The sequence below is a fragment of the Neobacillus niacini genome (assembly GCF_030817695.1).
Taxonomy (GTDB): Bacteria; Bacillota; Bacilli; order Bacillales; family Cytobacillaceae; genus Neobacillus; species Neobacillus niacini_F.
Genome location: NZ_JAUSZQ010000002.1, coordinates 2,906,764 through 3,137,449 on the forward strand (window position 1 = coordinate 2,906,764; position 230,686 = coordinate 3,137,449).

Consider the following 230,686-nt stretch of genomic DNA (forward strand, 5'->3'; position numbering starts at 1 on the left):
GACCGCTCATGGCCATGCTCATCACATCTATTCTTCTATCGATTATTACCTTTATTATACTATAAGAAAAAGGGGGCAGTCCCCCGCTGCTTTAACGGAGGCCACTGAAAAAGTCCCTTAAACAATAAGACAAAAACTCTCATATTTTTCGAGGGTTTTTGTCTTTTTGTTTATAATTAGTGTATCTAATTTATAGAGGCTAAAATAGCGAATTAAAACACCGGTACGGGTATAAGGTTTCATTATCCTGGGGTCTAGTTGGCATGGAATTACAAGGTGCCATGGCTATATTCACAGTAAATCAAGTGAATACTAAAATTCCTAGGGTAAGGTATTAGGAGTTTCGGGGCTAAATTTAAGAAAAAACCGACCTTTTCTTCCGGAATTTTGGAAGTCTGGTCGGTTTTTTATTTGTTGGACTGTACAGAAAATCAAAAATCGACAGGTTTTCAGTGCACTCCAAGATATTTTTTAAAACTATGTAATAACTAACGACATTTCTATGTAACTTGTAGAAATGCCGTCACTTATTTTACTTTATTCTTGTGTTATTCCTCTTAAACCTGTTCTACAAATATATTTCTTACATTAATTTTGAAGTTTCAAGCTACTTAACAAAGTTGAGCTTTATTTTGCTGAACCTTTTGTTTCATTCACCGAGGTTATTTCTTACACGGCTATTAACTACACAAACCTCCCAATAACCAAGGACGATGTCGATAGGGACCAATCGGAATTTGAATTAAGCTTGTTTTTCCTTGTGGTTCCAACCTGTAAATTTCATCACACAGGTTGGAATCATATCCGAGGAGCGGGTGCCCTCCCATTCCACTGGCTCCTGCCGATAAGAGTAATCGTTGCACGAGCATACCTGCCTCCATTTGTTGAATTCGATATCCTCTGTATCCGAGTGTAGTTTTATAGTAATCCTTAACTCCTGTGACATGGAAGCAGAGAGGTACTTGGAGCAAATTTACATTATATAATGACATACCCGATTGCAGTAGGAGTCGATTATCTCCGAAATGGACCTGGCGTAATGCATGAGTCGTGCTGTCATATTGATACGCACCATTAGGAAATCCTTCAACATTATACAAACAGACATTCAGTGAGACACGTGGCCCGTGCTTCTGATGCGCAGCTTCCAAATCATTTCGATACAAAAAGGAATCCGTTGCATCGTGTAGCAGATTTGCCAGTTCAACTTGACTTACCTTTCCCAAAATGAAATCAATATCTGGAGAAAATCGGTTTCGACAAACAGCTCCCAGATCATACGACAGCCTCTCCGCATGTGGAAGAGCTATAGCTTGACCATCACTAATCACATTTTTCTTCTCCTCAATCAACGGAAACTTTGTTGTAGAATCCAACATGGACAATTCATTTAACTTGGTTAACATCGGATACTCTTTAATCCTTTGTGACCGGACGTAGTGATTCGGCTCAATCGATTTCAATTCTTGGCACAACTGTGCTGAAGATACCATTCTGTCCATCTCTATCCCATTGGCTGACCAAATGGTTGGTTCCACCGATAACGGGATGACTGCATATACGCTCTCCTCTTGTTCAGATAATCCAAGCAAATGATTCATTGCGCGATCAAGAAATTGGAAGTATACCCCAGATTCAAAGCCAAACCGTTTCGATACTTCCAATAACTGTCCCATCAACACACCTGCATCCAATCCCTGCAGTCGGTAGGCAAAGTTATTGTATTTGAAAAAGTTTTTCCAAAACATTGTCGATACAAAAACCGTCACAAAACATGCAGAAATGTCACATCGATTACCAAGAGCCCTGGCAATATAGGAATCAAAATTTCCTTCTCGCAGCAATACTAAGCAATGGTGTGCCACATCATAATGGTATACCCCTATTGGCAAATCCTTGATTTTTAAATAAACGTATAATTCGTTTGGATACAGTGCTCCACCCGAAGGAGCAAACCTTCTGTTCGATTGCATGACGTCTGAATTGTCTGTGGAATCCAAACTAAAGACAGATTGACTAATTTGAGTAAGGCCGTAAACATACCAGAGAAAATGCCCGATTATACGCAGGTCAGGCATGAAGGGTTGCTTCAGTTCTTCAAGTGTGAGTGGTACTTCTAGGGATAATGGAACCACAGGCAATCCGCGGTATAGTTTATAAGGAAGTGGTTTATCCTCCCAATCTACTTCCCAATTTGGGATGCTTGCCTTCTCAATATCAAAATGCAAATTGTGCAGAAACTCATCTAGAATCATACTAATCCTCCTAGTGACTGCTTATGGAAACGGATGAGGATGTGGATTGAGCTGTTCGGCTGTCAGCGGTTCCTTTGTATATCCTAGTTCCATAGGTACCTTAAACACCCTCTCCAGCCCTGTTACGCGAGTTAGGTGATGTCCGAATGTCATCGGCAGCATCCCCGGTATAAGCACTTTTACACAATAGAGTCCGTTTCGAATTGTTTCTGGTGTCGTCTGGTCAACTACAATCACATCGAGGTTTTTTCGACGAAAAACTTGAAGAATATCCTGAAGATCCTCGGTAAGATCTAAATGTCTTGATTTCCACTGTAATTCCTCGTTAAAGGATCGCAATGGGCGATTTTCGTCAAGCAAAAACTGCAGGCGCTCTTCTGCTTGCGGCAAACCGTACAGCATTCCATGGTCATCCATTTGTTGCACTAAGGAAGAATCATGCAACATTCGTACATACTCCTCCTGGTTCTTCTCTAATTTCTCATCCAATGACAGCATCATGCCAGCTAACTCGTGAACTGCCGTTTTCACCGCCCGTACTGGGTCCAAATGAGATCCGGCTGCACAGATAAGGTTCATTCCTTTTTCCTTTCTGTTTTTCGCTATGGCCAAAATACTTGGAATTCCGTGCTCCATTGTAGAATTATATAAATATAGGTCATATCCCGCGACCGCACGCATCCGTTCAATCATTAACAGCAGCTCTTGGTCTTCAATGGAGTTAGGTTCAATACGCGGGAGGGACAACTGCGCGTACCAAGTCATCAGGAACGAATCACGTTCCACCACTTCCAAAATACCGTAGAAAATAGCCTCTTCTAGACTTCCGCCCAATGCGCATCCATTGGAAGTTTCATAGACAAACCCTCGTGATCCGCAGCCCAAGCTATAATAGGCCAGCAGCTCTGGAACCAGAATCGGACGCTCTTGCAAAAACGAATATCCCCATACCCAATCAATCGAGCGATCTGGATCAAATTCTGTAAATGGAAAACCAGGTCTCTCATACTGTTCTTTGGCGTGTACACCAACCTCAATCGGATTGAGTGCTTGATTTTTCAAATGGTTATAACTGTCATGGACCACTGTCTTTTTACCACGTGGCTCAAGGCCACAGTACCGCTCCAATCCTTCTAAAATGGCCGTTAATTCACTTACCGCGAAGGAGTTAGTCCGACCAGCTGTTCCCTCATCCCCATCGAACAAAGGCAAATTAACACTTACATCAGCAAAAGTGTGCACGAGGTTAACCATTTTATTATTCAAAAGGCCTGTTCGAGGATCAAGATAGTCCTTTATGAGAACCTTATTCAGGTCATCTAACGAACGGCTTCGAAAACTGTCGTTGGTAACCTTCGGACTTTGCTGCAGAGAAATTCGAGCCATGGCTGGTGAATCTTCAGGTAATTGACTACAAACTTGACACAAGGGGACGGGCAAAAACCTGTGCCAGGAACTCTTCAATGTTTTCAGATTGATAAAACATACCTTTCCTTTAGATTGGGCCTGATTACCTTGGATAATTCTTTGGACCTCCGCCACGATCAGGTGAGCCAAGTGTAAGAGACCTGTACGTGTTGCCCAAGGTTCCTGCTGCATTCCTCCTGTTAACTCCAACCTCTTTTGTATTTCCCACATCTCTTTCCGGTCGTGTCCTGTCATAAGACGCCTCATATCCGTACATTGAGAACACCCTGGCATACCCGGTCGAACAAGCGGTCCTATGACGCCCTCTCCAAATGAAACAAAACCTCTCAGCCAGGGAGTATTGGTTCGATGAAACATCTCTTCTGCTTTTTGATGAACTGAGGGATTCCATGCATCATGTAAAACCAGTGCCAAATCAATACTTCCCGGTACGATTGCCCCAAAATCGGTTTGGCGAAATACCATGTATTGAGATGAAAGTTCCTCACACATGTGGTCTGCCAGCAGCCCTTCTCCTACAACCAACATGACAGCACTCACGTTAATCCCTCCTCTTGAACCAAAACCCCAAATATTCCTGCCAATCCCTCTTTCAAAAAGGGTTCTAGTTCTAATTCATATACAAACAATTGCTTCCCGTTCCGTTCCAAGATTTCCATAGCAGTCAGCAAGTTTTCGGATTGTATTATCTCTTCACACGCAGGAATTTCAATCCTTAGCGGCACTTTTTCATCCAGAATCATGGACGAAACCTCCAATGATCGTGCCATAAAGAATTCTTCTTCATTTTGCACATTAATAATTGCCTGTTGAAGTGCATTTCGTAATGCCATTGTGATATTCAAATCGACACTGCCATACCATCCGTCATTGGTTCCAATCCACACAGCCGGGAATCCAGCAACTTCCTCACCGATTCCAATAGTCGGTGCTCCCTGCAATGTCGTCAGTGCCTGCAAATAAAAACGACACCGTTCATCTTCTACCGAACTTAACTCCACTGGGAGGACTGAATACTCCTGTTTAAGACTTTGGATGATCAACTCCTCGTCCAAACACTTTTGCAAACCTCGGCAAACACTTTCCGCGAATGATTCACCTGCTCCAACCTGCACTTCCGGTGGTAGATCGAGCAAACCGACTATTTGTGATACATACGCTTCAATTCCGGACAGACCCGCTTCCCTTCTTGCCTCCTCATGTGTCAGACCTGTACAGACAATATCACCCAATATGTCAGCTGGCCTATATGCCAATGGGTTGACTGGCTGAACTCGGCACTGAGCCAATGGCAGTTGCTTTAAATCACCCTCCTCCCAAATATGAAAAATTCCGGTTACCTTAGATGTCAAATGGTTAAAGGAAAGGAGTAATTTACCCGGATCTCCTCTTTCGATTCCTTGTACTAATCGCATATCTATATCTTCAACCAATCTAGACGATGTTTGGCCAGTCACCAGCGGATGGGGCATAAATGAATGCCAGTTTCCTTCTAACGTTTCCAAATCAAGAAGAAAGAATTGATTCTTCTTCTCCTTTTCGGTTACACCGGTAACGTCTTTAAACAACTCAAATACGATGACATTTGCCAGCATTGCTAAGGGTGTCGAAGAAGAAGCATAAAATTTCTGCTCTCTTAAGAGTGTCTCTTGGTGAATACGGCGCCATGCAGACTCCCAGTCCACCTCTGAGTCTGCATGTACTAACGGACCCGCTAAACCCGCCTGCTTTAAACAGATAGCAGGGAGAAACACTTTCTTCTCTTCCTTGCTAACCCTATGTAGAAGTCGGAGTTCCTCTACATCATCCTGTTCTGACACATATAAAATATAACCAAACGGTTTCACTATTTCCTCCCAAGAACTTTCCCCCTGCTTGTTTAGTGTGACCTCTTCTATCTCCACATCGGCGTCTGTTTTATGGGCATGTTCCACGAGTTCCATCAACCGCTGTCTATTGGTCTGAACACTGTCAGTAATCAACGTATGGAACTTGGGCAATCCGGAATCAAGTAACGACGCAACCAATGAAACAAAAAAAGGACCAGATCCTATTGCCAACACTTTTGCCTGACGATAGGTCTGAAAACGAAACGCTCCCGAATCAACCAAGTTGTCTACAAATTCAATTTGAGATGCATACTTTTTTAGAACATGATCCTTCAATTGATGTGAACGGTCTTGGCTAACATCTCGAGCAAACCCATTTCGATATAGTGCCTCTGCAATTTCAAACACTCTATCTCGGTATGCCCTCGGCAATCCGTTTGTCAAATACTCCAAGGTGTACTCGCCATTAAACATTGGTATCAGCTTTTCAACCCATTGATCGATCATACTGCCTTCCATACGAAATGAGCTTACATTGTTCCGAAAATACACACCGCTGTTTGGATCAGGGAGAAAAAACGTGTCCCTTTTCACCTTCAGACGCATAGAAGGGTTCATATTCGTCATTTCGCTCCTCCTTAGCCGTAGCTTACTTCATATTTAATTATCATCACTATCATCCTATGTATCTCAATTTGTCCCTTATGTTAATTGTTATAGAGAAGAGCCCATACAAAAATTGTAGGGGCTCTTCTCCTGTCAATTTCTACGTGGAGTTTTCATTTCAAGTCGAAATCTATCAACCGCCGCAACGATGGCCTCCGCCACCGCAATTGTGTCCTCCGCAGCGATGTCCGCCACCGCAATTATGGCAGCGATGTCCGCCACCGCAATTATGGCAGCGATGTCCGCCTCCGCAATTATGGCAGCGATGTCCACCGCAATTATGGAAGCAACTGTGGAAGCAATTAAAGCAGCTAAAACAGCTAAAGCAACTAAAACATCCCCCAATACCGCCGAAACCACCGATACCACCAAAACCACCAAATCGAGTAGGATCAGAATAGTACATGCTTGGGTCAAAAGGAACTGCCTCGGTCGCTTGGAAGTCCCCAAGACTTAACCCCTGGAGTTGACTTTGGAAATCATTCATTTTCAATACCTCCTTATATATTTAAACAAGGGCAGTAGCAACTTGAAACGGGCACAGAACAAACTAGAAAATAGGTAAATACCGCTATACCTTCCCCAACAAATTATGTAAAATGCGTGGGTATTGCTACTAATATAAAAGCCTATTTTATTGTTTTAAACCTTCAAGGTTGAGAAAAGAATGTTCTCAGGATAAATAGGAAAAGAGGCCCAGCTATGGGGCCCCTATTATTCTATAAATCATTTACATAAGATTTTGCATAACTTACCTAACTCATGACGAGCCCGCCATCAACAAACAGTGTCTGCCCTGTCATAAACTGACTCCATTCCGAGGATAAGAATAGGACAGGTCCAACAATATCCTCCGGGTGAGCAATCCTCCTTAACGGGGTTTGGGCTATGATCATTTCCTTTACTTCTTCTTTTGTTTCTCGGCTTGCAGCGGTTGGGTACACCAAACCAGGTGCCACACAATTCACTCTAATCCCGAAGGCTCCTAGTTCAACTGCCATATTGCGGCTAAACCCTATTAACGCTGATTTGGCGGTTGTATAGTCATGGTAAGGAACTATCGGCCGTTCGACTAAGTTTGTTACGATATTAACAATGCTTCCCTTTGTTTGTTTTTTCATTAAGGGGATGGCTTGTTGACATACATAGTAACTAGATTTTACTGCTCCATCAATTTGTTCTTGATAGTCTTCCCATTTTAATTGCGAGAACATTTTTCGTGTATCGGGATTAAAGACATAGGGTTTAAAGGCATTATTGACGACTACATCTAATTTGCCTACTTCGAGTTCAATTTGCTCCATCATACGTTTTACGTCCGATTCAGACGTTACATCTGCTTGAATCGCCCAAGCATCACCACCAAGCTCAAGACAAGAAGCCACTGTTTTTTCTGCGGCTTCTTGATTGTGTACGTAATTAACAATGACCGTGGCCCCTTCTGCTGCAAAACCTCTCGCGATGGCTGCACCGATTCCTCTGCTTGAACCTGTAACTAATATGATTTTATTCTCAAATTTTCTCACAAGCTCCCCCTATTTCATAAAGTCTTCAACGATAACTTCTGACATTTGTAAATCCTTATCAATTAGTCCCAGCTCATTATAGATATCAGCACCCTGTTGTAGGACATCGACTTCTAATGCCCCTAAACCTCTTTCGCTTGTTGCCTCCGAAATACTCGTTTCGTTTCGCAGTTTTATAATTTCTAAATTATGTTTTTCATCCTTACCGTCAATCGCATGTTTTACGGCTAAGACAGCCGCTTCCTCTGGCTCGCTAATCATCCATTCCGCACTCGTCTGATAGGCCTCAACAAACTTTTTTAACAAATCCTTTTTTTCGTTGTACGTTTTTTCTGTGACCACGAAGATATCACTTGGGACATTAAGATAATCTTTCACTTCAAGTACATTGACATCCACCAATCCCTTTTCTTTTGCTGTCACTAAGCCAGTGTCTGTGGCAGCTGTTGCGTCTACCTGACCTTGCATTAACGGCGCAAAGTTCAAAAGACCTGTTTCAACAATCGTGACATCCTTTTCAGAAAGGCCTGCTTGGTTTAATAGAACAAGCAGATTTTGCCTAGTACCACTAGAAAGGCTATATACGCCAATCTTCTTCCCCTTTAAATCTTCTGGTTTAGTGATATTGCTTTCTTTTAAAGAAACAACATTGAATACGTTTTGAGGATAAATATTATAAATGACCTTCAATTTCTCCCCTTGGTTTAAGGCAAAATAGAGCGAACCTGGATCAGTAAAAGCGATATCTGCTTTACCTGAAAGGATATTTTTAATCGCATCCCCGCCTCCTGCACCTGGGATAAATTCAACATCTAAACCCTCATCCTTAAAAAAATCCTTTTCCTCACTAACGAGCAGGTTCGTTTGCTCCGAAATCGGCTGACTCCAGCTCGCAATTTTTACTATGTCTAACTCTGTTCCTGCAGCTTCTTGCTGATTATTCTTTGATCCACAAGCGGTTAACAACAACACGAGAATGATGACAGCTGCTGTAATACTTCTTTTCAATTTCATTTGTTTAACTCCTCAATGGTTTTTATATTGAAATAAGCGACGTTCAATAAAATAAATAAGTTGATAGAGAAAAGTTCCAAGGATGGTAATTAAAATAAGCACCGAAAACATGAGCGGTGTGTCCATCATCCCTTGAGAGGCAATAATCAAAGCACCTAATCCCTCACTGCCGCCAATAAATTCACCCACTACGGCACCGACAACAGCGAGAACAACAGCAACCCGAAAACCAGCCATGATACTAGGCAGCCCGGCAGGTATTTTTAATTTAAACAATGTTTGCCATCGGCTGGCCCCTAAAACCCGAAACAGCTCTAATTTTTTAGGATCGGTATATTGAATGGCGGTAACAGTGTTTTCCATTAACGGGAAAAAGCAAATTAATGCTGTAATTACCACCTTAGACGTCATTCCAAAACCAAACCAGAGAATAAATAATGGTGCCAGTGCCAGTTTGGGTACAGCTTGACTTGCTATCACATAAGGAAATAATAGCTTTCGGATAAACTCGACTTCCCCCATCCAGATGCCAGTAAAGATGCCTAACAAACTACCTATAAAAAGTCCAAGGACAATCTCTAAACTTGTTCGGAGAATATGTGGAGTATAATAACCGCTCCTTAATCCTTCTAAAAGTGTGGTCACGACAACAGACGGTGCTGGAAGGACTAGTTCGGACATTTGCTTAGCCAGCATTTCCCAACACAATAGAATCAAGATGAATAATAACCAGGAATATATTGATATTTTTTTCATCTTTGTCCTCCACTAATGGCAGTCCGGATTTCCAGGCAAAGCTGACTGAACTGCCCGGAATATCGACTATCTGGTGTATGTCGATATTGTAAATCTACAGAGAAATCATTGATGATTCTCCCTTTATCCATAACGGCAATCCTGTCTGATAAATAGACTGCTTCTGAGATATCATGAGTAACAAATAGCACGGTCATTCGATGGAGATTGCAAAGCCGGAGAAGATCATCTTGAAGCTCCTCTCGTGTGATAGCATCAAGTGCTGAAAAAGGCTCATCCATATAAAGCATTGTCGGCGAACCAATGAGCGCTCTTGCAATCGATACACGACTTTGCTGCCCACCAGATAAACGAGTTGGGTATTGCATTTTTAAATGGGATAGCCCCATTAAATCTAATAGGGATTCTGCTTTTTCTACATGTTCTTTTGTTACTTTACGTTTAAGAGATACGGGTAAAAGAACATTATCGATTACGGTTTTCCATTCCAAGAGGGTTGGTGCCTGAAATACAAAGCCAATCTTGTCTGAAGGTTTTATCCTTTCACCTTGTAACAGAATACAACCCTCATTTGGGGTTAATAATCCTGCCGCCAGCTTTAATAACGTGGTTTTTCCACAGCCACTTTTACCAAGTAAACTGTGAAACTTTCCTTTTTCAACATCGAAACTTACGGTGTCGACAATCAGGTTATTTTCTGCATAGCTGTAACAAACATCTTGTAAACTCAAAAAAGCCATTTCTGCCTCCTAATCGATATAAGCTGCAAAATATTCTGCATACTCTTCCGCTGAATGCTCAATATCAACCATTTGAACCAAATCTATTAAATTAAACCGGCCATCATGATGCCAGCCTGATTCAGGTGAAGTCATCTTACCTAGAGCAGTAATTCGTGTTACACCGACATTCCCCAATTTTTCAGCCCATTGAAACAGTTCCTCCGGAGCGGCGGCAATACCAGCACTCTGTAAGAATTTGCGATAGGGTTCAATACTTGGCAAAATGTCTTCTATTTCGTCAAAAGCAATCACTTTCACCGCACGATTGGAACAAGTTGGGGAGAACGCCGTACCTTCTTCATAAACAACATTCCAATGATTGTCAGTTTGCCCAAATACTATTTTCGCAGGGTTTGAAAAAGAAGAAACTTCTTCTTGGTTACGCCAGTGGATGCTCGCAGTCATTTCTTCCAATGAAAGTGTGCGCCTAGGGAATCGTTTTTGATAACTTTCCAACTCTTGTGCAAGATACTGGGCAAACTCAGCGGGTGATACATTTCCCCCATTTTGAACATAGAAAATATGAGGAGAGTAACAACCCTGTTGATCAAATTGGATTATATCAAATGCCGCATGATGTGCTGTGGTCAATGCTTTCCGTGAGTCTAGAGCCGAATTGCTAATCGCCCCGAAACTGACTTTATGACCGAATGGAAGGAACCTGGTGGTGACTGGAATTCTATGACTCATGGATTCTAGCGACTGATTACTACCATAGCCGACCACCACGTCAGGATATTTAAAAATCGCCTGTTCTCGCGCCTCATCTCCGCCCTTCCACCATACAACGGCTAGGCAATCTTTTAATTGAGGAGCCACCTCGACTAAAACCTGTGCAAACCAGCCCGCAAACAACGGCTCGGCACTGGATACCTTACCAATATTGCCAGCCTTCACTAATAACCCTGAAATGAGACTCCATAACGGGAGTGCCGGTACATTTCCTGCCCATACATGAAGAATCAATTCAGGCCCCACAGCTTTTGAATATCCTTTTTTTACACGGGGCTGAAAATCATCGAGCAGCAAGGGATTTCCTAAGTCCTCAACCACAAAGCGCTGCAGTTCATGTTTGCGGAACTTTTTTAAAAAGGCAGTCAGTCCCAGACGAATCATTTCTTCATCGTATCCAGTAACAATTGGCAGCAGTTTTTCTGCCTTTTTCCGGTAGGTTGAATTACGGTCGAGCAGAACTTCTATCGCAGTGTCAATGATTGAAATAATTTCGGTGATACTCATGTTTTTTAATACTTCTGCACTTGCTGTTTTAATCTTCTCTGTCACCAGTTGCATTTGCTCCATCGTTAGAAGAGGCGCTTCTACCTCCAGCTCTTTACCCTTTCTGGTAAAGGTAAGGATCTTGGTTTCTATGATTTCGTCCCCGATATCGGGAAGGTAGCCAACTCTTTCTCTCATGCTGTTGGCCCCGTAGCTGCCTGAATAAATTCCTCCACGGCTATTGAACAGCCCTTTGCCTCTGTTCCTTGGACCCTGCCTAGGAGAAGGAACCCCTCACCGACCTTCATGCCTAAGTCTTCGGTCAAAATAGTAGTGACAGAATTAAAGTTTGCCAGATCACAATGGACAATAACCCCGCGTTCCCCTTCAGCCACTTCCTCACCTGTAAACGGATGTATAATTCTCGTTTTCAGCCAATGAGGTCCTGACTTAACAGATGGAACCTGTTCATTTCCAGAGTCATAGAGCTGTGAACTTAACTCCGTCATGCCGTACATATTGATACAATCTTTCCTTGGAACTCCTAGTACTCTCGATAACTCCTGATAAAAATCATCCAGTTCCCATTCTTTTGACTGATTTTTAAATCCACCTGTATCTAAAATCTTACTTCGAGGCGGCAATTGAAAGCTGCGGCCGATTTTTGTTAGTTCTTCAAACAAATGAACAAAACTGAAAGAGGCACCTAACAATGCATAAGGCTCACCGGACTGTTCTGCCTGCTCCAATTCTTGAATCAGCCTCTCAAGATCAATCCCATTTTCCCCTAGAAGATAGTGACTTTCCTCTGTACCAAACTCCTGTTTCGCAAGCGCTAAATAGCGAGCTAATGAGGAATTTGGCATTTCTTCCTCCGTTGGAAACAGTATACCCATGCGAATTTTTCCGTCACCTTTCATAAAGCGCTGTTTGAAATAGGTTTTCATCGATAGATTCCATACTTGTAAGGTCGGATGGTAGTGCTTCCCTTTCACACCTTTTGTAGTACCGCTTGTCATAAAATACCTTTCCGCTTCTTCTGGCGGCGTACAGGTTAGGGCCACTTCTTTAAATGCATTAATCGGCACCGCTGGAATGTCCTTCCATGATTTCACCGTCCGAATGGTTTTGCCTTTTTGCTGACAGTACTTCCGAAATGGAAGGTTATTTGTGTACTGATATGCGAATAGTTGTAAGGCATTTTGATTAAATTCATCGTCTGATAGCGAATCAGATTGAAGAATCGTAAGTAATTCGTTTATGATATTCTGCTGTTCCATGAAGGTAGTTCCTTTCTATTTCAATGTCGTTCCATTATGAGTAAATACAGCTACTTTCTTCTTTAAAAAGACAGAAAGGATGATGGCGCCAATAAGTGCACCTGCGATCGAGCTAAAAATAAATAACGGTATAAATCCAAACACTGCTGCTTCTTGACCCATTAATAGAGTGGCGATTGGGTAGCAAAGAATCGCACCAAGAATACCAGTTCCAATTACCTCACCGAAAAAAGCCATATAAATCTTTCTGGTTTTCATAAAGAGGAGCCCTGCCAACAACGCACCAACCATACTTCCTGGAAACGCAAAGACCGAACCAGTCCCCATGATATTTCGTAAAATTGAGACACATAGTGCCTGTGCAACGGCATAAACCGGTCCTAGCAGGACAGCAGACAAAACATTCAAGAAATGCTGAATCGGAAACACCTTGGTGAAACCAACCGGAATAAACAATAAATTACTCGAGAGTGTACCAATCGCGATCATCATCGCTGTCAATGTGAGTTTGTGCGTTTTTCTCATAAAAAAAATCCCTCCAATTTTTTAATAAGCACTGGGGGACTACCGGTTTATACCATATCATTATGGTTCAAAACCAATGTATCGTATCGTTCACTTCCCTACGCTGGTACTACCCAGATCAGGTTCAGGGGTTTAAGACGAAGATCGTCGTCTAATCTCAGCCAGTTTCGGCTCCCCCAGTGCAAGTATGAAATTTTTATCCTTCAAAAACACTTTTTCTTAAGTTTTTTGCCGCTTCTGTAACAGAAGGTGCATGGCTAATCGCGGTAATGACCGATACGCCATCTGCTCCGGCTTTGATAACAGATCCTGCATTATCTGCTGTGATTCCGCCAATTCCGACAATTGGAATACTTATTCCTCTGTCACGCAATTCCTCAATCAATTTCGTTCCGTTTGAAGGCTTGGCATCTTCTTTTGTTTTCGTTGGAAAAACGGGTCCGATACCGAAATAATCGGCTCCACCCTCTAATGCGCTCATTGCCTCATCGTAACTATGTACAGATACTCCAATGATTTTATCGTGGCCAATCTTCTTTCTGACTTCATCTGCCGGCTCATCTTCCTGTCCGATATGAACACCGTCCGCGTTAAGTGCAATAGCCAAATTGATATCGTCATTAACAATAAAAGGTATCTGGTGCTGTCTGCATAATTGCTGAAGTTGTTTGGCCAGTTCAACTTTTGCATTCCCTGTTAAAGCTCCGGTACCTTTTTCGCGGAACTGAAAAAGGGTAATTCCTCCTTCAATAGCAGCTTGTAAAACGGAAGCTGGATTATCATTACAGTTGGGACTGCCCATGATAAAGTAAACTTTCAATGCCACTTTTATTGAATCACAATTGCGAATATTCATGCTGGTCACCTACCTCATCGCCACCATTCTTTTTCGATATGCCCAGTGATTTGTTGGTCCATGACCTTGACCAATTAGCAGTTGATCTTCAATCGCCGCCTGGATAAAATGCTTTGCTTTTGATACAGCTTCATAAACACTTACCCCTTTCGCTAGTTCTGCTGTTACAGCGGCTGAAAACGTACATCCTGTTCCGTGAGTATTCTTTGTCGGAACTCTTTTACTCGTAAAGGTCTTAAATTCGTTCCCATCATATAAAAGATCGACCGACACATCACGGTCTTCATCATGTCCGCCTTTTATGACCACATGTTTAACTCCTAAGTTATAAAGATATTTAGCGGCTTCCTCTTTATCCTCATCTGTTCGGATTGAGATTCCTGTTAAAACTTCCGCCTCAGGAATATTTGGTGTAACCACCGTCGCCAGCGGTAACAAATACTTTTTCAATGAGGTAATAGCCTCAAGTTGGAGGAGCGACGCCCCGCCCTTTGCAATCATCACGGGATCAACCACGACATTTTGCCAGTTGTAGTGTTCTATTTTTTCAGAAACCGCTTTGATAATTTCTGCATTAAACAGCATTCCTGTTTTAACGGCGTCTGTACCCATATCTTCGCCAATCGAATCAATTTGCTTGCTGACGGCTTCAGCTGTCATCGGATAGACGGCTTGAACCCCCAGAGTATTTTGGGCAGTAACGGCTGTCAGTGCCGACATCCCGAAAACATCTAACTCTTGAAAAGTCTTTAAATCTGCCTGAATTCCAGCGCCGCCGCCGCTATCGGAGCCTGCAATCGTTAATGCTTTTTTCATGATGTCCACTCCTTATACCTGTTTGTATGACGATAATTGTTCAATATCCTCAGAAGTAACGAGGGATAATTGATTTAAGAATTCAATTTGAAAACTGCCAGGTCCCAAATGACCCGCCTTTTCGAATGCTTTCTCCGCTGCAATTCCATAAAAGCTTAACGCTGACAATCCAGCAAGCAGAAGGTTCTTTTCAACTCCTGCAAAGGCTCCGATGACAGATGTTAACAGACATCCTGTTCCTGTCACTTTTGTTAACAGCGGGTGGCCATTGGAAACCAAATACGTCGTCGTCCCATCTGTCAGCACATCATCTTTCCCGGTAATCACAACAGTGGTATTCAACTTTTGCGCCGCGGTTACAGCCAATTCGATATTGCTTCCTTGATGTGTACCACCATCGACGCCCTTTATTTCCCACTTTTCACCTAGAACATTGGCGACTTCTGCAGCATTTCCGCGAATAACAGATACGTTTACTTCTTCGATTATTTTTTGTGCCATTTCTGTGCGGAACGGCGTAGCTCCTGCACCAACGGGATCGAATATTACAGGAATTCCCAGCTCATTTGCTGTTTTTCCAGCTAAAACCATCGAGCTCACCACGTCCTTGTTTAATGTCCCGATATTCAACACAAGCGCACGTGAAATTCTCACCATATCTGCCACTTCTTCCGGAGCATAAGCCATCACAGGCGACGCCCCAACTGCTAAAAGGCCATTCGCGGTAAAATTGGTGACCACTACATTGGTAATATTGTGTACGAGCGGGTTTTCATCTCTTACTCTTTGTAAAATAGAACTTACATCGTGATGATTCATCACTGCACCCCTATCTTTTTTAAATAAACCTTACTCTTTTAAACATAAGGCTCTGTTATTATTCATTGTTAATTTCCGTATAGGGTTAAGAATTCATAGGCGGAAAATTTCCGGCTATTGTATATAGAGGAAGCTTAAGAAGCAGATATAAGCGGAGATATTCCGGTTAACTGCTTTAAATAATACAAAATCCAAGGATTTGGATACAATAAGCGGAAAAAATCCGCTTATTTTTAAGGAAATATGGGTATTTCCCAATTTAAACGGAAATTCTCCGCTTATTTTCCAAACACAGCGAAATCAAAATTCAGTTTTAAAAGAGCCAAACATAAAAAAACCAGATCCATCATAATAGGACCTGGCTTAATAGTTAGAGAAAAAGGTAATTTCACTTAGCTACTTTCCTACGCTGGTATCATCCAGATCAGGTCCAAAGGGTTAAAAAACGTACGTTTTTCTCTCAGCCCGTATTGGGGCACCCCTAGTAGGTAACTTCTTATATAATTATTTTCTATAATAGTCTACAATTTTCGATATGTAAAGTTTTTTTGATTACTGGTGTTATGCAAAAGATAATGATAAGGTAATATTTTTGAGTGTTATTTTACAAAAAGTAAGAAATGAGGAAATAAAAGATGAACATACTATGGGATTTTGATGGAACACTCTTTGATACATATCCAGCACTGGTCGAAGGTTTTGTTACGTTAAGTCAGCGTGACCTTGAACGCAATGAAGTATTACGGTGGCTGAAAGTCGATTCAAAAACCGCATTTAAACATTTTGGGATCGATGAAGATCGACGTGCTGAGTATAAACAACTTGATATAAAATATTCAAAAGAAAGCAAGCCGTTTGAACATTTAGAAGAAGTGTTAGCAGCCGTTGAAAACAATATTATTGTGACTCACCGTGATAAAGAATCTGCATACAATCTGCTTGAAAAATATGGATTAACAAAATACTTTAAAGAGATTGTTTCGGTGGAAGAACAAGGATTCAAAAGAAAACCTCATCCCTCTTCTTATCAATTTGTTTTAAAAAAATACGATATCGATTTGGTGGTAGGTGACCGGGAATTGGATTTACTTCCTGCTAGACAATTAGGAATTAAAACGGTTGCTTTTCAAAATCGCAACATCGAAGCTGATTTTCATCTAGATAGCTATGCTGAATTTATTCCTGTCGTTTTCAAAAATAAAAGCTTGTAGAATTTGTCCAATTGGACATTTTCTACAAGCTTTTTTCATCCTGTTATTTCACAATCATAAAAAACCTATATCTTATACTTTTATTATACTTCTGTGTGGTTAAGTTGTGGCCAGAGAATAGTGACAACTTTGTTAAAGGAATGATACGATCACCGACCCAATCCCTACAATCAATAAGATCATACCGCCAAAACGCGTATTCCAAATGTATATTCTAGATGGTTCTGTATCATCATCAGATTTCCTGCTCTCCGTTATCAGCCAAATGAATGAAGGGTTTATGATAAACAAAACGCCTATAATGATAAAAAATACTCCAAGTGCTAACATTATAAAAACACCTCCTACGTACGCTCCTCTTACTAAAACATACGTTAAACGTGCAATTTTGGCACATCCCCTAAATAAAAAAAATCCCTTATGTCCTACAGGTCCTGCCTGTCTACACAAAAGGGATTTATCTGCATGTTATGCTACTTTTTTGATATCGACTTTTTTACCTTCTTTTATCTTCTTCTTATAATCAGCTGTTGCTGTGAAAAGAACATCTGTTGAAGAGTTAAGTGCCGTTTCAAAAGAGTCTTGTAATACACCGATAACAAATCCTACACCAACTACTTGCATTGCTACATCATTAGGAATTCCGAATAAGCTACAAGCTAGAGGAATCAATAATAATGAACCACCAGCGACACCAGATGCACCACACGCACAAATAGCAGCAACGACGCTGAGGAGAATCGCTGTAGGGATGTCCACTTGAATGCCAAGTGTATGAACGGCTGCAAGGGTTAACACTGAAATCGTAACCGCTGCACCAGCCATATTGACGGTTGCACCTAATGGAATCGATACAGAATAAGTGTCTTTATCTAAATCTAGTTTTTCACATAATTTCATATTAACCGGAATGTTGGCAGCAGAGCTGCGTGTAAAGAATGCGGTAATACCACTTTCTTTGATACACTTGAAAACAAGTGGATAAGGGTTCTGACGTACGTTGACGAATACAATGAGTGGATTGACAACAAATGCCACAAAAAGCATACATCCAATCAGGATGATAAGTAATTTTCCATAGCTTAATAGTGATTCAAGTCCATTTGTTGTAATCGATTCAATTACGAGACCCATGATTCCTAATGGTGCTAACTTGATTACCCATGTAACCATTTTCGATATTGCGTCTGAGAAATTAGTAATCAACGTTTTTGTCGTATCAGGGGCATTTCGTAAAGCCAACCCAAGGACAATCGCCCAAGCTAAAATACCAATATAATTTGCATTTGCAATCGCATTGACCGGGTTATCAACAACATTCAGCAGTAATGTTTTCAGAACCTCTACAACACCACCTGGAGCTGCCAACTCCTCTGCGCCTTTTGTAAGAGTAATATTTACTGGGAAAATAAAGCTAACAATAACGGCAATTAATCCAGCAAGAAATGTCCCTAAAAGATAGAGGGAAATAATCGATTTCATATTTGTTTGCTGGCCGCTCTTGTGCTGCGCAATGGCAGACATAACCAGGAAAAGTACCAATACTGGTGCAATAGCTTTTAATGCTCCGACAAATAACGATCCTAAAATGACAACTGGTTTTGCTACTTCAGGAATTGCAACAGCCAGGATAATACCAATTAGTAAACCAATAGAGATTTGCTTTACCAGACTGATTTGATTCCACTTTTTCAATAAATTTTTCATAGATGTACCCCTCCCACTTGTATTCATCCGTTTTCACCAGACAAAGAAATACTTAGTTGTGTTTCTTTCTATCTCTAATTCGTTACCCCTTTTCATTAAATTCTAACAAATAGAATTATAATGAATTTTTAGATATATTACAATAACATATCTTTAAGATTAGTATAACAACATCATATTCCTTAATCAATAAGAAATGAACGATATGTCTTTGGTAATTATTATCGTTCGTATTTTAACTACTAACTTATAACAAAAAATTGATAACGTTCGTTTTTAACATCAAATTTTAACACAATCTAAATGATTATAATGAAAAGCCACTATACGATTTTTCTATTTCTTTGATAGTAATTTGTTATTATTGTATAAATAAAGGAAGATAGTAGGATTTACTTTCTGCTTACATCTTTTTTAAAATACTAAAAGGAGGTTAGTGTTATGGTTAAAAAAATAATCATCCTTGGCGTACTCATATCGATATTATTCGTGTTAGTTATCATAAAATCACAAACTACTATACCGGCTACCAAGCAAAACAATGAATCCTCTAACTATACAACAGTGGAATATAAAATTACTAAAATTGTAGAGGATCAATACTACGGACTTAGTGAGGATGGAACAAAGATTGTTTTTTCTGCCGATAGTGTTGACATGGATGACAATATACAAGTCAATGATCAAGTCGTTTGCTACTTTGAAAAAGATAATATTGGTAAAGGGCTTATAAAAGTCGAAAAGAAATAATTATAAAAAAGATCGAACCTCTCTTGTATCAGAGAGGTTCTCTTTTGGAATATAAACCGCGGCTATGGTGATCCTTCAATTTGTTCCACCAAAAGCTTAGCGTATGTTTCTCCTCCTGCTTTTGTTAAATGAACACCATCGTTTGCAAAGAACTCAGGATGACCTGCACTTGCAAGATACCAATCTATGAGTACTGTATTGGATTGACTGTCAACGATTTCTTCTAACGTAGTATTCACGGTACTTTCCCAAGCACGTGGTACGCGACAGTTTACAAGAAACACTTTTTTGTTTCCAAGACTTCCTATGACATCCATTAAGTCTTTCTTAACAAATGGTCCATTTGTACCTAGTTGTATGACAACGTAATCCCCTAATTGACCATTGGCTTCTAATTGTTTCAACACTTCTGGAATCTCAGCCATTTGCCGGCCGACTCGGTAATCGATCACCGCCTCTGGGTATTGGTTTTTAAAGAATGGTGCCACATCATGGAGAATGGAATCACCTATAACCGTAACACTCTTTACATTTAGGGCTGGTTCAGGAACAGGTTCCAGAGTTGGATTATTCTTCAAATCTATATCATTGAATGAATCTACTGTTAAAGGCGTATTAGTCGGAACCGTAACAGTTGTTTTTCCCGCAAATACAACGCCAATTCCGATTACGAATGCAATAAATACAACACCGCTTCCTAACACAATCCTTTGTTGAAAAATGTTGAGTTTTTTAAACGCTGTTAACGTTAATGTAATCCGCCCTGTTCTAATCGGAGTTTCTACAAAATGATAGGACAAAGCAGAAAGAATTAAAGTAGCAACTATTTGTAAGGCCATTCTCCAAATGTTTATTCCATCTGTGTTTATAATCGGGGTGGTAAGGATAATAATCGGATAATGCCACAAATAAATCCCATAGGAACGAACCCCGATCCAACGTAATGGCTTGACACTTAACCATCTTCCCACCTTACTAGCAGGATGAGCCAAAGCTGCTACCACTACAGTGGTAATAACGGATAATAAAAGCATTCCCCCCTGATAGTGAAAAGTATCGAATTCAGATGTAACCATAAACATTATGATTAGGAGCATTAATCCCGTAATTCCCACAACTTCTAGAACCCAACTTGCATGCCTTGGTAAAGTCTTAGATAATCGTTGACTTGGCCAAATGAAGGCTAGCGCTGATCCTAGCAGTAGTGAAAAAGCTCTTGTATCCGTTCCATAGTACACGCGTGATGGATCTTCTCCCGGTATATAGAGGAATGCCATTAACCAAGCAGAAGTGACGACTCCAGCCATGATAGCGAAAACTCGAATCTTCTTTCTTTTTATAAAAGTAAAAACAAGAATCACCAGCAGCGGCCATATAAGATAAAATTGTTCCTCAATACCCAGTGACCATATATGGGTTAGAGGTGAAGCTGGACCAAAGCTATCAAAATAGGAAACTTCACGAAAAATATACCACCAATTTGTAACATACAGAAGTGATGGAAAAAAATCGGAACGTAATTTTTCAAACGAAGGATGATTCGTGAAAATCACCATTAAGGTCACGATAAAAATCATACTCAATAATGCAGGAGCCAGTCTGCGAAAACGCCGAATCATGAAGCGAAAATAATCAATTTTATTGTTTTTGTTCCATTCATCAATAAGTATGTCTGTAATCAAGTAGCCAGACAAAACAAAGAAAACCGTTACACCTGAAAATCCACCCTGAAACCAAGGGATATTCAGATGGTAAAGAATAACCCCAATGACGGCTATAGCTCTAAGACCATCCATTCCTGGCATATATCTACGTTTATCGTTGCTTGGGACTCTCATTCCATCCTCTCCTCCCTTTTATCATGAAAGGACAAAAAAACATTAGAGGTTTTAATTACGCCCCTAATGTTTTTTATGATTACGATGGGTTAATCATTCCCTAAACTATGTTTGTTCCTGTTTTAACATTTTTCTTACATGTACAAGTTCTATTCGTTGTGCAAACAGTTCGGAGTGAGGATAAATCTAGGCAATATTTAGACCCTTAGTGAACCGCGAAAACCCCTTGCAGCATAGTAGGATTCTGCTCCATTGTGGTATACAAAGACCGTTTCGTACCGACGATCACAAAAGAGAGCTCCACCTAGTTTTCTAATATCAGCTGGTGTTTTCACCCAGCTCGACGTTTTCAGATCGAATTTTCCAAGTTTCTGCAGCTCCCGGTATTGTTCTTCCGTTAAAAGTTCAATGCCTATTTCAGCTGCCATATCCATCACACTATTTTCTGGTTTATGATTTTTCCTAGAGTCGAGTGCCTCACGGTCGAAACAAACACTTCTCCTTCCTTTAGGACTTTCTGCAGAACAATCATAAAATATGTATTCACCCGTCTCGTTATCAAAGCCTACCACATCCGGTTCACCGCCAGTACCTTCCATTTTATGGAGCGACCACAGTTTTTCAGGATTCGTTTCAAGTCTATCTTGTACTTTAGACCATTCAAGACCTTCATGCCGGTTCGTATTTTTCTCAAAACGGGCTTTCAACGTGCTGAGTAGTTCTTCACGTTGTTCTAGTGACAACTCCTTATTTTCCTTTGTCATATTGGTTTCCTCCTCGTTTTTACTCTAAATTGTTGTAAGTATAAACTTTTTATTAGTTAAATTAATCCATATAACAACGTTAATTTTAATTATAGATTAACACTCCCTTTACTACAATTGCCCCACAGTTTAACTAGAAATCAATCAATTTATATTTATATTCATTTAATTCTAAAAGTTATATATAATACAATTTAAGAAATTTATATTTGGAACTTATTATATTCAGAAAGGTGATTGTAAAATGGAAAACTTTTATCTGTTTGTCCTTATGTGTATTCTTCTAATCATTTTACCTGGTCCCGATACTGCAATTGCTACCAAAAATACTGTCACTGTTGGGAGAAGCGGGGGTCTTAAAACAGCTTTAGGTACTTGTTGTGCCCTTCTGATTCATACTTCGGCAGCTGTGTTAGGACTTTCAGCCATTATTGTGAAATCTGCTGTATTATTTTCTGTCTTCAAATACGTTGGTGCTGTTTACTTAATTTATCTGGGGATTAAAACATTATGGTCTTTGAGGAAAAAGGAAGAAGCAGCAAGCGTTGAGATGGACACAAAAAGCAAGTTTACAAACAAATCTTGTTTTAAACAAGGATTCCTTACAAATATCCTAAATCCCAAAGTTGCTGTCTTTTTCTTAACCTTTTTGCCTCAATTCGTTGACACTGGAAGTAATACCTTTATACCGTTTCTTGTAATGGGTATCACGTATACTGTATTGACTGCAATATGGTTTCTACTTTATGTGTATTTAATCAATCAGGTTAGTGCTTTTATGAAAAAACCAAAAGCACAAAATATAATTGAAGGAATGACAGGTACGATACTGATAGGCTTTGGTATAAAACTAGCACTAGAAAAATCCCCTAATTAGATGTTTATTCGTTCTATAAGGTAGACCCTTGACTTATCTAAGTCAAGGGTCTAATTTTTTACTCTAGTTTGGGAGTAATTATGTAATAGGTACCATTTACCATTTTTCAGAATATTAAAAAATCAAAAATTTACCTAAAAAAACCGTTAGCCTGACTGTAATCTTCTACTATTTTTGTAATTCATAAATTTTTTTTACATCATTTAACGATGGCATACCAGATTGAGCTCCCAATTTGGTTACTGATAAGGACCCTGCAATGGCTGCAAACAAAACTGCATCTTTTATATCTTGGTTTTTACTCAGTTCAACTGCAAGAGCCCCATTAAAAGTGTCACCAGCACCGGTTGTATCAACCACATCTACTTTTAGAGCATTTACTAGTATTTTTTCGTTAATTAGGTGAAATTCAACCCCCTCTACACCTTTTGTAATAATACTTTTTGCCCGAATGATATCAAACTCCTCTTTTGTTGCTTCCTCTAATAGTTTTTTATACTCATGTTCATTTGGTGTCAGATATGTAATATCCATTAAAAGATCATTGGGTAATTTTTGATACGGGGCTGGATTTAAAATAACTGGAATCTTATGCTTCTTTGCAATTTGTGCTGCTTTTATAACCGATTCCAATGGAATTTCTAATTGCAGTAGCAATGTATCACTTTTTCTAATTTGTTCTTCATAAGAGCTCACCCATTCTGGTGTCACTTCTTTATTTGCTCCAGGTACCACGATAATTCTATTATCATCATCGGAAATGATAATAGAAGCTGTTCCAGTTTCTTCATTAGTTTCTACATCAACGTAATCGACATTCACATTTTCTTGATTTAATATTTCTTTTAGTTTCTTTCCAAATAGATCATTCCCAACTTTTCCAAACATATAAACCTCTGCTCCCAGTCTGGCTGCAGCAACTGCTTGATTCGCTCCTTTCCCACCAGGAAAGGTTGAAAATGCTTGACCTGTAATCGTCTCCCCTTGTTGCGGCATTTTTTCAGTGACCGTCACAAGATCCATGTTTAAACTCCCTAAAACAGTAATTCTTGGCTTTTTCAATTTCATTCACCTATCCTTTCCATAATGATAAGAAAAAGGACCAATACGGTCCCTTTTTTATTTCATCAATAAATTTGGTAAATAGAGGACAATTTCAGGAACTAACGCAAAGATTACCAGAAGACCGATTAGTACTAATAAAAACGGCCAAATTTCTTTTGTAAATTCAACTACTGAACACTTCGCGATACTTAACGCTACATACATAATTGTTCCTACAGGCGGTGTAATTGTTCCGATCATTACATTAATCGCTAAAATAACTCCAAAGTGTAAAGGATCAATTCCAAATTGAGCTAGAATAGGCATGATGACTGGAGTGGTTATGATTATAATGGCCATTCCATCCAAAAAGCATCCCAAAACTAATAAGATAAACATCAGTAATAACATAGCTACTACTGTAGAATTTGCAACATTCTGGAACATGGCCAATACTTTTGCAGGACCTTGCGCATAAGCTAGCACCCAAGCAAACGGTGCAGAAGCTGCAATAATGATACCGATTGAAGATGACATCGTAACGGTCTCTAGAATTTTCTTTGGTAACTCCCTAATCTTTAAATCTTTATATACAAATAATCCAATTATCAATGAATAGATTACAGCAATGACTGCGGATTCAGTAGCTGTAAATAATCCTGAGAAAATACCTCCAACGATAATTACTGGCATGAGAAGCGCCCAAAATGCCTCTTTAAATGCTAACAAAATCTCTTTAAATCGGGCTCGTTGTCTTTTTTCGAATCCTCTTTTTTTGGCTATAAAATAGGAAACGATCATTAAGGAACCGCTCATCATTAAGCCAGGGATGGCTCCTCCTAAAAACAGCTTACCTATAGATACACCTGCAAGACTGCCATAGATAATCATCGGAATACTTGGGGGAATTATCGGACCTACCGTTGCGCTAGCCCCTAAGATGGCGGATGCAAACCCTTTCCCATATCCTCTTTTAACCATAGTAGGGATTAAGGCAGATCCGGTTGCGGCTGCATCCGCTACACCTGAACCTGAAACCCCACTCATAAACACGTTAGATACAACGGAAACATGAGCTAAGCTTCCTCTAATATGTCCCACTAATACTTCTGATAAATGGATTAGGCGTTTTGTAATTCCGCCTGCCTCCATGACAGTGCCAGCCAAAATAAACAGTGGAATTGCTAGCATCGGAAATGAATCTAGTCCGAGAGCAAGTCTTTGAGGAATCGCCTGTAAGGGAATGGTATCTTGTACCAATATCGCGATTAAAGATGATCCGACTAACGAGAATCCAACTGGAACACCTATTAGAAGGAGAACCAATAAAGAAATTATAAGAATAATCAGCATAACATTGTTCTCCTTCCTATAATGGATTGCTAGCCCTTTTAATGGTAGTTAAATATAGTTCTTTAATAGTATAAATAATTAACAGAAAGCTAGATAATGGAACGGACAGATAAACAAGTCCTGTTGGAATCTGTAAACTGGTAGTTGGTACATTCCAGGTTTGTAGAGTTAAATTCCATCCGTATATGACGAGGGTGAAAAATAAGGCGAGTAATGCCACATGGATGAGTATATGCACGATTAGACGTATGGTCTTAGGAAAAAAATTACCCACTAAATCAATGACAATATGCTTTTTGTGTTTAAAGGCTACGACGGTGCCTAGGAGTACGGACCAAATAAATGTATACCTTGCCAATTCATCGGTCCATACTAAAGCAATTTCAAAAAATCGAGCAAAAACTCCGAGAGCGACAGAAATACACATAATGATAAAGAAGATACAACTAAAAATTTCCTCCATATTTATTAAAAACTTCATATTTTTCATCATTCCATCACTCCAAATAGTGAATGTTTTTACTCTTGAGCAGCGATGATTTTTTCGTAATAATCTTTTCCTACTTGATCCTCAAAAGATTTATACGTATCGGCTGTTGCTTTTTTAAACGCTTCGATATCCACTTCTACAACTTCCATTCCATTTTCTTTTAAAATCTCTAATTCTTCTTCGTTAGCCGTTAACTGCAGCTCGGACATATATTCTCCAGATTCATACATCGCATCGGTGATAATTTTCTTCTGTTCATCATTTAAACTATCAAACCATTGTTTGCTTACAATGGGTAGTTCGTTCTGTGTCATATGACCAGTAAGGTTAACATACTTTTGTACTTCGTAAAACTTATTGGTATAAATTTGATTAATCGAATTTTCTTGAGCTTCAATCGTTCCAGTTTTCAGAGACATATATACTTCAGCGATATTCATAGGAGTTACGTTAGCATCCATAATTCTAAAAGGCTCAGTATGTGCCTTCGCATCAGGTGTTCTAACCTTCAAGCCCTTCATATCTTCTGGTTTCTTAACAGGATTTTCAGCTGTAGTTAAATGACGATCCCCCACCCACCACACAGCTTCGGGAAATGCTACTAAATTTACAGTTTCTGCCTGTGTTCCAATTTCTTTATAAGCAGCTGTTTTAGCAAGCTCTACAAACGTTTTGTATTTCTCACGTTCATCTTTCCCATTAATTACATAAGGTAAAGTTAGAACAGATGCTTTAGGGACGAAGTTTGAAAGAACGGCTGCAGAAGGAATCGTAATTTGTATCGTTCCAATTTGTGTGCTTTCAATTAGGTCTTTTTCACTTCCAAGCTGTCCACCTGGGATGACTTCTACGATCATTTTCCCGTCCGATTTTTCCTCAACCAATTCTTTAAACTTGATTGAGCCTTTATGTATTGCAGATTGGTCATTGGTAACGTGCCCAAGTTTGATGTTCATTACTTCTTCTTTATTACTAGTTGTTGAGTTTGATTGTTTTGAAGTATCCTGTGATCCACCACACGCTGCCAAACTAGCTGTCAATAGTAAACTTGAAAAAACAGTAAGCGCCTTCTTCATATTCATGATTTCGTCCCCCTATTTTTTATTAATTTCTATTAATTCTTTGGCATATTCCTTTTCCATGATTGCAAGCTTCTCAACTCTTCTTCTAAATTCTGCAGCTGTGCTGAACTCCGCGGTTAAAAAAGAATCTAGTAATTCTTTCACTAACGCAGGACCAATAATTTGAGCACCTATACACATCACATTTACATCATCATGCTCTACACATTGGTGTGATGAATAGATATCATGACAAACAGAGGCACGAATACCGGGAATTTTATTAGCTGCTATTGAAGCTCCCACTCCTGTTCCACATACGAGAATTCCTTTTTCTACCTCATTTCTTCGAACCTTTTCACAAACAACCTTTGTAATATCCGGGAAATCAATCGGATTTGGATCAAAACTGCCACAGTCTGTTACTTCATGACCTAAATCATTTAATACCTCAATTACATACCCCTTCAATGGAAAACCTGCATGATCTCCTCCAACTGCAATTTTCATCCGTTAACCCACCCTTTTCATTATTGAAAAATATATAGTTAATCGATTAACAGAAAATATAAAAAAATTAAGTTAAACGATTAAAAACCAATTTTTTTAGCACCCACAAGATTTTCTAACAACCATTTCTGGATCTAAATACTTGATTCCTCTAGTTTCTGTACAATTACCTTGAACCGTATCTACGATTTTCTTTGCCGCATATACCCCTAGCTGATACGCTGGTTGTTTAATACCTGATAGTGGTGGATCAACAATATCTGCCCACTCAGGGTCATCGTAACCATAAATGGCAATTTCCTCTGGTATCTTAATACCCTTTTCTTTAATATACTTATAGGCCCCTAGAGACATAGAATTATTGGAAATAAATAGGGCTTCAAGGTCCATTTTTTCTTCAATTAATTTTTTAGTCAGTTCGTAACCGCTTTCAATATTGAAACAACCTTCCAATACAAGCTCTTTTCTAAAGGGAATACCATAATCATCAAGTGCTCTTTGATACCCTATGAAGCGGTCACGTCCAGTACTAAAATGCAGCGGTCCTGTAATAATACCTATTTTTTTATGACCATGTTTGATTAGATGTTCAGTAGCAATATAGGCACCCTTAATGTTATTGGTCATGACCATATTGGAAGGAAAATGATCTGGACAGCGATTTAGAAATACCACAGGTACATTGGCTTTTATTAAATCATCATAATGTTCATAATCACCCGTTCCGGAGGAAGAGATGATTAATCCATCAATCCTTTTCCCCATAAAAACATTAAGGTATTCCTTCTCCTTCTCAAAATCAGAATCAGTACTACAGAGAAGTACATTATATCCTATTTCCGATAATGTGTTCTCTATGCCTTTTACCACTTTTGAAATGAAGTCATTAGAAATATCAGAAATTAATATTCCGATTAAACGCGATTGTTTCACCCTTAGACTCTTGGCAATCTCGTTCGGTTTATAATTAAGCGCTTCCATTGCATCGAAAACTTGTTTCTTTACATTTTCACTTACATGTTTTGTGTTGTTAATGACATTTGATACTGTTGCAGTGGAAACCTGAGCCAGACTTGCTACTTCTTTTAATGTAGGATTCTTCAAATTGTTCACCAACTTCTAGTTAATCGATTAACTAAAGTATAAATTACATTATTTACTACTGTCAATAATATTCTGATAATTGGCAAAAATATATTTTTGAAAGCATTTAATACGGCTAATCTTTAAAAAATTACATAATTGTCTATTAAAAGATAAAAAAAGGAAACAAATCGGATAGGTTCTTCCACATGTGTTTCCTTTTACTCTTTATTCATTTTAAATACAGCATGAGATTCATTTACTTCTGATACTTATTTAACTTGGAAGTAATAGACACTGGCTTTCTTTCCTGTTTTATCAATTTTAAGTTGGATGCCCAACGGATTCCAGATTCGTAATTTTGAGTATTTTCCTTTTTCACGAGGTTCTGTAGGCGCTCTTTATTCTTTTCTATCGATTCTTCCACGGAGAGCATCCGGCGGGTTGGGAACGATAGTCCAGCAAGAATGGTTGTAATCGTAGGGTCCGTTTCAGTGATATAAGTTCCTTCAAATAATTGCAGCGGTTCCCCCACTCTTTCAAAGATGGAAGGTACATTAATTAACTTTGAAATGTTCTCTGGTCCCTCATAGATGAGTCCAGCCCGGATTACCCCCTGTGACTCAACAGGACAGAATATCGAGTTCTCCCAAGAAACCTGCACTTTCTTTGAAACCTCCGATGTATTTTTCGCGTCCGTAATCGGAGCGGAAGAGATAATTGTTACACCTCTTGATCCAAGGATATTCATTAAATCTGTTTCATCAAAATTGCCAAAGAATGAACTCTTCTTCGTGATTTTCAGAAGATGGTTAATGGCCTCTATGGCTTGAAGATTAGCAGCTAGGTAAATTTCGTGTTTACTAGATTGTGGTTTCAGTTTCCGCATTTGATCATTATCAACGAGGAAGACAGAAGAAATGCCTTCGATATTGGAAAGTTCTTCGATACACTCAGCGGTATTGATGCGATTCCCCGCTAATACATTTCGTTCAGGTATAATCGCGATCGCCCCTACCTTGATACCAGGCAGCTGATCGATTAACAAATCAATTAACATCGGACTCATCCCAGACCCCGTGCCGCCATCGGTTGAAAACGCCACTAATAGAAGTTTGATGTTTTTAAACGAATTGTTAACAAAATCAATGATCTCCTTATAGTTTTCTTGAAGCGCACGTAATCCTAAAGAACGTTCTTGACCTGCCCCATTGTATCCTGGAACAAAAAACTTTTTTTCTACCCGGGTATTTACAACACCATCACGTTGATTCGTATTAATGAGAGCTGTTGGGAAATTCAATGCTGATGCAATTTCCGCTATATTCCCACCTGCTTGACCTACGCCTAAGATTCCAATCGATTTCACTAAACACGCCTCCTTAGTAAGCTAATGATCTAAGTTGTAAAAGTTTAGAAGAATTTTGAACCAAATCATTGATATGGAAAAAACAATCCTTATACCATTTTTACTATATAGATGGGCAGATTATGACCAAAATCGGTCCCAGCCCTTTATATTATGGAAGCGTCAGGAAAATGCGGATTTAAATCGTTAAAGATTCCGTAACCTCAGATGAAGTGAATAAGCCAATCTGGTCATAGTGGTGGAGTGTTCGTACCGTTAGTTAAAAATGTAACACCTTTGTAAAAATTAGGCTTCGTTATTAATTTAGCCTTTGCAATTCCTTTTTTAAATCTTACATTGTTTAGCCATTCAATTACTGCATTTGCGTCATAATTAGGGTGTATTCTTTCTCCATTTTCTAACGCCCAATATTTTTTATTCTTTTCCTCATCAAAAATCCACGTTAAAAAGTCTTGCTGAATACAGTTCATCTTCCTACCTACTTTTGTTGCACACGAAAAGTATTGAATACCATCGTCACCAAATTCAATTTTAATAATCATAAGAGTTCAACTCCTTTAAAAAAGTATCAACCTCTTTCTTTATCCTTGAATTTACATCGTCCTCATTAAAATCTCTAGCTGCATAATCATAATCAAGCCTATCAATCATTTCACTAAGTTCATACCAAGTATATAATTCATTTGGGTAATTTAACTCCATAGCAACAATTTGAAAAATCATATCAGCTAAATTGAAAATCTCTTTGTGGTCATTAACTTGGTTTATTCTATTTGCTAATAAACCTATGTAGGCTCTTGCACATACCTCAAATGTTGGCTTCTTTATTTCCAACTCATTTATTGTTCTATTAAAATAGACTTCAACTTCAAATATATTATCATTGAATGTAAATGAAGAGAGGATATTTAATGATGGTGATGTTACATTTCTTTCTATTAGGCTGTGCGACCAATTTACATAATCCTCAGTTGAAACTGTTCCCTTATAAATTTTATAAAATAGTACATTAGTTTCCACTTCATCACCTCCATTAAAGATTCTTTTCATTAAACCATATTATTAATCCTTATTGGCATTAACCTGCCCCGATAGTCCAATAAGAAACGGCTGTCGCAGCAGCCAGTCCTCTTAAATTCAAGCACCCGCTTAATTGAATTACACCAAAAAAGATTGACAATTTTAGCCACTCTAAAATGTTATTTAAAGGTAATTAGGAGAATTCGTGATTATGTGATACACTTTGTTTACCATTTGATTTACTGTTTTCATGTGCCCTACTCATTCGTGAGTAGGGTTCCTTGCTTTTACGATAATAAAAAAACAGACTCTATAAAGAGCCTGCTTGAGTTTGGTTTTATTATTAAGCTTTACGCACGTTAGCTGCTTGAGCTCCACGTTGACCTTGCTCAACGTCAAAAGTAACTGATTGACCTTCGTCTAAAGATTTGAAACCTTCGCCTTGGATAGCTGAGAAATGAACAAATACGTCTTCTCCGCCTTCACGCTCGATAAATCCGAAACCTTTTTCTGCGTTAAACCATTTTACTTTACCTTGTTCCATTTTGTTTCCTCCTGCTGTGTGCATTACACACAATGTGTTACTATCCTTGCACTCAGTGATCATAAAGACGAAAAGTTAATCTTAGACTATCCTTTACACCGAACAAAAATAATTCTTCTAAAGTTTAACATTTTTCAAAAGTATTTACAAGAAGACATAAAACACAACCATTTTTGCCACTCCTGAATTTTCATATCTGGTTTTCGATTCTTATGTTTTTCTTATTCAAGTAAAGCACCCGTTAGCTTAATAAGAACTTTATACATTTTTCTCTCCAAATGGTGGAAAAATGTATAAAAATCTATATATGTTCCACAGATAATGCTCTTTAATTTATATGTATTATTTTATTTAAAAAGTTTAGGAAGCCTTGCGCTCTTTAGCGTTCTTTAGTTCCCTTAAGCTTTCTTTGATTAACTCTCTTTGTTCCTCGGTAATAATAAAATCCGTAAGACGATCCTCAAAATGAGCAATACGTCTTTCCAACTCCTCTATAGTAAGGTTATTAATATTCTTCATAAACCCACCAACTCCTCTTATTATAATTTATATATAATTAGTATTCTTCATAAAATCCTTCAAAGCCGCTATCGGCAGCGGGATATTCAAGTAAAGGAAGCTATCCAAAATCTATTCTTCAAGTGGAAGTTCCATTCGAAATCCTTTTAATCCCAGGATCCCTTATTTAATTTTCCCATTGTTTAAGAACTTGTTCTTTTGCTATACGATAAACTTCTTCTTCTGTTTGGTTTTTTGTAGCTATTACGTTAGTTTGATAAACTTTACCTTTATGTGTTACATAGATTGTATACTTGTACATTTTGTTCTTTCCCCTTTTTATAATTCTCACTTCACTAATAAATCCAATTTCATTTAGTTATTCCTACAAATGTTTTTTGACTTTTTTATATTTTACAAATAATTCGAAAGTTATTAAAGCTAAAAAAAAGGTCAAGATTTGACAAATTCTCAACTTAACAAAAATTAATATACTCACTAGCAACGGTAATGACTGGCAAAGTCAATAAAATCAACAAACTTTTTATGATTCTAATCTCTTATGTATTTTGTTACACTTCTTTGAATGCAGAAAAATGTCGAAATATAAAAACTAAAAAAAGGCTGGCTCCTGATACCGATCTTAAATTACCTTTTTGTTTTAATCCTTCAAATTAAATAACCACAAAGTTAAAAAACCACCTTAGATAAGATGGTTTTCTTGCTTATTTATTAAACTAACGCACCCTTTAGTTTAAATGTAATTCTTCACAATCTTTCTAAGTTTATAAATAAATATCAATCTAAACTAATGTTGCCTTATCTATTTACTAATTCCCTTTCATACCTTAACATTTCTATAAATTCTCTCAAGGATGAAGACATATATTTATCTTTACGATAAATGAAGAGAGTATTGACTTTTCCGAATTGATTTGGAATTGAGTGATGGATAAGAAGATCATCTTCTATATGTTTGTCTACTACACTCCGAGGAAGTAAACTTATACCTAGTCCCGCAGATACACAGCCAATAATTCCATCAAGTGTTCCAAATTCCATTATTTTTTCTGGAATAACTCCTTCCTGATGTAACCATGCTTCAAATCTTGCCCGATACGAGCACCCATGACGAAAAACTAATATAGTTCGATTTTGTATTTCTTTTATAGAAGACAAAGGTTGATGAGAAGCATCAGTTACAAGCACTAACTCTTCTTCAATTACAGTTTTATAAGTGAGATCAGGATGTTCAATAGGACCAGCAACAAAAGCTCCATCCAATTCATATTGTAGAACACCTTGGACATTTTTCTCAGTTGGACCTGTTTTTAACGTAAGGTCAACAGCAGGATATTCACGATGGAACTTTGAAAGCAATATTGGCAAACGAACTGCAGCAGTCGTTTCCATCGAACCTATCACTAAAGGACCGTTTGGTGTTTGATCATCATTCATTACGTTTCTTGCCTCATCTAAAAGTTGAAATATTTCATCCGTATACGAAAGTAATACTTTCCCTTTGTCTGTTAAAGATGTTCCCCGATTATGGCGATAGAAAAGCGTTGTTTGAAGTTCTGTCTCCAATTGTTGAATTTTAGCTGTGAGATTTGATTGGGCATAATTTAGTTTTCTGGCTGCCCTTGAGATACTTCCTAACTCTGCGACCGTTTGAAAAAATCTTAAAGCTTGTAAATCCATGGACATCCTCCTCTTCATTTCTTTTGCTATCAAAATAACTGATAGCCACATATCATTTTTACGTATTATACCATATAGCAAAAAACAGATAAGATAATAATAGAAATAGGGATTAAATTAATTGGGGGTGAAAAATTGAATAAACGACCTTTTCTATTTTTGATTGGGGGAATTTTTTCATTAATGATTGCGATGGGAATTGGAAGATTTGCTTATACTCCCATTCTCCCACTAATGCAAAATGCGCTTTCCTTTACTGATGCTGTGTCGGGCTATCTTGCTTCAAGCAATTATGCAGGATATTTCGTTGGAGCGATTTTGGCAGGAGTTCTCCCACTGAAAAAGCATAAAACCTTCTATTTAAGGATAAGTCTAATGGTAAGTATTTTGACTACGTGCATAATGGGGCTCTCTCACTCTTACATTCTTATGCTTATAGTTCGCTTTATTTCGGGAGTGGCAAGTGCATTCATTTTTGTTTTAGCTTCCAGTATTGTCTTAGATAAACTTGCTGTTTCAGGTAAATCAAATTGGTCAGGCTTTTTTTATTCAGGGGTGGGGTTCGGAATCTTTTTTTCGACGCTCTTTATTCCTAGTTTTAACCATTTATTTATGTGGGAAGGTGTATGGTTAGGACTAGCCAATGTAAGCGTCATTCTTACGATCTTTGTATGGTTGTGGCTCAAAGAATCCCCAAACACGATTGGGAAAAAGGATGAACAAATAGTTATTACACAAGCACCTCCCCTTAAATGGCTTCCATGGTTAATTATCGCCTATGGACTAGAAGGGTTAGGTTACATTGTAACAGGGACATTTATTGTCTCGATTGCTGAAAAGACCTCAGTCTTTAGCATTGACCCTACTTTTGTTTGGATGGTCGTTGGATTAAGTGCGATTCCATCATGTATCATTTGGTCAACCCTTGCAAAAAAATGGGGGTTTGTAAAATCATTAGTGTTTTCGATGATTCTACAATCAATTGGTATTGCACTACCTGTTTTTTGGTTGACCCAATCTAGTTTAATGGTAAGCGCATTATTATTTGGAGCTACGTTTATGGGAATTACTACACTCGCTACAACCTTGGCACGCCAAATGAGTCCATCAAATAGCAGTCGAATCATTGGGTATCTAACCGCCATTTATGCTGCTGGTCAAATGATTGGACCGACAATAGCTGGAATCCTATCATCCTATACTCAAAGTTTTAATTCAGCTTTGATAGGAGCAGCTAGCGTAGTATTCATTGGATCAGTGTTGCTTGTAAGCGGTATTCGATTTGATCGAATGCCAAATATAGAAACTTCGCATATAAAATCAAATTGAAAGAGGGAAATTTAATGCCATACGTTAATATTAAAATTACAAATGAGAACGTTACACCAGAAAAAAAAGCTGAGCTTATCAAGGGAGCAACACAATTACTGGTTGATGTATTAGGTAAAAATCCAAATACAACCGTTGTAGTTATTGACGAAGTTCATACTGATAATTGGGGCGTTGCTGGAAAAACAATAACTGTTCGAAGAAAAAATGGTCAGTAATTTAGATTCTTATTTTATAAGCAGAAAAGCCGATTTCGCTAATAGGATCGGCTTTTTCTATAAGTTTGTGAAGTATTATACTTAATACAGATAGGTAAGGGTTTGACGTTATCGCTCCCTTTTCCCCCTGTTCACACCGTACGTGAGACTTTCACCTCATACGGCGTTCCAACTAATCCAATTTATTCTTTCTATTTGTTAAGCAGACGAGTGCTGTTTTTCCAAAGTTAGATTATTTCATTTAGACATTTTAAGCGTAGTTTATTTACCTTTTCTTTCTGCTTACTAGTGAGCTTTAAAGATTGTAAAAGAGTTTCTATTTTGACTTTATCTTTTAGATGAATTAACTGATGAATTGCTTTATGAACAATAATCAAGTTTGAATAACTATCATCTTTCGAAAGATAATAAGGGTTTATGTGATGACAGTGCCATTCATGTATCCCTAACTCTTCACCTAATATCGCACACTTGCCATACTGGGCAATAAATCTACTGATTCGATTGTCGTTATATTCAATGGATCTGTTTGGAATGTAATTTCTCATGATGTAAGAAAGCGTATTTTTATCAATAGCTTTTAGGCTATTATGGATTTTTGCTCTACCTTCGGCAGTAAAGTTACATATTACTTGAGAGAAACAAAATGTCTTTTTCCACCTTTGTGCGTGGATGGGGACAAAAACCATTTTTTGTATCATATACAGTTTTGCCTTATATCCCTTGTATCTTTTCTGTAAGGTTTTAGACATCTCATGGAAACTTGCCTCGGTTCTAATGTTCCTTAATTGATTATATAACGTTTTGCGTAGATGAACGTTTAACTCATTCAGATTGATAGTAATGTTTGTAGCGACCGAGTAATAGTTTTGGATTCCCATGACGACAGTATTGAAATTCCAAACTGTCTGAGTGCAAGGCTTTTTCTTGATTACTTTTATAGCTTCCTTAATCTTTTGAAAAGCGTTTTCTTTAGCCTTCTTCGACATATCGGACTGTGCTACATAACCAAATCTTGTTTTTCCTTTCCTTACAACTTTCATTGTAAATCCAAGAAACTCGGAAGAGTTTTTCTTTAGATTAATAACCTTCGATTTCTCCTCACTTGTTTCCAAATGAAGTCTTTTTCCCAAGAAGTCTTTCAATGCGTAGTTCATTTTTATTGCGTGTGACCTAGTTCGGCACATTACCTTGAAATCATCCGCATAGCGAACGATGAAGCACTCTTTCAAAGCAGTTTTCTTTAAATGTTGATATTTACTTCCATTTGTAGAATAAGCATATCTGCTTTCAAAAGTTTCCCATTGGTCACTTATCCACCAATCCAATTCATTCAATACAATGTTTGAGAGTAAAGGTGATAGGATACCTCCTTGCGGAGTGCCTTTTGTAGGAATACCTTCTCCTTCAATCTCTGCTTTTAATAGCCTGGATATTATAGAAAGAAGTGATTTATCCCTTATTCCTATTGACCACATTTGCTTTAAAAGTTTACTGTGATTAACATTATCAAAGAAACCTTTAATATCAACATCAACACAATGATGGAGTCCAGACTGATTGATAAGAAATTCAAGCCTAGCTTTGGCGTGATGAGTGCTACGGTTCGGTCTGAATCCATAACTATGTTTATGGAATTTTGCCTCACAAATGGGCTCTAAAATTTGAAGTAAGCATTGCTGAAAGATTCTATCCCAAATTGTTGGAATCCCTAAAGGTCTCGTTTTGCCTTTACCTTTTGGAATGAATACACGCCTTACCGTTTGCGGTTCATACCATTTGAACATGGCTTGAACCTTTGCTATTACATCTTCTACTGTAAGATGTAAAATATCGTTAATGGTTATTTTATCTGTTCCCGCAGTTTTGCTACCAGTGTTTCTTTTGATGTTTCGGTAGGCAAGTCGTATATTATCTTTAGAACTCATTAATTCTGTTAAGTCATAGAAGTGATGACCGCTTACACTTTGAGCATATAGTCTGTCAAAACAATCTTGCATACTATAATATTCACTGTGTCTCAGTTTCTTCCGTTTCAATAAGTTGGTGACTCCTTTCGGAGTTAAACCTCTTTTAGTCTCACAAGAACCTTATTAATCGATAAAGAACTGCCTTACTTGGTTGAATAAATCTTTATTAGTCTAGTGGCTATCCCTCCATGTGGATTAGACATTTCATTGGTACTGTGCCACCACTTTCACTGATATAAAGACAAGTTATACAGTAACTAATATCATTATTGCTTTCCTTGCCACCGTTTCATTAGAAGTAAGTCCTCCACGTTATCAGCTTACAACGTTGAATTATATCTATTATAGAATGAACTTAGGTGCTTCCTTTAAGCCTGTTAGCATTCATACGCCTGTAACGTTTCATGGGTTTTCATATTAGTTAGTCTTACTCACCCACAGCTAACCTCACAATTTAGTGATATACACATTTCTATGTATCGCAGTTATAGACCCGTACATTCAGAAGTTCGTCAGCTTAACCTTTTATTGTAGGTTTATTCGCATTCTCACCTTATTCATTCAACTCAAGCACCATGAATTACACCACTCCATCGAGTAGGATTTCGGCAGCCTAACTGCTACGGTAGTTTCTCACGCCTTTTCGCCGAGCTTATAACACTATCATTCTTACTAATTCAAGTGCTATTCGACTAAGAGAGAACCCTTCAGGGCGTTACCCCATCATTTGATTCTTCGATATAATCCTTCAGTTCCGACAGGAACTGTCTAGCCTTTACCAGAGAAATGTGACCATCCTCCATTTAAGCTAGAAACATTTCGCACAACTAACCTGCACCTTTAGCATTCCTGTAGATCCTTAAATTTCAGGTTTGAAAAAAATAGAACCCCTCAGTAAGATACGAGTATAGAGACCAATCTAACTCATATTCTTAAGGAGGAGTCCTACTATGAATTTTAAAATGCAAGACAAACAAAATCAACTAATTGAAAGAATTTCCGATACACATCTTATTGTTGGTGTTGATATCGCTCAACAATTACACGTTGCAAGAGCAGTTAACTTCCGTGGAATTGTAGTTGGAGACCCTATTACATTTGAAAATAATGAAGAGGGGTTCCTTAAACTATTAAACTGGATTCATGATTTAAAAAGATTAAAAAGCTTAGATGCCGCAATAGTAGGTATGGAGCCTACAGGCCATTACTGGATTAACCTTTCAAAATGGTTATATAACCAAAACATTGAGGTTGTAACAGTCAATCCCCACTAGTAAAAAGGAATAAAGAGAATCGTGATAATACCCAATCTAAGAGTGATAAAAAAGATGCGCTCGTTATCGCGGATATGGTCAAAAACGGCTACTATTCCTTTATTCGTCCATCATCAGAATCATTTGAGAAGCTTAGAGTTCTAATGTCTAATCGTGATGTGATTGTTAAACGTCTCGTAATGTCTATTAATCAAATAAATCGATGGGTAGATGTTGTCTTCCCAGAGCTGCGACAAGTGTTTAAAGATGTTTCGTGCAAAGGAGCTATCGCAACCCTTCGCTTATTTCCAACTCCAGAGGAAATATCTTCAATGGAGCCATTAGATGTCATGAGGGGGTGGAAGTCATTAATGAAAAGACAACCAGGGTCTAAAAAAGCTCAATTACTGATCAATCTTGCAAAATCTTCTATTGGAACTGGACAAGCACTCGATGCTTATAAATTCCATCTAGAACAATTATTAGAAGAATATGACCTCGCTGTAAAACAACTCGAAAGAGTTGAACAACAAGTTAAAGAAGTTCTCAATAAAATACCATTTGCAAAAAAACTACTTTTGATTAAAGGAATAAGTGAAATTTCATTAGCTGGGATACTAGGTGAGTCAGGAGATTTAAGTGGATTCTCTCACGGAAACTCTCTATTACGTCATGCGGGATTACATCTAGCTGAAGCAAGTTCAGGCAAATGGAAAGGTCAGATTGTTATTTCAAAGCGTGGAAGGTCAAGACTACGACGCTTCCTCTACTTAGCAACTATGAGCCTTGTGATGAATAACCCTGAGTTTAAAGCCGTCCATTCCCATAATGTGAAAGTAAAGAAGATAAAGAAAATGAAGTCAATAATGAAACTGATAGGTAAACTTGCGAGGATTTTTGTAGGTATAGCACGACGAAACGAGACTTACTGTCCAAATAAAGTCCATGTATTAATCCCTTTAGCAGCATAGAAATAAAACATAAGTTATATATAATGTATGGTTTAAAATAGTAAAACTTTATTTTGAATGTTGTCTTATTCGTAGGATTTCAAATATGTACGGAGTACCAGGTTTATTGAACAAAAGGGCACTGTGACCCATCAGTTTAGCATAACTGGCCTCCACCCCTTGGATAGGCATGACGAAGGAATGATAGGGCAATTGACCCGTTGAGACATGGGAGGGAAAGCCTCCAGGGGCGGCGTGGAGATGTACATTATATGGTAAAATATGGAGTGGTAGCTGACTCCTTTATTTAACTATGCCTTCACGAAGCCAAAATGATCTGATCTCATTTCAATTACCCGGAAATCCAATAACAAGGGTTATGAAATCCTGCGAATAAGTGAGCATTCGAGAGATATTCGTATCAAACTGAGGGAGTTCAATAAGAAAAAGGCTGCCGTATTTAGCAGCCAGCTCTTGAGGTAAAGCACCTGATAGTTTAAGTGTAATTCTTCACAATTTTGCCTAACAAAAGAGACCTGTGGGTCTCTAATGAAATAATTAACATATTTAGGATTTATAATTTTAAGTCTATCATATTAAGCAGATATAGAAGCTTCTCCACTATCTATTCTGTGATATGCTCCACTAATAAATGGGGCTTTCTCTGACGCTAAAAATAGCATTAGATCTGATATTTCTTCTATCGAAGTACACTAGTCGCTGGGCGCTCCTCGAAAAGCTAAAGCTTGTTCTTTGTGCGAGGCAACGCTTCCGAAGCTTACTCTTGTGGAGCTAGGTAGTTCTCTACGTTAAAACTTTCTTATCTTCCAAAAATACAAAGCAGCGACTGAAGGCAATTCAGTCACTCCTTTCTCTGTTTTCCACTCTAGTCCTAACATTGTGCTTTTTCTTCTACTTTTTACTCTCTATATCACTTAATTTTTGTTAAAATTATAAAATAAATACTTATGTTGTGACAACCACCGGAATAAGATAGGAAAATAGAGTATAAAAACGGAGGTTAAGAGATTTGGGAGAATTTCTCGATTTTATTTATCACGATTTTAAATACAAGCTATATGTCCCTGGTGAATATAATTCAGATAAAGAGTCTCCGTTGTTGGTAATGCTTCATGGATGTGGACAAAATCCGGATGATTTTGCTGCAGGCACAAACATGAACACACTTGCTGAAAAAGAAAAATTCCTTGTCCTCTATCCTGATATGAACCATCTGTTAAATCCTTTAGATCTGGCCGGGTATAACCCCTTTGGCTGCTGGAACTGGTTTTTAGATAAAAATCAACACCGCGGAAAGGGACATCCCAAGCTAATTTATGAGATTATTAATAAGGTCAAAAGTAAATACAAGATTGATTCAAATAAAGTGTACGCTGCGGGCTTATCAGCAGGCGGGTCACTAGCCTGTATTCTTGGCGTTACGTATCCAGACGTCTTTAACGGTATCGGAATTTGTTCGGGACTAGCCTATGACGCTGCCAATGTATTTTTTCTAACCGACCCGATGGCTGAGGAAGCTAAAAAAAGTATGGAGAAAGGCGTGCCTGACCCATATACATGCGGAAACAGTGCATTTCAAGAGATGGGAGAGTATAAGAAAAAAATCCGGGTGATTGTTTTCCATGGGATCTGTGATACAACGGTCCACCCCATTAACGGCCAACAGGTTATTACCCAATGGGCTCAAACCAATTTTCTCATTGAAGGCGGTATAGGCCTTGCTGATGTTACCCCTGCCCTGGTCAAATCAGATATAATAAATGGAAAAAGCTATACCCAGCATGTATATAATGATGGGGACGGCGAACCATTATTGGAACTTTGGATGATCGATAACATGGGGCATACCTGGTCTGGTGGAAGCCCGAATGGTTCTTACACGGACCCCTCGGCTCCAAACGCAACAGAGATCATATGGAATTTTTTCAGTAAACATCAACAACAGCCGGAAGAAAAACTGATCGAGATTCCGGCCAATAAACCAATCTTGGCACCAGTTGAGCTGCCAGTCAATCCACCTGTCCAAACACCAACTGAAACAGCAGCGGAATTACCAATTGAATCATCAGTCAAAACATCGATTGAGTTAACGGTCAAACCGCAGGACGAATCACCAAAAAAGAACTTTTTTAGCATCCTACTCTCAAAACTTATGAAAAAGAAAAAATAAAAGAAAAACTAAAGAAGCGTCCCTATTAATCAAAGTTGGAGGGGTTTCCCCCCGTAATCCGGCTACTAAGTTTGTTGCTGCTAACATAGCCATTTTGAATCTCGTTTCATATGTTACAGAACCGATATGAGGTAAAGTCAAAGTATTCTTTATAGAAAGAAGAGGGTTATCCTTTTTCACAGGTTCTTGAACAAAGACATCGAGTCAAGCTGCAAGTATTTAACCTGTTTGAAGCGCATGAATTAAAGCATCTTCATCCACGGTTCCCCCTCTGGACCCATTAATAAAGATCGTTGTCTTTTTCATGAGCTCAAACTCCCTTTTTCCCATGAGTTTTTCAGTTTCAGCAGTTAGAGGCTTCATTAAGCATACAAAATCAGACTGCTTTAGCAGATTTTCCAGAGAGCAATACGTTGCTCCAAACTTTTGTTCTAAATCTTTTTTGTAGAACGGTTGTGATATAAAATGTCATATATATGTTGTTCACCTTCCTTTGTTTTTTTGTGTATACCTATTAGACGGAAAACTTCCTATTTTAGCCGAAAAATTTTTTAATAAATCCTAAAATACTTAGTCATTTTCGATAAGAATTTGTTTAAAAGCAGAAAAGTAGTTCTACTATAAGACAGAACCTTAGCAAAAATACTAAGCTATTGCGACCTTATAGGCAATGAAAAAAGAATCTTCGATTGGAAGATCTTTTTTAACTTCTTATTTAAGTACCCGTTACTTGAATAAGAAAAATTTCGCAATAGACAAATATTGTGCATCAAGAAGATATGTAATCTCAATAAAAAAATCCAGTTTTAATCTCTGGATTTTGGACTTGTTATAAATAATTGGTATCCATAGATGATTAACGCATAACAAATAGAAGTGTAAAAAATGTGTTTAGGCTTAAAATTGACTAATTTGTAAACCTTTAATTTTTGAAACACCCAATTGGCAGGAAAAGCAAGAAAGGAATCCATCAAAATATTAGTCAAAGCATAGAGCCAAAATTTCCCGAAAGTTAAACGAAAAATCCAAATCGTACCTACAAAAAATGGTCCAAGTATAAAACTTAATTCAGTAAACGCTTTATTAAGTAATCCACCTTTTACTGTCCACCATTTAAATGGGTAAGATAAAATACTTTCAACTAACACCAATAATGAAGCAAAACATGCAACAGGCGTATACTTTTTAAACTCATTTTTTGGAATAAAGTAAATGGTTAACCAAGGAATCAAAAAAAGTCCGATTCTAATTATTGTAACTAACATTTATCTTACTCCTTACTTGTTTTTTTTATTTTGCTTTAAACTGGTAAAGAGTATGTATTCCTTTTCTTACTTCGACAATATTATTCTTATTGCACTAACCTGCCACTTCAGTGAGTGGATAACTTCAACAAAAAAAGCGTTAATCCTTCTTGGATCAACGCACCCGTTAGTTCAAGAATTTCTATGTTTAATTTTAAATATAATTGAAGACAAGCAAATAAAAAAAAGTACAAATAATACTTAATGGAATAGCCCACAAGTAATTAACGTAATGAATTCGAATCATTATAAACATATTGACGTTAAAAAAAATCGACCACCAAATACTCCACCCGTGATAATAAGTAATTCGCCCAAATTTCCAACCAATCCATTCGACTACACTATAAATAAAGACCCATTTCAAAAAATGAACCATTTTGTTTTTTTAAGGTGGTAGGATAGGTTGATAAAAAGACAAAAGTGGACAATGAAAAGGTTATTAAAACGTACAAAAGGTAAGTTGTAAAATGATTTATAATATAGTCTTTTTGGATTTTCCATAAATGGTAATTAGTTAGTGCAAAAATTTTATATAACAAATCAGCTGCAATAACGAAAAGAATCGTCGGGTAGTACTGTTTGAAATTTTTCCAATCTCCCCAATACATAGCAGCCAAAATAGCCCATAATGCTATTGCTATATGAATTTTAATCACTTCCCCAAACGATATACATTATCTATATTATTTAAACTTATTGGTTTTCTTATGCCTTAAGATTAAGGGCACACCTTCTTCAACTAATCTGTACATTAGTTTAATAAAAAAACTGCACAATACAGGCAGCTGGTTCTTCAATTAACGCACCCTATTCTTTAAGTACAATTGTTCACAAACTTAGTTTTATTACAAGAATGCTGCCACTTTGGTACAAAATGTTAACCTATTTTTCTAGAAAATAAAATACGGTCTTGTCCTTACCAGCATAATCCGTTCCTAAAGTTACAGAAAAACCCATTGACTTATGATATGCAACCGACCCTTCGTTAACTGGAGAAGTTATACATTTAACTGTATCACAACCTAAATTTCGAACTTTTGAGAAGAATAAATTATATATTTCTCTCGCTAATCCTTTATTTCTAATTTCAGGATTTACGCCAACAAAATGTATATAGGCTTCATTTGGATGTGTTTGAGAAACAAATCCAATAAGAAAAGCCGATAAACTATTGTTTTCATCTTCAACTATAAAACTCGTAGACTGAAAATGCTCAAAAAATAATCGAGGCAACAAATGTGTCATTTGTCTACCTCCCCACCAATTATTAATGACATCCATTACATTAAAATAATCATCTTCAATAACATGACGAGTAACCAGTTCAAGAAATCATCTCTCAATAAAAGTTTTTATTATCTTCCTCACTTACAATTCTCGGATGAATCTCATTTGTCAACGGTTGCTTTTTATTAGAAATTGTTAGTTTAGTAAAGATAATAAAAAACAAGGTTAATTCAGCTATTATCAAAATATTTGGTACTACAATAATCAAATTAATAATAAAAAAGACCGTTAAAATTCCTAAAAATAACCCTAAATGATAAATTTTCAATCGGTGGTGCACATGTCTATATTGATGGAAAACAAAGGTAGTTGACAGGAAATAGAGCAATACAGATCCAAAAGCCAAAAATAAGATAAATGAGTATTGGACCTCATGTAAAAACAATAGTCTGATAGATGCTGCAATCATGCTCAAAGACATTAAAATAAACAGATGACCATAAATAATGATTTGGCCGGATGTTTGTAAAGACTTGTCGAGTTTCTTCTCCATGTTATCGAAATATTGCCACCACATCGATATAATCAGGATAAATGAAATGATCGCAAAGCCTATTGAATCCCAATTTCCTTGTGTAGGCTGAATGATCGTAAGTGTACTAATAAGAGCTTCCCCAAAGAGAATAATGGTAAATAAACCAAATCGCTCTAATAAATGAGCCGTATTTGTGGGAACCTTTTCTAAGCATTTTCGTCCAAGCACCGGGACAATGATATCAATAAGGATTCCCGTATACAACACAGCATATCGAACCCAAGAATCAAAAAAGACGGACAATAATGAAATGACGATTCCAATCCAAAAATACCTTCCAAAAAAGAGGGCTGCTTGTTTTCGAACTCCCGTTTCTATACGCTGGACAATAAGATATTGGATCGCAGTTACTGCTCTTAAGCCAATATAACCAATTAAAAAAGAAAGATAATAAGGATCAAAATCAACTGATAAACTTGATGTCATAATTAGTACAAAAAACATTTGCAGAATTAAAAAGATACGTTGATGAAATAAATCTTTTCCAAACCGGTTAATAAATATGGTTTGCCCTACCCAAGCCCACCAGATAGGAATAAAAATTAATACAAACTTTACTAAATACTCTGCATGGATATGACCATCTTCAACATGAAGTAAAACATGAGTCGCAGCCGCAACCGCCGCCACAAATAACAAATCATAAAAGAGTTCTAACCAGGTCACTTTCTTTTCTTCCATTTCTGCACTCCCTCCAATTCTTTATAGTTACTAGTATGATGGAAATATATAGTAATTGAAAGAGGGAATAAAATTGACATAAACCATTGGCCAAAGCTTGCAAAACACGAGCCGAATAATAAGAAAACTAAAGAGAAATCCTTACATCCTAGATATTTTGTAATAAACACTTCATTAAATTAAATAATCAGACAATTAGGTATAACGACTCTCTTCTAATTTGGTATATTATGGTAACATTAAAATAATTTTAAACGAGGAGGAAATGTATGACTAAGACAATCGGCCTTATTTGTGGTAGTTTACGAAAAAACTCTTATAATCGAATCATCGCTCAATCATTAACAGAGCTGGATGATTCCCATCAATTTCGTTGGATCGAGATTAATGATCTACCTTTGTTCAACGAAGACTTAGAAATAAGCGTTCCAGAAACAGTGACATCATTTAAATCTGCTATCCAGGACGTTGACGGTATCATTATTATAAGTCCAGAGTACAATTCTGGAATTCCAGGCGTATTAAAGAATGCGTTGGACTGGGCATCACGACCTCGGGAATCCGCCGTTCTTAGCAGGAAACCGGTTGGTTTAATTGGTGCAACTCCTGGGGGATTAGGTACTGCCTTTGCTCAATTGCAAATCAGACAAGTACTAGAGGCCATGCAGGTTCATGTTCTTCCATTTCAAAAAGTGTTAATTTCCCAAGTACATAAAAAGATTGATTCTGATCAGAAAGTCCTTACAGACGAACAAACAAAACGTTATCTTCAACAATATTTACATCAATTTATTCATTGGATCGGACACACTCCAGCTCTAGATTAATTGAATAAGTCCAAGCTTTTTCAATCATTTTTTTTAAAATACTACTAACACATAATGAGGTTTTAGAAAACGAATTCCAGTAATCCGTTCAATTACATTGGAACAAACGAAGGAGTTTAACATCCATTTTCCAATCTATGAATCTTCTTCGATTACTTATACTTAATTAAAGGGAGGACAATAAAATGTCTGATTTCTATTCTCGTCTTAATAAAGATGATGCTGCCGTTCTTTTAGTTGATCATCAAACCGGCCTTATCTCCGGTCTTGTGCGTGACTATGGTGTTGATGAATTCAAGAACAATGTTATGGCTCTTGCTAACACTGCTAAGTTTTTTGATTTACCAGTTATTTTAACAACAAGCTTTGAAAACGGGCCTAATGGACCACTCATGCAAGAATTGGTTGAACTTTTTCCTCATGCGCCAAAAATAGCTCGTCCTGGACAAATTAACGCATGGGATAATGAAGATTTTGTCAAAGCAATCGAAGAAACTGGAAAAAAACAACTGATCATTGCGGGCGTAGTAACAGATGTTTGTGTTGCATTTCCTGCACTTTCCGCTGTGAACGCTGGTTATGGAGTATTTATTGCTACTGATGCTTCTGGAACATTCAGTAAACAAGTAGCGGATGCGGCATTAACACGTATGGCCCATGGTGGGGTGCAGCTTCTGAACTGGTTTAGCATAGCGTGCGAATTACAACGTGATTGGCGCAATGATGTTGAAGGTTTTGGCGCTTTAATTTCTAGCCATCTTCCTGGTTATCAAAATCTTATTGGAAGCTATAGGGGAGCTCAGAGAGATTTCAGCAAGCAGCCTAACTAGAATAGCAGCTTATTTATAACTCGCTTTTTCCAATAAAGCTTCTGGCTTATTCAAGAAAAAGGCGTTTTTCTAAAGTAACTAAAGCCTAATTTCTCACTTATAACATGTGAGAAATTAGGCTTTTTATATTTGTATTTCCTTAACGTTGTATATCCGCGGTTTGCTGGTGGTACCCCCAAAAAAGCTAAGGGCGATTGTTCTACTAAACTTCCCCGTTAACCATCCATGAAGCGCAAAAATCAACGCTTCACCACAGAGAATGAAAATGTTTTACTCCGACGATACTTATTATACGGCTGGGAGAGGAAGGTCGCTTAACTATGGTGCGTTAGAGCCCATCCGTTAGTCTGACTCCAACGACCACGCTGCACCACTGACTGTCGCTCCGTTACGGGAAGCATTCATGGTATTAATCCTATTCTGGTTGCTGCACCAGCCTCCAATAATTAGTGCCGTAGAAAGGATGTTTTCAATGGATATAGTCATTGAACGAGCATGTGGTATGGACGTTCATAAGGACAATATTGAACTATTATTTCCCTGAAGCAATATTCTCCAACGTTTTAGCTTTTTTTCTTGCCATTAAACGCTTATAAAGCGGAAAGCCAACCATATAATATCCTGAAAATGATAGCAGGATGAGAGATAAACCAGCGAATGTGAGCGCGGTGTAGCGATACCAATTTCCAAAGTAGGATCCGTTATGCAACGTAATGAGAAATGTGGAGTAATCTGGGTTGGTAGATAAGACTTTACCCGTACTCGCATCGATTTGTACACCTTGACTGTTATTGAAGCGAACCTGGTAAATATTTAAACCTGGTCGATATTCAATTCGAAAGATATCTTCAACCGATGTTACATCTGGAAGCCCTTGAGACGTGGCAATCGAGACGACCCTTTCCATAGGGATCGATTGACTTGGACTCGCCGCTTTCCCCATTTTTAACTCATCAGAAATTCCGAGGGGTATCATATAAACTAGTAAGAGGCCAGTTACAGCCAGGAACATAAAAACAATCGATAATAGTAGTCCGGCCCATTTATGAACCTTTTTACTAAATTGGTATAAACGTAATGCTTTTGACATTCCCATCACACTCCGTAATTTATTTTATTTTTTAACTGCCTCTTTTTAGTCTGTGGAATTTTATCATTTTGCGAATAGTCCGGAGCAGCAACGCTTCGGAATGACGAATGCTCGAATGCGGTATGATTTGGATTTGCTAAGCGATTCTCTTTTCAACACAACAACATAGAACTTTTATTCAACTTTTCTCTCTAATGAAACGGACTCTTCATTTCTCTTAATCTCCTCCTCCCAGAAATCGGCATTCTTAATTCCTAAAGCTTTAGGATCAAATACTGGGTCGAGAATCCCTTGTTTTCTTTGTTTTTCATAGTCTTTCAACGTAATCAATGCCGGTTTGGCAAGGATTAAAATCGCGATCATATTTAGCCATACCGTAATTCCTAATCCAGCATCTCCTAATGCCCAGGCTAAGGTGGCTTCATTACTTGCTCCGTAAATGGATGCGGCGATAACAACAAGTTTTAATAGGAACATTGCCCACTTACTATCTTTACCCCGGGTTAAATAAGCGACATTGGTTTCAGCTATATAGTAATAAGCCATAATGGTCGTAAAAGCAAAAAAGAATAAAGCGATCGCCACAAATCCTGCACCAAATCCTGGGAACACACTGTCAATAGCAGCTTGAGTAAACCCAGGTCCCACCTCGACTTCTGGTATATTATTGACCAGTCGAGTCCCATCTGCTGTCTCTGTATTATACATTCCGGTAAATAGAATCATAAATGCAGTCGCAGAGCACACAAATAATGTATCAATATAAACAGAAAAGGCTTGAACTAATCCTTGTTGTGCCGGGTGTGATACTTCAGCAGCTGCTGCCGGATGCGCCCCTGTTCCTTGACCAGCCTCATTTGAGTAAAGTCCACGTTTTACTCCCCATAAAATCGCCATTCCAATCAATCCGCCGAATATAGAATCCATGGCAAACGCACTTCTAAAAATAAGAGAGAAAACCTCTGGGACTGCTGTAATATTCATAGCCATGATCACGATAGCTAACAAAATGTATCCTAAAGCCATAAACGGAACAATAATGGTAGCTGCAGTAGCAATTCTTTTGACCCCGCCAAAGATAATGACAGCCAATAAAAGACCAATAACGATTCCAGTTACATTCTTATTAATGCCAAAGGCAGTATCGATTCCTAACGCAATTGAATTCGACTGAACTCCCGGCATAAGAATGGCAAGAGCGACAAACATTGCCACAGCAAACGTAACCGCAAACCACTTCCAACCAATTCCCTTTTCGATATAATAAGCCGGGCCTCCGCGATATTGCCCATCTTGTTTTACTTTGTATATCTGTGCAAGCGTGGATTCAATATATGCACTAGATGCACCAACAAAAGCAATGACCCACATCCAAAAAACGGCACCTGGACCGCCGAAAAATATCGCTGTTGCTACACCTGCAATATTCCCGGTCCCCACTCGGCCTGAAAGCGCTATAGATAATGCTTGGAAAGATGACACTCCTGCGTTTGAACTTTTTCCTTGAAACATGAGCCTAACCATTTCCTTAATTTGTCTTACCTGCACAAAGCGTGTCGAAATCGAAAACAATAACCCGACAAGCAATAACCCATAAATAACAGGAGTACTCCATAATAATCCATTTAATCCATTAACAAATCCTTCCAAACAAATCACCCCTTGTATATTTTTAAATGCTAAAAAACGTAATCATATAGAAAATTAAAATAGTAAACGTTTTCAAAAACATGCAAAGCCATCCGATTAAATTCTTGCAAATAGTCCCCGGAGCAATAACGCTCCAGAAGGACTATCCTTATTTTGTAATTAGGCAGGTAGGTTTCTACGAATGAATGAATTCCAGTCAACTTGATATAACCAGCTGGCTGCTGCTTCAATATCCTTTGAGAAAATACGATCTTGTGTAATGCTTGGAATAATCTTTCTTGCTTCCGTATAAAACTCTTTTGTAAATGAAGCCATCTTTTCTACTCCGCGATATTCAATGGCCTGCAAAGCACAAATGAGTTCGATCGCTACTACACGGCGGACATTTTGAATGATTTGATGGGCATGTCGCGAACCGATTGTCCCCATGCTTACATGGTCTTCCTGGTTCGCTGAAGATGGGATGGAATCCACACTTGCTGGATGAGCGAGTGTTTTATTTTCAGAGACAAGTGAGGCTGCACAATATTGCATGATCATTGCCCCTGATTGCAAGCCAGGCTCCGGACTTAAAAATGGCGGTAAATCATTCAATTGCGGATTTACAAGACGCTCAATTCGCCGCTCAGAAATATTCGCAAGCTCTGCCACGGCTATTTTCATAAAATCCATCGCAAAGGCAATCGGCTGGCCATGGAAATTGCCCCCAGAAATGACCTTTTCACCGTCATCGAAAATAAGCGGATTATCGGTCGCTGCGTTCATTTCTATTTCAAGCTTCTCTTTCACATAATCAAGTGCCTGCCATGACGCCCCATGCACTTGCGGAATGCAGCGGAGAGAATACGCATCCTGTACCCGCAGTTCTCCTTGCTTCGTGATAAGCTTGCTGCCCTTGATCATTTGGCGGATACGTTTTGCCACTTCTGATTGCTGGCGATATCCGCGAACGAGGTGAACATCTGGATCAAAGGCATCTTCAATCCCTCGTAACCCTTCTAATGTCAATGAAGCAATCGCCTCCGTTTGATAGGCTAACTGTTCGGCTTCTATATAATTGACCAGCCCCATTGCCGTCATCGCTTGTGTGCCATTAATTAACGCCAATCCCTCTTTTGCTTTCAACGTCAATGGAACAATGCCTTCTTTTGATAAAGCGGTGATGGCCTCTGTTTTCTCCCCTTTATAAAACACTTCACCTTCTCCCATTAGCACAAGTGCCAAATGAGAAAGTGGTGCCAAATCCCCGCTTGCCCCAAGAGACCCTTGCTGAGGGATGACTGGATGGACATGTGCATTTAAAAGTTCAAGCAAACGCTCAATCACAACAGGACGGACCCCGGAAAATCCTTTTAATAGTGCGTTGGCACGGAGGAGAACCATCGCTCTTGAAACCACTTCTGGAAACGGTTCTCCTACGCCGCAAGCATGGGAATGAATCAAATTCCACTGCAGCTGCTCTACGTCCTCTGCATCGATCAACACATCACTGAACTTTCCAAAACCGGTGGTAATACCATAGACGACTTTCTTCTGCTCTACGATTTTTTCAACTGCTGCCCGGCTTTTTTTCACTTTCTCTACGCTTTTAGCTGAAGCTGTGACAAACGCTTTTTCGTATAATACTTTCTTTGCGTCTTCAATGGTTAAAGACTGACCCGTTAACATAATCATGTGCAACACTCCTCATTCTTTTTTTACATACAAAAAGGAGGCTATATTGACAGACGTATCCCGTCGTCAATATAGCCCCCTATGTTCACTAATAACTATAGGCTAAATTATTTAAATATGGTTAATTCCCAATCCGATTGCTTCATGTTCGAATCCACGCACCGGTGCTCCTATCGTTCCATACACTGCGACTGCAATCCATTCGCCTTCTTCCACATTTTCAAACGGCGTGCCGCGAACAATCGCAAATCGAAGTCCTGCTGTTCTCAACATACCACCAAGCTCTACTTGACCGCGTGTCACCCCGTGCATCGCTTCAATAATTGCATGATATAATGCATGCATTTCACGATAAAGTTCAGGGTTGACAACCCGCTGTCTTTTAGCTGACGTCTCAATGGCTGCTACGATTTTTTGTAGCTCCATTGATCCGACTTTTCCTTTTCCATATAGCCAATTCTTTCGCGTTAGCTCACTAGTTATGGAGGCTTCTTCCTCTTCTTCCGCAAACGCGTACATTATTGCCTGTTGCCCGATTCTTCTATCGAACTCTTTCTTCATGCTGTACCTCTTCTGCAATTTCTAATTTTCTAAATTCACTAATAACTATTCCTCATTGTAAACGTTATCAAATAGTTCGGTCAACATATTTTTTTATTGTGCAATCCCCTTTCTAATCATTTTACTTACTTCCAAAGGATTAAGTTCCTACTATATGCTTTGTTTTTTTAATTTACAATCCTTGATAAAATCCTTAGAATGGTCATTATGGGATACGAAACTTAGTTTAAAAGATTAAAAGGGAGTTTATGACATGATTAATGTATTATTTGTCTGCTTGGGAAACATTTGCCGTTCACCAATGGCTGAGGGCGTGTTTCGTGACTTACTGAAAAAAGAAAATTTGTCTAGCAAAGTCAGCGTTGATTCCGCTGCAACAAGTTCTTGGCATATTGGTGCTCCTCCGCATAAGGGAACACTTGCAATCTTAAAAAAATACAACATTTCCGCGAACGGTCTTGTTGGACGCCAATTAACAAAGGAAGACTTTGAAACGTTCGACTATATCATTGGGATGGATGAGAGCAATGTAAGGAACATTTTTGAGATTACCGGTAAACCGCAGCATCCAAAAATTTTCCGTCTTCTTGACTTAACGAAACATAACAAAGATGTCCCTGATCCTTATTACACTGGAGATTTTGAAGAAACGTATCAGCTTGTTTCAGATGGCTGTCGTGCATTGCTTAGGAAAATTCGAATGGAACATAACATAACCTAAAAAATATCCCACCAATATTATCATTGGTGGGATGTTTATTATCTAAATGATTCCATAAGTTACTTTTTTACTTTCTCATTCTCCTACTATCTTCTCCTTCTGCTCTATTAATGAGAGCATTTCATTCAAGGAGAGAGTTAAATAAGGTGTGTTCGCAGATGAATTTAAACTCCTGTTTTTATACCAAAACTTACTAAAATTAAACCAGTAGATTTTTGGAACGCCTTTTGGAACTTGGAGTTGTTCAACCACTTTTTTGCGTAATCGATAACATATACAAGGGTTAGAAACCACAATACAGCGAGTAAAGTAAGGATTGATGCTAACACAATCAATTGTTGATTTACATTTCCGTTCAAATCGATAAATTGTGGCATGATTGTTATATACACTAAAACAGTCTTTGGATTAAGAACATTACTAAGTAATGCTTGCATAAAGGATTCTTTATTATGCCTACTTGAAGAATTGGCAGGTGCATTCGCTTGTGCTTGAATTTCCTTTAAAGAAAACGCACTTTTAGCAAAAAAACTTTTGATACCCAAATAAATTAAGTAAGCAGCTCCCAAATATTTGATGGTACTAAAAAGAATGACAGACTTTGCAATGACAACAGATAATCCAAGAATGGCAATAAGCGTCCAAAAAGAAAGCCCCGTTACCATTCCGAGAACCGTATAACGTCCTGCTTTTGGTCCATAGCTGAGCGTGTTTTTCACCAATAGCATAGTATCTGCTCCTGGTATAACAACCATCATTGCGGCAATTGATATATATGTTAGTAAGCTATCCATGTTGTTTCTTCCCTCCCCTTTTAATAGTGACTACCAAAGTAACTACTTAAATGAGTATATCAGAGGTATTTGGAAATAATCAACAGATTTTGATAAAATATTAGTAACTTAGGTAGCGACTACTATTGTGTGGAGGGTTTATGAAAGAAATCATTTTAGAAACGTTAAAAAATCTAAATTTTACTGAATATGAAGCAAAAGCGTATCTTACCTTATTGCAAGAATCACCACTAACTGGTTATGCAGTAGCAAAAAATTCTGGTGTACCTCGTTCAAGAATATATGAAGTTCTGGATGGTCTCGCCATACGAGGGGATATCCTGATTAGTCCTGGTAATACACCACAGTACACTCCGGTTCCGGCAAAGGAGCTAATTAAAAACCGTCGAATGAAAGCAGAAGAGAATTTTGAACTGGCTGAAAGATCATTAGCGGAGTTTGAGAGTTCCGCAAATGACCGTGAAAATATCTGGAATATCACGGGCCGCAATGAAATACTCGATAAGGTAAAAGCTTGTATATCATCTGCTACAAAAAGAATTCTGTTAGAGGTTTGGAAAGAAGAATTTGAAGAATTAGAGTCTGAACTTAGACAGGCAGCAAAAAAAGGGGTCAACGTAACGATTATTGCTTATGGGGAAATCGTCTCCGATTTTGCTAATGTTTACCTTCATTATATGGGTCCCGAAATTACAGATGAGTATGGTGGACGATGGATTGTTTTTAGCGGCGATGATTCTGAAGTAGTGGCAGGTATTGTCTCGCTGGGTGAAGATAGCCGTGCAGCATGGACCATGCATGTAGGTTTAGTCATGCCAATCACTGAAGTCATAATTCATGATTTGTATCTCATGGAGATTATGGAGAAACATAGGGAGCTATTAGAGGAAAGTTTTGGGGAAAACCTCGTCCATTTACGTCGCAAATTTTCCATCCATCCAGATTTTAAAAAACATTATATGAAATAGATTTGTTCTATTTTGTCTGTTCCTCTAGAAAAATTTATTCCATCTTAAAAACAGGAGTACCCTGTGCTAAAATTCAAAATATCCCTGATTCCTTTAATAGAATCAGGGATATACATTCGCACACAGTTATTACTTAAATTTTTTCACATTCTTCTAGTATCTTCTCTGTTTGCTCAATTAATGAGATCATTTCACTCCAGGAATTTTGCGTATTAAGATCCTGTGAATGTGCTAGATTGTTGCGAAGGATTTCTAATTTCTTAAAAAAGTCCTTACCTTTACTCTTTGATTCAATCCCCAAAAGTTCTCGTAAAGGTTGTTCGCCTAAAACGATGTCCCTTTTATCACAAAGCTGCAGGCAATCACTTAGCTCAATCGCTTCATTTCGTATTTTTCGTTGTAAAAATAATTCCTCTGCCTGTTCGATTCGTTTGGCACTTAAGTGACTTTTCCAGCTATCCGCTTCAAAATACTCACGAATGATTCGGTATAGATGCATTTCTACTAATGAAATCACCCCGAATAAAAGCATTCGAATTGGTGGTTTCTGAAGGTCGGCAAGTGTCACCACCTTGGTAATTCGGTTACCTTCAATAATGAAAAGTCTATCCGTGTCTTTAAAAATAAATAGCGTTTGAAGCAGCGGTGTGGAATCTGACACGAGATCGGATGGGCTAAAGCTGCGAAAATATTCCTTACACGTTCCCGCACCCAAATCTTCTCTTAATACATAACCTATAACCATGCCATTCTCTTCGACTCCAATGACGTCATAGTCTTTTGAAACCATTTGGTCTCTTATCTGTTGTGCGTCATCTCTCACATTGCACGTAGCTAAAACCTCTGAGATACTGTTAACCGTTATATTTTTTTCAAATAATGAGCGAAGACTTCTGTAAGTACTGACATGATCTCGCTGTTGTATTGGGATGAACTCCATACGAACCTCCATCTCCTATTACATCACATGATACAAATTTTGATACATCTATTTTACCACTCCGAATGGTTATTTCTAATCCGATTTAACACCTTTGTATGTATTTCCTATTTGTAAACATCTATTCACAGATGAAATGAAAAGTTGATTTCACCATTATCATTGTGGGCTAAAAGGTATATGAGCTGGTTACGAGGGGCTGAACCGGGGCATTTGTTTACTCCATGTAAGGTCAAGCATGTTTTAGAAAAGTGATCTCTCCCTAATTTAATTATAGCAGATAAACAATGGCCAATATAGACTGTTTATTCTTATTTACTACTGATAAAATGCAATAGAACTTTAAATGTGATTTGTTGGAGGTATCACTGTTCCGATTTACATTTAATAATCCGTTAGGAGAGATGTAGAATGAGTTCTTTGGTTCTCGGTTTTCAGGAAATGGAAAAAACACAGCTTTTGCTCGTTGGCGGAAAAGGATTAAATTTAGGGAAATTATCAAAAATTCAAGGAATACAAGTACCAGAAGGATTTTGTATTACAACACTGGGATATCAGAAAGCCATCGATCAAAACGAAACGTTTCAAGCATTGTTGGAGCAACTAACCATGCTAAAAGTAGAGAATCGAGATCAAATTAGTGTAATCAGCAGGAAGATTCAACAACTCATTATGGATGTAGAAATTCCTTCCAATGTTGAAAAAGCAGTTGCTCACTATCTCTCCCAGTATGGCTCTGAACATGCTTATGCAGTGCGTTCTAGTGCGACTGCTGAAGATTTACCACATGCCTCCTTTGCCGGGCAGCAAGACACCTTTTTAAATATCATCGGATTAGAACCCATCTTGCAACATATCAGCAAGTGCTGGGCTTCCCTCTTTACGGATCGCGCCGTCATCTACCGTATGCAAAATGGATTTGACCACAGACAAGTTTATATCTCCGTTATCGTTCAAAAAATGGTTTTCCCACAGGCTTCAGGAGTATTATTTACGGCTGATCCGATTACGTCGAACCGAAAGCTGCTATCCATCGATGCCAGTTTTGGACTGGGAGAAGCATTGGTCTCTGGCATAGTCTCTCCTGATTGTTATAAAGTACGGGAAGATAAAATCGTCGATAAGAGGATAGCAACGAAAAAATTGGCTATCTATGGACGAAAAGAAGGCGGAATAGAAAAACAAGAGATCAATCCTAATCTGCAAAAGACTCAAACACTTACAGATCAACAAATATTACAACTCGCACGGATTGGAAGACAGATCGAAGCTTATTTTAGTTCTCCACAAGATATCGAATGGTGTTTGGTGGATGATACCTTTTATATCGTCCAAAGTCGTCCCATCACTACTTTATTTCCCATTCCCGAAGTGAATGATCAAGAAAATCACGTATATGTTTCTGTTGGCCATCAACAAATGATGACCGACCCAATGAAACCTTTGGGATTGGCTTTTTACCTGTTAACCACTCCTGCACCCATGCGTACAGCTGGTGGAAGATTGTTTGTAGATGTCACACCTATGCTTGAAATGGTAGTAAATACTCTGGGTCATTTCGATCCGCTCATAAAAGACGCACTCCAGACCGTTATAGAGCGAGGAGATTTTATTAAATCAGTACCAAATGATGTAAAAGCACCTAGTCCTAGCATAAACAATTCAAATATGCTGGCAGAAATCGAAAACAATCCGACCATCGTTTCTGATTTGATTATGAGAAGTCAAACATCGATAGAAGAGTTAAAACAAAACATCCAAACGAAATCAGGACCGGATTTATTTGATTTTATTCTGGAAGATCTCCAGCAATTAAAGAAGATTTTATTTGACCCACAAAGTTCGGCTGTGATTATGGCTGCTCAACATGCTTCAGGATGGATCAATGAAAAAATGAACGAGTGGTTAGGTGACAAAAACGCTGCAGACACTCTTTCTCTATCAGTACCAAACAATATTACTTCGGAAATGGGTCTGGCGCTATTGGATGTTGCAGATGTAATTCGTCCTTATCCAGAAGTAGTTCATTATTTACAGCAGGTAAAAGATGATGACTTTTTGGATGAATTGGTTAAGTTAGACGGCGGTAAGGAAGCCCAAGAAGCAATAATATCTTATCTCAATAAATACGGTATGCGATGTGCTGGAGAAATCGATATTGCAAAAGCACGCTGGAGTGAAAAACCAACTACACTTGTCCCCCTGATTCTGGGTAACATCAAAGAATTTGAGCCTAATGCTGGCAAACGGAAATTTGAGCAAGGGCTGCAGAAAGCTTTGAAAAAAGAACAAGAGTTAGTAGATCGATTGAAGCAATTACCTGATGGTGAACAAAAAGCCACAGAGACAAAACGAATGATCAGGCAACTACGGAATTTCATCGGGTACCGTGAATATCCAAAATACGGCATGATTAATCGCTACTTCATTTATAAGCAGGCGCTACTGAAACAAGCCGAACAACTCGTACAAACCGGCGTTATTCATGAAATAGAAGATATATACTATCTCAGTTTTGAAGAACTTCACGAAGTCGTACGCACAAACAAACTGGATTACGAAATCATCAGCAAACGAAAAGATGAATACAAATTTTATGAAAAACTAACTCCCCCACGTGTCATCACGTCTGATGGTGAAATTATTACGGGTCAGTACAAACGAGAAAATCTCCCATCACAAGCTATTTTAGGTCTGCCTGTTTCTTCGGGAGTGATTGAGGGGCGAGCACGTGTCATCTTAAGAATGGAAGAGGCTGATATCGAAGATGGAGATATATTAGTGACCTCCTTTACTGACCCCGGCTGGACACCATTATTTGTATCGATAAAAGGTCTAGTTACTGAAGTTGGTGGACTCATGACTCACGGAGCCGTGATCGCACGTGAATATGGCTTACCAGCAGTTGTTGGGGTGGAAAATGCTACCAAACTAATTAAAGATGGGCAACGGATTCGCGTTCATGGAACAGATGGGTATATCGAAATAGTGTAACTGTTTAATTCGTCTAGATTTAAAAAGCAGCACCGCTCCTGTGGTTATTGGAGCGGTGTCTCATCATGCATGTTTTGATTCCTTGATTGGCACATACCTCTAATCTCTTAACGCCTTCCTTGCCATTTCAATTAGTTCACTGGATTCTTTGCCATTCGTATCTTCTGCAATCGTTCTTAACGATCGTTCAAAATTCTCAGCTTTTTCAGCTTGCTGAATTAACCATCTTAGATCTTCTGTATCAAAATAGAATTGTGGAATACTATCATGCCTGCCGTTAAGATCCAATTCTACAAATGTCTTCAACCGATTAAGTCTTAACCTCTCCAAATGTCATTCCCTCCCGATGTCATAATTAGTTCCCAGCTTTAAAAGAATTTAATTGATTATATTCATCAGAACAAGACTTGATAACAATGATTGTATGTACAAAATCCAAATGATAATAGAAAAAAGAGTGCCAGGCACCAATTAAATGGTGCCTGGCACTCTTTTATTCGATAAATCTTGCAACACCTTTACCGCAATTTTGACACGTACCTTCGAGGACAATTCCGGGTGGTGAATCTTTGACGACATAGTTTACAATTTGTACAACATCGCTACAATTACTACACCAAACATTTCGTTCGAGCTCTTTGCGTATTGCCGCTGGAATGGCAAGCCATTTTTTATTTGCAGAAAAAGAAACTGCCCCTTCGTTTACTTTTTTAACCAATCTGTTACCCCCCTCTTTTTAAATTCATACTACTATAATTACCTAATAAGTAATACCCTGAATTATTAAAAACAACTCATCTCTTTATCATCTTCTAAATGTAATATAGTCAACATTTATTGGCTCCAGGTCTGCTGCTCTTAGAAGTTGATTGATCTGTCCTCGATGGTACTGACCATGAAGAGCAACATGGGTTAAGATATCCCTTATGGAATGATGAAACTCTGTACCTTTACTATTTTTATAGGAGACTAGTTGATCTAGACCGGTATTGGATAACGTTGAAAGGAATTCAGCATAGTTATGATGATTTTGCTTAACCATCTCTACACATGATTCTATACTAGCCTCTGCCCAGATTGGTAAATGTGAACTATCTGCACCTTTTAATCTAGTAAACCAAACGTGTTCCGCATGAAGGATATGGGAGAAAAGTTTATTCGCCTGCTTGTTCTCTTCACCGATTTGTAAGGTTTCTAGAATTCGTTGATTTGCCCAATGTAAATGTTTAAACATCGATTGGATTGTTTCCAAACTAAGCACCATCCTTTCTATCATTTCCTAAAGGTCTTTAACATCCTAAGGTGATTCTATAAAAACATCTAACTGCTTTCCCCATCTATACATTATACATGTATCTTATCTAGCATCCCGCTGCCGTGCTCTAGATAAAACAAAAAGCACATCTCATTAAGAAATGTGCCTGATTTTTCGTATCGTTTGGTTTGTTTCTCCTAACCTTGCAATACTAGGAAATACCCCAAGATACTCTACAGTGTTGTTTTCATTAGACGATATCTTTTCTAATATATGTAAAATTTTCAGTCATAAGAGTTGTTGTATGCTTAATTAATTCTTTTATTTCATTTTGACCTGCAGACAACAAATCTTGTCCCTTCTCCAAATTTTCGGTCCGGCTTAATAATTCCATCTGTCCTTTTTCCAAATTTTTCGTACGACCTATTAATTGGATCTGTCCTTTTTCAATATTTACTGTTCGATCTATTAAATGCTTCTGTCCGCTTTCCAAACGTTCTGAACAACCCATTAATTCTTTCTGACCTTTATCTATTTTTGCTAGTTCTGAAATAAAAGTATTTAATATTTCTTCCATACCAAAGCCTCCATTTTTTCTTTCCAGATACATTAACTCATTTTAAATAGCCACTGGATTATTGGTATGAATTAAAAGAGCGCCAATTCATTTTCTTTAATTCAATCCTCAAAAATTGCTGTGCTTGACAATAAATGATTTACTTAAATTTAATCCCGTAATAACGCATTGCCTCTAGGCTACCTTCATATTCAAAAATTCCCTTTTCGATTAATTTCCTAACCCTATATTCCAAAAAGCCGTCACCGATATATTGAAGAATATGTCCATAAACTTCACCAACCAATCTTGCACACATAATAAAGCCCTTTTTCTTCCCAATCAGCTTCTTAGCTTTTTCTATTATAAAATCATCGTAATAGTCTTCAGCTACAACTTTTATTTCTCCGTTTTCCCATATTCTTAATGTACCAGGATTTTTTGAGAGGTCTAACCACTTTTTTTCCAAATCCTTACGCTCAATATCTGATAAAATGTGCTTGTTTTCTTGGCTATGTTTATATATGGTTTGAAATTCTTCTAAAATGATTTCACCCGAAAAAAAGGGTAAATACTTCTTAGCCTTTTTTTCGAACAATTTTCTATACAGTGTTGCAGTATCAATGATAGAAATACTGTTTTTATGTTCCCGCAACAAAAACATTGTAAAAAGAAGAGCTGTTTGTTCATTTGCATTTTCTGATACCCAGATGTAAATTGGAACATTTTCTGGAATTGATAATAATTGAGAAATTACTCTCGGAAAACTTTCTTTATAAAATTCAACTTCATATTCATTAGATAGGTTGTTTTGTAACCAATCAAATCTATCTGTTTGTCCCTTTTCGGTATCTATACTATATAAAGGAGCAATAGCGAAATTGTCGTGGAAAGCAATAATAAACTCTTCTTCAAGTAAGTTTAATTCTTTTAATGGTTGTCTTAAATATGGGTATCCAAATTGTATATGAACTTTTTTGTAATTACCTTTTCCAAATGGATCTGGCTCTGTGACTTTTGGATAGAGAATTTTATTGAAAATTTCTTTTAGCTCATTTGCAAACTCAACTAAAGAATTCTCTTTATCCTCTAACAATGCAATCCTATAAAGAATAAATTGCAAGTATGACCTTATTTCCTGTTCTGGCAAGTCCTTTACTATATTCTTTATATCGAGAATATCCACCTAAAAACTCCTTCTATAATCGATTAAAAGTATTAAACATAATAAAAAATGCCTCTTTTTTAAGTTATTTTTCCCATATATTCTTAAACTTACCTACCTTACTACTATGTATCACGTTCCAATTGATAGTTTAGATAGTGATAATGCATTCAGTGATAATACGCTTAGAAAACGCTCTACAATTAGAGGAATCTATTAAAAATTAAAAATCTAAATAATTCCCAGGTCAGAAAACAAATAATTACACATTAAGCACCCATAAAGGGTGCCTTTTTTCTAAGGTTCAAAAGGTTCAATTTTTCTGGTTACTTTGTTATCTACACTAGCAAATTCCGTTCCGTATTTGCCTGAAGATCCAGCTTGGTTGCGAGACGCTTCAGCTTGATTTGCTTGTATTTCAGCATCTGTTGAACGACTTTGCTTATTGTTATCTGCCATTAATAATCACCTCCAGATTACTAATGTAACCAAAAATTGCAAGTTTATCTTATTTATAAAAGACATACTTTTACATATTTATTTCCCACGAAGCGGAATTCCTTTTTATAAGCAGATGAAGTTCGATATGATAGCAATCATTTAAGGTCAAGATGCCGATCCTCTTGTTTAAATTGTCCCTACCATAGAAACTGAGTAAGGGCTTGTAGATTAATTGCTTTTCCTCCATTTTTCAGGTGCTTCACACTCATGAATGACAATAATGTCCGCCATGTAGGGGAATATTTCTTCAATCTTAACTCGAAATCTCATTGCCGCATTCCGTGTTACTAGTTTCATTCATAGTCCTCCATGTAAAAAACGGTAATATATCCTTTATTAATCATTACACTTTAAGATTGACTGTTTTTATGCTTCAATCGCTTTTTATGTTCTAAAATATGGTAAATCAAAGGGATAAGAAACTTAATAGGGGTGAAAAAACAAAATGCCGATGGAGCAGGAAACGCTGGGTTTGTTATTTGGTGGTTTTTCAATCGTAATGGGTATTACGTTTATGATCGTTTTACGAATGTTATTCTCAAAAAAACGCAAGTCGTTTAGAGTGGCTTATGGTTTGATCATGTGTCATTTAATACTCTTTAGCCTTGCAGTCTATCAAGCGTTACGTGCAATTAGTTTTAATGGAAACCACCCAATGGCTTCCGAAGAAGTATCTTTACGTCTTGGTATGACAGGAGTTCTTTGGGCAATCAGTATGGTATTTTTAATCCTTGGTTTAATTAAATTTTCAGTTACAAAAAAAAACCCTTCTGTGAGACAGTTTTCCACTGTCCCACAAAAGAGATAATTTAGAGAGATCTAACCGGATGAGAGTTTCTTCAAAAAACATTTATATAATTCACTAATCCTCTATTTTCATATTCAAGTTAATTTCTTTTAGAATAAGGTTCGAAAAAGTTTGGCAATGGTGCATAACGGTATCTACGACTACATCGGACGCATATTCCAAAAAGTGGATCATAAAATCTTGGTTATTTGGTTGAAGGAAAGTGCCAATAAAATCAATTAGCAGATCATTTACCAGCCTGATATTGCAATAAACCAATTCAGCATGGGCTACTTGCTCTTCTTTCGTTGAACCTTTGTATACCATTTCCTTAAAACGAGGCATATTTTCGGCAAAGAAATTAGACTCGTTCACTTGTCTAGGGACGTCCATCATGAGCGTATGAAAATCCTCTTGGGGAACAAACTTTTCTTCATTAATACAATGCTTTAAAAAGGCTATTGCACGATTGGTATTTTCAATCAAAAAGGTCACGTTTCTCAGTAAAGTCTCTAAATACGCTTCTTGCGAATCCACACCTTGCTTTATCTCTTTTAATACTTGGATCATTCTTTGTGTAAGCTCATCCTTTTTCCAATGGGGCTGGTTAATGACAGCGCTTAAAACACCTGCGGTTTGTTTGGATAATATTTCTTTAGACACTGTTTTTTCTCTCCTAATTGACCATATTTACTTCTATAGAATATCACAAAACTCAATATAAAAACGCTAGATTATCCATGCGACCAGCATGGTCTAATAGTGGAACGCAGCCTTTTGGAAAGACGAGTACCACAGGTGATAAACTCTTTCAATTTTTGAGCGATGATTTCACCCAATTTTTAGTAGGATACAAGGATACCAAGTCTTTTACAAAAACCTTCCAAAAATTATACAATATGACACCAAAAGAATTTCGAAATCATTACTTTAGTAATAAATAAATTCTCAAAAATGGCTGTATTCAAGTCCCTAAAGGGTGTGTAAAAATAAACGGTACCAATCGTTCTGGCACCGTTACATTAAAATTACCATTCTAGTAACCTTTTGTTTAAACATTAGGCTCTGTTAAAACTGAATGTTGATTTCACTGTGTTTGGAAAATAAGCGGAGAATTTCCGTTTAAATTGGGAAATACCCATATTCCCTTAAAAATAAGCGGAGTTTTTCCGCTTATTGCATCGAAATCCTTGGAATTTGTCTTATTTAAAGCAGTTAACCGGAATATCTCCGCTTATATCTGCTTCTTAAGGTCTCTCTAAATACAATAGCCGGAAATTCTCCGCCTATGAATTCTCAAGCCTACACGAAAATCAACAATGAATAATAACAGAGCCAAACATTAAGTGTTGCATTTAATGTTGATGTAATTCGGATCATTACTTATAACATCGAAGTCAAACGATCTGATTTAATTCCTTGAATCCGTTCCTGGTGGGTGTAGACATTGAATCCGTTCCCTCGAATAAATCCAACAGTCGTAATTCCAAGTTCCTCTGCTAAATCTAAGGCCAAGTTGGTAGGAGCTGATTTAGAGAGAATAATTCCGACACCAATCTTAGCAGCCTTTAACAAAACCTCGGAAGAAATTCGACCACTGAAAGCAATTATTTTATCCTTTAAAGGAATTCGGTTGATAATACAATAACCATAAAGCTTATCTAACGCGTTATGACGGCCGATATCGGTTCGTGATACAACAATTCCTTCTCTTGTGCACAATGCAGCATTATGAACACCGCCTGTTTGCTGGAAATGTGAGGAGCTTTCCTGCATTTTCTTCATTAGCTCGCGGCATTGTTCCGGCGTAATGGTCAATTTCGTCATAACGGTCTTTGCAGTCTTCATGTCATTATGAAAGTAAAATTGCCGGCCTTTTCCACAGCAAGAGCCAATAAATCGCTTAGAGTGGAAGTCCTTTTGAATACAGTGTTTATTTACTAGTTCCACATAGGCGAATCCCTTTTCTTCATCGATGTGGAGCGATTCGATGTCTTGATAGAAGCGAATAACACCCTCGGATGCAAGGAAACCGACCACCAATTCATTCCATTCAGAGGGAGTACAAACCATGGTGGCAAACTCCTTGCCATCTAAAATAATCGTTAATGCCGTCTCAACAGCAATATCATCCTCTTCCTCGAAAAAGCTTTGTCCATTATATCTGACAATGTTTTGAGAAGTTGTAATCTCCTTTAACAATATTGTCCCCCCTCTCCATATTTTTTCCTATTAACTAACTTCAGTTTCAAGATCTTCAATTGTTTTTTCCAGATACTCAGTGTCTTTACGGGCGTTATAGCGCTCAGCTTTTTCAACATTTACAGTAATATTGTAATCTGGGATTCCAGCAAACTTCTCGTACCTTCCCCGCGGCAGCAGGAAGTTACCTTCCGGGAAGTGGACTTCTAAATTTCCCGGTGCAATATCAACGAACTTCGCTTTACCTTGAAAGACACCAAATCCGTTATAGACGACAATTCCCTCTCCCTCAGCGATACTTAATTTTTGACCATCAACAGAACTCATTAACACGTCATAGCGTCCTGCACCATTTAAGGGGTCAACTTCCTGATAAACCATTGAATTAAACTGTTTGCCCCGACGGGAAGTAATGATAAACTGTTCTGGCTTTTTATTTAAATCTGGAATTTCAACAGGAATGAGCGTTGCTTTGCCATCAGGGGTTGGACAAACTCCATCTTCACATAACCAAGCACCGCCCCATTGGAATACGTCCCCTTGCATCTTCAAGTGTTGGATTCCATCATAATCAGGGTTTGCTCTTGCAATCTCCTCGCGAATGGCAAATCCATCGGCAAAATCAACCAGGTGTGCAGTTTCTGGTTTTACACGCTTTGCCAGGTCAATGTAGATCTTCCATTCAGCCCGTGCTTCTTCCAATCTATTCTTATTACCTGGAATTTCAGGTGAGAAGTACACCATCCGCTCTGTTGAGGTACTCGTCCCGCCATCCTCCTGCTCATAACGCGTTTTTGCCGGCAGTACGATCACCGCTTCCTTGGCATCGACTAGCGTAGAGGTATTTAGAATAATATCTTGGTGTACACGAACGTCAAGCTCTGATAAGGCATAATTAATGAAGTCAGGGTCAGGCATCGTCTCTAAAAAGTTACCGCCAGATAAGTAATAAAGCTTCACTTTCCGTTCATGGTCTTCTGGAAGCACGATGTTTTCCAAGGTCACACCTACAATATCCCCCTGCCACTTTGGAAGCTCAAATCCCCAAAGTTTTTCGATTCTTCCCACATTGTTTGCATCCCATCCACCGCCAGGCAGTACGAATGGATCCGCTCCCATTTCACCGCTCCCCTGAACACTGGAATGTCCACGGAATGGCATGAGACCAGCGTGTTTGCGTCCTAAGTGGCCCCGTAGCAGTGCTAAATTTGCAACTTGTGAGATATTGTCTGTTGCAAAAGAGTGCATCGTTAGTCCTAGAGCCCATGCATAGACAGCATTTTTACTATTTGCTAAAACTTCAGCTAATTCAATAATCCGTTCTTTAGGGACACCTGAAGATTCGATAATTTCGTCCCAGCTTTGCTCCTGGACCTTGTTCTTTAGTTCCTCATATCCATTCACATGTTCACTCACAAACTGATGATTTATTGCTGATCCGTATGCTTTGTCTTCCATATTAAACCAATGCTTCATAATTCCATGCATAAAAGCAATATCTCCGCCGATATTGACCTGGTAGAAATCATCGGCAATTTTAGTTCCAAATAATGCAGACTCAGGATTGGAGGGAATCCAATATTTATCCATTGCCGGTTCACGGTATGGGTTTACAACGATGATTTTGGTTCCTTTCTTTTTTGCTTCAAGCATGTATTTTGAAGATACAGGTGAAGAGTTTGAAGCGACACTCCCCCAAAACAATAAGACATCCGTTCCGATCCAATCCAAATAATTAGAGGTAGAAGCCCCTACCCCAATCGAGCGTTTTAAAGCAGTCTTACTTGGGGCATGACAAATACGGGAAGCGTTATCAATATGATTTGTCCCAAGAAAACGGGCTACCTTTGCGGCAACATAATAGCTTTCGTTGGTAATGCCACGAGCCGTTAAATAGAACGAATATTGCTTGGGATTCAATTTTTTCATTTTGTCTGCGATTACATCCATCGCCTCGTCCCAAGTAATCCGAGAAAATTTCCGTTCTCCCTTTCTGCGAATCATTGGATAGGGAATACGACCGAGTTTCCGAAGCTCCGTGCTATCAAATTTCCTTAATTCCTCGATATCGGCATGAAGAATTTCCGGCTTAATGGCCGGCATTGTATTTAACCTAAGTACATTCATACGTGTCGTACAAACATGCAGCCCTTCTAATGTCTGATCATATAAGCCAGATACACCAAGTGCGCAGCCGTCACAAACACCTTTCATAAGAATATTGGTTGCATAGCCTAAATTATCTCGATTATCCCAGGCGATTTTCATCGTATCACGGATATGCTTTGGCTTTATTTTTCCTAATCCGAAAGGGATTGGACTTACCCAATGTTCAGGAGCAGGCATTTTTGCCTTTTTTTGTGGTCCTGGGTGTAGTGTTTTTCCCATTATTTTTCCTCCTTTAGTGTCCGCTATTAATTTAGGGTATAAAAAAACCACCAAGGGGACCCTCTAATGCTAAGGGTAATTCCGAGGTGGTTAGTCTACAACAGGTTCGCTGCTTAGTACCAACAAGATTTAATTGACTGAAATAAGGATTACACTTCCTTATACTTTTTTTCAATATCTTGATCAAAAACGAAAATCGACATCCCTCTGTCGGCCTCTATATCAATATCGACAAAGACATGAAGGAAGTTGACACCAAGCAATTCTTCCATTTCAACAGGATGGTTTTTCTTATAAATCTCTTTGACCATTTCTGTCCGAGCAGCACGAAGCATTTGTTTTCCTTCATCTGCGGTTGCAATAAATTTCTCAATCGGTGATAAATTTCCTTCTAATTCACAAATCGCCCAGCAATTACAAAAAGTGGTCCTCACCTGACTTGGGCCTTTTCCCATATACCGTTTTCGATACGCGCGAACAATATTACTAAATTCTGCTTCATATTTATTCACTTTAATCCATCCCATTTCGCATACTTATACTTCTTATATTCACTATGTCAATGTTGTTAATATAAAATTAGTATACAATATTATTCGATAGATTACGAACTTGCTTGGATTTCTCTCTCTTGATTACGACAAGCTCTCCCCTATGTATCTTTGTCAGCACCAAAATACTGAACAAAATAAAAACCATCATAAAGATTCATTTCATCGAATCCAAAATTACAGATTCAATCGAATCCTCACAACGGTTTGCCTTCAACAGGGACGCTGTTAAGTACCAACAGTTATAAAAAAGTATCCAACAAAATGTGATTCCACTCTCTAACCGATAAACAGGTTCGCTGTTTCGTATTAATAGAGTCTCATATTTTTGAATATGTTATTAGTCGCAATTTTCATATAATTTACTTAATATAATAACACAGGATCGACTTCAATTCAAACATAAAATTATCAATACTCCAAAAAAATTCTTCTGGAAAGAAACCTCCGTTTTTATTATATAAATCGATTAAATATTGTTTGTTTTTTTTCTAGTAATCATTATACAAATCATCATTCCAATCATTCGACCATTTATCTTCATTTCTTAATAAATTTTTTTCATTAATTTTATTTATAAGCACTTGGCGCTCGCTTGCATTTAACCACTCAATTTCCATCATCATTCTTTCCGAAACAGACAGCCTTCCTGACATATACGCTGTCGTTTGTATAATTAATTCTTTTAATTCATTTTGCCCTAAAAAAAAATCAGAACAAACGTTTCTGAAATGTTTTATACGTATAATTTTCACACTTAATTTGACAGCTAAAGAGCGTTAATCCTTGTAAGATCAACGCTCCCCCTTAATTCAAAAAAATGCATTTTATCCTTCTAATAGCTTCTTCCTCAGACTAAAGTTATCACAACATTTCCCTTTTTGTGACCCGTTTCCACGTAACGGTGTGCTTCGGCAAGCTGTTCCAGCGGATATCGTTGATCGATGACCGCTTTAATCTTTCCAGACTTATAAAGCTCTGTAAGAAAGTTTAGATTTGCTTGGTTCTGCATAAGTCCAGCCGTCACAAAAATGGCTTTCTTGTTACCAAAGACCGTAGTCTTCATCATGTCTAATAGAATGGATAAAGAAAGTGACGTGGAAAGGTAGACCCCTCTTTGCGTAAGCGATCCTTTACATTCTGCAAAGGATCGCTTACCCACCGCATCGAAAATAACGTCATAGATTTGACCATTTTTCGTAAAATCCTCACGGGTATAGTCAATCACCGTATCTGCTCCGTGCGATTTTACCAACTCCACATTTGTACCGCTGCATACTCCTGTGACTTCGGCGCCGAAGTATTTCGCAATTTGTACCGCATAAATCCCCACTGCTCCAGATGCACCATTAATCAGAACACGTTGTCCGCGCTGAACCTTTGCTTGATCACGAAGGAACGTCAATGCGGTAGGTGCACCATCACAGATGGCGACCGCTTCTTCATGGGACATTGCTACCGGTATGATTGCCAGAGCGGTATTTTCGTGCAGACATTTGTATTCAGCTTGGGCGCCAAATGTCTTTGCACTTAACCCAAATATTTGGTCGCCTACTTTATATCGTGTTACCTTTTTGCCAACTGCATCAATGATGCCTGACAGCTCCGTACCAAATATCGGGTTCTTTGGTCTTCTAAACCCGTATACAAGCTTAACGATGGGAGAACCCTTTCGAAAGGTACAGTCTGATGGTCCGACGGAAGCCGCGTATATTTTAATCCGAACTTCATGATCTTTCGGTATTGGCGTTTCTACCTCTTGGAGTTGAAAAACATCCGGAGTTCCATAATTTGTGCATATCATGGCTCTCATATGGCCGCTTTCCTTTTACTTTTTGCAGTGAGGGTTGTAATCGCATTTTCGTTAAATCCTTTAACGAGCAGCCATACAGCTAAAATCATTTCATTTGCTGCTACGGGCACAGCCAAAACAGCCCCCCAAAAAGAGATTTGAGGAAATACACCAAACATAACGAACAAGGAACAAATGAAAACACAAGTGGCTCCTGTCATACCTAGGATTGATATAAATCTTGGTACAAGCTTGGTTTTATAAAATATATAACTATACATCACTGTATTGATACCAAGCATGAAAAGTGGACCAAGCATGAATGTCCAGTCATGTATTGCTTTTAGGATTATGCCTGAAGAGTGAAAAGATGAAGAATCTGGGGCTCCTGCTGCTACAAATTCCTGGCTTAAGGTTAAGAGGGACAATACACTGATGACACCGACAGTAATAATAATTGCTTCAAGAAACCTGAAGCAAACATGCCATAGGGCGATCGTTTCATTATACTGTCTTAACAATGGAAACATGGTAGTGGCGGTTCCAATTGCTGAAACGACTAGAATTAATTCCATTACTGCTCCGAGTATCACTTGGTTGGAGTGTTCGGAACCTTTTATTAAATAATTGGGACCGTTTAAGATAGGATCGTATAAGTTTAGACCTATCACAGCTGTAACAGCAGCAAGTATAAACAGGACTCCCACAATTTTTGCAGCTTTTCTGTTTGAATTCATCTTTCTATCCCCTCACGTAATAAATTCAAAAACGTTAAGCATTGATCGTTCTTACTGCTTTGGTTGATCCCCATAAAAGAAAACTTCTTCCAATGGTAAGTTAAAGGCATGAGCGATGCGAAAAGCGAGTTCCAAAGATGGGGAGTAGTTACCCTTTTCGAGAGCTACGATGGTTTGTCTGGTTACTCCCACCTTGTCAGCCAACTGCTGCTGTGTCATTTCATCATGGTTGAATCGTAATTTACGGATGTGATTGCCGACAAGATTTTTACCCATTTTTACACTCCTCTCCGATAGTGATAAAGCTTTGTAACCGATCCAGTGACGTCTGAAATGAAACCTGCAGAAATCAGAATAATGAACATCGCATGTAACGGTTGATAGAAGACCAGCGACCCCATTGCAAAAAGAAAACCAACGACAAACACAAAAAATGAATTTCGGAACGCTTTCAAGTCAATTAACTTATCTAATTCATCGGCAAATGCTGGTTCTTTTTCATTGGTCGTCAGTCTAAATACAATGTTGAAAATAATGCTGATGATGATATGTGTGACGATTGAAAATAAAGTCAGGTAAAGCACGAAGGAACCCCAATAATGAAAAACCTCACTCGACTCCACACCCTCTCCTGGGTATCGCGGGTACATGAACAAACAATAAGAGACGAAAATGAGAATAGCACTAATGATCGAAACGATACTTTTCTTTTCTTGATAAGTCATGATTCACCTCTCCGTGTATGATTATTTTTACAAGAAGTTAAACTTGTTATACTAAATGTAAAGTAAACTATACATTAAGTCAAGTGCAATTTACAAAAATAGGCAGAATACTCCTTATTGGGTAATATGTGGCCTTGATGAAAAAACGTAATGTAATTATTTCTACGAGAAACCAAAGCAAAACCCCTCTGATGGATAAAATCAAAGGGGTTTACTTTTGCTGTTAATCTTTTTGAAACACCATCCAGCAAAAAAATTAGGACGTCTTGGCTGCTTACCTTCCCTCGCCGGTATTGTATCACCTCGAAAATAAAACGACAGTAACTGTTACCACCCGTTTTAAGTCAATCTATTTAACTACTTTTTCTTTCTTTTTGCTTTCATCGATTGGATCTGGAGAAATGCTTTGGTCATTGGCTGTCAGATCGATACCATAGTCCTTTGCAAACACCATATGTGTTTCTACTAGCACATCTGCAGTATTTTCATCCAAATTAAAAACCCTTGCACCACGTAATCTATTTCGATCTGCACCCGGAAGACCATATGTACCAAAACCGGTATTTCCGGCATAACCAAGCAGGATCCCATAGTAGTTACCCATGTAGGTGTTTACATGATCATGGCCGCAGAAAACACCTTTGACATCTCCCCTCTCAAGCATAGCTGAGAACATGCCGCTATTGATCGGGCCTGGGCATTCCTCTTCATTTCTTTCTCCGACAATATTATGCTTGTTCACAGCATTAGCGTGGTTTTCGTCCGTTCTACTATCTACACTCGCAAACCACATATATCGATGTTCCCAAAGTGGAATATGAATAAATACAAGCGAAGGAACCTTGTGACCCCATTGTTTCTCTAAGTTTTTAGAGGTTTCGTTATACCAGCTTACTTGGTTAAAACGAAGCCAGTCCCAGGTTGGATATCCCTCAAAGTCTTGACCAGCAATAGTATTAGGAGCATATCTTCCACTGTCAAGCAACCAAAGATTAAAAGCAGCGTCCGTACCTTTGGAATTTTTGATAAGGAGATTCATATTTCCTGTTCCAGTAATAGCTTTTACACTCGGCTTGTTCAAATTGTATTTATAAGACATGTAAATTTCGAGCATGTCCTCTTCATTAAGGCCACTTTTTGGAGTGGAGTCCTCATCATGGTTTCCATATGTAATCGCCCACTTTATCCCTCTCTGCTCCATAGGTTGTGCCACATTATTTATCGCTTGTTTCATCTCAAGAGGTGTATCACAGCCACCTGTAATGTTGTCCCCGTTAAGGACAACAAAATCTGGTTTTTCAGTATCAAGGACTTTTTCCATCAACTCGATCGTACGACGGTCAATGTTTTCATCATCTTGGGTATCGTTAAACTGAACAATTTTAAATTTTCCGTCCGGTTTGAATTGAAGCTTGATATCCTCATTTGCTGCGGCATGTACGTTACCCGTGAACATATTAGCCGGAATGCCCGCTGACCCTAGTGTTAAAGCCAATGTACTCAACCCGCCGATTTTGATAAAGCGCCGTCTGTCCAATCCCATTTGCAAGTCATAATTACTCATAATTAAATCTCCACATCCCTTTTTAGAAATATAATAGAAAGTACATCTATAAAAAAGAGTAACAAGGAAGTTTTAATTCTGTGTTTATGCTATGTAAATTATTAATGTAAATTTGGTAAAGATTGCATATGTTTAAATTTTGATAAAGAAGGCTTGAACTGGTATAAGTCTTGAAAATGATGTATTTTATGAGAAAGCAAATTTATTAATTGAAATTGATGAAATACAACATTTTACTATATCAACTCCGTCACGCAAACATTTACAAATGGTTCTTGATGTCTGCACGTAGCATTTACTATCATAAATCATTATTAATTTAATTCATCTAAACCGATTTCTTTTAATAGCCCGTAGGTGGCATCCAGATGTGGGATGTCTGGAATATAAATAATCATGCCATCCCGCCCTCGCGTCAGTAATACTCGATAACTATTAAGTCGGATCCTTTTTGGATTGATCAAGTTTCTGTCCTTAAAATGGTCAACCCACTCTCCTCCATTCCAGGTTAAATCATAACCCCAACAAACAACCGCTAAATCGAGCTCAAGTCCTTGTGTTTCAAATTCTGACGCTGCAAATTGTAGCTTAGATGAATAATAATCAGACTCTGCATGATTATAGTAAGAAACATACGGCTTTGTTGAATACCGAGAAGCAATTGGTAAACCCTTCACAAATGGATATGGCTGACGAATACCATATTCTCGTCTGGAGGAAGTGACTAATCCAATCTGTTTATTCTGCCCTTGGTATCGTTGATGGATAAAGGCTTTAATCTTCTCTAAATCTCTAGAAACATACAAAGTAAAACGATCGTGTTTTAGTTGTTGTGTTTCAGTTTTAACTTGTTTGATGTTACCTGTAAGAAGATGATGGACCCATGAATGCAAGCCAAGAGCCAGATGACTTCTTAATGATACATTTAAGTTTAGATGTTGATGAGTCACATGTTGGAAGGCATGTGGAAATTGGCCAACTAAGTTCTCATTTGAGTGCACTATCCACTGACCATTTCTAATGGCAGTATTCCAAAGTTGCAACCCACCTTCTTCTCCCTCATAGATCTCCTGCCCTTCACCAATTAAGCCAATTATAACCGACCATTCTTTTTGGTCCTGTGCAATTTGAACCATTAAATCTGGTTCTGAAAAATCCTTTTTCATCTTTTTTGAATCCCATGCACGCTGCGCTTCATCGAAGATAAATATATGTTCATTCGGAATAACCAGGTGTTTAAGGTACTCCCATTTGAAATTCTTTAACGCTTGCACAAATGTTTTATTTCCGAGCGCGTCCTGCAAGACATCTACCAGTGGTCCGTTGCCAGAAAGGTACACCGCTCCATTCACCATATGTGAGAACTGCAAACCAACAAGCGTCTTCCCTGCACCGGGAACACCTGTTAACAATACTAAATGGTGGGCTTTAGTTGTTCTTGCCTCCTCAACAATCGAAGAAAGCGTATCGAGAACCTGTGGGATATTGGTATTATTTACTTTTCGAATCGAAGGAATGGGCTCATACTTCATGATCGCTCTAGCAGCCTCAACAATCGTTGGTAACCGGTCATATTGTGCTTGCAGAAAATCTTGCCTATTTATGATCTTCCCTTTTGCATTCTTTTTCACCCAAGCAATAAACTGGACTAACCCTGAGCCCGAAGTTAAATATAATCGTTTTTCTTTGTTAGCTATCATCTTTGCTTCTTTAATAAATGTTAGAACAAGCGCACCCCTCACCTGTAGGGAATGCTTTGCTACTGATTCGTGATAATGATTAAAATCACGAACATAACTCGAGAGCTGTTCCCAATCAGAAGACCGTGGATATCCTCTCATTTTAAACTCCATCACAAGCAGTTCACCTGGAATAAGAAGCAATACGTCTGGGCGACGTCCACCCTCTCTCGGCAGCTCGTATTCAAAAAAAAGCTGCCAATTCTCATTCTGATAGGAACGGAAAGCATTTTGCAATACCTGATAACAGTCCCTCCAGGCTTCCACCTGCTCGTCCTTTGCTTCACCAACAAATTGAGTTAATTGCGCAATAAATTCCGTTTCTTCAACGTTTATGAACTGAGCAATACTTCCTGACCATCCACATCTACTACCATTTTTGAGTTCCATTATGTAGCTCCTATGTAGGAATATATGAATTCCCTATCTAACCTTTTTACTTTTTCTTAAGTATTAATTCAAATATAATGGCCTCTCTATTATGGCCATTTCGATCAGGTGCTGTTCGATGATGGTCACCGGTGCAAATCATTTTACCAACAAATTTCACAAGACCTGGTTTATGATTTTTAAATAACCATATATCTTTCCTGTTTAGTAAATGGTCTCTGATTGCCTTATTTCCCTTGGTGAATTTCATATCTCCCTCTTGGCCCTCACCAGTGTAGTAATAAACATCATTTTCCTGCCAGCCATCTTTATAACCATAATTCTTTCCACTCTCGCCAGAAAAAATCATAATCACAGGATATTGACTCGGTGTACTAATACCCGATTGCTGCTGTCCGCCTAACTTCGAATGTAAATCTCGCCGTCTATAAATCTTGCCTTCTCCTAACATTCCTACTCTACACTTCCCCTTATCCATTTTCCAAAAAAGCTCCAGTCCTTTACTGAGCCATCTTCGTTTAGGACTCCTAAATAGGTTCCATCGCCTTTCCCTACCTGCCAAATGGCTTGAGCTGAATTTTGCTTATCTGTAATTCCATTTTTCAACACATAATTAAAAAAAGCTTGTTTCCCTGGCTTGTAATTTTCTGCTACATAAGCAACTAAGTAGATATCAATACAGCTTGGTCCAAAATCATTGGGATCGCCGTTTAGGATATGCTGCTTAATCAGTTGAACTCTCGTTTCTTTTGTAGGAGCAAACATGATGGCTAATTTGATTTTTTCGATCTGGTACGCTTTATAGCTCCTTTTTTCCCAAGGTTTAAGAAGTGAGTCATTACCTTTTAATTCAATAAGCTTTTCAAGCATATTCTTTAGATTGCATACTGTTGGAATGACATTCAGATGTATACTTCTACCTCGTAGATTACGAGGCAAAGAAGATAGTTGTGCAGAATTTTTTATCATCTTATTCTCCTTTTTTAGTTAAATTATACCATTTATGATATAACTTTAGTAATGTATATTCCCACTTGTTTGCTAGTTAATAAAGTATTTAGTCCCAGTTACACAGAATATAATAGCCAATAAACAGGAAAGGTTTTGAAAGTTGACATGCATTGGAGTGAAAAAGAACAGATTCATTTATTAAAGGTATATGTTAATAAAGCAAACTATGATTTAAAAGTACTCATTAATCAGGAGAAAAATGGCTATTACGAACCCTTAGAATCAGTTGCAAATTTAGAAGATTCATCGGTAAAGCTTTGTAAAGTTTGTAAACCACTACATCTATACAACGAAACAATGGAGCAATTTTTTGGTGTAAAATAGACCTACTAGGAAGTGAAGTAATGAAGCTTGACCTTATGAAGCTCTTTGACGGTTATGTTAGAAACTATCATACTTTAAATCTCACCGTTCGCCATGGGAGACACTCTTTTACCATGGCGGAAATTGAGTACTTTTCGAGACTGGGTTCTATGTTGGGTTTTTTACCGTATACAGAAGATACGTGTAATGGTAAATACAGAGCAATGGACATGACGTGGTGGGATAATTTTGACGGTGATTATTGGCACGATTTTATATTACATCTTGAACGGGAAAATAATTTTAAAAAAGACTTAGAGACACTTGAAAAATTGTTCGATGAACGGGATCCCATTCCTCAAAATGTAATTGGAATTATGAACGTAAAAAATATTACTAGAATAGATGAATTGATTTCAGAAGCTAAACAGAGGAACAAAATTAATCAAGCATTACTAATATTTAGAACAAATTCTCTTGACAATAAAAAAGGATATTTAGACGAAGTCCATGCCTATTTAATCAACAAGAATACCGTTAGAAAAACCAAAACAGCCTATGTTAGCGATATTGCTGGGACATTGTACATGCATTTCGACCCCAGTCTTGATAAATAAATTTGTTAGAAAACTATATTAAAAAATGAAGGTAATAAAAAATAATAATAATGACTTAAATCCAATTTAAAACGCTGCAGCTTTAGGGACTGCAGCATTTTTAACAACTTATTTTAATTTTCTTAAATTCCTTAAACCAAGGTCTTGACTATTCCCACTACTTTACTTTGAGGAATGGTTGGATCATGTTGGACAACGAATGCTTTAGTAAATCGATCCAAGTACGTGCTTTCATGTGACTTTGGAGTTAAAATAATAAGCTTCCGTTTTAGTTCACTCTCATATAAATCAAATACTTTTACCTTCCGATGTTCGTCTAGTGCACTATCGAACTCATCGAGCACAATAAATCCTGGTGTGGTTTGGAGATTTTGTAGAAGAGCTAGTGCAAAGAGCAGTGAACTTAGGGATTCTTCTCCCCCAGATACCCCTTTTCCCACTCTACCACCCCTCGCTTTTATACTTACATCTTCCAATGCACCCCGGTGACCTTCTTTTCGAGCTTTAATAAACAGCTGAAAATGCGTTCGTTGTCTTCGATCCTCAAACGAAGCCCAGCTGATTTCCCCTTCGAACTGGAACTGACTCATATAATGTTTGAATCGCTGCTGAAGCTCAAGGACACGCATGTTAATCGTGGTTTCCAGCTGATCCTTTAGATTATCTGTTCTTTCCATATCTTGTTCAAGCAATACTTTCGTCCGGTTATATTCATTATCCAAACGTTCATATTCATGTTTGATCGTATCATAATTTTCCTGGGCAGCAGGGTCAATGCCAGCCTCCGTCCGAGCATTATCAAACATAACCTTTCCATTTTCACGGTCTCGCTTTAGCTGGGAAACAGATGGCAATGAATCCTTTGTCAAATTCTTGGCGGTTTCAGCGTAAATAGTTGGAACGAGCTTTTGTAAGTCTCCAAGTTCTTTGATGACATTTACAAGTTCGGCCTGAATGGATTCCTTGTCGTCATGACCATTTTTCTTTAGTTTTTCAATTCCTGTGATCTTACGATTAGCATCTTCAAGAACATCCATTACATTACCAAGCTCTCGTTCTTTTCTTTTGATGCTTCTATCAAGTTGATCAAATTCATCTTCGAGATTGTCAATCTTCCTCTTTTGCACTTTAAAAAGCTTCTTTTCCTGTTCAACTTGAGTGTGTAGATGATTCCGTTCTTCATATTTATCTTTCATTTTTCCAAGTTCTTCATAGATTTTTGCTTCTTGTTCTAATGTTTCTTTCAAATACTTTTGTTCAGTCTGAGTGCGAAGCAATCGCTCTTTTTCTTGTTCCAACCCTTTGATATTTTCTTTAATTACGTCTCTCAGTCCAACTTCTTCTTCCAGTTTTCTTTTTCGAATTACCCTTTCATGTTGATTCGTCATAAAGGCTTCCGCTTCTCTTACCTGATGAATGATACTATTCAGCTCTTGAATTCTTTTTGTATCTTTAGCAATGACTTTATCTAATTTAGAAAGTGATTGAGTAAGATCACTCACAAGCTTTTCTACTTCCTGCCTGCGCAGCAATAATGCCTTCCTGCTTAAGATATAACGATCCTTTTCTTGCGGACCGCGTATCCCCATCGGGTCGATCAACGTTCCATTCTTTATTGAAAAAGAACCCTCTTTAAAAAATTGCTCTACCCACCAAAGTGCTTTCATGGCATACGTTAGTTCTTCCTCATTAAGTCCTTCCTTCACTTGTAAATGAAGGGAAGGTAATTTTGTCACGACCCGGTCAGGAATAACCATCATTAACGGGACATGGTATAGATCGTTTGGAGGGGTGACATGTTTGCCATTGAAAAAAATCGTATATTTTATCGCATTGTATAATTGTTCATCCTTTACGTGTGCCCTCTCATCCAACTCCAGTAGTTCCCGAAGAGGGTAGGCTTTTATCTTCAACGCACTAAAAAATTTCATAGACTCTAATTGTCTAACAGATACATCCCGGTTTTCCTGTAACAGCCGTAACTCTTCTTTTAACCCTCTTAACTTTAGGGAATCAGAGAATTGAATCTCTTTGTTAGAGGTTACTCTTAATTCAAGTAGTTCAATCATCCCCTGTACAGCATGGCTGCTTTTATACTGTTGCAACTGTTGGAGATGAATCTGTTCCACTCTTTCATCGTTCTGGATTTCCTGATGGAGACGGGTAATCACTTCAACCTTCTTCTGCCAAGTATTATTTTGCTCGTTTAACTGTTTTGAATTCCGTATAAAGTCATGATTTGTTTTCTCTTGCTCATCGGAAAGCTTGATTAAAGCTGTCTTTACTTCTTCTTCAGTTCTCTTAATTTGGTTTTTTTTCTTTGTGATAGTCTCTAACTCTAAGTCAAGTTGTTCAATTCGGGCTTGTAACTGTTTAATTTTTTCATCCATTTCATCCCGCTTCTTTTCTTCTTCACTAATCTCTGTATCTAGCTGTTCATGCTTGATTTTTGAAGATTTCAATTGTTCGGCCAGGTGTTCTTTTAATGATTTTTTTACACCTAAATCATCCTTGGCTTCAGCGATGTCCTCTTCTAAGTTCAAAACTAACTCTTCTAATCTCACTATTTCCAATTTATAATAAGCTTCCAATTGGAAAAGTGAGCCAGCATACAGGCCACCGCCCTCCAGCAGTCGCTTTTGATTATCCAAGTAACGATCCAACGCTGCCTTTTTCATCGATAACTCCGATTTCATCAGCTTTACATTCGTTTCAGCTGCCCGAAGTGATTCCTGGGTATCTTTCACCTTCTCCATACTTTCTTCCCAATCGCGCTGAACCTGATCAATTCCATGCATTTCACTAAAAACACGGAAACGTTCCTCTGGATTCATGACAGCGAATTGATTTACTTCCTGCTGGTACCAGATTAAATAGAAAAGATCCGGGTCAACCTTGTATTTATATTGAAGGTCTCTTCTATAAGCGGTGAAATTATAAAGTCGATCTCCAGATGTATACTTTATCGTTTCTTCCCATTGGTCAATCACATCTCCAGAAGAAATACTAAACTCTTTTTTCATTGGCTGTCCTGGATCTTGAATGATTTTTAAGGTAAATTCTACAAATGTAGGCGCATCTATTTTCATCTTGCCTTCATTTTTTAATAGCAGGGAAATTTTCGCCTTCCACGTTTGTTCCGGTGCCAGATTACGAGACTTTAGCCCTTCCACATCTACCTTTGAAGAATACAGAACTGCCCCCATGCAAAACGTAATCGTCGATTTCCCTGATCCGTTAGGACCAGTAATCATAATATGGATATTTTCTCCTGATAAATCCAAGAGAGTTGGCAGATAGTCACGAATACCAGAAAAAGTTAATCTCCATGGAATCATATTTCTTCCCCTTCCTGATAGAGATTATAACGTCTAAAAAACTTCAATACTTCTTCTTTATTCAGTTGATTCGATTGACTAAATTCTGCCGTCCTCCTTAGAAATGAATCTGAAAACATATGAACACCAATCGCAGTGAGCTGATAGGCCTTTTCTTGGGAATTTGTATCGTATTCCTCAATTGCACCTATTTTCTTCAGAGGATCAATATTCATCAATAAACGCTGATTGGCTTTTGTGGTTTCATGTCCAAAGGCATTGAGCAGAGTATCAAATAATGTAAATTCATGTTGCAATACCTCCTGTTGATAAAACATATACAAGAGGATGGAGAGGCTTTCCTTGGTTAATGTATTACGAGCAGCTCTTGCTGGGACTCTCATCATGACGAAACAATAGTCACGCCGTTCATCATAAATTACTTTCATATATCGGTTAATGGCTTGGTTAACCCTTGTGAGGAACGAGAAAAATTTCTCATCGTCTCCTTGTATTTTCAGAAGCTTCTCTACTTCTTTTCTGGATAAACCAAAATTACCGGACCGAATAGTGGCGGAAGAGGAAAAGAGAATATTCATAAAGGTTAATTCCTCAGTTTCCGTCAGAAATCCCTTTAATGATTGCATTACATTAAGAGGATTTACGTTACCTTGGTCAATCTTTTCACTCTGAATGCTTTTCTGGTGATTTTCGTTTTCTGATAATGTTGGATCCATCGTCACGATTCATCCACTCCCATCTTCGTTCATATGCTTGTACTTGTACTTTTTCTGTTGGCTTTGTTATTGTAATTTTCTTATTCCCCACCAGTGCTGCAATGGCAGTAATGGCATTGACAGCATCACTCCATTGGGAAGAGGTAGCCTCTATAACCAATTGTTCCATTGGTGTTTCATCATGTTCATTTAAATAAGATTCAATTGCTTCTGTTTCAATCATCGATTTCGTCAACATCCAATGGGTTTCTCCCATTAATTCGTCGATTTCCTCCTCGGAAATCATTTCTTCGACATACTCAAGCTCATCAACTACTTCTTCAATGGGTTCCGCCATCGGCTCATACGTTTCCAAGTAGTGAACGGCTTCATCTATAGCTGCATGAGGGATAGGTGCCGCAAACTTAACAGGCATCCACAAACCATCAATGGCTTCCTCCTCATACTGCCCCTGTTCCATGAAGCTAAATAATTGATAAACATTCGGTACATCGGAATCAAGAGGAGGATCATACATTTGCGTGATGAAAGATCGGACCTTTTCCGGTTGAATAGTGGAGGATAAGGGTGTTTTTTGCATATGAGTAAACTTTAAATACTTATTAATCATACCCAAACTCAAGTTCGTCCCTTCTGCAAGAACGGCTGTACCCCTTTGCAGTAAGTTGGAAAGGACTAAACTTTCTTCGATGGTTTGGAACAATCGGAAACGTTCCTGTAATTTGATGTCCAGCTCCTGCATTAATTGGTGAATAACCTCAAGCTGTGGGAGGGCATTTCGATCTGCCAGCATTTCAAGCTCTCGTTCTTTTAATAGTTGAATGGCATTTTCGACATTGCGAATCATACTAGCAATCTTATTACCGCCTGAAATCCCATGGTCATCATAGGCTTCACTCAATTCAGCATCCCTTCTTGCTTGAAAAAGGGAGCGGCCAATATCATCCTGCATATAGTATGCCAACGAATCATTCGCCAATCGGATCAATGCATCCATCATCCGCTTCCCTGTATCTCGCATTTTCAACTGTCTCGATTGTTTGGATATCCAATTGTATTTAACGAGAACATTGACAATTTGCTCGATCTTTTTCTTTGTTGGCGGCTCTGGATCCTTATAACGGTTACGATATCGATAATAAACGGTTTCAGCGTTTTCTATCGGATCATCCAATCCAAGGGCCTCCTCATTGATCAACTGAATAATTTTCAGGAACCGTAAGATTTCTGCAGGCGTTTGAAACGCATTTTGTGAACCCAGGTCACTTAAAACACCTGATAAAGATGCAATATCTCTCATCGACTGCTGTACTTCAGGATGGGTTTCATTTACTTGAAATATTGAAATTAATGGTTGATCCACTTTCTCCAATCCTCCACACCTCCCAAAACCTGTTCTTGTTCGATTCTTTGGTCTTTCAATAAATCTTGCATATAGACTTCATATTCCTGCCAAGTATCAAGCACTTGTTTGGAATGCTGAATCCATTTGATAGAACCATGGTGATTTTCTTTAACGGTAAGGTACATTTCTTTTGCTATGTGGAAACCATCAGGATCGTAATCACTCCATAGTAGCACCTGCAAAATATTCCCATTTGTTAGTAGCTGTTTGATACAGTGCTTATGCGAGGACCTTAGATGACCATCTATACACAAAATAAGAGTGTTCGTTTCTTCAAGAAAATCTTTCTCAGCAGCAATTCTCGTTAAGATGGCTCGATTTTCAACAAGCCAGAGAGTGGTTGAATCTGTTTTATACTTCTCTTCTGAAATTGATAAATCAGTGAGTGAATGCACAGGTCCATAACGGTAGGCAGAGTAACGACCAGTAATTTGACCGGAAAAATATAAAGGTGTAATTTTGCCAAGACTGGTCAAACCAAGTAAAGCTACGGGACATTGTGCCCATTCCTCGAGTTGATTAATAAAATCGTCCTTATAGCGATCAAACTCCTTTGAACCCCCGATTTCCTGATAATAACTCGCTCCAATTTCCTTCCAGTCAAAGTCATATTTTTGATGCCCTAGTTGTATAAATGCTGCGATAAAATGAAGGAATTTAAATCGCTTTGATAATGACCATCCGGAAGGAAATGCTTGGCACTCTTTTAGTTGATCGACATCCATATCGTAGATTTCATTTATAATCGATAAACAAGCTGCAACCCCCCTATCCCGTTGATTTGTCATCTCTATAATGGTAGAAGGAAAGAAAGATTTCGCTTTTGTTTTCCAACTGCTAAAATTTTGTTCTAGTTTTTCCTCCTGGGCACGTAATCGGTTTTGTTGATAAGTATACAAACGATATCCCATTCGAAAATGTTGGGTATCTACCGTTTTTCCATCTCTTTTTAAACGGATTTCCTTCATAATAAACCCAAGGTTAAACCATTTTATTGTATTTGAATCATGCTCATTTAATTGAATCTTTTTCTTTGGTGTAAACCCTAAATCTATCAGATCTTCTGCAAAGGGGGATTCTTCCACTACATTTGCCATGAGAGTTAATAGCCCAACAACACGATAAGTCCTTTCCGTTTGCTTAATGATTTTTATTTCAATAATGGGATTACTGCTTATAATGTTATTGGGTAAATCTAACCGCTCTCCACTTTTTAATAGATACTTATTTATATAGTTCATTTCTTCTAGACTAATCATCAACATTCTCCATTTTCTTATTTAACACTATTGTAGCAAAGTATTATGGTTGTTGTAGGATGTAAAATTATGAAGTTTGTTTTTTAGTGAATTTAATGAATTACAAAAGACAAGAAATAATAGAGACTTATAATGAAGTCGGTATTGTATGGAAAGTTACTGATTCCAAAAATGTTGAGGAATCTCACTTAAAAAAGAGGCAAAGAAGAAAAGAATTATCGGAAGATTGGACTCTTGATAACTACAACGATAAAATCATTAATATAATTAATGGATTGAACAATGATGTCCACGTTTATTATTCAAATAATTTTTCACAAGATTACTTTTGTTTTAATGATGAGAAGTGGATAGTTATTATTGGTAAATATAATGTGATGGAAATTGCATTGATTGGTAATCCCCAAAATTACTTTACAAATAATGAAGGATACACCTATTTAGGGAAAGTTAAGGATGTGTTTGAATGAGTTAATATAAACAAGTAATTTTAAATTACGGTGACGATGTAAATGATTTTGATTGTAGTCCCTTTGAACATCTCCGGATGCTACATGACAGAACTCATCATGAACTAGACTATAATGAAAAAATCCAATTATATATTTTTGATTTAAACCTAATTAGAAAAGCTTCTGAAATGGTTTAACAAATCAGTATTATTTACGATTTTAAATTGTCGGATAAAAACAATATTCCGCTAAAACCAATATCTGAATGCAAAAGACTTATTATTAGTTAGATGTAAACACTAATTTTTCATTTTTGTACATTTTTATTCTTTTCGGTTATAATAAAAACAAGTGCAGAATAAAATAAAAAAGACCGAACATGCAGCAACATGTCCGGTCCAGCAATAGACGGTTCCCTCTAAGGGGGTCAGCTATGAGGTGAAATAATCCACCTGAGCCGCTAAACTCAAGGGTGGGTTATTTTTGTTTAAATGACAGTACGGCTACGATTAAACTAGCAAAAGCAATCGTAATCATTAATGTTTCAAAAACTGTCATCAGCATCACCCCCTTTCTGTTTGGGAGTGTGCCGATGAATTGCGCCCATGATAGTTGACACGAATATTTCCGGAATTCTATGACCATAATTGTCATAAAGGGAGTGATTTAAGTGTCAACGAAAAGAAAAAATAAATCTTATTCATTTGAACTAAAACTAGAGGCAGTTAAACGAATACAAGCCGGCGAAAGTGTACAAATTGTAGCCAAACAGTTGGAGGTTTCAGATCCAGATTATATTTATGAGTGGATTGATAAATATAAAACATATGGTGAGGTAGGATTAAAACGAAAAAAAAGAATGAGCCTACTTAACGATAAAGATAAAATTAAGGAATTAGAAATGGAGAACGAAATATTAAAAAAGTATCTTCAAATTCTAAAGGAGGAGGAAAAAAGGCAAAGTTTAAAGTAGTAGAAGAGTTAGAGTCTAAATACCCCGTCTCTAAAATATGTGAAAAACTTGAGGTATCTCGAGCGGGATACTATAAATATATAAGAAACAAAGGAAAGGTGAAAAAAGAAAATAAAACCGAGACAGAATTAAAAGATTATATCACTATAATATTCCATGAACACGATAAGAACTATGGTTATCGGAAAATACATGCAGTATTGGAAGATAAGTATAACCTTATTGTTGGGGAGAAAGTAGTGCGAAGGTTAATGCATGAGTTAGGTTTTAAAAGCCAAGCACGTAAAAAAAACAAGAAATCAGTCTCTGAAAATAGGGTGAATAATGGGGCTGGTCATATTTATCCTAACCTATTAAAGAGAGATTTCACTACATCTAAAACAAGTGAAAAGTGGGTTACTGATGTAACAGAATTTCCTATTGGAAATACTAAACTATTTCTTTCTTCATTAATGGATTTACACGATAATTATATTCTAGGATACCAATTATCTGAATCACATGATGTTCAACTAGTAGAAGATACACTTATCGCTGCATTAAAAACTAGAAAAAAAGAAGAAGGAATTATTCTGCATTCTGATAGAGGGATGCCCTATCGATCAAATAGATGGAAAGAGTTAATGATTGAACATACTATCATTCCAAGCATGTCCAGAAAAGCAAATGCACTTGATAATGCATGTGCAGAAAGCTTTTTCTCCTTTTTAAAATCAGAACGTAAACAACTGAAAAATATAAAGAATATTGATGAAGCTAAACAGATTATTCATGATTATATTGACTATTACAATCATAATCGAATACAAGGGGTTTTAGATTACAAAACACCCAAACAATATGCGGCGGCGTGTTAAGAGACAGCCCACAGGGCTAGTCTTTCTCCTTCGCATCTTACAGACTAATTCTCAGAACCCTGGGAGTCTGTCAAGTGCCTTCCTTGACAGGCTCCCAGGGTTCTGAGACACTGCAAAAAGATGGGAAAGAGCAAAGGAACCAGAGTGATGTTAATTATCACTGATTCCTTTAATAGATCCGGTTTTATAGTGTGTACTATTGAAGGCGCAACGCACGACCACCCTTGAGAAATCCTATTCTATTACTCTTCTATTATATCATATTCCTTTCGTTTATAAGAACGTACATTCTTATTTTTATCTTTTAATTCCATTCGTGGGAATTACAAAATGAGGAAAAGATTAAGAAAATAATGAATGCCACACAAAAGAATTTTATTGAGTAACATAATCTGAATGTCTTTAATGATCTACTCTATAACAGCTAATACGAATTTTGGAGATTGTCTCGCATTTTTCTCTTAAAAATACTAAGCCTCGTAGAGTTTTCTTTTCCACGAAGCTTTCAACTTCTAATCGAAGAAGAGACTGCCGATTTATCTACATTCATTTAACCTAGACAAGAAATCAATTTCCGATAAATTGCTTTCCATGAATCATTTAAATTCAAGGTCATTACCTGAAGTGTCAGCCGCTCATCCCAACGAAAGGTCTCATCCACTTCAACCCCATTATACGGATAGATCAATATACCTCTAAGTTTCGTCGCTTTTGGCTGGTGCATCAGGTATGTAAACAACTGATACAAATTATGACTATGAAAAGTGGACTTTCCATAGTGTTCTTGAAAAATATTCTTATAAAACTTCGCATCAATGATTATTTTTTGCGGTATGCTTTTGTGCGTTAATGATACGTCCGTTTTCATCGATGGCAGGAAGAATTGATTCCCTTCCAGCTTCCACTGCATGATTTCCGATGATACCCGGTAATCATACTGCTCTTTCCGATAAAAATGAAACAGGAATTTTTCAAAGATTTGATTGAGTGAGCTTTCATCGAGTTCAGCTGTAAATAAGCTCCAATTTCCTTGTTTATGAGATAGCAACGTAAGTTCATGCAATAATCGAGCGATATGAACCATCCGTTTATAATGGACATTGTGTCTACCGAAGTATATTTTTAAAAAGATTTCCTTCGATAGAGGCGGCATGTCAACCTCTGGCAAGTAATCAAGATAACTGAAACTGCGTTTTCTCGTTTCCTCTTTTACAAATCGGTTGACACTAATCGCTCTCAGTGTACTTTTCATAATTTGATTCAATACTATATTCGTGGAATAGTGGTCTTTTTCGCAGACAACAATCGGCTGTCTGCCAACAATGTAAGGCATGGAATCATTCATCATCACCCGGCCGCCTAAATGACTGGTAGATTCCTTCACCACTACATAATCCCTCACAAAACCGCGGCGATATAAAGCCCCGACTTCCTGTAGAAATTGCTTTGCAATAAAATCATACGTAATCAAGTCCTCATCTACATCATTTAAACTCTTAACTAGCTCAGGCATTTCATTCATATAGCTAAGTAAACAAAACAAGTTACGGATTGGAACTTTAAATAAAGCTTCCATATTAGATTCCCTCAACTAGCAATTCTACCACTTCAGGACGGTCAAAGAAGTATTCTTCTATCAAAGGTTTGATTTCAAAGTTCATAATCCCTTCATACCATGCAATTTCATCCATGTTCTCAGGCTTCATCGTGAAAAAGGAATGACCGATTTCATACCCTTTTCCTAACTGAAAGTCGCTGCCAATTTCGGAATTCATTTTTTCAACCGCAAACAAAATACGATTAATCATTTGCAGGGAGACACCAGAATCCTGAAGAGTTCTTCGCCATTTTTCATTAAAGGCCGGTTCCAGTGTCACAAAGGCAAATCGCCGGCGGAGTGCTACCTCCAGCTGTGCTAAGGAACGGTCAGCAGTATTCATTGTACCGATTAAATACACATTACTAGGCACGGTAAATTGTTCTTTAGAATAGCCCATCGTAACAAATTCATCCCGTTTATCCCGCTCAATGAGCATAAATAGCTCACCAAAAATCTTAGATAAGTTCCCTCGATTAATCTCATCAATGATGAAATAATAATCCTTTTCGGGATTTTGTATAGCCCTCTTACAAAAATCATAGAAAATACCAAATTGCAGTGAAAAACCATGCTTATCCGGACGATATCCCATTACAAAATCTTCGTAGGCATAATTTTGATGGAATTGAACCATTTCGACTCGACTTGTATCTTTTACACCCATTAGTGCATAAGACAATCGTTTTGATACAAACGTTTTCCCCACTCCCGGAGGCCCTTGTAAAATGAGATTTTTCTTATACTTTAGTAGGTTTGCAATCGTATCGTATTGTTTTCCGTCAATAAATACTTCATTTAAAAAATCATCCTTCGTATAGCTATCCAATTGTTCTATGTTCTCTGTATACGTCGCAGCAATCGCGTCTTTAAGATTTGGTTTTAGGCGCCAAATAAAATGTGGCGTATCCTCATAATCACCATCAAATAATATGCACCAATACGTTGGGTTCCCATCACTTCCAATTGAAGGAACTAAGTTAAGTTTTTCAAGGATTCGCTTAGCTAGATGAACAACAGGAGCATTAAAGGAGGAATAATGCTTGCCAAGTTCTGCTGCTAATTGAGTGGCGGATGCCTTACCACCTAGTTCGTACATTTTATACAGATAGGCAAAATCACTTTCTTTGAAAACTTCATGATCTTGCAAAAGCTCCATCCATGTCTCCGTACTAATATCTATATCCTGATGATATGGTTCCTTATCTTCATAGACCGTATTAGATGATTGAACTTTGTACTCATTCAGCACTTCCGTCATTTTTTGCTCAAAATAATCATAAGAAAATGACTCGATATTGGAGGTGATGGTAATGTCCGATTGAGCACTGTTTGGATGTTGATCCCCATGATACAATCCATATTGAATACGATTTTCGTTGACGGATACATAGAATTGTGGCGCCGTTTGATGACTCGTATACTCTTTTTCATAAACAGCAAGCCAGCATTCGGAATTACCTAGGTTTCGGTTCCAATTAAAGCCGTTCAACACTTTATTCTCAACAAAATCCATTTCTTTAAACTCATCCATTTGACGAATGGCAGCATGAATTTTCCGTTGCTCCTCCTGGACTTTTTGCTTCTTATCGGCATAATACAATTGAAAAAGAATCGTAAAATTATTCCATGCATGTAGAATATTCGTTTCATATCGTACCTTTACTTGATCTTTCATTTCTTCCAAATCAAAGACACTCGCCGAACCGGTTTCAATCATTTTATCAACAACCATATATTTAATCAGATTAATTTTCTCACTGTTCCGATACTGCTCCCGCAATGCATATAGCTGTTCGCGATCAAGTTCTGCTATAGCTTTCAACATCAGCTCAGGTTCTTGCATATAGCGGCTCAATTCAACAGCCATTCCATACAAATATTCAACTGCACTTTCAACGATAATTTGCTGGTATTGTGTGCTGCAGAAAAAGAAGTCCTGGATATCAAGCATCGTTAAATCAGGATACGTTGGTTGTAGATGTTTAAGGGCAATATCACACATATACAAATACGTTTCATAATTGGTGCCAACTGTACCTAGTTTTAACTCAATTCCAAATGATTTTTTTAAGTCCGTAAAAACCTCTTGCTTATAGAGTGGATATTTTTTGTAATCAAGTGCGGCTAATAAATAACCAAACAACGGTGCTCCCAAAGAAATCGATGAAAGGAAATCCTTCCCGCGTTGTCTAAACCCTTCAATCCTTTCTTCAACCGGTATAGTGGAATAAAATAACTGATTCAATAACTCCGCTACTTCCATAGGTCGTGACTCAGCATACTTCACCAAGTCTCCAGTATTACTCCAATGAACAAAACTGCCAGCAGAGGGATTCTCCTTTTGGATTTTCTTTACGATTTCAACGATAGTATGTTCATTGATTTCCTGCCCTCGCAAATAATCATTTAACCGGGATAGAATATCTAGTTTATAAGCTTCATCATATGTTTCCGTTTCTTTAAATGCTAAGTATCTTCTAAATGAAATGTCTATGTATGAATCTTTTAACATGTTTTTTTGTAAAACTTCGTAACTCATTCTCTCACCTCTACTACAATTGTATTAATTATTAATCCCATAAGCAAAAAAACAAAAAGATAGTATACAAATTAATGACTATTCTAGTAGTCGTGGATGATTACCTGTCTCTTTGACATCCATCCAATCAAAAAAAACTTGTAGAAAATCACCTTGACTCTTTTGGTTAGGATAGCTTGCTTACATAGGTATAACAATCGCAATCGTAATCCTATTGCCCTACTTATTGACAATATAAATAGAGTAGACCCTTACCCGTCTACTCTCTTTAGTAAAAAATAAATAATAGTATTTTTCAAAAAGCAACATTTAGTCTGTTGGTTAATAGATCGGTGAATTTCCTTTTCAAAAATTCATTTTTGAAAATTTCATCATCCGTAAGTTTTAAGAACTCACTTTTTGTCAGCCCGATATCAACTTCCAATAATTCTATTCCTAAATCCTCTTCATACGTTGCTACGATAAAACTTGCAGCCTCTTTTGGAGAACCAAATACGTTTACTGTTAGGGAAACGCCAGTAAGGTCCTTCCAATTAAATCCTATTGTCCATTTCTTTAGTTTTTCTAAACAGGATTCGTTATCATTGTCCCAAACATGATCTAGACCATAAAAGAATTCTTCCATTTTTGTAAGCAGATCAACTTTATCTCGATAATCCTCTTTGTATTCTGCTATTAAACCGCCGATATTCAGAAATAGCATATTTACTTTGTTTCATAGGTCCTCCTGTATGACGATGTCGTCACAAGCATTTATATCAAAAATACCTATAATCTACCAAAAGCAATAAATACCCCCGAACATTTATGAAGTGGAATGATAACTACGTAAAATGTTAAGTTTATGTTTGGTTGTACTATTATATATGTTCTATGTTTTAAGAAAATTTATATTTGGCTGAGTGCACAGATTGCACCTGCTGGATATTCGATAATAGCATAACTTCCACGCCCCTCACCTTGACGCTCGGAAAGAACTTTACCGCTAAGATTACGACATTCTTCCAGACTTGCTTTTAAATCCTTTACTCCAAAATAAACGAGCCACACCGGTGGAAGCTCACTAAGACTTCCTCCTCTTTGACAAATACCCGCCACGGGTTGACCATCGGCAGTGTTCATAAAATAGTCGGTGTAATCTCCTCGTTTGTATGTTCCCATCCGATGACTTTCATGTAAAAATCACGTACTGCCTCTGAATGATGAACCGTTACATCAGCCGAAAGAATTGTACCGGGGCGAATAGAATTTTGATATTCTTTCATTAGTAATCCTCCTTGTATTAGATAAATACTATTATAATTTTGAACACTTCTCATTGTGTAAAACCGATATACTAGTTCTAAGTGATTCTCAGACCACGGTTCTGATGACTTTGAAAATGACATGAACCGTTTATGGGTCTGGGACACTAAACTATAATCGAACCATGAGAACCGTCCCTGAGGCACAGCACACCTTCTAAAGTCCCAGCCTATAGTGATATAATTAATTGTCGTAACATAGAATAACTGGTAATGATAATTTGTTGTTGGGGGATGAATTTTCTTGGACTCTGCTACTTTAAATAAGGATCGGACAGTTAGGCTCTTTCATTATTTAAAAGAACTATCGTTAATGAAGGCACCTTTAATACTTGATTTACAGCAATATGAAAATACCTTTTGGATTGCAGATATTCCAGATGAACCTGAGTGTTTATCACCAATTAATAACAAAGGAGTAAAGGATACATGGGTACAAGTAAAAAAGCCAACCTTCCCTGTATTTCCTAGACCTCCTGAATCACTATCAATTTGGCTAGATACCACAACTAAAGCTGACGATACAAAAATGGAACCAAAACTAAAAGAAATGATTCCCAATCCTAATTATCAGGAAGAAGGACCAGATGAGGAAAAGATTCTTTACCTTAAAGATTATCCTGAAATTACTACCAGCTTTGATTATTACAAAAAGGGCAAATGGGAGCCTTGGCAAAATGAAGTTCTTCGTGTACAAAGGATACAAGATATTTACGAAAAGTTATTTACAACTTATCAAAAGCAAAAGAAACTAGGTGAACAATTCGAGTTAATAATCGGAATAGGTCTGTTGAATTGGGAGACGGCCAACTCACATAAAGTGCATCGCCATCTTTTAACCATACCTTGTGCATTCGAATTTGATTCCAATAATGGTGTGATTCGTGTTATACCTTCAGCAGAAGGTATTAAACCAGAAATCGAGCAAGATATGCTGGAGCTGGAAGATCGACTAGACAACAAAGCGATGGAACCTATTAAAGAAAAAATGAGTACTCTGCATGAAGAATTATGGAACAAAGATTTATTAGACTCTATTTTACGTTCCTTTGTCCAATCGGTATCAGCAAACGGTCATTATGCTGAAGACGTAAGACAAAGTATTCGAAATTCATCAAAAGACCCTGCTGTTTCTTTTAGTCCAGCTCTTATTTTAAGAAAGAGAAATGAGAAAGGGTTCCAACAGGCATGTAACACCATAATCGAAAATACAAGTAATGAGTCAATGGATATTCCACTTGGAATTATTCGTATTTTCAACGAAATTGATGATTACGATAAAAGTGGATTCAATTCTTCCAATCAAAATGTTGATGTAAAAGATACTGAAATCTATTTCCCTCTAGAAGCTAATGAAGAGCAGCAAAGGATTATTGCAAACTTAGAAACACGGAATGGCGTACTTGTCCAGGGACCACCTGGTACTGGTAAAAGTCATACCATTGCCAACCTAACATCCCATCTTTTAGCAACAGGGAAGCGTGTACTGATTACAAGCCAGACACCTCGGGCATTAAAGGTTTTAAAAGATAAGGTTCCTTCTGAATTACAGGCCTTGTGTGTGAGTTTATTAGGATCTGATTCAAAATCCTATAAAGATTTAGAAAGTGTTGTTCAAGTTATCTCCAATAAAAGAGATTCCTGGAACCCTGATATTACGACCAAAAAGATCAATGATCTTGCAGCAGATTTAAAAACGAGGAAAGAAAGAGATGCATTTCTAAAGCAGCAGCTTAGATCCATTCGTGAAAAAGAAACTTATGAACATAATTTACTCGATGGTAAATATAAAGGGACAGCCCAAACCATTGCAAATAACCTGAATAAAGAAAAGACGAAGTACAATTGGATAAGGGATAGGATTGAAATGGATACTCCCCTTCCCTTAACAAATTCGGAGGCATTGGAGCTTGTATCATTATTGGGAGAGCTGGATAAGGATATCCAAGAACAAATTCAATTATCTTTACCTCCTTCTGACCTTTTAATTGAAGCTAATGCCTTTAAGCACCTTATAGAGCAAGAAATTAATATAAAAGAACAATTACAACAGTTTGATGAAAATATTAAAGTGGGACTAGATTATCTTTTACAAATCCCTGCTGCTAATCGTCTCATTTTACAAAACAATCTATTGGATATCCGTAAAGCCATTTTAACCGTTGAAAGCCTTAATGAAAATTGGGTGGACCAAGCAAAAAAGGATCTGCTCAGTAGTAAATTTCGTCCTTGGGAAGAATTTTACCAGCAAGTCATGAATTACATTGATTCAATCAGAGACCTTGCTAAAATGCATAATCTTGTTGAAATCAGCGGCCAAGGCAGTGTTTCATTAACACAATTGCAATCGGATGTAACTTTGCTAAAGCAACACTTAGAAAGTGGCAATGGACTTGGCGTGCCATTAATGCGTCCAAAGATTGTAAAGGATGCTTGGTATATTATTAAAGAAGTAAGAATTGATGGCCGAAAATGTGATCAACTTGAAGCAATTACAACGTTAGAAGAAGCCGTTAGGGTAGATTCTACGATCAAAAAAGTGGAACAGATGATCTCTGAACAGCTCCACGTACAACCCGAAGCAAAGTCTTCTCGTTCCATGAAAATTGCCCAATTGTTAAATATTCTGGATTCATTCACTCTTCTTTTTACAATTAAGGAGCAAATCGATAAGATCTCAGAAAACGAACTAGTTAGAACAGCAGTTCCAATCAATACATTGGATGCTGAAAATGCGGGGTTACTAATTAGCAAACTGGATTATTTATCAGTAAAGGAACATTTATCAGAAATTGAACATTCTTTCATGAAGTTGATAAATACTATCGAAGGTTCAATTGATATAAATTCTTCACATCCTATTGTACCTTCTCTAATTGAAGCCATTAAGACTAGGGATTTTAATAGTTATGTTTCTGCTGTAGCTGTAATCGCTGAATTAGATAAATACTCTCGTAAATTGGTACAGTGTGAAACATATATGCAAAAGTTGAAAAAAGGAATGCCGAAATTATACTCTCAACTTTTACACCAATTTGATTATCAGAAAAGTGTTGAGAGATTTAAACACTTCGAAGAAGCGTTTAAATGGGCAAAAGCTGATACTTGGTTTCAAGATTTTTCAAAGACGAGCGAAGTGAAACTGAAAAATGAATTAGAAGAAAATAATCGATTAATGAAGCGAATGATTGCTGAACTTGGTGCATTAAAAGCCTGGTATTCAACTTTATCTAATATGTCAGAAGGTCAGCGGCAACACTTGCTTGCCTGGACGACATCAATGAGAAAGGTAGGAAAAGGAACCGGAAAGAATGCTCCTATTCACTTGCGAGATGCACAATATCATATGTCGTATTGCCGCGATGCTATTCCAGCTTGGATTATGCCGCTGTATCGGATATTTGAAACATTCGAAATTAAGCCCAACCTTTTTGATGTGGTAATCATAGATGAGGCAAGTCAATCTGGACCTGAAGCCGTCATTCTTCAGTATATTGCCAAAAAACTTATTGTTGTTGGTGATGATAAGCAGATTAGTCCTGAATATGTGGGAATAAAGAGAGAAGAAATTCAATTTTTGCGAAAGCAATATTTATATGACTTTAAGCTTGCAGATTTATTAGATATTGAAAACTCATTCTTCGATTTAGCCAATGTGTTATTTGGCGGTCGAATCACGCTACGTGAACATTTCCGCTGCATGCCAGAGATCATACAGTTTTCTAACCGAATCAGCTATACACATACACCATTAATTCCATTAAGGGAATATCCACCCAATCGTTTAGAACCAATCAAAACTAGACATATTCCAACTGGTTATCGTGAGGGCTCAGGTCAAAAAGTTTTTAATAGGCCCGAGGCAGATGCGGTAGTAGCAGAAATTAAAGCTTGTATTGAGAATCCACTTTATAGGGGTAAATCGATGGGTGTCATCAGCCTTCAAAATGAAGGACAGGCACAGCTAATCGAGCACAAACTATTACAAGTTGTCGGACCTGAAGAAATGGAAAAGCGAAATCTCATTTGCGGCGACGCCTATGCATTTCAAGGTGACGAAAGAGATATTATGTTTTTAAGCATGGTTGCGGCTCCGGGAGAAACAGCCCTTAGGGCCCTTACTACCGAAAAAGACAAGCGCCGTTATAATGTAGCCGTTAGCCGAGCTAAAGACCAACTATGGCTCTTCCATACGCCTACTGTAAATGATCTTAGAAATAAGGAAGACATGCGTTATCAACTGATTTCTTATTGCGAGAATCCTATGAAGGAAATCCATTCAACAAATCGTGAAAAATGTGAAAGCGACTTTGAACGCAGTGTATATGATCAAATTGCTGCCAAGGGATATCGAATAATTCCTCAATTTGAAGTAGCAGGCTATCGAATAGATTTAGTAGTTGAAGGAGAAAAAGGCCGAATTGCTGTAGAATGTGATGGCGATCAATGGCATGGTCCCGACCGATATGATTACGATATGAATCGCCAGCGGATATTGGAAAGATGCGGATGGAAATTTTGGAGAGTCCGCGGCAGTGAATATTATTACAACCCTGAAAAAGCACTTGAATCTCTATGGGAAACGCTTAAACAATATCAAATTGAACCAGTAGGAACTTTGGACCTTAAGAGACAGTCTAAATCGATGACTATTTCTCTAACAAGAAAAAAGGAATCCGATGATGATGATGCTGGAGTAAAAGCTGATTCTTACCTGCATGCAATGGAATCACATCGACCTATAACTCCACCTACACGTGAAGAAAAATTGATTCAGTCTACTATATCAACTAAAGAGATAACTCCCCTGCCTGACAGGAATATGGAATTCGAGCAGAAACAGGTAAACATTGCGGTAGTAGGTTTGAAAACTTATTTAGAGAACCTTGGATATGAAGTTATTGATATGAGAAAAAAAAGTGGAGCATTTTGGCTATTAGGAGAAAAAGAACTAACTGAGTTCATTTCAAAACTAAGGGAACAAAATATTCATTTCACATTTGCACCAAATGGAAGTAAAGCAACAAACCGCAGACCAGGTTGGTATACAACTTTCCAAGGATAATAATAAAGGGCATGCCAATGGTATGCCCTTTTTCATTTATATTTACTATTCAGGTTGAAAAAGGATATAATGTTGCAACTCAACTATTAATAAGCTGTGTTCCATATTCCCTAAAACATTAACAATAAGTGTCAATCGCCTTCCCAATAATTAGATGATGTCTAGCTCTTTGTATATTAAATTACTTTTTCTGTTGAGGGATTATATTCTACATATAAATTCCCTTTTACAACTTTGTCAAGATGCCACCACCACTGTTCTAATGGGATGGAGTAATAGTAATATAAATATATTTCTGGAACAAGACCTTTCATGGCATAATGCCAAGATTGTTATGCCTCGCAAACATTTATGGATATTACTATATATATGTTCTAAATGGAGGCTATATATCCATTGAGAACGCAAAACGAACAGAGCTTTTTGCGAATCACGTTAGGGAATACCGCCCTAATTCGCAGAATGGAAACATCCGTCTTTAAAAGACTTTTGACTCTTACAAAACATCAACACTTTCGCCGCAATGCCATGTCTTCCACCCATAGATGAAATTCACTGCATAGGATACCATTCGATACTCTAGACTGGCATTTGTTAATAAGTAATTTTCATAATTGGATAGAAGTTTCTCAGCAAGCAATTATCGACATAACCAAATTTAAATGCGTTCCATATAAATTAAATAAGTTCAATTTTTACATTTTATATTTTAATGATTGTTTCTTCCTTAATCTTAATTGGTAGACGGAAACAGTCCGCTCGCAAAGTAAAAAAACAATAAATCGCTCCAAAATATCTTTACCAAGGGGTTCCGATCAGTACAAATAAGAGCCAAGCAAGCCCAGGACCAAGAGCGATAAAGCCTCCAGCAACATACAAAAGCTTCTTGAAAAACTCACGCTCATTCACACCTTGCACATTAGCGAGTATTAACGCTCCGGTTGTTGAAAATGGGCTTATGTTAACAACGCTGGCAGAAATAGCTATCGCTGAGACTACACCAGTGTTTGAAATAGTAGGATCCTGCAAAATAGGAACTGTTAACGGGATAACAGCTGTCAACAAACCTGTCGTTGAAGCAAAAGCAGAAATAATTCCTCCAACGTATGAGGATGCAAGAGATGCTAATAAAGGATTATCCATACTGGCTATAAGCTTTGTCATATAGTCCATAGCACCCACCTTGCCCATCACTCCCACGTAAGTCATAATCCCTGTGATCATAATAATCACCTACCATGGCATTTGCTTTAGGACATTTACCTGCTCTTTAGGAGCCATCAATGCTAGCACTAAGCCTACCGTGAATGCCCCAAACCCCATATTTATATCGAATACAAGATTCATTGTAACGAGGAGGCCTATACCAATAAGCGTGGCTCCTTTAAATGGTGTAAGCTCATTTATGTCTTTATCATATGTAATCTTCGAACTGTATTCATTTGTAGAAGCTAAAAGTAAATGTGGACTGTTGTTTAGTGAGCGAATCCCACCAAAAAATATGAATATAATCATTGAAATTAATAGGTAAAATATAAAGCAATTTACTAAGAGCAGTACCGGTGAATGGGTAATACCTTCCGACTTCATGACACCGCTTACAACTAACCCAAAAAGATTCAGAGGAGAGAAAGAACCTGCATACATGCCAGTAGAAATAAATAACGACATTAATATAGGGTTGATTTGATATTGAAAAGCTAACCTCAATGCAATAGGAAAAAGGATTGGGGCAACGGAAATTGCTGAAACCCCAACACTCGTTAGTAATGTACACACCATAAATAAGACCCCTGGCAGCAGAACAACTTTTCCTTTTACTAGACGTATTCCTCCAGAAATAATTAAATCAAGAGTACCGTTATTCTGAGCAATAGCAAACAAGTAAGTAACTCCTGCGAGAAGTATGAACATGTCAACTGGAAAGACATTATAAATTTCTTCAACACTTAAACCGTTAATTAAGGAACCCACGCCAAAAGCAGCTACGAAACCTAAAATGCCTATGTTGACCGATATGACTGAACCAGTAATGAACATAATTAAAAGTACAATAATTGCGATCAGTTCTAAACTCACATGATATCCCCCCTATGTTTTGAATATTTTTTATCGATGCTTGGTAATTTATGAACTCACCCATTTGGTATTGTTATCTTTCCATTCTAATGGAAAAAAGATATTCAAAACAATAAGAATTTGAATATTCAGACGGGATTTCTAAAAATACTTGCAGTAATAATATCGAAAAACCCTTTGTAAGGCATTTGAAACCTTAAAAGATTTTTTAAAATGGCCATGCAGTAGATGCTAACTTTTGCTGCAAAAGGGCTTGGGTAATTTCAGAAATGACTTAAAGATTATAGTTCATAGAGTAAAGATCTAGTTACTAGGTTTCAGCAAAAAATAGATAATAGTTAATAAGGCATTGGGAATGAGGCCATTCCCAATGCCTTTTGTCTACCAATAATTTTATAGGTTTAATTAAAAATAGAGAGAGATTTATAAGTTAATTGTGGGAAGGTGGTTTTCTGTAGATTGCTAAAATTTGGGACTTACTATTGATAAAAGAGTACCATCTTGTAGTCTTCTATTAACGTTAGACTTGAACAGACACGACATCGATCTGCTTTTCAATAAGATTTTTAATCCGAGTAATAGTTTGTTCTTCACCATTTAAAATTATCTTGATAATAAATAATTGGGAGTTCTTCTCCTCCTTTACAATAATTTCTTTTAATTTTGCTCTGAACCTTGATATTAAACTTGTTATTCTAACTAAAACTACAACGTTATTTGTAGTTATAATTGTAATTTTTTTATTCACTTCTAATAACCTCCTCCTTAATTTGTCCTTCAAACAATAACTTTACTTATTTTTATAATTGCGCTAAAAAAATTATTAAACTCCCTCTTTGAATCACTTAAAAAAGTAATAGACTCCCCAAAAACTTCAAAAGGAGAGTCTATTGATTTTGAGAGCGCCTTCTCAATTATTTTAAGTCTTCAAATTATTATGGCATATACAATACCGGTTATGGTTTAACCTTTAACTGTTGCTTTTTTAAAAAAGCCTATTATCCGGTCCGTAGCTTTCCATTTTTTTCTTAACACTTTGCAGAAATCGTCCACATACAAGACCATCTAACACTCGGTGATCTAAAGATAGGCAAATGTTCATCATATCCCGAATAGCAATCATATTATCAATGACAATAGGTCGTTTGACGATTGCTTCAAAACTTAAAATCGCCACTTGTGGAATATTGATGATCGGTGTAGAGAGAATAGATCCAAAAGAGCCTGTATTATTAACCGTGAATGTTCCACCTGTCATATCCTCAAGCGTCAATTTGCCCTCTCTGGTCTTTTTGGCCAATTCATCAGCTGCTTTCGCTAGACCAAGAATGCTTTTCTGGTCGGCATCTTTGATCACAGGAACAAACAACGCATCGTCGGTCGCTACCGCAATCGAAATGTTGATCGCTTTTTTGATAATAATGTGGTCATCTGTCCATTGTGAATTCAAAATAGGAAATTCTTTTAGTGCTTCAACGACCGACCTGATAAAGAAAGGCAAATAGGTTAAATTCGTGCCTTCTTTTTTCATAAACTCCTCTTTCACTTCGTTTCGATAACGGACGAGATTAGTCACATCACACTCAACGATAATCGAGGCATGCGGAACTTCACTTTTGCTTTGCAGCATCCGGTTTGCAATTGTCTTGCGGACAGCAGTGTGTGGAATGATCTGATCCCCAGTATTGATGGGAATAGCAGATGATGAAACATCTGGTGATACAGGTGTCTTTTCGGCCTCTGTAACGTATTCTTTTGGACGAGACGGTGGTGCAGCCGGCACTTTTGCTTCTTGAACGATTGTAGCGGCAACTTGCCTCTTTCCTTCTATGATTTCCAAGATATCTTTACGTGTAATCCTACCCTCTGCTCCCGTTCCCTGGATCATGGCAGGATCTAAATTATGTTTTTGCACAAGGTTTAATACAGCGGGTGAAAACCTCATCTTACCTTCCCGTTGAACCGGAGCATCGACTTGTTTTTTTGGAATTTCTATGTGGGTTGCTGCGATCACATTTACCGGCGCCTCTTCCTCAGCGTCTAATTTCATATAACAAATCACAGCTCCGACAGAAACCGTTTCTCCTTCTGCGACTAGAATTTCAGAAATCGTTCCACTGAACGTGCATGGAACCTCAGCATTCACTTTGTCTGTTGTGACCTCACAAATAGATTCATATTTTTTGACTTGATCTCCCGCATTCACAAGCCACTTGGTGACGGTGCCTTCTGTTACACTTTCCCCAAGCTGGGGCATGATTACTTTTTCCGCCATATTTACCTCCTTATTCGGCTAATATTGGGCCAATTGTTTCATCGCCTCATACACTTTGTCTGGATTCAGCATAAAAAACTTTTCCATGACTCCGTTAAAAGGTCCAGCTGGAACATCTGGTGCACCAAGACGCTTAATTGGGGCATCCAATTCATACAAGCATTCCTCTGCGATAATGGCTGAAATCTCTCCTCCGATTCCTCCCTCTTTGTTATCCTCATGCACAACTAATACCTTCCCCGTTTTTCGAGCAGCTTCCACAATCGCTTCTTTATCAAGAGGATAAAGGGTACGAAGATCTAGGATGTGGGCACTGTATCCATCCTCTTTCTCTAATCTCTCTGCCGCTTGTAAAGCAAAATGTAAAGTGAGACCAAAAGAAATGACCGTAATATCAGTACCTTCACGTTTTACATCCGCTTTCCCAATAGGAACGACATATTCCGTATCAGGAACTTCTCCTTTAATAAGCCGATAACAACGCTTATGTTCCAAATATAGAACGGGGTCTTCATCTCGGATAGCCGATTTGAGCAATCCTTTTGCATCATAAGGAGTTGAAGGGGCAACCACTTTTAAGCCTGGAACATTACAGAACATGGCTTCAATACACTGAGAATGATAGGGACCTCCGTGAATTCCGCCCCCATAGGGAGCACGAATTACCATAGGGCAATTCCAATCTCCATTAGATCGATATCTCATTTTGGCAGCTTCACTCACAATTTGATTTACAGCAGGCATAATAAAATCTGCAAATTGCATCTCAGCTACAGGTCTTAACCCGTAAGCTGCCGCCCCCACCGCAACCCCAACGATTGCTGATTCAGCCAAAGGTGTATCTAATACTCTCGCTTCTCCAAACTGTTCATAAAGTCCTTGCGTTGTTTTAAACACGCCTCCCTTGAAACCAACATCTTCTCCGAGTATAAACACCTTTTGATCCCGAGACATTTCTTCGCGCAGCGACTGGTTAATAGCTTCAATGTACGTAATTATCGCCATTCTTTATTCCTCCCTAACTTCCGCATATACATGCCTCAGTGTATCTTCGGGCACTGGGGATGGGGCGTTTTCTGCGTATTCTGTCGCCTCCTCCACTTCCTTTGCAACCCACTCATTTATTTCCTTTTCCAGTTCGTCCGTTAATACCTCCACTTCTTTGAGATAGCGATTAAATAGAAGGATTGGATCTTTCTTCTTTTCTTCTTCAACTTCTCCCTTCGGACGATAACCGCGATCATCGTCATCAGAGGAATGAGGGGTAAAACGGAAACAAAGAGCCTCAATTAAAGTAGGACCATCTCCCCTTCTCGCTCTTTCTACAGCGTCTTTCACCACCCTATATACTTCTAGTGGATCACTTCCATCTACGCTTATACCTGGAAAACCATAGCCTAGAGCCCGATCAGCAATGCTCTTGCAAGCTACTTGCTTTGTATATGGAACCGAGATGGCGTAGTTATTATTTTCACAGAAGAAGATAACCGGAAGCTTGTGAACACCTGCAAAATTTGCTCCTTCATGAAAATCCCCCTGATTGCTGGATCCTTCTCCAAATGAGGTAAATACTACAAAATCCTTGTCTTCCATCCTTCCTGCAAGTGCCAGTCCAACGGCGTGAGGGACTTGAGTCGTAACTGGACTCGAGCCTGATAATATGCGATATTTTCTTCCGCCAAAATGCCCGGGCATCTGTCGTCCTCCGCTATTAGGATCCTCCGCCCTAGCAAATGAATTGAGAAGTAATTCCTTTGCAGTCATACCAAAGGGAATAACCACTCCAATATCTCTGTAATAAGGGCACAAATAATCTCTTTTGTTGTCTAAGGCATAGGCAGCGCCAACCTGAGCAGCTTCTTGACCCTGACAAGACAAAACAAAAGGAATCTTACCTGCTCGATTCAGAAGCCAGTTCCGTTCGTCTATTTTCCGTGCCAATAGCATATCACGGTACATCCCGAGAACTTGTTGGTCCGATAACCCTAAGGCCTGATGCCTATTATCTACTTGGCTTGCATATGTTTGATTCATGTATTATCCTCCTTTATGTTCCTAGTAATCTATCAATTCCATAGATATATGTTGATGATAGGTATCTAAATATCCCTTTAGGAATGTATTTGCATCCCATCTACAGCTTGAGCTGCTTCACCAAGGATCTCTGCCAGAGAGGGATGAGCATGAACCGTATGAGCGATTTCCCATGGCGTAGCATCGAGGACTTTTGCTAGGGCTCCTTCTGCAATCAAATCGGATACATGAGCTCCAATCATATGTATCCCCAATAAATCATGGGTGCTTTCATCCGTGATTATCTTTACAAACCCATCTTGTTCCCCGTTAATCAAAGCCTTCCCAATTGCTTTGAATGGAAAAACACCTGTTTTAAGGGTGTATCCTTTTTTCTTCGCCTCTTCTTCCGTCCAGCCGATACTAGCAATCTCGGGGCGACTATACGTGACCTTAGGTACCTTGCTATAATCCAGAGGATGGGGACTTAGTCCCGCCATGTGTTCCACTGCTATAATTCCTTCATGAGCGGCAACGTGGGCCAATTGAAGACCACCAATAACATCTCCTATAGCATAGATATGATTTTCAGCCGTTTGAAAATATTCATTTGTCTGGATCGCGTTGTTCTCTACTTTCACTTCCGTGTTTTCTAATCCAATATTCTCAACATTGGCGGTACGCCCCATAGATACGAGCATTTTTTCTGAATAGAAAGAGATCACTTCTCCGTTCTTATCCGCTTGAATAGAAACGGTTCCATCTTCCTTAAGCAAGGTTTCCGGCAATAGCTTAACCCCAGTATGAATTTTGATCTTTCTTTTTTTAAATAATCTAGTCATTTCCTTACTGATTTCCGCATCCTCTTGTGGCAAGATCCGATCGGCAAACTCAACGAGTTCTACCTGTACCCCTAAATCGTTTAATAAGGAAGCCCATTCGGCTCCGATCACTCCCGCGCCAATTACTAACATAGATTTAGGAAGAGATTCCAAGTCTAGAGCCTCTTCAGTTGTTAAGACATACTCTCCATCAATTTGCATTCCTGTAAGCATACGTGGTTTGGAACCGGTTGCAATTAATAAGTAATTAGGAACTAAGATCTCGGAACTACCATCCCCACGTGTAACAGATACTGAACCTGCTTGCGGAGAAAAGATCGAAGGTCCCATTACTCTGCCATCCCCCTGAAAGACCGTGATATTACCTTTTTTCATAAGATATTGAACGCCCTTGTACAGCTGATCGATAATTGTTTGTTTCCTCACCTGCATTTTAAGAAAATTGATGGATATACCAGAAACCTCAACACCAAATTCTAAACTTTTCGTAACAGTATGAAACACTTCAGCTGATCGAAGAAGGGCTTTACTTGGAATACATCCCCGGTGCAAACAAGTTCCACCTAGTTTATCCTTTTCGATAACAGCTACCTTTAGACCCAACTGACTTGCACGGATGGCAGCTACATAGCCGCCAGTACCTCCCCCGAGAACGACTAAGTCATACTCATTGGCATTCATGTTTTCCCCCCCAAACTTAAATGTTTATACTGTCACATCGCATTTCTTTTTCGAATCTTTCGATTTATCTAATTATTCTATTTATAACATTCCAATTCCATAGAGTCTAAGATATAATTTTGATTAAAGCTATATAAAAAATCTATAGTTAAGGGGTGATAGATTTGGAACCGAAAATCCTTCAGTACGTAATTATGCTGGCAAATGAAAAGAACTTTTCAAGGGCAGCTGAACAACTTCATGTAGCGCAACCTTCATTAAGTTATCAAATTATTAAACTTGAAAATCAACTCGGTACGCAATTATTCAATAGGGGTCACAGTGAGGTCCAACTAACCTATGCCGGAAAAGTATTTGTTGAACATGCATTAAAAATTATCGACCAATTTAACCAATTAAAAAAAGAAATTGATGATGTGACAGATTTGCATAGAGGTCAGCTTTTCATTGGAAGTTTGGCAACCACTGGCGCCTACCTATTGCCGAAAGCCATCCCTGTGTTTAAAAATAAATATCCCGGAATAGAACTTGTACTTCTTGAAGATTCTACTCAAAATCTAGAATTACTAGTTTCCCGAGGACAGGTTGAAATTGGTCTCCTATCCATGCCAGTAGCGACTAAGGAACTTGAAGTGGAAACCATCCTAGAAGACGAATATTTCCTTGCTGTCCCTCACACACATCCACTAGCCCAGTCTCAGGAGATTAATTTAATTGATTTTAAAAATGAGTCTTTCATTCTCTTAAAAAAAGGGAGAGCATTTAGAACAGAAACGGAGAATTTATGTAAAGAGGCTGGATTTGAACCAAGAGTGATATTTGAAAGTATTAATATAATGACTTGTCTATCTCTAGTTTCAACTGGAATTGGAATTGCCTTTGTTCCAGGAATGGTAATAAACAATACTACTTCTCACGAGCCCCTAGTTTATTTACGGATTAAACAGGTAAAGAAGCGCACAAGAAATGTTGTTTTTGCCTACAAGAATGGAAGATATCTCTCTAAAGCAGCACGTTCCTTTATCGACATTATGAAAACAGTTACCCTCTCCAATTTCGACTATTCATAAAATCAACAATTTATACTAAAACAGCTTTAATTAAAAATGTGGATAATCCCCAAGGAATGACATGGGATTATCCACATTTGAGTTTCGGTACATATCATTATTTTTGGGATTATTTTATCTCATGAATTACGCATTCTTAAAAGATCCCGGTTACTATCGAAGGGAAAATCCAAACAATAGCTAGGACAAGGACAGCAAATAATGCATACGGCAGAACGCTTTTCATTATTATTTCCAAGCGCTCCTCAGGAATAACAGACTTAATCGCAAACAAGTTCATCCCTACAGGTGGAGTAATTACGGCAAGTTCCATATTTAATACCATAATAATTCCAAACCAAATTGGATCGAAACCCAAAGCCATAGCAATAGGGAAGAAGATTGGTACAGTAATCAATATAATGGATACTACCTCTAAAAACATGCCCATGATAATCCAGATGATGTTCATAATGAGTAGTGCCACCCATGGACTTACAGAGAGTGCAATGAATGTTTCTGATAGGTAAGTAGGCAGACCTACCAATGTTAGTGCTGCACCAAAGACAAGGGCACCGACGACGATGCTCAGAAGCATAGATGTTGTTTTTACGGACTCTACAAAAACATGCCCAAGCTCAGTTATTTTTAAATTTTTATGAATAAAGACCGTTAGCACTATGGCATAGATAACCCCTACAGCAGCTGCTTCGGTAGGAGTATATATCCCTAAGTAAATTCCACCAAGAACGACAACGGGTAACAAGAGGTCTGGAAGAGCCTTAATGGTTTTACGTATACGATCACTTACCGAAACTAATGAATCAGAATCAACCTTTATTTTTCGAGGCGCTTTTATTGACGTCCAAATGATAAGAATGGAAGCCAATATTAATCCGGGAATAATACCCGCTATAAAAAGTTTTCCTGGTGATGTATTAGTTAAGGAGGCATAAAGAATGAGAGGGATACTCGGTGGAATAAGGATACCAAGAGATCCTCCGATAGCTGAAAGCCCATAAGTAAGCCCTTTAGAATAATTCTGTTTCCCCATCTCTGGGATAGCGATTTTTCCAATTGTCAACACAGATGTCATACTGGACCCTACAATAGCGGCGAAAAAGGTATAGGCTGTAACAGTAGCAACGCCCGTACCTCCGCGAATACGATGTAACCAGGAATTGATTACCCAAAAAATGCGCTCTCCGCTCTTTCCCTGATACAGAATCTCTCCCATTAGAATGTAAAGGGGGATAGCTAGAAAAATAAATTCGGATAAAGATTTATATAGGGTCATAGGCACTTGTATCATGAACTGATCGCCAACCGTAAAGAGAATAGTTAATAAGCCAGATAATCCTAGAGAAAAACCGATCGGTACGCCTAATAATAGACATGTAAACAGCGCGATTAATAATATGAGAATAGATGTCAAAGTTATCATTTCTAAAAACACCTCCTTAAGATTGTTGTGGAATCCAAGCCTTAATAACTGAACAAACTGCAGCTACTGCAAGAAGAATTCCTCCAAGACAGATAAATGAGTATGGAATCCATAAAGGGACTTCAAGAAGAGTAGGTGACCCCATTCCCAATGTAAAAGCATTTTCGGTGAACTTGAATCCATACACAACAAGAACAATAGCGTATGGTAGTATCAATAGTGATGTAAGGGCTTCCAATATTTTTCGAGGAATCCCTTGTAATCGTTCGATTAAAAAAGTAACGCGTAACTGTTTTCCTTCCATTTGAATACAACCCATCGTAAAAAACACAATAAACTGAAGCAGATAAATCGAAATCTCATTAGCCCAGATCGTAGGAGAATCGAAAATATACCTAGCGACCACATCATAGAAGACAGATACTGCTAAAATAGCCATAAAGAATGATGAAACATAGACGCAGGCGTGTTGGATTTTATATATCGTTTTTAGAAACAGATGCATCTGCTTCCCCCCATTTCCAAATTGTTAGGTACGGGGATGAATTTATGCTCCCGTACCTATTCGTAATCTTTCCAGGTTATTCGATCGGGTGATTTTGATTTGCCTTTTGAGCCGCTTCATATAACCTCTTGCCCATATCTCCTGCTTTTTCAAGATAATTATCATAATCAGCTTGTACTGCCTCTACCCACTTTTCTCTTTCTTCCGCAGATGGCTTATAAAGTTCTACTCCATGGCCGATAAGCTGTTCATTATAATGTTCAGTGTCATTCTTTGCCTTTTCTCGAGAAGCTTTTTGTGCTGTCTTGGAAGCTTCAATAACCGCATTTTGCACATCCTCCGGCAAATTGCTCCACCAATTCATATTGGCTACTACCTGAAATGAAAGATAATTCATTTGCATATCTGTCCCATACTTTGTTACCTCATAAAGTCCCCTATCCACAACAGAGGAAGATCCGGTTGAAAACCCATCGATAGTACCATGATCCATCGCCTGATAGACTTCTTGGGAACTCATACTAACGGGAGAAGCTCCCAAATGTTGTATCGTAAGGGCACTGCCTTTTCCAAATGCTCTCATTTTTAATCCCTTCAAATCTTTCGGAAGCTTTATTGGTTTATTCCCATAGAATTCGACTGTTCCGTACTGTGCATAACCAATCATTTTCATGTTGTACTTTTCCAGCTGTTGATTAAATAATTCGCTGTATTCACCATCCTCAGCGTCCCACTGCGCTTCGGAAGAAGTAAATAAGAAAGGTAAGTCTGCGATTCGTAGACTCTCAGCTTCATCTCCTCCAAGAAAACCAACATTTAATTGACCGATTTCAACCACGCCATTACTGACTGCATCCGGCAATTGTTGATCATTATATAACTGGCCGTTAGGGTATGTTTTTGGATTCAATTTAATAGAAGTATTGGCTGTATTTTTCGCTATTTCCTTTGCGAGCACTTCGAAATATATTCCTGTAGCATGTTCGGCAGGCAAATTATAGGAAATTCGTAAATCTAACTCTTTTTGGTTGCTTGCTCCTTGGTTTGAGGAAGTTTCAGAAGATTGACCGCATCCTGCTAGAACTAGCAAAAAAGGAATACATATAAACATACTTTTATACCACATTTTCAACATATTGAGCCTCCTATTTCTTATTATTGTTGGAGTTCTCGCAACTCTAGTAACCATCTTCCAAAATCGTTGTATTCCTCTATTAATAATCCGTTATTAAAGAGATTACTAGCTTTTTCATACCGACTTACTGAAACGTCCGTCCCTGATTGCTTACTCCAATGGGCTATACAGTCATTCCATTTTAGTCGAAGATCCTCTTCACTTAACGGACGATCCTTCGAACCAGGCGTAAGCAATATGGTCTTTTCCAATAATCCATTTTTCGTTGTGATCCGAATGCGGACGGGATTCTCCTCTAGCTCATGACCTAGAAGTATTTCCCCTTCCTCTTCGGTTGCTTTGACGTGTGGTAAGAGTTGTTGAATTTCAGCCCTTTGAACCTGATCATCTTCAAAAGTAGATAATCCTACATATCCATCCTCGATAGCAGCTAAAACGGTATATTCAGCGCTAAATTTCCCCTGCAATCCTGTAATCGGATGATGGTGGATCAAAGCAACAAGTCCTGCGGGCGGTGTTATGATTTCAACTCCTAGTACGTCACTTAAATTCAAATGTACCTCACTCTTTATATCAAGAGCTCCTTGAATAATCCTATGGGTGAGGTAACAGCACGGAAACTTCTTAATAGAAAGACCTGTTTCTAGAATGCTATAAGGTTTTCCAAACTCTATTTCATCTTTCATGTCACGGTGTTCTTGTCCACCGGTAAAGGAAAAGAAAAAACCTCTTGTTTCAAAAATATCCCGATTTGCAGTTAATCCATGTTGAGCTAGCCATGCCGCCTGAAGACCGTGTGAACTAGCAAGTCCTACGTGCAACGGTTTAGTCATAGTACCAAAATTTTTCTGTAATCCTCCAGTCATAGAGCAGGCAATTCCAATAGCACGTGCGGTCTGATCAGAATTTAATTTCAGTAGATAAGAACAGGCGGCAGCTACTCCAATTGTCCCTAACGTATCAGTAGCGTGCCATCCTAAATCATAATGCTTATGTCCCATGTGAAGCCCCAGTTTTATCATCACTTCAGTACCAATAGCATAAGCAGTGATGACATCTTTGCCTGCACTTTGGAGATGTTCTGCAAGTGGTATGACAGCCGCTAAAATCGGTGCGCTTGGGTGAGCAAGAATACTAGGTGACACATCATCATAGTCTAGAGCATGACTTGCCGTCCCATTGATTAGAGCTGCATATTCCAAATCGGTAAAGATGTGTTCTCCCCAAAGTGCCGCTTTTTTAGGTCGATCATCAGATAGGTACACACGCTTTACTATCTGAACGGCTGGTTCACTCCAGCCTGCCACAGCAACACCTACCGTGTCCAAAATGGCGAATTTAGCTTGCAGAATCAATTTTTCCGGTAATTGTTCATATTGGCATGTTGTTATATATTCTACTAATCTATCCATCAAGGAAGATGGCACTACTCATCCCCCCTATCTGTTTTTCCACTTAGGTTTTCGTTTTTCATTAAATGCAGCTATTCCTTCCAGCCTGTCTTCGGTTGGGACCAATACATTATAGGCAGCAATGTCGAGAGCATATCCGGTATGGAAATCCACCTCTGTTCCTCTATTCATGGACATTTTTGCCATTCTAGTAGAAAGCGGAGCACTATCTGCAATTTTCACAGCCAATTCAAGTGCCGTTTCCATAGCTTTCCCTTTTGGAACAACACGATTGACTAACCCCCATTCATAGGCTAGATGAGCATCAATGTTTCGACCAGTAAAAATCAGTTCCTTAGCTCTACGAATACCTATGCTTCTTGGTAGATTTTGCAATCCTCCTCCGCCTGGCATAATCCCTCTGGTAGTTTCCGTCAGTGCAAATCTTGCCGTTTCCGAAGCAATGATAAAATCTGTCATTAGAGCTAGTTCACATCCACCAGCAAATGCATATCCTTCCACTGCTGTAATCACTGGCAATGGAAAATCTCTTACACATAAAAACACTTCTTCTATTAAATGATGTTGTCTTTTCCAATCTTCATTAGACATTCCATTTCTTTCTTTTAAATCCCCCCCCGAACAAAAAGCCTTTCCACCAGCTCCTGTTAAAACAATGCACCTCAGCTCCTCATTATGCGACTGTTCTCTGAACAATTGAAGCATGTCTTGAAAAAGCTGAGTATTCAATGCATTCATTACTTCAGGTCGATTAAGGGTTACAGTTAAAATCTGATTCGATTCACCTTTATAGTCAATTAGAAGATCGCCCATTCTTCATTTCCCCCTTCCTATCAATTAATAAGATCTTGGCAAGCGCAAGCTATGCTCCGCAATATAACTCAATACTAGGTTATTAGAGATGGGAGCAGTACGGAATAAACGAGTCTCTCGCCATTTTCGTTCAATATGATATTCTACTGCTACTCCATACCCCCCAAATGTCGTCATCGTTACGTCACCAGCTTCCCATGATGCTTCTGATGCCAAATATTTGGCCATATTCGCCTCTTCACCGCATGCAAGACCTTTATCAAACTTCGATGCTGCTTTAAAATTCATTGTTTCAGCTGCCTGAACAGCCATGTAAGCTTTAGCGATAGGAAACTGGATTCCCTGATTTTTCCCAATAGGACGGTCAAAAACGACACGTTCACTAGAATATCTTACAGCTTGTTCTATAAACCACTTTCCATCACCTATACATTCACTAGCTACTAAAATTCTCTCTGCATTAATCCCATCGAGTAAGTAGTAGAATCCTTTTCCTTCTTCTCCCACTAAAGAATCTTCAGGAACCTCTAAGTCATTTATAAAAAGGACATTTGTTTCGTGATTCATCATTGTTTCAATAGGTTTGGCTTCAATGGCACTCCCTACTTCTCTTAAATCGATTAAAAATAGGCTCATCCCATCAATTTTCTTTTTAACCTGGTCGAGTGGTGTCGTACGTGCAAGCAATAAAATCATGTCTGAATGCTGGAACCGAGAAATGAAAATTTTTTGCCCATTAATCACATAACCATTATCTGTTTTCTTTGCAAACGTTTTAATTTTGGTCGTATCCGAACCAGCATCCGGTTCTGTAATACCAAAAGCCTGCAATCGAAGTGAGCCGTTTGCAATTAAAGGAAGATATTTTTCTTTTTGTTCTTTACTTCCATGGCGAAGAACTGAACCCATAGTATACATTTGCGCATGACAAGCTGCTCCCATTCCGCCCGATCGATTAATCTCCTCCAAAACGATTGCTGCCTCGGTCATGCCCAGTCCTGCTCCACCATACTCCTCCGGAATAAGTATTCCTAACCATCCAGCTTCGCTCATTGCGGTTACAAACTCTTCTGGGTATCTACCCTCTTTCTCGCATTTACTCCAATAATTCAAATCAAATCGTGAGCATAGTGATTTTACACCCGCGCGAACCTCATTCTGCAGCTCATTGAATTCAAAGTTCATTTTCTATTCCTCCTATTTTAAAAATATTAAATTATAAAACTATCTTTGGAACAGTCCGCCCCTCATTAGATGCCCTGGAAGAGAGTGACCGACAATCCCTTCCGTCATGCGTGCGCAATCAAGTAGCAAATCTAGATCGACTCCCGTATTTACGCCCATTTCCATACACATAAAAGCAAGATCCTCTGTAGCGATATTTCCGGCAGCGCCTTTGACCGCAGCAAACGGACAGCCGCCTAAACCACTAATTGCACTTTCAAATTCATCCACACCTTCTTGCATTGCGGCATAAGCATTAGCCAATCCGAGCCCGCGTGTATCGTGAAGATGCAGGAGAATCTTCATTTGAGGCCACTTCTTTTTTATCGTGTATATCGTTTCTTTAATCTGTTCTGGATTTGCCCATCCCATGGTATCAGCCAATTTGATTTTTTTGATAGATTCCCCGTTTTCCTCTACCCTATCTATGGCTTGTTGAATAGTATTCATTACTTTCTGAATGTTTATTTCGCCTTCATAATTGCAACCAAATGCCGCCATAACTGCAATTTGATCTACAGGAATCTTAAATTCCTGATACGCTTGAATCCAGTGAGGAATGGCTGATAATGTTTCGTCAATCCCTTTATTCGTGTTCTTTTTTGAAAAGGTCTCGCTTGCTGTAAGCATTAAAACTCCATCCAAGGTCACATCGTTCTGGTATGCCCTCTGTAATCCCTTTACATTTAAATATACAGTCCTATACGAAACTTCTTGTTTCCTATTTATTTTGGATAATACTTCTTCTGCATCTGCCATTTGAGGCACCCATTTAGGACTAACAAAGGAAGTCACTTCGATACTAGTGAGTCCAGTTTCGCTAAGACAGTTAATCAATTTTACTTTGTCATTAGTAGAAATGGGACCATCTTCTATTTGAAACCCCTCTCGAGGGCCCACTTCATAGATAGTTAAACTTTTCGGCAATCCCACTATTCTCTCTCCTTCCCTAGCCTCCAACAACTTTACTGGATCTTAACAGTTCAATCTCTTCAGAACTGTAACCGCTATCATTTAATATCTCTGTAGTATGTTCACCCAGTAAAGGCGGTGGCAACCGGAACATGCTTCTTTGGCTGTCTATACGAAAAGGTAGATCAATAATTTTAAAATTTGGAATTCTAATTCCTTCTATTTGTTTTATTATTTCCAAGGATTGAATTTGAACGTCTTCATAAACCTGGTTAGTCTTATTAATAGAACTGCAAGGCACATTCGCTTCTTGGAGAATTTTGATTAATTCTACAGCATTGAACTCTATACATCTCTCTTCGATAGCCTGGTGCAATTCTTCACGATGGATAACCCTCTCTTTATTGGTTTCAAATCTTGGATCGTTTAATACCTTTTGGATATCCAAGGCGTGGCATAAAGACGAGAAGAGTCGATTGTTACCGGCAGCTATAATAACCCAGTTATCTTTGGTGCGAAAGGCTTCATATGGAGCGACCATTGTAGTAGCAGTACCAATCTTTTCAGGAACTTTTCCCGTAGCCATATAATTCGTTAAAGGCAAATGCATCCATGCCAATCCTGTTTCTAGCAAACTTGCACCTACACGGCACCCCTTGCCTGTCTTAGAACGATTAATAATTGCAGTAAGAATACCTGTAAGCGCCCACATGCCTGTTGCCATATCAATCATAGATACTCCCACACGCGCAGGATCATCACCCGGATTCCCCGTAACGCTCATAATCCCCGTATAAGCCTGAATTAGAGGATCATAACCTGGATTACCCCGTAGTGGACCAGATTCACCAAATGCACTAATTGCGGTGTAAATTAAGGAAGGATTAATGGCTGCTAGTTCTTCATACCCTAACCCGCGCGCCTCAGCGCTGCCTGGCTTTAAACTATGTATGAAAACATCTGCTTGTTCCACCAGCTTTTTAATAATTTCTTGCCCTTTCGAATCATTTGCATCTATACAAATACTCTTTTTATTTCTGTTGAATGCAAGGAAAGTCGTTGCCTCGCCGTCCCAAGAAGGGGAATCCCATTGTCGAGTATCATCTCCGGTGCCTGGACGCTCAATTTTAATAACAGTTGCTCCTAGGTCACCCAACAATTGGGTGCAGTATGGACCTGCAACATTTTGCGTCCAGTCAATTACAGTAATATTTTCAAGAATAGCTGACATTGTTCAACCTTCCTTTCGTTTATTTCTACATTTCTAATCAATCCAGTCGAACCTATCCCCTTCCTAATAATTTTTGTTATTTGTTTTCTGAATATTTATTATTATTAATTTATTTATATCACTCAGAAATAATAGAGTCTAAGATATAATTTCTATTATGGCTATTAATAATTTCTATAGTATAGGTAATAAGGACCTAGATAAATAAATCGACGGCAATGAAGGAAACGAAGATGATTCTACCCTCCCAGTCGTATTCGCACCTTTCTCCAACTATATAGATTTTGAAAGATAAAAAGCCTAATTCCTCCGTACCTTTTACGAGGAATTAAGCTAATGATATTCAAGAAAATGGGCGCTTAAAAGATTTGTAATTTTCTAGTTGATGTTTAGAACCATTTTTCCTTTTGCTTTATTACTTAATATTTGCTCGTGAGCTTTTTCAGCGTCACTAAGAGGTAATACATCTCCAACTTTCGGATGCAAAATTCCAGATTTCAAAAGAGCCGCAACACTATATAAGCTTTCCTTATACTCTTGTGGTGGTGCATTCCAAAGTGCCATGCCAAGAATTTCCGATTCTTTTATCATTGTCAATCTTGGATTAATTTCTATGCTACCTCGGTTTCCAACCACAACAATCCGTCCGAATTTGGCTATTATTTTCAGATCATTCTCCAAATTAACATTGGCTAATAATTCGATAATAACATCTGGTCCTTTACCATTTGTCCAAGATAGAATTTTATCAAAGGAATCTTCCTTAATATGATCAGATACATGGGTAGCTCCGGTTGTTTTAACTAAAGCTTTCCCCTCGTCAGTACTTGCTGTTCCAATAACTTTAGCTCCTATTCCAATCGCCATTTGAACTGCCAACAATCCAACTCCACCACTTGCGCCATGGATTAAGATAGTCTCTCCTGCTTTAATCTTAGCTCTTTGAAAAAGAGCTCTATAGGCAGCTAACGCTGGAATGCCGAGAGATGCGCCCTCCTGAAACGAAACCGAATCCGGTAATAAATGAACAGCGTCTGCATCACAAACTACCTTTTGTGCATATGTACCGGTATTTTTCTTTGCAAGCAATGCAGCTACAAAAACCCTGTCTCCTACCTTTAGATGACTTATATCATTACCAACCGCATCCACAACTCCAGCTCCATCAAATCCAGGAGTAAATGGTAACTCAGGTATAAAAAAAGAATATGTACCTGTTCGGATGTATGCTTCATTCGGATTTACACCAGCGGCATACAGACGAACACGAACTTCGTTTGCAGCTGGAATTGGATCTTTAATATTTTTGTATTCTAATACTTCCGGACCACCAAATCTAAACATTTGAATAGCTTTCATAGTTCCTCCTTAAAATTTAAGGATTGAGTTTATAACCCAATCCTCTATAACAATTATTAGTTTTTTTATCGTAGCTGATGCAAGGTCTGAATAGATATAACATCAACCTGTTTTTTTATCTGCTTATTGATTTGCTCAGCTTCTTTGTCTTCACAATACCCTGTAGGGCAGCTGCTTCTTATTTAAGTGTCAATTCAACTGGGGATAGTTTCAAAACAGGAAAATTATTCAACAAAAAATTCAAGATTATTTATGAATAACTAGTGAGTTGTTCAATTTAATTAAAGCATCCACAGTTACAACTCCGTTTCCTTTCGGATGTACGATTACAGGGTTTAAATCTATTTCGCTTATGACATCCTTATGATCTGTCACAAAATGACTAAATTGTGAAACCAATTCACATAACGCCGAAATATCTAAAGAATGTTGGTTCCTATAACCTTGGAATAAACGATAGCTACGTAATTCCTTTAACATTTTTTCGGCTTCCGTTGTTGATATCGGTGCCTTTCGCATTGATACATCATTAAACACTTCAGTAAATATCCCACCTAATCCCACTATAATCATTTGACCAAAGACTACGTCATACTTTGAACCCACTATGACTTCCAAACCATTGCTGTTTACCCATTCTTGCACTAATACACCTTCAGCATTTACCCCCATTTGTGCCATTTTTTTCATAATTGCATTGTATGCAAGCTCAACATCTTCCTTATTTTCTAATTTCAAATGCACCAGGCCGCTATCTGTTTTATGTAAAATATCGGAAGACATTCCTTTAAGGACTATTGGATATCCTATTTCTTTTGCCAATAATATAGCTTCATCTAATGTTGTGGCTAATCCTTCCTTGGTACATGGAATACCATAGTCTTTTAAATATTTTTTACTTTTATATTCCGTAAGAACCTGTGGAGAGTTTGAAAAATCAAGTTGCTTTTGCTCCCATTGTTGGTTCATGGGTAAACTCGCAGACAACTTTTTTCTAAAATAATTTAATGCATGAACGACTTTAACTGCTTCTGTTGGATCTTCGCAAACAAATATTCCTGCTTCTGCAAAACGCTTACGTATCTCAGGTTTTGTAAGTGTAACCACAATACAAGGTAAATCTGGATATTTTTCTTTCATTTCTTTTATGATTTCTAGTTGATTATTAAATATTGAATTTGATAATCCAAGATGGGATAAAAACACAATAGCAATATCAACATCCAACCGACTAGAAAATACCACATCCATGAAATCTCTTAAAAGGGTTGGTTGATTGATAATTTGCGCAGTAATATCAAAAGGATTCCTCACACCGGCGAAAGGTAATATGTTTAACAATTCTTCCTTTATATTTTGGGAAGGTTCTGGTAACTTCATAGAATGTTCTATCAATTGATCTGCTATCATAATTCCAAGGCCGCCTGAAACTGAAAAGACACCAACATTATTACCCTTTGGAAGTGGTACCATTGTACACGCATAAGAGATATTTAAAAACTCTTCGATGGTATTAACACGATAAACCCCAGTTTGTTTAAAAACGACATCGAACACCTCATCAGACCCAACAAGTGAGGCGGTATGAGACTGAACAGCTTCTTTTCCAACCTCTGAACGACCAGATTTTAAAAGCACTACAGGTTTTTGGTGCTCCTTGGCAAGAGACAATGCATTCAAAAATTTCTCTCCATCTTTAACACCCTCTAAATAACAGGCAATTACATCTATATCATCCTTACCAGCTAAATAAGCGATGCAGTCAGCCACATCAATGTCCATTTCATTTCCTGTGGATACCCAACAACTAAATCCTATATGTCTTTCTCTGGCCGAGGTTATAACATGGGAACCAAATGCGCCACTTTGTGTAACCAATCCAATTCGTCCTTTGATAGGAGAACCATCAGACATACTTACTGAAAATGTAGCGTATACGCCATTGTTATTATTAAACATACCCAAACAATTTGGTCCCAGGACCCTCATATCATGCTTTCTAGCAATTTGAAGTATTTGATCCTGAAGTTCCCTTCCCTTGCTGCCTGTTTCAGCAAAACCTGAACTAAAAATAATCACTGACTTTACCTTTTTTTCTGCACACTGTTTTATTGCAGTCATTACTAAACCCTCTGGCAATGCCAAGATCGCTAGATCAATTTTCTCAGGGGCATGATATAAGTCAGGATAACAGGTAAGACCAGCAATTTGATCATATTTAGGATTAATAGGATAAATATTTCCTTTGTAACCGTTATCCAACAAGTACTGAATTGGACGACTGCCAATCCGATTCATTCTTTCTGATGCACCAATAATTGCAATACTTTGAGGGTCAAACAGTGACTCTAAGGACTTTGTATCTAAGTTCATCATTGTTCTCCTCCCTAATCGAATCTAAATTGTGTTTTTCCCACCACAACATTATTTCCATTTGTATTTTTAACATCTAGTTCTACTGTTATTTGAGATGTTTTTTCATCTTTCTCTATCACTTTTCCGCCTATCGTAACCGTTTCATTTGGACGGAGAGGGGATATAAATGTGACGTCCATACTTCCTCCATACACCCAGCCATTCCATTGCCACTTTGTCATAACTTGTGAGATAAATGCCAGCGTCATTAAACCATGTGCAATTGTACCCTTAAACGGGGTTTTTTTTGCAAATTCTTCGTCGATATGCAGCGGATTAAAGTCCTTAGATACATTAGCATATTTATTAATATGATCTTGAGTTACAATAAAAGACATTCTAGGGATCTCCTCACCAACTTCTATGTCAACAAAGCTTTTATTTGCCAATTCTGACATTAAGGTTCTCCTCCCTCTATTTTGACCATATTCTTGTCATTAAACTTTTAACGATGATATCACCTTCTTGGTTTAAGGTCTCACTCGCCATTTCTACATATTTTTTGTTTCTTTTAATATATTTGTCTACTACTACTACAGATGTTCGTAACAAATCTCCAGCCATTGTTGGCTTTATAAATTCAAACATTTGTTTTGCATGAATGCCACCAGGCGGCGCCGGAATATTTTTAAACGCTTCCATTACATAAATAGCAGCCATAGTTGGTGGTGCTATAGTGGAATCAAATCCATACTTTAGTGCGTTTTCCTTACTTAAATATATATCGTTTTTTTCCTGAACAGCTTCGTTATACTCAGTAATAGTCTGATCTTTTACGATGTACTCTACCTGAGGAAAACGACGTCCAATTTCTAGCTCATCCCATAAATAATATTCTTTAGAAACCATAGTCCACCCTCCCTATAAAACTACAAGTTATTAAATATAAATCTTTTAATTGTCCTAGCCGATGCGATATGGTTTTGATGATACAAGGCTGATTTATACCAGAAATGTGTTTCTTGTTCCCAAGTAAAGCCCATTCCACCTTGCAATTGAATGGCCTTTTCACATACATCCTTATACATTTCTACTGCATAAACACGACTTGCAGCTACATGTAATAGACTATCCTTTGGTTCATTCAATAGCTTCCATGTCGTATAGAAATTATAACTCTTTGCATTTTCAATAAATGTATACATATCTGCAAGTTGATGTTTGACAGCTTGATAAACAGCGATTGAATGTCCAAACTGTTTCCTTTCCTTAACATGTTCTACTGTTTTCTCTAATACTTTTTGAGCACCACCGATCATCTCACTATTAAGGCAAAGGATATAGGAAGCCAAATTTTCCGTCAAAACTTGCCGATGATCCGCATTCCATCCTCCGATAAATGCATTTTTTTCTATTTTCACATTATCAAATCTTAAAGTGGCTAATCGTCTTGATAAATCCACTGAAGATTCTGATTCAACTATTAAACCAGTAGTGTCTTTTTCAATAATTGCTAATGATATGCCCCCCCATGTATTTTCTACCGGCAACAATATTGCATCTGCATATTGGGCAAACTGCACATGCTCGTTTTGACCGGATAAGTAAATGTTATCATCGTCTTCCGTTATGCTTAAACCACCCCAATTCACAACTACTTCTTGCCTTTTGGTTCGAGCAGACGGTAAAACTGCTGTCATTAATTTCTTACCATTAATAACTGTTTCTAGCGATTTCTCTTGTTCTCCTTCGGGTAATAACTGTGTTAGTACGGGTACAATAAATGAGGATACAAGCGAATAGGGCCCTAGAAACAATTTTGCGCCTATCTCTTCACTTACACATATCATATCCATCAAGGAAAATGCCTCATCTGGAGATTGGGAATCAGCAAGCATACCTATCCAACCATCTTTTGCTAATTTCTCCCAAGATTTTTTAGAAAATCCTTCTGTTTCAATTATTTGTCTAAATTTATCGGTAGGGACTAAATCTTTTAACAATGATGAAACGGTCTTTTTGATCAATTTTTGTTGTTCTGATAGACGGTAATTCAATTATTTCCCTCCTCTCAAACTTGGTAAACCGAGCCCCTTTGCAATGATGTTTCGTTGAATTTCAGAAGTTCCTGCATAGATTGTCCCTGCCCTAGAATATAAAAGATTATGAATCCAATGACTATATTGACTCCCTTCCATCAAAGCCTTTTCTCCTAACATATCAAAAGCTAGGTCTAGCATCTTTTGATGTCTTTCACTCCATGTTAATTTCCCCATAGCAGGATAGAAACTAGGTAGATTTCCCTCGCTTAATAACATCATATTTCGAATAGAAACACTTCTAACGACTTCAGCAGATATAAAAGAATCAATTAGACCTTCTTCCACAGGTAGGTCTTCATCTCCCAACTCTTTATATAAGTGTAGTAAGTCTTTAACTTCCTGTCTCATTTTTAACGCGCGTTGTGCCATCCTAGTTCCTCTTTCATTCGCTAAGGAATGATTTGCTATCTCCCACCCTTGGTTGATTTCTCCCACAACATCATTCTCAGGGACAATGGCATCTTCTAAAAAAACCTCAGTAAATTCGGTTGTCCCCACAAGATTCTTTAGTGGGCGAACAGTGACCCCGGGTTGATGCATATCTAAAAGCATCATACTGATCCCTTCATGTTTGGGAGCATCAGGATTCGTTCTAACTAAAACATAGCATTTGTCAGCATATTGGGCGAAAGAGGTCCAAATTTTTTGTCCATTGAGAATATATTTATCCCCTATTTTTTCTGCCCTTGTTTGAAGTCCCGCTAAATCAGATCCAGCATTTGGCTCTGAAAAACCTTGACACCAGATTTCTTCGTGATTCAGTATTTTCGGGATATATTTGTTTTTTTGTTCATCCGTGCCATAACGAATTAGTGTTGGACCAAATACACCGATAACATTTGAATTTAGTTCTTCGGGAGCCCTTGCCGATACTAATTCTTCAAGATAAACCAGTTCTTGCTCCATTGATAGACCTAAGCCACCATACTCTTTTGGCCATGTTGGAGCAATCCATCCCCCCTCAAATAACTTTTTACCCCATTGTCTTCTGATTTCAGCAGTGTTTTCATTCGTTACGCTGCTCGAAGTTTTCCATTCATCTAGTAAATTATCATGTATCCATGTACGAAATTGTTTACGGAACTCTTTTGAATCTTCGGATAATTTAAAGTCCATACATTTCCCCCCTAAAAACTATGTCATTACCGAATTTAATAGGATTCCCTTAAAACTAGTAATACAATTAACCTTGATAGTCTGTATGTTCTTCAACAAAATCAAACAGCTGTTGCCCAACACCTTTTTTTCTGCCAGCTTCCATTTCTTCGACAATATGTCCTACTAATCCAACAGCACGCGAAGCTACGGCAAACGCTTTAACAATGCGATAATCAATTTCCATATCTGCCATAATCGCCCCAATTGCGCCAACCGCATTTAATGTAATGGTTTTCCCTTTCTCCTCACAAAATTGACGGTGAATTTCTAATAAGAGCTGTGAGTTTTTACCATGGAAACCTAATTGTTCGGAAATTTCAAATAATTTTGTTGTGCGTGGGTCTGCTGGCTTATGGATTGGATGACCGAAGCCCGGAAGTTGCAGACCATTTTCTTTCCTTTCACTAATAATGATTGATGCCAATTCTTTTATATCCTTGTCTTCCCCATATTTTTCAAAAGCTTTTTGAAGCATCTCAGCGACATATTCCATTGCACCGAGATAAACTGTTCCAGCGCCAAGTAACCCTGCTGCTACGGCTGCCTGAACAGATTCAGGTGAACCAAGATACGTTAGACGTGTAGAAAGCGCACTTGGCGTAAAGCCATGCTCACAGATCGCAACTAAAATGGCATTCAGCATTTTTGATTCATTTTCTGTTGGCTTTCGGTGTTTTGCCCCTAGAAAAGCCATATCAGCAAGTGTGATATTTCCAATTAAATCCTCAGTCAAGTTATAACCATGAACAAATATTTGGTCTGGCGTTGATTTGCCAATCTTTGTTTGAAATTCCATTTGAATGTCCCCCTGTTTTGTTTGATTAATTTTGTTTAACACATTATCTATTCGCTTCAATAAGAATAACTGTTTATCATTAACGTATTTTCCTCTCACGTTTAACGCATAGACGTAACGGAAGACATACCAGCATCGGCATTAATAACAACCCCAGTTACAAGATCCGAATCGGCTGAAGCAAGATAAACAAATGTTCCCGCTAATTCTTCAGGTTCAGGAAATCGTTTAATGACACTTCTTTTAAGATTCGTTTCTAACATCTTGGGATCTGTCCGTATTTTATCTGTCATTGGTGTTGCAGCTACGGGCGCAACAGCATTTGCAGTAATATTATAAATTCCCAGTTCTGTTGCCAGTGCCTTAATCATACCGACTAATCCCATTTTTGCTGAGGCATAATTCACTTGTCCAAGTGTCCCCATTAGACCTGCTGCAGAAGTGACATTAATGATTTTCCCGTATTTTTGGTCAATCATATCTTGGACTGTATGACGGACACAATTCCAAGCTCCTTTTAAATGAACATCAATTACTTTATCAAATTGGGACTCTTCCATTTTATGAATCATCGCTGGTCTCGTAACACCTGCGTTATTAACGAGTACAGTAATAGGTCCTAATTGTTTTCTTACAGTATTAGCCATCTCTTCAACTGATTTGAAATCCGATATATCACAAGCAACGGATATTGCCTTTCCACCTTTATTAACAATATCTTTTACCACTTGATCAGCATTTTCTTTATTGATATCAACCACAGCCACTTTTCCTCCTTCATCTGCAAATCGTCTTGCAATCTCAGCACCAATCCCTTGACCGCTTCCTGTTACAACACATACCCGATCTTTTAACCTCATACTAATTTCCCTCCAAATTGTTTTTTAAGGATAATCATGAAAATTATAGAAATAATTATTTTAATAAAATCTACTAGGTCTTTGATTGCCTCATCACTCATCCTCCCTATCTATTTTTCATTAATTGTGTACAATAAAGGCCAGCTACATTTTGTGTCCAGTCAATAACTGTAATATTCTCAAGTATTGCTGGCATATTTAAACCATCCTTTCATTTTTTATGTATGACCTCATAATCAATTAGATCGATTCTTCACTCTTTTCCATCAACATTGCTATAAGTTGTTTTCGTAATTATCAGAGGATTTTTTATTATAATCTTTTTATAGAGACAACAACTCTTCTTTGGGAGTTATGAATTGCCGTCTCAGATTTATATCATTTATGTGAAGAACATTCGTCTATTCATGTTTTTCTATATTAAAATTAATTGTAGATTTGTAGAGAGTTGCGACTGACCTTTTCTATTCATTTACCATTCCAAAACGGTAATCCCCATGTTGTCATAAGAAGCCATACTCTTTAATACTGCATTTACTTGATCTGGTGAAATGGTTTCTGTAACTAATTTACTAGGATGTAATTTATTATTCTCAACCATATTTAACATATAAGGAACTTTTTGGGGAGGTACTCCTCTTGAACCAATGATCTCAATTTCAGAAGCGACGAAATTTCTCGCTGGAATTTGAAAACTAACATGATCAGGTGCGAGACCCATTATTAAGTGTCGCCCTTTCTTTTTAAGACTTTTTATCGAATGATTAAATATCTCTGGATGACCAAGCGCATCAATTGTTACATTTGATCCTCCTTTGGTTATTTCTAAGACTCTTTCGACAACATTTTGATCTTTGGAATTTATAACAAAACTTGCTCCTAATTCTTTTGCTAGCGTTAACTTCCTATCATCAACATCTACACATATAACATTCGCACCTAAAGCGACACTTATTTGTAATGCAGAGAGTCCTACTCCTCCACATCCACTAATGACAACCCATTCCCCAGCTCCAACCCTTGCTTGATCTATTACTCCATGAAAGGCTGTAGCAAAACGGCATCCCAATGCAGCGCCTGATACAAAATCAATTTCTTCGGATAAATGGGACAAGTTTATATCTGCATGAGGGATATGTACATATTGACCATAACCACCATTAAATGAGAATCCCGCAGCTTGACGTTCCGAACATACTTGCCCTTCTCCATCCAAGCAATACTCACAAAATCCACAACTCAGACTAAATGGCACAATTACCCTATCGCCTTTTTTAAATTTTTTCACATTGCTCCCAACCTCTTCAATGACACCAGTAAACTCATGTCCCATTACAAGCGGGGTGGATATACCTTGCCAATGTCCCATCCATATATGATAGTCACTTCTGCAAATCCCATTTGCTTTTACTTTAATGATTACACCATCTTTGGTATTTTCCGGGTCATCAATACTTTTAATTGTAAGATCCTTACCAAACTCTTCTAATACGATGGCTTTCAAGATATCCACTCCTTTTCATTGCTATCGTCTGAATATACACTGTAATTCCAATACTCTGAATTCTCTTGAGAAAACTATCTATATTGAAATTTTGCGCAAACCTAATCCAATACCCTAAATCTTTTTCATCATAATCGTTTTTGAGTTTGTATATTCACGAAGGCCATCAAGCCCGTTTTCTAATCCAAGTCCAGATTCCTTATGACCTCCAAATGAAACATGTGGAAACAATACCTGTGCTTCGTTTATCCACACTGTACCTGTATGGAGTCTATCAGCAATGGATCTAGCAAGCTTCAAGTCCTTTCCCCAAACAGAACCAGCTAGTCCATAATGGGTGTTATTCGCTTTTTCTACAGCTTCATCATAGTTGCTATATTTAATAACAGGGAGTACTGGACCAAATGCTTCCTCTACAACAACGCGAGAGTCTTCTGGTGGATTATCTATAATTGTAATAGGGACAAAATAACCTGGCCTATCCTCTATCTCCCCTTCAAAAGCAATTTTGGCACCTGACTTTTTCGTTTCTTCTATTAATTCCTTCACTTTCTCAAACTGCATTTTATTTTGAATCGGCCCAAGCTGAGTTTCTGAATTAAATCCATCACCTATCTTAATTTTCTTAGCAAATTCGATTAACTCTGATAAAAATTCATCATAAATATTCTCATGTACATAGAGTCGCTTCGTTGCGATACATACTTGAGCGGTATTACGAAAAGCAGCCCAGAATATCGGTTCTACTAACTCCTTAGGAACTGCGTCTTCCATTACAATCGCCGCATCATTTCCACCAAGTTCAAGCGTAATACGTTTTAAATTTGCGGCTGCACCTTGCATCACCTTTTTACCGGTAGCAGACGAGCCAGTAAAGCTGATTTTGTCAATATCCGGATGATTTGTCATCCATTCTCCGAGTTCATTTTCACCAGTAACTACATTTAAAACACCAGGAGGGAATAGATTACTAGCTATTTCGCCAATTCTTAACATCGTTAATGGTGTATAAGGAGAGGGTTTTACTACAACTGTATTTCCCGTCATCAGTGCAGATGTTATTTTTCTAATTGCAATCGATACTGGAAAGTTCCATGGGATGATTAAACCTGCAACTCCAAGTGGCGAATAATATCTTTCCACAACATGATCTTCTTTTTCATCTAGAATCTCAGCCTTCAGCCTCATTTTTGAAAGAGCTCTACATGTTGCTACCGATCCATCTACTTCTATTAATGCCAAATGGTATGGTCTACCCATTTCTAATGTAAAAAGCTCTGCAATCTCTTCTCGATGTTGATGGAGCGCGTCTGCAAATGCCTCTAATTTTGCTTGTCGTTCATTTTCAGATAGTTCGCACCATTTTTGAAAGGATTCCTTAGCAGCTTTAACCGCAGTATTTAAATGTTCCTTTGTCGCCTTAGGTACGTGTGAAATGATTTTCTCATTGGCTGGATTAATTACTGGTACTTTTTGTTTAGTGGTAACTAAGAGTCCGTTAATCGTCATTTTGAATTCCGTTGTAATTACGGTCATCATCCTACCTCCATTGAAGATAAAATCACCTTAACGTTACTAATTTCCTAAAAACTATTAAGGGAGAATATTAATCTATCTAAATTAATTTTCAAAACGCGGAGTTTTCTGTTAGACCTGTTTAGACTTTACATTGTTAAAAATAAAACCAGAGTACCCAAAGTCCTTCAATACTTTTCTGTAATTCGCTACCCCTCCATAATAGAGCCTATTTGCAACATTCTTGCCAGGGATATTTGCTCCAAAAAACCATGCATTACCTTTAGGGAAAAGTGTATAATTCGCAGTCATATCACACGTTTCAATCCACTCTTTTTCCGCAGCAGCGCTAGGTTCAATTGTTTCAAACTCTTGATCAAGGGTGTATTTAACACTATCGGATATCCAGTCAACTTGTGTCTCAATGACTGGAGGAAGACTACTGAAAGGGCCGTGTGGACCTAGTATCATGAACATGTTTGGAAAGCCTGTGGTTGTCATACCGAAATAGCCAGTCGGTACATCAGCCCACTTCTCGCGTAAGGTCAATCCTTTTCTGCCCCTAATATCCATTCTCAAATAACTACCTTCAATGGCGTCGAATCCGGTAGCATAAATAATAACATCAAGCTCATGCTCGCCTTCTGTTGTCTTTATCCCTTTCGGTGTAAATTCAATAATTGGATGTTCCTTTATGTCTGCTAGAGAAACATTTTCTCGGTTGAACGTTTCATAATACCCATTGTCACAAAGAGGACGTTTTAAATAAAGATCTGTTGGGGAAAGCTTCCGCGCTACTTCAGGATCCTTTACAATCTCTCTAATTTTCTTTCGGATGAATTCACATGCTGCCTCATTGACTTCAAGATTCGTTATGACATCGCAAAATGTTCCAAGCATAAAGCGAAAGCCGCCGCCTTTATTCCAATTTTCTTCAAATACACGTTCTCGCTCTTCTTCCGATACTGAGGCTCCCACAACTGTACTTTCTTCAAATCCAAAGCATGTAGCGGAAGAAAATACTTGATCCCAAACCTCATCATAATTGTTTTTAATGGCAGCAATTTCAACCTCGGATAGTGGACGTTGACCGGCTGGAACACTGTATTGAGGAGTTCGCTGAAATACTGTTAAATGCTTTACCACTGGAGCAATTGCCGTTATGATCTGTACACCTGTTGAGCCGTTTCCAATTACACCAACACGTTTCCCTTCAAGGCTAACATTTGAAGGCCATTGTGACGTGTGATATTGTTCCCCTTTGAACGTTTCCCTGCCTTTTATGTCTGGTATATTCGTTGCAGATAGAAGACCGAGACCCGTTACCAGGAATTTTGCGGTTACTCGATCCCCTTTGTTCGTCTTTATCTCCCAGAAATTATTCTCTTCATTAAAATGAGCAGAAGTAACCATTGTATTAAATTGATAGCTTCTTCTTAAATCAAAACGCTCTGCCATTCTTCTAAAATGCTGCATTATTTCAGGTTGTGTTATATAACGGTTTTTCCATGTCTCTTCTTGCAGGAATTCTTTATCAAAGGACAAGCGGTAAATATGGCTTTCCGTATCAGAAAGTGCTCCTGGATATCTATTCCAGTACCAAGTTCCACCAACATCTTCTCCCTTTTCGTAGGCCTGAACGTGTAAACCCAGTTCATTACGGAGCTTATGAACACTATAAAGACCGCCAAATCCAGCACCTAAAACGACTGCATCAAAATCTACACCCTTCAATTTGGGTTTATCAATTTTATTCATATCTTGCCTCCTACGATTATTATTTTTTCTGCCCCTAATCAAATGAATGCGTTTTCATTTTTGATGAAAGTTACTCTTCAATATTTGACAAATTTTCATACCAGTTCGATAACCTATTTAATTCCTTATCGACTTCAGGTTCCCGACCAGCAAGGAAAGGAAAAACATGTTGCATATGATCTACGACAGATAATGTTACATTAACTCCGTATTCTTTAGCACGACTATAAAGACGACGAGCATCATCTAATAAGACCTCATCTCCACTAGCATTAATATAAAGTGGTGGAAAGTCTCTGAAATCAGCATACAATGGATTTGCTAGTGGATCTCTAGCTTTAGAAAGGTCTCCTCCAAGAAACATTCCTGTCATCACCTTCATGATAGGTGGTGAAATAAGCGCATCGGTATCGGCATTACTTTCAATGGTACTGCCGCTTAGTTCCATATCAAGCCATGGAGAAAAGGCAATCACACAGCTTGGAAGTTCTAATCCAAGATCACGGAATTTTAATACCGATGCTACAGCTATATTTCCTCCAGCTGAATCTCCTATCATGACAATATCCTTTGCTTTAAAGCCGGACGATAGCAGCGCTTTATATACCTCTGTAGTATCTTCCACTTGTGCAGGGAAAGGATGTTCTGGAGTACGACGATAATCTATTACTAACGCAGGCATATTGAGAGCATTTGCAACATGACCAGCAAGCTTTCGGTGGCTCGATGAAGAACCGACAGCAAAACCTCCACCATGAGTAAAAATCATCACTTTAGATTTATCGCAATTAATGGGAATTGCCCATATTGAATTAATTCCCGCTATCCCGTCAGATGTATAAGTCACATTCTCAGGCTCTAAAGTAGCCTTTTCCCATTCATCAAAAAGACTTCTTAAATCAGAAAGACTCATATTTGGATTTGCAGCCATCCGTTCGTTCCAATCTAGATAAAGATCACGTAAAAAATCTACTTTTTTTGTTTTCATTAAAATTCCTCCATATTATTATTCTCACTTCATTTAAGGTGCCGTTTCAATAATACTTAAACGATCGCTTTATTAATTATACTGATACCTCTCTTCCCTCTTATAGCATCTTTAAATCCAGCACCTGTCACTACTATATATGCAAGACCCATGCCAACATAAATTACATTGTCAAAACAACGTGAAGAAAAAACGGATAAAAATAGTGTTGTAAATTTGGTACACTAAAATTATAGAAAACCGAGAGAAACCTTAACCATATCTATCTATCTCATTTTTGATACAATGACCGATTTTTGTTACACTTCTCTAAGCTAAATCATAATCAACAGAGTTTTTAAACTAAAAAAACCTCCTGTATAATAATGTCACGCTTGATAGCATGCCATTTATTATACAAAAGGCTTATTTATACTAGCTATTTTCCCTTATTCTCTTACATATGGAATCTACATCATTTGCTGCATGTTTCGGGTAGTTACGGTAAATTGAGTATAAAACATAGAGAGTTAATTCAGAGTCTTGATGTCGTACCCTAATTGATTTAACTTTCTATATATAGTACTGCGGCTCAATTGTAGTTCTTTTGCGGCTCTTGTAATATTATTATCTGAACGTTTCAATGCATCAAGAATCCACTCTAATTCAGCTTGTTGTACTGGATTTAATTCCGAAGTAGAATTTAAATTTTTCTGTTGTGATAAAATATATCGTGGAAGATCTTCTGGACGAATTATCCCATTTTCTGCAAAATTTATAACATATTCAATAATATTTTCTAATTCCCTGATGTTCCCAGGCCATGAATAACTTTTTAATATATCCATCGTATTATCTTGTACTTGATAGGGCCCCTGATGTTTCTTAACAGATAGCTTTTTTATAAAGTGTTGAACTAATATCGGAATATCATCCATACGTTGATGTAAAGAAGGTAACTCAATAGGTATGACGTTAAGACGATAATATAAATCTAAGCGGAAATTCCCCAATTCGATTTCTTCCGGAATTTTTTTATTTGTTGCTGCAATAATTCTTACATCGATTGGAATTTTTTTATGATCGCCAATACGTACAATTTCCTGCTCCTGAATTACTCGAAGTAAATGTACTTGTGATTCTAAAGGTATTTCTCCTATTTCATCCAGGAAGAGAGTTCCTTTATGGGCCAATTCAAATTTCCCCTTATTTCCTTTTGGATTGGCACCTGTAAAAGCACCAGCAACATAGCCAAATAACTCACTGGCTAGTAAATCTTTGGGAATAGCAGCACAATTAAGAGTTATAAAAGGATAGTTCGCTCTATTACTAGCTTGATGAATCGCACTCGCAATCAACTCTTTTCCGGTACCACTTTCCCCAGTTATTAGGATAGTTGCATCAGTGGCACTAGCAATCTTAGAAATATTAATAACTTTCTTAAATGAATCTGACTTTCCTATTATATGATGAAACGAATACTTTGCAGTGTTACTTCCTGTATATTTGTCGTCGTGTACATTATACTTTTTCTCTAAAATAGCGATTAACCCTATATATTGATTATGCCAAAAGATCTTCTTGAACTTTGAATCATATCTATGAGAGGCAATCATTACTTCCTCTTCCCATTCTTTATTCGCAGTTATTTCATTTGTTGCTTTTAAGATTATATTTTCCATATCAACAATTTGAGAATCATTATTTTGCCATAGAATTTTCCCGTTTGGATCACACATCACTACAATATGGTTTTTAAATTTATTAATAGATTCAGTATAAATGGATATTAACATTTCTTGTGCTCTAAAATAACTTTGAAATAAAAATCTTTCAATGTTATTCACTATTTTCATCGTTTCCATCATGCTAAAGGGGTAAAATTTATCTAATGTGGTGGCTAAATTTATTACTCCAACTACTTGACTTGTAAACGGATTCATTATTGGTATAGCTGAACAAACCAACTCATGACAACCGTATGCAAAATGCTCTGAGGAAAATATTTGAATAGGTTGTTTTAGTTCGATCGAGGTACCGATTGCATTGGTGCCAGCGTAATTTTCTGACCATATAGCACCTTTATTGGCGTTTAAAGAGTTACCTATTCGATGAAGGAGGGATGTATCACCATAAAATTCTAAAATTGTACCATTACTATCACAAAATTTAAGTAAATGGTGACTATGAGCAAGTTCTTGATTAACCTTCTGAAGAATTGGCTGTGCTAACTGAAAAACTTCATTTCTATCTCTAATTTCTTTAAGTTTATCATCTGTAATATTTTTGATAGATCCTTCTATCAAAGGATTTAAATCCTTATTTGCCTTACATCGATCCCAGGAATGTAGAATAATATCCCTTGTCTCAGGTAATTCTGCAAGCTGGTTTTCATTCTGCTTAGAATCAAGTAAATAATTCTGCCAATTCTTATACTGCCTTTCTTTATGAAAATAAATAGTATTTTTTGGTATCTGTTCATACACCCATAAAGGATAAATAGACATAATTATTCACCTTCTATTATCGAACTTTTCATAAAATTATTATGTGGTGTTACATAATTGGTGACAGAATTTTAAGTTTTACTATTTATCTTAATTAGAACCAAGGAACTACTAACAAGAATGCCAAATTAAGCAGTCCGGCGCTTTTGTGTTCATACTATTCAGAAAGATTAATTTATATTCCTTTTCATGTATCCCCTGCAAGACTTTATTTGGTTTTGGCGCTCACGTGCTATATTTCTATACAATCGGATTTCGTTTAGTTGATGATGAAGATATTTAGTTTTTCAAGGTAAGTCGCGAAATAGTTCCTTATTATTGATTTTTAGTAATTTGTACAGTGGTGGATTTAGAATTCGCATTTTACACTAAATTTCACCTTCCTTTACTAGCTAAACTATTTCGCCTTATCGTTACAAAAATCCTTTTTTTCAGAAATAATTTATAATCTTTGCAACTTGTTTAGCAATGCTTAAGTAATTCCGGACTGTTGCCGCACTCATCCTATCACCTTCAGAGATAGAAAATAAATACTAACCATTGCCGTTAATCGCAGCCAAGAAATCAAATTAGTCAATAACAAAAAGAGCTCACACGAATGAGCTCTTTACTCGAGATTTTTTGTTAACTCCAGAAACATGACTTTGAGGAGCTGTTAAGCTTCCCCTCTACATTACAGCACTATAGTTTGTATGTTCTTGTGGATTGCTAACTAGTTTCCCCCTGAGCCTTCAAATTGGCGGCCCCATACCGTTAGCATATAGCTTTCTATACAAATAAAATCCCTTCCGTGAGAAAATAACATAACTTTCTACACATAAGAGATTATTTTAGAAACTCATTTTTAATTCATTTCATTGTGTTAATTCTTTTAGCATGAGACCGGAATACAATTTACAAAATTGCATGACAGTTTCCACGACTACATCAGAAGCATACTCCATAAAGTTAATCATAAAGTCCTTGTTATTCGGATGTAGTAAAGTTCCAATAAAATCAATGCAAATAAGATAAAAAAATAATGAATGCCAATAAGTCACTTGTCTTTGTGGCACACCTACTGTGGAGAAGATGAGACCTCCTAGGGTCAGGGACTTTCATCCATTAGAGCGAAGCGCTGCCAAGCGCACAAAAGACTTTAGTCATATTGGACCAAAGCCCTTTCATCTATCCGTTTTTACCATTGACTTTTATTTTGTTACATAGAAAATAGTTTCAGGTTGTCCATCAGGCATTGTTCTATGTTCAACACTTGTAACATTTAATTTATAAGTTGATTCAATATAATCAACGGCAGTATTATCGAACCAAGGTTGCATACCAACTGCATAAATCCATCCTGCATTTTGTGAAGTGTTTACAGAACCTTCAGTAGTATATTGACCTTGTGATTTTGCCCAATTAATCCAATCTTGAGTCATAGTTTCATCTGTCCACTCAATAGGATTTTCAATATCTACATTATCAGATAAAGTGTAATATTCTACCATAAGATATAAATCATTGGTTTCTTTATCGAAAGATAACACTCTAACCTCTCCACCCACATAACCAATATCATTTGAGTTATAACCGTCTTTAAACATTCTTAATTGCTTTTTAGTAATATGATTATCCTCAACATTTGTTACATGAAAAATCTCATAATTTTCATCAGAATTTACCCAACTTAAGACATTATCGCCTTTGAAAGCTTTATCCGTTTTCCAAAAAAATTCATTACCAGTTGGATCAACAGTTTCACCGGAACCTTTAGCAAAACCATTTCCTGCAAAACCTGTTACTAAAGTTGCTGCCACAGTTAAACCTGCTACTAATTTTTTCAAATGGGTAAATCCCCCTTGTGCTTTTCATAGTATATTTTGTATTATCTCTCAACCACATTCTTATTATAATAGTTACAACGACAGTTTCTAATGGGACTTGGTGGTAAGTTTCACAATCTTAATTCTAAATTGTAATATAATCGGTCAACCAAATCCCATCAATTAATACTTCGTAAATATGTAGGTAGAATCGCTTCATTTCTTTCTAGTTTTTCAATGATATCTGGAAGATGCTGCTCCCTAATCCTTAAATCATTCTTTGACTAGGAGTGAAAATTCCGCACCATAATATTCTCATTTTTTACTGCCTTAGCATTTGGATCAAAATCAAATAAATCCTCGGGTTCATTGAGCATATGATGGATCATTTGCTGGATCGCATTTAAAAGTGTTTAAATTGATAACTTAAAAAGCATCCTGCCCTTACGCCTTAAAAAACAGAAATAAGATAAGATTATTGTTGGGTCTGCCGAATTAAGATAATATGATTAATCGGTGTTTTGGCCTTTAATCAGCAAAAATAAGACGTGAATCCATGAATTCACGCCTGATTTATTTATTTTTTTATTTCTCCATATTTAAATCGAGTTCCCCCAGTATTTTAGTTAATATCATTTAATTTGAACTTTTTGATCATCAATTTGAATATACCATTTACCTTGTCCAAATGATTCTTGAGAAATCTCATAGACAGTTGTTCCTGTTACTGTAATACCTGGGTTTAAGTCAGACAAAATTTTAGAATTATCAATACCAGTTTCTGTTGCATATGCACCACTGGCTTCAATATCTGATTCATATTCAGTACCTTTTTCATCAACTAACCTAATTGTTGGTTGATCAAACATACCCATAGGCTTATCAGATGCGTTTTTCAATTTATATTGAACACCTACAAGAACTGCACCTTCTGATGCTTCTTTACCAAGAAAATTGGGGTCTCCAATCACACTCTTTTCTTCAAATTTAGTGACTGTTACCTCTGCATTATCAACTTTAACAACTTCATTTAGTTGATACACTTTTTCTTCAGGTGCTTTTTCTGCTGTTTGATTTGTGTTTGTATCAGTTGCAGTGTCATCGTCACCACCCAACATATTTACCAGAATAGCTAAAATGATAATTGCTAGGATGAATGTTAAGATTTTGTGTCTCATAAACCAATTGCGTTGATCTTTCCCGCAATGTGGGCATTTCTTAACTCCTTTAGCAATCTCCTTTCCACATGCTTTACATTGGACTAAATTAGCCAAATTATTTCCTCCTTTTTGTTATGCAATGAAAATTTACCTATATACCCTTTAGTTTGAAGCAAAGGTGAATTTTTATTCTACAGCTACTTAATTAAAGGGTAAGGTAAAAAAAGAGATAGTATCAACAAATTTTGTTGATACTATCTCTTAATAATATTTCCTTACTCGGACAATATCTCCATTAACACCCTAAACACTCCAGTGGGGTTCTTCTCCAAATCCTCTAAGGAAACCTCTTTCATAAAATCATCTAGCTTTTATGAAGAATATCCTTTAAAGCGGGGGAGTTCAACAATAAGGCATTCATGAAGTGGAAGAAATGATCCTAATGCTGCATTTCTTTGGAGTCAAGAAGCATTGGGTGGGGAAAACAAAAGAACCTTCCCTTTGTTTCCAAATTTACTCCATTCAACTATTCCATTTTCTGTGTTATAGTTCAATATTGAACTATAACAATCAGATGAACGATTTTATAATTATTTCCTAAACTAAACGAAACAAAATAAAATGAAATTTAAATGAGGTTAAATATATGAGTGTATTAACGGTTACAGACCTAAACCACGGATTTGGCGATCGTACGATCTTTGATAATGTTTCCTTCCGCTTGTTAAAAGGTGAACATATAGCTTTAATTGGGGCAAACGGCGAAGGTAAATCGACGTTTATGAATATCATTACAGGGCAACTTCAGCCTGACGATGGAAAAATAGAGTGGTCAAAGCATCACCGAGTCGGTTATCTTGATCAACATACGGTTTTACAAAAGGGAATGTCAATCCGTGACGTATTAAAAACAGCTTTTCAATATCTCTTTGACGTTGAAACGAATATTAATACCATTTATGAAAAGATTTCAGACGTTACACCTGAAGAAATGGAAAAGTTGTTAGAGGAAGTTGGTACATTACAAGACATATTAACAAATAATGATTTCTATATTATTGATTCTAAGGTAGAAGAAGTGGCACGTGGTCTTGGACTTGATGGTATAGGATTAGAAAAAGATGTTCATGATTTAAGCGGTGGGCAACGAACGAAGGTTTTATTAGCCAAGCTTTTACTTGAGAAACCAGATATTCTTCTTTTAGATGAGCCTACAAACTATTTAGACGAACAACACATTGAGTGGTTAAGACGTTACCTGCAAGAATACGATAATGCTTTTTTATTAATTTCTCATGATATTCCATTTCTTAATAGCGTTGCAAATGTGATCTACCATTTAGAAAATCAGAAATTAAATCGCTACGTGGGTGATTACAACCATTTCCTTATTGCCTATGAAGCTAAAAAAATACAAGTTGAGGCTGCCTTTAAGAGACAACAATCAGAAATTGCTAGTTTAAAAGATTTTGTAGCCCGTAATAAGGCAAGGGCATCTACCAGCAGCCTTGCCATGTCGAGACAGAAAAAACTCGATAAAATGGATGTTATTGAAATAGCACAGGAACGACCAAAACCTGATTTCAACTTTAAAGAAGCAAGAACCTCAGGTAAATTAATTGTTGAGACGAAAGAATTTGTCATTGGGTACGATGAGCCACTATCAAAGCCGTTAAATCTTTATATAGAGCGTGGACAAAAAGTGGCATTAGTTGGAGCGAATGGGATTGGTAAGACTACACTCCTTCGTAGCATGCTCGGAGAAATAAGATCTCTTTCTGGTTCACTTGAACGCGGTGAACATCAGTATATTGGGTATTTTGAACAAGAAGTGAAAACGGAAAATCAAAACACGTGCATCGAAGAAATATCGAATACGTTTCCTCAGTTAAGCCAAGGACAGGTACGCGCTGCTCTTGCGAGATGTGGGTTAACTAGAAAACATATTGAAAGTAAAATATACGTATTAAGTGGTGGAGAGCAAGCGAAAGTCCGGTTATGTAAGCTCCTTAACCAAGAAAGCAATATCCTTGTTTTTGATGAGCCAACCAACCATTTGGATAAAGATGCAAAAGCTGAGCTAAAACGAGCTTTGAAATCGTATAAGGGAAGCGTGGTCCTTATCTCTCATGAACCTGATTTTTACCAAGACGTGGTAACAGATATTTGGGACGTAGAATCATGGACAACGAAAGCCATCTAAACTTGAACGATCCGAGTAGGAGTCGCCATTTCTGACTACCCATATGAATAGTAAAAAAGGAGAGCCGATTACTCTCCTTTTTTCTTATATTCCATAAATCTTCAGTGAAACAAGATTTACACGGCGGCATGCTACCTTCTTCAAATTATTGACAAATCGTTTAATTTAACTTAATCAATAATACCAATCAATTTCCCATAAATCCCCTTCCATCGTAGTTCGTTAATTCCATTGAAATGTCTCATCTACTTCAATCCCATTTAAAGAGTAAGTCAATATCTCTCTTAAACTCATCTCTTGTGGCTGATGCATTAAGTAGGTATATAATTGATAGAGGTTGTGGCTATGGAAGGAGGATTCTCCATAGTTTTTTTGAAAGTTTTTTTTATAAAATTTAGCATCGATGACAATTTTTTGCTGGCCGTTTTATGGGTTAGCGAAACATATGTCTTTTCCAAATGGGCAATTAAGATTGATCCCCCTCAAGCTGCCACTGCATGACTTCTGAATAGACACGATAATCCTGCTGCTCTAGCTGATAAAAGTGAAACAGAAATTTCTCGAATATATGATTTAACGAGGTATCGTCTAGTTCCGCAGAAAATAAACTCCAGTTTCCGTGATTATTGTAAAGTAACGTTAATTCATGTACTGATGCTCCACATGCATAAATGCAGTGGGTTCATAACTTCCTAGTCTTCTCCTATTCGTACACACACTTTTCTTCGAGAAGAAAACGGCTTTGGAAACAGGAACTGGAACTAGTTCTGTTCGAACATTCGTAGTCAAAGCAACCTCTGTTACCATTCACGACTACATCTTTTGTTCTTTCGAACTCGGCTACATCAAACCGCAAAGAAATAAAATTTTAGGCTGCACATTCTTCAGGCTTTTTTCCTTTCAATTTGATACCAGAATTTAAGATTACTTCATGTTTATTCTCGATTTTCTCAATTTCTTCTTCGTGAAATTTATAAAATTGCTCAAACTTATTTAAACAAGATACTCTATCTGATTTAATTCCTAACAAATCTGAATTCATTAAAAGAAAAGCAGAATATAAATCACGTTGGACCTTGGTATCATCATCAAATCTATGCCATCGTTCTATTAATTCTTTCTTTTTGCATTTGTCTGCTTTGTGGTCATATTGACTAGCTTTAAAAGAGGATGTCTTGACTTTGATAAATGTACCACCCAAAGCAGTGACTTTTTTCGAAAGAATACTCACGAAGGATGCGGGAGAACGCCGGGCTATGGTTTTGCCGAACCGTTTTTTCCTTTTAAACTTACCTGTTTTTTCACTTACTTCTGTCTTTTTAGAACGCTTTTGGAGGGATTTAAAATTCATTTCTTCGACGTAAAATGTATCACCTAACATGACCATTCGATTGACTTCATATTGGTGGCTAAACTTTCGATATAAAGATAATTTACGGTATAACTCTTTCAATTGAGATTTTAGTTTCTTATAGTTCTTGGAAAACTCCCACTGCTTTTTACCTTTTCTAATACGGCCTGCATCATCGAAGTTCAGTGGATTAGTTGCTCTTTTCGAACGGTCTAGCTTTCTATTGTATAACCTAATTTCTCGTTGAACATGCTCTACTTTTTTAATGTTTTCAGCCAGGTTTTTCAATAAAACCTTTGTTGTACTTGAAACGGCAATCGAGGATGTACCAATATCGATCCCAACCGGACCTTTTCCTAAAGGATACTTAACTTGCCCTGTTTTTCGGTCTCTTTTTACTGGAGGATAACCCGTACAAACCAGTTGAGCATAGTAGCGTACGATACCTCTGATGACCCGTTTTAAAATACGAATATATTTTACCCTATAAAAGTCTGTAACAGTTTCCACTTCTTGGTTCTTGTATTGAAATATTTGTTGGGAGTTTAGTAGATAAAAAGCTTCTTTTAGATACATATCCATTTCTTTTACCTTCAGTTCAAATACCCTATCATTTGAAATTACTTTTCCATCTTTAAATCTCCAACCTGTATCGTTGTTTTTTCCTTCAAAGGAATCCATTTCCCCACGCTTTACAAAAACCACTTTCTTTGCTTTACCAAACAACTTCTTTTTGAAAGTATTCCATGCTCTTGTGGCTGTTTTTTGGGCAATGATTGAATTTATCTTACCATGAAAGTGATTTCGAACTTCTTTTATGTATTCGTGCATGGAATATTCCGTTAATCCAAATTCTTCTCTTAGTTTCTTGAATTCTTTAGAAAGGTTTTTCTGTTCATTTTGAAAATACTCCATCTTTTCTTTGTTACCTTTTTTAGCTAGATGTGACTTTAAGGCTCTTGAAATACGGACTAATTTTTTGTATCGTTTTGTCCTTTTCATTTGTTTTTCTCTCTTCAAATACTCGCCCAACGAAGTATTATAAATCACTCGATTAACTTCCAGTTCAGCGTCGATCATTAATAAGTCTCTATTCGTACCTTTTAATTCTACATCGATGATAAATGAAGGAGTTTTTGCTTTTACCATGTTTCACACCTACTTTCACAACTAACATCAAACGTATGTTCTTATATATATATTACCAAAAAAAACCTAAATGCGCAATAAAAAAATCGGTTCATCCCCATACTTAAAAGCAGGGGCTTTCCCGATTTAGTATTGGTATACGAGCAATATGTACCATCCGCTTGTAATAGACATTGTGCCCTCCAAAGTACATTTTTAAAAAAATGGCCTTGGTTAGCGGCGGTGTATCCACTTCCGGCATGTACTCTAGATAGGTGAAGCTGCGTTTTCTTGTTTCCTCTTTAACGTAGCGATTGACACAAATCGCTTTTAACGTGCTCTTCATTACTTGGTTCAACAAAATATTCGCTGAATATTGATCTTTCTCGCAAATGACAATCGGTTGTCTAGCAACAATATAGGACATGAAATCATTCATCATCACGCGACCGCCTAAATGACTTGTAGGTTTCTTGACGACCACATAATTTTTCACCAGTCCCCGACGATGGATGGCTTGGACTTCTTGTATAAATTGCTTCGCGATAAAGTTATAGGTAATCAAATCTTCATCGATATATCATTGAACCTCTTCACCGCACTCCGGCATCTAATTCACATAACTAAGTAAACAAAACATGTTGCGAATCGGAACTTTAAACAAAGCTTCCATCTTAAATTCCCTTAATCAGTGACTGAACGATTTCAGAGAAATCAAAGAAGTATTCCTCAATTAATGTATGATTTCAAAGGTCACTATCCCCTCATACCATCCGTTTTCGTACATCTTTTCAGGTTTCGCCGTGAAAAAGGAATGTCCAAAATTAGAAGTGCCACAACCAGAAGTTTATCAAGATATGTAGATTTATAGAATATAAGGTGCAGATACCGCCTATTTAAAGGTTATACTGGAGAGTTAGCAATTGCCAGTGAGTAAACCCAATTAAAAAGTACGTGGAACATTTTTGTGAATCAAGAAAATCCGGGACTGACACAGGCACCGGATCTCTTTGATTTGTTTTCTAAGTGCACAGAAATCTTAATTCCACTATCTATCATATAATAAACCCGAAAGTGGCTTTGTTTTGCATTGCAAACTCATCCAATGATACTTAGCCTTATATGAAGTACGTGTTCCTCAGACTGTAGGTTTTCCCGCTCGCTTCCTTCAGATTCCACGTCACTGTGGACACCCTTGCGTTAAGCTAGCCATTACTTCTACCTTCATGCTTCGGGACTTGCACCCATGCTGGACGTTTTCGTTTAATCATAAAAGAACCTTTAACCAATGGGCATGCTATTCCGTTCGATGGAATCAAGCTGAACCGAAAATCGCAATCATGCTGAACTTTTGTCTTTTTGCAGTACCGTACCTAACCTACTTCTCTTTCATTTGTTTCAAATGGTTTTAGTTCTTGATCGATTGTTACTTTATTCTCCGAAAAGAAGTCGAAATCATCTTTTTGATTACCTCAATCATTTTATTCTACAAAAACTCCCCAACCGTCAGAATAACCACCATGTGGTTTACTTAAGTTATTTAATTTATTCTGTATTTGAATTAGTTCTTTATAATTTAATAACATTCTTTTAGAGCAACAACATGCCCACTCTTCAGTTTCGTCGTCTTGCTCTAAGAAACAATTGAATCCTTCTTCTTTTAGTACTTTCGATAATTCTTCACCTGTTGCTTTATCAGGCACTGCAACAAAAAAGTCTACTGATTGTTGTTTTTTAAAATCTAATCCATCTTTATATAGACTATGTAAAGCATCTCCATCAGCATCATTTGGAAATTTCATTCGTTTTTCCTCCATATCTATTACATTCATTGTTTTCATTATAATTCACTTATTTCTTTTCGACTAACCATAAATTTTTATTGTTCAAAAAGATATAAAGCCACAACGGCAATTTGGAAGGTACAAAAAATTTTATAAAATTTAATGTATCCAAATTGCCGCTACAGTTGATATCTTTGATGATAACTATACTTTTTTTGGAAAAAACATTGTCTTTATAGATGAACTGCAGCAATTGGACAGAAAAACAGTTATGCAAAAAGTAGTTGATTTAGGTGGAGTTATCAAAAGTGGCGTTAGCAGCAAAACGCATTATTTATTCGATGGTATATTATAAAAGTAAGGTACCATCCCCTGTGAATGGAACTTGGTTTTTCCACCAATGTGGACATTTGAGGGCTACAACTTTCATCTTTATTCTACAAATCTCGACATATAACGGGTGGTGACAGGCACAAATTCTAAAAAGTAACCAAATATAATTTGGATAATGTCTCCTATCTTGTTACTTAGTTTTATCTTTACTTTTTAATAATATATTTATATAATAGAATATCCATAAAACACACTAATCTTATAGGTTATGAGGTGAATAACTTGTCGCAAACAACATTGGATGCAACAACAAAGGCGAAATATACATCATGGAATCATAAATCAACAACTTTTGTTACAAACCTTAACTCTGTTCAACTTAAGCTAGTTTTGTCGGGTATAGTCGCAGCCCTTTTCTTATTAGCAGCGATTGTTTATTCAGCAAATTGGACACAAGGTATACTTTTCATCATTGGCTTAATGCTCGGTGCAGCACTACTTTACGCTCGTTTTGGATTTACGTCAGCATTCCGCCGATTAGTTTCTATTGGAAATGTCCAGGGACTACAAGCACATATGCTAATGTTTGCCATCTCGACTACATTATTTGCCATTATTCTAAGTACTGGTTTTAGCTTTACCGGTGTTACCCCAGCTGGTTACGTTTCACCTGTTGGCATACCAGTTTTATTCGGTGCTTTTCTATTTGGAATAGGCATGCAGCTTGGAAATGGATGTGCTTCGGGATTACTCTATAATCTAGGCGGCGGTACCTCCTCTATGGTCTTGACCCTTTTTGCTTTCATTACTGGCTCGACTTTAGGTGCGTACCATTTTTCCTTCTGGATGCAGGAAACACCAACACTTCCACCTATTTCTTTAGCCACATCAACAGGGCTTGGATACTTTGGGGCATGGCTGGTTCAAATAATCCTGTTTACCGTTATTTACTGGATCACGATTCAGGTTGCTAAAAAGAAAAATCCGCCAATGATGAAGCCACTGCCGACCACAACAGGGTGGAAAAAGGTTATTCGAGGTTCTTGGCCATTATTAACAGCTGCCATTGTATTAGCAATCCTTAATGCATTAACCTTAACGGTTAGAGGAACACCATGGGGAATCACTTCTGCTTTCGCACTTTGGGGCGGTAAAACGTTAAATACTCTTGGGGTCGATGTAACAAGCTGGGGTTATTTTACAGGTGCAAACAGCGAGGCATTGAAAAATTCCGTTTTATCTGATTCTACAAGTGTGATGAATTTTGGAATTATCTTAGGTGCATTTATTTCAGCATCGTTCCAAGGTACTTTTAAACCAAAGAAAATAAAGCCGGGTGTCGCCGGAGCGTCCATTCTTGGTGGACTATTAATGGGATATGGTTCTCGTCTTGCATTCGGTTGTAACATTGGAGCCTACTTTGGCGGGATCTCATCTTTCAGCCTTCATGGATGGGTATGGATGATCATGGCGTTGCTCGGAACTTTCGCAGCTCTCTTTATTCGTCCTATGTTTGGATTAAAAAATCCATCATCCAAAGATACATTTTGTTAAAAGATAAAAGTGCCAGGATACTGTAGGAGGGCACTGAAAAAGTTCACAAACCGGAAAAAGGTAGAAATCTCAAATTTTGAGGTTTCTACCTTTTTTGTTAGCTGTCTTTGATCTCTCATCTACTTCTAAGTGACCGTTCTTTCTTCTTTTTGCTGTTTCTGGGCTCTTATAACCTCTATGAGTGACCGCTCTTTCTTCTTTTTGCTGTTTCCGGGTTCTCATAACCATTATGAGTGACCGCACTCACTTCTTTTAGCTGTTTCCAGGCTCTTATCCACTTTTGTACAGTTTTTCAGTGGCCTCCCCTGTTGGGCCTGGCACTTTTATGTCATTCACATTTATTCTGGATCTCCGCCAATTGTTTTGAAGTAGTAAAACGGAGTGTTCTTTATAAATACTCTTTTATCCAGATCTTTTGTCATCATCTTATTATATAGCTCAAGAGTGGATTATTTTTTATGGTTAAATGACAGTATGGCTATGACTAAGCTTGCAAATGCAATCGTAATCATTAGAGTTTCAAAAACTGTCATTCAACATCACCCCCTTTCTGCTTGGGAGTGTGCCGACCACCCTTGAGAAATCCTATTCTATTGCACTTATAGTATATCATTAGCACAGCTAAAAGAGAACATATGTTTCAGTAAGGTTTGAACAGGTATACAAAAGGAAGTTCATTTCACACGAATTGGACTTCTTTTATTTATATATAATATTTTTTAATTGCCTAATCATACATGTTTTTAACTGTGTAACTATTTCTAATGGAAGTCCAACTATAAGGGTTTAAAAGCTTTTAAATGACGTTTTTTGATTTAATACTTTAATAAGTTAAAACTTTACTTTATTATTAAATTAAACTATTAAACTTCATAGAACTAGAAAAGGTTGAATTGTTTCGGAAAGGATGAATGGTATGGATGAATTATCCACGATAAAGAAAGTTGCGATTCTAGGGAGCAGCGGCGGAAACCTGTTTTATTTGGGAGGCAAAGAACCTGAAAAACTATTAGAGGAGCTTCTTTTGCAAATCGAAGCTGCTGGAATGGTGTGCGGTACGTTACAGTTCATCGCAGCAAAAGCCTCTATGGACGCCGTGAAGGAAAATACTCCGGCTGAACTGTATACCTGGGATGAAAGCACTCGGAAACCAACTGTCATAGCAAAAGGAACCATTGCGGACGTAAACACTACTGCTTCCCAACTTGATTCTGAGATCGCTGCAAAAATTGCCAAAGGTGAAATGGATGCCGTTATTTTCATGAGTGCAGATCCTAATGGAGCCAATAAAAGTGCCGTTGAAGCAGCTGCAGCAATGAACTTGCCAGCTACAGGGACCGGTGGTACCTCAATGGCGGCGATTGCTTCAAAGGGAGTAAATGTAATATCCACTTCAGGTACAACGGGAACAACCAATCGAACACGAGCGGTTACCTTTCTTACATCATTAAGCAAGCATTTTGGTGTTCCTTACCGGCCAATCATCGGTAAAGCACTAAACAATAATCAACTAGACAAAACATCTGTTCTGCCATTTCAACGAATAAATCTACGTGGAATGATGCTGTCGTCTCTTCCAGGTTTTATTGCAATGGCTCTTGTGTTAGCCTTGAGCAAGATTCCAGGATTAACAATGCTTGGAGAAGTATTCGATCTGATGATTAACGCTCTTCCTGTTATTCTAGCCGTCGTAGCAGCGAAACAAGTAGCAGATTTTGATGATGTCTCGATTGTGGCAGGAATTGTGGCTGGTGTTTTATCTGTGAAAGGTGGACTTATCGGTGGGATAATCGGAGGTATTTTAGCCGGACTTTTGGTTCAATACATATTTAGAAAATGTGTCGAGTGGAAGTTCCCCGCAACAACCGTCAATATTGCAGCAGGCGGGATTGCTGGGTTGATTTCTGGATTGGCTGTCTTCTTCCTCATTGCTCCGGTTGCCTTATGGCTAGGTGAAGGGATCCGCTCATTACTGGACCTGCTAGTTTCTACTAATGGAGCACTTGCTGGTCTTATTGCTGGGCTCCTCATTTGGCCGGCGATTATTGGCGGCGTCTATCATGCGGCAATTCTTCCGATTGTACTGTTAGAAATGGAAAAGACGGGGAACAGCTTTTTAGGTGCGGTTGACATGGCAGGATTGGTAATGGTATCAGCGGGAATTACCCTCGCCAATATTGTTTCACCTCGGGATAAAGGCGAAGCTGCGGTGGCTGCTCCTGGATTTGCTATCAATATGGGCTTTGGTACATTTGTTGAAGCCGCTTATCCGTTTATGTTTTCCAACAAATATATCTTTGCCGGAGCGATTCTTTCATCTGGATTAGGCGGATTACTGGTGGGACTTTTTGATGTACGAGGAACGGCTTATGTACCATCATTCATGGCACCACTGTTATCTAATCATATGACAGGCTTTATCATTGCAATGGCTGGAAGTTTAATTTGTTCGTTCCTTATTACTCTCTCAATTAACAAAATTTCTGTAAAAAAAACGAGGAATACAGTTAAGGAGAATGAAATAGCCGGTTAATCGATGAATGTAAAAACGAACCTCAGTTCTTTCTTTGAGGTTCGTTTTTTTTAAAACCCATTTTTAGTTCAACAAGAAGTTCTTTCTTTTAAGGTAAAATCTTAACCTTAAAATTACCACACCAATCCCCCTCTTTTTATTTATATTTCGTGATAAAGTCAGCTCTTCCCTGCTTACTTAGATTATCAGAAAAATAAATGAATCTTAGCCTACCCGATAGATCCTCCGTTCTGTCAACCAACAAAATATCCTATTTTTCTCTAAAATATGGTAAATTATAGTGAGAAAATACTTAGGGAGTTGTTGGAATGAAAATTGAAATTGGGGAGTCATTGATGCTATCTTGGCTGAAACACATTAAGAAATGCCAGACAGCTCAATTGAATTGGAAAGCATCCACCCATTCGTGGGAATTACATAACGAAGACACGATTAAAAAAATCATGAACTCAACAAAAAAGTATTTCTTGGAAAAACATAATCTTAACATCTATAAAAATACCACTTCCCATCTGCAATTCTTACAACAGGGAGAAATTGATTTCTTGGAATCGAGATCCAAGCTGGCGGCGTTGCTAATATCTATGGGGTAGGTATTGCCTTTCATGAAGGTGGTCTAAATTATGGTAGCAGTATTGGTATCCTTGAAAGAATCATTAAAAAGATGATTAGAACAGCCTTCCTTATTCATGGTTATTTTAATCTATCAAGAGGAACAATTGTTTTTGCCTCCCAAAAAATAAATAAGGCCACATATGAACCACTTAAGAATGCGGTAAAATTATTAAATAAGATTTTCAAGGTTTTTCAATTAGAATTCACCTTCATACTTTATGGGAATCAAGAATTTAAAGACAATGTATTTGAGCCAGTAGTGAACCTATCCAGTTCGGTTGCTGCTACATTAGAAACTACCCTCTCTGAACAAATAAACCAAGTTCCACGCCAGGATGAGGATTACACGTTATCAGCAAAGCAGATCGAATATGCACTTTCGTTAATCGAAAAGGTAAAAGGAGAATTTGAACTGGCGATTGAACCTTCCAATTTAACGATAAAAGACCTTAATAGATTAATTGCCTATAATCGCTACAAAAATAAGGGTACTCTCATAAATTTGGTGAAAAAGGGAGTTCTAAGGAAAAAGAATAAATTTGCATCAAACTCCTATACCATTCTCTGACCTGCAAGCAATTATGAAAAATATCGTAAAAACTATTATATAAAATTGACGCTGACAGAATTTTTAGATAATATTATATTTGGAATATATTGTATAACAACAAATTACTCCATCGTTTCTGCATCTTAGATTTCCCTCATTTATCATTTGCTTATTGGACAAATATTTTAATATTTTGAGAGGAGTCTTTTTTATGGCACTAAAACCTTATGTGGCAAAATTTTTAGAAGGAAACCCATTAGCTGGCTTAACAACGGTAGAAGATCTTATCAACTATAGGGGCACGGTACGGGAAATACTTCCTCCAGTGGAAGCTAGACCGCAAGTCCAAGCGATTGAAAATCGTACAATAGAAGGATCTGATGGCCATGCTGTTCCTGTCCGAATTTATACACCTGCTGGTGAAGGGCCATTTCCTTTATTTGTCTTTTTTCATGGCGGAGGATTTGCTGTTGGAGATGTAGAAGAGTACGATGTGCTATGCCGTATTTTAACTTTAAAGACCGGTGCCAAAGTCATCTCAGTGGACTATAGACTTGCACCTGAACATAAATTTCCGGCTGCACCTGAAGATTGTTATACAGCTGCCAAATGGGCGTTCGAACATGCTGAAGAGTTAAATGGAGACCCTTATAACCTAATTGTCGGAGGCGACAGTGCAGGCGGGACATTAACCGCTGCTGTTACGCAAATGGCACGTGATCGGAAAAGCATAAAAATAGCGAAACAAATATTAATGTATCCAGTTATGGATTTTCATTCATTAGATTTTCCTTCCGTCTATCCGTCGTACTCGGTAAATGCTGAAGGATTTGGAGTCACTAGCACTCATATGGGGCTTTTTTGGGATTTATACTTGGAAAATAAAGAAGACCGAAACCATCCGTATGCCTCACCGATTAGCGCTGCTGAGTTAAAAGACCTGCCGCCAGCTCTTTTATTCACATCAGAGTATGATGTGTTACGTGATGAAGGAGAACAGTACGGCCGCAGGCTCCACGAATCAGGTGTTCCGGTGATGGCCAAACGCTTTAACGGCATGATCCATGGTTTTCTGCAATTTTTTGTTGACAAAGACGCAGCTCTTGAAGCTTTAGATATGATAAACGCATTTGTTCAAGACAAAACATTGATTAGTTCAAGATAGAGGAAACAAAAGCCTTCATCTGTTTTATTATCGTTTCATACAAATACAAAGATAAGCCTAATTCCTCAGTAAAAATAAGGATGAATTAGGCTTCTTCATTTTTCAAAACCTTGACGTTACCCCATTGGTAAATGCCTAGGCAGTAAGTGGTAAATTTCGTGAAAACTGCTGGTAAAAGACATGGCAGAAGTGGTACATTCTTATGGCTTTAATCAAGTAATTACGGTCAATAAAATGTGTCAGTTCCGCCAACCTTTTTACCATCATTCGCCAGGGTTATTAACTCGTTTTGCCATGCTGAATGGAAGAGAACAATTTTTTTGCAGATTCAAAGGATCCAGCTTTAAATTGCTGAGTCGCTTCTTGATAAGTTGTATCGACTAATAAGCTGCGTACATCTTAATAATTTTCTATGTTCTTATAAATTGTAATTGCCTTTGTGAAGTTTCCCTCAGTTAGCAGATTTTTGCCTAACTGGTAATTCGCTTCAAAATATAAATTTACACTATCCTTATAACTCTCTATTTCCCCAAATATTTCAACAGCTTGAATATAGTCTTCCTCTTCCATATGTTGCTTTCCCAGAAGATACCTTGCTTCATTTTCTAATTCATGACTATCTTCGTAAGTTGTCTATTTCAGTAAATATCGAAATTGCATTGGCAAATTCTTTTTGATCCATCATATGTTGGGCGATTCTGTAACACTCTCCAATACCATTTCAGAAGAATTTTTGTAATCCTCTAGTTCAGTAAAGGCATCTATCGCTTACTCATATTCACCATTTTGTAAAACCAAAAATAGAACGAGGATTATTTATTCGAAAATCAGGATTGATATATGTTTATCTTCTTCATTTCAATTATTTGACTAATATCTAAATTGCTATGGTACATGGATTTGGCGAGATTATAAATGAATAAATTTACACTTGGTTTTCTAATTGATTAATTTTTTCTAATTTTTCTAATCGTAACTCATGAAGTGTTTGTGTTTGACCCTCAACAACTAACCATTCATAGACAGATAATGAGCTCCATCCAGTCACCTTTTTACCAAATTCATTGTATGACATGGTTTTATCTTGGTAAATCACAGTATTTTCATCCACTACTTTTGCTTTTTGTGCAGGATATTTTTTAATATAGATTTCCTGATTAGGCTGCATAATGCCCCATTCAAATAATTGAGGCATTTTTGGCAACGATCGCTTCGAAATTTTAGAGGTAGATAATCTCATCTGACTTGGTGAAGCAGTATTTCCGACTTCTACATAAAAATCATCTAAAGAAGGAACTGGTAGCAGCCTAACAACCTCTAGGAAGAATTGATCTTTAAACTTTTTCGGCTCAACTGTAATACAAGTAATATCAACATGATTATTGATCAGCCAAGCACATGCAGATAAGGTTTGCTCGTCAAACTGAGAGGCTACTAAAATAATTCGTTGTTTCTTATTAAAATTACGCATTGCGTCATTATCGGTTAAAAATTCATTAATCATACGCCTTGCTTGTTCTGAAGATGTTAATGCCTCGTGCGTGACTTTACCTTTCTTCTCAAGATATGGGGCGTAAATTTTATTAATCACATCGTCAATGTTATTAATCTTTGCATAATTAGCCGCATAGCGAATGGCTTGAAACTCAAAGGGTTCTTTCCGATTACGTATATCTTCAACATCGCGTTTTATTTCGATTAAAACTAAATTACCTTGATTATCAATTGCAACTAAGTCGCTTCTACCTCTTTGGGTATTTTGGATTTGCTGACCAATCAATAATAAAGTTTCTTCCTCATCAACAAGGAGTTGTAAATTATCTGAAAGAAACTCCTCGATATCTGATTCTTGAATACCTAGCTCTTTAAAGGTGAAAGAGTGAAATTCTTCATTTTTTAGCTTGATATCTCTATTATTAATGGTGATAGGAACATGCATAAATTATTCTCCATTCTCCTTTAATGAGTGCAGTTAGATTCTAGTCCTATAACAAAAATTTTTTAGGATATTATTGGATAGTTTCTTACATTTAGTCCAAAATATGTTTGCAGTTTTTACCTATATAGATTATCAGCTACCGTTTATGAAATCCCAACTGTTCACCGTTTCCCATTCCTTCAAGAGGTACATTACAATGAATTTCTCCTTCTCTCAGAAGAGGAATACTTTAGGTGATAAAAGTATAAAACAACTGCAGAATATATGTATAAAAATGCATAAAGGGCCATTATTATAGCAGCCCTTTAGATATCTATATTATAGACTTAATGGTGATCGTGCCTTGCGTTCAAAGTGAAAATGAAGACGATATTCACAAATTTCCTTTGTCCACTGGAATAAAATATCCTCATGTTCCTTTATTACATCAAAGTTTAATCTAAATACATCATCTTCATAGGAGATTAAGCCTTTAGAATTGCCACTCCATTTTGTCATAGGCATGGCAGCAATCAGTTTGCTGACACCTTTTTCATCATAATCCCATAATCTCTTGGCTCCTTTATCGGAAAAATCAATTCTTTTGCGATGTTCTTTTTCCATAAGGTAGTGATGAAAGAAAGGTGCTACATCTTTTGAAGATATAGGCTTGAACCAGTTCGATTTTCCCCGTTCGAGCATAGCTAATAATACAACCATTTTATAACTCTTAGCCATCCCTGTTTTTTCTACTTCGACTAACCAATTTTCATATCGGTCAAATATTTCAATCTCACGCTCTGTTAATTCTTCAGCCCATTTTAGAAAACCAAAATAAGAATTAAATTCCTGTCGATATTGCGGTGAATCCGCAGCTCCCTTTAAATGTAATTCCAAATAGGTAGGTCTTCTTCCTATATCCCTCTTTAAATCCATATAATCATGGAAGAGCTTCTCTCTTCTTGGTTGTCGCTTTCTGATCATTTCTTTAAGAAGGTCAATAACATTAACATCCAAATCAATCTCACAAAAGCCCGGTAATGTTGGCTGAATGTTTCTCGATTTTCCCTCATTAGGTTGTGTATCAAATAATCCTAGTTTAATATCTGCATTACGATAATTTCCGATTAAGTCAATAATGACACACTTTTCCTTGTGAGGATGCAGTCGAAGACCACGGCCAATTTGTTGAGTAAAAACGGTCAATGATTCCGTCGGCCTGACAAATAAAAGCGTGTCTACGGCTGGAATATCTACACCTTCATTGAAAAGGTCAACCGTGAAAATAATATCCATTTCACCCTTTGCCAGTTTCGAAATGGCCTGATTTCTACTGATTCCAGTCTGCTGAGAATGGAGACTAACGGTATGATAGCCATGGTTATTAAAATACTTTGACAAAAAGTCTGCTTGTCTAATGGAAGAACAAAACCCCAGTGTTCTAGTCTGCTTCTTATCTTCCCATGCATGTAGTATCTTTTGAGCTAATTCTTCTCTTAATTGAACTTGTAGTAATTCCTCTTCGGCATATCGATTTCCCAGCCACGTTATTTGACTATAGTCTGTGTCGTCATATACCCCATAATAGGTAAAGGGTGCTAACCATTGCCGGTTAATCGCTTCCAAGAAATCTAATCTGAATGCAACGTTCCCATCACAAAGCGCATATACATCTTTATTGTCGTTTCGATCAGGAGTCGCTGTTATCCCTAGTAAAAATTTCGGCTGAAAATAATCTAACGCACGTTTATATGAATCCGCTGCAGCATGATGGAATTCATCCACAATAATTAAATCAAATTCATCCGCTCTAAACTGTTCAAGGTGCTTTTTAATACTTAGTGTATAGATCGAAGCAAATATGGCATCTGCTCCACCTTCTTTTCTCTTGCCATTGTATATACCATACTGCTTTTCAGGCATAATTCTCTTAAAAGAATCTCTTGCTTGATAGAGAATTTCCTCACGATGAGCAATAAAGAGAATCTTAGTAAAGTTTTGTGCAAAAAATCCAGCCAAATATGTTTTTCCCAGTCCAGTAGCCATCACAACCAGAGCTTTATTGTATTCTTCTTCCAAAGTCTTATTTAACTCTTCAAGTGCCTCAATTTGCGCAAATCGAGGCAGTATTTCTCCATAAGAAACCGGTGGTTCTAATATGATTTCGGGATTTTCAGAACTATCCTTTTTTGCAGGAAGCATTAATTCTTGTTCCTCAAGTTCTGTCCATTTTCGAACTAGATTCGGATGTTCTCGCTGGTACTCATAATAGTGAGCTCGATACTCTTCGAGTGTTTCTTTATTTAATGAGACCGTTTGATCCGAGTAGAAAATAGAAAGAAATTCCTTTAGTGCTTCATCAAAAATCTCTTTTTCGTCACTCACAGAAATATTCCATTCGATGCCTTGATTCAAAGCAGAATTTGAAAGATTGGAAGAACCAATAAAGAGGACATCATGTTCATTGGATTGAAAAAGATATGCTTTTGGATGAAATGAAACACCATTACTTTTCCATAGTCGAATGCTAACACGCTCATCAATTGAAAGCAGTTCCTCTAGAGCGTCTGGTTGAGTAATGTACAAATAATCACCTGTACAAATCTTAATATCCGCTCCATTTTGTGCAGCTTTCTTCAAGGCATCTTTGATAAATTTGACCCCTGATTTCATGACAAATGAAGACAAAACACAGACTGTAACGGCCCCTTCAATTTTGTCATTTAAATGTGATCCCAGGTCTCTTGTAATCAATTGGATCTTACTCATCCTCAACCTCTATTAAATAGATTTTATCTTTAAACCCACCGCGCTTCTCTGCCTTTTCCTGCCGTACCTGTTCCACCTGTTCAATGTTCGCTCCATGGCATTCAGCAAGAGCATGGATAATTTCCAAAAGGTCAGCTAACTCTTCAACTGCATCTTTATCATTTTCTGCATGTATGTATTCATAAAGCTCTTCAAAGCTTTTTGTTTTCAATTCTTTTATGTATTCTTTATTATCTAGAATTCTTGTTGTAAATTTTTTTCCTGTATTTTCAATTATTTCTGGAATACGATCTCGGACTAATTTGTTATAAATAGGCATTTAACGTTTCCTCCATTTTGTATGTATATACTCTTATTATAACGAAACGGATAAATAATTACATTCTTGTAAATTGTTTTGTTCTTAATCGGTGTGCGAAGTAAATATATAAAAATCAAATTATAATGAATGCATGTTGAAATAAAAAGAGCAGAGTACCTTTTAAGATACTCTGCTGGCTTCTAGAATAATGTTCGACCCCGGTGGTCGGGGTCGAAATAGGTATTTAAGTAATGATATAATAAGATTTATAAAGATGATGTGTAAAAATTGTGTAAAAACTATTAATTTCTTTAAAACAGGAGATTTCTCTTTGCTTGTTTCTTTTTAATAAAGTCTAGTTTAGAGCGATCATTATTAAATTTCATCACCTACATGTTATAATCTGTATCATATTTGACCCTATTATTCTTTAGCAAACATATCCCCCAAATCATTTAATTCAGTAGATATTTTTTCTTGCTTTATATCTTTAAATTATGAAAACCACTCTATATTAGTTCTTTCTCGGAGGTACGAATCCATTCTGGAAAACTAAAAAGCCTTGATAAATCAAGGCTTTAAAATTGGTTCATATATCACTTTATTAATTGCCGGAAATGAAATTTATGTGTTTATTCCTCCGAAGGAGTAGATTCAGCGGTCGATTCACTTTTAGATTTAATTAATTCAATTGCCTTTTTAAAACCAGATCCTGATGTCAAGCCGGCCATTTTACCTCCTTTTATCCAATCATTAGATGTTAATTTACTTTCTAAAATTACCCTTGCAAAGATATCAATATTATCTACTTCATATAAAATTTTCGTAATCGCATTTACACCTGTAGTTTTCTGGATATAATAATTGGATTTATACATGATTTCATATTCTTCATCATTGATATAAATAAATTCTTTTCCAAAACAATCATCCCATTTAGATTTTACAATTTCCCATGCATTGTTAATATCCTCTGCTAATTTTTGAGCTAATGAATCTAAAATTTCAAGTCTGTAATCAGTAATACCCGTTAACGCTTTTCTCACCAATGGTATAATTGCCTTTGAAAATGGAGCAATTCCAATAATACCGACTTGATTATTTATTCCTTTTTCAAATTTAATTGCATTCTTCCAGACGCTCTTATCCATCTTCTCATTTAGCAAATAACTCGCTTTAATCGCTATATACGTTTCAAGCTCATCCTTTCCTTCTAGATCCCTTTCTCCTAAAAGGACATACTGTTGCCTAGCTAATAATACTAAATCAGTTTTCAGCTTTTTGGCAGTGGAGTTTATATCTTCAAATACATCTAATTCAATAACTCGCTTATTATTTGGTATTACTAAAATAGTAGTGTTTAACGGTAGCTCCCATAGTAAATGATCAATTTCAGCAGCTTTTGCTAAACCCGCAATACGATGTTGACCATCAATTATCCTAAAGTTTACCAAACCCTCTGCTAAATAAACTTCGACTAATTCATGTGGCGAGATACCATGATCTAAATGTATTTTTTCTATTTTATCTTTAACAGTATCCTCATCGATTCCCAAAATAATTGAAGTAGGAAATATGGCTTCTCCTTCTATTATTGTTAATGCCTTTTCAGCTATATTATTAGTATGCTTAATATCAAGCGGCCTTTGATAACCATATGGATTTTCTCCATAGATAAGCGTCTCAGAATTCTGATAAATCGTTCGTAAATTTAAAGTAGTATTTAAAATTTTTTGATTACCTTGTACAGATAAATGTGCAATTAAATGCATTTACACTCACTCCTTTACAAATAATTTTATTTTCTTACTCATTTCTTCAAATTTCATTTGCTCACTATCCTTAGCTTCTTCTGTTAATTTTTCAAAAAAATTCATCTATTATAACCTTTATTGGTACATCAGGTATCTTGTACTCTTCTTCTAATACCTCTGAAAAAATTAATTGCCCAGCAAGGTAATTAATATAATTTAGAAAGTCAATACTAAATACCCTTTGATGTTCTTTTTCTTCAACCCATTCATTATAAATATCCTTGGTAAATTTATAATACTCTGTTAATTCCTTATACTTCTCAAAATTAATAAAATAATCTATACCTCTTGCATTAACTAATAATTGATTAAATACCGGTTCAAATGGAGTATCTACATCCTCGACATCAATTTCATTTACATTATTTATAGTTTGAAGTACCTTTTCACACAACCATTCAATAAATTCAATATATTGCTCTATATTATGAGTGATATTTGGTTTTAAAGATGCATACCATGATATAGTGATAGCTTCAAATACCCTTAGGTTTATTGTTGTATCTCTATAATCCAAATACTTTTTAATAACTTCACTCATCGTATAATCTTCAGGAATTGAAATAGTTTCTGCAAATTCTGCTAGCTCAAGATTTAAAGAACTATAGTTTGGAGTTACTTCTTTTTCAAGTAGATATAAAACTTTTGCCAATTGTGTGATTTTAGTATTTACGTTAATCTCAAATATCCGTTCCAAGGGTTCTGAAAAATATTTGTGTAATTTCGATTGAAAATCCCATTCTTCCCCATTTTCATGATATTTAGATTCAGACTCACGAACGCTTAATAACAAGTTATCGATCTTAGCTAATAACTCTCCTACATCTTGCATAACAGGCTCGTGAGACTTTCGTATAGGAGAAAATTTACTATTTTTATAGAATTGTTGATGCTCCATATCTCCCCATGCTGATAATAATTGGTTTTTCATTTGGAGCTCAAAATTGAAGCTTTCTCCCTTTTTATGATATACACAATCTATTTTTATAATTTCTTTTCCATTAGTCATCGTTTCAGGCTGATTTTCAAGGTTTATGAACTCAATATAGGCATTATTTTCCCCTTCTTCTATGAATTCATTTCTACTTTCCTTAAATAAATTCAAAAGATTTGAAACGTCTGTTTGTAGATCTCCTAATACCTTTATACCTATTAAATCTTTGTATCTAGAATATAATTCTTCCACTACTTGATCGGTATCTGCATTTGGAATTCTCTTTTTTATATTTAATAAATGATCTTTGATAACTAACTTTTCTCCTAAACTTTCTCCACTTTTCACTCTTGATACAACCTTGTAATATTTCCCTAAATATCCCGAGTTATGATGAATTAATTTATACTTTTCTTCTGAAGCCTTCTTATGTATAACCAGCTCAATTAAATTTTTTATTTCTATAGCGATAACTTCCAAACTTGACTCGATATTTTCTATATAAATAGAAATAATTTTTTCCTTATATGCCCCGTTTGTATAAGACATCTCTTCACTCCCTATTCTTGCAAATAAAAATATGTATTATTTCCTTCAATTAGTCTTAAAATAAGGAGACAATTGAATGTCTCCTTACAAACACTTACCCATTAACTACACTATAAACCTCATTCATCATATCTTCCATAATAACGGTTTTAAATTCATTATTCTCCAGTATCTTCATAAAGAACTCTTGATTGCTACTCATTCTGTCAATAACGAAGTCCATAAATGATTTTTCAAAGGCGAATTTGAAATTTTCTTTTGTGTTGTTTTTAGCTTTTTGGCGAATGTCATCATCATTTAACATATCTTCTTTCACTTGCTCACGAGAAAGCAAATCCGTTTCTGTGAATTGCGTGCCAAAACGCTCATTTAACTTATCTAAAATACTCGATAATCGTACCTTTTCGTCTTCAGGTGCACCACCAGCTCCATGTTTCTGTGGATCAAGTTCTACACCGCCCGTTTTCTCAAGCTCAATGCTACCTTCAAATACTTTTTGATTGCGGTAGTATTCAAGTGCTACATCATCCGCCAAGTAAACGTCCTTATCACCTCGACCTCGTGGCAATTTACGTAACAAATATGTGAGGTAAATATATTGCTTGTGTAGATCTAAATCGATAAATGTTACAACTTGTAGTATAAAGCCATACGTACGTGTAAATTTTGTAGCCACTTGTTTAAATGCAAATTGTTCTTCTCCCGAAAGCTTTTTAAATCGCTCCACACCTTTATCGAGAACCGCATTTAACTCGGCTTGGGCCTTCGTAGACTTCTTCACACCACCCATTACTTCAAGCTCATTTACCTTTTGCACTTCTTCTTCAGTAAATACTTGATATTGCTCTAACTCGGCCTGCATATCATAAAGGATATTCGGATCAGAAATTTCTGAAAGACTTGTCGATTCATAATAAGGCTGAAAAGACGTTTTTATGTCTTCTGGATCATTTACAAAATCCAAAACGAATGTATCGTCTTTACCAGGGCATGTACGATTTAAACGAGATAGTGTTTGCACCGCCTTAATACCGCTTAATGGTTTGTCTACATACATTGTGTGCAACAGTGGTTCATCAAATCCAGTTTGATATTTCTCCGCAACAATTAGCACTTTGTATTCGTCAGAGTTGAATTTTTCAGGTAACTCTTTTTCAGAGAACTGATTCATATCTGGTTCAGTATAATTAATTTCACCATCTCTCACAGTACCTGAGAAAGCAACTACTGTTTTTAAATCATTGTAGCCCATTTCTTTAATATACTTATCGAAAGCCATTTTATAACGTACTGCATGTAAACGACTCGCTGTTACAACCATTGCCTTTGCGCGACCACCAATTTTGCGCTGTACAAAATTACGATAGTGCTCAATAATAATTTCTGTTTTTTGTGCAATACTATGTGGATGCAATGACACGTATTGTGCTAGCTTTTTCGTTGCTTGTTTTTGTGATACCTCTGGATCATCGTCTACTGTCTTTGCAATTTTCCAGAACGTTTTATAGGTCGTATAGTTTTCAAGTACATCTAAAATAAAACCTTCTTCAATAGCTTGTCGCATTGTGTACTGATGGAATGCTACTGGCTTACCATCTACACCAACTGTACCGAATTTTTCTAATGTCTTCGGCTTTGGTGTCGCCGTAAACGCAAAGAAAGATACGTTATCTTGCTTACCACTTTTCATGATTACTTCAACAATTTTTTCGTCAACATCTTCTAAGTTTTCTTCCGCAATACGGTCTTCCTCATAGGCTGCTTCTAACGTTTTATCCGATAACACATTCGTTAATGCAGTTGAAGCTTTACCACCTTGGGATGAGTGCGCCTCATCAATAATGACCGCATACTTTTTACGCTCAAAGCCCGTTACTTTTTCTAAGATGAACGGGAACTTTTGAAGCGTTGTAATAATAATACGTGTCTCATTATTAATTGCACGTGCTAATTGCTCTGAATCTTTATCAATTGGCTCAACCATCCCTGCTTTATGCTCCAGCTGATACACCGCATCTTGCAATTGCTTATCTAACACTCGGCGATCGGTAATAACGATTACACTACTAAAAATTGATTCATTGTCCTCGTTATGTAGCTTCGCTAAACGGTGTGCAAGCCACGAAATCGAGTTCGTCTTGCCCGATCCCGCAGAGTGCTGAATTAAATAATTATGACCGACAAGCTTTTGTGCAACAGCTGCTTCTAACTTACGTACAACATCAAGCTGATGGAAACGGGGGAAAATGAGCATTTGACGCTCACCTATCGTTTCACCGTTTGAATCTTTAATGTCGTCCTTCTTAATAAAGATGAAGCGGTATAAAATGTCGAGCAAGCTATCTGGGGCTAAAATTTCTTCCCATAAATAATGCGTACGATAATTGTCACCGTAAGTTAACGGATTACCTTTCCCACCATTATTGCCTTTGTTAAATGGTAGGAAGTATGTTTTACCTTTATCAAGCTTTGTTGTCATAAATACTTCATCTGGATCAACCGCAAAGTAAACTGCTACACGTTCATTGAATTTAAACAGTTGCTCACGTGGATCACGGTCATTCTTTAACTGCTTCATCGCGTCTTCTACTGTTTGATTTGTTAATGGATTTTTCAGCTCCATCACAACCAGTGGCAAACCGTTTAAAAATAATACCATATCTAAGCTATTATTATGCTTATCACTGTAATACACTTGGCGAGCAACGTTGAAGCGGTTTTTCCTATACTGCTCATTTAATGTTTTATTCATATCCGTAGGTGGCTTATTAAATGCAAGTTGTAATGTCACACCACGGTCTTTAATACCTTTACGTAAACATTCGACCAATCCTTGACGATGTAACTGGTCTTTAATACGTTTTAAAACTTCCTCTTTATAGGAAGGGCCATACGATTTCTCTAACGTACGCATACGTTTATCCTGCGTATCCTCTAAAAAAGCAAATAGCTCTTCAAAGTCAATGCTATGTTCCTTGAAAGAAGCACTTGCCTCTCCGTCTAACACACGCTTTTTATAACCATTTCCAATTAATGCTATTTCAATGTTCGTTTCAAAGCCTTTCTCTGAAGTATCCACTGCCATCACAACTCACCTCACTTAAATCAGGTTCCATATCACTTACATCGATCTTACCAGTTACAGCTTCGTATATTAGTGCCTGGCGGTATTCTTTTAGTTTATTAATTTGATCATTAATTAAACTTATCGTATTATCCATTTTATTTAAATCTCTATCAAGAAATTGAATAATCCTATTTTGCTCTTCAATTGGTGGGAAAATCAATTCTAAATTCCCTATTTCAGATGCGTTTATCGCTGGATAACTAACTCCTGTTGATCGACTAACAATTTCATCAACGTAAACTGAAGATTTGAATATATACCCAAGATATTTAGACCTAATTTTTTCTTTTGGTGTTAAAACAGCAAATCCTGTAGAAGCTATTAAATTCTCTTGTTGAAATTCAACCGTAGTAATTGCTTTTAAATATGTTCTTACAGTAGAAATTAATGTATCTCCATTATTTACAACTCTTCTTGCACGGCTAGGAGCGTCTTCAAATCTGTATTTTTCTTTATTTAAAATTTCACCTTTAGAATTTACGCTGCCAATGTCAATATATTCAATCTCGGTAAAAGGGGCAATATTATCATTTAAAGTGTTCTTATTAATAAACACCTCAAATTTAACTTTACTTAAATTCCAATGCTCAGGAATCTCACCAATCCACTCAACACCTGAATCTTTCATTTTCACATTCGGATTTAAACCTTTTGTAATAGCTTCTGTGATGATAGATTGGCGTTGTTGTTCTAATATCTCAATTTCTTTTAGTTTTAAATTTAATAAGGTATCAATCTCTTTAACCTTTTTATCCAAAAAAAATACAATTTTTCTTTGAAGGGATAATGAGATATTTGGAATTTTTATTGACCCTATCGTTTCAGTATTAAGGTTAAGCTGAGTACCCATTTTACCTAGCCCTTTATATGGTGCACCCGATTCAAAGATGTAATAAAGATATTTTTTCTCACCTTTATAATCAGGAAAATAAACAAAACCATCGTGAATACAACATTTTATATTTGTAATACAAGGTTTACCTACCGTACCAGCAATACTAACGAAAATGTCTCCTGGTTCTCTTTTTACACTTAACGAAGCTCCTAAGTCAGACATTTTCTGAGTTGTTTGCTCTAAATACATTCCAGCACTTGAAACATCTGCAATTCGAACCCATGCATATTCCCCATCTTCATCAAAATACTTAGGATCATCAATTGGACGTGGTGATGCCCCCCTTTTAATTGAAGTCATCCATTTTATTTTTTTAATGTCCCAATCAGCAGGAATATCTCCTAACCATTCTATTTCACTAGCCTTATATTCCTTGTATTTCTTCATCCAATCACCTTCTTAAATTGCTCCACAACTTCCGCTTCTAATTCACGAATCTCGTCCATAATTTCTGCTGAGCTGCGTAATGTTGTGTATTTGTAAAACTGGCGAGTGAATGGAATTTCGTAACCGATTTTTGTTTTTGATTCATCAATCCATGCATCTGGTACATGTGGTAATACTTCACGAGTAAAGTAGTCATGAATGTTTTCTTTTAACGGTACATTTTCAGTATCACGTAAATCTGTATCAGGTTCGATGTCTGTTTTATTTTTCATACATACATCAGCTGTTTCATCTTTTTCAGATAGACCTGCTAAAATTGCTTTTAAAACAGGTGCACCAATCGAGATGCCCGCTTCTTTCAATGCATCTTTTACTACTTTCGTAAACTCATCACGATTTTTATATACTTTTTCGCTTTGTATTGTGCGTAATACATACAAAATTTGCGTTTGCTGCTTCTTACCTTCTTCAATTTCAAAGTGACCTGCATCGCCTTTTTTCTTCGAAGTTGCTAAGTTCGCAAAACCTTTTTCCTCTACGACACGTGCAAGGCGTTCTTCATTTACTTGGAAGTTTAAGCGTAATGGACGTTCAACCGTAATTTTTGCATAGCCGAAGTCTTCATAATCAAAAATCTTCACGTACTCGTTTGGCTGTGCATCACCGTATAAACGAACAATCTCATTAATTTGTTCTTCTGTAATTTCGTTACGCTTGCTACCCATCGACTTTTTCATTTTTTTCGAGAAATCTACAGCATTTACTAAACGAACTTTCCCTTTATGAAGAGGTGCTTTATTGTTAGTTAAAATCCAAATGTACGTTGCAATACCTGTGTTGTAGAATAGGTCGTTTGGCAGAGCCACAATGCCTTCTACTAAGTCATTTTCGAGCACATACTTACGAATTTCGCTTTCACCAGAGCCTGCATCACCTGTAAATAATGGCGAACCATTCATAATGATTGCTAAACGAGAGCCTTGAGGATTTTCTGCATTAATTGGCTTCATTTTTGACAGTAAGTGCATTAAGAATAGTAACTGTCCATCACTCGTTCTTGGTGTTCCTGGACCAAAGCGACCGTCATAACCTCGTTTCTCATGTTCTTCTTTAATTGGCTTCTCATACGATTTCCAGTCCACACCATATGGCGGATTTGAAATTAAGTAATCGAATTTATCACGTGGAAATTGGTCGTTTGACAACGTGTTCCCTAAACGAATGTTACGTGCATCTTCACCTTTAATGAGTAAGTCAGCCTTACAAATTGCATATGATTCAGGGTTAATTTCTTGGCCGAAGAACTCTAAGTGTGCTGTTGGGTTTTGACTTAGTAAATACTCTTGTGCTACAGAACCCATACCACCTGTACCAGCTGCACAGTCATACAATGTTTGTGTTAAACCTGGCTTTGTTAAAATGCTTGCATCGTCATGTAAGAATAATAAATGCGTCATAAGGCGAATTACTTCACGTGGCGTATAGTGATCCCCTGCTTCTGCATTTTCATTGAAACGACGGATTAATTCCTCAAATACATAGCCCATCTCAACGTTTGACACTGTTTCTGGATGTAAATCGATTTCACTAAAACGTTTAATCGTTAAGTACAACAAGTTATTTTGATCGAGCTTATCAATTTGGCGGTCAAAGTCAAAGTGATCCATAATATCACGAGCCACTTTTGAGAAACCATTTATATAGTCACGTAAGTTATCAGCAATGTTATCAGAATCTGTTAATAGCTTGTTGAAGTCATATTTACTTGTGTTATGAAAGTTTTGTTTTGAAACACGATTTAAAATCGGCTCACGAGCATCTTCTTTCATCTCAGCAAACTGTTCTGCCTTTGCTAATACTTCCTCTTTTGTGCTCTCTAATACGCAGTCAAAACGACGTAATACTGCTAATGGTAAAACGATTTTACCGTAGTCTTCTGGTTTATATGGTCCACGTAAAATCTCTGCGATTGACCATATGAAGCTTACTTTGTCTTGGAAGTTAATCATAATAAATACCTCATTTAATAAATTTTTTTCTAATCTACTTTTCATTTGTGTAGATTGAGATAATATAAGCAATTTTTAAGGTGCTTATCGCTTTGTAATAGCTAGCTGATTTTACTTTTTCGCTCAAATCTCCTATTCATCCTATTTACTGATTCATCAAAATAGCTAATATTACCTACAATTATAAATGTTTAAGCAACAAAAAGTAATAAAAAGTATGGCCACAGTGACGCCTAGAAGATTGCCGATAATTGGTAGAGTGAGTAGTCTTAATACTTTAAAAGGTGCCATCCTCTCCATTCAGTAATGCCAAACTATAAAATCAGAGCGTGCCTCCAGTGCGACAATGCTTTATCAACAAGCCTAGAAATTCATAAATCCAACAGTCCCCCAAAACCTGTGATTATATCTTCTCCGTTTATAATAAAAATAGGTTTCGACATTGATTCACTGATCAATCCTATTAATGATTTAGCACGTTTAATAAAGAATTCATTAAAGTTATAATTTCTCAAATCATTTACGTCAATTTTATGAGTTTAAGAACATAGGGACGGACCTACTGTTTACAAATTTTCGGGACAGTACCTCGATTATTATCGATTGTACTACATATGGAACATACTAATCAGTAGCGTCATCCTTATCTTTCAAAAAAACCTAAAAATAATAAGTCTACTTTGCTTTCTTCGTCTGGGAATTTAATGTTCCAGCGTCTTTCCATAAATGAGAGTAACTTTAATCCACGTTTGAGGATTGTATCCGCATTCATTCATCGTAGGCAGAAACTTCAATTTCACTATGGGAACCGTCAGAATAGCCCCGTCGTACTTTTTGGCCTTGAGCGTTTAGTTTTGCTGTTTTTTTATCTAGAAAGCTATCATTTTGTAAGCTTGAGGTAATCATACTTGAAAGTGGTAAGAGATTTCCTAAACTACCCGTAAGTATTGTTTTTTCTTCCTCAGTGAAGTCTTGAACTTCTCAATCCAATAATCATTGTTTGCTGTTTGCGGATAGATATGTTCAACTGATACTTTGTCCTTCTCACTTTTCGTGAAATACTGCCAATCGATTTTTTGGTTACCAAATTGGTGTACCTTTTCTGCCTCGTATTCGTACAGAAAATAGCGGAGACCATTCCATTCATAGAAACCATGTCCATTTTTGTAAAGACGTTGGATATATGTTTTAAATGGCTGGTAATCAAAACCAGTTTCTGGTTTTAACCAATTCTCTAAACGCTGGCGTAAAAGGCTACAAATTTGATTTATTGTGATTTCACCATTGCGTAATTGTCTCGCGGTTTTATAAAATTCATTGTTTCTAAAAGTTGTAAAAGCGCGACCTAAACGAAATGCAATAAATATAAATCTTTCTATTTCCTTAAATAAGAGTATCCTGTCTGTAGTATCCACACCTTTGGAAATAAATGAAACTGTAACGAGTGGTCTAAAATAGGCTATCCCTATCCGGTTAAGCCGATCGATCCATAATCTTTCTTTAGCCGTTAACTGATTATCACCAAAAGGATTAAATGTATTGTACCAATGCTCAGCTGTTGATTTAAGGTTCCCAACATATTCCTCTATTTCTTTTGGAGATAGTTTTGATTTTTGCTTAATATTAGGAAGTTGTTCTTCATCAGCATCATCATCTCCATCTTGAGGAATATCTCTTTGTTCCTCCACTTGTACGAGGGAGGTTTCCTTGACATCAACCTTGTTATAGACATTATTTGGTGTGAATTTTTCATCAAGTAAGAAACATATAATCGTCTCCTTTTTGTCGAGTGTATTGAAAATACATAATCCAATGGGCGGTAAGAAAGTCGTCATCAGAAAGGGGCTTTTGTTTATTCCTCCCTAATTGATAAAACACTTCTTTCCATGCATCATTTATTTTCTCCCTTAACACCTTTTGATCATCTGCTTTAAGTTCTCCATCATCATAAAGGGTTGTGAGATAAATGAGACGATTCTTTAATAATTCTAAATTAGATAGCTTCTTGCCCCGATTATTCATTGTCTCAAATGCAACGAACACATCAAAATCATCGTGAATCTCATGAAGATTAAACATAAGGTTTTGTGTAACTTTCTTAAACATTTTCTCTATTTCATCAATACCATACTCTTGATAATAATTTAATAAATTTTCTTCGAAGAAACGCCTCGCATTTTCTAAATTGAGAGTATAAAATGTTTCCTGTATACTTCCCCCATCCTTCTCACCTAAGATTCGATGCCTTAAATATTTGAAACTTGGGTTGTCTGTCTCATATCCGAATTTATATGTATTAATTATAAACTGAGGCGGCTTCTGAAAAACAAGGTACTCCTCTTTGATTTGTTTTTAGACTAAATGTACCAATATAGATATCTTCATCTTTTTTATCAGGTTGTATAGATTTAAAGAGATTAACAATTTCCTGAATTAGAATAACAAACGTGGTTAGGCGTTGTTGACCGTCAACAATATGAAATGGTTTGAAGCCTCTATCTTCTATTAACCAACGTTCTTCATGCCACTCTTTCGAACTTTCCTTATTAACTTCCTTTAGAGAAAGCAAACCTGTGTAATGAAACTTTTCTATCGGCAGGTTAACAACATCCTCCCAGAAATCCCTTAACTGCTTATGCGTCCAGGCATATCCCCTCTGATAAACAGGAATTTTAAAAATCCTATCTTTGAATATACTTTTTAAAGACTCTAACTCATGCACAGGCTCCAACTCCTTTACTTTTGAATTCAACTGTCAACTCATATGTATCATTTTTAATATACTGTATAACAAGATCTTATCTTTATTAATGATTTTCACCAGGAATTATTGTATTCAGTATTTTCAAAGAGCTACTCCATTCTCCAAATTATATCTACTCCGGAACATACATTTTTTTCAATGGCAATAATGACCTAGCATCATTTGGCATTTTTTCATACCAATGATTTATTAACTCTACAAGTTCTTCTAAATCCACTAATCTTACAGAATTATGCTTTGCAACTGCTTCCGCATGAGATGTGTAACCACCAGTTGAAACAAACAAAGCATTTGCATCCATTGGATTAGCACCCAATAGTTGTTGAACTTCTGGTGCTGTTGCTGAACTTTTACGGTGTTTAACTTGGACTTTAATAATTGGTTTCTCGAAACCAAAAGCATCTTTGTATGCTAGAATATCTACTCCGCCATCCGGGCCCTTCGGACTTACTTGTACGTTATAGCCCATAGCAACAAGTAAACCTCCAACAAGTTCTTGCATCTCCCAAGGGTCTAACTTATCAACTTTATCTATAATTAATACTTTTGCCTTATCGATTAAATCCTCAACAATTTCATTTTGTACTTCTTCCTCATCTTCAACTGTAACAGCTTGAGGATTATGCAATAACTTTTCCAACTCACTCCCCCAATCATCCACACGAAAAACAGTAAGTGTGGAACCTAAACTATTTTTCGCAGATTGAGAAAGTTTATCTCTTTCTATACTCATTTCATACCAATCGACACCAATTATATTAGGGTAATCTGGGTGCCCGATTAATTTATCAAATTTATGTGTTGATGAGACAGTACCAACTAAATACTCTCTTTTCTCCTTTGAATATGTAATAACCTTATCTCCACTTTCAATCTCATGACTAAAACGCCAAACTTGGCTTACCCAACTATTAATTGACTGAGGTTTACTTTCACTAAATTTTTGTTGGACCACCTTTAGAAATTCAGATTTTGTATGATAATTCTTAGGGTTACCAAAACGCTCCCATCCAATAGAAGCAATCCTCTTATCTATCCAAATAGGAATAAGCTCGTTATCATCTCCAGCTCGAATCATCCACCATTTATTCACGTTCCCAACTCCTCTTATGTGTAAATATTTGTTAATTTTATAGTATCAAAACAGATTGTCTCTATCCACATTTTCCATTCAAAACAGTATGAATACAAAATAAAAGAGATCTTCCAAAACCTCTTTAGTAAATAAATTAACATCAAATATGAATAATTAACATTTTTATCTAATCTTAAAATAATTGGAACCCAACAATTCCGATATTCATAATAGGACATAAACGCACCCATATGCCCTATGACTTTTCATCTTGCATTTTCTAAATATTTCACCATACATCAGTAAATAGAAGTTAAAAAGTCACAAAAATATCCACCCGATGATCCCTGTGGAAGAGTGATTCGGGTGGATACCGCCTAAATCCCACAGTGAAGACCTTCACTGCTATATATATTATAAAGGAAAAAATATATTGTGGTATTTTTTACATCATGCATCATATGCCTATTTCAGTAAAGCCTCCTGTGATTGTCAATGTTCCTTCATAAATAACAAAATACAATCGACCCCCTGAACAATTCGACACCTCCCTCGCTTTCAATTAATCTCATTTTATAGAGTTGCTAACTCTAATTAACAACTAAGAAGGTGAAGGGTTTTGAAAGGCGACAATAAAAAGAACATAATCCCGAAATTCAGAGATGACCTTGATAAGAGAAGTAAAAACGTAGTGTTTAAAGATCTCTCTAAGATTATTAAGGAAGAATATCCCAAATTTTATAAGGAGGTGGAGTATATGATTGATAGAAATATAGATAAAGAAGCTTTAATTGATAAAGTAAGCCTTCTTGTAAGCAGCTAGACAGTAAATGAAGAATTTGAAAAGAGATTATTTCATACCTTACTAACTCATTTTGAAACCTTATATGATGAAAATGAAGAACCACGAATTTAATTATTGTTTGATATATAATACGTAGGATAAGCTCGTAATTAAGATTATATTCATCCCTTATACCGTATATTACCATTAACCTTAAGGTCAGGTATTGTATATAATTTAAGTATATTCATTTCTTTTAATCTTTTATTGTCATTTCTATCACACGATAGGATGTATCGTTGCTGCTATGCAGTAAAACTGGTCAAGTTCCTTTATGTAATCCTAGGCTAACCATGCCCAAAAAATCAAATGTATGATAGTAAGAATTAATCTTAAAAGTCGATAACAGCCATATAGGCCAGTGTAACTAGTGTAACGTACTCAACGAAATGAGTGTGTTAACCTATGTCCTTATACAGGCCTTTTTGTTTTTTTAAAAAAGAGGAGTTTAGCCAATAACCATATTTTCTGGGAGTTAAGAGGCTTATAAGACAAGTCATCCTCTTTGTTGTACATCGGATCCATAATCTATGAAGACCTTAAATAGATTGACGGATATTAAGATCATGGGAATGCAGGCAGCCATTTAAATTCGAGAGCCGATCGCTTCCTTGGGCGTTAAAAAATGCAGGGATCGTTTTATTGAGTGGTGCACTAAACAATACAATCATGCATTTGGCAAAGACATTAGCACCCGTCTCTTCGAGTTCATATTTGATTTGCTACGTCGATGGAAGATGATAAAAATCAACCACTTGCATTTGTGGGTGTCGACATTCGTACTTAATCACTTACAAATATATAAACTGAGATAGATTTTATAGATTACTAATTTATCAATGGTTTTCCACTGATTCTAGTTTATCGTTTACAATTACTCGAGCTCATAGAAAAACATCAAACGCTTGATTACGATTATTCAAAGAAAGAGAAATATCTGCATTATGAAAAACCTTTTTTAAAAATTCAGTCACTAAAGAAGGACTATTACCATAGAAAAAAGCCCTCTAAGTAGAGAGCTTAATAGTAACTATTGTGAACTTATTGCTTATACAAACTCAATAGCACCTTCAAAAGATTTTTTATAGTTTCACGACCTTTTAAAGCATCATTGGGTTCAATTACGTTCGGGTGTGCTGCTTTATTTCTTAATTCTCTTGTGATAGTAAAAATCTTTTCATAGTAATCCCTGTTAATAAATCTTTCGTCAAAGGAATTCAGCAAGAAGATTTTAAAGTCTTGGAACAAAGGACTACGATCAGCACGACTTCCTGTTAATTTAATTAAAATTAAAGACATTGTACCTAGTTCGAAAAACCATTGGGATTCGTCTTTTTTCTGTAAAATCTTTAGTGGTTTTGCAAAGATATAACTATCTTTATTTATGCTTCTTGGATTGCCGTTTTCATTTAATTGAAGATCTTGCGCAAATGTGTCCTCTACAACAATTCCTCGATTTTTTAAATCCTTCATATAAGGAATGAAAATCTTTTTCAAAAGTTCGTTTTCAAGTGTCCGACAGTATTGGATAATAAATGGTGACGGGTCGCCATTTTCCAGTCTACTAATGTTTGCAAATAATAATTCAGCATTAGGCAGAAATACTTGGCTAAGTAATTCTAACTTGAACCAGTTAGGATCTACCCATGCTCTCGCAATTTCTATATAAGCCTCTAAGCTATCATTAGACATTTTCTTAACTGTGTCATCAATTTTCTGCTCAATAAATTTTATTATTTGCTCTTCGTCAGTCCGTAAAGTTTTTATAACAGCGATATCTGAGACAAGGCCCTTTACGATGTTTAACACTTCATCCACTTTTTCAATTAAGGTTGTTAATTTGTTGTCAATCTTATCGAAGCGGTTCTGTAAAAACGACATCAGTTGGTCATTATGCTGTTGTTGCATTCTTATATTTAGTTCTTTTTGAAATTCTAGTTCTCTCTTTAAAGCTTCTAATTCCTCTTTACTATTAGTTTCTTCAATATATTTGTCGCTGATCCTGTTTAGGTTTTCGATAGGTATAATTGGAATCCTAATCTTTTTTAAATCACTAAATCTTAATGACAGAATGGCTGTACCTGTCATTTTTCTATCTGCCTGAAGCTGGAACATCTTTTCCCCATCTTCTGTTTCCAAGTAAGTCTTAATATACTCATTATCCTTCGAACGTATGATTGCTAGCATCTGTCCCGCAACACACGGTGGATCATTTTGCTTGTAACGATAAATCATTCGATTACCAAAAAGACTGATAACCATATCTCCAGGAACCAAAATGCTTCTCTTCATCCGATCTGATTCAATTTTGTCTATATAATAATCACGGGTAGCATCCACTTGAATGTCTATACCATTACTAATATGTCTTGGTGTTAGTAATAAATATTTGCCTTTTTCTTCCCTTTCCCCCGGTCTAATATGGCTTCCTGGAATAACCTCTGCTAATTCTTCGAGCTTCCATACTTCCTTACCCCGTAAATATTCTTGTATTTTATCGTACTTAGGGTCAAAGAAATGACGGTCCCACCTTGCTGTCATTCGATTTTTCGCAACATAAAAATCACCTGTTTTATTCCTGTACCCATCAATAATTTCAAATCGATTATTTTGATATTCAGGCATATAGACTTTGGCTGCTTTGTTTTCCATATTGTTCCGAATAACTAATAACGCGGTCCTAATTGCAGTTCTACTTCCTCTACCAGGGGGAATAGCAACAATCATTTCAAGATCATAATTATTTATGATTTCTCTACGTATATCCCTGTAATGTTCTGAAGTTAAAAATCCATTGGAGCACAGAAAAAGTAAAGTACCATTTTTCTCTAAAATAGATAATGCTTTCTCCATATAAAATTCTTCTAAAGGTAATTGCCTATCATTTACTCTCATCCGTTCACCTAGTGGTGGTACACAAAAAACTAAATCGTATTTTTCTGTAATGTGCTCTACAATAGGATTACCTTGATTAATATTAATTGTTGGAAATTGCTCTTTAGCATAATCCACATTCTGCTGGCTCAGCTCAAATCCTTGGATAGTTTCTGCCTCATTTTGAAATGGTACAATTAGTGTTCCGATTCCAGATGTTAGGTCCATGACCTTCTTCGGATGATGCAATTTTCCTAACTCGATAAGTAGTTGAACAATATTACTGGGTAAAGTATGGTGTGACCCTAATCTTTGGTCATCACTTGTTAGGTTATTCCTATTATTACGGTATGCAGAATCATTTGCTCTATTTGTCGACATGTGTACCCCTCTTTCCAGATTCTTACTTCCAATTTTAACCACGAATTAGTGGGCATTCGTCTACTAATCAAATCTTTATTCGAGCTTAGATTATCTTTATTTAAAAGAAACTTTCATTTTCCTAAGTTTCCCTTTAAAATCCCCCAAATCTAATGGAATTACCTCTTTTTTCTTAGTTTTAAAATTAGTTGATCTTAGAAAAGGATTGCCTTTTTCATCAAAGCTAACATGGAAAGACCAATCGTTTACCTTATTCAGATGGGAGGTAATAAGGATTTTTTTCATAGTTGAAAAAGGAATCTTAATCTCTCCATCAGGATTAATCTTCGTCCCACCCAATTTAAAAATAAAATCCGCTTTTTCTTGTTTTGCGTGTTCACCAGTAAAATTACTAAATGTAAATTTAAAGTTATAAGGATAATCTTTCGTCTCCGGTAGTTGTTTAGAATAAAAAACCTTTCCATTAGGCTTAGAAATTTTCATTTTTGTTTCCCATTCTAATAGAAAATCTTTATATACTTTGTGTATCTCGATACCTTCCTTAATGATTTTTATCAGACTTTCACTGAGCTTCAGATTTGAAGAAGGTAAAATATACCGATCATAGAGATACTCTACATCAATTTTGGTTAATTTAAGTCTAACTGTCTCTTCGACATTCCCATGGTCCTTTCCATTCCAACCTCTTGAAGTGAAATTGGCAGACCCAATATAGGCTATATTGTCATCAATTATATAAATTTTCGCATGAAGGTTATGTAAATATAGTAGACTAAATCCCTTATTCTCCAATGCTTGCAGGGCATCTATCTCGACACTTCCTGTTATATAATCTATGCCAGGAGGCTGAGTAACTATTTTATAATTAAGGTTTGTCGGCAACTTCTTAATAAGTTGATTTACTGCATCCATTGTAATATAAGGTGAAATGATGGTTATCGATTTTTTGCATTTCTCAACCTCTTTTAAGAAAGTGGTAGAAAAGGAATCACCTAGTAACTTAGTCAATCTTATTACCTCCAATGTAATTAAAGGAGTGCATCCAAATGAGGATAGTGTATATATCTTTTTCGACACCAAAAGCAGAATACCTTCATTAAACTCTTCTGGCTTTACCATGAAATTAAACTTGAATATACCGGACAGGTATAACATAATCCTTCTCTTTATTTGGATTTGCTAGAACAGTAACACCTTACAGTCAAATTGTGCTATATCTGTTTGACGTATATAAAGTATGGTAAGTATCGTTAATGTATGCAAAAAGGGGAGCCTATTAAAATTAGCCTCCCACTTATATTAATTATTTTTTCCAATTCAATATCGTTACTATCGTCATTTAAGCTAATTGACATTAAAATATATGATTCTAGTTAATATACTCATTCAAAAACTCTTCCGCTAGCCCTCTGGACAAATCTTCATGACAATATTGATTCGAGTAATCCTTCAAGCAACCATAACAACTTGTTTCCTTCCCGCATTGACAGCTGGAAACTATTTCAAATGCAGAACGTAATACTTTTTTCAAATGACTGTATACTTCTTGCATGTAACCTGCCCCGCCAGGAACTTTGTCAAAGATTATTATTGATGGCGATGTCCGATTATTATAGCGGATACAGCCATCTATATCTCCCCTGTTGATACCAAGCGCTGAACTGATTCCATTCAGAAATGAATAAAGGATAGATTCCCATACACCTAATTCACCTGATTTGTTTTCGAATTCAATTTCAAGAATGTCTGTAACAAATTCGTGCCCTAGATGGACTGGTCTTGATTCAATTGTCCCCTCGCAAGACTGACCACTTAAATTTTTGTGGGAATTATTCTTTCCAAAGAGCATGGAACCACACTTTGTACAAATTTTATAACCGTCTCCCTTTCTTCCCCTGCTGACAACGGAAAGTTTCCCAAACGGAGAATATTTAACCCGCACTGTCCTAGATTTAAAGATAAGTACGTTTTCCATTTCACTTTCTATTTGTTGAGCCTTTATATTTTCGTCATCTGAGTAAAAATACTCAGAAAAGAATACACGTGAGCGGTTCTCTCTAACTGGCTTACGACCCCCAGCTTTTTCCTTTTTCACAGCGGTAAAACCAAACTTAGGAATAATCATTTTATGAACTGCATTTTCAGTTCCGCATCCTTCACATAATGTCTTTCTATCCGGATGACTTGGATTCAACCTTTCAATCACTCTGTAAGTTTTACATTCTTTACATTCAGTATAAAAGATGGTTGGAACTTCAAAACCCTTTAACTTACGAATACCAGTACTTTCAAAAATATAACCATTTGCGACAATTTTGGAACCCGGGGCGTATTCTCCTATCGCGATGGACAAATCTCTGCTAAGCCGGATATTCGATTGTTCCGTATCAAAAACCGTCATCTCAACAACATCTACCGGAAATCCGTATTTTGGAATGATATTATTAGTAGATAAAAAACTAATTAGCCCCTCTTTACTAATTCGATTCATCACTCTCGTTAGTTGGTCAACTGATAAAGATCCGCTATGAATACGATCCATCTTCATTTTGGTTAGTTTATCCAAATCATCATAATACTTGGATGCCGCCTTGTTCATAAGGCTGTCACCTGATAATTGCAAATCCTTTTCCCAACCAATTAAATCTGGGTTTGTTACCATGTTCAGTTCCTTAGGCCGGATATTTTCAACCGAATGTATTAATTCAACCGGAAGATTTTTTACATATTGTTGAAGTTTCTTTGGACCAGAATTTGCTGTCATTGCTTCTAGGAAGAAATCTTCCGTTCTGCCAAATAGTTGTTCATTTCCTCTAAAGAATGCTGATAAAACTAATGAATTTAGATGGCGTTTAAATATTTTCGGATTATCCATTTTAAGTACTGGCGGACTAATATGACCAGCTATGATTCTCTCAGGCTCATTAAAGTAATTTAAGTCGTGTGACCTTCTTTGAGCAAACGTCAATACAAAGGCTACCGAAGATTTTCTTCTTCCTGCCCGCCCCGCTCTCTGGATATAGTTTGCTGTTTCAGGGGGAACGTTTCTTAAAAAGACTGCTTCTAATCCCCCCACATCCACTCCCATTTCAAATGTAGTAGAACAGCTTAGCACGTTAATATTTCCTTTTACAAACGCTTCTTGGTACTCAGAAGCTTTTTCAGGAGATAACTGGGCTGTATGTTCTTTTACCTTCATTTGAACAGCAAGTGTTTCTTTATAAAGTCTTACATAGTGGGAACGTAATTCACCCTTTTCTTTTTCTACTAGGGTTCCCATACATCCGTTTGTTGGGCAAATATCATTGATGTTATGCGCAGTAATTCCCTTACAGTTTGTACATTCGTAAATTGGCCCCTCCTGGTTAATTCGCCAAATAGAGTGTTTAAGCACATTGTTCCCGGCTTTTGTTTGAAAAAAGTAATTAAAGACATATTGACTATTTAATAGGTTCCATATCTGTTCCAAAACAAAACGAGCCTTCCCCAATGCTTCACTTTCACTAAGCCCCTTTTTAAGAAAGATTTTTTTTACATAATTTAGTCGTACATTAGATTTCTTTGGATACCAAGCAAATACATTCGCTTTGACATTTAAGCTCTTAAAGTTAACGCTTGATTCTTGGTTAACTGGAGAAAACCTTTCAGATTTGGGATAGCTTCTTTCTAAGTGGGATGTTGCGTTTTTATATCTTATCGTGCTTAATAATCTAGTCAATAAAACTTCAAATTCTTCACTGTTACTTAACCCGCAAAATTGAGCTATATCATCTAAATTTTCTTCCATTTCTTCAGGCAGTGTAACAGAAAAGTTTACTAATCCAGTTCCCTCTAATGAAATTCTTTCATATCCTTTAATTAGTTCTGCCATGACAAATTCATCGGCAATTGTTCTTCTTGCAATCGGGTCCATATCTTTCTCAAAAAGATTTAAACTAGTCGCCCGTTTGAAAACCTGATCAGACAACGTATTTAGACTGATATCATCGATTCCCTTAAAATCCTCTAATACGTTTACCATTAAACTTCTCCAAATGATATTTTCATATGTCCTCTCCAGGAATGGGGCGAAATAGGCAGCTTCCTGTCTGGAATCGGAAAATACTAATAACTTTTGTGGTTCGAAAACCTCTTCTGCAGGGGCTTTTGTTTTTGTCTTTTTACCAAAAATCGCATCTAGACCTGTGATACCGGTGGTTGGAACTTTCTCAACTATATTTTGATTTGCTATTAATTTCTTCGAATCTTTCACAAGCTGTTGATAGAGAGAAGTTGCCAGCACACTTGCAGGTCCATCCTGCCCGGTTAGAAATAATTTAATCGGATTATTTCTCTTTTTGCCGCAATTATTGCATTTTGAATATCCATTTAACTTCATATCTTCTTTTATAAGTGTAATTGGTTTTATTCCAATTTTTTCTCGTTCCTTACAACAAAATGATTCTGGATTGGATTTAGACCAAATGGCAGAACAACATGGACACAGTTCATAATATTGTTCATTTTCATTTGCTGTTTCAATGTCTTCATCCTCGTCAAGTGTGGATTCACTTTTTGTTGCAATCATAAAAGCGGAAAAATTTATATTCTCGTCCTGTTGATTTTGTAAAGAACGCTGCATTAACTTCCCTTCCAATATGTCACCTACAAGATGGACTTGCCCACAACTTGAACAAACTCCTATTTCATAAAATGGATATCCAGTCTTTTCATCCATTTTTTTTTGCTTGTAAGGAAACTGATATTTTTGGATATAGAGAAACATAACAGCCTTCTATTGCTCTTATAAATACATGATATCGAGCGGGAAGTAATGGTTCTTCGTTTTCTAACGCTTTAGCCTTAACGGCTACATCCACTAGATTAATAACACCTTGTTTTAAATTTTGGCTATACTCCTTATTATGATAAGCCTGACGGACACTTAACTGTATTAAGATAGCATCCAGGGTTTTAGGCTTATCTTTTAACAGTTCACGCAAATCAAATAAATTTTGATCTCTACTTAAAAATTCATACAAAAACCTCTCCGTCTTCCTCGGGTAACCAAGCAGTTCGTAAATTTCATGCTGTGATAATCGGTGTTTGGAAAGATTCTTTATCTCATCATCCATTACTTCATTTTTATCGGCTATTATTAGCAGGTCCTCATAGATACTCCAATCGGGCAGGAACCTCGATTCATGCTCTTCGGTATAATCAATCCGCTCCGACTCCACTAATGCATTATTGTCTTCCGACTGATAAAAGAACGGTTCATCAAATATTTGTTCTGCAAACTGTAAAACCTTTTTCTTCACATCAGCACCAGTTCCTAACGTGGCACTAGTTGCAATACATTGCAGTGTTCCTCGGTATGGTTTTCCTTTTAATGTTCTGTCCTTTAACCGTCTAAGTAGCATACCAATTTCAGTTCCTGTAGCCCCATTGTAACTATGGACTTCATCAAGAACAACGAAGTTCCAATTATTTGAGTATGGACCGTCAAAAAATACTGTATCTCCCGGTCTCAGTAAGAGATATTCCAACATCGCATAGTTGGTAATTAAAATATGCGGAGGAGTCTGACGCATTTCATTCCTTGACAATAACTCATTAGGAAGTTTGGTCTCTCCAGGGTTTTGCGCTTTAAATTTCTCCAATGCATATCTCTCTATGTTTTCGGTTTCACCCGTATATCTCCCAAAAGTGATTTCAGGCGTATCTCTTAGTAAAGAGCGAAGTCGTTTAATCTGGTCATTAGCCAAGGCATTCATCGGATATATAAAGATTGCACGTACTCCAGGTGTTAGTTCACCATTCTCTATTTCACGAAATAATCTATTTTGAATGGGCAGCATAAAGCTCTCTGTTTTACCACTACCGGTACCTGTTGCCACGACAAAATTTTCCTTTAATGCAGCTTTTCTGATTGCTCTTTCCTGGTGCACATATAGTGGTCGGTCCTTTGGCAGTTCCTTTTGGTTCATGTCTAAGAAGAAGGATGAAAGTATCCCTTCCTTCACTAATTCTTGAATAGTCGCACCTTTTTTATATGGAGCTGTAACTTCCAAATATGGGCCCTTAGACAAGTGGTTTTCTTTATTTAATTCCTCCAAAAATTCATGTTCAATTCTAGAATCGTTTATTGGAAACGTTGTGGCTAGATAATCACGATACGCTTTTTCAATGTTAGCTTTTCCATGTAAAGGATGGATGCTCATATTTTTTCCTCCGTTCTATTGCTGCTTTCTCCCTGGTCTCATATTCTCTAAACCTATTTTTCCAGCATATTAGGTCGTGTAGGAACCATTCCTGGTGTTCTTGTAACATCCACAGACTTATATTTCGAATGAAAACTCGGTCCTTCTCCTCCAACTCGCTTTCTGAATATAAAAGAGAGGCTGTTAAACATGCAGTTATTCCAATTAAATATGGAAAAGCTTTTAGATATCCAGCATTAGGAATCATTCTTTCATTTAAAGTAGATTTAAAGTGGATTGGAATAATCTTTTTCTCCAATAATCTTTCTATTAGATTTTGAATATGCTTTAGGTCCCGGTCCAAAATAGCATTCAATTTTTCACGATATGTAGTTTCGACCGTAATATCGTGTAAATGCCGGATAAAGGCATGTTCAAGGCTAAAGCCCTTTAGAAGTTGTTCGTTAAACCTTCTTCTTTGATTGGCAAGGAATAATTCACGAGTAGTCATGTTATTTAACTTATGAATATCTGTAGGAACATAATTTATTAGATTAGTGGTCCCTTCGAATTTTGATTTCATGACATTCTGAAAGGAATTAACATCCCACTCTTGAAAGCCTATTAATTTGTAGAGAAATTGCTGATAGTCGTAATCATCAACATAAGTTTCAAAGAGTTCCAGTAATCCATCGATATTTTGAATCCCAAAGTCACAACAGCTATCATAATCTTCCAATAATAATGGGAGTAGTAGATTATGATTTTTATATATGATTTCTAAAAGTAGCTCTAATTCTTCGGTAGTCCTATCATATTCTACACCTGCGACATCCTCTAATAATAACCATTTTGAAAAGGTATAAGATTTTGGTGATTGGCTAATATTTTTGAATACTTTTATTCTATCTGAGTTCTCTTTTGGAAAATCTTTTTTAAATAAAGTGGCAAAGAAATCATTTGGCTGCTGTTCCAGCATTTCTACCATAATATAACCCTCGGGAATGCCTTTAATCTCAAGAGAAACTTCTGACCCTTCAACCGTTTTTTGAACGAATGGCCGCCTAAATTGATTTAACATCCAAACTCTGACTTGTAATGCTTCTGGTGGAAAAGAGATGTCCCAATCTATGACAAAGTTTTCCTTTGATTTTTTCAAGCCAATTTGGTTCACTTTCCAATAAGTTTCAAGTGTTAGCAATCTCTGGCTAAATTGACATTCAGGTATTTCTAAAAATAGAGTTCGAGTCCGATAAGTATCATGGATGCCATCGAAATAATCGAGCGCAATTAAGTGCTTTCTGCCCGTCTTTAATCTGTAAGACTTTTGAGCTTTCTCTCCAGTACGAAGAGGTTCATTTAAAAAGAGACTAATAAAATCATGCTTCGTAGAAACGGTTGGGTTTTCTAAATCAATCAATACGAAACTAGACTTCAAATTGAAATTAGCCTTATTTAACATTTCACCCAATGGAAATATAATATTTTCTGCACTCTTTAATTCTGCTATAATAGGAGAACTAAAAACAGTAATGTTGACGGTTTCAAAGGTGCTATTATTAAAAATTGTCCCTTTTAACCTTGACTCCCATGGGTTCAAAATAATATGCCAAAAATTATCCTGTGATTTTTGGATGTTCACTACTGACTCTGAACTAAATTCAATATTTTTTACTGTTTTTATTTGAATGTTTTTTTTATCATTGATGGAATCATAGATTTCTATGTTGAAATCTTCATTTGGAATGAGAATAAATTCATTTTTGTAATCTTGCCCAAGATTACCTGTTAACGATAAAGTAAACTTACCGAATGGTTTACCTATGCTTTCGAATAATGGAGCAAGGGAAAATGAAATATCCTCATTAGAAATCCTCACTCGGTCATCCAATTGCTTTAAGGTAATAGTTTTGGAATAGCTGGTCCAATCATGGCTAAGGCGAATCGTCCAACTTTTGATATCGACTTCTTTCCCCTGCTTTTTAATATGTATGGTAGGAATTGCATTAAAAAAGGAAAACTCACTTTTCACATTGGTACATAGGTTTCCCACCAGTTCAAATGTAATTTGGTCTGGATTTAGATAAATAGGTTTTTCGGGAAAGTTTAATGTATCTGACTCCTTAACGAAAATCTCCACCTCAAAATATCCTGCCCAAGCTCCAAACAAAGGTTTTATATAACATGGATTCTTTCCTTTTTCAACAATCGTGAGTATGTCCTCATATACGACTGCTATTAAACCTCTACTTGGAATCATGTCTTTTCTTTCCTGGATTAAAGTCCTGCTATTAAATAAAGTGAGATTCGTTAAATTGAATAGCCATTCGCCTTTAAGCTCATTATCCGCTAGAAGAGTTATTTCATATTCCGTATTTGGCTTAACCACGTATTCCCGATTTTTGCTGTTTACTGAAAACTCAATCTCATTATGCTCTGTTGACCTGGATATATTGGTGTTTATAACGATTTCTTCATTATCCACCTTAATTAACCATCTTAATTCATGGTATTTATTAATCGGAAACCTTTGTACCGGAAGATTAATAAATACATTTTGATTTTCCGGTGAGTACATCAAGAATGGTCGTTTTATAAACGTTGTTCGGTTGTGAAATTTTAGATCTTGTCCTTCCACATAGCGATCAAATTCTTGTAAGATATGATCTGGAAGAAAATTCCGGTAGTTTTCATAAAAAGGCGTGTTATGTTCTTTCCATACTTCTAAACAACGGGATAGTACATCATTGGAAACATGGTTATTTAGTCTTATGAAATCTCGGACACTTTTGTAGATTCCGTATGTCTTAACATTCCCAGAACTATTTTTATTAAAAGCTGCTACTATTTCTTCTGGCTCAAGGTTATATTCAACACCCTTTTCAATTACATTCCCGATAAAGCTTCTAATATTATGCTTCGGTAAGCTTGCATGACCTAGTATATTATTAATATATTTTTGGGAACTTGTTTTATCAAAAACTACTAAGTTTTCCTTTACCAGAGTTTTAAGGAAGTACCTTTTCCATAAATGATCATTTTGTAAGGAAATCGCTTTCTTGAACTTCCCCCAAAAATTTCCGTCGTAATGGTAAATGGCGTATGTAACGGTTAAATAAAGACAGGTTTTAGGAGCCATTCTCCACATGCTCTTAATCATGTTATCTTCAATACTCCAAGAGTGGTCTAAAATCTTATTAAAGTTTTCCAAAATGGAAAGAAATCTTTGTTGTGGTATTGAAACCTGGCTAATAATAATTACATTGTTAAATCTCTTTGCAACAAACTCTTCTGTTTTAATAAGGAATTCAATATAAGTCACACTTATCACCTACCTTAATAATGAGAAAAACATATACTTTTACGTAACCCAGATTTATGGTAAAAACTACATATTTTTATTATATAACAAAAATTAGTACTTTTGAGCTGTGAGAGATTATTTCCTATTCTCTAAATTTGTCAGTACAGCTGTAATTAATTCAATTGTGGTTACAACCTCTTTAGATCTTCTATCTAATAAATATATTGTATTGTTTAAATCAATAAATCTAGGTATATGGTATAAATACCCATTAACTTAAGTTTATCATTCAGTTTATTAATTCTCACTAATGTATTTCTATAATCCTTACCATTACCCAAACTTAGATCTTACAGAGTTAACAATCTGTAAGGTTTACTGAATAATTTTATTAATGATATATTTTCCTTTCTTTTGGATCAGGAAAAATTGTCTTTCTTCCTATATGCATAAATAACCAAATTCACCAGCTCTATTACAGACATTTAACCCTGCAATTTTAAAATGAATAATCTACTAAAGTTCTTTAATATACATTCAATAAAGAAAAAACGAACTCCTCTATTGGGAATCCGTTCGTAAATCATTAAGCTAACTCCAACCACAACCGCTTAACAATAGAATGAGATGATGAATTAGATTAACAGGTATAAAGGAAAATAACGAGTTATCTAATTTTGTATGTTGGTTTTGGTTAGTGGAAATTAATCAACTATTTGTTATCCATGTTTGAATTTTACTCTCTATTAATGTTGCATCCAAACTTCCGTCTAATCCATCCTCTGTAATTATCAAATTTCCAACAGTTTCTGAAATTCCCACACTTTCATAATTTGCTCTTTTCTCGTCCCAATGCTTTTTATAAGCTTTATTCCTTAGCATTCCAAGATGCTCTAAGTAAGCAGTTTTGCCTTGGTAGCGTAGAGTAAAATCAGGAATATAGGTTTTACCACTAACATCTAATGGTTCTTCATAGGAATACTCAATTTTCATCTTATCGAGAATGTTAGCCACAATTACTTCGGACTTTGATCTTACCATTTCACCACGAACCGTTTTATGGATCAATTTTTCTTCAAAGTACCGTTTTTGTTTACTAGACTCTATCTCAATGATATTTGGAACTTCAAATAAGTCGGTATATCGTTGTTTGGTATCCGAATTCCAGTCATTCGAATACTGAACTAATTCTTGAATTGATAAATCACTTAATATAGTTAGTTTTTCTTTTTGACGAGAAAACGCAGTATACAAAAGTTCTTTTGTAACAAATGAACTTTTCCCATTTATGACTACAATGGTTTTGCCAAAGCTAGAACCCTGTGATTTGTGAACTGTAAGAGCGTAAGCAAGTTCTAACTTAGAATCGCTATTTTCACCACCAAAATCAGCTTTGGTATATGAAAATAGCTTTCCTTCAAATGAGCCAAAACGGAATTTATACCAACTAGTGTTCTTATCTTTTTTGCCATAGTGACCTGGGTAATCTGCCATAATACCGATTTCACCATTTGCAATATATGCTTTCCCCGGTGAACCATCCCAGTAGTCCTTCTCACCATTAACATTAGATATGACTTTATCTCCGTAAACGATATTTTGAACAGATTGAGGACTGTTTTTTGACCTTGTATATGCATTCCATTTCTCGACAATGTGTTGACGATATTTTTGGTGAAGTTGGTTATTCAAATAATAGCTTCCTGCACCAATAAATTTAGTTGGAGATAGAATTTGCCAGTCTTCTATATGTTTACTAGTTGGATAATTTGTATATTGACCTACAGTAGCCCCCAAACTTTTGTTGAAACCATCAATATCATCTAGATCAGTCATATTTGCTATCTCAACTAATTGTTCAAAGAACACTTTTTCTAACTCGTCTAAATTGGTGTATTGAATATATTTAAGACGATTATCTGTTTGATTGTTTTGAATACGATAAATTACATTTTTATCAACTGAATTCGAATTAGAGAATAATTGAGCAAATGACAAATCATCCCCACCTGAACCCTGTCTCATCTCAGTCTTCAACGTTGCGACCTTATCAGGATAAGCACTCTCTAAAAAATTTATCAAATCCACAAATGGGTGCCCTGCTCCTATCGGAGGTAATTGATTTGGATCTCCTATAAAGATAATTCTCTCAGCATGAGAATCAACAAGCTTAAGTATGCCAGCAAACATATCTTCAGTCAGCATTGAACTTTCATCGATAATAACGGTTTTGGCAATACTCGAACTAGGTTGGCTTGGTATCTTATAAGACATTGTGTTCCAACTGAAACCTTTTGAACGAATTAAAAATTGTGCAACCGTCATAAACTCAGCTTCAACATTATTTTTCTTAAATGAATTCTCCAGTTGAACTCTTGCTTTCCCAGTGGGAGTCAATGCTAATACTCCACCAGCTTTAATTTCTTTTGAAGAAGCAAAAATCCCCAAAGCTGATGTTTTACCCGTCCCAGCTCTTCCCAATAAGACAGATATTCTAGATGATTCAAGAATCTTTAACGCTTTAGCCTTTTCATCACGAGCCAGTTCATCGTTTTCTTCATTTTTTTCTTGAAATTCTCCAAATTGATCGTCAATAATTTTTCTCCAGTTTTGGTCACTTGATAAACTAGTTCCTAAACGGCTATTTACTATATCAACTACCAATTGTTTATAATCTTGATATTCTTTCAGTTTGATGTAAGTATTTTCCACATCAACGTTCAATTCACCCTCCTGCAAGAACTCAAGAACACCTTCAATCTTTTCTGTTTGAAAATCGGTTTTTTGATCTAATGGTAATTTGTTAATTTCTTCAACAATTTGATCATATTTAAGTAATGTATGGCCTTGATTTGCTGCTTGAACTAAAACAAATATCACCATAGCTCTAAAACGGCGTTTATCACTTTCCGTTCTCATTTTGGTTGGTTTCTTAAGAGGATACTTATTTTCCACCAACGGATTCACAAACATTGCATTATCGATTTGAGAAATAGTAACTTGATGAACGTCCTTTTCTTTTCGTGTAAGTTCGTATAATAGGTATGGGTTTTCAATAATTTCCGCTGCATGATTTTTCAGGTTACCCCAAGCAAAAATAGCTTGTTCAATAGAAAGATTCAATCGAGACAAAAGTTCGAAGTATTTAGTTTTGTTTTCATCTCTGAGTAAACCAAAAAACTCATCCTCTTTATCAGCTAAGCTGTCATCCAATTTTTCGATTCCAGTTTCTTTATCACCTGAAAAGTATAACTTCAATTCAGAAATCAGGTCGTTTTTAGTGGTATCAATATGTTTAGCAACATCGAAACCATATCTAACACCGAAAGCTGATAAAATCGAACCTAATCCTGTGAAAATACCACGTTGACTCCAAACGCTTTTTAATTGATTATCAACATATTCAAGTTGAACATTAACCCATTCATGATTAGCTTCTTTTAGCTTGAGTTTAGCTATATTTTTCAATGAAGTTTTCGCTTGATTTAACACATCGATAGCCGAATCATAGCTGACCCATTCAGCTGCATATGAAAATTCCGCTCTAAAACCTGCTGGTTCAAACAATGTGACACTCGATACATCAAAATCAGGATGATTTTTTACATAATTGGAAATTTCAAGATAAGGCATTAAAAAGCCATCTTTTCCATCATTTCTTATTGAATGAGCTGCATTTGTCTCCCAAATATAGTTTTTTTCGTCACTGCTTCCATCAGACTCATACTCATGAATTTCTACATTTGATACGATATTTCCTATTCCTGCAATAACACGTCGATTATCTTCGATAAATGGAACTTGCTTGTAATATGGAAATATCAATGAATTGTTCGGATTAATTCCGGAAAAAAAGTAATCGAAGATCGCTTTTTGAGATTCTCCATGCGATACCCACGAACTTGACCAATTTAGCATTTGTTCTGTTTTTTCTAAGTCAAAATAAAAATTGTAATATTTTTGTTTTTCATTGGTATTATCCTTTAATGTCCATGAAAAGGGGCGCATTAAGAATGAATGAGGGTGCATCTCAAAAGATGTTTCTTGGAAATGCTTGAACTTAGTATTTCCTTCTTTATATGGATGGTTCATTTTAAGTTCAAGCTTGGTGTCACTCATGAACGCAGCGTTCTCTGTAATCCAGCTTTGCATTTTTGCTGACCCTACTTGTTCGTAACTTTTACCCTTATTCGTTTCCTCAAACTCCAAGTCCCGTGTCGATGCAATGTTCGGGATTACTTGAGCAGCAACATTATACCTAGGATTATTGTCAATGCGCCCAGTATAATCGTTATCCTTCCACGGAATTCTTGTTGAAAAGTGTTGTACATAGTTTGTTTGTGGTATAACATTCTTTTTTTTATCTATCAGGAACATTAGCCTCTCCTCCTAAACCTCTATCACATAGTACTTGCCGTTATCATAAATCGGTCTCCTGGAAAACTCGTATCTATAAACTCTATCTCTTCAAAAGTTCTGTTGGTTTAAAGATTTCACCATAAACCGCATATTTTTCTCGGAAGTATCTATAAATCCCAGCTAAGCCTTATCTACAGTTTCTCCTTTATTAAGTCTCTCATATATACTCATCGTTATTAGTCTATTCATCAACCTTTCTTCTTTGCCAGTAAACTTGTTTTTCATTTTTTAGAATCTCGTCGATTTCATCAATATTAGATGAGGATCATTCGTCTAGATTCTTTTTCTTCTTAAATAGATTTTTTTATATGAAATCACTCCAAGGACTAGTAAATTATAAATACATTTTACACCATAATTATCCATATATCATCATTAATACAAAACACTAGTATTTCAAATAATTAAGTTAAAATTGTTTTCATTTTGCCTATTCCTTTACAATATCCTTCTCCAATCAAATACTCTTGGTCTTAAAAACGAAAAATGAGTAGATTCATTCCTACTCATTTCCTTATTTTCTTTATTGACTTTTTTGTTTCTGTTTGTTTTGGAATTCAATATATCGTTTAAGTGTGAGGTGATAATGAGAGTCTTCAGGATAATCCCTATCAACAGTTGCTATCTAAAGAAGGAGTAAACTCTGTATCTCAATTATATAAACCTTTGTTAAGGATCCCATTTAATCTAATCTTTTACAGATTTGCCTCCCGATTGATAATTCATTCTTTGAAAATCCTTTAATTCAATACCATATCCCTCCCTCACTATTATCTTCTAATATATATCTATTCCCTACCTATGCTACTTTTCCTTTTCAAAGGGAGCAGAAAAATCATTAATAAGAACTTTACCGCGCAGTATGTGTCTACTATGCGGTAATTTCCTGCTTAAAAAATAAGGGTTGCTCCACAGTCCAAAGGTATTTCCTTGTGTAAAAATTGTGTAAAACCAATTCGGATCCTACCTTTTTCATTCTTTTTCTCTAAAACAAAAAACACTCACAAATATTAATATATCAACATTTGTGAGTTTTACCGTTTTTTAATTTAACTTGATTTTACTTAAAGATACCGGTAGTCAGAGTCGATCTGTCAATTTAATAAAAAACTTTGAGCTGGGATTGAATTTTTTTCACATAAAAACATATTAATTCTAATTAAATTCTTTATCGTATAAAAAGTTTCTCAAACCCGTGTAATTTACAACGAATTTTTACTCAATTTTTTCCTTTTCAGCCTTATTTTTATCATAATTCTTACAAAGATATCTCCCATTCTTTTCAACGATGAAATAGCCTTTTTTGGGTTGATCTATCATAAATGAGTATTTTGTGTTGTAGACTATTTTATCTTTAAGTTCATCTGTATTCCGTCTTTTTTCTCGAAATGCCGATTCCTTCATTGCTAATTCAATCGTATGTCCGTGTGTTAAAAATACCTTTGTAATTTGTACGCCTTGAGACTTTGTGTCTATTACATGATTGAGAGCAAACCATACACAATTTTCTTTTTTATATGACTTAGTTGGAAATATCCATATGTCCAAGGATTCATTGATTTTGATCGGATACATTTTTCTGTTTTTTCCTAGAAGTAATTGTGAGCTATGTAGCGCTCCCTTAAAGCTTGAACCATAACTCATGAGGGTCTTGTCAATGAGTTTCATAGGTGGCATCGCAACCAAAAACACTTCATCATCATGAACAACAAACGTGTATAACTCACCATTTTCATAATAGACACCATAAAATAGGATAGTTTTATCATTAATCAAATACTTGTACTTAATCTTCACTCCGTACACCTCTTCCGTTTCTATTATCAATTTTTTGATTTAAAATCTATGATTTTAGCACGAATCAGGGTATACTAACTAAAGTTGGTATACCCAACTACCAGAAACTCATAGGCTCCGTCTGCCACGACATTTAGCCTATGGGTTTTTCTTTTGATTTCTCACATTCTCCTCACCTCCCTTGCTGTCCCAGCCAGTTAACTAGCATTTCGATATTTTCTTTGTCATGATCTAAATAATAGTACCCCTTTCGTTTTATGCCTTTGAAATCGCTCCAAATTGGATTCAATCGATTCCAATCTACATTGCTTAACTTCCTCATTCGCTTTCCTAATTCTCTCTTTCGTTCTTCCAGACTATTTTTCTCTAAATCTTTATTTGCATAATAAGCAATACTAACAAGTAATGTATTATTTGCGAGCATTGACTCATTCATATCACCGATTTTCTCTGGTGGGTATAAATTGAATAATTCATTAAACCAATGATTGATGAGATTAATATAATCTTTTGCCTCCATATAGGTTTCATACCGATCATCTATCGTTCTATATACCATCTTTCCTGTTAAGAAAATCGCTACAACCTGACGCAGCTGTGACAGGGATAGAAGCTTTTTATTTGCAGGTTTTATTAATGCTCTTTTCTCAATTTCAACTCCAGCTAGCTTTAATTGTTTATTCGATTTCAAAATGGTATTTGTGATATTATTTAATTCTTTCCTGGAATCAAAGGCAATACGTTTCGATAACGCTACTTTTTTCCCTTTTGTATTAAGATCAATGTAAAGCTGATCCTCCTCTTCTTTTGTCAGCCCATCAAAAATTTGGATTATAACTTCTGTATTTTGAACAAATTGAAGAAGTTTGTACCCTATTTTCATGTCTTCTTCTTGATCACTATTAGCTGCTCGGTATCCCATTTCTTCCATTTGGCCTAAAGCTTTCAGCCGTTGGTTTCCATCTATTATCGATAGTTCAAGTGGCTTGTTATTTCCAATACTTTTAACACTCGCAACCATTGGCGGAAAATATATCTGCTCATTTAAAACGTTTTCAACAATATATTTTTTAATCGCTCTTACATGTAGTTTATTGACCTCGCGCAATTTCATTTGCCCATTTTTTATTAGTGTTAAAAGCTCTTGAATGGTATAGGTTGCTATTGTTTGGCGTTTGGAAAATATGTCACTAATAATCAAGTAGATTCAATCCTTTCTTGATCCAATAATGCCAAAAACTTCGTTGCCGTTCGTTGTATAGTAGTCGTAGATGAATGGTGCTTGATTTTTTTCAAAGCTGGATCATAAAGTTGGATAAATAGTGGATCATCATGCTTCCAAGAGCAGTAATTCTTTAATTTTTTTAATTGTTGAATGGCTTCTAGATGGGAAATGGAGTAATTCTTGGTGAGTTTATATGCTGTATACGCTAAAGCAACCTGAATACCTGTTAACCCCGTAACAAATTTTTTCCGGTTGCCCATTTGTTTTGGGAATAAATGCTTCCATAATTCAAAGAATGCTAGTGAAATAGCCATTACTTCTTTATTTGTGTATAAACCAAAGTCTGGATTGCCTTTTTTTACGGTTAAGACGCCTTCGAACAAAGCAAGAAGACATTTTTTCATGATTGTAAGTGACGTCACGGCGGAATTTTGACTCGTTAAACGAGATAATTCTCGTTCGATTTCAAAATGCTGATGCAGTTGATTTGCCACTTGTCTTGTTATTTCAATGTAAGGGTCACGATGATCATACTGCATAATTAAGCCAATATGCGCTTCCTTCCTCTCTGTATTTATGTCTGTGAAAAGTTGTCTCTCTTCTTGCAGTGATAAATCTAAGTAAATCTGCATTGCTACTGGATATGATTTCAACTGGTCAATATACTCTTGAATTTTATGTGCTTCTTTCTCATGACCAAATTCCTCAGATGTTTCCTTTTGTGATTTTAAATGGCTTAACGCCGATGACATTGCTGAAGCCCTGTGTTGCCCATCAAGTATGTAAAGTTTACTTCCTGGTTCTAGCATCCATCCATCATTAGTTTTTGTTATTGATCCTCGCGCTGAAAAGATAAACGGTGAAAAGAAAAAATCCTTACCCTTTAAGGAAGATAGAATAAACTCTCGTATTTCCGATCTCCTTTGCGGATCTAATTTTCGCTGAACTTCAGGGTCCACCTCAAATAGTGCCTCCAATGTTGAAAAACGAATCTGTGTTGCCAATACTTTTTTACCAAACTGGTTATAGCCAATACCTTCAATAATTGTTTTAAAATCATGATTCGACAATGTTCATCACCTCTCTCCAAAACATTATAATTATTTCCATATATAAAAGTAAATTGAATTTCTTTGTTTCTAAATCCGGTAAACTCTTTTCTCTCTAAGTTTCTATATCCCTACATCAGCAGAACCTTGACGGCATTTAGTTTTATTAGTAAAATATATGAATTTAATTATATAAATCTATATTTCATATTAATTTGCATCAATTTTTAGGAAGAACATTCTAATAATGCATACTAATATATATTTTTTAAATAATTATAGTTTTGTAACTGAATATACATTTTTTATTCATCAAATGTTCATTTTTAATAATTTCCCTACTAGCAATTTGAATTTAGTTTGTTCAAATACAAGATATAAACGCAAGAAAAAGTACCTGTCACTAGTCAAAAATTGTTACATTCGACAAGTGACAGGAACTTTATTTAAGTATTTGAACTATGTCGTATACCGAAATACTCCATATCCTTCATAACCTACTTATTGAATGGTTCCTTTCTCTTTTCTGACGTTTTAAGGCAAACACCCATTAAATCCCCCGTTCATTACAAAATTCGACCTACTCCAGATATTTATTTTCTCCCATTTTGCTTTACGTTCCTCCTCCCTAAATGGTTCAAGGTATTTATAGGTAGGATTCATGATATAAGCCACTCTAGCATACCCCTCTTTTAGAAGAGTTTCTTGAACCGATTCTCCATTCACATAAACATAGGCTAACAGTCGTCCGTAGGAATCTTTTATGTTTTCTTGTTCAAACTCCAATGTTAGCTTGCCATTCTTTACTAGCTCGTTATTCCGTAGTGAAGCTTCTTTTGCATAGAGTTGAACACACATGTTTGGATTTTTTGACTCCGGTGTATCGATCAATAAATAGCGCACCGTTTCTATTTTTCCGTTTAACCATACTTTTATCGTATCACCATCGATGGTTTCGACTAGAGTAACTGGTACTTGTTCATCTGGATTGACAAAGTCCTTCCCCTTCAATACCACACTTTCTGGATTCTCTATCACCTGGGGGCTGCCCTCTTTTACCATTTGTTCTTTCAGTCCTGATAATGGATAGAATGCTAGAAAGGCAGCTGCTGTAATGACGGCTGCACCACCTGTTTTTTTCATGAGAACCTCTCTTTTCTGTCAAACCTTCATCACCCCGTGAATAATATCCCGCTATTGCTGGAAAACTCTCGCATTCCCTCCTCATATCCCGAAACGAAATCACATCATTTCCTCTATAAAATTGATAATCTAGTAAATGTTCATGGCAGTTCCATGGTTTTTGATGAAATGTTTTTTTATAATACTGGATCGCCTCTTCCACGCGGAGTGCAAAGATAAAAACAAAATCTTTCTGGTTCATCTTTAGTGAGTAGACTCGAACCTTATAAATACCTAGTACATTGTTTCGAATCATTTCAGCCACTTTCTGGTGATTTGCCAGATCAAAATTTAATTTGGTTATGTCATCATCTAATGAAATTATCTTTTCTGCCAGTAAATGGTGTATATAATGGGCCAATGAAGATTCTTCATATCGTAAACTATCACTGTAAGCTTCTTTTATTAACATGTATAACACCCTATTCTTTTTTTCCTATTTGGTCTTCTTTCTTAACAGGCTGATGAAAGATTTATACATGGAGGAGACTGCCTTCCTTTTGGTCCTCGATCTTACCTGTATGGACGTTGTACTGGACAAAGACTGATCCAGTAGGACCATTTCGGTTTTTCGAGATGATGATTTCAAGGGAAGGATTCTCCGTTTCCTTTTCATAATACTGTTCACGATACAAGAACAAAATGACATCGGCATCCTGTTCCACACTGCCTGATTCCCGAATATCCGACATCATGGGCCGTTTATCTGCTCTTGACTCCACCGATCGATTGAGCTGCGCCAAACAAACGACCGGGCAATCAAAATCCTTCGCCATCGTTTTGAGAGATTTGGATATTTCCGTTACTTGTAAATGGGAGTTTCCTCCGTAAAATTGACCAGAATGGATTAATGTTAAGTAATCGATAAAAATAATTGGTTTTTTGTATGGAAATTGATTCATCATTTTTCTTGTTTTCGCTCTCATTTCGGCAATCGTTTGTCCAGCCCCATCAAAAATTTGTATAGTGGTTTCAGTAAGCTGGCCTATCACATCCGACCAGGTACTCTTTTGGTCCTGCGTAAGCATTCTTTTCGGATCGCGCATTTTTCTACGGTTAAAGTTCCCGACGGAAGAAATGAGTCGTGAGGTAATCAGCTTTTCAGGCATTTCTAAAGAAAATACCAGCGGCAGATACCCGGCCCAGCCTGACATTTTTGCAAAATGAAGCATGACGTCCGTTTTCCCCATTGAGGGTCTCGCAGCTAGAATGGTTACTTCTCCATTCTGAAAGCCCCCGGTTATCTCATCGAGCTTTGGGATACCCGTTGTTGCCGTTTTCAGTTCGATTTGATCTTCCCAGGGTGCCTCATACATAGCTGCTAATGCCTGTGTGATTGAAGTATGATCCACCAATTTTAATTGGTTAATTTTATCCAATTCACCTATCACTTTTGCAATTTCCCAATCATTCAGGGCAGCCATGGTTAAGATGTTCCTTTTTTCCCGTTCCTTCCACAGATTAAGAATGAGCTTCTCGGTACTGTCGAATTTCTCAATATCTGCAAACGATAACAACTCAGAAAGATAGGATATTCCACCGAAGGATTCAAGATCGGACAAGGTTGTCAATGAAATCAAATCAATATTCCCGCCTGCCTGGGTTACCTCATGCATTCTTCGCAATAATTGTTGATGCCGTGTACTTTCTAGCTGTTCAGGCTTAATCACGGTATCCTTGAGTAAGTACTCCGCCTTTATCAGGCTTCCTAAAAATACTTTTTCCGCTATACTCACCAATCTTCACCTGCCGTTATATCAAGGTCAAAACCACGTGGAATATATCTTCCGCTATGAGTCTCTGTTGATTTCCTTTTGGTTGATACAGGCTTTTGGTTCTCCTGATACGAATCAATTTCTTCCACTGTCAGTAAAGATTCATTTTTCCAATTTTTCAGGATGCCAACCACATACGACAGTCTTCGTTTATTATTGGCACATGCAATATTCAACGCCTTTAAAATCACAGCTTTCGGCTGTAAAAAGGTAGAATCATCTAACCAAGATAACAGCTGCTCCTTTGCATTCACGTTTGTAAAACCAAATCCATTGTTGTCCCAAAACTCAATAATTTCTTTAACATCAACAAATTTTTTGTTCTTCTGCAATTGATGATCACCATTTGGATTACTTTCTATTATTGGCTGAGAAACTTCTTGTTGTTCTTCTTTTTCTTCTTCTTTATCTTTATCTTTTTCTTCTTCTTGTCCACGTATCGTATTACGATTCGTACACGTATCGTCAAACTCTTCACTTTCAGAAACTAAATATGTATGATTTTCATCTTGATCACTAACTTCCTTGCTAAAAATAAACTCTTCTTTTTGCATAAAAGATTCATATAGACTGCGGAATTCCTGTTTTTTAATTGATTCCAAAACAAATTGAAGCAATGAGGTATCTTTGACATCTTTTAATTCGGATAAAATACAATCCATCATTGGTTTCCCAGCTTTATCAAAATTATTTTCTCCCCAGTTTTTTATCGCGAGCTCTCTCGTTTCTGGATTGTAGCGGATCATCTGGTGATGCATGATAAATCGTTCCATTAACGAATGAACACTTTCAATGGAATAACCCATATCAAAGGCGATTTGCTTTTTTGTAATCTGATAGATTCCAATTTGCGTCGTACGCTGATTCGTTAATAGATATAAATAAAAGTATCTGTCCTCTGGTGTCATCTCCTCTGAAACCATCGGATCCATCCAAAAATCAATACGCACTTTTCTAAACTTTGCCATCCTTTACCACTGCCTTTCTCCTCGTAAAATGTTTTCATAAACTATATATAGAGAAAGGATGAAAAAGGTCATATGAATTTCATAAATTTGTGAACGTTTTATGACAAAGGGTTGTTGGGGTGCCCTCCTGGCAGTCATGATCCAAAATAAAAAAACACGCACAAATGTGAATCATTCAACATTTGTGCGTGTTTTTATGTAATGTTTTATTCCAAATTTACCGATAATCAGGTAAAAAATCCTCCACTCGACAAAGAATACAAGCAGAATACTCATCCGCCAGCTTAATAGCTGCAATATGCCTCCGTGTTTCTGGATGTAAGATGGTTGTCGTCTCGATAATATGTCCCCAATAAGGAAGGTCTCTTCATAACCGGCGGATAATCTGACGGATATAAACATCGCTTACCTCCTAAGTTGTTTATTTTAGTATCTGTATTAGATTAAATATTTAATTACGTATTTTCCCATGGATTTCTTCGATAATACTTTTTGATAATTTTTTAAAAAATAAAAAGAGTGACTATTTTAGCCACTCTCAAAACGATGAACATTTATTATTGTTCATAATTCCTTTAACATATACCTAATTCGGTCTAGTAATCAGAAGCGTCGCCTGCCTCTATAGTTCAATCATAATTATGACTATATCGATTTATTCATTATAGCGTAGGATAAGAATATTATTAATAGGCGATACCTACACATGAATTTATATAATCTCTTGTTTTTATCTGTTTAAATGCAAATTCCGCTGTATCTTGAACGGAAATTTCCACTCCACCCTCTGGCAAAAAATCACGGCCTACACGATATTTCCCTTTACACTCTCCATCAGGCAAATAGGTAGGGCAGACAATCGTCCATTCGAGTGTTGATTGTTTAAGCATATCGTAAATTTTATGATGTTCTTCCGCTGCACGGGTAGACTTACGCTTTGATTCGCTTGATTGATAACGCAGAGAATTTGGCGTGGTTCTGCTTTGCAGGATACCTGCAGTCCCTATCGTTATGATTCGTTTTATACCTTCGTTTTCCATTGCTTCGATGATAAGTGGCATACTTTCAGATAAAGTGGTTGTGCCATCAGTATTTAGTGCACTAATCACGACATCAATCCCATGCATTGCACATACGATATCCTCTTTATTTAAAACATTCCCTTGAATAATGGTTAAATTTTCATTATTTATTTGAATCTTCTCCGGGGTGCGAACTAATACGGTAACAGGATGTTTGTCATGAAGGGCATGGGTAACGATTTGACTTCCAACTCGTCCTGTTGACCTAAAAGTAAAATATTCATCAAAATGGGCCTCCTTTTGCAAATACAGCAGCTTTTTTCTTACTAGCTTGCATGTAGGATATCGATTTCTGCTTGAGAAATATCTTTTTCCTTAAATCTAACTGGGAGAAGAATTTGTTTCATCCCTATTTTAAAGGGAAGGTAACGCAAAGTAGCAAAAAAGTCACCAGTTAATTTATTTCAGATCGTTCTAAGTTATTGCTTTCAGCAGAAACTTTATTTTACCATTCTGCAATCAACTGAAACACCTCCCAGTAGAAAAACTTCTCAAACTTAGGGCTACTGCCTTATTCCCGTATTCTTTTTTTTATGACTGTAGATAATGATTGGAGACCTTGTTTCATTATTCATCAAAACAATCGCTTTTTTCTATCAATCGAGACAAAATTAGCATGCCATGCCATGAAGATTTCAAATGCAACTTAAAATGGATACCTTAATAATAAAATTAAAAAAGGTAGAAGTTCGTAATAATATGAGATTTCTACCTTTTAGTTACTATTTCAGTGGTCCCCAAATTTAAGGACATCCTTTTTTGTTAAGCTTTTGCTGTTTCTAATATGTTCATTACATTTTTAACCGATTGGGCGGACTCGTTGAGTGCCGCTTTTTCTTCATTGGTCATAGGGATTTCGATAATGCTTTCGATACCGCTTCCACCTAGTATGGTAGGTACTCCTAGGTAAATATCATTGTATCCATATTCCCCTTCAAGATAGGCAATGGATGGAAGAATCCGTTTTTTATCCTTTAAAATTGCTTCTGCCATTTGGACCATGGAAGCTGCTGGAGCATAATAGGCGCTGCCTTGTCCAAGCAGGTTCACGATTTCACCACCGCCTTTACGTGTTCGCTCCACAATCGCTTCAATTCTATCTGGTGGAAGAATTTTTTCTAGCGGGATTCCACCGGCATAGGAATATCGTACTAATGGGACCATATCATCGCCATGGCCACCCAGGACAAAACCAGAAATATCTTCAACAGAAACATTTAATTCCTGCGCAACAAAAGTATTAAAGCGTGCTGTATCTAATACACCGGATTGACCAATGACGCGATTTTTCGGAAAGCCAGTCGTTTTATAACATACATATGTCATGGCATCGACTGGATTACTTAGGACAATGATGTAGCTGTTTGGGGCATATTTTTTAATCTTCTCTGAAACATCTTTTATAATCTTTTCATTTGTTGCAACTAAATCATCGCGGCTCATCCCTGGCTTTCTTGGAAGACCTGCAGTAATTAACACAAGATCAGCATTTTGAATATCTTCATAGTTGGAAGTTCCGGTAATATTTGAATTAAAACCTTGAACTGGTCCAGCTTCGAGCATATCGAGTGCTTTCCCTTTTGTGGGATTGCATTGTGCTGGAATGTCAACTAATACAACATCTCCCAGCTCTTTTTGTGCCAGCATTAAAGCAGCGGTTGCACCTGTGAATCCAGCTCCAATAACCGCTATTTTTCTACGTGTAAAAGCCATGTTTCTCCCCCGTTCAACAAAATTTGGGATTATTTATCTTCATCTAGTTTATTTGCTGTTTTCTTCTTGATGGTACTTTTCGGCTCGGAAGGAACTTTGGCAGCTTCTCTGCTCTTATCATCCTTTTTTAATAAAACATCTCTGATGGATTCATCTGGATGTGGAATGACATGGGCAGAAACGAGTTCTCCCACTCGGGCTGCTGCTGCTTTACCTGCATCGACAGCTGCTTGAACAGCGCTGACATCACCTTGAACTAATACTGTTACAAGGGCTGCGTCTATTTTCTCTTGCTTAACCAAAGTGACATCTGCCGATTTTAACATGGCATCTGCCGCTTCTATCGATCCGATTAATCCTCTAGTTTCAATCATACCTAATGCTCTTGCCACAATCATTCACCTCGTTTCGTATCTATATCAACGGAATCAATAATACCAATAATCAGGGCATCAATGGGCAATTTTGTATCACCGGACATATTGGCAGCAGCACTCCCCCTAGTGACGATGACTTGGTCGCCAAAGCCTGCCCCGATTCGGTCCACCGCAATAAATGGTGCTCCAGCTGGGGTTCGGTCAGGGTATTCCGGCTGGATAAACAAAAATTTCAACCCCTGCAAATCATCCTCTTTCCTAGTAGCCCATACGTTACCAATCACTGTCCCCTTTTGCATTAAGCTTTCGCCCCTTTTGACTCAATTACCATGATGCTTTTTCCCATCGCCCGTGCCGTATCACGCGCTAAAGGAGTAATAATGGTACTTTTCTCAATCACAATTTGGTCTTCTTTACTTTCCTCTACATCTCTCTGTGTTAACAGCTTTTTCATATGAGAATTTGATACTGGATCCAGCTTGGCTTCGGTTCCATTGCTCATAAAGCTCTCAAATGTCTCAAATTTAACTCCAAATTTCTCCAAATTCTCCTTATATCCTAGCAAGTGCTGTACATAAGCCTTGTTCTTTGAATTTTTCTCCAACAACTGCTCCTGTAAAAAAGCGGTTGGAATGAGAGAAACGGGTATCGATTCCATCATGCAGCGTGAAAGCAATTTACTATCGTCCGTATCGAAAAAACCAAGTGCTCCCTTTACCAGCAAATCCTGTGTTACATGGAGGAAAAGCACTTGGTCGAGCATGTGTAATTCTTTTCCTGTAAAGGATTCAGCTTTTAATACATTCCAATGACCCTTCATTTTCTCTAATAGTGTTGGTTCAATATATATGGGTTCCCCGACTAAAAGAAGATTTGGTTTTGGTTTGCTTACTGGTACGGAAAGTTGCTTTATTACTTCATGGACGATTTGCTCAACCATTTTGTGATCAATCATAATGATGCTTCCTCGTATTTTATAAGTCTACCTATTGTTTTCCCAGTAATAAAACCGGCATTGGCTTCATCTGTATCGACATGCATTTCAAGCTTATACCTTGGAGAAACGCGAATTAAAACCTTGCCAAGTATGATAGGGCGCTCCCCATCAACCTCCACCTTAACATATTCCCCATTCTCAACAGTAAAGTGGTCGGCATCTTCCGGCGTCATGTGAATATGAGCCTGGGCAATGATCAGCCCCTCTTTTTTATAGAGACTCCCCTTTGGTCCAACCAATGTAATCGGAGCAGAACCCTTGATATCTCCAGATTCTCTTAACGGCGGCTTCAAACCTAGTTTAACGGAATCTGTTTGACTCACTTCCACTTGGGTCATATTACGCGCAGGACCAAGAATGCGCACTTTTTCAAGGCTCCCTCTTGGTCCTGCAATCGTAATGGTCTCATTCGCAGCGAATTGACCTGGCTGTGATAAATCCGCTTTTTTTGTTAATTCATAACCCTCACCAAAAAGGGCTTCCAAGTCGCTTTTACTTAAATGACAATGCCGAGCAGAAACAGCCATAGGTATCGATAAAGTCTTGACAGAAATTCCCTTTAACCGTGAAACTACTTCATTCACAATTGATTGTATGGCCTGTTGTTCCATGTTTCTTGCTCCTAACCTATTAAACTTTTATTATAGTTGAACCTCTAATTTTGGTAAAATGCTTTCTAATTCATTGTGTGGGCGTGGGATTACGTGAACAGACATAAGCTCCCCAACACGTGTTGCTGCTGCTGCACCTGCTTCTGTTGCTGCTTTAACAGCACCTACATCACCACGGACAAGAACAGTAACAATCCCGCCGCCAACATGAACTTTCCCAACTAAATGAACATTTGCTGCCTTCACCATTGCGTCTGCGGCTTCTACAGATGCTACTAATCCTTTAGTTTCAATCATTCCTAATGCTGTTAATTCTCTACTCATTTTCATTTCCCCCTAATTAGTTAGTTTGATATTGTTTAATAACTTGATTTACCATTTGTGCGATTACATTTGCGTCAACTTCGCCTTTAGGATTAACTTGTTTTAATACTTGGTCAACGATAAACTCAACATCTTTCGCATCATTTTTTTGTTTATTTTCAAGTGATGGTTTCGGGATTGAGGCCTCTCTAATTCCATAGGCCATTCTCTTAATATTGATGAGATGACGGGCTGTCACATTATCTGAAGTTATATTTCCTCCAAATGAACCACAGCCCAGTGTCAGCGATGGCTTTAATCCCGTTGTTCCCCCGACTGCTCCAATCGATGATAGGGTATTGACCATGAGTCTTGATACAGGCATTTCAAGCGCAAAGTCCTTTGCAACTTTTTCATCATTCGTATGAAGCGACAGACTATGCCCTCTGCCACCAAGATTGAGAAGCTTAAGACAGTAATCCTTTGCCTCCTCATAACTATCCGCTGTATATAGAGCAAAGATTGGCGATAGTTTTTCAATCGAAAATGGAACCTCTTTCCCTACCCTTGATTCTTCTGCGATTAATACCCTCGTATCGGATGGAACAGTAATACCTGCCATTGCGGCAATTTTAATGGCACTTTGGCCCACAATATCCGGGTTTAATTTACCTGGTGCAGGAGAAATTACTTTTTCAAGGATTACTTTCTCTTCAGCGTTTAAAATGTACGCCCCGTTATTCTTTAGTTCCCGGATGGCAACCTGCAGGATATTACGGTCGACTACAAGTGATTGCTCTGTTGCACAAATTGTCCCATTATCAAATGATTTACTATCAATAATCATGGATGCTGACTTAGCAATATTGGCACTTTTTTCAATATAGCAAGGGACATTCCCCGGTCCTACACCAAATGCCGGTTTACCAGAGCTATAGGCTGCACGGACTAAGGCGCCTCCGCCGGTTGCTAAAATAAGATTCACATCACGGTGCTTCAGTAATTCGTTTGTTGCAGCCATTGACGGCTTGGAAATCCAGCCGATGAGACCTTCTGGCGCTCCCGCTTCAATCGCAGCCTGTTCACAGATTTTTAGTGCTTCTATCGTACATTTGGCAGCGCGTGGATGCGGGCTGACGACGATTGCGTTTCTAGTTTTTAAAGAAATTAATGTTTTAAAAATAGCTGTTGATGTTGGGTTCGTCGTAGGGATAATCCCTGCAATCACTCCATAGGGATAGGCAACCTCGGTTACCTTATTCACACGATCCTCATGAATAATCCCAACTGTCTTTTCATTCATAATCGATTCATAAACAGCCATGGAACCGACTTCATTTTTTATTTTTTTATGCTCCACAATACCCATGCCTGTTTCTTCTACTGCCATTTTGGCAAGTTCATGAGATTTAGCATATGCCGCATGTGCGGCGCGCTTAACAATTTCATCTACTTGTTCCTGTGTGTAGGTCAAGTATTTCAATTGCGCCTCCTTTGCCCGCTGGACAGAATCACGCATTTCTTGGATGGATTGGAGATCCTGATCAAATTGCACCATTACACACTCCCTCATTCAGTAAATCAATATTTAATTGGTTTATCAGCGATATCTAGGATCGCCTCCCGAAATGCATCTGTTGCCGCTTGGCACGCAGATTGACTTCCTGTCAAAAGACCACCGCCAAAGTTGGTTTCAGATGGCGGACCGAAAAATTTTACTAGTTTTACATCTGCGGCTTTTAAAGCCGCATCTAAGCCATAAACAGCTTCTAATGGAGGGGCTATTAAATAAGCCAATGGTTCGCCTATTCTAATTCCTGCCTCAGCAGATAAATAGGAACCAGTGCTTGAAACGACATGCGCATATAACGCATGTGTTTTTTCCTGATTTAGTGCTTCGAAATAGGCTTCTGATTCAGCTGTTTGTTGAACCGCATCCATCCCGCTTTGAACTTCATCTGGTGATGGTCCAGCGATAATCCCAATCATTTCTCCCGATAATGGACCGGAGGCGTTTCCTGAACCAGCGTAAAAGGACTTCGCATACACCACCTCGACATCCGCCCGTTTCGTTGCTTCATCAAGGGCTGTGTAGCCAATATCATCAACGGTTGAGGTAAAGATGGCCAGACTTCGATGATATGGCTTTAGGTTAAACTGTTTTGCCAAATCAGGGTCAACATTTGGAATCACGCGAACTGCTAATATATCAGCGTAAATACGTTCTAAAGCCAAACTTATTACCCCCTAGCTTTCCTTTTGAACAAGCGAAACTCCGCTAGCTTCATATTTTAGTATTTTTTGAATGACAGTCCCAATATACGCACCAGCCTCAACTGGAGGGATTCCGCCTTTATGGATATTCGAAATGACCATTCTGTCTGCTTCAATCGTCCCTCTTCTTGGCATATAGCATAAATAGGCACTAAGGGATTCAGCACTAACAAGACCCGGTCGTTCACCAATTAACAAAACTACTACCTTCGGCTGAAGCAATTCACCGACATCATCCATGACAGCTACACGGCCTTTTTCAATATAAAATGGCGTTCCGACATCGAGCCCTAAACTTTGTAATGATTGCTGGAGAGATAAATACACATCCTCAACATTCTCTTCAATCGCACTGGAGCTCAGCCCATCGGAAATAATAATTTGTACAGTTGGTTCTTTACGGCACTTTTCACTAATTAATTGCTTTGTCTCATCTGCCAGCTTTCGTCCATAATCTGGGCGCCGGATGTATACTTCTTTATCGCTTACCCTCGTGCTTACTTTAAAGAGACCAAGACGATTTAAAAGTTCTTCCTTTACATCTCCATATACTGCGTCTACTGCAGCCGCATGGTCAAAACGGAATTTTAACCATGTGTCGGTTTTCGGACGCAGACCGGCTCTTCCGACCCCAATCCGTGACGGTGTTTTCGCAATAAGCTCTTGCAGCTCTTCCGGATTAGATGGATTTTCAATTTGTGAAGAAGTCAGCACAACACTTTCAGTGAAATCATTCTTTGGATTTGCTGTCCCATAATTACCAAATTGAATCAGTCCCACAGAATCCTTTTCTTTCACGCTAGATTCAGTTATTGGTGAATTATTTGAAATTTTTGGTTTTTCATTTGATTTGTGATCCCAGAATTTCACGACCGCACGAGGCACCCCGCTGATTCCTGTCACTTGTGTTTCGGATTCATTTGCGGTTTGTAATTTTTCAACAATTAGCTTTGTAACTTTTTCTATAAGCTCAGGATTCATTTTCTTCAACTCCTATCGGGAAAAAATGGTTGGATCCCCAGCAATCTTACTCAGCTTGCCATTTTCGAGGATTCCCATTTTCTCGAGCCATTCACTAAAAATTGGTGAGGGGCGCTTATTCATCGTTTGTCTTAAGGTAGCGACATCATGGTAGCTCATCGATTGGTAATTTAACATGCAATCATCACCCATTGGCGTCGCGATGATAAAATTAACCCCAGCAGCCGTTAATAGTACACCCAAATCCTCAATGTCATTTTGGTCTGCTTTAATGTGGTTCGTATAGCAAATATCAACGCCCATCGGAATGCCATGCATTTTCCCCATAAAATGATCCTCTAAGCCGGCGCGAATAACCTGCTTGCTGTTATACAAGTACTCCGGTCCAATAAATCCAACAACGGTATTAACGATGTATGGATCGTAATGGCGGGCAAAACCGTAATTTCTTGATTCCAATGTCAGTTGATCAATCCCATAATGAGCTTCTGCTGATAATTCTGAGCCTTGACCTGTCTCAAAATACAAACCCTGTGGTCCAGTTCCTGTCCCTAAAGTCTTTGCCATATGATTGGCTTCCTCAAGTAAAGAGGCGTTAATACCAAACGAGCGATTTGCTGCTTCTGTTCCGGCAATACTTTGGAAAATCATGTCCGCTGGCGCCCCTTGCTCGATGGCTTTCATTTGTGCAGTAACGTGGGCAAGGACACAGTTTTGGGTGGGAATTTCCCACTCCTTAATAAAATTATGAGTAGCATGAAGCAAGCGCTTAACACTTTCTACTGAATCATCAACTGGATTAATTCCGATCACCGCATCACCCATCCCATACGATAGCCCTTCCTTGAGGGAAGCTATCATTCCTTCGACATTGTCCGTCGGGTGGTTAGGCTGCAGACGTGAAGCAAGTGTCCCATTGTATCCAATTGTTATATTACATTTTGTTAAAATTTCAATTTTGTTTGCTGCATGAATAAGATCAAGGTTAGACATCAGCTTAGCCACTGCAGCGATCATTTCACTATTTAATCCACGGCTAAGTCTTTTTAAATCCTCACCCGTTGTCGTATCGTTCAAAATATATTCGCGAAGCTCAGCTACGGACCAATTTTTGATAAATTGATAGACAGGATCGTTGATTTGACCTTCAATAATCCGTGATACTTCATCCTCTTCGGGAGAAAGTAATGGATTTTCACGTATATCCGAGAGCGTTAAATGGCTAAGTACTAATTTGGCAGCAATCCGTTCTTGGACGGTTTCAGCTGCTAAGCCCGCTAAACGGTCGCCGGATTTTTCTTCGTTTGCTTTCGCAAATAGATCCTTTAAGGAAGCGAATTGGTAGACGGTTCCTAAGTAATTCGTTTGCAGCTTCAAGGAAAAATCCTCCTTTCCTAATGATGAAACGTTAATGTTTTAATCACAACTGGCACCACACTTGTTTGCAGCAGGTGTCCAATATCGATATAATCTCCATTTTCCACCCGAATTTGATCAATGCAGATGATAGGTTGCTTCGGATTTTGAACTTTCATAGTTTGACCTAGAACCTTTGCATGATCGCTTTCCAAAACAATCACTATCGGCTGATCCTCATTCGGTTTGATTTTCATGGATTCCAAGATTGCAGCAGCTAATTGTTGAATATCACGAAAACCTAAGTACGGGATTTCCGTTAAAAACAAGGCAAAGTTTTGTCCTTCTCGCTGTGAATCATACACTTCAACTGCGTATTGAACGGCTGCAGGAAGTTTCTTTAGGCCCTCTTGCAAATCATGACCAAAGGGAACCTGAAAAACGGGTAAATTACGCAGTGGTAATTGACTGCTATCCACTTGAATGGTTGCCCCACTGATTTCCGTTGTTTGTGTGCCTGCTCCAAGTACGGTAGCCCGTACGGTTTCATCCGGTTTGATCCATGGCCACTGAGCTAATTCCTTGCTTTCCCAAAGTGATGCAGCAAGAATTTCTCCGATATCATCATATTGTGCAGTTATTGGTGAATTTGTTTCGTATTTATAAAGGCATTCGCTGACTCCTCCAGAAAACATAATCGCATCAATGTCTTCCTGCCAATTCGGTCCATGACCTAAAAGTAAAGGTTTATCCGTATTGAGCAACTGTCTGTTTAACATCCTTGCAATGACGGACGCCATAAATTCTGTCAGACCTTTTATGATTGTATTTTTCCGCTGATCGCCTTCTTTTACTTGTATCTGCCACTGTTGAAATAATTCTCTTATCGGCGGCGAGATACTATTAATCTTTGAACCCGCAAATTCTATCAGCCTGCCGCCAATATGCAAGGTGCAGGTTCCCAGTAGTTTCCCTGATTTATAAACGGCAACATTGCTGGTTCCCCCTCCGATATCGATATTGGCAATCACTTTCCCTGACTTCTTTGAATATTCAAAGGCACCTGAACCTTTAGCAGCTATAATCCCCTCAAGGTCAGGTCCGGCAGACGCGACGAGAAAGTCTCCTGCATGATTGGATAAATGATGGACCATTACCTGTGCATTTTGTTTCGTAGCGGTTTCACCAGTGATAATGACAGCACCTGTTTTTATTGTCTTAGCCTTTATCCCAGCTTTTGCATATTCTCTTTGAACTAGAGACTCTACTTCACTACTATTAATGGCTGTAGAAGACAATAATGGCGTCCGATAGATTGGGCTGCGATACAATACTTCCTTGTTAATAATCTCAATTCTCGGCATATGCATCCCGCCTGCCATATTCATGAGGGAAAACTTGCTAATGACAAGCTTGGTCGTACTGGTACCAATATCAATACCCGCGCTAAGAATCTCCTCATGCTGAGGCTCATATCGTTTAATGAAGATCACCTCTTTTTTTAAAAAAACAAAAAGGCGCCCCATACAATCCATCAGAAAAATGACCGATTGTATAAGGCGCCTTTGCCTACTATATTCACTTGTTATATTGGTATTTTAGTCTATTCATTCTTTTTTGTAAAGGGTTTCATAAAAAAAATGCTGTTTCTTCGGGAATGGTCTTCGTATAATTCTTCATTTCATCCATTGAGCTGCATTTTACTAGTTCCTTTATTTCTTGCAATCCTTGTCCAGTATATGCCGATGTAATGACAATGGGACCACTTGGTATCACTCTTTTTAAGAGTCGAATCGCTTCCTTAATATCTGCCTTTTCTGAATCGCATTTCGTTACAACCCCGATTGGTAACTTCGTTATACCTCTACTAAATCCTGGAGGAAATATCATTTTTTTCTTTGTCGCATCCTGCATATATAAAACGTGAGTTACTTCCAGTGCCGTTGCCATAATATTTTTGTAGAATAAGGGATTCTCCGTATACTCACCTGGTGTATCAACAAGCCAGTCACGATAAACAAGTGCTTGGGTCTTAACCGCCGGGACCTCACGCCCAAGGAGAGCATTCGTTAAAGTTGATTTCCCAGCACCAATGGAGCCGATTAGCATTGCCCGATTTTTTTTCGTCATCGCCTATCAACCTCCATTATGATTTTGTAATCGCAGCAGGTGTATAGCGTAAAACATCAGATAAGAATCGGTTAATCTCCTCCATTGCCATTTGGACTGAAGAAACACTGCCTACAATGACCAGGCTTCCTGTAAAACGATCTAAAAAGCCAATTTGTACGTCCGCTGCTTTCGTTGCTAAATCCCCGGCGATAATCACCGTCTCACTAGGTGTTAACGTTAAGATTCCCATGGCTCCCCCCGGCGTAATTCCAAGTTTATCAAACATATCCGGATCAGGGTTGGCAATTACATGACTCAATGTCACTTGTTTTCCTGGTACAAATTCCTGTATAAATCGTTTTTTCTCTTCACTCATTTCAATTACACTACTTTCTTTTCATTTTCTTTTGCTGGTAAATACTCATCCTTACCAATGATACCAGCTTCACGATCCTTTTTCTCTAACTCAAGTGCTTTAGGCACCGATAACCAATAGGCAAGACCGATTCCGATGATACCAGCGGAAATTTTACCAATCATAATAGGAAGGATTAAAGTTGGCTGGAAGTTAGCGGTAAAAGATAAATGGTCTCCTAATAAGAAAGCTGCACAGACCGCAAAAGAAATATTGATCACTTTATCCTTTGGCGGCATCGTTTTAACCAATTTAAACATCGCAAGGATATTGGCAATCGTTGCAACCAATCCGGCGCTGCCTTCTTTACTTAACCCAAGCTTACGGCCAAGTGCTTCAAGCGGACCCCCTGCATACTTTTGCAACAAGTAAACCATTGGAAATGCACCAGCCAGCATGATACCGATATACCCAGCAGTTTCTAATGCGCGGAATTGATCTGCTTTATCCGCCATGATTGGGTGGAAGCCCCAACCACCTAATACGTTGGAAAAAAGTCCTGTGAAAATTTCCACGATGGAGAAAACTAGAACAAGCTTGATACCTGCATCTAAAATTCTTCCAAACCACATAAATGCATTAATCATTAAATCCGGAAGGAAATATAAGCCTACTGCAATCACAACAACAAATAATAATAGCGGGCTTAAATTTAACAATATTTGTCCATAACCTAAGGCAAATTGGAATTTCGCCTCTCCAGAAGTCGATATAAAATCACGGACTTTTGAATTGGAAAGAGCAATAATTGTACTAGAAATAAGTGCTCCAATAGGAATCGTTAATACCCCTGCCATGACACCAAGAGCCATATATTTATGGTCTCGTTTATCAAGCATCGCAAGTCCCATTGGGATTGAGAAAACGATTGTGGCACCAGCCATGAAGCCAACAATCATCGCCATGATCCATCCTTCTTGCGTTTGTTTTAACACTTCAGCTAATTGATAACCTCCCATATCAGTGGCGAGTATGGCTGTGGCCGCAATCGCTGGATCCGCACCAATTGCCGCAAAAAACGGACCGCAAACTTTGTCAATAAACCATGATAGATATGGAATTGAAGCCATGATCCCCGCAGCTGGCACAAAAATATGCCCAACCGCATGTAACCCTTCCATAAATTGTTTACCCAATCCATCATCACTATTCCGAATTGCGGCAACTGCCCCCATTACTGCACATGTCATGATAATGTAGATTACTACTTTTCCTACCATCTCCATGTTTAACCCCTCCTTGATCGTATTAAAAATATATAGTAAATGGAAAATGAGACAATCTCCCAAGTGAATACGCTTCCACTTTTTGCAAAAAAAGACAAAAGGGTGCCGTACGGTTCCTAACTTCAAAACCGCAGAGCACCCTTGCCCAGTTTATTCACTTGTGAATGATTTTAAGCATTATATTTTAAAATAATATGCTTCGCCACATTTTCCAGTGTAACCTGCTTGTTCATACTAATTTTTCGCATTTTTCGATAGGCAGCATCTTCTGGAATATTATATTTATCCATGAGGATTCCTTTTGCTTTCTCAACCATTTTTCTTTCCAACAGCTGTTTATTCATGTTTTCCACTTGCTCACGATAAACCTGGGTATTCTCTGCTTGTCTTAGCGCTATTTCTACGGCTGGAATCAAATTGGCTTCTGTGATCGGCTTTACTAGGTACCCCATAATATTCGCCTGCTTCGCCTTATCAATATACTCTCTTTGACTATAAGCGGTTAAGATAAGGATTGGCGTATTCATTTTTTTGGAGATAATTTCACTTGCCTTTAAGCCATTTAATTTTGGCATTTTAATGTCCATTATGATTAAATCTGGCTTTAATGAAATAGCAAGTTCTACTGCTGTTTCTCCATCACCAGCTTGAGCAATTACCTCATAACCAGCATCCTCGAGCATCATTTTTATATCAAGGCGGACAATGGATTCATCCTCCACCACGATAATTCTTTTTTTCACGATAGACTCATCTCCCTTTCTACGGGGAATGTAACAGTGGCCAACGTCCCTATATCGGTTCGTTGAATCGAAAAATAACCAGATAAATCATGCTCTACCATCATTCTGACAATATCTAATCCTAATGAAGGTTTTGACTTTGACGAATATCCTTCCCCATTGTCGATCACTTGAACCTCAATATCATTGCCTTTTTGCTCAAATAGGACATCAATTTTACCTTCATCCATCGTTTTAAAGGCATGTTTTACACAATTTTGGATTAATTCATTTATCACCAAGGCAACTGATACTGCTTTATTTGATTTAATCTGCAGGTGCTGCCCCGAATAGGAAATCATTATTTTTTTATTCTCATGCTCAGATTCCCAAACAAGCATGTTGCCGATTTTTTCAAGTAACTTATAAATATCAACATCATCCACACTTGAATTGGACAATATGACTTCATAAACCGAGGCTATACTTGTAATGCGATTTAAGCTCTCCACAAAATGGACTTTGCTTTCCTCAGGCAGGCCTCTTCTCATTTGAAGCCGTAAAAGACTGGCAACCGTTTGCAAATTATTTTTAACACGGTGGTGAATTTCACGTATTGCCACTGATTTAACTATCAATTCTTTTTCTTTCTCTCTTAGTTCAGTAATATTTTTAAAAATAACAAACATGCCATTTGCTTTGTCAAACTGATCAAGTTTTATTTTTTTTACCTGAAAAACCTTATTTAACATCTCCACTTCCTGAATTATCAGTTCTTCAGGTTCATTGAGGATCGCTTGAATTCTAGGAAAATAAGAAACTAATGGCAGTATTATCGACCTATCATTTTCGCCTATTTCCTGAATTAGGTTAATTGCTGAAGGATTACAATAGAGTATTTTCCCCTCTTGATCGATAAAGAAGAGAGATTCTTCAATCATCTCAGGTATAATTGGACGATTTTCAGTCAAACCGATTAGAATTTCACTCAATGTTTCAGTCGCCTCTGACAACGCTTCCATTTTTTGCTGATTTTGGAGCTGTTCACTAACGTCCTTTTCCATTATGAGCGCACCAATTACCCGGTCATTAGCGCCATTAATTGGAACAACACTTTGATCTACCGTTTTTCCCTCTTGGGTTAATGCTCGGTTTTGAAACGCTGGCTTCCCGGTCCTTAATGTATAGAGAACGGAAGGTTCAAACGCTTCATATGCAAACTTTCCCACAACAGATTTTTTATATACTGGTTTAGTCGTTGTCGGCGCAGCCTCTGCGACGACAATCGCATGCTTTCCTTCTTTTGTTAAACAATCAACAAAAATATTTGCTTTATTCAAGTCAGCGATTAAAGGTAAATTTCCGACTAACTCTTGTAATTGTAAAACGTCTTCCTTCGATAGATTCGTATGAAGGTAGCATAATTCTTCCAGCATGTTGTTTTTCATATGTCGAATCTCCTATTAAATTGAGAACAATTTATGACATTTATTATAGTGTCTATAAGAGGTTTTTGTCAATAATCCGAAAACCTTTCAATCTCTTACTTTAATTAGGGGAAGTGGGGTCAGTCCCACATCCCGTTAAAGTATTAGCTCACTGGGGGACTGACTCTTTATTTCGGATATTATAACCAACCAAATAATCAAAATAAAACAAAGGAATGAGGATATAAACCAATTGATTATAAGCATTCATTTGCTATAGTCAATACCATTCGTTTCACAAAATTCCTGAGCTATTTCCTTATATTTCATATCTCGGTAATCATACCATTTTTCAGTTATTCCTAAACGATTGATATTATCCTTAAATCGTCTGAATGCTCCCTTTACACGAATTGATTTGAGTAATGCATCCTGCATATTAATATCTGTTACCCTAAAACAAAAACTTTCCATCATATCATACTCATTAATATCATATTGAGAAGGAAACGCAGCAAACTTTCCAAAATTGTCTACTATATCCAAGGCTAGCTTCACTTCATCTCGTTCCCATTCAGATAAGTGTTCATAGTCCTCTCCATCTTCAGCAATTAATAGCGCCTTTTGTGAGACATAAACGATTTCCCCAGTATCTAGATTAAGAAACGATCGGTTTTCATCCGATTGCATCTCTATTCCTTCAATTATATTTTCAAGCTTCACCTTCATATACTCGTTTATCCCTTCAAAAAATCTTATAAATTAAATCTTTCATTTCAATTTCTTACGTATAATTTCGAATTCCAATCTTCTACAAAAGCTTATATCCTTTATATGTTATCAAATACGGAATTAATTGCTCACCCACTAAATTAAATGAACAGATTGAAGACTTCCCTAAACGAAATGCTTTTTCTATTCTGTGATTACCATCTATGATAGAAAATATTCCAGGTCGGATTTCAGCTTGAATGATAATACTATCTACATCAACTGTAGGTAAATGGTCTTCATTTAAAGATGAATTATGTCCATACCACCTAAACCATTTTTTAATATTAATATTTTCTTTATCAACAACTAGTTCACCAGAATGAATGTCCTCCATAATTTTAGATATATTAAATCGAAATATACCAACACCAAAGATTTCATCGTTTTCTTTAGTATGACAAGGTGTAAAATTATTATTTAAATGTAAGGTTCTTGTTTCAACTTCCATATTCTTCCTCTAACTTTTCTTAAATTACTTCAAATGTTGAATGGATAATATTAATTCAAGATGTTGTCGGCGTTTCTTTGATATTTCTACATATTCATTGTATATCAATTCTTCATAATCAAAACTATGGCCGTTATCCATTGTCTCGTAGTATTTTTTGCATAAATAAACAATCATACAGTTTCTAATAGCTTTGGATAGAAGGTGAAAATTTCGATTATAATGGGAATTTGACTCAGTACTTACTAATTTACCTGCTTTTTTACACTCTTTACACAGATGTTCACGGTGACCTCTACCGCTAAATTTTTCATTAGGTAGAAAATCCACACATCCTTTGCAGAAATGGCCTCGTTCCTTACTTCTCACTCATAAAACTCCTCATTTGAAAAACTTTTAATCTATTTAATAAATATTTTATCATCTTCATTAACCCAATACACTTTAAGGCATTTACTATTTTAACTCGTTTTTACCTAAAGATACCGGTGGTCGGTGTCGAACTAGACGAAAATGTATTCACAGATTCTTAATAAAGATATACTTTTATTTATATTGTTGAATTAACCTTATCCACCCGTCTAATCAGGTAAAAAATCCTCCACACGACAAAGAACACAAGCCAAAAACCCATCCGCCAGCTTAATAGCTGCCATAGCCCGCCTTGTTTCTGGATGTAAAATAGATGTAGTTTCAACAATATGTCCCCAGTAAGGTAAGTCTCTTGACAAGCGACGGATAATCTGCCGGATATAATCATTACTTACCTCTTGCCCGCTTCCCTTCGTAGCAATTTCTCGTAACTCCCTATATGTCCTGAAGCTTTTGGCGGTTACGATTCCATATAAGGTATAAAAAGCCTTTGGATTCAACGAAGTCGGTTCAAAATCTTGAAAATGAATTTCCATTCCGTGATCGGATTTTTTTAACAGCACTTGGTTTTTATCAGGTTTCAAGTTGATAAATTCATATTCTCCGATCTTTTCTTCTCTCCCATGTTCAATTTTTCGGTAAAACATTTTATCAAAGATCTCTTCATCTAGTACGAGAATCTCATTTTTATACCGCTCTATTCTTTCAATCTCCAGGTCTGTATACACATTACCTTCGATATCGTTAATCTCCTGAATGGCTTCTTTTGCTATCTTGATGCCGCAATTGACGAGAAACATGTTTGCAAGCATCCTTTGGGTATCATTTAATTCTTCTTCCATTGAACCGTCCAATGCTCTTTCAAGAAAGGAAACGGCTTTCGTATATTCCCGGTTACGATAATAAAGAAATCCCAATCGATAATTTGCAACTGGGTGGTCTTTTTGCATTTGTTGTGCTTTTTCTAAATATGTTCTTGCTAATTTTGGGTCAGGCTTATCGGCCATTTTAAAATACTCCCCTTGGGAAACATATAATTTCACCAGTTTCTTGGTTATTTCCTTTTCAAGGGTTTTATCTCTTTGCTTTTTGGCCGCGACAAGTAATTCTTGTAATCGTTTTTCTTCCATCATTGGATGGGTCTCATCATCACAATCCCTCATCTTCCTTTTCACCCCTCTTTGAAAAAATCCCTTTTACTTTGTCAATTACCTTCTTCTCATGCTGTGACAGTCAGTCACAATTGCCTTGCTATACTTCGATTATAAACAAAGAGGAGATGATGAGTATGAAAAACAAAGAAATTTTATTGGCAAGACATGGATTGCACAAAGAAGATTTAATACGTTCCATTCATGGTGAGGATTGCAATGCTTGCAAACTACTAATGGGTACAGAACAATGGTTTCATGAAGTTGGTGAACAGATAACGGATGCAGATTTTATTTCCTTCCTGCAGGAATCTGCTAAAACTATCGATTCCCCTGGGCGAGGAATGCTGATTGACCCAGTACTTGGCGATTTACCGATTACTGATTTTGACCCCTATATCCGTGGAGTGATCCGCTGGATGAACGAACTTGGAATTTATACCTTTGGCAGCTGTGACGGGCATGGCCGTGGCGAGGCGAGAATTTTTCTAAAGAAATACCCGAATGGAAAACAGCTTGAGCTATTAAAGGCAGCAGTACCTCCAAGTCTACGGATCAGAATTGAAGGTAAAAACATCCGAGTGGCCTATCCTAAGAAAGGTCAGTCGCAGTTACTTGATTTCGCTGAAAATCTATATCATGTATGGAAGAATCCAAGTTTTATAAAGGATCTTCAGGCACATCATTGTAAAGGTTTGCTAGTAGAGTGCTTAAATGTACCAGGTGCTAGCACAGACGAAAGTAAATTTCGTTCAAGAGTACGAAATAAATTGATCTCGCTTATCGATCACTCCTTTATCGACCGGAAAGGCAATCTTCTCGGGTTTGTGCAACTTGGAGATGGTCCCACTGTTCTTCTATCCGCTCATTTGGATACCGTGGAAGAAATTGTGGAAGGAAGAAAAATTATAGAAGAAAATTCCGTTCTAAGGAGTTCAGAAGGAATTCTTGGCGCCGATGACCGTGCAGGAATTGCGGCGATTCTCGAAATTCTATCTAGAGTGAAAAAGACGAATTTTAGAGGAACCCTGAAAGTGGCTTTTACCGTCGAAGAAGAAATTGGCTGCCTTGGATCTCGCGCCATCGACCATAATTTTATTGAGGATGTTGACGCTGCCATTGTAATTGACCGCCGTGGTAACCGGGATATTGTTACGTCTTGGAGCAACTATGTACATTTTTGTCCAGAAGAGTATGGCAGATTATTTGAAAAGGCAGGCACATTCGCTGGAATGGACGATTGGAAAGTCACTCCAGGTGGTATTAGTGATGCGATGGTATTTGCTGAGTTCGGCATCCCATCTGTCAATCTATCAGCCGGCTACCAAAATGAACACAGAGAAACCGAAACAGTAGATTACAAGTCGACGTTTGAAACGGTATTACTCGTAGAGTCGGTTTTGCATCATCAATTGATCAAACAAAATAATCCTTCTTATTTGTAAAGGATTCTAAGATCTTTATACTGATTACAGCCACAAGAATGTACGATTTCTGCCTTGTTTTTTACCTGCAGTTACCACAAAATTTACCACTTGCTGTCAAAGTATTTACCAATAGAAAAACGTCAACAAATTTGATGTAAAATAGCCTAAATCACATTTATTTTTACCGAGGACTTAGGCTTTTGGTCATCCACAATCACACCGATTGTGCAATATCATTTTCTATTGAATAGTATATTTGTACTGCGCAGCAAATGACTCTGTTGTTTTTTGTCTGTTGCTTAATCAAGGTTGAATAATCAGCCAGTTACTCTATTTGTTTAAGAATCCTTCTTTACTATATAAGAGAAAGGTGTAGTGTAGCGTTTTAACTGACAAATTTAATATTTTCTTCTCGAAAACCGAACCTCTTTTTTAATTGTGTAAAGTTTTTTATTATTCAATGAATTTTTTATAGCCTTCGCTACAAAACCAATCATCTTGACTAGCCCCTTCATAAAATGCAGTTTGCCAAGAATTGGGATGTGCCTTTCTTCTACTTTCTGCTTGTAATGCTAATTGATCTTTTAAATCCTTTGTATTTAGTTGCTTCCAATATTCTGCTTGTCCTACAATTTCATCTATTGCGTGTATACTGTAAAGGAGGTTTAACTTAAAAGAATCAAAGTGATTTTTTACTTTCTCAGTAAGTACTTTATCCCATTCGACTGGGGGATGAATATAAAAGTTCACTACTGGAGGGTTATCTTTTATTATTTCTGCGAGTAAAAATCTATCACTTCCTAAATCGTCAAAGTAAGGGTGTAATGTCTCTTCTTCGCTAGTTTGAGGATCATCATCCAATTTGATTTTGTTACAATCTGAACATGCAGGAATTAAATTTATTGGTGTAACTACTACAGAAGGGTAGGAAGTCTTAGGTAAATAATGATCTAAGGTCGATACCTTTCTTTGACCACAAATGGGACAAGTCCTGTTTATTGTCCCTCGTTTTAGAGCGTTATATGTTTCATACCCCGGTCCTCCAGAATTAGCCATTCTTTGTGTATAGACAGCTTTCATTTCTTCAAGAGTAACATTGGTATTTGAACACAATTCATCACTAAATGTATATAACTTCGACTCGGTGGCTAGTTTTCTGTATTCTTCTTCTGCACTTGTTATATAGGGGATAACAGCTTGAAACCTCTTTTTTAAATCTTTATTTCTAACTTTACTTATACAAGTAGAAAAAACTTCTGCTGCAGTAAATTCAGGTTGATCAATCTTTCTCATTCAAGTTTCCCCTTAATTTGTATAGCGCTTTTAAAATAACCCTTGCTTCCATACCCAGTTCATTATTAAAATAATCTAAAGCTTCTTCATAGGAATCTATTTTATTTGCGACATCATTTAGAAGTTTATGAAATCCAGAATTCGTAATTTCAAAAGAGAAAACTTCTTTGGTGAGTATATTAATATTTTCTCCGAATGTTTCAATTTGTGGCCTCTCAAACTCCATCTCTCTACCATATCTATTCATAATCCAAACACACTTTCTCGGTACTTCTTGAATTATTACAGGTGAATGGGTAGCTATTATTCCAATACCATTTCTACTTACTAATAAATTTGAAAGGATTCTAGTAAAAGTAGAAAGTAAAGGAGGATGTAAGTGTGATTCTGGTTCATCTAATAAAATTAAAGTTTTTTCTTCTAACTCCTGTATTAATTTTGTAATAGTTAAAAGTACTATATTGTGACCCGAACTAAACTTTTTACATATAGGGAAAGATTTCTCAAAAAAATGCTCTTTCAAAAGACCTTTTTCCTCTTCTGTCAAAAAACGTTTTTCATTATCTGCTTTCCTTTGTACATTTGCTTCCTCTTCATCATTTGTTAATAAATCAGAAACTCCCGACATTGAAAACACAGGATCATTATTAAGCATGCTTAGAGCTTGTTCAAGCCTAGCTCTCTTAGAAGGAATATTTTTACAGAACCAAATACCTTCTATAAGTTCATCCCTTAGTTCATCAGTACTCTTAGTTTGAACAATCGTTTTAGTACTTTGTTTAGTTCTTACTTTCTGTTTAAGTCCGATATAAGAATAGCCAATCCCGTTTCTCTTTATTTTCTTTGAATTAAAGTACTTTGCATCATCAAAAGCACTAAACGAAAGGTAAATAATATTATCAAATACCTTTTCTTTTCTTTGATATATGTTGGTATTACTAAACTCTCCTAATCCTTTATTCTGATCTTTTTTACTCATTAAGGAGGCAACCATTTTATTTAATAAATGTGTTTTACCAACCCCGTTTCGCCCTATGAGAGCATGTACATTTGTAGGTGGGTTAGAATCTGGTTCTGACTCAAATGTTAGCTCATAATTGATATCTTCTTTTACTTCATTAGGAAAAACAAATCTAAAATTATATTCCGATAGAGATGAATTTCCTCTAGCTAAGTTATTAAATGTCTTTTTAACCGTTCCCGCTTTCATATCTCTTAATAACGCTACAGAAGTCACACCTAAATTTTTAACCTTTTCAAATAAATCCAAGTCAAGTGCAATGTCATTCATGTATCTAAGATATTCATCTCTAAACTGATCACTGATTCTATTTAAGTTTTCGTAATAGTATTTATCCTGTCCTAATGAGAAAAATTTCCTATCCAGCGGGGAACTAAAATGATTTGGAAGGTTAATTTTATCTTGTTCTTCCCCCATATCCTTTTCTCCAATTTTCACAGAACCAATGTAATGTACTTCTTCTATTTCATCCTTATAGTAAACTTGATAAAGCACCCTATATTTCCACCAATCATTCCAGTTATCCTCTACTAAATAAATAAAACTACTTTTTTCTTTATTTACATCAGAACCAACTGGCAAAACTTTAAATTCCAATTCAGATCTACTCCTACAGTGAATTTTGGAAAATCTATTGTTCTGTAAATTAATATAGCACAAATTAACTATATAAATAATATCAACCTGTAAAATTATGGTGCTTTTGATTTAATAGAATTAATTTCCCTACAAAAAAATACTCTTGGAATCATAAACAAGAAATGAGGAAAAGCAAGATTCTGTATTATTCGTTTTCTTTAATGATACATATACGAATATATATGGTAAAATCTCTGCTCCCTTTCCAAATTTATGATATTACTACAATATTATGGACTAAAATAAATGAACATTTTTAAGAGCAAACATCCTAGACTAAAAAGAATCCTTTGTATTGGTATTAAGGGTTCCATCAGAGGTGCGTGATTAAAACTTTTTTACCACAATGATATCTATTTTGACACTGTAATTGAAAATGATTAAATAGTTGAGAGAAACGTCAATTTGACGAGTCCTTTGTTTTGTGTAAGGAATAAAGAACCATAAATAATCGTTTGGTACATCCCCAATTAGCAACCTTATTCTTAAACAATCTGGCACGATTGTGGAAATCAATAACAAATATATTAACTTCCTTACTTAAAGTACAATCTTCCTTAAAATAAGTATTTGCATACACAGTATGGGTCCAATGATAAACAGACCTTATTGAATTAGATACTTTTTATGTTGTTCACGTTTCCGTTCATGAGTAATTTTGGCATATCTTAGTGTGGTATCTGCTGAACTGTGACCTAATAGCTCTTGTATAGCTACGAGTTCAGCTCCATTATTTAAAGTTAATGTTGCAAACGTATGTCTTAACACATGAGGACTAACCTTGTCTTGTAGACCCACTTTCTTAGCTATCATTCCTATTTCTCTTTGAATTCCTCGTTTAGATAACCTTCTATAAGGTTTTCTCTCTGTAATCATTAAGGCTTTACAGTCATCTTCGCGTTGTTTTAAGTATTTATTTAAATGATACATTGCTCTAATTGAAAAATAGACTTCCCTTTGTTTATCACCTTTACCTATAACTAATGTGCTCCTATTCTGTTGATTGATATCAGCTATATTTAACCCATAAACTTCAGACAAACGACAGCCGGTTGCATACAATACTTCAAGTAAAGCACGTTGTCTAACTGTTTCACATGCTTCTCTTAACATTTCCAATTCTTCGATTGATAACGCTTTAGGAAGACGATACTCATCTTTTGGAGCTTTTAATTTTGTAGTTGGATCACGTTTAATATATTCTTCAGAAGCCAACCAACTAAATAAACTCTTTAAAACAGATAGTTTCTTTCTGATTGTGCTCATTTTTAAGGATCCATCTTGACTTAGGTACATTCGTATATCCGCTGTAGCTATGTCCTCAGCCTTCTTTTTTACGACATCAGCAAAAATACTTAATTCCAGGATATAGTTGTCTAGAGTAATAGAACTTAAACCTTCTAGTCTTTTGGCCGATATGAACAACTGTATTTTATCCTCCAGATCAGGGTGCACCTCTCCTAATTTAACTTTTTGAATATAATACTCTGATAGAACAGTAGATAATTTATTCTTTGTGGTTTCCACTTCGATATTTGGATATAACTCTATTAATGCTACCACTAAATCTGATAATATTTTCTCTCCTAAGTTCATAAAATCAACTCTCCTTAGTTTTTATTTGTAAACTAAGGATTACCTATTCAAACACCAAAAATACCAACTGAGTATGAACAGCTATTTATTTTCTTAGTTTTTAGTCTTTAAGTAAGAAAGAGACGATTACTTTTGGAGTAATCGTCTCTTAATAGTTGTATACTGCCAGTATCGTTGTACTGTGCAGCAAATAACTTTGTGGTATTAGTTGATTCTCTTCCATCTTGTTATATTGAAATCTAATGTTTCAACATAGAATTTCTCAGACTCTTCAATATTAGCCACCTGTAGATGCATATGTCCAATCTTTGTTTTCTCTGGGAGTCCACTCCACTTTTCTCCATCTATTTCTGCTAGAAGGCTATCCATATCTATGGCAAAGGTTCCGCCAAGGTATTGACCATTACTATCTTTTTCCCACAGGTCTGGAGGTCTATCAGCGTAAATTTCAATACCATTGGTCCGCTAAGTAAAGAGCCTCACTGTTTCGATGATCTGAAGCTCCTTGAATTGGGTAGTTTGATTGAGACATATGAACAAGCGATAGTGCTAAATCTTGTCTTTTTGGAAGAAGTATAGCGAAATGATATAAACCAGTTGTTCTGCCGGGTCTATCAACTGCTTCTTTATCCTCTACTAAAGTTAACAACGGTGTATTTCCGTCCGCGGTTAATACTGCTCTGCTTTCTTCTTTTGTTAATACTTTAAAGCCGATGACTTCCTGATAAAATCGCAAGGAAGTATCTAAATCCGATATTTTTAATTCCACATAGCCTAAAGTAGGGCTAGAATTAAGATTGTAATTAACTTGTTTTGTTTTTACATCCTCATTATTTATCAATAAAAAAGCGATAGAACTGATAAGCACAATACCGAAAAGGATTAGCCACTTCGTTTTACCTTCCCTCTGTTTCTCATCTATATTTCTAGCCATATATACACCTATAATTCTTGGAATTTCACTACTTCCTTACGCCACTATTTCAAAAAAGCTACGACTGCTTTTTCACATAATTGGGCTTAGCATTCTCTTTCGAACGACGAATCTTCCAAATAGTAATTCCTGCTACTATTAATGCAATGGAAAAGAGCTGCCCAATTCTTAATGTTTCCGTTAACATCAAGCTATCTGTTCGTAATCCTTCGATATAGAAGCGACCAATTGAATACCAAATCACATAACTTAAGAAAATTTCTCCTTGCTTCAAATTGACACGTCTTAGTCCCAGTAATATTGCAAAACCAATCATGTTCCAAACAGATTCATATAAAAAAGCTGGTTGGTAATAATGGCCGTCAATGTACATTTGGTTAATAATAAACGTTGGTAAATGTAAATTTTCTAAAAATATTCGAGTTACCTCGCCACCATGGGCCTCTTGATTCATAAAGTTACCCCAGCGGCCAATTGCCTGCCCCAAAATTAAACTAGGAGCAGCAATATCCGCCAGCTTCCAAAAGGAAATGCCTCGTTTTCTAGCAAACACATAGGCAGTGATGAAAGAACCAATTAATGCACCATGGATGGCAATACCACCTTCCCAGATTTTCACTATTTCTGCAGGATGCACGGAATAATAATCCCATCTAAAAATAACATAGTAGGCTCTTGCTGAAATAATTGCGATTGGAATAGCATAGAGCACGACATCCATAAACGTTTCCCTTGCTAATCCTTGCCGAACACTTTCTCTTGTTGCAAGCCATAGACCTAGCATTGCTCCAGCTGCAATAATCACACCATACCAGTGGATGGTAAGTGGACCAAGTTCTATTAATAGCGGGTCAAGCGGTTGTATTTGAGTTTCCATCTATTTATCTTCTTTCTACACATTGGCTTTATTGTTCTAATTAACAAAGTTTCAGTTTAATCACCCTTATGCCCCAACTTCCCTTTAACCTTTATGCATATTTTCAAGTTCCTCTTTTATCTCTTTTACAGTCTTATCAAGCTGTTCTCCCCAGTTATCATTAATCGTATTGAATACGACATTTCCTTCTTCATCTAATATTCCATATCCCCTGTTAGCAACATCCCCATTTTTCATTTTAAAAAGCTCTATCATCTTTAATTCGGGGTCTGAAACAAATGGAAGACTTTGACCATAATTTACTTCTAATGCTTTATATAACTCTAATTGTTGTTCAGGAGTATCTCCACTAATGATATACATACTTACATCCAAATCATTTAATTTATCAAGGTTCTTATGCAACTGAACTAGTTGCTTCTGACAATGACTTCAAGTATATGTAGTAATGAAGAAAAATAATGTCGGGTTTTCCTGTGGGAAGGTAATTGAATTTCTGTTATGGTCATGTAAAGTCAAGGATTCATCCAATTTCCCACCCCCACATCCTGTAAGTACAAGAACTATTATTAGTAATAAGTTTAAAGTTTTGGTTTTCATACAGATTCCTCCACTGTTTTTGGATCACGTGTTGGTAACTTAGAATCAATACTCAGAATTGTAGTTCCTTTTAAGGAAAGGAAAATAGCTACTGTCATTAATACAAGGTCTAACTCATATCCACCCAAAAACCCGCTACCGATTTTAACTTTTAGTATTGCTCCCAGCATGATGACAGCAAATAATGTGCTAATAATTCTTGTTCCAAGACCGGCTATAACTGCGAGACCCCCAATTAATTCAATTCCCCCAACTGCATATGCTAAAAAGCTAGGTAAGCCAATACTTGAAAACCACCCAGCTGTGTTCTCTATTCCCCCTTGAAACTTGTCTAACCCATGAATAAAGAAAGTGATTCCTAACATCACTCGTAAAATAAACGCTCCAACTTCTACATTTTTTTTCATTTTTATTTCCTCCTTTTCAATCTTAACACTACATACCGTAGTGCAATAAGCAAAAACCACAACACTACAAAATGTAGTGTTGCGTTTTAAAAAATTAGGCAAGAGCAATAAACATCATGCCTATAAATAAAAGTAACGCATAAATAGAGATAAAAATAGTAACAGGTTTTATTTTAACAGGTATATCTCTTTTTGGCTCCACCAATTGCTGTAACCTGTAGTTAATTGATTCTCCGGAGAACGGAACCGTCATAGGAACCGTTTTATTCGTAATATGATGTCGGATAAGCTTTAAGAGAGCACTACCCAACCCTAACTGTGAACCAGTATGTTTAATCGCATATTCATCTGCCAGTATTTCGCAGATTATCTTATAATTTTCATAACACCACTTGGTAAGTGGAATAAACCACAAAGATTGCGCGATTATCTGAAGAATAAAGATAAGGAAAGGGTCGCGATTATTCTGATGAAACCTTTCATGCTCGATAACGGCCTTTAGTTCCTCATCCTCTAGTAAATCAATTAATGCTGTGGATAAAACAATAGATGGACTTCTTATTCCCATTGTAAATGCAAGGGATTGTTCGCTTTTTACAATGGTAAGTCTATGGTTGTCCCCCAATACTTCACTATAAAACTCAGATAATTCCCAATCTGTGATAACCATAATTCTTTTTTTAAATCTATAAAATAAGATGAACTGCTCAACAACTTTGATTAATGTCACAAGTAAAGTAAGAGCTATGATCGTATTCATTGCATAAATAGCAATACTATAATATAAAGAATTTTCCTGGAATAAACTAAGACAAAATTTAAAAAGGTTTAACTTAATTTGTACTCCGAAAACCAAATGTGTAAGAAACATTCCCATCTGAATCCATACAAATGTTGCTAAAAGCAAACTAAGAGCCAAAAGGTATACCGATTTCTTTTTCCACCACATCATGATTTATCCTTTTTTAACTGTGTAATTTTTTGTTCCAATTTGTCCATCAATGTTTCGTCGATATCTGTTAAAGAATCTAGCATATGAGTAATGACTACACCACCAAACTCATCCAGTAAATTTTCAGTAAGTTTTTTTGATTGTTCTTCAAGAAACTCAGTCTTTGACTGGATAGGCTTAAATAAAGATGTTCTACCTTTTGTCCGTTTCTGTAACACGCCCTTATCAACTAATCTCTTCATCACAGTCATCACTGTATTAAAGCTTACGACCTTTTCAGCTTCAAGTCTTTGCTGAACCTCTTTAATACTCAATTCTTCCCCTTCCCAGAGAAATTCGAGTATCTTTGCTTCCAAAGGTCCAAAAAACCTTGAGAGACCTTCCCCAGAATAATTGAACTTCTTTATATCCAATGCGATCACCTTCCACTACAGATTGTAGTGCATAATTTTCTAAAGGTCAAGTATTAAACAGTATTTCCTGAAATTAACTTCTTCTTTATAACAAGTACTTCTTTTCACAAAGAAACTTAAAAGTGAAGACACTCTTGCTGCACAGTAATTGTCTACTACGTAATACAAGAGTTAATCTGGACCGTTTGCAGAAGACTGATCTTATTGAAATTTAATCAATACTTTATAACATTTTGATTCTCAAAACTATTGTTTTATATCTTTTATCATCAGATAGATTGCAGGGGTAAACTGTCTGTCATTCTGGTACATTCTTTGTCATTCGGTGGTAAAAACAATGTCAGAGGTGATTCATTCCAATGGCCGTAATCATATACTGCAATCTGTAAAAAAAGAAGCAAATCACACAACCTAGTGGGTTCAGTTATTGGTGAGAAAAATTAAATTAACAACGTAATTAGTACCTTAATCAGAACATCTATTAACAGTAAAAAAGCATATAAAAAGAGCAACTGAATTCGCTTAGTTGCTCGTTCTTCAATGAAAATATGAAATTACACAGTTTATTCTTTAACCGCTAAAACAACATCAGCATAAGATTCACCATCTAATACCACTTCATAACGCCATAAGCCGCTTTTTGGAATTGCAAAGGTAGCAGTGAATCGTTCTAAAGTGGAATATCCTGTTGACGGCTCTGTAATTGTTTCTGGGGACAACCCTGTAATTTTTTCTCCGGTTTCTTTATGGTAAGCATAAATGGCTAATTCTTTCCCTTTAAAGGTCTCAAAAGGTGCCGTGAAATGAAATAAGTATCCATACGGTTTTCCTGCTGAAAGAGATGGGTCTGGGGCAACTAACAATAATACTTTTCCATCTTTTACATATTTATCTCTAATATCTTTAATTTCTTTACTCCTTGAGCTCCAAAAATCTTTAGTACGAATTAACATTCCTTCTATTTTGTGCTCTTCAGTTAAATTCGCTTGCCCAGTTACGATCCCAGCTTCTGATTTTTCACTGCCTTCTTTTTCGAACTGTAATTCTACTGAGAAATTATAAACGCTATCGTTTGCATCTACTTCTTCATATTCAATGTTTTTTATCTTAAAATTGTAATAATCACTATTCGGTTGAATCATTACCAGCGAACCGTAGTTATTTACGAAATCTCTGTGGGACGTTTCATTTGCAAAATAATCTTTAAATGTCTTATCTTCATATTGATTTAACGCTTCATACTTTTCTTCACTTTCTCTATCCAGTATTTGTTTCAATTCATCACTCGGCCCTGTTAGGCTATTTTGTAATACAGCTTCAATGGTCTTTATATTCTCATCTTGAGTTATAGTTTCCTTTTTTTCGGTACATCCAACTAAAATTAATAGAAGTAAAGTAAATAAAGCGGTTGCAAAAAATTTGATCATGCTTCCCTTCAAATTACATCCCCCTTATATATATATATCATATTTTTTCCAATTACCTCCTAAAAAAATAGTTCACTTGTTTACAAGCGAACTATTTGGATAGGCCTCAATTTTTTTTCAAACACTGTGTGCTAATAGCCAATAATGATCTCCTGGCTTATTCCGATAGGTAAATCCCCTATTTTTCAATCTAATTACAAAAAATATGAATATCGATAGCCTTTAATTATATGCTTAAGTCTATGATTAATTTTTTCCTTGCTTATGTTTCTTTCCTTTTGATTTTCGGCCCATATTTTCATGTCCTCATGTTCTGGATGGTTTACATCTGATATAATTCGCAAATATTCCTCATAGCCGCCTTCTCCTCCTACATCTTCAGGAGGTCTCTCTCCGATTCCTTCAACAAATAATGCACGAAACTCATTTGATTTTACGACTTTTTCCAATGTTATTGTATGTACCCAGGAATCTCCAAAATCGTATTCATATACAACTTCACCATAGGTTGGAAAAATTTCTTCTAGACCAACAAATCGCTCCTGACGATTCTCAAATGCCTCCAAATCCAAATATTCCATCGTCTCTGGATCGTCATCCATCATAATTTTGAGGTCCTTCCTTTCCGCTCTTTCCACAACAAATTCATGTAAATGAGCGTTATGCCAATCAAAAACGCTTTGAATAATATTATGTAGATGTCTAAAAGAATAAGTGTAAGGCACTAAAACCCTTCGCCAAATTTCATGACCCTCTAGATTGATTTTTATTTTCAGTTGATACAGGTCGATTTCAAGAACATCTTCCACAGCTTCATGATCTTCCTGACCAGAAATAAGGCTGAGGCATTTGAGCATTTTTTCAATCGGATAAAACCCTGGATCTTTTCCAGACAATTGAATAAAGTTACCGGTTATCATGCTAATATATCGTTGAATTCTTGTCTTTTCATCTAAATATTCTTGCACGAACTCAATTTCACGCACCGCACTATTCATCTTTGCTACCATGCTTCTACTTGCGGTTTTCGAAAATGTAATGTCACCCGCTTTTTCCATATATGCTTCAATGACTTCTTTACGGACACCTTCCATTCGTAAAGCCGTAGTGATTGCCTCACGAATTAATTCATTTATTTTGGAAAAATCCTTTTTACTTGGTCTATAGATAACAATCGAATACCTTGTTTCATTATTCATCAAAACAATCGCTTTTTTTCTATTAATACTGACAAAATTAGCGTGCCATGCCATGAAGCTATTAGGGAACTGCTCATGAACTTCTGGAGGATACAGTTCACTTTTCTTTATGCCCAGCTGATCAAGCAAGGATTTTGTACATTGGATTAACATTTATCTCACCTTCTTTAGTTCAATCATAAATATGTTTCATCAACAATCTACCAACACTTTAAAAGTCTTGTCATATAACCACTAGATTACATCTAATGCATCTTGATCTATTTCTTTTTCAATGATTTCTTGTTCTTCTTGATTATCCATTTGGTCTTTTTCTTCTTTCATTAATAGACCACTCAATTCGTGCCCGTTTACTCTAATTGTATCACAAAAAAGAAAGGGATTATTTGGAGTTTAGACATTACAAATTGAAATTGATCAAACACTGCTGTTCGTCCTTTGCATCGTGATTTAATTTATTATTGACACAGAATTTTCCTCTCACAAGTTGAATGTCATACATATCTTTATAACCACATTTTTACTTAGTCCCTCACAGCAAAAAAGAGGGATGCTATGCCCCCCTTACCTATCTATTCAGATCAATTCTAAAAAGTAACAAATCGTTATCAAAGTAAACATCAACATAGAACTGATCAACATTTACCTTTCCATTTGCACCATCAAGAGTAGAAAGCAGATGCACTTCTTTAGGTTCCAAAAAAAGAATAGGTCCATTATGAAAAAATAGGATATTATTTGCTTAGCTTAATGGCTATGGTGACAGGTCCGGGAATTGATTTAATACACCAGGGACGGAACGAAAATCACACAAGTTTTTTAAAATGATAAGCCCCGTTTTCAAATTTAGTGAAATAAACCGTTTCCCCTATTTTTACTGGTTCCTCCATACGGGCGGTTACTTTTAGTGTGGCATCCTTTAATTGAATGATGGCAACTGTATATGGACTTTCTTGAACAAATTCCGCTGGTGGCACGTAAATGGTTGTTACAGAATAAACGGTACCTTCACCAGAAATTTTCCGTTCACGAATTTGTTCATTTTCGAAATTGGAGGAAAATGGCTTTGTCAGATAACTCTTGTTTTTATACTCATAAACAATCATAGTGTTCACACCCTTTCTAATACATGTACGACAGAGTAAGCGCCAGTGCCACCTAAATTTTGTGACATTCCGATTCGTGCATTTTTGACTTGGTTTACAGCTACTCCTCTTAATTGGAGGACAATTTGAACGAACTGTGCCGTACCCGTTGCCCCAATTGGGTGGCCTCTTGATAAAAGACCTCCACTTGTATTGATTGGTGTTTTCCCGTTTAATCCAGCTTGGCCCTCCTCAATGAATCTCCAACCTTCGAGACGATTGGAAAAGCCTAACCCTTCTATAGTAAGAAGTTCTGTGATGGAGAAGCAATCGTGAACCTCTACAACATCAATATCAGATGGGCCTAATCCGGCTTGTTCGTAGGCAAGCTTCCCTGAATGGATAATAGCGGGAATTTGTAGAATGGAATCCAAGTCCTGGATATTTGTCGGACCAGACACTTGAACAGATGCTCGAATTTTAACTGCACTCGGATTTCTACTTAAAACTACACTCGCTGCCCCATCTGTTATCGGAGAACAATCGAATAGGCCAAGTGGGTCCGTTATCTGTTTAGCTTGCATAACTTCTTCCATTGTCGTAGGCTTTCTGAATTGTGCAAGTGGATTGTTTATTGCATATGAACGATTTTGCAATACAACATTCGCCAGATGTTCCTTTGTTGCACCACTTTCATACATATATCGATTAGCTAGTAGTCCAAAGAAACCCGGGAATGTTAAACCAGCATTTTTTTCACTTGAATCATTATCCATGGCTGCATTTATTGCTTGAGTCACAATGTCTGTCGCAGCATGTTTCATTTTTTCCCCGCCAACCACGAGTACGTTTTCATAAATACCACTTAAAATACCAATCACAGCTTGACGAATGGCGATGCCTCCAGATGCACATGCACCTTCTACTTTCAATGAAGGAATATGACCAAGCTCTAAATCATTGACAAGCATGGCGCCTAGAATTTCCTGGTTAGCAATTGCCCCGCCCATGAAGTTTCCAACAAATACCGCATCAATTCTCGGATGACCTGCATCTTTTAAAGCATCTCTCGCGGCTTGAAGTAAAAGCTCCTTTAATGAATAGTCAATATGTTTGCCGAATGGTGTAATGCCAACACCACTTACAAATACATCCATCTCTAACCTCTCCTTTATTACATATAAGCGCCGCCATCAACGACAATCACTTGACCAGTTATAAAACTAGCATCTTTTGAAACTAGATAACTTACAGCTGATGCAAATTTCAGCAGGTTGTCCCATACGATTAATAGATTGATGACTAGTATCGTAAGGGCCCCCTCTTGTAATAGCTGTTTCCGTTGCCCCCGGTGCGACGGAATTACAAGTAATATTATATTCTCCTATTTCTCGAGCTGCCCATTTAGTGAGTGCAATAATGCCGCCCTTAGACGCTGCATAGGCCGGGCCAGTCCTGCCGACACAATCATCACCTAATTTCGCACCGCCATTCAGGTCTGAAATAGATTTAAGCTTTTTTTGCATCTCTTTGACCGTTTTCCTCGAACTCTGTATGACCATTATGTTGATCGCTATATTGTGTAATTTTACGGGTGTCTGGGGAAAATATTGCCAAAACTAGTGAAAGGACTAGTCCTACAATCATAAATCCACCGAATATAATTGGGGATGGACCAAATTTCGCACCCATTTCTGTCCAAAGCATTGGTCCAAATCCTACAATTGCAGCAGCGACTTGATAACCTAGACCAAGCCCTGTATAGCGCACATTGGCCGGGAACAATTCAGAGAAAAATGTTCCTTGCGTAGCGAAAATGGCACTCCAAACCACACCTAATAATAAAACTTGCATAATGTAGAACATAGTTGTACTTTGCCCAATCATAGTGAAATATGGAATGGCTAATACGATCAACGCTACGACCCCACCGATATAGATGGTTTTACGACCGATAAAGTCAGATAAATATCCAGTCAATGGAATCGAAATAATCATGGTTGCACAACTTAGTGTTAAACCCAATAATGCCACATCACGACTATAACCTAGAAACGTTGTTGCATAAAACAAGATAAATGACATAAGAAATACATTGAAAAAACCGTCTCCCAGTTTTAAACCAATCAAGCGAAAAATATCCTTTTTATGGTATTTAAAGGCATTAATAATAGGTACCTTTACAATCTCTCCTTGTTCCTTTTTCCTTCTAAATTCAGGAGTCTCTTCAATGCTGCTGCGAATCCAAATTGCTAAAACGACTAATACTGCACTAAAAAGGAATGGGATCCTCCAGCCCCAGGACATAAATTGTGCTTCTGTCGTTAATGAACTAATTAACGTAAAACTAAATGTTCCGAGAACTAATCCAATAGGTACACCTAATTGTGGAATCGAACCAAAGAAACCACGCACACCTTTTGTTGCAGATTCTGTAGCAAGTAAAACAGCTCCACCCCATTCACCACCAAGAGCAATTCCTTGTAGTAAACGTAAAAGGACAAGCGCGATTGGCGCCACTAAACCAACTTGCGCATAGGTTGGAAGCAATCCAATCAAAAACGAACTTCCCCCCATCCCGATCAGTGTCAGCATCAGGGATGCCTTCCTTCCGATGCGGTCTCCCATATGCCCAAAAATGATACTTCCAAGAGGTCGTGCAGCATAACCTGCTCCAAAAGTAGCAAAAGCAATCAAAACAGAGATCGTCGGATCCTCTGAAGGGAAGAATAAAGTAGCAAATACAATTCCTGTTGCTGTTCCGTAAAGATAGAAGTCATACCATTCAATGATGGAGCCAGCTAAACTAGCTAATAATACTTTGACATTTTTCATAGATTCGCCTTCTTTCTTATAAATGATGTTTAAAAAGTCTGGTAAAAGTAACACATCAAATTTCCTCGTTGGCTTCTTTTTTCGCTGCTTAAAGTTAAACCCTCTCCAACTTCTCGGTTCTTTCTATCCTCTTATATGGATAGTAATTTACGCAGAATATGTTTCTGGATTTTCCCAACAGGTGTACGAGGAAAATCTTCTACAAATTCAATAAATTCTGGAACTTTAAACTTTGCCAATCTTTCTTGGCAGTGTTTAATAAGCTCTGCTTCAGACACTGCACTACCTTTATTTACTATGACATATGCTTTGATGGCCTCATCCCGCATCTCATCTGGGATACCAATAACAGCAGCTTCGTAAACAGCTCCATGCTCGACTAACACGCTTTCCACTTCATTCGCTGCTACATTTTCACCTGAACGCTTAATCATATCCTTCATCCGATCAACAAAGTAAAAATAGCCATCTTCTCCGACATAAGCATTGTCCCCAGTTAAAAGCCAATCCCCTTTGAATGTTTGTCTTGTTGCTTCGTCATTCTTAAAATATCCCTTCATCAATGTTCTGCCGCGAACACCTTTGACAGCAATTTGACCGACTTCTCCATCAGCCACTTCATATCCGTTTTCATCAAGTAATTTTACCTCATAGCCAATGCTTGGCTTTCCGATGCTCATATTTTTTCGAATATCATTGATTGGATTGATTAATGGAATACCAATGGTCTCAGTCATCCCATACATTTGCAGCAGTTTAAGATTGAATTTTCCTTCAAATTCGGTTAATTGATGTTCCGCTACTGACTGTGCGAAAAGGATTAAACGGATCGAGTTATCCCGGTCATTCTCGTCATATTCCTTTGCCAGTATCATTCGAATAGGAGCTGCAAATAGTGAACCAACCGTACCACCAAGGGCCTTTGCTTGTTTAAAATAACGCGATGCACTAAATTTCTCTGTAAACGCAATACTAGCCCCTACGACAAGTGCAGACATGGTTGAGTAATACTGTGCATTGCCATGAAATAATGGTAAAACGATGAATGGCCGATCGTTCTCAGTTAAATTGATGGATTTTGACATTAATTCACCGGTATAAATATAATTTGCATTCGTCACCTGTACACCTTTTGGTTTGGAAGTTGTCCCTGATGTATAAAGCATAGCTACAACATCCTCTGACAGTATCTCCGGGAAAGCTTCTGTACCATCAGATGAGTTTTCTATTAAATCATTAAAGTCAAAAACCCCTTCAATCGCTTGGTTACAACGAGTAATGATTGTATGTTGAATCGTTGGTATTTCTCTACGTATCCCATCAAACTTTTCTAAATACTCAGCTTCAGTCATGAATACAATAGCCTCAGAATGATTAATAATGTATTTCATCTCATCAGCTGTTGATAAAATGTTGGTTGGGACCATGATGGCGCCAATATTTGCCAATGCAAACCATGTTGTGAAAAATTCCATATTGTTTGGTAAATGTAAAACAACATGATCCCCTTTTTTTAGTCCTAACTTCAAGAAAGCATTACTTAATTTGTTCACTTCTTTATGGAATTCTTTATACGTTTTTGTATACCGTTGTTCATTCGCATCTTCAAAATGAATAAACACCTTCTCCTCGTGCTGCTTGACCTTATCCGCTAATAGTGAACGTAATGTTCTTTTTCCGATTATATCCACTTTCATCCCCCTTTGTTAGCGTTTACATTTCATAGACTATAGTCTATAAGATAATATAATTGCACTTTTGCTGTCAATATAATTTTCTGATTATTTTTATAAATCATAAGATTATAACATTTATCAAATTATGTTAAAATAGGAATCAATTACATTACGAGTAGGTGTTAGATCATGGAAAGGAAAACGAGAGAGCAGCAAGCAGAAGAAACAAAACAGAGAATCTATCAGACAGCTTTAAAACTTTTTGAAAAAAAGGGGTTTAATCAAGTAAGCGTCGATGAAATTGTTCAAAAAAGCAAAAGTTCAAAAGGGGCATTCTATGGCCACTTCTCATCAAAATACGATATTTTTTTAGAGAAATTTAAAGAAATAGATTCATTTTATGAAAATTTTGCTCAATCCTTACCAAGTCATATGCATTTTGAAGACAAAGTCATTTCCCTTTTTGACGCACAGATGACATACTTAAAAAATGAACTGGGAGAAGATTTGATGAGGAGTGTTTATACGAGTGGCTTGATCAGAAATGAAGCAAACTTTTTCGCCAACTCGGAGAGAAGCTTATATAAAATTTTAAATAGGTTTGTGCATGAAGCCATTGAAAATAAAGAACTGCCAAAATCAACAGATAGTACTAAGACCAGTTTCTTCATCTCAAGGTGTATGCGCGGTACTCTTTATGACTGGCTTTCATTTGGAGACAATGATCCTTCAAATGATGAAGCGAAAATGTTTATATCTATCTTTCTTAAAGGTCTATTATAAAAAATGGGGCACATCCAGCGACAAAAAAGAGGGATACTATGTAATCCCTCCCTTACCTACCTATTCAGATCAATCCCAAAAAGGAACAAATCGTTAAAATACCTTTATCAAAGTTTTCTAAGTTAAAGTGTTCATTCGGAGCATGGAGATTTTCATCCGGCAAGCCGAATCCCATTAAGACAACTGGAGAATTTAGGACTTGGTTGAAATCCGATACAATCGGAATCGAGCCCCCTTCTCTTTTATAAACAGGTGCTGTACCATAAACCTGTTCATAGGCTTCAGCCGCTTTTTGAATCATTGGATGATCGATTGGGGTAAGGAATGGATTCCCTGTATCTTGGAGTGTTACTTTAACCGTACATCCTTTTGGTGCTTTTTCTTCTAAATGATTTTTGATTAAGCCCTGGATTTTTTCTGGATTTTGATTATTGACCAGACGGCAGGTGATATTGGCGTGTGCCTCGTTCGGAATGACGGTTTTGGTACCTTCCCCCTGAAATCCACCCCATATGCCGTTTAATTCTAGTGTGCAAAGTCTAAACTATTCGGACAAGAAGCTAATCTAATTGTGAAGATATTAATATAAATGAATGTCAATACTTCACCACTAGTTATTTAAACGGATATAGAATTATTGTCAGTAATAAAGAACTATTCAATAAATGTATAGAGATTGCTCATAATAATTCACGTCCAACGCTAAAAATCCTCAAATTAGGTCTAGAAAACTTGACATGGTTTCTCTTTGGCCATGTCGAATTTGCTAGGTGGATATGTATAGTATATAAAACATAATAAAGCCAGCTTTGTTAAACTGGCTTTGTCAACTCATGGCGTTTTTCTATACGCTTTTCAATTTTTTCTAGTACTTGTTTATCATTAAGTAATTCTTGTTTATTCTCTTTTACTAACTTTTCAAATGATTTTCTATACGTAAGATGATTCTTTAACATAATGAACGTCCTTCCTTTTTATTATATTTGTCCTACTTGATAACTCGACACTTCTCTATTTAATTGAGACGAGTTCACAAACAGTTATTTAAATATCCAGTATCCGCTTAGGTCTAGAAACATTGGCATGGCTGCTCTTTGACCTTGTCGGAGTTTCTAGATGGATATCTATAGTATGAAAATCAATGACTTTATAATATGGTTATTATTTCAAATAGTTGGTTTTTATTGAAGTTCGATTTTTAAAATATATTAAACTACTATTTTAATAGACTAATATATCTCATAACGTGCGGCGAATTTCTTCCATTAATTGTTGCATATTAAAAATTTTTTTATCTAATTCTTGGCTTAATTGAATAACATTCGGATTAGAAATCCCCATATTTTTTTCTAATCGGTACAATCTCTGACGATCTCTATTTATACTTTTCCTTAGGTCTAATGCACTTTTCAGAATCATTAGCTTTATCCTTTCATGTTAATTTGTAACATCCCTTACCATTTTTTATCTAAACTTATAGATTCTCTACTATCTTTCCAGCACGTGTCATGATCCATCGTTTAACCGACGATCAGACACAGACACGCCTGAAGAACCAAGCGATAAGTGAAAAGAATAAAGGCATTGGCATGAAGGATAAAAGTAAGCGATTGATGGGCATGAATTTATATATATCACAAACATTCACCAGAAGAAGTGCCAACGACCTACGTGCATTCCTTGTATTCACTGCGTTGGCAAATAGAAATTTGGTTTAAAACATGGAAGTCGTTCTTTACTTTTTCATCACTCGCTAGTTTTGAAACAAGGATCATTTCGTATCTAGTGATGTACGTTGTTAGCATGATGGA

Annotated in this window: 203 protein-coding genes, 7 pseudogenes and 2 riboswitches (2 of these 212 running past the window's edge); of the genes and pseudogenes, 32 read left to right on the forward strand and 178 right to left on the reverse strand. The window is 37.0% G+C overall.

Annotation, left to right across the window (positions count from 1 at the left end; genetic code table 11):
* A protein-coding gene (locus tag QFZ28_RS14950) for a YeiH family protein (protein WP_307195364.1) crosses the window boundary here: on the forward strand, positions 1-65 show its end. It extends 997 nt beyond the left edge of the window; only the last 65 of its 1,062 coding nucleotides appear in the window; the start codon falls outside the window, past its left edge; its stop codon occupies positions 63-65.
* Between the two features lie 615 nt (positions 66-680).
* Here the strand turns inward: QFZ28_RS14950 and QFZ28_RS14955 are convergent.
* From QFZ28_RS14955 to thiM, 14 genes are all read right to left on the reverse strand, one after another.
* A complete protein-coding gene (locus QFZ28_RS14955) occupies positions 681-2,255 on the reverse strand; it encodes a SagB family peptide dehydrogenase (protein WP_307195365.1) in 1,575 nt (524 codons plus the stop codon).
* Between the two features lie 21 nt (positions 2,256-2,276).
* Positions 2,277-4,211 carry a TOMM precursor leader peptide-binding protein gene (locus tag QFZ28_RS14960; RefSeq protein WP_373428138.1) on the reverse strand — a complete coding sequence of 645 codons (1,935 nt, stop codon included), beginning with the start codon at positions 4,209-4,211 and terminating at the stop codon, positions 2,277-2,279.
* Between the two features lie 8 nt (positions 4,212-4,219).
* Positions 4,220-6,139, reverse strand: a complete 1,920-nt coding sequence (locus QFZ28_RS14965; RefSeq protein ID WP_307195367.1) for a putative thiazole-containing bacteriocin maturation protein — start codon at positions 6,137-6,139, stop codon at positions 4,220-4,222.
* Between the two features lie 172 nt (positions 6,140-6,311).
* On the reverse strand, positions 6,312-6,665 hold the full coding sequence (locus QFZ28_RS14970) for a heterocycloanthracin/sonorensin family bacteriocin (protein WP_307195368.1): 354 nt from the start codon (positions 6,663-6,665) through the stop codon (positions 6,312-6,314).
* Between the two features lie 268 nt (positions 6,666-6,933).
* The gene (locus QFZ28_RS14975; RefSeq protein WP_307195369.1) at positions 6,934-7,704 is read right to left on the reverse strand and encodes a 3-oxoacyl-ACP reductase; all 771 of its coding nucleotides are present in this window, start codon (positions 7,702-7,704) and stop codon (positions 6,934-6,936) included.
* A gap of 9 nt (positions 7,705-7,713) precedes the next feature.
* Positions 7,714-8,718 (reverse strand): ABC transporter substrate-binding protein, encoded by a 1,005-nt coding sequence (locus QFZ28_RS14980; protein WP_307195370.1) that lies wholly within the window; start codon positions 8,716-8,718, stop codon positions 7,714-7,716.
* A gap of 12 nt (positions 8,719-8,730) precedes the next feature.
* Positions 8,731-9,474, reverse strand: coding sequence for an ABC transporter permease (locus QFZ28_RS14985; RefSeq protein WP_307195371.1), 744 nt, complete (start codon positions 9,472-9,474; stop codon positions 8,731-8,733).
* Positions 9,471-10,214 (reverse strand): ABC transporter ATP-binding protein, encoded by a 744-nt coding sequence (locus QFZ28_RS14990; protein ID WP_307195372.1) that lies wholly within the window; start codon positions 10,212-10,214, stop codon positions 9,471-9,473. The genes QFZ28_RS14985 and QFZ28_RS14990 overlap by 4 nt, the downstream gene beginning before the upstream one ends.
* 9 nt (positions 10,215-10,223) lie before the next feature.
* Positions 10,224-11,672, reverse strand: coding sequence for an acyl-CoA reductase (locus QFZ28_RS14995; RefSeq protein ID WP_307195373.1), 1,449 nt, complete (start codon positions 11,670-11,672; stop codon positions 10,224-10,226).
* Complete coding sequence (locus QFZ28_RS15000; protein ID WP_307195374.1) at positions 11,669-12,754, reverse strand: LuxE/PaaK family acyltransferase; 1,086 nt, start codon at positions 12,752-12,754, stop codon at positions 11,669-11,671. Before QFZ28_RS15000 ends, QFZ28_RS14995 begins: the two co-directional genes overlap by 4 nt.
* Positions 12,755-12,769: 15 nt before the next feature.
* Positions 12,770-13,279: an energy coupling factor transporter S component ThiW gene (thiW, locus tag QFZ28_RS15005; RefSeq protein WP_307195375.1), complete on the reverse strand. Its 510-nt coding sequence runs from the start codon at positions 13,277-13,279 to the stop codon at positions 12,770-12,772.
* Positions 13,280-13,357: 78 nt separating this feature from the next.
* Positions 13,358-13,467: riboswitch (TPP riboswitch) on the reverse strand.
* An 8-nt stretch (positions 13,468-13,475) separates the two neighbouring features.
* The gene (gene thiE, locus QFZ28_RS15010) at positions 13,476-14,135 is read right to left on the reverse strand and encodes a thiamine phosphate synthase (RefSeq protein ID WP_307195376.1); all 660 of its coding nucleotides are present in this window, start codon (positions 14,133-14,135) and stop codon (positions 13,476-13,478) included.
* 9 nt (positions 14,136-14,144) lie between these two features.
* Positions 14,145-14,951, reverse strand: a complete 807-nt coding sequence (gene thiD, locus QFZ28_RS15015) for a bifunctional hydroxymethylpyrimidine kinase/phosphomethylpyrimidine kinase (protein ID WP_307195377.1) — start codon at positions 14,949-14,951, stop codon at positions 14,145-14,147.
* A gap of 12 nt (positions 14,952-14,963) precedes the next feature.
* Complete coding sequence (gene thiM / locus QFZ28_RS15020; protein WP_307195378.1) at positions 14,964-15,770, reverse strand: hydroxyethylthiazole kinase; 807 nt, start codon at positions 15,768-15,770, stop codon at positions 14,964-14,966.
* A 384-nt stretch (positions 15,771-16,154) separates the two neighbouring features.
* Positions 16,155-16,263: riboswitch (TPP riboswitch) on the reverse strand.
* A gap of 142 nt (positions 16,264-16,405) precedes the next feature.
* Between thiM and QFZ28_RS15025 the strand changes: the two genes are divergently transcribed.
* Positions 16,406-16,981 (forward strand): HAD-IA family hydrolase, encoded by a 576-nt coding sequence (locus QFZ28_RS15025; RefSeq protein ID WP_307195379.1) that lies wholly within the window; start codon positions 16,406-16,408, stop codon positions 16,979-16,981.
* Between the two features lie 132 nt (positions 16,982-17,113).
* Here the strand turns inward: QFZ28_RS15025 and QFZ28_RS15030 are convergent, their stop codons facing one another.
* Positions 17,114-17,311, reverse strand: a complete 198-nt coding sequence (locus QFZ28_RS15030) for a DUF6199 family natural product biosynthesis protein (RefSeq protein ID WP_307195380.1) — start codon at positions 17,309-17,311, stop codon at positions 17,114-17,116.
* A gap of 138 nt (positions 17,312-17,449) precedes the next feature.
* Entirely contained in the window at positions 17,450-18,688 is a 1,239-nt protein-coding gene (gene sstT / locus QFZ28_RS15035; protein WP_307195381.1) for a serine/threonine transporter SstT, read from the reverse strand.
* 441 nt (positions 18,689-19,129) lie between these two features.
* Between sstT and QFZ28_RS15040 the strand changes: the two genes are divergently transcribed.
* Positions 19,130-19,438, forward strand: a complete 309-nt coding sequence (locus QFZ28_RS15040; RefSeq protein ID WP_307195382.1) for a hypothetical protein — start codon at positions 19,130-19,132, stop codon at positions 19,436-19,438.
* A 62-nt stretch (positions 19,439-19,500) separates the two neighbouring features.
* On the opposite strand, the gene QFZ28_RS15045 is transcribed toward QFZ28_RS15040, so the two are convergent.
* Positions 19,501-21,276 (reverse strand): acyltransferase family protein, encoded by a 1,776-nt coding sequence (locus QFZ28_RS15045; protein ID WP_307195383.1) that lies wholly within the window; start codon positions 21,274-21,276, stop codon positions 19,501-19,503.
* A 197-nt stretch (positions 21,277-21,473) separates the two neighbouring features.
* On the reverse strand, positions 21,474-22,040 hold the full coding sequence (locus QFZ28_RS15050) for a DUF4256 domain-containing protein (RefSeq protein WP_307195384.1): 567 nt from the start codon (positions 22,038-22,040) through the stop codon (positions 21,474-21,476).
* 244 nt (positions 22,041-22,284) lie between these two features.
* Between QFZ28_RS15050 and QFZ28_RS15055 the strand changes: the two genes are divergently transcribed.
* Positions 22,285-22,917 carry a LysE family translocator gene (locus tag QFZ28_RS15055; protein WP_307195385.1) on the forward strand — a complete coding sequence of 211 codons (633 nt, stop codon included), beginning with the start codon at positions 22,285-22,287 and terminating at the stop codon, positions 22,915-22,917.
* Between the two features lie 168 nt (positions 22,918-23,085).
* Here the strand turns inward: QFZ28_RS15055 and rbsK are convergent, their stop codons facing one another.
* The 13 genes from rbsK to QFZ28_RS15120 form a co-directional block, all read right to left on the reverse strand.
* Positions 23,086-23,979: a ribokinase gene (rbsK, locus tag QFZ28_RS15060; protein ID WP_307195386.1), complete on the reverse strand. Its 894-nt coding sequence runs from the start codon at positions 23,977-23,979 to the stop codon at positions 23,086-23,088.
* Positions 23,980-24,036: 57 nt separating this feature from the next.
* A complete protein-coding gene (locus QFZ28_RS15065; protein ID WP_307195387.1) occupies positions 24,037-25,314 on the reverse strand; it encodes a TRAP transporter large permease in 1,278 nt (425 codons plus the stop codon).
* A gap of 16 nt (positions 25,315-25,330) precedes the next feature.
* The gene (locus tag QFZ28_RS15070; RefSeq protein ID WP_307195388.1) at positions 25,331-25,807 is read right to left on the reverse strand and encodes a TRAP transporter small permease; all 477 of its coding nucleotides are present in this window, start codon (positions 25,805-25,807) and stop codon (positions 25,331-25,333) included.
* 26 nt (positions 25,808-25,833) lie between these two features.
* Positions 25,834-26,886, reverse strand: a complete 1,053-nt coding sequence (locus QFZ28_RS15075; RefSeq protein WP_307195389.1) for a TRAP transporter substrate-binding protein — start codon at positions 26,884-26,886, stop codon at positions 25,834-25,836.
* A gap of 12 nt (positions 26,887-26,898) precedes the next feature.
* On the reverse strand, positions 26,899-27,375 hold the full coding sequence (gene rpiB / locus QFZ28_RS15080; RefSeq protein ID WP_307195390.1) for a ribose 5-phosphate isomerase B: 477 nt from the start codon (positions 27,373-27,375) through the stop codon (positions 26,899-26,901).
* A 96-nt stretch (positions 27,376-27,471) separates the two neighbouring features.
* Complete coding sequence (locus tag QFZ28_RS15085) at positions 27,472-28,479, reverse strand: LacI family DNA-binding transcriptional regulator (RefSeq protein WP_307195391.1); 1,008 nt, start codon at positions 28,477-28,479, stop codon at positions 27,472-27,474.
* 238 nt (positions 28,480-28,717) lie between these two features.
* A complete protein-coding gene (locus QFZ28_RS15090) occupies positions 28,718-29,827 on the reverse strand; it encodes a tubulin-like doman-containing protein (protein WP_307195392.1) in 1,110 nt (369 codons plus the stop codon).
* A 230-nt stretch (positions 29,828-30,057) separates the two neighbouring features.
* Positions 30,058-30,369, reverse strand: coding sequence for a hypothetical protein (locus QFZ28_RS15095; RefSeq protein WP_307195393.1), 312 nt, complete (start codon positions 30,367-30,369; stop codon positions 30,058-30,060).
* Positions 30,359-30,847 carry a hypothetical protein gene (locus QFZ28_RS15100; RefSeq protein ID WP_307195394.1) on the reverse strand — a complete coding sequence of 163 codons (489 nt, stop codon included), beginning with the start codon at positions 30,845-30,847 and terminating at the stop codon, positions 30,359-30,361. The genes QFZ28_RS15095 and QFZ28_RS15100 overlap by 11 nt, the downstream gene beginning before the upstream one ends.
* Before the next feature lie 343 nt (positions 30,848-31,190).
* Entirely contained in the window at positions 31,191-31,391 is a 201-nt protein-coding gene (locus tag QFZ28_RS15105; protein WP_160723721.1) for a cold-shock protein, read from the reverse strand.
* Positions 31,392-31,751: 360 nt separating this feature from the next.
* Entirely contained in the window at positions 31,752-31,910 is a 159-nt protein-coding gene (locus QFZ28_RS15110; RefSeq protein WP_307195395.1) for a hypothetical protein, read from the reverse strand.
* Between the two features lie 166 nt (positions 31,911-32,076).
* Entirely contained in the window at positions 32,077-32,211 is a 135-nt protein-coding gene (locus tag QFZ28_RS15115) for a BA3454 family stress response protein (RefSeq protein WP_144555969.1), read from the reverse strand.
* 497 nt (positions 32,212-32,708) lie between these two features.
* Entirely contained in the window at positions 32,709-33,590 is an 882-nt protein-coding gene (locus QFZ28_RS15120) for a LysR family transcriptional regulator (protein WP_307195396.1), read from the reverse strand.
* 135 nt (positions 33,591-33,725) lie between these two features.
* Here QFZ28_RS15120 and QFZ28_RS15125 point away from each other — a divergent pair, with 135 nt between their 5' ends.
* Together QFZ28_RS15125 and QFZ28_RS15130 are read left to right on the forward strand one after the other, a co-directional pair.
* Positions 33,726-34,919 (forward strand): YbfB/YjiJ family MFS transporter, encoded by a 1,194-nt coding sequence (locus tag QFZ28_RS15125; protein ID WP_307195397.1) that lies wholly within the window; start codon positions 33,726-33,728, stop codon positions 34,917-34,919.
* 14 nt (positions 34,920-34,933) lie between these two features.
* Positions 34,934-35,137, forward strand: a complete 204-nt coding sequence (locus QFZ28_RS15130) for a tautomerase family protein (protein ID WP_307195398.1) — start codon at positions 34,934-34,936, stop codon at positions 35,135-35,137.
* A gap of 227 nt (positions 35,138-35,364) precedes the next feature.
* On the opposite strand, the gene ltrA is transcribed toward QFZ28_RS15130, so the two are convergent.
* A complete protein-coding gene (ltrA, locus tag QFZ28_RS15135) occupies positions 35,365-37,176 on the reverse strand; it encodes a group II intron reverse transcriptase/maturase (RefSeq protein ID WP_444875318.1) in 1,812 nt (603 codons plus the stop codon).
* A gap of 881 nt (positions 37,177-38,057) precedes the next feature.
* Between ltrA and QFZ28_RS15140 the strand changes: the two are divergent.
* Together QFZ28_RS15140 and QFZ28_RS15145 are read left to right on the forward strand one after the other, a co-directional pair.
* Positions 38,058-39,331, forward strand: a pseudogene (locus QFZ28_RS15140) (IS110 family transposase).
* Positions 39,332-40,340: 1,009 nt separating this feature from the next.
* Complete coding sequence (locus tag QFZ28_RS15145) at positions 40,341-41,501, forward strand: extracellular catalytic domain type 1 short-chain-length polyhydroxyalkanoate depolymerase (protein ID WP_307195399.1); 1,161 nt, start codon at positions 40,341-40,343, stop codon at positions 41,499-41,501.
* Here QFZ28_RS15145 and QFZ28_RS15150 read toward each other — a convergent pair.
* From QFZ28_RS15150 to QFZ28_RS15170, 5 genes and pseudogenes are all read right to left on the reverse strand, one after another.
* Positions 41,475-41,971: pseudogene (locus tag QFZ28_RS15150) on the reverse strand (NAD(P)-dependent oxidoreductase); the annotation flags it as partial. The gene QFZ28_RS15145 and the pseudogene QFZ28_RS15150 overlap by 27 nt on opposite strands.
* A gap of 336 nt (positions 41,972-42,307) precedes the next feature.
* Positions 42,308-42,766 (reverse strand): hypothetical protein, encoded by a 459-nt coding sequence (locus QFZ28_RS15155; protein ID WP_307195400.1) that lies wholly within the window; start codon positions 42,764-42,766, stop codon positions 42,308-42,310.
* A gap of 383 nt (positions 42,767-43,149) precedes the next feature.
* Positions 43,150-43,464 (reverse strand): hypothetical protein, encoded by a 315-nt coding sequence (locus QFZ28_RS15160; protein ID WP_307195401.1) that lies wholly within the window; start codon positions 43,462-43,464, stop codon positions 43,150-43,152.
* A gap of 221 nt (positions 43,465-43,685) precedes the next feature.
* A pseudogene (locus QFZ28_RS15165) lies at positions 43,686-44,089 on the reverse strand (GNAT family N-acetyltransferase).
* A gap of 58 nt (positions 44,090-44,147) precedes the next feature.
* On the reverse strand, positions 44,148-45,311 hold the full coding sequence (locus QFZ28_RS15170; protein WP_307195403.1) for a low temperature requirement protein A: 1,164 nt from the start codon (positions 45,309-45,311) through the stop codon (positions 44,148-44,150).
* A gap of 269 nt (positions 45,312-45,580) precedes the next feature.
* Here QFZ28_RS15170 and QFZ28_RS15175 point away from each other — a divergent pair, with 269 nt between their 5' ends.
* Positions 45,581-46,138 carry an NADPH-dependent FMN reductase gene (locus QFZ28_RS15175; protein ID WP_307195404.1) on the forward strand — a complete coding sequence of 186 codons (558 nt, stop codon included), beginning with the start codon at positions 45,581-45,583 and terminating at the stop codon, positions 46,136-46,138.
* Between the two features lie 185 nt (positions 46,139-46,323).
* Positions 46,324-46,968 (forward strand): isochorismate family cysteine hydrolase YcaC, encoded by a 645-nt coding sequence (gene ycaC / locus QFZ28_RS15180; RefSeq protein WP_307195405.1) that lies wholly within the window; start codon positions 46,324-46,326, stop codon positions 46,966-46,968.
* Between the two features lie 532 nt (positions 46,969-47,500).
* On the opposite strand, the gene QFZ28_RS15185 is transcribed toward ycaC, so the two are convergent.
* The 4 genes from QFZ28_RS15185 to hutP all read right to left on the reverse strand — a co-directional run bounded on the left by QFZ28_RS15185 (position 47,501) and on the right by hutP (position 51,943).
* A complete protein-coding gene (locus tag QFZ28_RS15185; RefSeq protein ID WP_307195406.1) occupies positions 47,501-48,058 on the reverse strand; it encodes a PepSY-associated TM helix domain-containing protein in 558 nt (185 codons plus the stop codon).
* A 174-nt stretch (positions 48,059-48,232) separates the two neighbouring features.
* On the reverse strand, positions 48,233-49,708 hold the full coding sequence (locus QFZ28_RS15190; protein WP_307195407.1) for an alanine/glycine:cation symporter family protein: 1,476 nt from the start codon (positions 49,706-49,708) through the stop codon (positions 48,233-48,235).
* Between the two features lie 159 nt (positions 49,709-49,867).
* Positions 49,868-51,382 (reverse strand): histidine ammonia-lyase, encoded by a 1,515-nt coding sequence (gene hutH, locus QFZ28_RS15195; RefSeq protein ID WP_307195408.1) that lies wholly within the window; start codon positions 51,380-51,382, stop codon positions 49,868-49,870.
* 111 nt (positions 51,383-51,493) lie between these two features.
* Entirely contained in the window at positions 51,494-51,943 is a 450-nt protein-coding gene (hutP, locus tag QFZ28_RS15200) for a hut operon transcriptional regulator HutP (protein ID WP_307195409.1), read from the reverse strand.
* A gap of 253 nt (positions 51,944-52,196) precedes the next feature.
* On the opposite strand from hutP, the gene QFZ28_RS15205 reads away from it, so the two are divergent.
* Positions 52,197-52,664 carry a low molecular weight protein-tyrosine-phosphatase gene (locus QFZ28_RS15205; RefSeq protein WP_307195410.1) on the forward strand — a complete coding sequence of 156 codons (468 nt, stop codon included), beginning with the start codon at positions 52,197-52,199 and terminating at the stop codon, positions 52,662-52,664.
* A 164-nt stretch (positions 52,665-52,828) separates the two neighbouring features.
* Here the strand turns inward: QFZ28_RS15205 and QFZ28_RS15210 are convergent, their stop codons facing one another.
* Complete coding sequence (locus QFZ28_RS15210; protein WP_307195411.1) at positions 52,829-53,458, reverse strand: homoserine/threonine efflux transporter; 630 nt, start codon at positions 53,456-53,458, stop codon at positions 52,829-52,831.
* 140 nt (positions 53,459-53,598) lie between these two features.
* Here QFZ28_RS15210 and QFZ28_RS15215 point away from each other — a divergent pair, with 140 nt between their 5' ends.
* Positions 53,599-54,426, forward strand: coding sequence for a TrmB family transcriptional regulator (locus tag QFZ28_RS15215; RefSeq protein WP_307195412.1), 828 nt, complete (start codon positions 53,599-53,601; stop codon positions 54,424-54,426).
* A 133-nt stretch (positions 54,427-54,559) separates the two neighbouring features.
* On the opposite strand, the gene QFZ28_RS15220 is transcribed toward QFZ28_RS15215, so the two are convergent.
* Complete coding sequence (locus tag QFZ28_RS15220; RefSeq protein ID WP_307195413.1) at positions 54,560-55,366, reverse strand: hypothetical protein; 807 nt, start codon at positions 55,364-55,366, stop codon at positions 54,560-54,562.
* Between the two features lie 411 nt (positions 55,367-55,777).
* On the opposite strand from QFZ28_RS15220, the gene ppsA reads away from it, so the two are divergent.
* Positions 55,778-58,360: a phosphoenolpyruvate synthase gene (gene ppsA / locus QFZ28_RS15225; RefSeq protein WP_307195414.1), complete on the forward strand. Its 2,583-nt coding sequence runs from the start codon at positions 55,778-55,780 to the stop codon at positions 58,358-58,360.
* 99 nt (positions 58,361-58,459) lie between these two features.
* On the opposite strand, the gene QFZ28_RS15230 is transcribed toward ppsA, so the two are convergent.
* The 7 genes from QFZ28_RS15230 to QFZ28_RS15260 form a co-directional block, all read right to left on the reverse strand.
* A complete protein-coding gene (locus QFZ28_RS15230) occupies positions 58,460-58,690 on the reverse strand; it encodes a hypothetical protein (protein ID WP_307195415.1) in 231 nt (76 codons plus the stop codon).
* Positions 58,691-58,853: 163 nt separating this feature from the next.
* Complete coding sequence (locus QFZ28_RS15235; protein WP_307195416.1) at positions 58,854-59,078, reverse strand: hypothetical protein; 225 nt, start codon at positions 59,076-59,078, stop codon at positions 58,854-58,856.
* Positions 59,079-59,165: 87 nt separating this feature from the next.
* Positions 59,166-59,621: a DinB family protein gene (locus QFZ28_RS15240; RefSeq protein WP_307197039.1), complete on the reverse strand. Its 456-nt coding sequence runs from the start codon at positions 59,619-59,621 to the stop codon at positions 59,166-59,168.
* Between the two features lie 244 nt (positions 59,622-59,865).
* The gene (locus tag QFZ28_RS15245; protein ID WP_307195417.1) at positions 59,866-60,192 is read right to left on the reverse strand and encodes a hypothetical protein; all 327 of its coding nucleotides are present in this window, start codon (positions 60,190-60,192) and stop codon (positions 59,866-59,868) included.
* Between the two features lie 139 nt (positions 60,193-60,331).
* Entirely contained in the window at positions 60,332-61,357 is a 1,026-nt protein-coding gene (locus QFZ28_RS15250; protein ID WP_307195418.1) for a DUF1835 domain-containing protein, read from the reverse strand.
* 276 nt (positions 61,358-61,633) lie between these two features.
* Positions 61,634-61,795 carry a hypothetical protein gene (locus tag QFZ28_RS15255; protein WP_307195419.1) on the reverse strand — a complete coding sequence of 54 codons (162 nt, stop codon included), beginning with the start codon at positions 61,793-61,795 and terminating at the stop codon, positions 61,634-61,636.
* A gap of 210 nt (positions 61,796-62,005) precedes the next feature.
* Entirely contained in the window at positions 62,006-62,134 is a 129-nt protein-coding gene (locus tag QFZ28_RS15260; RefSeq protein ID WP_307195420.1) for a hypothetical protein, read from the reverse strand.
* Positions 62,135-62,282: 148 nt separating this feature from the next.
* Here QFZ28_RS15260 and QFZ28_RS15265 point away from each other — a divergent pair, with 148 nt between their 5' ends.
* Positions 62,283-62,645, forward strand: a complete 363-nt coding sequence (locus QFZ28_RS15265) for a hypothetical protein (RefSeq protein ID WP_307195421.1) — start codon at positions 62,283-62,285, stop codon at positions 62,643-62,645.
* Positions 62,646-62,699: 54 nt separating this feature from the next.
* On the opposite strand, the gene QFZ28_RS15270 is transcribed toward QFZ28_RS15265, so the two are convergent.
* Entirely contained in the window at positions 62,700-63,287 is a 588-nt protein-coding gene (locus tag QFZ28_RS15270; RefSeq protein WP_307195422.1) for a hypothetical protein, read from the reverse strand.
* A 77-nt stretch (positions 63,288-63,364) separates the two neighbouring features.
* Here QFZ28_RS15270 and QFZ28_RS29805 point away from each other — a divergent pair, with 77 nt between their 5' ends.
* Positions 63,365-63,568: an AraC family transcriptional regulator gene (locus QFZ28_RS29805; RefSeq protein ID WP_373428139.1), complete on the forward strand. Its 204-nt coding sequence runs from the start codon at positions 63,365-63,367 to the stop codon at positions 63,566-63,568.
* Between the two features lie 439 nt (positions 63,569-64,007).
* Here QFZ28_RS29805 and fdhD read toward each other — a convergent pair whose 3' ends face one another.
* The 12 genes from fdhD to QFZ28_RS15330 form a co-directional block, all read right to left on the reverse strand.
* The gene (gene fdhD, locus QFZ28_RS15275) at positions 64,008-64,826 is read right to left on the reverse strand and encodes a formate dehydrogenase accessory sulfurtransferase FdhD (protein WP_307195423.1); all 819 of its coding nucleotides are present in this window, start codon (positions 64,824-64,826) and stop codon (positions 64,008-64,010) included.
* Positions 64,827-64,856: 30 nt separating this feature from the next.
* A complete protein-coding gene (locus QFZ28_RS15280; RefSeq protein ID WP_307195424.1) occupies positions 64,857-67,214 on the reverse strand; it encodes an FdhF/YdeP family oxidoreductase in 2,358 nt (785 codons plus the stop codon).
* A gap of 149 nt (positions 67,215-67,363) precedes the next feature.
* Positions 67,364-67,726, reverse strand: coding sequence for a DUF2294 domain-containing protein (locus QFZ28_RS15285; protein WP_307195425.1), 363 nt, complete (start codon positions 67,724-67,726; stop codon positions 67,364-67,366).
* A gap of 530 nt (positions 67,727-68,256) precedes the next feature.
* Positions 68,257-68,421 (reverse strand): hypothetical protein, encoded by a 165-nt coding sequence (locus QFZ28_RS15290; protein ID WP_307195426.1) that lies wholly within the window; start codon positions 68,419-68,421, stop codon positions 68,257-68,259.
* A 194-nt stretch (positions 68,422-68,615) separates the two neighbouring features.
* The gene (locus tag QFZ28_RS15295; protein ID WP_307195427.1) at positions 68,616-69,578 is read right to left on the reverse strand and encodes an NAD(P)-dependent alcohol dehydrogenase; all 963 of its coding nucleotides are present in this window, start codon (positions 69,576-69,578) and stop codon (positions 68,616-68,618) included.
* A complete protein-coding gene (locus tag QFZ28_RS15300; RefSeq protein ID WP_307195428.1) occupies positions 69,575-70,294 on the reverse strand; it encodes a DUF4386 domain-containing protein in 720 nt (239 codons plus the stop codon). Before QFZ28_RS15300 ends, QFZ28_RS15295 begins: the two co-directional genes overlap by 4 nt.
* A 51-nt stretch (positions 70,295-70,345) precedes the next feature.
* Complete coding sequence (locus QFZ28_RS15305) at positions 70,346-70,570, reverse strand: helix-turn-helix transcriptional regulator (protein WP_307195429.1); 225 nt, start codon at positions 70,568-70,570, stop codon at positions 70,346-70,348.
* Positions 70,571-70,572: 2 nt separating this feature from the next.
* Entirely contained in the window at positions 70,573-71,019 is a 447-nt protein-coding gene (locus tag QFZ28_RS15310; RefSeq protein WP_307195430.1) for a hypothetical protein, read from the reverse strand.
* A 349-nt stretch (positions 71,020-71,368) separates the two neighbouring features.
* Positions 71,369-72,583, reverse strand: a complete 1,215-nt coding sequence (locus QFZ28_RS15315; RefSeq protein ID WP_307195431.1) for a metallophosphoesterase family protein — start codon at positions 72,581-72,583, stop codon at positions 71,369-71,371.
* Positions 72,584-72,897: 314 nt separating this feature from the next.
* The gene (locus QFZ28_RS15320) at positions 72,898-74,712 is read right to left on the reverse strand and encodes a DNA/RNA helicase domain-containing protein (protein ID WP_307195432.1); all 1,815 of its coding nucleotides are present in this window, start codon (positions 74,710-74,712) and stop codon (positions 72,898-72,900) included.
* Positions 74,713-74,758: 46 nt separating this feature from the next.
* Positions 74,759-75,163 (reverse strand): hypothetical protein, encoded by a 405-nt coding sequence (locus QFZ28_RS15325; RefSeq protein ID WP_307195433.1) that lies wholly within the window; start codon positions 75,161-75,163, stop codon positions 74,759-74,761.
* 2 nt (positions 75,164-75,165) lie between these two features.
* On the reverse strand, positions 75,166-75,681 hold the full coding sequence (locus QFZ28_RS15330; protein ID WP_307195434.1) for a hypothetical protein: 516 nt from the start codon (positions 75,679-75,681) through the stop codon (positions 75,166-75,168).
* A 135-nt stretch (positions 75,682-75,816) separates the two neighbouring features.
* Between QFZ28_RS15330 and QFZ28_RS15335 the strand changes: the two genes are divergently transcribed.
* On the forward strand, positions 75,817-76,047 hold the full coding sequence (locus QFZ28_RS15335) for a hypothetical protein (RefSeq protein ID WP_307195435.1): 231 nt from the start codon (positions 75,817-75,819) through the stop codon (positions 76,045-76,047).
* Between the two features lie 20 nt (positions 76,048-76,067).
* Positions 76,068-76,643: a hypothetical protein gene (locus QFZ28_RS15340; RefSeq protein ID WP_307195436.1), complete on the forward strand. Its 576-nt coding sequence runs from the start codon at positions 76,068-76,070 to the stop codon at positions 76,641-76,643.
* Positions 76,644-76,774: 131 nt separating this feature from the next.
* Here the strand turns inward: QFZ28_RS15340 and QFZ28_RS15345 are convergent, their stop codons facing one another.
* From QFZ28_RS15345 to QFZ28_RS15360, 4 genes are read right to left on the reverse strand one after another with little or no spacing between them, the layout of a single operon-like run.
* Positions 76,775-79,981: a chromosome segregation protein SMC gene (locus QFZ28_RS15345; protein WP_307195437.1), complete on the reverse strand. Its 3,207-nt coding sequence runs from the start codon at positions 79,979-79,981 to the stop codon at positions 76,775-76,777.
* A complete protein-coding gene (locus tag QFZ28_RS15350) occupies positions 79,978-80,607 on the reverse strand; it encodes a hypothetical protein (protein ID WP_373428140.1) in 630 nt (209 codons plus the stop codon). Before QFZ28_RS15350 ends, QFZ28_RS15345 begins: the two co-directional genes overlap by 4 nt.
* A gap of 37 nt (positions 80,608-80,644) precedes the next feature.
* Complete coding sequence (locus tag QFZ28_RS15355; protein ID WP_307195438.1) at positions 80,645-82,069, reverse strand: hypothetical protein; 1,425 nt, start codon at positions 82,067-82,069, stop codon at positions 80,645-80,647.
* Positions 82,045-83,361 (reverse strand): DUF2399 domain-containing protein, encoded by a 1,317-nt coding sequence (locus QFZ28_RS15360; RefSeq protein WP_307195439.1) that lies wholly within the window; start codon positions 83,359-83,361, stop codon positions 82,045-82,047. The genes QFZ28_RS15355 and QFZ28_RS15360 overlap by 25 nt, the downstream gene beginning before the upstream one ends.
* A 95-nt stretch (positions 83,362-83,456) precedes the next feature.
* On the opposite strand from QFZ28_RS15360, the gene QFZ28_RS15365 reads away from it, so the two are divergent.
* Complete coding sequence (locus tag QFZ28_RS15365; protein WP_307195440.1) at positions 83,457-83,831, forward strand: hypothetical protein; 375 nt, start codon at positions 83,457-83,459, stop codon at positions 83,829-83,831.
* Between the two features lie 459 nt (positions 83,832-84,290).
* Here QFZ28_RS15365 and QFZ28_RS29810 read toward each other — a convergent pair whose 3' ends face one another.
* Positions 84,291-84,467, reverse strand: coding sequence for a putative holin-like toxin (locus QFZ28_RS29810; protein WP_373428077.1), 177 nt, complete (start codon positions 84,465-84,467; stop codon positions 84,291-84,293).
* Positions 84,468-84,483: 16 nt separating this feature from the next.
* Between QFZ28_RS29810 and QFZ28_RS15370 the strand changes: the two genes are divergently transcribed.
* Both QFZ28_RS15370 and QFZ28_RS15375 read left to right on the forward strand, forming a co-directional pair.
* Positions 84,484-84,786, forward strand: a complete 303-nt coding sequence (locus QFZ28_RS15370) for a transposase (RefSeq protein ID WP_307193467.1) — start codon at positions 84,484-84,486, stop codon at positions 84,784-84,786.
* Positions 84,729-85,643 (forward strand): IS3 family transposase, encoded by a 915-nt coding sequence (locus QFZ28_RS15375; protein WP_307197041.1) that lies wholly within the window; start codon positions 84,729-84,731, stop codon positions 85,641-85,643. The genes QFZ28_RS15370 and QFZ28_RS15375 overlap by 58 nt, the downstream gene beginning before the upstream one ends.
* 550 nt (positions 85,644-86,193) lie before the next feature.
* Here QFZ28_RS15375 and QFZ28_RS15380 read toward each other — a convergent pair.
* The 5 genes from QFZ28_RS15380 to QFZ28_RS15400 all read right to left on the reverse strand — a co-directional run bounded on the left by QFZ28_RS15380 (position 86,194) and on the right by QFZ28_RS15400 (position 91,047).
* Positions 86,194-87,219 (reverse strand): McrC family protein, encoded by a 1,026-nt coding sequence (locus QFZ28_RS15380; protein WP_307195441.1) that lies wholly within the window; start codon positions 87,217-87,219, stop codon positions 86,194-86,196.
* Position 87,220: 1 nt separating this feature from the next.
* The gene (locus tag QFZ28_RS15385; RefSeq protein ID WP_307195442.1) at positions 87,221-89,782 is read right to left on the reverse strand and encodes an AAA family ATPase; all 2,562 of its coding nucleotides are present in this window, start codon (positions 89,780-89,782) and stop codon (positions 87,221-87,223) included.
* 295 nt (positions 89,783-90,077) lie between these two features.
* Complete coding sequence (locus tag QFZ28_RS15390) at positions 90,078-90,485, reverse strand: hypothetical protein (RefSeq protein ID WP_307195443.1); 408 nt, start codon at positions 90,483-90,485, stop codon at positions 90,078-90,080.
* Between the two features lie 185 nt (positions 90,486-90,670).
* The gene (locus QFZ28_RS15395) at positions 90,671-90,904 is read right to left on the reverse strand and encodes a hypothetical protein (RefSeq protein WP_307195444.1); all 234 of its coding nucleotides are present in this window, start codon (positions 90,902-90,904) and stop codon (positions 90,671-90,673) included.
* Positions 90,901-91,047 (reverse strand): hypothetical protein, encoded by a 147-nt coding sequence (locus QFZ28_RS15400; RefSeq protein ID WP_307195445.1) that lies wholly within the window; start codon positions 91,045-91,047, stop codon positions 90,901-90,903. Before QFZ28_RS15400 ends, QFZ28_RS15395 begins: the two co-directional genes overlap by 4 nt.
* A gap of 283 nt (positions 91,048-91,330) precedes the next feature.
* Here QFZ28_RS15400 and QFZ28_RS15405 point away from each other — a divergent pair, with 283 nt between their 5' ends.
* Positions 91,331-96,151, forward strand: a complete 4,821-nt coding sequence (locus QFZ28_RS15405; protein ID WP_307195446.1) for an AAA domain-containing protein — start codon at positions 91,331-91,333, stop codon at positions 96,149-96,151.
* A gap of 496 nt (positions 96,152-96,647) precedes the next feature.
* Here the strand turns inward: QFZ28_RS15405 and QFZ28_RS15410 are convergent, their stop codons facing one another.
* From QFZ28_RS15410 to lpdA, 8 genes are all read right to left on the reverse strand, one after another.
* Positions 96,648-96,791, reverse strand: coding sequence for a hypothetical protein (locus QFZ28_RS15410; RefSeq protein WP_307195447.1), 144 nt, complete (start codon positions 96,789-96,791; stop codon positions 96,648-96,650).
* A 158-nt stretch (positions 96,792-96,949) separates the two neighbouring features.
* Positions 96,950-97,384, reverse strand: coding sequence for a hypothetical protein (locus QFZ28_RS15415; protein ID WP_307195448.1), 435 nt, complete (start codon positions 97,382-97,384; stop codon positions 96,950-96,952).
* Positions 97,385-98,230 carry a hypothetical protein gene (locus QFZ28_RS15420; RefSeq protein ID WP_307195449.1) on the reverse strand — a complete coding sequence of 282 codons (846 nt, stop codon included), beginning with the start codon at positions 98,228-98,230 and terminating at the stop codon, positions 97,385-97,387. It abuts the gene before it with no gap.
* Between the two features lie 520 nt (positions 98,231-98,750).
* Positions 98,751-98,978, reverse strand: a complete 228-nt coding sequence (locus tag QFZ28_RS15425; protein ID WP_307195450.1) for a hypothetical protein — start codon at positions 98,976-98,978, stop codon at positions 98,751-98,753.
* 237 nt (positions 98,979-99,215) lie between these two features.
* Positions 99,216-100,505 (reverse strand): dihydrolipoamide acetyltransferase family protein, encoded by a 1,290-nt coding sequence (locus QFZ28_RS15430; RefSeq protein ID WP_307195451.1) that lies wholly within the window; start codon positions 100,503-100,505, stop codon positions 99,216-99,218.
* 18 nt (positions 100,506-100,523) lie between these two features.
* A complete protein-coding gene (locus QFZ28_RS15435; RefSeq protein ID WP_307195452.1) occupies positions 100,524-101,510 on the reverse strand; it encodes an alpha-ketoacid dehydrogenase subunit beta in 987 nt (328 codons plus the stop codon).
* A 3-nt stretch (positions 101,511-101,513) separates the two neighbouring features.
* A complete protein-coding gene (locus QFZ28_RS15440) occupies positions 101,514-102,539 on the reverse strand; it encodes a thiamine pyrophosphate-dependent dehydrogenase E1 component subunit alpha (protein WP_307195453.1) in 1,026 nt (341 codons plus the stop codon).
* A gap of 77 nt (positions 102,540-102,616) precedes the next feature.
* Entirely contained in the window at positions 102,617-104,041 is a 1,425-nt protein-coding gene (lpdA, locus tag QFZ28_RS15445) for a dihydrolipoyl dehydrogenase (protein WP_307195454.1), read from the reverse strand.
* A 164-nt stretch (positions 104,042-104,205) separates the two neighbouring features.
* Here lpdA and QFZ28_RS15450 point away from each other — a divergent pair, with 164 nt between their 5' ends.
* On the forward strand, positions 104,206-105,111 hold the full coding sequence (locus QFZ28_RS15450) for a LysR family transcriptional regulator (protein ID WP_307195455.1): 906 nt from the start codon (positions 104,206-104,208) through the stop codon (positions 105,109-105,111).
* A gap of 136 nt (positions 105,112-105,247) precedes the next feature.
* On the opposite strand, the gene QFZ28_RS15455 is transcribed toward QFZ28_RS15450, so the two are convergent.
* The 23 genes from QFZ28_RS15455 to QFZ28_RS15565 all read right to left on the reverse strand — a co-directional run bounded on the left by QFZ28_RS15455 (position 105,248) and on the right by QFZ28_RS15565 (position 133,726).
* Complete coding sequence (locus tag QFZ28_RS15455; protein ID WP_307195456.1) at positions 105,248-106,534, reverse strand: TRAP transporter large permease; 1,287 nt, start codon at positions 106,532-106,534, stop codon at positions 105,248-105,250.
* A 16-nt stretch (positions 106,535-106,550) separates the two neighbouring features.
* Positions 106,551-107,039 (reverse strand): TRAP transporter small permease, encoded by a 489-nt coding sequence (locus QFZ28_RS15460; protein ID WP_307195457.1) that lies wholly within the window; start codon positions 107,037-107,039, stop codon positions 106,551-106,553.
* Positions 107,040-107,115: 76 nt separating this feature from the next.
* Complete coding sequence (locus tag QFZ28_RS15465) at positions 107,116-108,174, reverse strand: TRAP transporter substrate-binding protein (RefSeq protein WP_307195458.1); 1,059 nt, start codon at positions 108,172-108,174, stop codon at positions 107,116-107,118.
* Between the two features lie 20 nt (positions 108,175-108,194).
* Positions 108,195-109,586: an MmgE/PrpD family protein gene (locus QFZ28_RS15470; RefSeq protein WP_307195459.1), complete on the reverse strand. Its 1,392-nt coding sequence runs from the start codon at positions 109,584-109,586 to the stop codon at positions 108,195-108,197.
* Between the two features lie 27 nt (positions 109,587-109,613).
* Positions 109,614-110,399: an enoyl-CoA hydratase/isomerase family protein gene (locus QFZ28_RS15475; protein WP_307195460.1), complete on the reverse strand. Its 786-nt coding sequence runs from the start codon at positions 110,397-110,399 to the stop codon at positions 109,614-109,616.
* Positions 110,400-110,423: 24 nt separating this feature from the next.
* Positions 110,424-111,584 carry an acyl-CoA dehydrogenase family protein gene (locus QFZ28_RS15480; protein ID WP_307195461.1) on the reverse strand — a complete coding sequence of 387 codons (1,161 nt, stop codon included), beginning with the start codon at positions 111,582-111,584 and terminating at the stop codon, positions 110,424-110,426.
* A gap of 39 nt (positions 111,585-111,623) precedes the next feature.
* Entirely contained in the window at positions 111,624-112,556 is a 933-nt protein-coding gene (locus QFZ28_RS15485; protein ID WP_307195462.1) for a hydroxymethylglutaryl-CoA lyase, read from the reverse strand.
* Between the two features lie 16 nt (positions 112,557-112,572).
* On the reverse strand, positions 112,573-113,766 hold the full coding sequence (locus tag QFZ28_RS15490; RefSeq protein ID WP_307195463.1) for a CaiB/BaiF CoA transferase family protein: 1,194 nt from the start codon (positions 113,764-113,766) through the stop codon (positions 112,573-112,575).
* Between the two features lie 378 nt (positions 113,767-114,144).
* Positions 114,145-115,125 carry an NADPH:quinone reductase gene (locus QFZ28_RS15495; protein WP_307195464.1) on the reverse strand — a complete coding sequence of 327 codons (981 nt, stop codon included), beginning with the start codon at positions 115,123-115,125 and terminating at the stop codon, positions 114,145-114,147.
* 246 nt (positions 115,126-115,371) lie between these two features.
* Entirely contained in the window at positions 115,372-117,498 is a 2,127-nt protein-coding gene (locus tag QFZ28_RS15500) for an acetate--CoA ligase family protein (RefSeq protein WP_307195465.1), read from the reverse strand.
* 14 nt (positions 117,499-117,512) lie between these two features.
* A complete protein-coding gene (locus QFZ28_RS15505) occupies positions 117,513-117,938 on the reverse strand; it encodes a MaoC family dehydratase (protein WP_307195466.1) in 426 nt (141 codons plus the stop codon).
* A gap of 16 nt (positions 117,939-117,954) precedes the next feature.
* The gene (locus QFZ28_RS15510; RefSeq protein WP_307195467.1) at positions 117,955-118,389 is read right to left on the reverse strand and encodes a MaoC family dehydratase; all 435 of its coding nucleotides are present in this window, start codon (positions 118,387-118,389) and stop codon (positions 117,955-117,957) included.
* Between the two features lie 20 nt (positions 118,390-118,409).
* A complete protein-coding gene (locus QFZ28_RS15515) occupies positions 118,410-119,537 on the reverse strand; it encodes an acyl-CoA dehydrogenase family protein (protein WP_307195468.1) in 1,128 nt (375 codons plus the stop codon).
* Complete coding sequence (locus QFZ28_RS15520; RefSeq protein ID WP_307195469.1) at positions 119,538-120,698, reverse strand: acyl-CoA dehydrogenase family protein; 1,161 nt, start codon at positions 120,696-120,698, stop codon at positions 119,538-119,540.
* Between the two features lie 67 nt (positions 120,699-120,765).
* Positions 120,766-121,536 carry a citryl-CoA lyase gene (locus tag QFZ28_RS15525; protein ID WP_307195470.1) on the reverse strand — a complete coding sequence of 257 codons (771 nt, stop codon included), beginning with the start codon at positions 121,534-121,536 and terminating at the stop codon, positions 120,766-120,768.
* A 101-nt stretch (positions 121,537-121,637) separates the two neighbouring features.
* The gene (locus QFZ28_RS15530; protein WP_307195471.1) at positions 121,638-122,396 is read right to left on the reverse strand and encodes an SDR family NAD(P)-dependent oxidoreductase; all 759 of its coding nucleotides are present in this window, start codon (positions 122,394-122,396) and stop codon (positions 121,638-121,640) included.
* A 472-nt stretch (positions 122,397-122,868) separates the two neighbouring features.
* Entirely contained in the window at positions 122,869-123,900 is a 1,032-nt protein-coding gene (locus QFZ28_RS15535; RefSeq protein ID WP_307195472.1) for a zinc-dependent alcohol dehydrogenase family protein, read from the reverse strand.
* 114 nt (positions 123,901-124,014) lie between these two features.
* Positions 124,015-125,436, reverse strand: a complete 1,422-nt coding sequence (locus tag QFZ28_RS15540; RefSeq protein WP_307195473.1) for an aldehyde dehydrogenase family protein — start codon at positions 125,434-125,436, stop codon at positions 124,015-124,017.
* Between the two features lie 111 nt (positions 125,437-125,547).
* Positions 125,548-127,173, reverse strand: a complete 1,626-nt coding sequence (locus tag QFZ28_RS15545; protein WP_307195474.1) for a flavin-containing monooxygenase — start codon at positions 127,171-127,173, stop codon at positions 125,548-125,550.
* Positions 127,174-127,243: 70 nt separating this feature from the next.
* Positions 127,244-128,161, reverse strand: a complete 918-nt coding sequence (locus QFZ28_RS15550; protein ID WP_307195475.1) for an alpha/beta hydrolase — start codon at positions 128,159-128,161, stop codon at positions 127,244-127,246.
* 509 nt (positions 128,162-128,670) lie between these two features.
* The gene (locus QFZ28_RS15555) at positions 128,671-130,647 is read right to left on the reverse strand and encodes a sigma-54-dependent Fis family transcriptional regulator (protein ID WP_307195476.1); all 1,977 of its coding nucleotides are present in this window, start codon (positions 130,645-130,647) and stop codon (positions 128,671-128,673) included.
* A gap of 1,190 nt (positions 130,648-131,837) precedes the next feature.
* Positions 131,838-132,473, reverse strand: coding sequence for a hypothetical protein (locus tag QFZ28_RS15560; RefSeq protein WP_307195477.1), 636 nt, complete (start codon positions 132,471-132,473; stop codon positions 131,838-131,840).
* 611 nt (positions 132,474-133,084) lie between these two features.
* Positions 133,085-133,726 carry a DUF4352 domain-containing protein gene (locus QFZ28_RS15565; protein ID WP_307195478.1) on the reverse strand — a complete coding sequence of 214 codons (642 nt, stop codon included), beginning with the start codon at positions 133,724-133,726 and terminating at the stop codon, positions 133,085-133,087.
* A gap of 532 nt (positions 133,727-134,258) precedes the next feature.
* On the opposite strand from QFZ28_RS15565, the gene QFZ28_RS15570 reads away from it, so the two are divergent.
* Positions 134,259-135,815 carry an ABC-F family ATP-binding cassette domain-containing protein gene (locus QFZ28_RS15570; RefSeq protein WP_307195479.1) on the forward strand — a complete coding sequence of 519 codons (1,557 nt, stop codon included), beginning with the start codon at positions 134,259-134,261 and terminating at the stop codon, positions 135,813-135,815.
* Positions 135,816-136,454: 639 nt separating this feature from the next.
* Here QFZ28_RS15570 and QFZ28_RS15575 read toward each other — a convergent pair.
* The 4 genes from QFZ28_RS15575 to QFZ28_RS15590 form a co-directional block, all read right to left on the reverse strand.
* Complete coding sequence (locus QFZ28_RS15575) at positions 136,455-136,622, reverse strand: hypothetical protein (protein ID WP_307195480.1); 168 nt, start codon at positions 136,620-136,622, stop codon at positions 136,455-136,457.
* Between the two features lie 61 nt (positions 136,623-136,683).
* Complete coding sequence (locus QFZ28_RS15580) at positions 136,684-138,315, reverse strand: transposase (RefSeq protein WP_307195481.1); 1,632 nt, start codon at positions 138,313-138,315, stop codon at positions 136,684-136,686.
* Between the two features lie 103 nt (positions 138,316-138,418).
* Positions 138,419-138,859, reverse strand: coding sequence for a 5-methylcytosine restriction system specificity protein McrC (locus tag QFZ28_RS15585; protein WP_307195482.1), 441 nt, complete (start codon positions 138,857-138,859; stop codon positions 138,419-138,421).
* A gap of 916 nt (positions 138,860-139,775) precedes the next feature.
* Positions 139,776-140,096: a ribonuclease E inhibitor RraB gene (locus QFZ28_RS15590; protein ID WP_307195483.1), complete on the reverse strand. Its 321-nt coding sequence runs from the start codon at positions 140,094-140,096 to the stop codon at positions 139,776-139,778.
* A gap of 705 nt (positions 140,097-140,801) precedes the next feature.
* Between QFZ28_RS15590 and QFZ28_RS15595 the strand changes: the two genes are divergently transcribed.
* Positions 140,802-141,965: a YeeE/YedE family protein gene (locus tag QFZ28_RS15595; RefSeq protein WP_373428141.1), complete on the forward strand. Its 1,164-nt coding sequence runs from the start codon at positions 140,802-140,804 to the stop codon at positions 141,963-141,965.
* Positions 141,966-142,414: 449 nt separating this feature from the next.
* Here the strand turns inward: QFZ28_RS15595 and QFZ28_RS29815 are convergent, their stop codons facing one another.
* Complete coding sequence (locus QFZ28_RS29815; protein ID WP_373428142.1) at positions 142,415-142,498, reverse strand: putative holin-like toxin; 84 nt, start codon at positions 142,496-142,498, stop codon at positions 142,415-142,417.
* A gap of 383 nt (positions 142,499-142,881) precedes the next feature.
* On the opposite strand from QFZ28_RS29815, the gene QFZ28_RS15600 reads away from it, so the two are divergent.
* The 4 genes from QFZ28_RS15600 (at position 142,882) to QFZ28_RS15615 (ending at position 146,828) form a co-directional block, all read left to right on the forward strand.
* Positions 142,882-144,498, forward strand: a complete 1,617-nt coding sequence (locus QFZ28_RS15600) for a PTS sugar transporter (protein ID WP_307195484.1) — start codon at positions 142,882-142,884, stop codon at positions 144,496-144,498.
* 308 nt (positions 144,499-144,806) lie between these two features.
* Positions 144,807-145,091: a hypothetical protein gene (locus QFZ28_RS15605; protein ID WP_307195485.1), complete on the forward strand. Its 285-nt coding sequence runs from the start codon at positions 144,807-144,809 to the stop codon at positions 145,089-145,091.
* 71 nt (positions 145,092-145,162) lie between these two features.
* Positions 145,163-145,681 carry a hypothetical protein gene (locus QFZ28_RS15610; RefSeq protein ID WP_307195486.1) on the forward strand — a complete coding sequence of 173 codons (519 nt, stop codon included), beginning with the start codon at positions 145,163-145,165 and terminating at the stop codon, positions 145,679-145,681.
* A 193-nt stretch (positions 145,682-145,874) separates the two neighbouring features.
* On the forward strand, positions 145,875-146,828 hold the full coding sequence (locus QFZ28_RS15615) for an alpha/beta hydrolase (protein WP_307195487.1): 954 nt from the start codon (positions 145,875-145,877) through the stop codon (positions 146,826-146,828).
* Between the two features lie 399 nt (positions 146,829-147,227).
* On the opposite strand, the gene QFZ28_RS15620 is transcribed toward QFZ28_RS15615, so the two are convergent.
* From QFZ28_RS15620 to QFZ28_RS15680, 13 genes are all read right to left on the reverse strand, one after another.
* Positions 147,228-147,398, reverse strand: a complete 171-nt coding sequence (locus QFZ28_RS15620) for a hypothetical protein (RefSeq protein ID WP_307195488.1) — start codon at positions 147,396-147,398, stop codon at positions 147,228-147,230.
* A 355-nt stretch (positions 147,399-147,753) separates the two neighbouring features.
* Positions 147,754-148,767, reverse strand: coding sequence for a hypothetical protein (locus tag QFZ28_RS15625; RefSeq protein ID WP_307195489.1), 1,014 nt, complete (start codon positions 148,765-148,767; stop codon positions 147,754-147,756).
* A 318-nt stretch (positions 148,768-149,085) separates the two neighbouring features.
* Positions 149,086-151,515, reverse strand: coding sequence for a DEAD/DEAH box helicase family protein (locus QFZ28_RS15630; protein WP_307195490.1), 2,430 nt, complete (start codon positions 151,513-151,515; stop codon positions 149,086-149,088).
* Complete coding sequence (locus tag QFZ28_RS15635) at positions 151,508-151,834, reverse strand: nucleoside triphosphate pyrophosphohydrolase (protein ID WP_307195491.1); 327 nt, start codon at positions 151,832-151,834, stop codon at positions 151,508-151,510. Before QFZ28_RS15635 ends, QFZ28_RS15630 begins: the two co-directional genes overlap by 8 nt.
* Positions 151,835-152,448: 614 nt before the next feature.
* Positions 152,449-153,588, reverse strand: coding sequence for a DGQHR domain-containing protein (locus QFZ28_RS15640; protein WP_307195492.1), 1,140 nt, complete (start codon positions 153,586-153,588; stop codon positions 152,449-152,451).
* Between the two features lie 91 nt (positions 153,589-153,679).
* Complete coding sequence (locus QFZ28_RS15645; protein ID WP_307195493.1) at positions 153,680-155,113, reverse strand: hypothetical protein; 1,434 nt, start codon at positions 155,111-155,113, stop codon at positions 153,680-153,682.
* Between the two features lie 94 nt (positions 155,114-155,207).
* Positions 155,208-158,198 carry a type I restriction endonuclease subunit R gene (locus QFZ28_RS15650; RefSeq protein ID WP_307195494.1) on the reverse strand — a complete coding sequence of 997 codons (2,991 nt, stop codon included), beginning with the start codon at positions 158,196-158,198 and terminating at the stop codon, positions 155,208-155,210.
* Positions 158,167-159,522 carry a restriction endonuclease subunit S gene (locus tag QFZ28_RS15655; protein WP_307195495.1) on the reverse strand — a complete coding sequence of 452 codons (1,356 nt, stop codon included), beginning with the start codon at positions 159,520-159,522 and terminating at the stop codon, positions 158,167-158,169. The genes QFZ28_RS15650 and QFZ28_RS15655 overlap by 32 nt, the downstream gene beginning before the upstream one ends.
* The gene (locus tag QFZ28_RS15660) at positions 159,519-161,531 is read right to left on the reverse strand and encodes a type I restriction-modification system subunit M (protein ID WP_307195496.1); all 2,013 of its coding nucleotides are present in this window, start codon (positions 161,529-161,531) and stop codon (positions 159,519-159,521) included. Before QFZ28_RS15660 ends, QFZ28_RS15655 begins: the two co-directional genes overlap by 4 nt.
* 929 nt (positions 161,532-162,460) lie before the next feature.
* Positions 162,461-163,366, reverse strand: coding sequence for a hypothetical protein (locus tag QFZ28_RS15665; protein WP_307195497.1), 906 nt, complete (start codon positions 163,364-163,366; stop codon positions 162,461-162,463).
* Positions 163,284-163,877, reverse strand: coding sequence for a GmrSD restriction endonuclease domain-containing protein (locus tag QFZ28_RS15670; RefSeq protein WP_307197043.1), 594 nt, complete (start codon positions 163,875-163,877; stop codon positions 163,284-163,286). Before QFZ28_RS15670 ends, QFZ28_RS15665 begins: the two co-directional genes overlap by 83 nt.
* Positions 163,828-164,253 carry a DUF262 domain-containing protein gene (locus tag QFZ28_RS15675; RefSeq protein WP_307195498.1) on the reverse strand — a complete coding sequence of 142 codons (426 nt, stop codon included), beginning with the start codon at positions 164,251-164,253 and terminating at the stop codon, positions 163,828-163,830. Before QFZ28_RS15675 ends, QFZ28_RS15670 begins: the two co-directional genes overlap by 50 nt.
* Before the next feature lie 154 nt (positions 164,254-164,407).
* Positions 164,408-165,388, reverse strand: coding sequence for a restriction endonuclease (locus QFZ28_RS15680; RefSeq protein WP_307195499.1), 981 nt, complete (start codon positions 165,386-165,388; stop codon positions 164,408-164,410).
* A gap of 601 nt (positions 165,389-165,989) precedes the next feature.
* Here QFZ28_RS15680 and QFZ28_RS15685 point away from each other — a divergent pair.
* On the forward strand, positions 165,990-166,193 hold the full coding sequence (locus QFZ28_RS15685; RefSeq protein ID WP_307195500.1) for a hypothetical protein: 204 nt from the start codon (positions 165,990-165,992) through the stop codon (positions 166,191-166,193).
* A 560-nt stretch (positions 166,194-166,753) separates the two neighbouring features.
* On the opposite strand, the gene QFZ28_RS15690 is transcribed toward QFZ28_RS15685, so the two are convergent.
* The 35 genes and pseudogenes from QFZ28_RS15690 to QFZ28_RS15860 all read right to left on the reverse strand — a co-directional run bounded on the left by QFZ28_RS15690 (position 166,754) and on the right by QFZ28_RS15860 (position 209,723).
* Positions 166,754-166,885, reverse strand: coding sequence for a hypothetical protein (locus QFZ28_RS15690; protein ID WP_307195501.1), 132 nt, complete (start codon positions 166,883-166,885; stop codon positions 166,754-166,756).
* Positions 166,886-167,255: 370 nt separating this feature from the next.
* Complete coding sequence (locus tag QFZ28_RS15695) at positions 167,256-169,511, reverse strand: N-6 DNA methylase (protein ID WP_307195502.1); 2,256 nt, start codon at positions 169,509-169,511, stop codon at positions 167,256-167,258.
* 54 nt (positions 169,512-169,565) lie between these two features.
* On the reverse strand, positions 169,566-170,624 hold the full coding sequence (locus tag QFZ28_RS15700; RefSeq protein WP_307195503.1) for a phospholipase D family protein: 1,059 nt from the start codon (positions 170,622-170,624) through the stop codon (positions 169,566-169,568).
* A 214-nt stretch (positions 170,625-170,838) separates the two neighbouring features.
* Positions 170,839-174,234 (reverse strand): DUF1998 domain-containing protein, encoded by a 3,396-nt coding sequence (locus tag QFZ28_RS15705; RefSeq protein WP_307195504.1) that lies wholly within the window; start codon positions 174,232-174,234, stop codon positions 170,839-170,841.
* Positions 174,179-175,672: a DEAD/DEAH box helicase gene (locus QFZ28_RS15710; protein ID WP_307195505.1), complete on the reverse strand. Its 1,494-nt coding sequence runs from the start codon at positions 175,670-175,672 to the stop codon at positions 174,179-174,181. The genes QFZ28_RS15705 and QFZ28_RS15710 overlap by 56 nt, the downstream gene beginning before the upstream one ends.
* Positions 175,641-178,973 carry a hypothetical protein gene (locus tag QFZ28_RS15715; RefSeq protein ID WP_307195506.1) on the reverse strand — a complete coding sequence of 1,111 codons (3,333 nt, stop codon included), beginning with the start codon at positions 178,971-178,973 and terminating at the stop codon, positions 175,641-175,643. The genes QFZ28_RS15710 and QFZ28_RS15715 overlap by 32 nt, the downstream gene beginning before the upstream one ends.
* A 690-nt stretch (positions 178,974-179,663) precedes the next feature.
* Positions 179,664-183,332: an AAA family ATPase gene (locus QFZ28_RS15720; RefSeq protein WP_307195507.1), complete on the reverse strand. Its 3,669-nt coding sequence runs from the start codon at positions 183,330-183,332 to the stop codon at positions 179,664-179,666.
* A gap of 1,257 nt (positions 183,333-184,589) precedes the next feature.
* Positions 184,590-185,171 (reverse strand): competence protein ComK, encoded by a 582-nt coding sequence (locus QFZ28_RS15725; RefSeq protein ID WP_307195508.1) that lies wholly within the window; start codon positions 185,169-185,171, stop codon positions 184,590-184,592.
* 172 nt (positions 185,172-185,343) lie between these two features.
* Positions 185,344-186,372 (reverse strand): DNA sulfur modification protein DndB, encoded by a 1,029-nt coding sequence (locus tag QFZ28_RS15730; RefSeq protein WP_307195510.1) that lies wholly within the window; start codon positions 186,370-186,372, stop codon positions 185,344-185,346.
* A complete protein-coding gene (locus QFZ28_RS15735) occupies positions 186,369-187,466 on the reverse strand; it encodes a DNA sulfur modification protein DndB (RefSeq protein ID WP_307195511.1) in 1,098 nt (365 codons plus the stop codon). Before QFZ28_RS15735 ends, QFZ28_RS15730 begins: the two co-directional genes overlap by 4 nt.
* A 513-nt stretch (positions 187,467-187,979) precedes the next feature.
* A complete protein-coding gene (locus tag QFZ28_RS15740; RefSeq protein ID WP_307195512.1) occupies positions 187,980-188,588 on the reverse strand; it encodes a thermonuclease family protein in 609 nt (202 codons plus the stop codon).
* A 512-nt stretch (positions 188,589-189,100) separates the two neighbouring features.
* Positions 189,101-190,363 carry a replicative DNA helicase gene (locus QFZ28_RS15745; RefSeq protein ID WP_307195513.1) on the reverse strand — a complete coding sequence of 421 codons (1,263 nt, stop codon included), beginning with the start codon at positions 190,361-190,363 and terminating at the stop codon, positions 189,101-189,103.
* On the reverse strand, positions 190,360-191,370 hold the full coding sequence (locus QFZ28_RS15750) for a DnaD domain-containing protein (protein WP_307195514.1): 1,011 nt from the start codon (positions 191,368-191,370) through the stop codon (positions 190,360-190,362). Before QFZ28_RS15750 ends, QFZ28_RS15745 begins: the two co-directional genes overlap by 4 nt.
* 171 nt (positions 191,371-191,541) lie before the next feature.
* Positions 191,542-191,772: a hypothetical protein gene (locus QFZ28_RS15755; RefSeq protein WP_307195515.1), complete on the reverse strand. Its 231-nt coding sequence runs from the start codon at positions 191,770-191,772 to the stop codon at positions 191,542-191,544.
* A gap of 284 nt (positions 191,773-192,056) precedes the next feature.
* A pseudogene (locus QFZ28_RS15760) lies at positions 192,057-192,676 on the reverse strand (NAD(P)-dependent oxidoreductase).
* A gap of 538 nt (positions 192,677-193,214) precedes the next feature.
* Positions 193,215-194,165, reverse strand: coding sequence for a malate dehydrogenase (mdh, locus tag QFZ28_RS15765; RefSeq protein WP_307195517.1), 951 nt, complete (start codon positions 194,163-194,165; stop codon positions 193,215-193,217).
* A gap of 29 nt (positions 194,166-194,194) precedes the next feature.
* Positions 194,195-194,557 (reverse strand): BMC domain-containing protein, encoded by a 363-nt coding sequence (locus QFZ28_RS15770; protein ID WP_307195518.1) that lies wholly within the window; start codon positions 194,555-194,557, stop codon positions 194,195-194,197.
* 2 nt (positions 194,558-194,559) lie between these two features.
* A complete protein-coding gene (locus QFZ28_RS15775; protein WP_283865481.1) occupies positions 194,560-194,841 on the reverse strand; it encodes a EutN/CcmL family microcompartment protein in 282 nt (93 codons plus the stop codon).
* The gene (locus QFZ28_RS15780) at positions 194,841-195,497 is read right to left on the reverse strand and encodes a hypothetical protein (RefSeq protein WP_307195519.1); all 657 of its coding nucleotides are present in this window, start codon (positions 195,495-195,497) and stop codon (positions 194,841-194,843) included. Before QFZ28_RS15780 ends, QFZ28_RS15775 begins: the two co-directional genes overlap by 1 nt.
* Positions 195,494-196,150, reverse strand: coding sequence for a phosphate propanoyltransferase (pduL, locus tag QFZ28_RS15785; protein WP_307195520.1), 657 nt, complete (start codon positions 196,148-196,150; stop codon positions 195,494-195,496). The genes QFZ28_RS15780 and pduL overlap by 4 nt, the downstream gene beginning before the upstream one ends.
* Before the next feature lie 30 nt (positions 196,151-196,180).
* Positions 196,181-196,474, reverse strand: a complete 294-nt coding sequence (locus QFZ28_RS15790) for a BMC domain-containing protein (protein ID WP_063255493.1) — start codon at positions 196,472-196,474, stop codon at positions 196,181-196,183.
* 16 nt (positions 196,475-196,490) lie between these two features.
* Complete coding sequence (locus tag QFZ28_RS15795) at positions 196,491-198,011, reverse strand: aldehyde dehydrogenase family protein (RefSeq protein ID WP_307195521.1); 1,521 nt, start codon at positions 198,009-198,011, stop codon at positions 196,491-196,493.
* 23 nt (positions 198,012-198,034) lie between these two features.
* Positions 198,035-198,688: an ethanolamine utilization microcompartment protein EutL gene (eutL, locus tag QFZ28_RS15800; RefSeq protein ID WP_307195522.1), complete on the reverse strand. Its 654-nt coding sequence runs from the start codon at positions 198,686-198,688 to the stop codon at positions 198,035-198,037.
* Positions 198,689-198,700: 12 nt separating this feature from the next.
* Positions 198,701-199,708, reverse strand: a complete 1,008-nt coding sequence (eutC, locus tag QFZ28_RS15805) for an ethanolamine ammonia-lyase subunit EutC (protein ID WP_307195523.1) — start codon at positions 199,706-199,708, stop codon at positions 198,701-198,703.
* Between the two features lie 12 nt (positions 199,709-199,720).
* Positions 199,721-201,085, reverse strand: a complete 1,365-nt coding sequence (locus QFZ28_RS15810) for an ethanolamine ammonia-lyase subunit EutB (protein ID WP_307195524.1) — start codon at positions 201,083-201,085, stop codon at positions 199,721-199,723.
* Between the two features lie 17 nt (positions 201,086-201,102).
* Positions 201,103-202,548, reverse strand: a complete 1,446-nt coding sequence (locus QFZ28_RS15815; RefSeq protein WP_307197044.1) for an ethanolamine ammonia-lyase reactivating factor EutA — start codon at positions 202,546-202,548, stop codon at positions 201,103-201,105.
* A gap of 145 nt (positions 202,549-202,693) precedes the next feature.
* Positions 202,694-203,194 carry a EutP/PduV family microcompartment system protein gene (locus QFZ28_RS15820; protein ID WP_307195525.1) on the reverse strand — a complete coding sequence of 167 codons (501 nt, stop codon included), beginning with the start codon at positions 203,192-203,194 and terminating at the stop codon, positions 202,694-202,696.
* A gap of 16 nt (positions 203,195-203,210) precedes the next feature.
* Positions 203,211-203,552 (reverse strand): BMC domain-containing protein, encoded by a 342-nt coding sequence (locus QFZ28_RS15825; protein WP_307195526.1) that lies wholly within the window; start codon positions 203,550-203,552, stop codon positions 203,211-203,213.
* 5 nt (positions 203,553-203,557) lie between these two features.
* Positions 203,558-204,817, reverse strand: a complete 1,260-nt coding sequence (gene eutH / locus QFZ28_RS15830; RefSeq protein WP_307195527.1) for an ethanolamine utilization protein EutH — start codon at positions 204,815-204,817, stop codon at positions 203,558-203,560.
* 170 nt (positions 204,818-204,987) lie between these two features.
* Entirely contained in the window at positions 204,988-205,560 is a 573-nt protein-coding gene (locus tag QFZ28_RS15835; protein WP_307195528.1) for an ANTAR domain-containing response regulator, read from the reverse strand.
* Positions 205,557-206,987 (reverse strand): sensor histidine kinase, encoded by a 1,431-nt coding sequence (locus QFZ28_RS15840; RefSeq protein ID WP_307195529.1) that lies wholly within the window; start codon positions 206,985-206,987, stop codon positions 205,557-205,559. The genes QFZ28_RS15835 and QFZ28_RS15840 overlap by 4 nt, the downstream gene beginning before the upstream one ends.
* Before the next feature lie 246 nt (positions 206,988-207,233).
* Positions 207,234-207,695 carry a UPF0158 family protein gene (locus QFZ28_RS15845; RefSeq protein WP_307195530.1) on the reverse strand — a complete coding sequence of 154 codons (462 nt, stop codon included), beginning with the start codon at positions 207,693-207,695 and terminating at the stop codon, positions 207,234-207,236.
* Between the two features lie 82 nt (positions 207,696-207,777).
* Positions 207,778-208,188, reverse strand: a complete 411-nt coding sequence (locus tag QFZ28_RS15850) for a hypothetical protein (RefSeq protein ID WP_307195531.1) — start codon at positions 208,186-208,188, stop codon at positions 207,778-207,780.
* 24 nt (positions 208,189-208,212) lie between these two features.
* Positions 208,213-208,557, reverse strand: a complete 345-nt coding sequence (locus QFZ28_RS15855) for a hypothetical protein (RefSeq protein ID WP_307195532.1) — start codon at positions 208,555-208,557, stop codon at positions 208,213-208,215.
* A 212-nt stretch (positions 208,558-208,769) separates the two neighbouring features.
* On the reverse strand, positions 208,770-209,723 hold the full coding sequence (locus QFZ28_RS15860) for a hypothetical protein (protein ID WP_307195533.1): 954 nt from the start codon (positions 209,721-209,723) through the stop codon (positions 208,770-208,772).
* Between the two features lie 125 nt (positions 209,724-209,848).
* Between QFZ28_RS15860 and QFZ28_RS15865 the strand changes: the two genes are divergently transcribed.
* Positions 209,849-211,156 (forward strand): M20/M25/M40 family metallo-hydrolase, encoded by a 1,308-nt coding sequence (locus tag QFZ28_RS15865; RefSeq protein WP_307195534.1) that lies wholly within the window; start codon positions 209,849-209,851, stop codon positions 211,154-211,156.
* A 435-nt stretch (positions 211,157-211,591) separates the two neighbouring features.
* Here the strand turns inward: QFZ28_RS15865 and QFZ28_RS15870 are convergent, their stop codons facing one another.
* The 17 genes and pseudogenes from QFZ28_RS15870 to QFZ28_RS15950 form a co-directional block, all read right to left on the reverse strand.
* The gene (locus QFZ28_RS15870; protein WP_307195535.1) at positions 211,592-212,431 is read right to left on the reverse strand and encodes an HNH endonuclease; all 840 of its coding nucleotides are present in this window, start codon (positions 212,429-212,431) and stop codon (positions 211,592-211,594) included.
* Positions 212,418-214,049, reverse strand: coding sequence for an AAA family ATPase (locus QFZ28_RS15875; protein WP_307195536.1), 1,632 nt, complete (start codon positions 214,047-214,049; stop codon positions 212,418-212,420). The genes QFZ28_RS15870 and QFZ28_RS15875 overlap by 14 nt, the downstream gene beginning before the upstream one ends.
* A 648-nt stretch (positions 214,050-214,697) precedes the next feature.
* The gene (locus QFZ28_RS15880) at positions 214,698-215,687 is read right to left on the reverse strand and encodes a tyrosine-type recombinase/integrase (RefSeq protein WP_307195537.1); all 990 of its coding nucleotides are present in this window, start codon (positions 215,685-215,687) and stop codon (positions 214,698-214,700) included.
* Positions 215,688-215,891: 204 nt separating this feature from the next.
* Positions 215,892-216,056, reverse strand: coding sequence for a hypothetical protein (locus QFZ28_RS15885; RefSeq protein WP_307195538.1), 165 nt, complete (start codon positions 216,054-216,056; stop codon positions 215,892-215,894).
* Between the two features lie 79 nt (positions 216,057-216,135).
* The gene (locus tag QFZ28_RS15890; protein ID WP_307195539.1) at positions 216,136-216,621 is read right to left on the reverse strand and encodes a VOC family protein; all 486 of its coding nucleotides are present in this window, start codon (positions 216,619-216,621) and stop codon (positions 216,136-216,138) included.
* A 58-nt stretch (positions 216,622-216,679) separates the two neighbouring features.
* On the reverse strand, positions 216,680-217,498 hold the full coding sequence (gene lgt, locus QFZ28_RS15895) for a prolipoprotein diacylglyceryl transferase (RefSeq protein WP_307195540.1): 819 nt from the start codon (positions 217,496-217,498) through the stop codon (positions 216,680-216,682).
* 84 nt (positions 217,499-217,582) lie between these two features.
* A pseudogene (locus QFZ28_RS15900) lies at positions 217,583-217,915 on the reverse strand (redoxin domain-containing protein); the annotation flags it as partial.
* A gap of 179 nt (positions 217,916-218,094) precedes the next feature.
* Positions 218,095-218,505: a DoxX family protein gene (locus tag QFZ28_RS15905; RefSeq protein ID WP_307195541.1), complete on the reverse strand. Its 411-nt coding sequence runs from the start codon at positions 218,503-218,505 to the stop codon at positions 218,095-218,097.
* Positions 218,506-218,599: 94 nt separating this feature from the next.
* Complete coding sequence (locus tag QFZ28_RS15910; RefSeq protein ID WP_307195542.1) at positions 218,600-219,265, reverse strand: M56 family metallopeptidase; 666 nt, start codon at positions 219,263-219,265, stop codon at positions 218,600-218,602.
* 188 nt (positions 219,266-219,453) lie between these two features.
* Positions 219,454-219,870, reverse strand: a complete 417-nt coding sequence (locus QFZ28_RS15915) for a BlaI/MecI/CopY family transcriptional regulator (RefSeq protein ID WP_307195543.1) — start codon at positions 219,868-219,870, stop codon at positions 219,454-219,456.
* A 563-nt stretch (positions 219,871-220,433) separates the two neighbouring features.
* Positions 220,434-221,297 carry a hypothetical protein gene (locus tag QFZ28_RS15920; RefSeq protein ID WP_307195544.1) on the reverse strand — a complete coding sequence of 288 codons (864 nt, stop codon included), beginning with the start codon at positions 221,295-221,297 and terminating at the stop codon, positions 220,434-220,436.
* A 194-nt stretch (positions 221,298-221,491) separates the two neighbouring features.
* Positions 221,492-222,649, reverse strand: a complete 1,158-nt coding sequence (locus QFZ28_RS15925; protein WP_307195545.1) for a plasmid pRiA4b ORF-3 family protein — start codon at positions 222,647-222,649, stop codon at positions 221,492-221,494.
* Positions 222,650-223,302: 653 nt separating this feature from the next.
* The gene (locus QFZ28_RS15930) at positions 223,303-223,602 is read right to left on the reverse strand and encodes a Zn-ribbon domain-containing OB-fold protein (protein WP_307195546.1); all 300 of its coding nucleotides are present in this window, start codon (positions 223,600-223,602) and stop codon (positions 223,303-223,305) included.
* A gap of 5 nt (positions 223,603-223,607) precedes the next feature.
* Positions 223,608-224,738 (reverse strand): thiolase C-terminal domain-containing protein, encoded by a 1,131-nt coding sequence (locus tag QFZ28_RS15935; RefSeq protein WP_307195547.1) that lies wholly within the window; start codon positions 224,736-224,738, stop codon positions 223,608-223,610.
* Between the two features lie 66 nt (positions 224,739-224,804).
* Positions 224,805-225,143 (reverse strand): SDR family oxidoreductase, encoded by a 339-nt coding sequence (locus tag QFZ28_RS15940; protein WP_307195548.1) that lies wholly within the window; start codon positions 225,141-225,143, stop codon positions 224,805-224,807.
* Complete coding sequence (locus QFZ28_RS15945; protein WP_307195549.1) at positions 225,091-226,416, reverse strand: MFS transporter; 1,326 nt, start codon at positions 226,414-226,416, stop codon at positions 225,091-225,093. Before QFZ28_RS15945 ends, QFZ28_RS15940 begins: the two co-directional genes overlap by 53 nt.
* Positions 226,417-226,547: 131 nt before the next feature.
* Positions 226,548-228,107, reverse strand: coding sequence for an AMP-binding protein (locus tag QFZ28_RS15950; RefSeq protein WP_307195550.1), 1,560 nt, complete (start codon positions 228,105-228,107; stop codon positions 226,548-226,550).
* Positions 228,108-228,281: 174 nt separating this feature from the next.
* On the opposite strand from QFZ28_RS15950, the gene QFZ28_RS15955 reads away from it, so the two are divergent.
* Complete coding sequence (locus tag QFZ28_RS15955) at positions 228,282-228,875, forward strand: TetR/AcrR family transcriptional regulator (protein WP_307195551.1); 594 nt, start codon at positions 228,282-228,284, stop codon at positions 228,873-228,875.
* Between the two features lie 64 nt (positions 228,876-228,939).
* Here the strand turns inward: QFZ28_RS15955 and QFZ28_RS15960 are convergent.
* The 3 genes and pseudogenes from QFZ28_RS15960 to QFZ28_RS15970 form a co-directional block, all read right to left on the reverse strand.
* A pseudogene (locus tag QFZ28_RS15960) lies at positions 228,940-229,407 on the reverse strand (M20/M25/M40 family metallo-hydrolase); the annotation flags it as partial.
* 280 nt (positions 229,408-229,687) lie between these two features.
* A complete protein-coding gene (locus tag QFZ28_RS15965; protein WP_307195552.1) occupies positions 229,688-229,831 on the reverse strand; it encodes an FbpB family small basic protein in 144 nt (47 codons plus the stop codon).
* 283 nt (positions 229,832-230,114) lie between these two features.
* Entirely contained in the window at positions 230,115-230,294 is a 180-nt protein-coding gene (locus tag QFZ28_RS15970; RefSeq protein ID WP_307195553.1) for an aspartyl-phosphate phosphatase Spo0E family protein, read from the reverse strand.
* Positions 230,295-230,371: 77 nt separating this feature from the next.
* Here QFZ28_RS15970 and QFZ28_RS15975 point away from each other — a divergent pair.
* A pseudogene (locus tag QFZ28_RS15975) lies at positions 230,372-230,612 on the forward strand (transposase); the annotation flags it as partial.
* On the opposite strand, the gene QFZ28_RS15980 reads toward QFZ28_RS15975, so the two are convergent.
* Positions 230,543-230,686: the 3' portion of a hypothetical protein gene (locus QFZ28_RS15980; protein ID WP_307195554.1), read on the reverse strand. It continues 3 nt past the right edge of the window; only the last 144 of its 147 coding nucleotides appear in the window; the start codon falls outside the window, past its right edge; it ends in the stop codon at positions 230,543-230,545. The pseudogene QFZ28_RS15975 and the gene QFZ28_RS15980 overlap by 70 nt on opposite strands.

What these genes read in the sequence shown, in the direction of transcription:
- QFZ28_RS29805 (WP_373428139.1), top strand. Translation starts at nt 63,365, where the DNA reads ATGCGACCAGCATGGTCTAATAGTGGAACGCAGCCTTTTGGAAAGACG.
- QFZ28_RS15630 (WP_307195490.1), bottom strand. Translation starts at nt 151,515, where the DNA reads ATGAGTAAGATCCAATTGATTACAAGAGACCTGGGATCACATTTAAAT.
- lgt (WP_307195540.1), bottom strand. Translation starts at nt 217,498, where the DNA reads ATGGAAACTCAAATACAACCGCTTGACCCGCTATTAATAGAACTTGGT.
- QFZ28_RS15575 (WP_307195480.1), bottom strand. Translation starts at nt 136,622, where the DNA reads ATGGTAACAGAGGTTGCTTTGACTACGAATGTTCGAACAGAACTAGTT.
- QFZ28_RS15440 (WP_307195453.1), bottom strand. Translation starts at nt 102,539, where the DNA reads ATGAATCAAACATATGCAAGCCAAGTAGATAATAGGCATCAGGCCTTA.
- QFZ28_RS15475 (WP_307195460.1), bottom strand. Translation starts at nt 110,399, where the DNA reads ATGGGCGATCTTCTAATTGACTATAAAGGTGAATCGAATCAGATTTTA.
- QFZ28_RS15820 (WP_307195525.1), bottom strand. Translation starts at nt 203,194, where the DNA reads ATGACGAAAAAAAATCGGGCAATGCTAATCGGCTCCATTGGTGCTGGG.
- QFZ28_RS15580 (WP_307195481.1), bottom strand. Translation starts at nt 138,315, where the DNA reads ATGGTAAAAGCAAAAACTCCTTCATTTATCATCGATGTAGAATTAAAA.
- QFZ28_RS15905 (WP_307195541.1), bottom strand. Translation starts at nt 218,505, where the DNA reads ATGAAAAAAAATGTAGAAGTTGGAGCGTTTATTTTACGAGTGATGTTA.
- QFZ28_RS15295 (WP_307195427.1), bottom strand. Translation starts at nt 69,578, where the DNA reads ATGAGAGCCATGATATGCACAAATTATGGAACTCCGGATGTTTTTCAA.
- QFZ28_RS15345 (WP_307195437.1), bottom strand. Translation starts at nt 79,981, where the DNA reads ATGATTCCATGGAGATTAACTTTTTCTGGTATTCGTGACTATCTGCCA.
- QFZ28_RS15075 (WP_307195389.1), bottom strand. Translation starts at nt 26,886, where the DNA reads ATGAATATGAAGAAGGCGCTTACTGTTTTTTCAAGTTTACTATTGACA.
- QFZ28_RS15940 (WP_307195548.1), bottom strand. Translation starts at nt 225,143, where the DNA reads ATGGTCATACAGAGTTCGAGGAAAACGGTCAAAGAGATGCAAAAAAAG.
- QFZ28_RS15315 (WP_307195431.1), bottom strand. Translation starts at nt 72,583, where the DNA reads ATGAGTAATTATGACTTGCAAATGGGATTGGACAGACGGCGCTTTATC.
- eutH (WP_307195527.1), bottom strand. Translation starts at nt 204,817, where the DNA reads ATGGAGATGGTAGGAAAAGTAGTAATCTACATTATCATGACATGTGCA.
- QFZ28_RS15650 (WP_307195494.1), bottom strand. Translation starts at nt 158,198, where the DNA reads ATGGCAGTGGATACTTCAGAGAAAGGCTTTGAAACGAACATTGAAATA.
- QFZ28_RS15870 (WP_307195535.1), bottom strand. Translation starts at nt 212,431, where the DNA reads ATGAGAAAGATTGATCAACCTGAATTTACTGCAGCAGAAGTTTTTTCT.
- QFZ28_RS15840 (WP_307195529.1), bottom strand. Translation starts at nt 206,987, where the DNA reads ATGAAAAACAACATGCTGGAAGAATTATGCTACCTTCATACGAATCTA.
- QFZ28_RS15625 (WP_307195489.1), bottom strand. Translation starts at nt 148,767, where the DNA reads ATGCATGTTCCTATCACCATTAATAATAGAGATATCAAGCTAAAAAAT.
- QFZ28_RS15555 (WP_307195476.1), bottom strand. Translation starts at nt 130,647, where the DNA reads ATGTCTATTTATCCTTTATGGGTGTATGAACAGATACCAAAAAATACT.
- QFZ28_RS15825 (WP_307195526.1), bottom strand. Translation starts at nt 203,552, where the DNA reads ATGAGTGAAGAGAAAAAACGATTTATACAGGAATTTGTACCAGGAAAA.
- QFZ28_RS15155 (WP_307195400.1), bottom strand. Translation starts at nt 42,766, where the DNA reads ATGTTAGTTACAATAATTAGAATCGGACTTTTTTTGATTCCTTGGTTA.
- QFZ28_RS15665 (WP_307195497.1), bottom strand. Translation starts at nt 163,366, where the DNA reads ATGACGACTTTCTTACCGCCCATTGGATTATGTATTTTCAATACACTC.
- hutH (WP_307195408.1), bottom strand. Translation starts at nt 51,382, where the DNA reads ATGATTATGTTAACGGGTCAGTCTTTAACCATTGAAGACGCAAAGAAA.
- QFZ28_RS15350 (WP_373428140.1), bottom strand. Translation starts at nt 80,607, where the DNA reads ATGCAATCATTAAAGGGATTTCTGACGGAAACTGAGGAATTAACCTTT.
- QFZ28_RS15705 (WP_307195504.1), bottom strand. Translation starts at nt 174,234, where the DNA reads ATGTTTCTCTATATCCAAAAATATCAGTTTCCTTACAAGCAAAAAAAA.
- QFZ28_RS15945 (WP_307195549.1), bottom strand. Translation starts at nt 226,416, where the DNA reads ATGAAAAATGTCAAAGTATTATTAGCTAGTTTAGCTGGCTCCATCATT.
- QFZ28_RS14965 (WP_307195367.1), bottom strand. Translation starts at nt 6,139, where the DNA reads ATGACGAATATGAACCCTTCTATGCGTCTGAAGGTGAAAAGGGACACG.
- QFZ28_RS15065 (WP_307195387.1), bottom strand. Translation starts at nt 25,314, where the DNA reads ATGCTGATTATTCTTATAATTTCTTTATTGGTTCTCCTTCTAATAGGT.
- QFZ28_RS15655 (WP_307195495.1), bottom strand. Translation starts at nt 159,522, where the DNA reads ATGAAGAAATACAAGGAATATAAGGCTAGTGAAATAGAATGGTTAGGA.
- QFZ28_RS15245 (WP_307195417.1), bottom strand. Translation starts at nt 60,192, where the DNA reads ATGGAAGAAATATTAAATACTTTTATTTCAGAACTAGCAAAAATAGAT.
- QFZ28_RS15740 (WP_307195512.1), bottom strand. Translation starts at nt 188,588, where the DNA reads ATGAAAAAAACAGGTGGTGCAGCCGTCATTACAGCAGCTGCCTTTCTA.
- pduL (WP_307195520.1), bottom strand. Translation starts at nt 196,150, where the DNA reads ATGGAACAACAGGCCATACAATCAATTGTGAATGAAGTAGTTTCACGG.
- QFZ28_RS15255 (WP_307195419.1), bottom strand. Translation starts at nt 61,795, where the DNA reads ATGGCAGATAACAATAAGCAAAGTCGTTCAACAGATGCTGAAATACAA.
- QFZ28_RS14960 (WP_373428138.1), bottom strand. Translation starts at nt 4,211, where the DNA reads ATGTTGGTTGTAGGAGAAGGGCTGCTGGCAGACCACATGTGTGAGGAA.
- QFZ28_RS15500 (WP_307195465.1), bottom strand. Translation starts at nt 117,498, where the DNA reads ATGAACTTAGATACAAAGTCCTTAGAGTCACTGTTTGACCCTCAAAGT.
- QFZ28_RS15885 (WP_307195538.1), bottom strand. Translation starts at nt 216,056, where the DNA reads ATGGATAGCCTTCTAGCAGAAATAGATGGAGAAAAGTGGAGTGGACTC.
- QFZ28_RS15365 (WP_307195440.1), top strand. Translation starts at nt 83,457, where the DNA reads ATGAATTACAAAAGACAAGAAATAATAGAGACTTATAATGAAGTCGGT.
- QFZ28_RS15305 (WP_307195429.1), bottom strand. Translation starts at nt 70,570, where the DNA reads ATGGGTAAAAATCTTGTCGGCAATCACATCCGTAAATTACGATTCAAC.
- QFZ28_RS15120 (WP_307195396.1), bottom strand. Translation starts at nt 33,590, where the DNA reads ATGGATTTACAAGCTTTAAGATTTTTTCAAACGGTCGCAGAGTTAGGA.
- ppsA (WP_307195414.1), top strand. Translation starts at nt 55,778, where the DNA reads ATGAGTTCTTTGGTTCTCGGTTTTCAGGAAATGGAAAAAACACAGCTT.
- QFZ28_RS15550 (WP_307195475.1), bottom strand. Translation starts at nt 128,161, where the DNA reads ATGAAAACAAAAAAAGTAGATTTTTTACGTGATCTTTATCTAGATTGG.
- QFZ28_RS15795 (WP_307195521.1), bottom strand. Translation starts at nt 198,011, where the DNA reads ATGGTGCAATTTGATCAGGATCTCCAATCCATCCAAGAAATGCGTGAT.
- QFZ28_RS15955 (WP_307195551.1), top strand. Translation starts at nt 228,282, where the DNA reads ATGGAAAGGAAAACGAGAGAGCAGCAAGCAGAAGAAACAAAACAGAGA.
- QFZ28_RS15205 (WP_307195410.1), top strand. Translation starts at nt 52,197, where the DNA reads ATGATTAATGTATTATTTGTCTGCTTGGGAAACATTTGCCGTTCACCA.
- QFZ28_RS15775 (WP_283865481.1), bottom strand. Translation starts at nt 194,841, where the DNA reads ATGCAAAAGGGGACAGTGATTGGTAACGTATGGGCTACTAGGAAAGAG.
- QFZ28_RS15460 (WP_307195457.1), bottom strand. Translation starts at nt 107,039, where the DNA reads ATGCATCTGTTTCTAAAAACGATATATAAAATCCAACACGCCTGCGTC.
- QFZ28_RS15330 (WP_307195434.1), bottom strand. Translation starts at nt 75,681, where the DNA reads ATGATAAAAAATTCTGCACAACTATCTTCTTTGCCTCGTAATCTACGA.
- QFZ28_RS15520 (WP_307195469.1), bottom strand. Translation starts at nt 120,698, where the DNA reads ATGGACTTTAAATTATCCGAAGATTCAAAAGAGTTCCGTAAACAATTT.
- QFZ28_RS15755 (WP_307195515.1), bottom strand. Translation starts at nt 191,772, where the DNA reads ATGTTTATATCCGTCAGATTATCCGCCGGTTATGAAGAGACCTTCCTT.
- QFZ28_RS15395 (WP_307195444.1), bottom strand. Translation starts at nt 90,904, where the DNA reads ATGAACACTGCCGATGGTCAACCCGTGGCGGGTATTTGTCAAAGAGGA.
- QFZ28_RS15845 (WP_307195530.1), bottom strand. Translation starts at nt 207,695, where the DNA reads ATGAAGGTGAAGCTTGAAAATATAATTGAAGGAATAGAGATGCAATCG.
- QFZ28_RS15055 (WP_307195385.1), top strand. Translation starts at nt 22,285, where the DNA reads ATGGAAAACTTTTATCTGTTTGTCCTTATGTGTATTCTTCTAATCATT.
- QFZ28_RS15965 (WP_307195552.1), bottom strand. Translation starts at nt 229,831, where the DNA reads ATGTTAAAGAATCATCTTACGTATAGAAAATCATTTGAAAAGTTAGTA.
- QFZ28_RS14955 (WP_307195365.1), bottom strand. Translation starts at nt 2,255, where the DNA reads ATGATTCTAGATGAGTTTCTGCACAATTTGCATTTTGATATTGAGAAG.
- QFZ28_RS15340 (WP_307195436.1), top strand. Translation starts at nt 76,068, where the DNA reads ATGAAGCTTGACCTTATGAAGCTCTTTGACGGTTATGTTAGAAACTAT.
- QFZ28_RS15570 (WP_307195479.1), top strand. Translation starts at nt 134,259, where the DNA reads ATGAGTGTATTAACGGTTACAGACCTAAACCACGGATTTGGCGATCGT.
- QFZ28_RS15910 (WP_307195542.1), bottom strand. Translation starts at nt 219,265, where the DNA reads ATGAATACGATCATAGCTCTTACTTTACTTGTGACATTAATCAAAGTT.
- QFZ28_RS15050 (WP_307195384.1), bottom strand. Translation starts at nt 22,040, where the DNA reads ATGACAAAGGAAAATAAGGAGTTGTCACTAGAACAACGTGAAGAACTA.
- QFZ28_RS15435 (WP_307195452.1), bottom strand. Translation starts at nt 101,510, where the DNA reads ATGGCGATAATTACGTACATTGAAGCTATTAACCAGTCGCTGCGCGAA.
- eutC (WP_307195523.1), bottom strand. Translation starts at nt 199,708, where the DNA reads ATGAATCCTGAGCTTATAGAAAAAGTTACAAAGCTAATTGTTGAAAAA.
- QFZ28_RS15640 (WP_307195492.1), bottom strand. Translation starts at nt 153,588, where the DNA reads ATGCATTTAATTGCACATTTATCTGTACAAGGTAATCAAAAAATTTTA.
- QFZ28_RS15790 (WP_063255493.1), bottom strand. Translation starts at nt 196,474, where the DNA reads ATGAGTAGAGAATTAACAGCATTAGGAATGATTGAAACTAAAGGATTA.
- QFZ28_RS15925 (WP_307195545.1), bottom strand. Translation starts at nt 222,649, where the DNA reads ATGTTAATCCAATGTACAAAATCCTTGCTTGATCAGCTGGGCATAAAG.
- QFZ28_RS15390 (WP_307195443.1), bottom strand. Translation starts at nt 90,485, where the DNA reads ATGCTATTTCTGAATATCGGCGGTTTAATAGCAGAATACAAAGAGGAT.
- QFZ28_RS14995 (WP_307195373.1), bottom strand. Translation starts at nt 11,672, where the DNA reads ATGAGAGAAAGAGTTGGCTACCTTCCCGATATCGGGGACGAAATCATA.
- QFZ28_RS15750 (WP_307195514.1), bottom strand. Translation starts at nt 191,370, where the DNA reads ATGGCAAAGTTTAGAAAAGTGCGTATTGATTTTTGGATGGATCCGATG.
- QFZ28_RS15215 (WP_307195412.1), top strand. Translation starts at nt 53,599, where the DNA reads ATGAAAGAAATCATTTTAGAAACGTTAAAAAATCTAAATTTTACTGAA.
- QFZ28_RS15400 (WP_307195445.1), bottom strand. Translation starts at nt 91,047, where the DNA reads ATGAAAGAATATCAAAATTCTATTCGCCCCGGTACAATTCTTTCGGCT.
- thiW (WP_307195375.1), bottom strand. Translation starts at nt 13,279, where the DNA reads ATGAGAAAAACGCACAAACTCACATTGACAGCGATGATGATCGCGATT.
- QFZ28_RS15860 (WP_307195533.1), bottom strand. Translation starts at nt 209,723, where the DNA reads ATGAGGGATTGTGATGATGAGACCCATCCAATGATGGAAGAAAAACGA.
- QFZ28_RS15505 (WP_307195466.1), bottom strand. Translation starts at nt 117,938, where the DNA reads ATGTCAGAATTGGCAAATAAAAGCTTTGTTGACATAGAAGTTGGTGAG.
- QFZ28_RS15455 (WP_307195456.1), bottom strand. Translation starts at nt 106,534, where the DNA reads ATGATAACTTTGACATCTATTCTCATATTATTAATCGCGCTGTTTACA.
- QFZ28_RS15590 (WP_307195483.1), bottom strand. Translation starts at nt 140,096, where the DNA reads ATGAAATTTCCAAATGATGCTGATGGAGATGCTTTACATAGTCTATAT.
- QFZ28_RS15970 (WP_307195553.1), bottom strand. Translation starts at nt 230,294, where the DNA reads ATGATTCTGAAAAGTGCATTAGACCTAAGGAAAAGTATAAATAGAGAT.
- QFZ28_RS15380 (WP_307195441.1), bottom strand. Translation starts at nt 87,219, where the DNA reads ATGGAAGCTTTATTTAAAGTTCCAATCCGTAACTTGTTTTGTTTACTT.
- QFZ28_RS14990 (WP_307195372.1), bottom strand. Translation starts at nt 10,214, where the DNA reads ATGGCTTTTTTGAGTTTACAAGATGTTTGTTACAGCTATGCAGAAAAT.
- QFZ28_RS15530 (WP_307195471.1), bottom strand. Translation starts at nt 122,396, where the DNA reads ATGAGGTTAAAAGATCGGGTATGTGTTGTAACAGGAAGCGGTCAAGGG.
- QFZ28_RS15105 (WP_160723721.1), bottom strand. Translation starts at nt 31,391, where the DNA reads ATGGAACAAGGTAAAGTAAAATGGTTTAACGCAGAAAAAGGTTTCGGA.
- QFZ28_RS15540 (WP_307195473.1), bottom strand. Translation starts at nt 125,436, where the DNA reads ATGACCGTAATTACAACGGAATTCAAAATGACGATTAACGGACTCTTA.
- QFZ28_RS15935 (WP_307195547.1), bottom strand. Translation starts at nt 224,738, where the DNA reads ATGGATGTATTTGTAAGTGGTGTTGGCATTACACCATTCGGCAAACAT.
- QFZ28_RS15025 (WP_307195379.1), top strand. Translation starts at nt 16,406, where the DNA reads ATGAACATACTATGGGATTTTGATGGAACACTCTTTGATACATATCCA.
- ycaC (WP_307195405.1), top strand. Translation starts at nt 46,324, where the DNA reads ATGTCTGATTTCTATTCTCGTCTTAATAAAGATGATGCTGCCGTTCTT.
- mdh (WP_307195517.1), bottom strand. Translation starts at nt 194,165, where the DNA reads ATGGCTTTTACACGTAGAAAAATAGCGGTTATTGGAGCTGGATTCACA.
- QFZ28_RS15605 (WP_307195485.1), top strand. Translation starts at nt 144,807, where the DNA reads ATGAAAATTGAAATTGGGGAGTCATTGATGCTATCTTGGCTGAAACAC.
- thiM (WP_307195378.1), bottom strand. Translation starts at nt 15,770, where the DNA reads ATGAATCATCACGATGTAAGTTCTATTTTACAAAGAGTAAGAGATGAA.
- QFZ28_RS15710 (WP_307195505.1), bottom strand. Translation starts at nt 175,672, where the DNA reads ATGAGCATCCATCCTTTACATGGAAAAGCTAACATTGAAAAAGCGTAT.
- QFZ28_RS15780 (WP_307195519.1), bottom strand. Translation starts at nt 195,497, where the DNA reads ATGATTGATCACAAAATGGTTGAGCAAATCGTCCATGAAGTAATAAAG.
- QFZ28_RS15290 (WP_307195426.1), bottom strand. Translation starts at nt 68,421, where the DNA reads ATGTCAGGAAGGCTGTCTGTTTCGGAAAGAATGATGATGGAAATTGAG.
- QFZ28_RS15620 (WP_307195488.1), bottom strand. Translation starts at nt 147,398, where the DNA reads ATGGAAGAGGAAGACTATATTCAAGCTGTTGAAATATTTGGGGAAATA.
- QFZ28_RS15310 (WP_307195430.1), bottom strand. Translation starts at nt 71,019, where the DNA reads ATGACTTATCAAGAAAAGAAAAGTATCGTTTCGATCATTAGTGCTATT.
- lpdA (WP_307195454.1), bottom strand. Translation starts at nt 104,041, where the DNA reads ATGAATGCCAATGAGTATGACTTAGTCGTTCTCGGGGGAGGTACTGGC.
- QFZ28_RS15700 (WP_307195503.1), bottom strand. Translation starts at nt 170,624, where the DNA reads ATGTTATACCTGTCCGGTATATTCAAGTTTAATTTCATGGTAAAGCCA.
- QFZ28_RS15325 (WP_307195433.1), bottom strand. Translation starts at nt 75,163, where the DNA reads ATGTTAGGAGAAGGCAAGATTTATAGACGGCGAGATTTACATTCGAAG.
- hutP (WP_307195409.1), bottom strand. Translation starts at nt 51,943, where the DNA reads ATGAAGAAAGAGTTCGATAGAAGAATCGGGCAACAGGCAATAATGTAC.
- QFZ28_RS15070 (WP_307195388.1), bottom strand. Translation starts at nt 25,807, where the DNA reads ATGATGAAAAATATGAAGTTTTTAATAAATATGGAGGAAATTTTTAGT.
- QFZ28_RS15495 (WP_307195464.1), bottom strand. Translation starts at nt 115,125, where the DNA reads ATGAAAGCTATTCAAATGTTTAGATTTGGTGGTCCGGAAGTATTAGAA.
- QFZ28_RS15300 (WP_307195428.1), bottom strand. Translation starts at nt 70,294, where the DNA reads ATGAATTCAAACAGAAAAGCTGCAAAAATTGTGGGAGTCCTGTTTATA.
- QFZ28_RS15465 (WP_307195458.1), bottom strand. Translation starts at nt 108,174, where the DNA reads ATGTTGAAAATGTGGTATAAAAGTATGTTTATATGTATTCCTTTTTTG.
- QFZ28_RS15690 (WP_307195501.1), bottom strand. Translation starts at nt 166,885, where the DNA reads ATGATTGTATTGTTTAGTGCACCACTCAATAAAACGATCCCTGCATTT.
- QFZ28_RS15220 (WP_307195413.1), bottom strand. Translation starts at nt 55,366, where the DNA reads ATGGAGTTCATCCCAATACAACAGCGAGATCATGTCAGTACTTACAGA.
- QFZ28_RS15175 (WP_307195404.1), top strand. Translation starts at nt 45,581, where the DNA reads ATGACTAAGACAATCGGCCTTATTTGTGGTAGTTTACGAAAAAACTCT.
- QFZ28_RS15040 (WP_307195382.1), top strand. Translation starts at nt 19,130, where the DNA reads ATGGTTAAAAAAATAATCATCCTTGGCGTACTCATATCGATATTATTC.
- QFZ28_RS15280 (WP_307195424.1), bottom strand. Translation starts at nt 67,214, where the DNA reads ATGGGAAAAACACTACACCCAGGACCACAAAAAAAGGCAAAAATGCCT.
- QFZ28_RS15615 (WP_307195487.1), top strand. Translation starts at nt 145,875, where the DNA reads ATGGCACTAAAACCTTATGTGGCAAAATTTTTAGAAGGAAACCCATTA.
- QFZ28_RS14970 (WP_307195368.1), bottom strand. Translation starts at nt 6,665, where the DNA reads ATGAATGATTTCCAAAGTCAACTCCAGGGGTTAAGTCTTGGGGACTTC.
- QFZ28_RS15360 (WP_307195439.1), bottom strand. Translation starts at nt 83,361, where the DNA reads ATGATTAGTCTAGAAGAAATGAACTATATAAATAAGTATCTATTAAAA.
- sstT (WP_307195381.1), bottom strand. Translation starts at nt 18,688, where the DNA reads ATGAAAAATTTATTGAAAAAGTGGAATCAAATCAGTCTGGTAAAGCAA.
- QFZ28_RS14980 (WP_307195370.1), bottom strand. Translation starts at nt 8,718, where the DNA reads ATGAAATTGAAAAGAAGTATTACAGCAGCTGTCATCATTCTCGTGTTG.
- QFZ28_RS29815 (WP_373428142.1), bottom strand. Translation starts at nt 142,498, where the DNA reads ATGACAGTTTTTGAAACTCTAATGATTACGATTGCATTTGCAAGCTTA.
- QFZ28_RS15320 (WP_307195432.1), bottom strand. Translation starts at nt 74,712, where the DNA reads ATGGAACTCAAAAATGGTAGTAGATGTGGATGGTCAGGAAGTATTGCT.
- QFZ28_RS15525 (WP_307195470.1), bottom strand. Translation starts at nt 121,536, where the DNA reads ATGGAATTTCAAACAAAGATTGGCAAATCAACGCCAGACCAAATATTT.
- QFZ28_RS15000 (WP_307195374.1), bottom strand. Translation starts at nt 12,754, where the DNA reads ATGGAACAGCAGAATATCATAAACGAATTACTTACGATTCTTCAATCT.
- QFZ28_RS15930 (WP_307195546.1), bottom strand. Translation starts at nt 223,602, where the DNA reads ATGATTGTTTATGAGTATAAAAACAAGAGTTATCTGACAAAGCCATTT.
- QFZ28_RS15430 (WP_307195451.1), bottom strand. Translation starts at nt 100,505, where the DNA reads ATGGCGGAAAAAGTAATCATGCCCCAGCTTGGGGAAAGTGTAACAGAA.
- QFZ28_RS15030 (WP_307195380.1), bottom strand. Translation starts at nt 17,311, where the DNA reads ATGTTAGCACTTGGAGTATTTTTTATCATTATAGGCGTTTTGTTTATC.
- QFZ28_RS15510 (WP_307195467.1), bottom strand. Translation starts at nt 118,389, where the DNA reads ATGGTTTCTAAAGAATATTATTTATGGGATGAGCTAGAAATTGGACGT.
- QFZ28_RS29810 (WP_373428077.1), bottom strand. Translation starts at nt 84,467, where the DNA reads ATGACAATTATGGTCATAGAATTCCGGAAATATTCGTGTCAACTATCA.
- QFZ28_RS15130 (WP_307195398.1), top strand. Translation starts at nt 34,934, where the DNA reads ATGCCATACGTTAATATTAAAATTACAAATGAGAACGTTACACCAGAA.
- thiE (WP_307195376.1), bottom strand. Translation starts at nt 14,135, where the DNA reads ATGAATATTCGCAATTGTGATTCAATAAAAGTGGCATTGAAAGTTTAC.
- QFZ28_RS15045 (WP_307195383.1), bottom strand. Translation starts at nt 21,276, where the DNA reads ATGAGAGTCCCAAGCAACGATAAACGTAGATATATGCCAGGAATGGAT.
- QFZ28_RS15545 (WP_307195474.1), bottom strand. Translation starts at nt 127,173, where the DNA reads ATGAATAAAATTGATAAACCCAAATTGAAGGGTGTAGATTTTGATGCA.
- QFZ28_RS15185 (WP_307195406.1), bottom strand. Translation starts at nt 48,058, where the DNA reads ATGTCAAAAGCATTACGTTTATACCAATTTAGTAAAAAGGTTCATAAA.
- QFZ28_RS15920 (WP_307195544.1), bottom strand. Translation starts at nt 221,297, where the DNA reads ATGATCAAATTTTTTGCAACCGCTTTATTTACTTTACTTCTATTAATT.
- QFZ28_RS15260 (WP_307195420.1), bottom strand. Translation starts at nt 62,134, where the DNA reads ATGAAACTAGTAACACGGAATGCGGCAATGAGATTTCGAGTTAAGATT.
- QFZ28_RS15865 (WP_307195534.1), top strand. Translation starts at nt 209,849, where the DNA reads ATGAAAAACAAAGAAATTTTATTGGCAAGACATGGATTGCACAAAGAA.
- QFZ28_RS15480 (WP_307195461.1), bottom strand. Translation starts at nt 111,584, where the DNA reads ATGAACTTTGAATTCAATGAGCTGCAGAATGAGGTTCGCGCGGGTGTA.
- QFZ28_RS14985 (WP_307195371.1), bottom strand. Translation starts at nt 9,474, where the DNA reads ATGAAAAAAATATCAATATATTCCTGGTTATTATTCATCTTGATTCTA.
- QFZ28_RS15170 (WP_307195403.1), bottom strand. Translation starts at nt 45,311, where the DNA reads ATGGAAGAAAAGAAAGTGACCTGGTTAGAACTCTTTTATGATTTGTTA.
- QFZ28_RS15115 (WP_144555969.1), bottom strand. Translation starts at nt 32,211, where the DNA reads ATGTACAAGTATACAATCTATGTAACACATAAAGGTAAAGTTTATCAA.
- QFZ28_RS15210 (WP_307195411.1), bottom strand. Translation starts at nt 53,458, where the DNA reads ATGGATAGCTTACTAACATATATATCAATTGCCGCAATGATGGTTGTT.
- thiD (WP_307195377.1), bottom strand. Translation starts at nt 14,951, where the DNA reads ATGAAAAAAGCATTAACGATTGCAGGCTCCGATAGCGGCGGCGGCGCT.
- QFZ28_RS15470 (WP_307195459.1), bottom strand. Translation starts at nt 109,586, where the DNA reads ATGGATAGATTAGTAGAATATATAACAACATGCCAATATGAACAATTA.
- QFZ28_RS15610 (WP_307195486.1), top strand. Translation starts at nt 145,163, where the DNA reads ATGATTAGAACAGCCTTCCTTATTCATGGTTATTTTAATCTATCAAGA.
- QFZ28_RS15645 (WP_307195493.1), bottom strand. Translation starts at nt 155,113, where the DNA reads ATGTCTTATACAAACGGGGCATATAAGGAAAAAATTATTTCTATTTAT.
- QFZ28_RS15265 (WP_307195421.1), top strand. Translation starts at nt 62,283, where the DNA reads ATGCCGATGGAGCAGGAAACGCTGGGTTTGTTATTTGGTGGTTTTTCA.
- QFZ28_RS15600 (WP_307195484.1), top strand. Translation starts at nt 142,882, where the DNA reads ATGGATGAATTATCCACGATAAAGAAAGTTGCGATTCTAGGGAGCAGC.
- QFZ28_RS15720 (WP_307195507.1), bottom strand. Translation starts at nt 183,332, where the DNA reads ATGTTCCTGATAGATAAAAAAAAGAATGTTATACCACAAACAAACTAT.
- QFZ28_RS15850 (WP_307195531.1), bottom strand. Translation starts at nt 208,188, where the DNA reads ATGGAAGTTGAAACAAGAACCTTACATTTAAATAATAATTTTACACCT.
- QFZ28_RS15890 (WP_307195539.1), bottom strand. Translation starts at nt 216,621, where the DNA reads ATGGCTAGAAATATAGATGAGAAACAGAGGGAAGGTAAAACGAAGTGG.
- QFZ28_RS15095 (WP_307195393.1), bottom strand. Translation starts at nt 30,369, where the DNA reads ATGATTATTAAAATTGAATTTGGTGACGATGGTATTCAATACTTTTCG.
- QFZ28_RS15490 (WP_307195463.1), bottom strand. Translation starts at nt 113,766, where the DNA reads ATGTCAGCTATTCTTGAAAATATTACTGTAATTGACTGGACGCAAAAT.
- QFZ28_RS15660 (WP_307195496.1), bottom strand. Translation starts at nt 161,531, where the DNA reads ATGATTAACTTCCAAGACAAAGTAAGCTTCATATGGTCAATCGCAGAG.
- QFZ28_RS15880 (WP_307195537.1), bottom strand. Translation starts at nt 215,687, where the DNA reads ATGAACTTAGGAGAGAAAATATTATCAGATTTAGTGGTAGCATTAATA.
- rpiB (WP_307195390.1), bottom strand. Translation starts at nt 27,375, where the DNA reads ATGAAAATTGCAGTTGGAGGAGATCATGCAGGTTTTCCATTGAAGGGG.
- QFZ28_RS15385 (WP_307195442.1), bottom strand. Translation starts at nt 89,782, where the DNA reads ATGAGTTACGAAGTTTTACAAAAAAACATGTTAAAAGATTCATACATA.
- QFZ28_RS15635 (WP_307195491.1), bottom strand. Translation starts at nt 151,834, where the DNA reads ATGCCTATTTATAACAAATTAGTCCGAGATCGTATTCCAGAAATAATT.
- QFZ28_RS15110 (WP_307195395.1), bottom strand. Translation starts at nt 31,910, where the DNA reads ATGAAGAATATTAATAACCTTACTATAGAGGAGTTGGAAAGACGTATT.